The 172,739-nt window shown below is 73.4% G+C and carries 146 protein-coding genes, 4 tRNA genes, 2 pseudogenes and 1 riboswitch (1 of these 153 running past the window's edge); of the genes and pseudogenes, 96 read left to right on the top strand and 56 right to left on the bottom strand.

Features of this window, described 5'->3' with window-relative positions; genetic code table 11:
• Positions 1-136 precede the first annotated feature (136 nt).
• From ABT095_RS03645 to ABT095_RS03635, 3 genes are all read left to right on the top strand, one after another.
• Positions 137-1,417, top strand: a complete 1,281-nt coding sequence (locus ABT095_RS03645; RefSeq protein ID WP_350527596.1) for a YhgE/Pip domain-containing protein — start codon at positions 137-139, stop codon at positions 1,415-1,417.
• Positions 1,414-1,878 carry a P-loop NTPase family protein gene (locus ABT095_RS03640; RefSeq protein ID WP_350527595.1) on the top strand — a complete coding sequence of 155 codons (465 nt, stop codon included), beginning with the start codon at positions 1,414-1,416 and terminating at the stop codon, positions 1,876-1,878. Before ABT095_RS03645 ends, ABT095_RS03640 begins: the two co-directional genes overlap by 4 nt.
• Before the next feature lie 86 nt (positions 1,879-1,964).
• Positions 1,965-3,983 carry a serine/threonine-protein kinase gene (locus ABT095_RS03635; protein WP_350527594.1) on the top strand — a complete coding sequence of 673 codons (2,019 nt, stop codon included), beginning with the start codon at positions 1,965-1,967 and terminating at the stop codon, positions 3,981-3,983.
• Positions 3,984-3,990: 7 nt separating this feature from the next.
• On the opposite strand, the gene ABT095_RS03630 is transcribed toward ABT095_RS03635, so the two are convergent.
• The 3 genes from ABT095_RS03630 to ABT095_RS03620 all read right to left on the bottom strand — a co-directional run bounded on the left by ABT095_RS03630 (position 3,991) and on the right by ABT095_RS03620 (position 6,808).
• Entirely contained in the window at positions 3,991-4,365 is a 375-nt protein-coding gene (locus tag ABT095_RS03630; RefSeq protein WP_350527615.1) for a DUF3052 domain-containing protein, read from the bottom strand.
• A gap of 251 nt (positions 4,366-4,616) precedes the next feature.
• Complete coding sequence (locus ABT095_RS03625) at positions 4,617-5,441, bottom strand: peptidase (RefSeq protein ID WP_350527593.1); 825 nt, start codon at positions 5,439-5,441, stop codon at positions 4,617-4,619.
• Between the two features lie 2 nt (positions 5,442-5,443).
• Positions 5,444-6,808: a VWA domain-containing protein gene (locus ABT095_RS03620; protein ID WP_350527592.1), complete on the bottom strand. Its 1,365-nt coding sequence runs from the start codon at positions 6,806-6,808 to the stop codon at positions 5,444-5,446.
• Positions 6,809-6,923: 115 nt separating this feature from the next.
• On the opposite strand from ABT095_RS03620, the gene ABT095_RS38825 reads away from it, so the two are divergent.
• The 8 genes from ABT095_RS38825 (at position 6,924) to ABT095_RS03580 (ending at position 18,176) form a co-directional block, all read left to right on the top strand.
• Positions 6,924-8,486 carry an ATP-binding cassette domain-containing protein gene (locus ABT095_RS38825; protein ID WP_502884806.1) on the top strand — a complete coding sequence of 521 codons (1,563 nt, stop codon included), beginning with the start codon at positions 6,924-6,926 and terminating at the stop codon, positions 8,484-8,486.
• 66 nt (positions 8,487-8,552) lie between these two features.
• Positions 8,553-9,053, top strand: a complete 501-nt coding sequence (locus tag ABT095_RS03610) for a DUF1269 domain-containing protein (RefSeq protein ID WP_350527591.1) — start codon at positions 8,553-8,555, stop codon at positions 9,051-9,053.
• 73 nt (positions 9,054-9,126) lie between these two features.
• Positions 9,127-10,482: an FtsW/RodA/SpoVE family cell cycle protein gene (locus ABT095_RS03605; RefSeq protein WP_350527590.1), complete on the top strand. Its 1,356-nt coding sequence runs from the start codon at positions 9,127-9,129 to the stop codon at positions 10,480-10,482.
• Positions 10,482-11,999, top strand: coding sequence for a penicillin-binding transpeptidase domain-containing protein (locus ABT095_RS03600; RefSeq protein WP_350527589.1), 1,518 nt, complete (start codon positions 10,482-10,484; stop codon positions 11,997-11,999). Before ABT095_RS03605 ends, ABT095_RS03600 begins: the two co-directional genes overlap by 1 nt.
• A gap of 87 nt (positions 12,000-12,086) precedes the next feature.
• A complete protein-coding gene (locus ABT095_RS03595) occupies positions 12,087-13,496 on the top strand; it encodes a DUF2079 domain-containing protein (protein ID WP_350527588.1) in 1,410 nt (469 codons plus the stop codon).
• Between the two features lie 141 nt (positions 13,497-13,637).
• Positions 13,638-15,245, top strand: a complete 1,608-nt coding sequence (locus ABT095_RS03590; protein ID WP_350527587.1) for a DUF2079 domain-containing protein — start codon at positions 13,638-13,640, stop codon at positions 15,243-15,245.
• Positions 15,246-15,360: 115 nt separating this feature from the next.
• Entirely contained in the window at positions 15,361-16,566 is a 1,206-nt protein-coding gene (locus ABT095_RS03585; protein ID WP_350527586.1) for a glycosyltransferase 87 family protein, read from the top strand.
• The gene (locus ABT095_RS03580; protein WP_350527585.1) at positions 16,563-18,176 is read left to right on the top strand and encodes a N,N-dimethylformamidase beta subunit family domain-containing protein; all 1,614 of its coding nucleotides are present in this window, start codon (positions 16,563-16,565) and stop codon (positions 18,174-18,176) included. The genes ABT095_RS03585 and ABT095_RS03580 overlap by 4 nt, the downstream gene beginning before the upstream one ends.
• Before the next feature lie 45 nt (positions 18,177-18,221).
• Here ABT095_RS03580 and ABT095_RS03575 read toward each other — a convergent pair whose 3' ends face one another.
• Both ABT095_RS03575 and ABT095_RS03570 read right to left on the bottom strand, forming a co-directional pair.
• Positions 18,222-19,904, bottom strand: a complete 1,683-nt coding sequence (locus tag ABT095_RS03575; RefSeq protein ID WP_350527584.1) for a penicillin-binding transpeptidase domain-containing protein — start codon at positions 19,902-19,904, stop codon at positions 18,222-18,224.
• Between the two features lie 65 nt (positions 19,905-19,969).
• Complete coding sequence (locus ABT095_RS03570; protein ID WP_502884805.1) at positions 19,970-21,733, bottom strand: dolichyl-phosphate-mannose--protein mannosyltransferase; 1,764 nt, start codon at positions 21,731-21,733, stop codon at positions 19,970-19,972.
• An 85-nt stretch (positions 21,734-21,818) separates the two neighbouring features.
• On the opposite strand from ABT095_RS03570, the gene rsmI reads away from it, so the two are divergent.
• The 6 genes from rsmI (at position 21,819) to ABT095_RS03540 (ending at position 28,067) form a co-directional block, all read left to right on the top strand.
• On the top strand, positions 21,819-22,661 hold the full coding sequence (gene rsmI / locus ABT095_RS03565) for a 16S rRNA (cytidine(1402)-2'-O)-methyltransferase (protein WP_350527582.1): 843 nt from the start codon (positions 21,819-21,821) through the stop codon (positions 22,659-22,661).
• A 239-nt stretch (positions 22,662-22,900) separates the two neighbouring features.
• The gene (locus ABT095_RS03560) at positions 22,901-23,323 is read left to right on the top strand and encodes a hypothetical protein (protein ID WP_350527581.1); all 423 of its coding nucleotides are present in this window, start codon (positions 22,901-22,903) and stop codon (positions 23,321-23,323) included.
• Positions 23,324-23,363: 40 nt separating this feature from the next.
• A complete protein-coding gene (locus tag ABT095_RS03555) occupies positions 23,364-24,242 on the top strand; it encodes a TatD family hydrolase (protein WP_350527580.1) in 879 nt (292 codons plus the stop codon).
• A gap of 39 nt (positions 24,243-24,281) precedes the next feature.
• Positions 24,282-25,169 (top strand): 16S rRNA (adenine(1518)-N(6)/adenine(1519)-N(6))-dimethyltransferase RsmA, encoded by an 888-nt coding sequence (gene rsmA, locus ABT095_RS03550; protein WP_350527579.1) that lies wholly within the window; start codon positions 24,282-24,284, stop codon positions 25,167-25,169.
• Positions 25,166-26,086, top strand: a complete 921-nt coding sequence (locus ABT095_RS03545; protein WP_350527578.1) for a 4-(cytidine 5'-diphospho)-2-C-methyl-D-erythritol kinase — start codon at positions 25,166-25,168, stop codon at positions 26,084-26,086. The genes rsmA and ABT095_RS03545 overlap by 4 nt, the downstream gene beginning before the upstream one ends.
• A 187-nt stretch (positions 26,087-26,273) precedes the next feature.
• Positions 26,274-28,067 carry an ABC-F family ATP-binding cassette domain-containing protein gene (locus ABT095_RS03540; protein ID WP_350527577.1) on the top strand — a complete coding sequence of 598 codons (1,794 nt, stop codon included), beginning with the start codon at positions 26,274-26,276 and terminating at the stop codon, positions 28,065-28,067.
• A 9-nt stretch (positions 28,068-28,076) separates the two neighbouring features.
• Here the strand turns inward: ABT095_RS03540 and ABT095_RS03535 are convergent, their stop codons facing one another.
• Complete coding sequence (locus tag ABT095_RS03535) at positions 28,077-29,933, bottom strand: FUSC family protein (protein WP_350527576.1); 1,857 nt, start codon at positions 29,931-29,933, stop codon at positions 28,077-28,079.
• A 123-nt stretch (positions 29,934-30,056) separates the two neighbouring features.
• Here ABT095_RS03535 and ABT095_RS03530 point away from each other — a divergent pair, with 123 nt between their 5' ends.
• The 7 genes from ABT095_RS03530 (at position 30,057) to ABT095_RS03500 (ending at position 36,789) form a co-directional block, all read left to right on the top strand.
• Positions 30,057-31,397 carry an MFS transporter gene (locus tag ABT095_RS03530; RefSeq protein WP_350527575.1) on the top strand — a complete coding sequence of 447 codons (1,341 nt, stop codon included), beginning with the start codon at positions 30,057-30,059 and terminating at the stop codon, positions 31,395-31,397.
• Positions 31,398-31,497: 100 nt separating this feature from the next.
• Positions 31,498-31,573: transfer RNA gene (locus ABT095_RS03525), tRNA-Thr, on the top strand.
• 177 nt (positions 31,574-31,750) lie between these two features.
• Complete coding sequence (locus ABT095_RS03520; RefSeq protein ID WP_350527574.1) at positions 31,751-32,419, top strand: response regulator transcription factor; 669 nt, start codon at positions 31,751-31,753, stop codon at positions 32,417-32,419.
• A gap of 128 nt (positions 32,420-32,547) precedes the next feature.
• Positions 32,548-33,684: a galactose-1-phosphate uridylyltransferase gene (galT, locus tag ABT095_RS03515; protein WP_350527573.1), complete on the top strand. Its 1,137-nt coding sequence runs from the start codon at positions 32,548-32,550 to the stop codon at positions 33,682-33,684.
• A complete protein-coding gene (galE, locus tag ABT095_RS03510) occupies positions 33,677-34,651 on the top strand; it encodes a UDP-glucose 4-epimerase GalE (RefSeq protein ID WP_350527572.1) in 975 nt (324 codons plus the stop codon). The genes galT and galE overlap by 8 nt, the downstream gene beginning before the upstream one ends.
• Positions 34,644-35,786, top strand: coding sequence for a galactokinase (gene galK / locus ABT095_RS03505; protein ID WP_350527571.1), 1,143 nt, complete (start codon positions 34,644-34,646; stop codon positions 35,784-35,786). Before galE ends, galK begins: the two co-directional genes overlap by 8 nt.
• 199 nt (positions 35,787-35,985) lie before the next feature.
• Complete coding sequence (locus tag ABT095_RS03500; protein ID WP_350527570.1) at positions 35,986-36,789, top strand: LuxR C-terminal-related transcriptional regulator; 804 nt, start codon at positions 35,986-35,988, stop codon at positions 36,787-36,789.
• A 205-nt stretch (positions 36,790-36,994) separates the two neighbouring features.
• Here ABT095_RS03500 and ABT095_RS03495 read toward each other — a convergent pair whose 3' ends face one another.
• Complete coding sequence (locus ABT095_RS03495) at positions 36,995-37,675, bottom strand: ArsR/SmtB family transcription factor (RefSeq protein ID WP_350527569.1); 681 nt, start codon at positions 37,673-37,675, stop codon at positions 36,995-36,997.
• A gap of 65 nt (positions 37,676-37,740) precedes the next feature.
• Between ABT095_RS03495 and ABT095_RS03490 the strand changes: the two genes are divergently transcribed.
• From ABT095_RS03490 to ABT095_RS03480, 3 genes and pseudogenes are all read left to right on the top strand, one after another.
• Positions 37,741-39,195 (top strand): cytochrome P450 family protein, encoded by a 1,455-nt coding sequence (locus ABT095_RS03490; RefSeq protein ID WP_350527568.1) that lies wholly within the window; start codon positions 37,741-37,743, stop codon positions 39,193-39,195.
• Positions 39,196-39,197: 2 nt separating this feature from the next.
• Positions 39,198-39,989 (top strand): annotated as a pseudogene (locus tag ABT095_RS03485) (isocitrate lyase/PEP mutase family protein); the annotation flags it as partial.
• A 60-nt stretch (positions 39,990-40,049) separates the two neighbouring features.
• A complete protein-coding gene (locus ABT095_RS03480; RefSeq protein ID WP_350527567.1) occupies positions 40,050-40,352 on the top strand; it encodes a putative quinol monooxygenase in 303 nt (100 codons plus the stop codon).
• Positions 40,353-40,355: 3 nt separating this feature from the next.
• Here ABT095_RS03480 and ABT095_RS03475 read toward each other — a convergent pair whose 3' ends face one another.
• Entirely contained in the window at positions 40,356-41,081 is a 726-nt protein-coding gene (locus tag ABT095_RS03475; protein WP_350527566.1) for a dienelactone hydrolase family protein, read from the bottom strand.
• 296 nt (positions 41,082-41,377) lie between these two features.
• Positions 41,378-41,590, bottom strand: coding sequence for a cold-shock protein (locus ABT095_RS03470; RefSeq protein ID WP_350527565.1), 213 nt, complete (start codon positions 41,588-41,590; stop codon positions 41,378-41,380).
• A gap of 163 nt (positions 41,591-41,753) precedes the next feature.
• On the opposite strand from ABT095_RS03470, the gene ABT095_RS03465 reads away from it, so the two are divergent.
• The gene (locus ABT095_RS03465) at positions 41,754-41,987 is read left to right on the top strand and encodes a hypothetical protein (protein WP_350527564.1); all 234 of its coding nucleotides are present in this window, start codon (positions 41,754-41,756) and stop codon (positions 41,985-41,987) included.
• Positions 41,988-42,002: 15 nt separating this feature from the next.
• On the opposite strand, the gene ABT095_RS03460 is transcribed toward ABT095_RS03465, so the two are convergent.
• The 7 genes from ABT095_RS03460 to ABT095_RS03430 all read right to left on the bottom strand — a co-directional run bounded on the left by ABT095_RS03460 (position 42,003) and on the right by ABT095_RS03430 (position 47,176).
• Positions 42,003-42,926, bottom strand: a complete 924-nt coding sequence (locus ABT095_RS03460; protein WP_350527563.1) for a serine hydrolase domain-containing protein — start codon at positions 42,924-42,926, stop codon at positions 42,003-42,005.
• The gene (locus tag ABT095_RS03455) at positions 42,923-43,831 is read right to left on the bottom strand and encodes a DUF6895 family protein (protein ID WP_350527562.1); all 909 of its coding nucleotides are present in this window, start codon (positions 43,829-43,831) and stop codon (positions 42,923-42,925) included. Before ABT095_RS03455 ends, ABT095_RS03460 begins: the two co-directional genes overlap by 4 nt.
• Positions 43,828-44,523, bottom strand: coding sequence for a hypothetical protein (locus ABT095_RS03450; RefSeq protein WP_350527561.1), 696 nt, complete (start codon positions 44,521-44,523; stop codon positions 43,828-43,830). The genes ABT095_RS03455 and ABT095_RS03450 overlap by 4 nt, the downstream gene beginning before the upstream one ends.
• Positions 44,524-44,552: 29 nt before the next feature.
• Entirely contained in the window at positions 44,553-44,765 is a 213-nt protein-coding gene (locus ABT095_RS03445; RefSeq protein WP_350527560.1) for a hypothetical protein, read from the bottom strand.
• A gap of 119 nt (positions 44,766-44,884) precedes the next feature.
• Positions 44,885-45,379: a MarR family winged helix-turn-helix transcriptional regulator gene (locus tag ABT095_RS03440; protein WP_350527559.1), complete on the bottom strand. Its 495-nt coding sequence runs from the start codon at positions 45,377-45,379 to the stop codon at positions 44,885-44,887.
• 82 nt (positions 45,380-45,461) lie between these two features.
• Entirely contained in the window at positions 45,462-46,064 is a 603-nt protein-coding gene (locus ABT095_RS03435) for a TetR family transcriptional regulator (RefSeq protein ID WP_350527614.1), read from the bottom strand.
• Positions 46,065-46,213: 149 nt separating this feature from the next.
• On the bottom strand, positions 46,214-47,176 hold the full coding sequence (locus ABT095_RS03430; RefSeq protein WP_350527558.1) for an acyl-CoA desaturase: 963 nt from the start codon (positions 47,174-47,176) through the stop codon (positions 46,214-46,216).
• 248 nt (positions 47,177-47,424) lie between these two features.
• Between ABT095_RS03430 and ABT095_RS03425 the strand changes: the two genes are divergently transcribed.
• From ABT095_RS03425 to ABT095_RS03390, 8 genes are all read left to right on the top strand, one after another.
• Positions 47,425-47,495 (top strand) — tRNA-Gln (locus ABT095_RS03425).
• 85 nt (positions 47,496-47,580) lie between these two features.
• Positions 47,581-49,029, top strand: a complete 1,449-nt coding sequence (gene glmU / locus ABT095_RS03420) for a bifunctional UDP-N-acetylglucosamine diphosphorylase/glucosamine-1-phosphate N-acetyltransferase GlmU (protein ID WP_350527557.1) — start codon at positions 47,581-47,583, stop codon at positions 49,027-49,029.
• Between the two features lie 201 nt (positions 49,030-49,230).
• Complete coding sequence (locus ABT095_RS03415; protein ID WP_350527556.1) at positions 49,231-50,208, top strand: ribose-phosphate diphosphokinase; 978 nt, start codon at positions 49,231-49,233, stop codon at positions 50,206-50,208.
• Positions 50,209-50,446: 238 nt separating this feature from the next.
• A complete protein-coding gene (locus ABT095_RS03410; protein WP_350527555.1) occupies positions 50,447-51,031 on the top strand; it encodes a 50S ribosomal protein L25/general stress protein Ctc in 585 nt (194 codons plus the stop codon).
• A gap of 103 nt (positions 51,032-51,134) precedes the next feature.
• Entirely contained in the window at positions 51,135-51,710 is a 576-nt protein-coding gene (gene pth, locus ABT095_RS03405; RefSeq protein ID WP_350527554.1) for an aminoacyl-tRNA hydrolase, read from the top strand.
• Between the two features lie 170 nt (positions 51,711-51,880).
• A complete protein-coding gene (locus ABT095_RS03400; protein ID WP_350527553.1) occupies positions 51,881-52,114 on the top strand; it encodes a hypothetical protein in 234 nt (77 codons plus the stop codon).
• Positions 52,115-52,256: 142 nt separating this feature from the next.
• Entirely contained in the window at positions 52,257-52,739 is a 483-nt protein-coding gene (locus tag ABT095_RS03395; RefSeq protein ID WP_350527552.1) for a SigE family RNA polymerase sigma factor, read from the top strand.
• Complete coding sequence (locus tag ABT095_RS03390) at positions 52,729-53,472, top strand: hypothetical protein (protein WP_350527551.1); 744 nt, start codon at positions 52,729-52,731, stop codon at positions 53,470-53,472. Before ABT095_RS03395 ends, ABT095_RS03390 begins: the two co-directional genes overlap by 11 nt.
• 35 nt (positions 53,473-53,507) lie before the next feature.
• Here ABT095_RS03390 and ppc read toward each other — a convergent pair whose 3' ends face one another.
• Positions 53,508-56,243 (bottom strand): phosphoenolpyruvate carboxylase, encoded by a 2,736-nt coding sequence (ppc, locus tag ABT095_RS03385; protein WP_350527613.1) that lies wholly within the window; start codon positions 56,241-56,243, stop codon positions 53,508-53,510.
• Between the two features lie 281 nt (positions 56,244-56,524).
• Between ppc and ABT095_RS03380 the strand changes: the two genes are divergently transcribed.
• Entirely contained in the window at positions 56,525-57,799 is a 1,275-nt protein-coding gene (locus tag ABT095_RS03380) for a sensor histidine kinase (protein ID WP_350527550.1), read from the top strand.
• A gap of 100 nt (positions 57,800-57,899) precedes the next feature.
• Here the strand turns inward: ABT095_RS03380 and ABT095_RS03375 are convergent, their stop codons facing one another.
• Positions 57,900-58,349 (bottom strand): SUKH-3 domain-containing protein, encoded by a 450-nt coding sequence (locus tag ABT095_RS03375; RefSeq protein ID WP_350527549.1) that lies wholly within the window; start codon positions 58,347-58,349, stop codon positions 57,900-57,902.
• 50 nt (positions 58,350-58,399) lie between these two features.
• A complete protein-coding gene (locus ABT095_RS03370) occupies positions 58,400-58,873 on the bottom strand; it encodes a YwqJ-related putative deaminase (RefSeq protein ID WP_350527548.1) in 474 nt (157 codons plus the stop codon).
• Positions 58,874-59,322: 449 nt separating this feature from the next.
• On the opposite strand from ABT095_RS03370, the gene ABT095_RS03365 reads away from it, so the two are divergent.
• The 6 genes from ABT095_RS03365 (at position 59,323) to ABT095_RS03340 (ending at position 67,779) form a co-directional block, all read left to right on the top strand.
• Positions 59,323-60,303 carry an NAD-dependent epimerase/dehydratase family protein gene (locus ABT095_RS03365; protein ID WP_350527547.1) on the top strand — a complete coding sequence of 327 codons (981 nt, stop codon included), beginning with the start codon at positions 59,323-59,325 and terminating at the stop codon, positions 60,301-60,303.
• 31 nt (positions 60,304-60,334) lie between these two features.
• The gene (locus tag ABT095_RS03360) at positions 60,335-61,450 is read left to right on the top strand and encodes a DegT/DnrJ/EryC1/StrS family aminotransferase (protein WP_350527546.1); all 1,116 of its coding nucleotides are present in this window, start codon (positions 60,335-60,337) and stop codon (positions 61,448-61,450) included.
• A gap of 52 nt (positions 61,451-61,502) precedes the next feature.
• Complete coding sequence (locus ABT095_RS03355) at positions 61,503-62,621, top strand: DegT/DnrJ/EryC1/StrS family aminotransferase (RefSeq protein ID WP_350527545.1); 1,119 nt, start codon at positions 61,503-61,505, stop codon at positions 62,619-62,621.
• An 87-nt stretch (positions 62,622-62,708) separates the two neighbouring features.
• Positions 62,709-63,710, top strand: coding sequence for an SMI1/KNR4 family protein (locus tag ABT095_RS03350; protein ID WP_350527544.1), 1,002 nt, complete (start codon positions 62,709-62,711; stop codon positions 63,708-63,710).
• A 34-nt stretch (positions 63,711-63,744) separates the two neighbouring features.
• Positions 63,745-66,399: an SUKH-4 family immunity protein gene (locus ABT095_RS03345; protein WP_350527543.1), complete on the top strand. Its 2,655-nt coding sequence runs from the start codon at positions 63,745-63,747 to the stop codon at positions 66,397-66,399.
• A gap of 240 nt (positions 66,400-66,639) precedes the next feature.
• Positions 66,640-67,779, top strand: a complete 1,140-nt coding sequence (locus ABT095_RS03340) for a coiled-coil domain-containing protein (RefSeq protein WP_350527542.1) — start codon at positions 66,640-66,642, stop codon at positions 67,777-67,779.
• Between the two features lie 213 nt (positions 67,780-67,992).
• Here the strand turns inward: ABT095_RS03340 and ABT095_RS03335 are convergent, their stop codons facing one another.
• Both ABT095_RS03335 and ABT095_RS03330 read right to left on the bottom strand, forming a co-directional pair.
• Complete coding sequence (locus ABT095_RS03335; protein ID WP_350527541.1) at positions 67,993-68,853, bottom strand: hypothetical protein; 861 nt, start codon at positions 68,851-68,853, stop codon at positions 67,993-67,995.
• Positions 68,854-69,622: 769 nt separating this feature from the next.
• Positions 69,623-69,859 (bottom strand): annotated as a pseudogene (locus ABT095_RS03330) (RNA-guided endonuclease TnpB family protein); the annotation flags it as partial.
• Positions 69,860-70,072: 213 nt separating this feature from the next.
• Here ABT095_RS03330 and mfd point away from each other — a divergent pair.
• Positions 70,073-73,687 (top strand): transcription-repair coupling factor, encoded by a 3,615-nt coding sequence (gene mfd / locus ABT095_RS03325; protein ID WP_350527540.1) that lies wholly within the window; start codon positions 70,073-70,075, stop codon positions 73,685-73,687.
• A gap of 76 nt (positions 73,688-73,763) precedes the next feature.
• Here the strand turns inward: mfd and ABT095_RS03320 are convergent, their stop codons facing one another.
• Positions 73,764-74,333, bottom strand: coding sequence for a DUF4352 domain-containing protein (locus tag ABT095_RS03320; protein WP_350527539.1), 570 nt, complete (start codon positions 74,331-74,333; stop codon positions 73,764-73,766).
• A 179-nt stretch (positions 74,334-74,512) separates the two neighbouring features.
• Between ABT095_RS03320 and ABT095_RS03315 the strand changes: the two genes are divergently transcribed.
• Positions 74,513-76,603, top strand: a complete 2,091-nt coding sequence (locus tag ABT095_RS03315) for an N-6 DNA methylase (protein ID WP_350527538.1) — start codon at positions 74,513-74,515, stop codon at positions 76,601-76,603.
• A 168-nt stretch (positions 76,604-76,771) separates the two neighbouring features.
• On the opposite strand, the gene ABT095_RS03310 is transcribed toward ABT095_RS03315, so the two are convergent.
• On the bottom strand, positions 76,772-77,059 hold the full coding sequence (locus ABT095_RS03310) for a hypothetical protein (protein ID WP_350527537.1): 288 nt from the start codon (positions 77,057-77,059) through the stop codon (positions 76,772-76,774).
• A gap of 173 nt (positions 77,060-77,232) precedes the next feature.
• Between ABT095_RS03310 and ABT095_RS03305 the strand changes: the two genes are divergently transcribed.
• From ABT095_RS03305 to ABT095_RS03285, 5 genes are all read left to right on the top strand, one after another.
• Positions 77,233-77,769, top strand: a complete 537-nt coding sequence (locus ABT095_RS03305; RefSeq protein ID WP_350527536.1) for a hypothetical protein — start codon at positions 77,233-77,235, stop codon at positions 77,767-77,769.
• The gene (locus tag ABT095_RS03300) at positions 77,766-79,367 is read left to right on the top strand and encodes a serine/threonine-protein kinase (protein WP_350527535.1); all 1,602 of its coding nucleotides are present in this window, start codon (positions 77,766-77,768) and stop codon (positions 79,365-79,367) included. The genes ABT095_RS03305 and ABT095_RS03300 overlap by 4 nt, the downstream gene beginning before the upstream one ends.
• 46 nt (positions 79,368-79,413) lie before the next feature.
• On the top strand, positions 79,414-81,087 hold the full coding sequence (locus ABT095_RS03295) for a serine/threonine-protein kinase (RefSeq protein WP_350527534.1): 1,674 nt from the start codon (positions 79,414-79,416) through the stop codon (positions 81,085-81,087).
• 150 nt (positions 81,088-81,237) lie between these two features.
• Positions 81,238-81,870 (top strand): SurA N-terminal domain-containing protein, encoded by a 633-nt coding sequence (locus ABT095_RS03290; RefSeq protein ID WP_350527533.1) that lies wholly within the window; start codon positions 81,238-81,240, stop codon positions 81,868-81,870.
• Between the two features lie 30 nt (positions 81,871-81,900).
• The gene (locus tag ABT095_RS03285; protein WP_350527532.1) at positions 81,901-82,911 is read left to right on the top strand and encodes a nucleoside triphosphate pyrophosphohydrolase; all 1,011 of its coding nucleotides are present in this window, start codon (positions 81,901-81,903) and stop codon (positions 82,909-82,911) included.
• Here the strand turns inward: ABT095_RS03285 and ABT095_RS03280 are convergent.
• Both ABT095_RS03280 and ABT095_RS03275 read right to left on the bottom strand, forming a co-directional pair.
• On the bottom strand, positions 82,866-83,297 hold the full coding sequence (locus ABT095_RS03280; protein WP_350527531.1) for an SDR family NAD(P)-dependent oxidoreductase: 432 nt from the start codon (positions 83,295-83,297) through the stop codon (positions 82,866-82,868). The genes ABT095_RS03285 and ABT095_RS03280 overlap by 46 nt on opposite strands.
• A gap of 121 nt (positions 83,298-83,418) precedes the next feature.
• Positions 83,419-84,672, bottom strand: a complete 1,254-nt coding sequence (locus tag ABT095_RS03275; RefSeq protein WP_350527530.1) for a cytochrome P450 family protein — start codon at positions 84,670-84,672, stop codon at positions 83,419-83,421.
• A gap of 246 nt (positions 84,673-84,918) precedes the next feature.
• Here ABT095_RS03275 and ABT095_RS03270 point away from each other — a divergent pair, with 246 nt between their 5' ends.
• Positions 84,919-85,887 (top strand): hypothetical protein, encoded by a 969-nt coding sequence (locus ABT095_RS03270; protein WP_350527529.1) that lies wholly within the window; start codon positions 84,919-84,921, stop codon positions 85,885-85,887.
• 16 nt (positions 85,888-85,903) lie between these two features.
• Here the strand turns inward: ABT095_RS03270 and ABT095_RS03265 are convergent, their stop codons facing one another.
• Positions 85,904-87,337, bottom strand: coding sequence for an NAD(P)/FAD-dependent oxidoreductase (locus ABT095_RS03265; protein WP_350527528.1), 1,434 nt, complete (start codon positions 87,335-87,337; stop codon positions 85,904-85,906).
• Between the two features lie 317 nt (positions 87,338-87,654).
• Positions 87,655-87,836: riboswitch (cyclic di-AMP (ydaO/yuaA leader) on the top strand.
• Position 87,837: 1 nt separating this feature from the next.
• Between ABT095_RS03265 and ABT095_RS03260 the strand changes: the two genes are divergently transcribed.
• From ABT095_RS03260 to ABT095_RS03235, 6 genes are all read left to right on the top strand, one after another.
• A complete protein-coding gene (locus tag ABT095_RS03260) occupies positions 87,838-88,647 on the top strand; it encodes a transglycosylase family protein (RefSeq protein WP_350527527.1) in 810 nt (269 codons plus the stop codon).
• Between the two features lie 155 nt (positions 88,648-88,802).
• Positions 88,803-90,089, top strand: coding sequence for a phosphopyruvate hydratase (gene eno, locus ABT095_RS03255; protein WP_350527526.1), 1,287 nt, complete (start codon positions 88,803-88,805; stop codon positions 90,087-90,089).
• 88 nt (positions 90,090-90,177) lie between these two features.
• Entirely contained in the window at positions 90,178-90,606 is a 429-nt protein-coding gene (locus ABT095_RS03250; RefSeq protein ID WP_350527525.1) for an FtsB family cell division protein, read from the top strand.
• Positions 90,607-90,618: 12 nt separating this feature from the next.
• Positions 90,619-91,260 (top strand): DUF501 domain-containing protein, encoded by a 642-nt coding sequence (locus ABT095_RS03245; protein ID WP_350527524.1) that lies wholly within the window; start codon positions 90,619-90,621, stop codon positions 91,258-91,260.
• On the top strand, positions 91,257-92,204 hold the full coding sequence (locus ABT095_RS03240) for a Ppx/GppA phosphatase family protein (protein ID WP_350527523.1): 948 nt from the start codon (positions 91,257-91,259) through the stop codon (positions 92,202-92,204). Before ABT095_RS03245 ends, ABT095_RS03240 begins: the two co-directional genes overlap by 4 nt.
• Positions 92,205-92,613: 409 nt before the next feature.
• Positions 92,614-93,978, top strand: coding sequence for an NAD(P)/FAD-dependent oxidoreductase (locus ABT095_RS03235; protein ID WP_350527522.1), 1,365 nt, complete (start codon positions 92,614-92,616; stop codon positions 93,976-93,978).
• A gap of 202 nt (positions 93,979-94,180) precedes the next feature.
• Here ABT095_RS03235 and ABT095_RS03230 read toward each other — a convergent pair whose 3' ends face one another.
• Positions 94,181-96,739, bottom strand: a complete 2,559-nt coding sequence (locus ABT095_RS03230) for an ABC transporter permease (RefSeq protein WP_350527521.1) — start codon at positions 96,737-96,739, stop codon at positions 94,181-94,183.
• 53 nt (positions 96,740-96,792) lie between these two features.
• Positions 96,793-97,566, bottom strand: a complete 774-nt coding sequence (locus ABT095_RS03225; protein ID WP_350527520.1) for an ABC transporter ATP-binding protein — start codon at positions 97,564-97,566, stop codon at positions 96,793-96,795.
• Between the two features lie 370 nt (positions 97,567-97,936).
• On the opposite strand from ABT095_RS03225, the gene ABT095_RS03220 reads away from it, so the two are divergent.
• The 3 genes from ABT095_RS03220 to ABT095_RS03210 all read left to right on the top strand — a co-directional run bounded on the left by ABT095_RS03220 (position 97,937) and on the right by ABT095_RS03210 (position 99,427).
• A tRNA-Leu gene (locus ABT095_RS03220) sits at positions 97,937-98,021 on the top strand.
• A 142-nt stretch (positions 98,022-98,163) separates the two neighbouring features.
• A complete protein-coding gene (locus tag ABT095_RS03215) occupies positions 98,164-99,033 on the top strand; it encodes a Bax inhibitor-1/YccA family protein (protein ID WP_350527519.1) in 870 nt (289 codons plus the stop codon).
• Positions 99,034-99,109: 76 nt separating this feature from the next.
• The gene (locus ABT095_RS03210; protein WP_350527518.1) at positions 99,110-99,427 is read left to right on the top strand and encodes a hypothetical protein; all 318 of its coding nucleotides are present in this window, start codon (positions 99,110-99,112) and stop codon (positions 99,425-99,427) included.
• A 121-nt stretch (positions 99,428-99,548) separates the two neighbouring features.
• Here the strand turns inward: ABT095_RS03210 and ABT095_RS03205 are convergent, their stop codons facing one another.
• From ABT095_RS03205 to ABT095_RS03195, 3 genes are all read right to left on the bottom strand, one after another.
• On the bottom strand, positions 99,549-100,484 hold the full coding sequence (locus ABT095_RS03205) for a hypothetical protein (RefSeq protein ID WP_350527517.1): 936 nt from the start codon (positions 100,482-100,484) through the stop codon (positions 99,549-99,551).
• 281 nt (positions 100,485-100,765) lie between these two features.
• The gene (locus ABT095_RS03200) at positions 100,766-101,986 is read right to left on the bottom strand and encodes an acetyl-CoA C-acetyltransferase (RefSeq protein WP_350527516.1); all 1,221 of its coding nucleotides are present in this window, start codon (positions 101,984-101,986) and stop codon (positions 100,766-100,768) included.
• A 126-nt stretch (positions 101,987-102,112) separates the two neighbouring features.
• Positions 102,113-103,159: an SGNH/GDSL hydrolase family protein gene (locus tag ABT095_RS03195; protein WP_350527515.1), complete on the bottom strand. Its 1,047-nt coding sequence runs from the start codon at positions 103,157-103,159 to the stop codon at positions 102,113-102,115.
• A 160-nt stretch (positions 103,160-103,319) separates the two neighbouring features.
• Between ABT095_RS03195 and ABT095_RS03190 the strand changes: the two genes are divergently transcribed.
• The 6 genes from ABT095_RS03190 to ABT095_RS03165 all read left to right on the top strand — a co-directional run bounded on the left by ABT095_RS03190 (position 103,320) and on the right by ABT095_RS03165 (position 111,300).
• Positions 103,320-104,714, top strand: a complete 1,395-nt coding sequence (locus ABT095_RS03190) for a cystathionine beta-synthase (protein WP_350527514.1) — start codon at positions 103,320-103,322, stop codon at positions 104,712-104,714.
• A gap of 430 nt (positions 104,715-105,144) precedes the next feature.
• On the top strand, positions 105,145-105,471 hold the full coding sequence (locus ABT095_RS03185; protein ID WP_350527513.1) for a hypothetical protein: 327 nt from the start codon (positions 105,145-105,147) through the stop codon (positions 105,469-105,471).
• A 207-nt stretch (positions 105,472-105,678) separates the two neighbouring features.
• Entirely contained in the window at positions 105,679-106,914 is a 1,236-nt protein-coding gene (locus ABT095_RS03180) for a L,D-transpeptidase (RefSeq protein WP_350527512.1), read from the top strand.
• Positions 106,915-106,966: 52 nt separating this feature from the next.
• On the top strand, positions 106,967-107,908 hold the full coding sequence (locus tag ABT095_RS03175; protein WP_350527511.1) for a helix-turn-helix domain-containing protein: 942 nt from the start codon (positions 106,967-106,969) through the stop codon (positions 107,906-107,908).
• Between the two features lie 169 nt (positions 107,909-108,077).
• A complete protein-coding gene (locus ABT095_RS03170) occupies positions 108,078-109,373 on the top strand; it encodes a hypothetical protein (protein WP_350527510.1) in 1,296 nt (431 codons plus the stop codon).
• Positions 109,374-109,566: 193 nt separating this feature from the next.
• A complete protein-coding gene (locus tag ABT095_RS03165) occupies positions 109,567-111,300 on the top strand; it encodes a hypothetical protein (RefSeq protein ID WP_350527509.1) in 1,734 nt (577 codons plus the stop codon).
• Between the two features lie 68 nt (positions 111,301-111,368).
• Here ABT095_RS03165 and ABT095_RS03160 read toward each other — a convergent pair whose 3' ends face one another.
• Positions 111,369-113,087 carry a hypothetical protein gene (locus ABT095_RS03160; RefSeq protein WP_350527508.1) on the bottom strand — a complete coding sequence of 573 codons (1,719 nt, stop codon included), beginning with the start codon at positions 113,085-113,087 and terminating at the stop codon, positions 111,369-111,371.
• Positions 113,088-113,274: 187 nt separating this feature from the next.
• Between ABT095_RS03160 and ABT095_RS03155 the strand changes: the two genes are divergently transcribed.
• Positions 113,275-113,460 carry a hypothetical protein gene (locus ABT095_RS03155; RefSeq protein WP_350527507.1) on the top strand — a complete coding sequence of 62 codons (186 nt, stop codon included), beginning with the start codon at positions 113,275-113,277 and terminating at the stop codon, positions 113,458-113,460.
• Between the two features lie 15 nt (positions 113,461-113,475).
• Here the strand turns inward: ABT095_RS03155 and ABT095_RS03150 are convergent, their stop codons facing one another.
• The 3 genes from ABT095_RS03150 to ABT095_RS03140 form a co-directional block, all read right to left on the bottom strand.
• Positions 113,476-113,853, bottom strand: coding sequence for a hypothetical protein (locus tag ABT095_RS03150; protein WP_350527506.1), 378 nt, complete (start codon positions 113,851-113,853; stop codon positions 113,476-113,478).
• Positions 113,854-113,931: 78 nt separating this feature from the next.
• Complete coding sequence (locus ABT095_RS03145) at positions 113,932-115,038, bottom strand: hypothetical protein (RefSeq protein WP_350527505.1); 1,107 nt, start codon at positions 115,036-115,038, stop codon at positions 113,932-113,934.
• A gap of 54 nt (positions 115,039-115,092) precedes the next feature.
• Positions 115,093-116,703, bottom strand: coding sequence for a M48 family metallopeptidase (locus ABT095_RS03140; protein ID WP_350527504.1), 1,611 nt, complete (start codon positions 116,701-116,703; stop codon positions 115,093-115,095).
• Positions 116,704-116,862: 159 nt separating this feature from the next.
• Between ABT095_RS03140 and ABT095_RS03135 the strand changes: the two genes are divergently transcribed.
• From ABT095_RS03135 to ABT095_RS03120, 4 genes are all read left to right on the top strand, one after another.
• Positions 116,863-118,017 carry a cystathionine gamma-synthase gene (locus ABT095_RS03135; RefSeq protein WP_350527503.1) on the top strand — a complete coding sequence of 385 codons (1,155 nt, stop codon included), beginning with the start codon at positions 116,863-116,865 and terminating at the stop codon, positions 118,015-118,017.
• A 95-nt stretch (positions 118,018-118,112) separates the two neighbouring features.
• Entirely contained in the window at positions 118,113-119,324 is a 1,212-nt protein-coding gene (gene ilvA / locus ABT095_RS03130; RefSeq protein ID WP_350527502.1) for a threonine ammonia-lyase, read from the top strand.
• 91 nt (positions 119,325-119,415) lie between these two features.
• Positions 119,416-120,426, top strand: coding sequence for an ATP-binding cassette domain-containing protein (locus ABT095_RS03125; protein WP_350527501.1), 1,011 nt, complete (start codon positions 119,416-119,418; stop codon positions 120,424-120,426).
• The gene (locus tag ABT095_RS03120; protein WP_350527500.1) at positions 120,423-121,289 is read left to right on the top strand and encodes an ABC transporter permease; all 867 of its coding nucleotides are present in this window, start codon (positions 120,423-120,425) and stop codon (positions 121,287-121,289) included. The genes ABT095_RS03125 and ABT095_RS03120 overlap by 4 nt, the downstream gene beginning before the upstream one ends.
• Before the next feature lie 68 nt (positions 121,290-121,357).
• Here ABT095_RS03120 and greA read toward each other — a convergent pair whose 3' ends face one another.
• Together greA and ABT095_RS03110 are read right to left on the bottom strand one after the other, a co-directional pair.
• Positions 121,358-121,855 carry a transcription elongation factor GreA gene (gene greA / locus ABT095_RS03115; protein ID WP_350527499.1) on the bottom strand — a complete coding sequence of 166 codons (498 nt, stop codon included), beginning with the start codon at positions 121,853-121,855 and terminating at the stop codon, positions 121,358-121,360.
• A gap of 196 nt (positions 121,856-122,051) precedes the next feature.
• Positions 122,052-122,474 (bottom strand): DUF4307 domain-containing protein, encoded by a 423-nt coding sequence (locus tag ABT095_RS03110; protein ID WP_350527498.1) that lies wholly within the window; start codon positions 122,472-122,474, stop codon positions 122,052-122,054.
• Between the two features lie 155 nt (positions 122,475-122,629).
• Between ABT095_RS03110 and mca the strand changes: the two genes are divergently transcribed.
• Together mca and ABT095_RS03100 are read left to right on the top strand one after the other, a co-directional pair.
• Positions 122,630-123,511 (top strand): mycothiol conjugate amidase Mca, encoded by an 882-nt coding sequence (gene mca, locus ABT095_RS03105; RefSeq protein WP_350527497.1) that lies wholly within the window; start codon positions 122,630-122,632, stop codon positions 123,509-123,511.
• A 64-nt stretch (positions 123,512-123,575) separates the two neighbouring features.
• A complete protein-coding gene (locus ABT095_RS03100) occupies positions 123,576-123,761 on the top strand; it encodes a hypothetical protein (RefSeq protein WP_350527496.1) in 186 nt (61 codons plus the stop codon).
• Between the two features lie 9 nt (positions 123,762-123,770).
• Here ABT095_RS03100 and ABT095_RS03095 read toward each other — a convergent pair whose 3' ends face one another.
• Positions 123,771-124,877 (bottom strand): LuxR C-terminal-related transcriptional regulator, encoded by a 1,107-nt coding sequence (locus tag ABT095_RS03095; RefSeq protein WP_350527495.1) that lies wholly within the window; start codon positions 124,875-124,877, stop codon positions 123,771-123,773.
• Positions 124,878-125,007: 130 nt separating this feature from the next.
• Here ABT095_RS03095 and ABT095_RS03090 point away from each other — a divergent pair, with 130 nt between their 5' ends.
• The 3 genes from ABT095_RS03090 to ABT095_RS03080 all read left to right on the top strand — a co-directional run bounded on the left by ABT095_RS03090 (position 125,008) and on the right by ABT095_RS03080 (position 129,095).
• The gene (locus ABT095_RS03090; protein ID WP_350527494.1) at positions 125,008-126,591 is read left to right on the top strand and encodes an AfsR/SARP family transcriptional regulator; all 1,584 of its coding nucleotides are present in this window, start codon (positions 125,008-125,010) and stop codon (positions 126,589-126,591) included.
• An 88-nt stretch (positions 126,592-126,679) separates the two neighbouring features.
• Positions 126,680-126,979: a hypothetical protein gene (locus ABT095_RS03085; protein ID WP_350527493.1), complete on the top strand. Its 300-nt coding sequence runs from the start codon at positions 126,680-126,682 to the stop codon at positions 126,977-126,979.
• A 160-nt stretch (positions 126,980-127,139) separates the two neighbouring features.
• Positions 127,140-129,095 carry a vanadium-dependent haloperoxidase gene (locus ABT095_RS03080; RefSeq protein WP_350527492.1) on the top strand — a complete coding sequence of 652 codons (1,956 nt, stop codon included), beginning with the start codon at positions 127,140-127,142 and terminating at the stop codon, positions 129,093-129,095.
• A gap of 31 nt (positions 129,096-129,126) precedes the next feature.
• Here the strand turns inward: ABT095_RS03080 and ABT095_RS03075 are convergent, their stop codons facing one another.
• Positions 129,127-129,612: an Lrp/AsnC family transcriptional regulator gene (locus ABT095_RS03075; RefSeq protein ID WP_350527491.1), complete on the bottom strand. Its 486-nt coding sequence runs from the start codon at positions 129,610-129,612 to the stop codon at positions 129,127-129,129.
• Between the two features lie 111 nt (positions 129,613-129,723).
• Here ABT095_RS03075 and ABT095_RS03070 point away from each other — a divergent pair, with 111 nt between their 5' ends.
• Positions 129,724-131,382 (top strand): PLP-dependent aminotransferase family protein, encoded by a 1,659-nt coding sequence (locus ABT095_RS03070; RefSeq protein ID WP_350527490.1) that lies wholly within the window; start codon positions 129,724-129,726, stop codon positions 131,380-131,382.
• A 299-nt stretch (positions 131,383-131,681) separates the two neighbouring features.
• Here ABT095_RS03070 and ABT095_RS03065 read toward each other — a convergent pair whose 3' ends face one another.
• Entirely contained in the window at positions 131,682-132,725 is a 1,044-nt protein-coding gene (locus ABT095_RS03065) for an FAD-dependent oxidoreductase (protein ID WP_350527489.1), read from the bottom strand.
• Between the two features lie 104 nt (positions 132,726-132,829).
• Here ABT095_RS03065 and ABT095_RS03060 point away from each other — a divergent pair, with 104 nt between their 5' ends.
• Complete coding sequence (locus ABT095_RS03060; RefSeq protein WP_350527488.1) at positions 132,830-133,417, top strand: TetR/AcrR family transcriptional regulator; 588 nt, start codon at positions 132,830-132,832, stop codon at positions 133,415-133,417.
• A 391-nt stretch (positions 133,418-133,808) separates the two neighbouring features.
• Here ABT095_RS03060 and ABT095_RS03055 read toward each other — a convergent pair whose 3' ends face one another.
• Positions 133,809-136,718: an AfsR/SARP family transcriptional regulator gene (locus ABT095_RS03055; RefSeq protein WP_350527487.1), complete on the bottom strand. Its 2,910-nt coding sequence runs from the start codon at positions 136,716-136,718 to the stop codon at positions 133,809-133,811.
• Between the two features lie 157 nt (positions 136,719-136,875).
• On the opposite strand from ABT095_RS03055, the gene ABT095_RS03050 reads away from it, so the two are divergent.
• From ABT095_RS03050 to ABT095_RS03005, 10 genes are all read left to right on the top strand, one after another.
• Positions 136,876-137,532, top strand: a complete 657-nt coding sequence (locus tag ABT095_RS03050) for a helix-turn-helix transcriptional regulator (protein ID WP_350527486.1) — start codon at positions 136,876-136,878, stop codon at positions 137,530-137,532.
• Between the two features lie 192 nt (positions 137,533-137,724).
• Positions 137,725-138,540 carry an HAD family hydrolase gene (locus ABT095_RS03045; protein WP_350527485.1) on the top strand — a complete coding sequence of 272 codons (816 nt, stop codon included), beginning with the start codon at positions 137,725-137,727 and terminating at the stop codon, positions 138,538-138,540.
• A gap of 2 nt (positions 138,541-138,542) precedes the next feature.
• Positions 138,543-139,283 carry an SDR family NAD(P)-dependent oxidoreductase gene (locus tag ABT095_RS03040; RefSeq protein ID WP_350527484.1) on the top strand — a complete coding sequence of 247 codons (741 nt, stop codon included), beginning with the start codon at positions 138,543-138,545 and terminating at the stop codon, positions 139,281-139,283.
• Positions 139,280-140,029 carry a nucleotidyltransferase family protein gene (locus ABT095_RS03035; protein ID WP_350527483.1) on the top strand — a complete coding sequence of 250 codons (750 nt, stop codon included), beginning with the start codon at positions 139,280-139,282 and terminating at the stop codon, positions 140,027-140,029. Before ABT095_RS03040 ends, ABT095_RS03035 begins: the two co-directional genes overlap by 4 nt.
• A gap of 21 nt (positions 140,030-140,050) precedes the next feature.
• Positions 140,051-141,001, top strand: a complete 951-nt coding sequence (locus ABT095_RS03030) for a phytanoyl-CoA dioxygenase family protein (protein ID WP_350527482.1) — start codon at positions 140,051-140,053, stop codon at positions 140,999-141,001.
• A 132-nt stretch (positions 141,002-141,133) separates the two neighbouring features.
• Complete coding sequence (locus tag ABT095_RS03025; protein ID WP_350527481.1) at positions 141,134-142,621, top strand: class I adenylate-forming enzyme family protein; 1,488 nt, start codon at positions 141,134-141,136, stop codon at positions 142,619-142,621.
• The gene (locus ABT095_RS03020; protein WP_350527480.1) at positions 142,618-143,127 is read left to right on the top strand and encodes an acyl carrier protein; all 510 of its coding nucleotides are present in this window, start codon (positions 142,618-142,620) and stop codon (positions 143,125-143,127) included. The genes ABT095_RS03025 and ABT095_RS03020 overlap by 4 nt, the downstream gene beginning before the upstream one ends.
• Positions 143,128-143,386: 259 nt before the next feature.
• A complete protein-coding gene (locus tag ABT095_RS03015) occupies positions 143,387-144,676 on the top strand; it encodes a condensation domain-containing protein (protein WP_350527479.1) in 1,290 nt (429 codons plus the stop codon).
• A gap of 59 nt (positions 144,677-144,735) precedes the next feature.
• The gene (locus ABT095_RS03010; RefSeq protein ID WP_350527478.1) at positions 144,736-147,141 is read left to right on the top strand and encodes a peptidase domain-containing ABC transporter; all 2,406 of its coding nucleotides are present in this window, start codon (positions 144,736-144,738) and stop codon (positions 147,139-147,141) included.
• A 48-nt stretch (positions 147,142-147,189) separates the two neighbouring features.
• Positions 147,190-148,503, top strand: coding sequence for a Rieske 2Fe-2S domain-containing protein (locus ABT095_RS03005; protein ID WP_350527477.1), 1,314 nt, complete (start codon positions 147,190-147,192; stop codon positions 148,501-148,503).
• A gap of 64 nt (positions 148,504-148,567) precedes the next feature.
• Here the strand turns inward: ABT095_RS03005 and ABT095_RS03000 are convergent.
• The 6 genes from ABT095_RS03000 to ABT095_RS02975 form a co-directional block, all read right to left on the bottom strand.
• Positions 148,568-148,641: transfer RNA gene (locus ABT095_RS03000), tRNA-Ile, on the bottom strand.
• Between the two features lie 73 nt (positions 148,642-148,714).
• Positions 148,715-149,281 carry a Uma2 family endonuclease gene (locus ABT095_RS02995; protein ID WP_350527476.1) on the bottom strand — a complete coding sequence of 189 codons (567 nt, stop codon included), beginning with the start codon at positions 149,279-149,281 and terminating at the stop codon, positions 148,715-148,717.
• Positions 149,282-149,387: 106 nt separating this feature from the next.
• On the bottom strand, positions 149,388-149,867 hold the full coding sequence (locus ABT095_RS02990; protein WP_350527475.1) for a RipA family octameric membrane protein: 480 nt from the start codon (positions 149,865-149,867) through the stop codon (positions 149,388-149,390).
• Entirely contained in the window at positions 149,864-150,544 is a 681-nt protein-coding gene (locus tag ABT095_RS02985) for a DUF4328 domain-containing protein (RefSeq protein ID WP_350527474.1), read from the bottom strand. The genes ABT095_RS02990 and ABT095_RS02985 overlap by 4 nt, the downstream gene beginning before the upstream one ends.
• Before the next feature lie 14 nt (positions 150,545-150,558).
• The gene (locus tag ABT095_RS02980; RefSeq protein WP_350527473.1) at positions 150,559-152,094 is read right to left on the bottom strand and encodes a transferase; all 1,536 of its coding nucleotides are present in this window, start codon (positions 152,092-152,094) and stop codon (positions 150,559-150,561) included.
• 158 nt (positions 152,095-152,252) lie between these two features.
• A complete protein-coding gene (locus ABT095_RS02975) occupies positions 152,253-154,568 on the bottom strand; it encodes a helix-turn-helix domain-containing protein (RefSeq protein ID WP_350527472.1) in 2,316 nt (771 codons plus the stop codon).
• Between the two features lie 151 nt (positions 154,569-154,719).
• Between ABT095_RS02975 and ABT095_RS02970 the strand changes: the two genes are divergently transcribed.
• Both ABT095_RS02970 and ABT095_RS02965 read left to right on the top strand, forming a co-directional pair.
• Positions 154,720-156,762, top strand: a complete 2,043-nt coding sequence (locus ABT095_RS02970; protein ID WP_350527471.1) for a thioredoxin domain-containing protein — start codon at positions 154,720-154,722, stop codon at positions 156,760-156,762.
• A gap of 42 nt (positions 156,763-156,804) precedes the next feature.
• Positions 156,805-157,659: a GNAT family N-acetyltransferase gene (locus tag ABT095_RS02965; RefSeq protein WP_350527470.1), complete on the top strand. Its 855-nt coding sequence runs from the start codon at positions 156,805-156,807 to the stop codon at positions 157,657-157,659.
• A gap of 4 nt (positions 157,660-157,663) precedes the next feature.
• Here ABT095_RS02965 and ABT095_RS02960 read toward each other — a convergent pair whose 3' ends face one another.
• Positions 157,664-158,593 (bottom strand): hypothetical protein, encoded by a 930-nt coding sequence (locus ABT095_RS02960; RefSeq protein ID WP_350527469.1) that lies wholly within the window; start codon positions 158,591-158,593, stop codon positions 157,664-157,666.
• Positions 158,594-158,871: 278 nt separating this feature from the next.
• On the opposite strand from ABT095_RS02960, the gene ABT095_RS02955 reads away from it, so the two are divergent.
• The 3 genes from ABT095_RS02955 to ABT095_RS02945 all read left to right on the top strand — a co-directional run bounded on the left by ABT095_RS02955 (position 158,872) and on the right by ABT095_RS02945 (position 160,900).
• Complete coding sequence (locus ABT095_RS02955; RefSeq protein ID WP_350527468.1) at positions 158,872-159,516, top strand: papain-like cysteine protease family protein; 645 nt, start codon at positions 158,872-158,874, stop codon at positions 159,514-159,516.
• A gap of 10 nt (positions 159,517-159,526) precedes the next feature.
• Positions 159,527-160,354: a hypothetical protein gene (locus ABT095_RS02950; protein WP_350527467.1), complete on the top strand. Its 828-nt coding sequence runs from the start codon at positions 159,527-159,529 to the stop codon at positions 160,352-160,354.
• A 273-nt stretch (positions 160,355-160,627) separates the two neighbouring features.
• Complete coding sequence (locus tag ABT095_RS02945; RefSeq protein WP_350527466.1) at positions 160,628-160,900, top strand: hypothetical protein; 273 nt, start codon at positions 160,628-160,630, stop codon at positions 160,898-160,900.
• Positions 160,901-160,916: 16 nt separating this feature from the next.
• Here ABT095_RS02945 and trhA read toward each other — a convergent pair whose 3' ends face one another.
• A complete protein-coding gene (gene trhA / locus ABT095_RS02940; RefSeq protein WP_502884804.1) occupies positions 160,917-161,600 on the bottom strand; it encodes a PAQR family membrane homeostasis protein TrhA in 684 nt (227 codons plus the stop codon).
• A 265-nt stretch (positions 161,601-161,865) separates the two neighbouring features.
• Between trhA and ABT095_RS02935 the strand changes: the two genes are divergently transcribed.
• Entirely contained in the window at positions 161,866-163,692 is a 1,827-nt protein-coding gene (locus tag ABT095_RS02935) for a phosphoenolpyruvate carboxykinase (GTP) (RefSeq protein WP_350527464.1), read from the top strand.
• A gap of 77 nt (positions 163,693-163,769) precedes the next feature.
• Here the strand turns inward: ABT095_RS02935 and ABT095_RS02930 are convergent, their stop codons facing one another.
• Both ABT095_RS02930 and ABT095_RS02925 read right to left on the bottom strand, forming a co-directional pair.
• Positions 163,770-164,987 carry a pyridoxal phosphate-dependent aminotransferase gene (locus tag ABT095_RS02930; protein WP_350527463.1) on the bottom strand — a complete coding sequence of 406 codons (1,218 nt, stop codon included), beginning with the start codon at positions 164,985-164,987 and terminating at the stop codon, positions 163,770-163,772.
• A gap of 147 nt (positions 164,988-165,134) precedes the next feature.
• Positions 165,135-165,737 carry a class I SAM-dependent methyltransferase gene (locus ABT095_RS02925; RefSeq protein ID WP_350527462.1) on the bottom strand — a complete coding sequence of 201 codons (603 nt, stop codon included), beginning with the start codon at positions 165,735-165,737 and terminating at the stop codon, positions 165,135-165,137.
• 23 nt (positions 165,738-165,760) lie between these two features.
• Here ABT095_RS02925 and ABT095_RS02920 point away from each other — a divergent pair, with 23 nt between their 5' ends.
• Positions 165,761-166,447: a prepilin peptidase gene (locus tag ABT095_RS02920; RefSeq protein ID WP_350527461.1), complete on the top strand. Its 687-nt coding sequence runs from the start codon at positions 165,761-165,763 to the stop codon at positions 166,445-166,447.
• On the opposite strand, the gene ABT095_RS02915 is transcribed toward ABT095_RS02920, so the two are convergent.
• The 5 genes from ABT095_RS02915 to ABT095_RS02895 are packed head-to-tail and all read right to left on the bottom strand — an operon-like array spanning position 166,437 to position 171,245.
• Complete coding sequence (locus ABT095_RS02915) at positions 166,437-167,417, bottom strand: sensor domain-containing protein (protein WP_350527460.1); 981 nt, start codon at positions 167,415-167,417, stop codon at positions 166,437-166,439. The genes ABT095_RS02920 and ABT095_RS02915 overlap by 11 nt on opposite strands.
• A gap of 25 nt (positions 167,418-167,442) precedes the next feature.
• On the bottom strand, positions 167,443-167,670 hold the full coding sequence (locus ABT095_RS02910) for a hypothetical protein (RefSeq protein ID WP_350527459.1): 228 nt from the start codon (positions 167,668-167,670) through the stop codon (positions 167,443-167,445).
• Positions 167,671-167,713: 43 nt separating this feature from the next.
• Positions 167,714-169,684 (bottom strand): LppU/SCO3897 family protein, encoded by a 1,971-nt coding sequence (locus ABT095_RS02905; RefSeq protein WP_350527458.1) that lies wholly within the window; start codon positions 169,682-169,684, stop codon positions 167,714-167,716.
• Positions 169,681-170,565 carry a protein phosphatase 2C domain-containing protein gene (locus ABT095_RS02900; RefSeq protein ID WP_350527457.1) on the bottom strand — a complete coding sequence of 295 codons (885 nt, stop codon included), beginning with the start codon at positions 170,563-170,565 and terminating at the stop codon, positions 169,681-169,683. Before ABT095_RS02900 ends, ABT095_RS02905 begins: the two co-directional genes overlap by 4 nt.
• Complete coding sequence (locus ABT095_RS02895) at positions 170,562-171,245, bottom strand: vWA domain-containing protein (RefSeq protein WP_350527456.1); 684 nt, start codon at positions 171,243-171,245, stop codon at positions 170,562-170,564. The genes ABT095_RS02900 and ABT095_RS02895 overlap by 4 nt, the downstream gene beginning before the upstream one ends.
• A 194-nt stretch (positions 171,246-171,439) precedes the next feature.
• On the opposite strand from ABT095_RS02895, the gene ABT095_RS02890 reads away from it, so the two are divergent.
• Positions 171,440-172,739: the 5' portion of a helix-turn-helix domain-containing protein gene (locus tag ABT095_RS02890; protein ID WP_350527455.1), read on the top strand. It continues 1,055 nt past the right edge of the window; the window shows 1,300 of its 2,355 coding nt (coding positions 1-1,300); its start codon is at positions 171,440-171,442; the stop codon falls past the right edge of the window.

The raw sequence follows: 172,739 nt of genomic DNA, 5'->3' as shown, positions 1-172,739 counted from the left end.
CGGGCCGCACCGGTGAGGCCGACTTCGGCCAGCACTTCGTCGACCCGCGCAGAGGGGATCGCGTTGCTGCGGGCCAGCGCCAGCAGGTGGGACCGCGCCCGGGCCGCCGCGCCGGGGCGCACTAGCGTAGGGCGCCATGGCCCCTCCGAATCCGCCCGGGCAGCAGCGGGCCGGCACGCTGCTGCGCCTGCCGAAACTGTGGATCGCGCCGAGCGTGCTCGCCGCGCTGGTCACCCTGGTGCTCTCGCTGCTCTACATGGGCGGCATCATCGACCCGAACGGCAACCTGCACCGGCTCCCGGTCGCCGTGGTCGACGCCGACACCGGCCCGCCGCTGCCCGGCCAGCCGGCCAGCCTGGGCGCCCAGGTGGCCCGCTCGGTCGTCTCGGCCCCGCCCGCCGGGGCGATCGAATGGCACCAGGTCTCCCAGGCCGAGGCCGAGGACCAGCTCGCCTCCGGCAAGGTCTACGGCGCACTGGTCGTCCCGGCCGACTTCACCGCCTCCGTGGTCGCGCTGACCACCGGTCAGGCCGTCAAGCAGCCGGCCATCACCGTGCTGACCAACCCGGGCGTGGGCAGCCTGGGCTCCTCGATGGCGGCCCAGATCAACCAGACCGCGGCCCGCCAGGCCTCACTGGCCATCGGCAAGCAGCTGACCGCCGCTCCGGCGGCCGCCGCGGCCGGGGCCACCGCCCGGCTGCTGCTGGCCGACCCGGTCCAGGTCACCACCCGGGTCGGGCACCCGATCGGGCGGCACAGCGGCCTCGGCCTGAGCGCCTTCTACCTGACCCTGCTGCTGGTGCTCAGCAGCTTCATCACCGGCAACCTGGTGCACAGCGGGGTGGACGGCGCCCTCGGCTACGCGGACAGCGAGATCGGCCCCTGGCACTCGCGGCGGCCCACCGTACCGATCGGCCGGACCCAGACCCTGGTGCTGAAGATGGCCATGACGGCCGGGATCCTGGTGCTCACCACCACCCTGGTGCTGGTCGCGTGCATCACGCTGCTCGGGATTGACGCCTCGCACATCCCGCTGCTCTGGCTCTTCTCGTACTGCGCCTGCCTGGCGGTCGGTCTGGGCGTGCAGGCCATCAACGCCGCGTTCGGCAGCATGGGGCAGCTGGTCTCGATGTTCGTCTTCATCGCGCTCGCCCTGCCCTCCTCGGGCGCGACCGTGCCGCTGCAGGCGGTGCCCTCCTTCTACCGCTTCCTGGGCGCCTTCGAGCCGATGCGCCAGCTCAGCGCCGGGGTACGGGCCATCCTGTACTTCGACGCCCGCGGTGACGCGGGGCTGACCAGGGGCTGGATCATGATCTCGATCGGTTTCGCCGCCGCCCTGGTGTTCGGCTTCCTGATGACCCGTTACTACGACCGCAAGGGGTTCCGGCGCCTCACCCCGCAGCCGCAGTCGGCATGAGACGCGTCGTGGTCCTCGGGCGCGGCGCCGCCGGCAAGTCCACCCTGGCCCGCCGGCTCGGCACGCTCACCGGACTGCCCGTCATAGAACTGGACCAGCACTTCTGGGGCCCCGGCCTCGAGGCGACACCCCCGGAGCAGTGGGCCGTCCGGCAGGGCGAACTGGCCCGGGGCGAGGCCTGGATCATGGACGGCGACCTCGGGCCGTACGATGTGCTCGAAGCCCGGCTCCGCGCGGCGGACACCGTCCTGCTGCTCGACTTCCCGTTCTGGCGCTGCGCCTGGCGGGCGCTGCGGCGCTCGCGGGAGCGCGCCGACTTCTGGTGGTGGGTCTGGTCCTACCGCCGCCGCAGCCGCCCGCAGCTGCTCACGGCGATCACCGCGCACGCGCCCGGGGCCCGGCTGCGGGTGCTGCGGACCCCGCGCGCCGTCCGGCAGTTGTTGGACGAAGTGATCAGCTGACGGGAGGTCGAGACCTGTGCCGCCGCTCTGGCACACTGGGCGGGCGGCGGAGGGTACGCCGCGCATGACAAAACCGGGGGCGGGCCATGTGGGGTCAGGGGACGGAGCTCGGCGGTCGCTACACCTTGGTGGAGCGGCTCGGCGGCGGCGGGATGGGCGACGTCTGGCGCGCCGACGACGGTGTGCTGGAGCGCCCGGTCGCGGTGAAGATCCTGCTGCCCTCGCTGCTGGACGACCCCGAGTTCGCCAAGCGCTTCCGCCAGGAGGCCAAGCTGCTGGCGACGCTGCGCCACCCGGGCATCGTCGCCGTGCACGACTACGGCGAGAGCGAGCTGGGCCCCGGCCTGCGGGTCGCCTACATCGTGATGGAGCTGATCGACGGGCGCCCGCTGGACACGCTGCTCGCCGAGCAGGGCCCGCTGCCCGCCGAGCGGGTGCTCACCATCGCCGCCGAGGCGCTCGACGCCCTGCACGTGGCGCACCGTCAGGACGTGGTGCACCGGGACATCAAGCCCTCCAACCTGATGGTCCGGGAGGACGGCCGGGTCACCGTCACGGACTTCGGCATCGCCAGCGCCACGGCGGGTACGAAGATCACCGCCTCGCACGCCGTCCTGGGCACCGCCCTGTACGTCGCCCCGGAGCAGGCCGAAGGGGCGGCCGTCACCCCGGCCGCCGACCTCTACTCGCTCGGCGTGGTCTGCTACGAACTGCTCACGGGCTCGCTGCCGTTCAACGGCACGAACGTCCTCGAGGTCGTCCTCAAGCACGTCCGGGAGGCGGCGCCGGAGCTGCCGGTGCGCTTCCCCCGGCCGGTCCGTGAGCTGGTCGCCCGCGCGCTGGCGAAGCGCCCGGAGGATCGCCACCCGGATGCGGCGGCGATGGCCGCGGCGGCCCGGGCGGCCCTGACCGGCGAGGAACCGGTCGGCGGTGCCCCGGCCAAGGGCGCGGCGTTCGGCGGCGCGGTGGCCGGTGGCGGCCTGGGCCGGGGGACGGCCTTCGGGGGCGCGGTCTTCGGCGGTCCGGCCGCGGGTGGTCCGGCCGCAGGTGGTCCGGCTGCCGGCGGGGCGGCCGGTGGCGGTGGCGGTGGCGAGGAGCCGACGGTGCCGCTGCGGGAGCCCGTGGTGGCTCCGGTCGCCGAGCCGAAGGCCGAGCCGGTGCCGGTGGCGGTGGCGGCCGAGCCGCGGCGGCGGGCGCCGCGGCTGCTGGTGCCGCTGATCATCCCGTGCGTGATCACCGCCGGGGCCGGGACGGTCTGGATGGTGGACCAGGGCCCGTTCCGCAGCGACGCCGCGAGCGGGGCGCACGCGACGGCCCCGGCTCCCGCGGCCGGGGGCCTCGGCTCGGCGACCGTCTCGCCGGGGTCCGCCACCCCGGGCTCGCCCAGCGGCGCCGCCTCCGGCACGCCGGGCAGCGGTACGCCGGTGCCGAGCTCGGCCCCGCCGGGCGCGGGGGCCGCGGTGGTGCCGGGGCTGACCGGCGGTCAGGTGCCGCCGCCCGGCAGCGGGCAGCAGCCGGGCAGCCCGCAGGGCGGCGGGGCCACCAGCGGGGGCAACAGCAGCACGTCCGGCGGCAACAACGGCGGCAACGGCGGCACCTCCGGCGGAGGCGGCAAGGGCGGTTCGACGGGCACGGCACCGCAGCCGCCGGCCTCCTCGGCCCCGAGCGTGCCAAGACCGCCCGCCCGCCCGGACGGCTGCGGCGGGGCGGGCGACGTGGTGAGCGTCGCCTCGGGCCTCAAGCTCGGCCTGGCCAAGGGCGACCTCAGCGGCGGCGTGGCCCTGGTGACGGGCGGCCACACCGAGTTCGGCTGGGTACGCGGAGCGCCGGGGGTGAACGGCTGGCAGAGCCTCTACGCCTGCAGCACCGGCAACCCGGAGGTGGGCGTCGGCGGGTACGGCCAGGGCGCGGTCGAGCTCGCGGGCGGCTACGGGGACGTCCTCACCTGGCTGTTCTCCAGCGTGAACAACTCGGCGCACACCTTCACCGTCCGGATGTACCCGACCGGGCAGTACTGCCTGACCGCCGGAGCCGGCTCGGGCAGCCCGGTGACCGTCACCATGTGCGATCCGGGCAACCGGGCCCAGCAGTGGACGCTGTCCTGACGGCGGCTCACTCACCCTTCGGCGGCACCAGCCGGGTGCCGGACCAGTTGGCCGCGATGCTGGCCGACTTGGTCGGCGAGAGACCGGCCGTCCGGGCCGCCTCGGAGACGTCGCTCGGCTCGATGTAGCCGTCCCGGCCGGACTTGGGGGTGAGCAGCCAGATGAAGCCGTGGTCGTCGAGCAGGCCGATCGCGTCCACCAGGGCGTCCGTCAGGTCGCCGTCGTCGTCGCGGAACCAGAGCAGGACCACGTCGGCGACGTCGTCGTACTCCTCGTCCACCAAGTCCTGGCCGGTCACCTCCTCGACGGACTCGCGGAGGTCGTAGTCCACGTCGTCGTCGTAGCCGATCTCCTGTACGACCTGCGCGGCCCGGAAGCCCATCCGGGCCGCCTGACTGCTCCGCTCTTCCTGCGATGTCGACACTGCGGCCTCCTGCTCTCTCCTGCTGCTCGGGTGCTACGAGCGTCACCCATCGGCGCCCGGAAGCGTGTTCCGACGCCGCCATGGAACCAGGATTCATCCGCTTGGGGCCGGGAATCGACAAATCGCCCCGGGTGGACGCGGCGGTGTGCTCCGTGCGAAGGGCCGGAGCCCGGCGCGAACGCCGGACCCCGGCCCGTGGGCCGCACCCGTCAGGGCTGCGCGGGGTACTGCGGGGGCCGGCCCGGGCGGCGGTGGCCGCGCGGGTGGCGGGTCAGCGTGTAGCCGCCGATGCCGGCCAGGGCGGCCAGCGCGGCGCCGCCGGCGGTCCAGAACCAGCGGGTGTTCCAGCCGGAGAACAGGTCCGAGTACCAGTGGTGCTCGGTCTGCGCGCCCGCGAGGGCCGGGGCGGCCGGGGCCGCGGAGGCGGTGGGCGGCACCAGCGGTGCCTTCAGCTCGCCGCCCTCGGGCTGGGCGTTGTCGGCGTCGCCCTTGCTGCCTATGTGCAGCTCCACCTGGGCCGCGAGGCCGAAGTCCTGCGCGTTGGCGTCCCCGGTGGTCAGCCGGACGTAGTACGTGCCGGGCAGCGGGTCGCCCGACCAGGGCTCGGCCCAGGAGCGGACCTGGCGCAGCGTGCAGTTCAGGTGCAGCGACGCGGTGGCGGGGTCCGCGGTGGCGTTCTGCGGGCCGGTGGTGCAGGACTGGCGCCGCCGGAGCCCGTCGAAGACCTCGACGGACCAGGTCTGCGGCCCGTGCCGGTCGGTGGCGGGCGGCAGGCTGACGTTGACCTTGACGGTGTCGGTCTGCCCCTCGGTGGCGGTGAACGCCCAGTAGAGGTAGTCGCCGGTGGAGGCCGCGACGGTGGCGTCCTGCCCGGCGGCGAGCTTCGTCGCGGTCAGGAAGGACGTCCCGGCGGTGGTGGCCGGGGCGGAGGCCGCGACCGGGCTGGCCGAGGCGGCCGACGCCGCCGAGGCCGTCAGCGGCACCAGCGCGGTGGCCGCGGCGAGGCCGAGCAGGGTGGAGGTGAGGTGTCGCATGGTCAGTTCTCCCGCCAGACAGCGATCCGCCAGCGCGCCAGCCAGCCGAAGACCAGGCCGGTCAGCAGGCCGGCGCCGGTGAGCACGAGCAGCAGCACCCAGCCGCGCCCGAGCCCGGCCGCCGGGCCGTCGGGGGCGGGCGAGGCGGCGGCCACGTCCACCGTCAGTTCGAGCGGCAGGCCGGGCTCGGCCTGGCTGCCGGCCTGCGGGGCCAGCGAGTTGCTGACGATCAGGCAGACGGTGCTGCCCGCCGCACCGGAGAGCGCCGCGGGGGAGGCGGTCGCCGAGGGGGTGACCGAGGCCGAAGCCGAGGCCGAGGGGGCCTTGCCCGGGGCGGACCAGCGCACGCCGGTGGAGAGCACGTCGGTGCGGCCGCTCGCCGCGTCCGTGCCGCGCACCAGCTCCTGGCCGTCGGCGTCGGTGGCCTGCAGCAGCACGCCGTAGTCCCGGGCCACCGGGCGGTCCAGCGAGACGCTGACGGCGGCCCGCAGCTCCTGGCCGGCCCGCACCGGCACGCGGTACACCCGGTGCTCGGAGAACTTCTCGCGGTCGCTGTAGACCCCGGGGGCCAGCAGCGGCGCGTCGGGGCACCTGTCGGTGCCGGTGGTCTTCACCGGCGTCACCTTGTAGGTGTCCCCGGCCCGGGTGACCAGCTGCTTCACCTTGTCGGTCATCTGCTGCTGGGTGCGCACGTCGGTGTAGGTGCCGCCGGTCGCGTTGGCGATGCACTCCAGCTGCGCGGTGGTCTTGTCGTCGTGCGCCAGGCCGAGGGTGTCCACCACCAGGTGGGTGCCCTGGGCGGCCAGCTCGCGGGCCACCTCGCACGGGTCCGGCGGGCCGCAGTCGTCCTCGCCGTCGGTGACCAGCACGATCCGTCGGGTGGTCTGCCCGCTGCCGAGGTCCTGGGCGGCGCCGCGCAGCGCGAGGCCGATCGGGGTCCAGCCGGTGGGCCGCAGGGTGGCGACGGCCGTCTTGGCCTCCACCTTGTCGGTCTTCCCGATCGGGAAGAGCTGCTGGGTGTCCTGGCAGCCGCGGGCCTTGTCGCTGACCGGGACGGTCGCGCCGAAGGTGCGGATGCCGAACTGGGTCTCGCTCGGCAGCGCGTCGATCACCTCGTCGATCGACTGCTGGGCGACCGAGATCCGGCTCTTGCCCTGGATGTCGGTGGCCCGCATCGAGCCGCTCACGTCCAGCACCAGGTCGACGCGCGGCGCCTCGGAGCTCTGCGGGGCGCCACTCTGCGTCGGCGGGGCGGTCGGTTCGTCGGCATGGGCCGGCAAGCCGCTCAGCGCGGCCCCGGCGGCTATCGCCAGGGCGGCCAGCAGCCTCACCGGCCGGGCCTGCCATCGTCGTTGGATGATCGTCACCGCCGCATCCTAGGGACCGTCAGTTGTCGAAGACCAATGCGGTCCCTCGGCGTTCACGCTGCTCACACACCTTCGTCCGTAGGCTGCGGGCCACGGAGAGGGCGGGGGAGTGCTGATGGAACTGCACGGGGCGGGGAAGCGGTACGGGCGGTGGGTGCTCCAGGGCGTCGACCTGACGGTCGGCCCGGGTGAGCTGGTCCGGATCGGCGGGGCGAACGGGAGCGGGAAGTCCACGCTGCTGAAGCTCGTCGGCGGTCTTGAGCGGCCGAGCGCGGGGCGGGTGGAGGTGCGGGGGCGGCGTGCGTACGTGCCCGAGCGCTTCCCGCCCGCGCTGCCGTTCGACGTGCGCTCCTACCTGCACCACCTCGGGCGGGTGCACGGCCTCTCCACGGCCGAGGCGGCCCGCCGGACCGACCACTGGCTGGAGCGGTTCGGCATCGCGGGCTACGCCGGGACACCACTCAGCCGGCTCTCCAAGGGCACCTGCCAGAAGGTGGCCGTCGTGCAGGCGCTGATCGCCGAGGCGGAGGTCCTGCTCCTGGACGAGGCCTGGACGGGGCTCGACCAGGAGGCCCGGGCGCTGCTCGACCAGGCCGCCGTGGAGCGGGCCGCGCAGGGCGGCCGGGTGCTCTTCGTCGACCACGACCCGACCCGGCTGGCCGGATCGGTCACCGCCGCCTACACCGTCGAGGCGGCCGGCCTGCAGCGGGCGGAGCTTGACGCCCCGTCCGCCGAGATCGTCCTGATCGAGGCCGTCGGGCGGGAGGGCCTCGTCCGGCTGGAGAGCGACACCGAGCACTCGGACGCTCTGCTGAGCCGCCTGCTTGCTGCAGGAGCCCACATACGTTCGGTTGCACAGACCAGGGGCGCGGGGAACTGCGCGAGCTCGGAAGGCACCGGCCTCTCGCCTGCCATCTCGCGCAGTTCCCCGCGCCCCCAGGTAGTGCAACCGACTGAGAGCGCACCGGTGCGGCGAGGTGCCGGGCGGGCCGCGCGGTTCCTCGCCCCCCTGGTGGCGTACCAGTTGGAGCTGCTGTTCCGGTCCCAGCGGTGGTTGCCGCCGTTCCTGGCATACGTGCTGTTGCTGGGGCTCGGCTGGACGGCGGGGGAGTCGCTGCTCACCGCCTACGGGTACACGACCGCCGTGCTGCTGCCGGTGACGGCCTGGTACGTGCGCTGCACGGCGACCGGCGAGGGGCCCGCCGCGCGGGCCTGTCTGGGGGCGGCCGTGGGGCCGGGGCGGCTGCACCTGGCGGCGCTGCTGACGGCCGGTCTGGTCGGTTCGGCGCTGGGGCTGGCCGGGTTCGCGGCGGTGTGGGCGTTCGGCGGCCCCACCAGCGTGCCGAGGCCGGACGTCCCGCCCGCCCCGCTCGGGCCGACGCTGTTCGCGGCCCTGCTGGCCACGGTGGTGAGCGTGCTGCTCGGGGTGGCCCTCGGGGCGCTGACCGTACGGCCGGTGCTGTCGCGTGCGCAGTACGGCATCCCGCTGAGCCTCGGCGGCTCGGTGCTGGCCCTGGCACTGCCCGGCTCGCCGGCGAACGACACCGTGCACGCCCTGATCACCGCCGCGTACACCGGCGAGGTGCACCTTCCGCTGCTCGCCCCGGTCGAGGCCGCGCTGGCCGTCACCGCAGCAGCGGCCTACGCAATCCGGACACACCGGAATCAATGGCAATAAATATGGCTAATCGCGACTAGGGTGCGAGGGAACCGCCAGACCGTACGCGTCGGAAGGATCCACCCGGTGAGCAACCTCTTCGCGATCGCCTACCCCGATCTCGCCACCGCCCAGCAGGTCCGGGCCGAGGCGGTGAGCCTCCAGAAGCAGAAGCTGATCGAGCTGGAGGACGCCGTCGTCGTCGAACGGCGGGAGGACGGCCGGATCAAGCTGCACCAGGCCGTCAGTACCACCGGGGCCGGGGCCGCTTCGGGGGCGCTCTGGGGCGGGGTGATCGGGCTGCTCTTCTTCATGCCCTTCCTGGGTGCGGCCGTCGGCGGGGCGACCGGCGCGGCCATCGGGGCCTCCACCGACATCGGGGTGGACGACAACTTCATGAGGCAGGTCGGCGAGCACCTGCAGCCCGGCTCCGCCGCCGTCTTCCTGCTGGTGCGCAAGGCGACCGCCGACAAGGTCGTGCCCGCCCTGGCCCGCTTCGGCGGCCAGATCATCCAGACCTCGCTCAGCACCGAGGCCGAGGCCGAACTCCGCGCCACCGTCGAGGCAGCCCGGACCGCGGGCGTCTGACCGACCCGCCTGACCGACCCGATCCAGGGGCCGCTCCGCGCAGGGGCGGCCCCGATGCTCCGACAGGAAGGCCGTGGCCTCACCCTCCGCCGCCGCGCGCAGCGCCGCGCCGCCCCGACCGCCCGTCAGGAGCCGCCGCACCACCGAGCTCGTGCTCACCCTCGGCGCGGTGGCGGTCGCCGTCTTCGGGTACGTCGAGGTCGGTGTGAACATCGACGGCCGCGTGCCCTCGGGCGCGGCCGGGTACGGCGCCGCCCTCGGGGTGCTGGCGCTGCTGGCCCACGGGGTGATCCGCTGGAAGGCGAAGTACGCCGACCCGCTGCTGCTGCCGATCGCGGTGCTGCTCAACGGCATCGGCCTGGTGGTCATCTACCGGCTCGACCGGGCCACCCCGAACAGCCAGGCCGCGCCGACCCAGCTGCTCTGGTCCACCCTGGGCGTCGCGCTCTTCCTCGCCGTGGTGGTCCTGCTGCGCGACCACAAGGTGCTCCAGCGCTACGCGTACGTGGGCGCGCTGGCCGCGCTGGTGCTGCTGGTGCTGCCGATCTTCTTCCCGCCGGTCTACGGCTCGCGGATCTGGATCAAGCTCGGCCCGCTCTCCTTCCAGCCCGGCGAGTTCGCCAAGATCCTGCTGGCGGTCTTCTTCGCCGCCTACCTGGCCGTCCACCGCGACGCGCTCGCGCTCACCGGCCGCAAGGTGTGGCGGTTCCAGCTGCCGCGCGGCCGGGTGCTCGGCCCGGTGCTGCTGATCTGGGCGGCCTTCGTCGGCGTGCTGGTGCTCGAGACCGACCTCGGCACCTCGCTGCTGTTCTTCGGGCTCTTCGTGGTGATGCTGTACGTGGCCACCGCCCGCAGCGGCTGGATCGCCATCGGCCTCGTCCTGGCGGCCGCCGGCGCGGTGACGGTCGGCTGGCTCTCCCCGCACGTGCACAGCAGGGTCACCGACTGGCTGGACCCGCTGGGTTCGATCGCGGCCGGCCAGGGCGCCAACCAGATCGCCCAGTCACTGTTCGCCTTCGCCTGGGGCGGGATGCTCGGCGCCGGGCTCGGTCTCGGGCACTCGATCCTGATCGGCTTCGCCGCCAAGTCCGACTTCATCCTGGCCACGATCGGGGAAGAGCTGGGCCTGGTCGGCCTGGTGGCGATCCTGTTGCTCTACGCCCTGCTGGTCTCGCGCGGCTTCCGCACCGGCATCGCCCTGCGTGACCCGTTCGGCCGGCTGCTGGCGATCGGGCTGGCGGCCATCGTCGGCCTGCAGGTGTTCGTGGTCGCGGGCGGGGTGCTCGACCTGATCCCGCTGACCGGTATGACGCTGCCGTTCATCGCCCAGGGCGGCTCCTCGGTGGTGACCAACTGGATCATCGTCGCGCTGCTGGTCCGGATGAGCGACGCCGCCCGCCGCCCGCTCCCGCCGCCCGAAGAGGTGTGATGTTCCGTCGAAGCGGCACTCCGAGGAGTACCAACGGCCCGCTCGGCCTGCCCGGCATCTCCACCACCGGGCGCCGCGCGGGCACCTTCTGCCTGCTGCTGATCCTCGCCCTGGCCGTCCAGGCGACCAGGGTGCAGGTCTTCCAGGCCGATTCGCTCGACCACAACACCGCCAACCAGCGCCTGACCGTCGAGCGGTACAGCCAGCCGCGCGGCAACATCCTGGTCGGCGCCGAGCCGGTCACCGGCTCGGCCGGGACGGGCGGGAGGTACGACTACAAGCGCACCTACACCGACGGCCCGCAGTACGCCGCCGTCACCGGCTACTCCTCGCAGATCTTCGGCAACACCCAGATCGAGGGGGTGGACGACGACCTGCTCTCCGGCACCGACAGCCGGCTGGCGAGCTGGGCGCTCTGGGACGAGATCGCCCGCAAGCAGAACCCCGGCGGGGACGTGTTCACCACCATCGACAAGGCCGCCCAGCAGGCCGCGATGAAGGGCCTCGGCGACCAGAAGGGCGCCGTCGCCGCGATCGAGCCGGCCACCGGCCGGATCCTCGCCCTGGCCAGCACGCCGAGCTACGACCCCGGCTCCTTCGCGGGCTCCGGCAAGGCCGACCAGGACGCCTGGAACAAGCTGCAGGCCGACACCGACCAGCCGATGCTCAACCGGGCGTTGCGCCAGATCTACCCGCCGGGCTCGACCTTCAAGGTGGTCACCGCCGCAGCCGCCCTGGCGAACGGCGTGGTGACCGGCATCGACGCGGGCACCGGCGCGCCCTACCCGTTCGTGATGCCCGGCACCACCACGGCGCTGGTCAACGACACCACTGCCTGCGACGAGCCGAACCAGACCCTGGACCAGGCGATGGTCAACTCCTGCAACAGCGTCATGGGCTACCTCGGGACGCAGGTCGGGCTGCAGAGGATGGTGGCGACGGCGGAGGGCTTCGGCTTCAACGACGCCAAGCTCGACACCCCCGTCCGGGCGGCCCGGAGCAACTTCGACACCAAGATGAACCAGTCCCAGGTCGCACTCTCCTCGATCGGCCAGTTCGACACCGCCGCCACCCCGCTGGTGATGGCGATGGTCGCCGCCGGGGTCGCCAACAACGGCCTGGTGATGCATCCACAGCTTGTGGACAAGCTGACCAGGAGCGACGGCACCACCGTGCAGGTGATGAAGCCCGCCGTCTACCGGCAGGCGATCAGCTCCGGCGTGGCCAGGCAGGTGCAGCAGCTGATGACGGACGTGGTGGAGAACGGCACCGGCCGCAGCGCCCGGATCAGCGGCGCCACCGTCGGCGGCAAGACCGGCACCGCCCAGCACGGTGTGGACAACACCGGCATCCCGTACGCCTGGTTCATCTCCTGGGCCAGGCCGAGCGGCTCCGACCAGGTGCCCCCGGTGGCCGTCGCCGTCGTGATCGCCGACAGCGGCGCCACCGACGTCACCGGCGGCGGGCTGGCCGCCCCGATCGCCAAGTCCGTGATGCAGGCGGTGCTGGACCGCTGACCCCGGTGCAACTCCGGAAGCGATGTACGCGTATGACTGTCTGACAATATTTCAGACAGTGGGCCGTACTTCCGGGGGGAACCAGGCGTGACGACGTTGACCGTGGCCGCATCCGTACGGGTCGAGCCGGAGATACCCACGCGCCCGGCCCGGCGGTGGCCGTACCTGCCGTGGGCCCTGGCGGCGCTCTTCCTCCTCGCCTACACCCTGCTCTCCTTCCGGCGGCACGACCAGGCGCTGACCACCGGGTACGACCTCGGGATCTTCGAGCAGGCCGTCCGGGGCTACGCCGAGGGCCACGCGCCGACCGTGGCGCTCAAGGCGGACGGCTTCAACCAGCTCGGGGACCACTTCTCGCCGGTGCTGGCCCTGCTCGCCCCGCTGTACTGGCTCTGGCCGGGGGCGAAGGCACTGCTGCTCGGGCAGGCCGCCCTGCTCGCCCTGGCCGTGCACCCGCTGACCGGCTACGCCCAGCGGCGGCTCGGCCCGGGCGCGGCCGTGGTGGTCGGCGTCGGGTACGGGGCCTCCTGGGGGATCGCCTCGGCCGTGGGCTTCGACTTCCACGAGATCTGCTTCGCGGTGCCGCTGGTCGCCTACGCGGTGGTCGCGCTGGGGGAGGGGCGGCTCGGGCACGCGGTGGCCTGGGGCGCGCCGCTGGTGCTGGTCAAGGAGGACCTCGGGGTCACCCTCGCCGCCCTCGGCTGCCTGGTCGCCTGGCGCGGCGCCCGGCGGCTCGGCCTGCTGACCGCCGCGTTCGGCCTGGCGGCGACGGCGCTGGAGATGCTCGTCCTGCTGCCCGCGATGAACCCCGGCGGCCGGTTCGCCTACTGGACGGAGATGGACAGCGGCGCCGCCACCCACGGCCACAGCCTCTGGACCCTCCCGCTCGACCTGATCACCCCGGCCGACAAGGCCCGCACCCTGATCCTGCTGCTGGCCGTGACGGCCTTCCTCGCCGTCCGCTCACCGCTGCTGGCGCTGGCGGTCCCCACCGTGGGCTGGCGGCTCGCCTCCGCCAACCCCAACTACTGGACCACCTACTACCACTACAGCGCCGTGCTGATGCCGATCGTGTTCGCGGCCTTCGTGGACGCGCTCGTCCGGCACCCCGGCCTCCGGCGCCGGGCGCTCGCCGTGAGCCTCGCCGTGACGGTCCTCCTGGTGCCCGGCTACCCGCTCGGCCAGCTCGGCACCGGCCTGCTCTGGGCCCACTCCGACCGGGCCGCCGCCGTGCACCGGCTGCTGACCCGGATCCCCGACGGCGCCCGGGTCGCCGCCTCCAACCGGCTGGTGCCCCAGCTCACCGACCGCTGCACGGTGATCCTCTTCGACCGCCCAGAGCGCTGGAACACCGCCGAGTGGCTCGCGGTGGACGAGGGCAGCCCGATGGGCTGGCCGCTCACCCCCGAGCAGGAGCTGCACGAGCTGGCGCTGGCGAAGGACGACGGCTACCGGGTGGTGGTCTCCGACGGCGGGGTCACCCTGCTGCACCGGTGAGCCCGCCGTTCCGCTTCCTGTGACCGCACTGTGACGGCCGGGGTGACGGGCGTCACGGAGGCCCTCCCGGGCCTGGGCTAGCGTGTGTGGCTTGGCCCCGGCCCACCAGGGTGGGGGCGGCTCACCGGGGGGACCAGCGCCATGCCCACGTCCAGCAGAACGACTGCCGAGACGGTGGCGGCCCCTGCCGTCGTGGTGTCACCGCCCGCCGCACCGGCCGGGCGCTCGAGACGCCGGACGCTGATGCTGATGCTGGTCTGCGCCGGGATCACCTTCGCCCTCGGCCTCCAGCAGTGGACGGCCGTGCAGATCGGCGGCTTCGACCTCTCGATATTCGACCAGGGCGTCCGCGGCTACGCGCACTTCGGCCTGCCGGTCTCGGAGGTCAAGAGCTACCACCACGAGTTCCCGCCCGGCTTCTCACTGCTCGGCGACCACTTCTCGCCCGTGCTGGCACTGCTCGCCCCGCTCTACTGGCTCTGGAACGACCCGCGCACCCTGATGCTCGGCCAGGCGCTGCTCTTCGCGGTCGGCGTGCCGCTGGTCCGCCGGATCGCCCACCGCAGCTTCGCCCACGCCGGCCCGCACCGGGCCCGCCGGGCCGCCGACCTGGCCGGCCTGGTCTACGCCCTCGGCTGGCCGCTGCTCACCGCCGCCAAGGGCGGTTTCCACGAAGTCGCCTTCGCCGTGCCGCTCACCCTGCTGATGTTCGAGCGCGGCGCGGCCCGCCGCTACGGCACCATGGCGCTCGCCGCCCTGCTGCTGTGCGGCACCAAGGAGGACCTCGGCCTGCTGGTCGGCGCGTACGGCCTGGTCCTGGTGCTGCGCAGCCGCCGCAGCCACGACGCGCGGGGGCTCGGCTGGGGGCTCGGGCTGCTGGTGGCCGGGCCGGTGGCCGCCGCGGCCGCGATCGTCTGGCTGATACCCGCGATGGGCGGCGTGCCCGGCTACTACTGGAACTACGGCTCGCTCGGCCCGGACGCCGGCTCCGCCCTGCACAACGTGCTCGCCGACCCCTCGCTGCTGCTGCAGGACGTGTTCAGCACCCCGGTCAAGTCGCTGCTGGTGCTCTGGCTGTTCGGCACCCTCCTGCTGCTCCCGCTGCGTTCGGCCACCACCCTGTGCGCCCTGCCGCTGCTGACCGAGCGGGTGCTCTCCGACAACCCCAACCACTGGCCGATCACCCATCACTACGACGCCTTCCTCTGGCCGGTGCTGCTCACCGCTGCCCTGGAGGCGCTCGGCCGCCTGCACGCCCGTAAGCCCCTGACCGCCCGCCGGCTCGGGCTCACCGCGGCCGCGCTCTCGCTGGTGGCGGCGGTGCCGCTGGGCATCGGCGGCCTGCTGCTGCCCACCAGCTGGACGCCCAAGACCAGCGCCGCCGCGATGGTCCGGGCCGCCGCGCTGATCCCGGACGGCGCCTCCGTCGAGGCCGACAACCAGGTGGTGCCCCGGCTCACCGCCCGCACCGACGCCGTCCTGGTGGACGGCACCCCGCGCGGCCGCGCGTACGTGCTGATCCGGCCGAAGGTGCGGACCTTCCCGTTCCAGTCCGCCCAGCAGCAGGCGGACCGGGTGCAGCTGCTGCTCGCCCACGGCTACCGGCAGATCTGGGCCGAGGACGGCGTGGTCCTGCTGCACCGGGAGTCCACCGAGCCGATCCCCGGCGAGCACGTGCCCGGCCCGGGCAGCACCCCGGTGCAGGACATCGTCCCCAAGGACGTGGGCCGCAACCTCTTCCGGGGGTAGCCGGTCGCCGCGATCCGGGATCGCGCCGGCCCTCGCCGCGGTCGTCCGGGTGTTGGTCACCCGGACGCGCGCCCGCCTCCACCGGCCGTCCACCCGGCGCGCCTACCCTTCACCCATGGTGAGCGTCCGGATCCCCGACGTGACCGACCGTGGTGTCCAGGCGCTCGGCTGGGCCGCGGCGGCGGGCTGGGCCGCGGTCTTCCCGCTCGCCGGGGCCGGGCCCAACCAGTCCCTGTGGGGCGCGCTGGCCGCCCCTTCGTACGCGCTGGCCGCCCTGCTGCGCGCCGCGCTGCCCCGGCGCCCGGCCGGGCCGGCCGCGGCGGTGGCCGGGCTGCTCGGGGCGGTGCTCGCGCCGCTGGTGCTGCTCTCGGTGCACGAGCGGCGGCAGTCCGAGGTGATGGTGGTCGAGCGCTCGGCCGACCTGCTGGTGCACACCGGCCTCCCGTACCTGACCGCCCCCGTGCTGCCCAGCGACTACAACCCGTACCTGCCGCTGATGACCCTCTTCGGCCTGCCCCGGGCCTGGCTGGGCAACGTCGGCCCGGCCCGGCTGCTGGCGGGGGACGCCCGGATCTGGTTCGCGCTGGTCTTCCTGCTCGGCCTGCTCGCCTGCGGGCGGCTGCTCGGCCGGCGCCGCACCGGGCTGCCGCTGGCCGCGCTCACCGCCTCGCCGCTGATCGCGCTGCCGCTGGCCGTCGGCGGGGTGGACCTGCCGCTGATCGGGCTCTGCTGCCTGGCCCTGGCGCTGGCCGGCCGGTCGCGGCCGGTGGCGGCCGGGCTGGTGCTCGGTCTGGCCTGCGGCCTCAAGTGGACGGCCTGGCCCGCGCTGCCCGTGCTCGCCCTGCTGCTGCACCACCGCCGGGGGCCGACGGCGGCGGGCCGCTTCGCCCTCGCGGCGCTGCTCACCACGGCCGCCGCCGTGCTCCCGCTCGCCCTCGGCCGCCCGGACGTGCTGCGTGACCAGGTGCTGCGCTTCCCGCTCGGGCTCGGCAGCGTGCCCACCCCGGCCGGGAGCCCGCTGCCCGGCAAGCTGCTCGCCGGCCTCGGCCCGGCCGGCCACGCCCTCTCGCTCACCCTGCTCGCGCTGGCCGCCCTCGGCCTCGCCCGGTACGCCCTCGCCCACCCGCCCGCCACCGCGACCGCCGCCGCCGACCTGCTGGCCGCCGGCTTCACCCTGGCCGTGCTGCTCGCCCCGGCCGCCCGCTTCGGCTACCTCGCCCTGCCCGCCGTGCTGCTCCTGTGGCCCCGTCTGACGGCTGGTCAACCCGGGCCGCCCCCGATAAGGGCCGACCGCCTGGAACGGCATAAAGTGCGGGCATGAGCGAGCAGCGGGGGACCAACCGTCGGCGATTCCTCGGCCTGGCGGTCGGTGCCGCCGCCGGGCTGACTGCCTGTGGCTCCGGCGAAGGCGAAGGCCAGGGCCGGGGCCCCGCCGCGAGCCTCAGCACCAGAGCACCCGGCGGCGGCACCGGCACGCCCGCCGCGAGCCGCTCGGCCGAGGCCGAGAACGGCCGCCCCGGCAACGCCGACTGGCGGATCACCAAGGCCGGCCCCGACCAGGCGATCGAGGGCTTCGCCGACCGGGTCAGCGTGCTGCCGGGGGAGTCCTTCGGCCTGAACGTGTCCACCACCGCCCCCGGCTTCACCGTCTCGGCGTACCGGATGGGCTGGTACGGCGGCGCCCGGGCCCGGCTGGTCTGGAAGTCCGACCGCCTGCCGGGCACCAAGCAGCCCGCCTTCTCCGTCGACCAGAAGACCCGCACCGTCCGGACGAAGTGGTCCAAGAGCACCACGGTCGACACCACCGACTGGCCCGAGGGCTGCTACCTGCTGCGCCTGGACGCGGACGGCGGCGCCGGCCAGCGGTACGTTCCGGTCACCGTGCGCTCGCGCTCCGCCGAGGGCCGCACCGTGGTCGTCAACGCCGTCGCCACCTGGCAGGCCTACAACGAGTGGGGCGGCTACAACCTCTACAACGGCCCGACCGGCGGCCTGCCGACCCGCTCGCTGCAGGTCACCTTCGACCGCCCGTACAAGTACGACGACGGCGCCGGGCTCTTCCTGGTGTACGAGGCCCCGCTGATCGCGCTGGCCGAGCAGCTGGGCATCCCGCTCGCCTACACCACCAACGTGGACGTGGCGGCCGACCAGGCGGCGCTGCAGGGCGCCACGGCGGTGCTCTCGCTCGGGCACGACGAGTACTGGTCGAACGAGCAGCGCCAGCACATCGCCGCCGCCCGGGACGCGGGCAGCAACCTGGCGATCCTGGGGGCGAACTGCTGCTTCCGCCGGGTCCGCTTCGAGCCCACCGAGCTGGGGCCGGACCGGATGGTGGTCTGCTACAAGGGCGCCTGGAAGGACGACCCGGGGTACAAGGCAGGCAAGCCGGCCACCACCGACTTCCGCTCCGCGCCGGGGGCCGATCCGGAGAGCTCGCTGCTCGGCGTGATCTACGACGGTTACCCGGTGGACGCGCCGTACGTGGTGACCAACCCCGGCCACTGGCTCCTCGAGGGCACCGGCGCCAAGCAGGGCGACAGCTTCCCCCACCTGGTCGGGGTCGAGTACGACCGGGTCAACACCGGCTTCCCGACGCCCCGGCCGATCGAGATCCTCGCGCACTCCCCGGTGGTCTGCGACGGCCGCAAGAGCTTCGCCGACACCGCCTTCTACTCCACCCCCGGCGGCGCCGGCGTCTTCGCCAGCGGCACCATGCGCTGGGTCGAGGCCCTGGACGCCGGCACCCCCGAGGGCGGCGGCGACCACGGCATGGACGCCAAGGCCGGCGCCTTCACCCGCAAGGTCACCGAGAACCTGCTCCGCACCTTCGCCGCCGGCCCGGCGGGCGAGGCCCACCCGGCCGCCGACAACGTGGCGGCGGTCTACGGCACCCCGGCCGGACCGCCGCCCAAGGCCAACGCCAAGCGATAGGGCCGGCCCGGTCCAGGGCCTGTCCGGCCCTGGACCGCTCCGGCCTCAGTGCTTGTTGCCGACCTTCAGCACCGACGCGGCCACCGGCCCGGCGGCGTCGGCGCCGTAGCCGCCGGCCTCGACCAGGACGGCGACGGCGAGGTCGCCCGAGTAGGCGGTCAGCCAGCTGTTGGGCTTGGCCTGGTTGCCGACCTCGGCGGTGCCGGTCTTGGCGCCGGAGCCGCTGGGCAGGCCGACCCCGGCGGCGGTGCCGCTGGTCACGACCGAGCGCATCATCTGCCGCAGGGCGTCCAGGGTGTCCGAGGAGAGCTGCTTGGCGGCGGGCTGCTGCTCCATGCCGGGGACGAGCACCGGCTGGTGGAAGGTGCCGTTCTGCACCGTCGCCGCGACCGAGGCCATCGCCAGCGGGCTCATCTGCAGGCTGCCCTGGCCCATCAGCTGGACGGCCCACTGGTTGTCACTGGTGGGCGCGGGCACCTTCGGCGGGGCGATCGGCAGGCCGGTCTTCCAGGTCGTGCCGAGCCCGAACGCGTCCTTGGCGAGGGTCTCCATGTCGCCGCGCTTGAGCTTGCTGGTGCCGGCCTGGAGGAAGGCGGTGTTGCAGGACATCTGGAAGTCCTTGAGGAAGGACGCGCCCGGGTCCTGCTCGTCCTTGTCGTTCTTCACCGTCTGCCCGACCTGGGTGAAGGTCGGCGGGCAGGGCATCGCGTCCCCGGACTTGACCCCGGCCTCGAGCAGCGCGGCGGCCGTGATGATCTTCATCGTCGAGCCCGGCGCCACCGCGCCGAGGAAGGCCCGGTTCATGCCGGTGGCCGGGTTGTTGGCGATGGCCAGCACGTTGCCGGTGCTCGGCTCGATCGCCACCAGGCCGACGTTGTGGCCGGTCTGCGACTTCACCGCCGCCTCGGCCGCCCGCTGCAGGTCCGCGTCCAGGGTCAGCTTGAGCGAGGGCTGCGGCTTGGGGTCGGTGATGGTGAAGAGCTGCTCGGCCTTGCCGGTCGAGTCGTTGGTGATCGCCACGCCCGTCCCGGCGCCCCCGGCGTCGGCCGGCGGCTGGTACTTGAAGCTCGCGAGCAGCGGGGAGAGCGAGTCGAAGGTCTTGATCGGCCGGCCCTTGCGGTCCTGCAGGGTGCCGGGCTGGGCGGCGACCGGCTGCACCGAGATGGACTCACCGGCGTCCAGGTGCGGGTGGATGACGTGCTGGCTCCAGTGCACGGCGGCCGTGTTGTCGCTCATCTTCACCAGCCCCAGCACGCCCTCGTAACTCCAGGCGTTGGCCGTCCCGGCGAATTCGGCCTTGGCCTGGTAGCCGAGCACCACCTGACCGGAGGTGTCCTCCGCCGGGGCGGAGGGGGAGGCCGAGGACGGGGTGGTGGGCGCGGTCGAGCTGGTGGGTACGGCGAAGGCCGGCGCGTGGGCCTCGGCGGTCAGGGTCAGGGCGCTCGGGTTGACCTTGGTCTTGAACGCGGTGAGCGCGGCCAGCGCGGTGTCCGGCTTGTCGGTCAGCTTGGCGGCCGCTTCGAGGTCGCCCTTGGACCAGGCGTCCAGGAAGGCCTTGGCCGTCTTCGCGGCCTGGTCCGCGGCGGGCGGACCGGCCACCACCGTGCGGACCTTCGGCTTGTCGGCGTTGCCGGTCACCGCGCTGACGATGTTGTAAGCCCCGTAGCCGCCGACACCCAGCATTGCGGTGCAGACCGTGGCCAGGCCTATCTTGACGCCCTTGTTCATTGCTCCGTGCTCCCCCTGATCGGTCGTACGCGTCCGGAATGGATCCGTCCGGACACCTTAGGCCGTCAGATCCAGCTGGTGAACCACATGCGGGCCCGCCAGGCATCCATCGGGATGGTCTCCCCTGTGTAGAGGGGGTAGAAGTACAGAAAGTTCCACATGATCACAAGAATGATCAGGCCGGCCCCCACGGCTCCGGCCACCCGCCGCTCCCGCCGCGCCCCGGCGGGGCCGACCATGGCGCCCAGCATCATGGTCACGGCCAGCACCAGGAACGGTACGAAGGCCACCGCGTAGAAGACGAAGATCGTCCGCTGCTGGTACTGGAACCACGGCAGGTACCCGGCGGCCAGCCCGCACAGGACCGCCCCGGCCCGCCAGTCCCGGCGCGCGGCCCAGCGGTAGAGGCAGTAGACCAGCGCGACGATCCCGGTCCACCAGAGCAGCGGGGTGCCGATGGCCAGCACCTCGCGGGCGCACTCGCTCACCTGGCAGCCGCTGGTGCCCTGCTTGGGGGACTCGTAGAAGTACGAGACCGGGCGGGCCTGCACCAGCCAGCTCCACGGGTTGGACTGGTAGGTGTGCGGGCTGGTCAGGTGGGTGTGGAACTCGTACATCGTGGCGTGGTAGTGCCAGAGGCTGCGCAGCGCGTCCGGCACCCAGGTCAGGTCCACCTGCGGCAGCGGGACGCCGAAGAGGTGGTCCGGCGAGAGCCCGGCCCGGTGCAGCGCCCAGTCCCGGCCGTAGCCGCCCTGGCCCGGGGCGGTGCTGGAGAGGAACCAGCCGGTCCAGCTGGCGATGTACACGGCGGCGGCGACCAGCAGCATCAGCGGGCCGGCGAAGACGGCGTCGAAGAGGCCGTACGCCCACCAGCGGCGCGCCCCGGCCATCTTGCGGGCGCCCGCGTCCCAGCAGACGGTCAGCAGGAAGAAGGCCAGCAGGGCGTACATGCCGCTCCACTTGGTGGCGCTCATCAGCCCGAGTGCCACGGCGGCGGCCCACCGGTACGGGCGCCAGCCGAGGAACAGCCACCAGCGGGAGTGCTGCCAGTCGCCGCCCGGCCCGCGCTCCAGCCGCTCGGCGATCAGCCGCCTGGTCCGGTCCCGGTCGAGCAGCAGCAGGCCGAAGGCGGCCAGGAACCAGAACATCACCACCAGGTCGAGCAGGGCGACCCGGCTCATCACGAAGTGCAGCCCGTCCACCGAGAGCAGCAGCCCGGCCACGCAGCCCAGCAGGGTGGAGCGGAACAGCCGCCGCCCGATCCGGGCGATCATCAGGATCGACACCGTGCCGAGCAGGGCCATCACGACCCGCCAGCCGAAGGGGTGCATCCCGAACAGCTGCTCGCCCGCGCCGATCAGCCACTTCCCGACCGGCGGATGGACGATGTACGACGGGTCGGTCTGCAGGGGCACGTGCCCGCCGGACATGATCTTGGTGTTGGCGTCCTCGGCCCAGTTGCTCTCGTAGCCGTTGTGCCAGAGCGCGTACGCGTCCTTGGCGTAGTACGTCTCGTCGAAGATGATCGCGTTCGGCTGCCCGAGGCTGGTGAAGCGCAGCGCCCCGCCGAAGAGCGCCACCGCGATCGGCCCGGCCCAGCCGGACCAGCGGGTCGCCCAGCGCCAGAGCCAGGGCAGCACCAGGCCGGACATCCGCACCCCGAGCGGCACCGGGAGCTCCCGGCCGCGGGGCATCGGGGGCACCAGCCGTTCGGCCACCGTGACGGGCCCGCCCCGCTCCGGCTCGCGCGGTCCGGGCACGGCAACGGCCCCCTCCTGCTCGGAGTGGTCTACGCCAGTGCGCGGGGGGTCAGCCAGGTCGCCGGTCACCGCCACATCGTAGGGGCGCCCCCCGAACGGTCAACAGGGGTGTCCGAACCAAGGCACTCCGTCCGGGGCTGGGAGGATGGACCTCGTGACAGGTGTACTCGTACTCGCAGGGACCCCCATCGGCGACGTCTCCGACGCCCCGCCCCGGCTGCTCACCGAGCTGGCCTCGGCGGATGTGATCGCGGCGGAGGACACGCGGCGGCTGCGCCGCCTCACCCAGGCGCTCGGCGTCACCCCCGGTGGGCGGGTGGTGTCCTACTTCGAGGGCAACGAGGTGGGCCGCACGCCCGAGCTGGTCGAGGCGCTGCTCGGCGGGGCCCGGGTGCTGCTGGTCACCGACGCCGGCATGCCCTCGGTCTCCGACCCCGGCTACCGGCTGGTGGACGCGGCCGTGGCCGCCGGGGTGAAGGTCACCGCGGTGCCCGGCCCCTCGGCCGTGCTCACCGCACTGGCGCTCTCCGGCCTGCCGGTCGACCGCTTCACCTTCGAGGGCTTCCTGCCCCGCAAGACCGGCGACCGTGCCCGCCAGCTGGCCCAGATCGCCGCCGAGCCCCGCACCATGGTCTTCTTCGAGGCCCCGCACCGGATCGCCGAGGCGCTGGCCGCGATGGCCGAGGCCTTCGGCGGCGAGCGCCCGGCCGCCGTCTGCCGCGAGCTCACCAAGACGTACGAGGAGGTCAAGCGCGGCCCGCTGGCCGAGCTGGCCGCCTGGGCCGCCGAGGGTGTCAAGGGCGAGATCACCGTGGTGGTGGCCGGTGCCCCGCCGGCTGCCCCGGCCGAGCTGACCCCCGCCCAGATGGCCGAACGGGTCGCCGCCCGGGAGGAGGCGGGGGAGCGCCGCAAGGAGGCGATCGCCGCCGTCGCCGTCGAGCTGGGCCTGCGCAAGAGCGTGGTGTTCGACGCCGTGGTGGCCGCCAAGCAGCGGTAGGAACGCGCATTCGAAACTGGCGCTGACCTGCGGTGTGCTCGGCGGTCCGGCTGGTCGTACGGTGGGAGGGAGCACCGGGTAAACGCGGGCTGGGAGAAGCTTTGGCCCGGCTTTCGTACAGGCCTATCCAATTCGGCCCCAAGTCTTGGCAAGCCGGGTGGCGGAGTGCCTCACCCGGGCATTCCCTGGATGGGAAAGACCCGAGCCGGACGAACGTCCGGAGGGCGTGGGAGACGGCTATGAGCGAGACCATCGGTAGCCCCCTGACTGCGAGTGCGAACGAGCGTGAGCCCGGTGCCGTCGGGCTCACCACCAGGCCGCCGACCCCGGTCGAGACCGTCCGCGAGGCGTACTCCTTCGCCTGCCTGAGCTGCGGCTACGGCTGGGAGCAGGCGTACGACATCGAGCACCACCGGGCCCGTGACGGGCACGTGCTGATCGAGTACCACGCCAACGGCGTCCGGGTGCCGTCCCCGCTGCTCAAGCCGGCCTGCCCGGGCTGCGGCGGGCACACCGTCCGGATCATGCGGGCGGGCCGGGTGGCCACGGTCGAGAGCACGCTGCACACCGCTCCGGGCTACCCCTCGCACGCCGTGCCGGCCGACCCGCCGGGCCCCCAGCGCGCGCCGCGCCGCCACTGGTGGTCCTTCTTCCGCCGCTGACCTCGGGGCCCGTCCGCCGGTCGGTCTAAGCTTGCGAACCATGGCCAGCAAGGACACCGACCGCACCACGCCGCCGCCGCTGCCCGCGCCCCTCGCGGTGCCGGTCGCGGACTCGCACACCCACCTCGACATGCAGTCCGGCACGCCCGCCGAGGGCCTGGCCAAGGCCGCCTCGGTGGGCGTCACCACGGTGGTCCAGGTCGGCTGCGACGTGCCCGGCTCGCGCTGGGCGGCCGAGCTGGCGGCCGAGTACGAATCGGTGCACGCCGCCGTGGCGCTGCACCCCAACGAGGCGCCGCGGATCTTCCTCGGCGACCCGGACGGCTGGTCCGGGCAGCGCCGGGAGCCGGGCGGGCAGGCCGCGCTGGACGCCGCACTGGCCGAGATCGACGCGCTGGCGGCCCTGCCGCAGGTCCGCGCCGTCGGCGAGACCGGGCTCGACTACTTCCGCACCGGGCCCGAGGGCGTGGAGATCCAGCAGGAGTCCTTCCGCCGCCACATCGAGATCGCCAAGCGGCACGGCAAAGCACTCGTGATCCACGACCGGGACGCCCATGAGGACGTCATCTCCGTCCTGCTCGCCGAGGGTGCCCCCGAGCGCGTGGTCTTCCACTGCTACTCCGGCGACGCCGCCATGGCCCGCACCTGCGCCGAGCACGGCTGGTACCTCTCCTTCGCCGGCCCGGTCACCTTCAAGGCCAACCAGCCCCTGCGCGACGCCCTCCTCGCCACCCCCCTCGACCGCGTCCTGGTCGAGACCGACGCCCCCTTCCTCACCCCCCACCCCTACCGCGGCCGCCCCAACGCCCCCTACCTCATCCCGGTCACCGTCCGCTCGATGGCCGACACCCTCGGCCTCCACGAGGACGACCTGGCCAAGGCCGTCGCCGCCAACACGGCCCGCGCCTTCGACTACTGACCGGGACGACGGGCGGCCCGCCGCCCGTATCCTTGGCGGGTGAGCAGCACCTCTGAGAGCCCCAGCACCTCCGACCACCTCCTCGGCGCCTCGGACATCCGGGAGCTGGCGGCCAAGCTCGGCGTGAAGCCGACCAAGCAGCGTGGGCAGAACTTCGTCATCGACGGCAACACCGTGCGGCGGATCGTCCGGGCGGGCGGGGTGACGGCCGAGGACGCGGTGGTCGAGGTCGGGCCGGGGCTCGGGTCGCTGACGCTGGCGCTGCTGGAGGTCGCCGAGCACGTGACGGCGGTGGAGATCGACCCGCTGCTGGCCGAGCACCTGCCCGCGACGATCGCGGCCCGGATGCCGGAGCAGGCCAAGAACTTCGACCTGGTCTTCAGTGACGCGATGGAGGTCACCGAGCTGCCGGGCCCGGCGCCGACCGCGCTGGTGGCCAACCTGCCGTACAACGTCGCCGTCCCGGTGCTGCTGCACATGCTCGCGACCTTCCCCAGCATCGAGCGCACGCTGGTGATGGTGCAGAGCGAGGTCGCCGACCGGCTCGCCGCCAAGCCGGGCAACAAGGTCTACGGCGTGCCCTCGGTGAAGGCCAACTGGTACGCGGACGTGAAGCGGGCCGGGGCCATCGGCCGCAACGTCTTCTGGCCCGCGCCGAACGTGGACTCCGGCCTGGTCTCGCTGGTGCGCCGCGAGCCGCCGCGGACCACCGCCACCCGTACCGAGGTCTTCGCCGTGGTGGACGCCGCCTTCGCCCAGCGCCGCAAGACGCTGCGCGCCGCCCTCGCGGGCTGGGCCGGCTCCCCGGCCGGGGCCGAGGAGGCGCTGGCCGCCGCCGGGATCGACCACAAGCTGCGCGGCGAGATGCTCACCGTCGAGCAGTTCGCCGCGATCGCCGAGCACAAGCCGAAGAGCCAGGCGCTGTGAGCGTCACCGTGCGGGTGCCCGCCAAGGTCAACGTCCAGCTGGGCGTCGGCGGGCTGCGGGCCGACGGTTTCCACGACCTGACCAACGTCTTCCTCGCCGTCGCGCTGGGCGACCAGGTGACGGCGAGCGCCGGCACCGAGGGCGTGACCCTCAGCTGCGAGGGGCTCGGCGCCGGTCTCGTCCCGCTGGACGGCAGCAACCTCGCCGCCAAGGCCGCCCGGCTGCTGGCCGCCCACCACGGCCTGCCCGAGCCCACCGTGCACCTGCACATCGCCAAGTCGATCCCGGTCGCGGGCGGCATGGCGGGCGGCAGCGCGGACGGCGCGGCGGCGCTGCTCGCCTGCGACGCGCTGTGGGGCCTGGGCACGCCGCGGTCGGTGCTGCTCGAGCTGGCCGCGGAGCTGGGCTCGGACGTGCCGTTCGCGCTGTTCGGCGGGGTCGCGCTCGGCCGCGGCCGCGGCGAGCTGCTCGAGGCGCTGCCGGTGGGCGGTACGTTCCACTGGGTGTTCGCGGTGGCCGACGGCGGGCTCTCCACGCCGGCGGTGTTCCGCGAGTGCGACCGGCTCCGCGAGGCCGCCGGGCTCGGCTCCTCGGACGCGGACGTCCCCACCCCCGCACTCTCCGCCGACCTGGTCGCGGCGCTCGCGGCCGGTGACGCCAAGGCCCTGGCCGCCGCGCTGACCAACGACCTCCAGCCCGCCGCGGTCTCCCTGCGACCGACGCTGGCCGAAACCCTGGACACCGGCCTCGCCGCCGGCGCCCTGGCCGCCCTGGTCTCCGGCTCCGGCCCCACCTGCGCCTTCCTCGCCCCCGACGCGGAAACGGCTGCCGCCTTGGCCGAGGCGCTGCGGGTCTCGGGCACCTGCCGCGACGCCCACGCGACCCACGGCCCGGTGCCGGGAGCAACGGTCATCTAGTTGCACCACCCGGGGCGCGGGGAACGTGCCACGTGCACCCGGCTGCCCGTGGACGGTGGCAGGCCCGGACCTTCCGGACTCGCGCAGTTCCCCGCGCCCCTGGTGGTGCAACTTCCCCGCCCGAGGAGATCTGACCGGCCGACTAGGCTTGGCCTTCTCACCGGTCGATCCCAGGAGCGCAGCAGCAGTGGCCGTCAACCTCGCCACCATCGAGTCCGTCACGAAGGTCTACGGCACTCGTGCCCTGCTGGACGGGGTCAGCCTCGGGGTCAGCGAGGGTGACCGGATCGGGGTGGTGGGGCGCAACGGTGACGGCAAGACCACGCTGATCCGGATGCTCGCCAAGCTCGAGGAGCCGGACACCGGCCGGATCACGCACTCGGGCGGCCTGCGGATGGCCGTCCTCACCCAGCACGACTCGCTGGACCCGAAGGCCACCATCCGCCACGAGGTGATCGCCGACCGCGAGGACCACCAGTGGCTCGGTGACGCCCGGATCCGCGACATCATCCAGGGCCTGTTCGGCGGTCTCGACCTGCCGGGCTTCGCCGACGGCCTGGACACCGTGATCGGCCCGCTCTCCGGTGGCGAGCGCCGCCGGATCGCCCTGGCCAAGCTGCTGCTCGGCGAGCCGGACCTGATCGTGCTCGACGAGCCCACCAACCACCTCGACGTCGAGGGCATCGCCTGGCTGGCCGAGCACCTGCGCAAGCGCCGCTCCGCGCTGGTCTGCGTCACCCACGACCGCTGGTTCCTGGACCAGGTCTGCACCCGGATGTGGGACGTGCAGCGCGGCGAGGTCCGCGAGTACGAGGGCGGCTACTCCGACTACGTCTTCGCCCGCGCCGAGCGCTCCCGGATCGAGGCGACCGAGGAGCAGAAGCGGCAGAACCTGGCCCGCAAGGAGCTGGCCTGGCTGCGCCGCGGCGCCCCGGCCCGTACCTCGAAGCCGCGCTACCGGATCGAGGCCGCCAATGCCCTGATCGCGGACGTGCCGGAGCCGCGCGACAAGAGCGAGCTGATGAAGTTCGCCAACGCCCGCCTGGGCCGCACCGTCTTCGAGCTGGAGAACGTCACCGTCAAGGCCGGCCCCAAGCTGCTGCTCGAGAACCTGACCTGGAACCTCGGCCCGGGCGACCGGATCGGCCTGCTCGGCGTCAACGGCGCGGGCAAGACCTCGCTGCTGCGCGCGATGCAGGCGGCGTACGCGACCGAGGGCGACGTGCAGCCCGCGTCCGGCGTGATCAAGGTCGGCAAGACCGTCCGGCTGGCGTACCTGTCCCAGGAGATCGCCGAGCTGGACCCGGCGACCCGGGTGCTGCAGGCCGTCGAGCAGGTCCGCGGCCGGGTCGACCTCGGCAAGGGCCGGGAGATGAGCGCCGGCCAGCTCTGCGAGCAGTTCGGCTTCGGCAAGGACAAGCAGTGGACGCCGGTCGGCGACCTCTCCGGCGGCGAGCGCCGCCGCCTGCAGCTGCTGCGCCTGCTGATGGACGAGCCGAACGTGCTCTTCCTCGACGAGCCCACCAACGACCTCGACATCGAGACCCTCAACCAGCTGGAGGACCTGCTCGACGGCTGGCCCGGCTCGATGATCGTGATCAGCCACGACCGGTTCTTCATCGAGCGGACCACGGACACCGTGCACGCGCTGCTCGGCGACCAGCGGCTGCGGATGCTGCCGAACGGCGTGGACGAGTACCTGGAGCGGCGGGCCCGGATGGCCGAGGCCGCCGCCCCGGCGGCTCCGGCCGCCGCGGCCAAGCCGGCCGGGGACACCCGGGCGGCGAAGAAGGAGATGCAGAAGCTGGAGCGGCAGATCGCCAAGCTGGACCAGCAGGAGTCCAAGCTGCACACCCAGCTCGCCGAGCACGCCGCCGACTTCTCCAAGATCTCGGAGCTGGACGCCCAGCTCCGCAAGGTCAAGGAGGAGAAGGAGGAGCTGGAGATGGCCTGGCTGGAGCTGGCCGAGCAGGCCGAGTAGCCGCCGGGCTCACCCCAGCAGGACGTCCAGTTCGTATCCCGCCCGGCCGAGCGCGCTCAGGCCCGGGTCGTGCGGGCTTTCCGGGCGGGTCACGAGGCCGGTCGGCGGTCGGTGGGCGCGGGCGGCCGCGGTGAGGCGGTCCAGCGAGTCGAGGACTCGGGCCGCCTCGGCGGGGTCGGGGCGCCGGCCGCCGTACCTGATCTGGGCGGCGTAGGCGGCGACGGCGCCGCTGAGGCGCTCCAGGGCGGCGGTGGCGGGCAGCCACTGCTCGGCCAGGCGGCCGGTGGGCGGGGGTTCGGCGAGGCCCTGGCGGACTTCGTTGCGGGCGTCGGCCAGGGCGCGGTAGGCGGTGCGGCGCAGCCAGACCTCGGCGGGCGGCGCGGGGCTGCTCTCCACCACCGAGGTCAGGTAGGCCCGCAGGGCGGTGGTGGCGGCGACCAGGAGCGGTTCGATCCGGTGCCGGGGCCGCTCCGGCCAGAGCAGGTAGCCGAAGACCAGCACGATCGCGCTGGCCAGCGCGGTGTCGAGCACCCGGGGCCAGAACTCCGCACGGCCAGGCTCACCCCCGAGCTGCACCAGGATCAGCGCCATCGGCGTCATCACGGCGGTGTTGAGCCCGTAGTGGGCGGCCGCCGAGTACGGCAGCAGCGCCACGCAGAGCGAGGCCGCCAGGGCGAGCGCCCAGCGGTCGGTGGTGAGGGCCAGCAGACCCGCCGTCAGGGCGATGCCGATCAGGGTGCCGGCCGAGCGGCTGACGGCCCGGAGGAAGACCGAGCCGAGGTCGGGCTTGAGCACGAAGGCGACCGTCATCGGCACCCAGTAGCTGCGGCTGAGCGGCAGCCCGGCGGTGACGGCCTCGGCCACCGCGATGCACAGCGCCACCCGCAGGCCGTACCTGACCGAGCCCGGGGAGAGCAGGCGCACCCGCAGCCGCCACGGGTCCGGCGGGGGAGCGGGCGCCGTGCCGAGCTGGACCGGGCGGCCGGCCACCGCGTCGGCCGCGGTGCGCAGGGCGGCGTCCAGGGCCTTGAGCGCGGGGGTGCCGGGCTGCCAGGACGGGAGGGCGGGCTGCGGGCCGCCGAGCAGGGCCCGGGCCAGCGCGGCGGGCAGCGCCGCGACCTCGGGCGGCACCGGCCGCCAGGCCCAGAGCAGGCCGCTGGTGGCCTCGGTGGCGGCGAGCAGCGCCTCGTACGGCCGGCGCAGGGCGCCGCTCGGCCGGGCGTCCTGCACGTGGTTGAGCCGGGCGGTGAGCAGCCGGCGGGCGGGGGCGCCCTCGGGCGTGCCGAGGGCGGCCAGCAGGCCGCCGAGCGCCTCGTACGCGGCGGCCAGCGCCCGGCGGTCGGCCGGCGCGGTGCGGGGGTGGTAGGGCAGCCCGAGCAGCAGCACCCAGGCGGCGCCGAGCAGCATCATCGGCCCCGCCGCCCACCAGGGGTGCGGCAGGGCCATGCCGCCGCCCAGGGCCGCGGAGACCAGCAGCAGCATCCCGGCGGCGGAGCCGCGCGGGCCGGTGGCGCTGACGGCACCGGAGAGGAAGGCACCGGCCGTCAGGGCGCAGGCGGTGAGCGGGGTGGGGGCGCCCGCGTGCTGGAGGGCGGTGCCGAGCAGCATGCCGAGGGCCGAGGCGAGCACGGCGGTGACGATCCGTCGGGCCCGCAGCCCGGCGGGCTCGACCCGGTCGTTGAGGGTCGCGTGCATCGCGCCGAGCCCGGCGAACACGCCGAGGCCGAGCCGTCCGGTGAGCAGTCCGAGCAGCAGCGGGGCGGCCATGCCGAGCGCGGCCCGCGCCATCAGCGCCCCCACCAGCTGCGGCCGCTCCGGTCGGGCGGCGTGCGCCCACCAGGCGCGGGGGCGGCCGGAGGCCGGCATGGTCGGGGTGCCTTCCGTCGGGGGAGGCGGCCAGTCTAGCGAGGGGCGGGCGCGGGGTGGTTCGCTCCCGGATCACCCGTGTGGTGGTGTCGGCGAGGCCCCTCGGCGACGCAGGGTGAGTGCATGACTACTGAGAGCCTGGCCCCTGAGGCGCCACCGGTCACCGAGGGGCCCGTGCTGCGCCGGGTGGCCGCGGCGGCCTTCCTCGGCACCGCGATCGAGTACTACGACTTCTTCATCTACGGCACGGCCGCCGCCCTGGTCTTCGGGCGGGTGTTCTTCCCGGGCCTGGGTGCGCCCGGGGCGCTGCTCGCGGCCTTCTCGGTCTACGCGGTGGCCTTCCTGGCCCGCCCGCTCGGGGCGGTGCTGTTCGGTCACTTCGGCGACCGGCTGGGGCGCAAGACCACGCTGGTGTGCTCGCTGCTGCTGATGGGGGTCGCCACGGTGGCGGTCGGGCTGCTGCCCGGGTTCGAGGACTGGGGGTGGTGGGCGCCGCTGGCGCTGGTGCTGCTGCGGGCCTGTCAGGGGGTGGGCCTGGGCGGCGAGTGGGGCGGTGCCGCGCTGCTGCTGGCCGAGCACGCCCCGCCCGGGCGGCGCGGGCGGTACGGTGCGTACCTTCAACTCGGGCCGTGCGTGGGCTTCGTGCTGGCCACCGGGGGCTTCCTGGCGCTCTCCGAGGGGCTGAGCGAGGCGGCCTTCCAGGGCTGGGGCTGGCGGGTGCCGTTCCTGGCCTCCTCGGTGCTGGTGCTGGTCGGCCTGTTCGTCCGGCTGCGGATCGAGGAGAGCCCGCTGTTCGAGGAGCGCTCCGCGCCGAGCCACCCGCCGGTGGTGGCGGTGCTGCGCGGGCACGGCCGGGCGGTGCTGCTCGGCGGCGGCGCGATCATGATCGGGTACGCGCTGTTCTACCTGACCACCACGTACTCGCTGGCCTACGCGACGGCTCAACTCGGGGTGGACCGGGGCCTGGTGCTCGGCCTGCTCCTGGTGGGCGCGGTCGGCAAGGGCCTGGCGGCCTGGTGGGTGGCCGGGCGCAGCGACCACTGGGGGCGGCGGCGCACCCTGCAGTACGCGGGCGCCCTCGCGGTGGCATGGTCGGCGGTCTTCTTCCCGCTGCTCGAGGCCGGCCGCACGGTGCTGGTGGCGGTGGCGCTGTGCGGCGGCATGGTGGTGCTCGGCTGCCTGTTCGGCCCGGTGGCGGCCTTCCTGCCCGAGCTGTTCCCGACCTCGGTGCGCTACACGGGCGCGGCGCTGGCGTACAACCTGGGCGGGGTGGTCGGCGGTGCGACGGCCCCGCTGGTGGCCACCCGCCTCACCGCCGCCTACGGCACGGCCGAGCCGGTCGGCTGGTACCTGGCCGGGGTCGGCCTGGTCTCGCTGCTCTGCCTGTTCGGTCTGCCCGAGATGGCCGGCGGTCTGCTGGGCCCGGCCGCCGGCCGGGAACTGCCCTCCACCTCGGGCGGCTGAGCGCCGGCCGGGGGCGGGCGCCGGATTTCACAACTGGGCCGATGACCATGTAATGTCTTCCTCGTTGAACCGGACCGGTCAGCAGGAAAAAGACCGGCCCGCCCCTATAGCTCAGTCGGTAGAGCGTCTCCATGGTAAGGAGAAGGTCTGCGGTTCGATTCCGCATGGGGGCTCCAGCAGGAGCACGAAGGTCCTCGCCATCGCGGCGGGGGCCTTTCGTCGTTTCCGGGATCATTCGGGCGAAGCTCGCGCACGCTCCCTGGCGCCCGGGGCCGGGATGCGCTGTGATGGTTCGTCAATGGCGGCTCCCGGCGCTGCGCGGGCGAGTGGCCCGGACGGGAGTGGAGGGCGCCTTGGGCGTTCGGCTCGTGGTGGTCGACGACCACCGGTTACTGGCTGAGGCCCTGGCGACGGCCTTGCAGCAGCGCGGCCACCGGGTGGTGGGGACAGGTGCCCCCGCCGGGGCGGTCTGCGAGGTGGTCGCGGGCCGGCGGCCGGAGGTGTGCCTGCTCGGGGTCGACGGGCCGGGGGAGCCGGAGGACTTCGAGCCGGTGCGGCGGCTGCGCCGGGAGCGGCCCGAGGTGGCCGTGGTGGTGCTCGGGCCCTGCGACGAGCCGGGCCGGGTGGCGGCCGCGTTCGCGGCGGGGGCCGCGGGGTACGTCCGCAGCGACGAGCGGATCGAGGTGGTGGAGCGGGCGATCGCCCGTGTCCGGGCCGGGGAGGCGGCCGTCTCGGTCGAGATGCTCCAGCTCGCCTTCGACCGCCTGCTGCGCCCGGTGGCCGAGCGGGACGGCGAGGCGCTGCGCCTGCTGCGGATGCTGACCCAGCGGGAGGTCCAGGTGCTGGTGCGGATCGCCGAGGGGGAGGACACCACGGCGATAGCGGAGGGGATGGGCATCGCGCCCAGCACGGCCCGTACCCATGTGCAGCGGGTCCTGATGAAGCTCGGCGCCCGCACCCGGCTGGAGGCCGCCGCGGTGGCGGCCCGCACCGGCCTGTTGGAGCGTGTGGAGCGCCGGTAGTCCTCGAACCGTCCGCCGGGCGCACGCTTGGGTACGTCCGGAACTCGACCCTGCCCATGACAGAGTGTTGACCTGTGGTGGTTTCTGTTTGATTATGTTCCCGCCGACAGACACGGAAGGCGGAGGGCGTGAAGAAGACCACGACCAAACTCGCGGACGGCCGCGAGTTGATCTACTACGACGCGGACGAGTCGGCGGTCCGCGACGCCGTCGACGCCCGTCCGCTGGAGGCCCCCGGCGCGCTGTCGGAGATCCGCCGCGACGCCGCCACCGGCGACTGGGTGACCATCGCCGCCCACCGCCAGGGCCGGATCTACCACCCCCCGGCCGACGAGTGCCCGCTCTGCCCCTCCCGCGAGGGCCGGCTCAGCGAGATCCCCGGCGCCGACTACGACGTGGTGGTCTTCGAGAACCGCTTCCCCTCGCTCTCCGCCGACACCGCCGCGCACCTCGTCGGCGGGGCCGACCAGGAGCAGAGCCCGGGCAGCGCCGAGGACGAGCCGCTGCACGAGAGCGAGCCGGGCGTCGGCCGCTGCGAGGTGGTCTGCTTCACCGCCGAGCACGCCGTCTCCTTCGCCGACCTGACCGAGGCCAAGGCCGCCCTGGTGCTCGAGGCCTGGACCGACCGCACCGCCTGCCTGGCCGCACTGCCGGGCGTGCAGCAGGTCTTCTGCTTCGAGAACCGCGGCGCCGAGATCGGGGTGACGCTGGCTCACCCGCACGGCCAGATCTACGCGTTCCCGTTCGCCACCCCGCGCACCCTGAAGATGATCGCGGCCGCCGACCTCCACCGCGAGCGCACCGGCCGCAACCTCTTCGAGGACCTGCTCGCCGCCCAGCTGGCCGAGCCCGAGCGGGTCGTCCTGGCGGGCGAGCACTGGACGGCCTTCGTCCCCTTCGCGGCCCGCTGGCCCTACGAGGTGCACCTCTACCCGAACCGCCGGGTGGCGGACCTGACCGAGCTGAGCCCCGCCGAGCGGGCCGAGTTCCCCGGCGTCTACCTGGAGCTGCTGCGCCGCTTCGACCGCCTCTTCGCGGAGCCGGGTCAGCCGGTCGGGCCGACCCCGTACATCGCCGCCTGGCACCAGGCACCGGCTCATCGAGGGGAAGAGCTGGCGCTGCATCTGGAGCTCTTCACCATCCGGCGTACGGTAGGCAAGCTCAAGTTCCTCGCCGGCGTCGAGTCCGGCATGGACGCGTTCGTCAACGATGTGTCGCCCGAGGCGGCGGCACACCGCCTGCGGGAGGTTGCATCACATGGGTAAGTACCTGGTCACCGGTGGCGCCGGCTACGTCGGAAGCGTGGTCGCCGCGCACCTGCTGGAGGCAGGCCACCAGGTCACCGTGCTCGACGACCTCTCCACCGGCTTCCAGCAGGCCGTGCCCGCCGGCGCCGAGTTCGTCCAGGGCCGGATCCAGGACGCCGCCGAGGTGCTCGACGGCTCGTACGAAGGCGTGCTGCACTTCGCCGCCTCCTCGCAGGTCGGCGAGTCCGTCGCCGACCCGGAGAAGTACTGGCGCAACAACGTGGCCGGCTCGCTCGAGCTGGTCTCCGCGATGCGCAAGGCCGGCGTGCGCAAGCTGGTCTTCTCCTCCACCGCCGCCGTCTACGGCGAGCCCGAGCTCTCGCCGATCGCCGAGACCGCCCGCACCGCGCCGACCAACTGCTACGGCGCCACCAAGCTGGCCGTGGACCACCTGATCACCAGCGAGGCGATCGCGCACGGCCTGGCCGCCGTCTCCCTGCGCTACTTCAACGTGGCCGGGGCGTACCGCAGCGCCGCCGGCACCGTCTTCGGCGAGCGCCACGAGCCCGAGTCGCACCTCATCCCGCTGGTCTTCCAGGCCGCCCTGGGCCAGCGCCCCCACATCTCCGTCTACGGCGACGACTACCCGACCCCGGACGGCACCTGCATCCGCGACTACATCCACGTCGCCGACCTCGCCGAGGCGCACCTGCTCGCGCTGGGCGCCGCGAAGGCGGGCGAGCACCTGATCTGCAACCTCGGCAACGGCAGCGGCTTCTCCGTCCGCGAGGTGATCGAGTCCGTCCGGCGCGTCACCGGCCGCGAGTTCGAGGTCGTCACCACCGAGCGCCGCCCCGGCGACCCGGCCACCCTGGTCGCCTCCGCCCAGCGCGCCCACGAGGCGCTGGGCTGGACCCCCAGCCGCCCCGAGCTCGACGACATCGTCGCCGACGCCTGGCAGTTCACCCTGGAGAACCGTGTCTGACCTCTCGGCGGCCTTCGAGGCCACCTACGGCGCCGCCCCGGCAGGGGTCTGGGCGGCGCCCGGCCGCGTCAACCTGATCGGCGAGCACACCGACTACAACGGCGGGTTCGTGCTCCCCATGGCCATCCCGTACGCCGCCCGGGCGGCCGTCCGCCCGCGCACGGACGGTGTGCTGCGGTTCTTCAGCGAGCAGGGCGACGGCGAGGTCACCTCGGTGGCGGTCGACTCGCTCGCGCCCGGCAGCGTCCCCGGCTGGGCGCAGTACCCCGCCGGGGTCGTCTGGGCGCTGCGCGAGGCGGGGCACGACGTGGGCGGCGCCGACGTCTACCTGAGCAGCGACGTGCCCGGCGGGGCCGGGCTCTCCTCCTCGGCGGCCCTGGAGTGCGTGATCGCGATCGCCTACCGCGACCTGCACGGGCTCGGCCTCGACGCCACCGAGCTGGCGCTGCTCGCCCAGCGGGCCGAGAACGCCTTCGTGGGCGTGCCCTGCGGGATGATGGACCAGATGGCCTCCACCTCCTGCGAGGAGGGCGCCGCACTCTTCCTGGACACCCGGGACATGAGCAGCCGTCAGGTCCCGCTGGAACTGGTCGGCCAGGGCCTGCGGCTGCTGGTGATCGACACCCGGGTCAAGCACGACCTCGGCGACGGCGCGTACGCGGAGCTGCGCGCCGGGTGCGAACGGGCCGCCGCGCTGCTCGGCCTCGCGGCCCTGCGCGAGCTGTCCCTGGACGGACTGCCGGGGGCGTTGGACCAGCTGCCCGCCGAGCTGCGGCCGCTGGTGCACCACGTGGTCACCGAGAACCGCCGGGTCGAGCGGGCCGTCGAACACCTGACGGCCGGTGAGCTGGCCGAGCTCGGACCGATCCTGACGGCCGGGCACGCCTCGCTGCGCGACGACTACCGGGTCTCCTGCCCCGAGACCGACCTCGCGGTGTCCGCGGCCGTCGAGGCCGGGGCACTGGGTGCCCGGATGACCGGCGGTGGTTTCGGCGGATCCGTCCTGGCGCTGGTCCGCGCCGAGGCGCTGGAGCAGGTCGCCGCCGCCGTGACCACCGCCTTCACGGCGGCCGGCTACGCCGAGCCGCGCACCTTCGCGGCCACCCCGGCCGCGGGCGCGCACCGGATCTCCTGAGGCCGCCGGTGGCGGATTCCGTCCGGGTGCGGGGAGGTTGAGGGTCCCCCCTGTGCCCGGGCGGCGGCTCGCACGGCCGCCGCTCCGCCACCGGTCGGCCTCAGGTCGACTGTTTCGCCAACTCTCCCTCTGGGCAGTCGCCGAGACCGTACTCTGAGTGCGACATCGGTGACGCCGCTCCTGACCAGGGGGAAGCACTGTGGCCCGGATACGCGTCCTGGTGGTGGACGGCCACCGCATCTTTGCCGAGGCACTCGCCGCGGCGCTCGCCGCCGAGCCCGACGTCGAGGTCGGCGCGGCGGGGTCCGCCGCCGCCGCCGAGCGCGCGCTGGAGCGCGCGCAGGCGGAGAGCCGCCCCTTCCAGGTCGTGCTGGTCGACGCCGACCTCGCCCCGGTCGCCGCGGCCCCGGGCGGCCCCGTACGGCGGCCCTCCACCGTGCCGCCGCAGCGTCGGCCCGACGTGCCCGCCCCTGCCCCCGGTGCCGGTGCCGGTGCCGGTGCCGGTGCCGCCCGCCCGGCCGGGCCGGTGGACGGGATCGCGCTGGTCGCCCGGATCTGCCGTGCCTACCCGGAGCTGCGGGCCGTGGTCCTCGCTGCCGAGGACGACGCCCGCCGGGCCGTCCGGGCCCTGCAGGCCGGCGCCAGCGGCTGGGTCGCCAAGGACAGTTCGCTGAACCAGCTGCTGACCGTCGTCCGGGGCGTCCTCGGCGAGGAGACCCACCTGCCGCCCGCCCTGCTCACCGGCGTCGTCCGCGAACTCACGGCGGCCCGCCGCGACCGCACCGAGAGCGAACGCCTGGTCGAGACACTCACCCCCCGTGAGGAGGAGGTGCTGCGCTGCATGGTCGCCGGCCTCGGCCGCCAGGCCGTCGCCGAGCGCCTCTACCTCTCCCCGCACACCGTCCGGACCCACATGCAGAACGTGCTGGGCAAGCTCGGCGTCCACTCCACCCTCGCCGCCGTCGCGGTGGCCCGCCGGGCGGGGGTCAGCCCGCAGCCCTGAGCCGGCCCCGGGGCAGGCGGTGTGACGCACGCCACGGGAACCCGCCGGGGCGGCGTACCAGTGCTGGACGGCCTGGTGGCCCGGCTCGGACCAGGACAGGGGCGGCGTCATCGACACGGTCACCCTCACCCTGGCCGACGGCACCACCCACACCGTCCCGGGGGCCTCCCTGTACGCCAGGTGAGCCGCCGCGCCCGGACCGGCCCTAGCCGGCCCGGACACCGAGGAGGTCGTGGAACGCCTGCTGTCCGGCCGGAGTCACCCGCAGGGCCCGTCCGGTGCCGATGCGTTCGACCCAGCTGCGGTCGAAGGCCGCGCGGCAGAGGGCGGCGCCGAGGGCTCCACCGAGGTGGTTGCGGCGCTCGGTCCAGTCGAGGCAGTTGCGGACGACCGGGCGGGAGCCGCGGGCGGGGAGGTCGATCCGCTGCTCGGCCAGCCAGCCGCGGCCGCTCTCGGTGACGGTCAGTCCGTCCTCCTCGCTCAGCAGGCCCCGGCACAGCAGGGCCTCGGTGACGGCCACCCCGAGCTGCCCCGCCAGGTGGTCGTAGCAGGTGCGCGCGCGGGCCTCCGCGCCGCGCCTGGTCGCCTCCCGCAGGCCGCCCGGCCGGGCCGGAGCGGTGCCGCCCTCGGCGAAGGAGGCCAGGTCCTCGACCAGGGTGGCCACCGCGGGCCCGGCGATCCGGACGTACCGGTGCCGCCCCTGCCGCTCCTCGGCCAGCAGGCCGCCCTCGATCAGCCTGGTCAGCTGCTCGCTGGCCGTGGACGGCGCCACCCCCACGTACCGGGCCAGCTCCCCGGCCGTCCAGGACCGGCCGTCGATCAGGGCGAGGCAGATGGCGGCCCGGGTGGGCTCGGCGAGCAGACCGGCGAGTTGGGCGAGCGACATGCCTCCATCCTGCCCCCGGCACGTTTCGGGCCGCCCCGAAACATCCCGGGCCCAGCGTGGCGGTCATGAGCAACCCGCAGGTGTTCGACCGCCACGAGGACGTCCTCGCCGCCCTGACCGACCCCGCACTGGTGCCGCCGCCCGCCACCGACGGCCCGGCCGGCAGCGTCCAGTGGCTCCGGGCCCGGGTCTCCCGCTTCGCCACCGGCGAGCCGCACGCCCGCCGCCGCGCCCTGATCGAGGCCGACCTCGCCCGGCTCGACCCCGCCGCCCTCCGCGCGGCCGCCGCCCGCGGCTTCGAACCGGACGCCCGGCTGCGCACGGTCCACGTCCTGGCCGAAGCCCTCGGCCTCCCCGAGCCTTCGGGCATCGCCCACGCCGTCGCCACCGTGGCAGGCGCCTACTTCACCGACACCCCGGCCGACCCGGCGGCGGACGCGGCCGTCGCCTGGCTGCTGCCCCGGACGGCCGCCGGTACGGACGAGGAGCTGGCCGCCAACCGCATCGCCCTCCTCGTCCAGGCCTGCGACGCCACCGCCACCCTGGTCGCCAACGCCCGCGCGGCCGCCGCGGCCCCGGCCCCCGGGCCGGAGCGCCCCGCCGGCGCCCGAGGCCCGGCTGCGCCCGGCGATCCGGACGGTGGCTTCGGCGAGGTCCTGCGGGCCGACCCGCCGGTCCGCCTGATACGGCGGGTGGCGGCGCGGGACACCGTGGTCGGCGGGGTGCGGCTGGCAGCGGGGGCGGAGGTGGTGCTCGACCTGCCAGCGGCGCAGCGGGGCCACGGCGTGGCGGTCGCTTCCGGCGTGGCTGTGCCGGGTGGTCGGGCGGTCGGGCTGGGTGGTGATCTGCGGTCCGATCCGGTGGTGCGGCCCGGCGATGGCGTGGCGGACGCCTTCGGCGATCCGGTGGCCGGGGGCGCCGGCCTTCGGCCTGGCTTGTCGGTGCTGACCTTCGGGGCCGGGCCGCGGGCCTGTCCCGGGCAGGCCCAGGCGCTCGCCATCGCGGCCGGGATTCTGCGCGGGGCCTCCGATCCCGGCGCGGAGGGCGGTCCGGAGACCGACCGGCAGGCGCCTGCCGAGCTGGTGCCGCAGGCCGTCGAGCGGGTGCTCGCCCTCGCCGCGACCTGGACGGCCTGGGACGGGCGTCCGGTCACCACCGACGGCCGGACGTACGCGCCGCACAAGGCCGTCCGCCGCGTCGCGGACCACCTCATCGACCACCTGGCCGAGATCGACGCCCGCCTCGCGGGCGCCCCCACCGAGCCCGACCACTGGCACGCCTCCGCCACCACCACCCCCGCCGACCTGGCCCCCTTCACCCCCGCCGACCTCGACGAGACCCGCAGCCGCCTGACCCGCCTCGCCCGGCTCTGGCAGCACCGCCTCGCCACCCTCCCGCCGGACCTGCTCGACGCCTCCCCGGGCGCGGGCTGGACCTTCCGCCAACTCGCCGCCCACGCCGCCGAATCCGTCTACTACGCCGAGGCCGTCGGCGACCTCTCCCGAACGGAGCAGTCATGAACTTCGCCGCCCTGCACCACCGCCCCGGCGAGCCGCTGCTGCTGCCCAACGCCTGGGACCACGGCTCGGCCGCCGCGCTCGCCGCCGAGGGTTTCACCGCGATCGGCACCACCAGCCTCGGCGTGGCCGCCGCGGCCGGGCTGCCGGACGGCGCCGCCGCCACCCGGGACGAGACACTGCGGCTGGCCCGCCGCCTGGGCGGCGGCCGGTACCTGCTCAGTGTCGACGCGGAGTCGGGCTTCAGCGACGACCCGGCGGAAGTGGCCCAGTTCGCGGCCGATTTGGCGGACGCCGGGGCGGTCGGCATCAACCTGGAGGACGGCCGGGCGGACGGCACGCTCGCCCCGGCCGAGCTCCACGCCGCGAAGGTTGCCGCGGTGAAGGCCGCCGTTCCGGAGTTGTTCGTCAACGCTCGCACCGACACCTACTGGCTCCCGGGCCAGGCCGGCCAAGGGGGCACCTCCCGGCCGGAGGCTGAGGGAGAGACCCGCCGCCGCCTGACGGCCTACCAGCAGGCCGGAGCGGACGGAATGTTCGTTCCGGGTCTGACCGATCCGGCGGCCATTGCCGCCCTCACCGCCGAGTTCGCCACCCCGCTCAACATCCTCTGGACCCCCACCGGCCCGAGCCTGGCCGAACTCGCCGCCCTCGGCGTGGCCCGGGTCAGCCTCGGCTCCCTGCTCTACCGCACGGCCCTGGCCGCCGCCGTCGACACCGCCCGCGCCGTCCGGAGCGGCGGCCAGGTCCGTCCGGTGCCCAGCTACGCCGACGTACAGGCCCTGCAAGGCAATTGAGCGCCCGGAAATGAGACAGGCCGTTCCGCCGCCGGGCCCGGCCGCCGTACCCTCACCCGCATGTCACAGCCAGTGCGACTCCACATCCTGATCACCACCCAGCCCGGCCGGGGCCAGGACCAGATCGACGCGTACGAGCGCCTCGCTCCCCTGGTCCGGGCCGAACAGGGCTGCCTGCAGTACGACTTGCACCGGGTGGCCGGTGACCCGGACCGCTTCGTCCTGGTCGAGCAGTGGACGTCGCAGGAGGCCCTCGCCGCCCACGACGCCACCCCGCACATGCTCGCCGCCGACGCCGCCGGCCCGGCGTTCCGGGCGGGGCCCGCCCAGGTGCTCGAACTGTCCGCCGAGCCGGTGGCCTGAGCCTCAGGCACAGGCCAGGGCGCTGCCGAGGAGGGCCAGCAGGCGGTCCCAGTGGAGCCGCAGCGCGGCGGGGTCGAAGGCGTCGGTGTCGGCCATGGTGAAGCCGTGGACCGTACCGGGGTAGATCTCGGAGCTGTGGTCGACCCCCGCGGCGTCCAGGGCCTGGCTGAGCTCGCCGAGAGCCTCGGGCGTCAGATCGCCCTCGGCATGGCCGAGGTGCACCTTCGCGGTGAGCCCCGTGAACAGCTCGGGCACGGCGGGGCTGTGGAACCCGGCGACGGCGGCCACCAGGCCGGGGTGGGCCGCGGCCGTACGCAGCGCGAGCAGGCCGCCGATGCAGTAGCCGGTCACCGCGACCGGCCCGGCGGCGACCTCCGGCCGGGTGGTGAGGAATTTCAGGTAGGCGTCGGCGTCGCGCAGGACGCGCTCGGTGGTGTGCGCCTCGATCAGGGGCATCACCTGGCCGAACAGGGCGGCGCGGTCCTTCTCCCCGATGTACTCGGGCAGTTCGACCACCGGAGCCGGACCGTGCCGGTAGAACGGGTTGGGGACGAGCACGTAGTACCCGTGCCCGGCCAGTTCGCGGGCCATCTCCCGCAACACCGGCCGGATCCCGAACCCGTCGGGGTACATCAGCACCCCAGGGTGCCTGCCGCCACCCTCGGGGGAGGCGGCGAACGCGTCGGCCTGGCCGTCCGCGGTGGGAATCTGCAGCGTCTCGATGGGCATGAGGTCTCCTGTCGTGGTTGATGAGGCAAGCCTGTGATCAACACGACGAAGGGCGGAGCCCGCGCGGCAGGACCGGGCGGGCCGAACCCGGCCCGTACGGCGCTCAGCGGAGCACCGGGTCACCGATCCGTGTGTGGCGCGAAGCCGTCCCGGTAGTCATGGCGGCAAGGTAACCCACCGCCTCGAGGTGCCGCCAGCCAATTCTGACCTGCCGTCAGGTGCTCTGGCGGACGGGCCGACGCGGTGGCCCGCCCTCCCCGTGCGGGCGGGTCGACCTGCCCAGCTCGGCCCGACCGCTACCCGGCCACCTGGACCCTGTCGGCCTGCATGCCCTTCTGGCCCTGCACGGCCTCGAAGGTGACCTTCTGGCCCTCCATGAGTGACTTGAAGCCGTTGCCCTCGATCGCCCGGAAGTGCACGAAGAGGTCGGGGCCGGACTCCGGTGTGATGAAGCCGTACCCCTTCTCCTCGTTGAACCACTTCACGGTGCCGTTCTGACGCTCGGCCACGGGTGCCTCCTCATTAGCGGTCGGTGTCGGTCTCGACGAGAGCCGAGACGATCATGGCACGCGGAAGCACTGAGTGATGGCGAAACAGCGGAAAGTAGCATCGGTGGCGCCCTGCCGCCTCAGGAGCTGGAGCGGTCGGCCGGGGCGGTGGCATGATGCGCGGATGCTGACCTACGAGTCCGTGCGGGCCGAGCTGTTGGTCTCGCTCGACTTCGCCAACCTCGACATGGACTTCCCGCGCATCGTGCAGTGGCTGGGCCGGCTGCCTGCGGCGGACCGCGACCGTCTGTTGGGTGACCTGGAGACGATCGCCGCGACCGACGCGGTGCGCGGGGACGACGCGACGTACCTGCTGGCGGACCTCGGGCTGCGTCGCGTCCGCTGGGATCGGTCCTAGAAGCTGACGAGCTGGTCAGGCGTTCGGCTCGGTTCGGTAGAGCAGGCCGTAGGCGGTGTCGAGGAAGCGGCGGGCCGGGCCGGTGTTGGTGAGGGCGGCCACGGCACGGCCGGTGCCGGGGTTGAAGGCGACGAGAGCGGTGAAGCCCCGGGTGGCGCCGGAGTGGAACCAGCAGCCGTCGCGCAGGTGCCAGGCCAGGCCGAGGGCGGGACCGGTGCGGCCCCGGCGGAGGCGGGGGAGCTGGACGTCACGCAGGGCGGGGGCCAGCGGCCCGCCGGGCGCGAGGTGGGCGGCGAGGTAGCGCTGCAGGTCCTGGCCGGTGGAGCGGACGGCACCGGCGCCGGGCAGGGCCGGGATCTCCCAGGGGGGAAGCGGTCGCCCCCGGTGGTGGCCGACGGCGGTGCCGGGGGTGCAGGTGGTGCCGGTGAGGCCGAGCGGGGTGCAGATCCGGGTGGCGAGCAGTGCGGGGTAGTCGAGCCCGGCGCGGTCGGCGAGCAGCCGGCCGAGCAGGCCGACGCCGTAGTTGGAGTAGTGCACGCCGGGGTGGCGGCGGACCCGGGTGCGGTCGAGGGCCTGCGTCAGGTCGGCGGCGGAGTACGCGGCGTACGGGTTGGAGCCCCAGCTGGCCAGGCCGGAGCGGAGCAGGCCGGGCGGGAGGCGGGGGAGTCCGGCGGTGTGGGTGGCCAGCCGGAGCGGGGTGACCAGGGCGCCGCCGACCGGTACGGGCTCGTCCAGGGCGATCTCGCCCCGGTGGACGGCTTCCGCGAGCAGCAGGGCGGTGAAGGTCTTGGAGACGGACCCGGTCTCGAAGCCGGTGGCGGGGGTGACGGGCTCCCCGCCCGAGAAGGCCGTCCGGCCGTGGCAGTGCACCTCGCCGTCACACACCAGCACCACGGCTGCCCCGGGCGGCACCGCCCGCACCAGCGCGGCGAGGCTCACCGGAGCGCCTGGGCCAGCGTCAGGGTGCCGGCCAGCACGCCGACCACGGCGGTGTGCTCGTTGTCCTTGAAGGCGGTCTCCGGGTCGACCGGTTCGGCGTCGCGGGGCAGCAGGCCGTCGGGGTGCTGGGCGGCGGCGAGCGCCTGCCAGCCGGAGCGGCCGCAGACGGGGGCGGGCAGGCAGGCGTCGACGGTGAGGAGTTCGCCGAGCAGGTCCCACTGGCCGGTCTCCTGCCAGACGTCGGCCCAGACCGGGAGCCAGGCGGCCAGGTAGTCCCGGAGCGGTGCGGGCAGGCGGTCGGGGAGGGCGCCCCAGTCGGTGAGGTGGAAGACGGCGTGGGTGAGGTCGTAGCCGGTCAGCCAGTCGACGGCCCAGGGCTCGGGGGTGGCGCCGAGCCAGGTGGCGGCGGCCAGGGCGGGCCAGTCGGGGGCGGGCGGCAGGCCGAGCACCGAGCGGGCGTTGGCCACGGCGAGCCGCCGGTTGGGGCGGCATTCGACGGCCCGGGCGGACCGCAGTCCGGCCAGCTCCCGCAGCAGCGCGTCCAGCCGGGAGTGCCGGTACCCGGCGCGGTGGAAGGGGGCGTACGTCTCCGCCGGGTCGGTCAGCAGCAGGTGGCGGAACTGGCGTTCGTAGAGCAGGTCGCCGCCCTGCAGCTGGACCCAGCCGAAGTCGAGCAGTGCCCGGGCCCGCTCCCGGTCGGCGGGCCCGGCGACCGGCTCGCGCAGCACCAGCGAGGCGGCCAGGGCGCACTCGCCGATCGGTTTGTAGGCCTCGTTCGGGTCGGAGAGGTCGGGGCCCGCGTCCCAGCCGATCCCGCCGAGCCCGTCCTGGTGGGCCCGGTGCAGCCAGGCCAGGGCCCGCCCGGCCAGCTGGTGGGCGGTGCCGAGCACGACGGCGTCGGTCATCGAGGGCCGCCCAGGGCGCGGCAGAGGGCGAGGTCGAGGGCACTGCGGGGGGTGCCGTCTCCGGTGAGGGTGAGGTGGGAGAGCAGCGGCGGGAGGTCCAGCGGGCAGTCGGCGGGGCCGAGCCAGGCGAGCCAGCGGGCCAGGCGCAGCGCCGTGCGGTGGTCGCGGCGCAGGGCGGCGCGGGTGGCGCCGCGGGCGAGGTCGAGGGCGCGCTGACGGGCCAGCAGGTGCACCGGGCTGTCGAGGCCGGGCAGGGCGAGTGGGCTGAGCTGGGCCATCGGCTGGGACCAGCGTGCCCAGGCGGGGTCGTCGGGCGGGCCGGAGGGGAGTTCGGCGGGGCCGGCGTGTCCGGCGCGGGCGAGGAGTCCGGCGGTGGTCCAGCCGCGCCAGGCGCGGACCAGCGCGGCGGCGGGCGGGGCGGCGGGGTCGGCGGCGGCGAAGACCTGGTGGGCCTCGGCGGCCAGCTTGGTGGTGGCCGGGTCGGGCGGGCGGCCGGCCAGCAGGGCCGGGGCGAGCAGATCGGGCCCGAGGACGTGCGCGGCGGCGAGCAGGGCCCGGTGGGCGGGCGCGTCGGGGGTGTCGAGCAGGAGGGCCGGGCCTCCGGCGCCGATCAGGGCGTCGAGGGCCCGGCCTGCCAGCCACTCGGTCGCGGCAGCGTACTCCCGCCGGGGCGAGGTCTCGGTGGACGGCATGTCGGTCGGTTCCCGGTGCTGACGGCCGGTCAGCGCCGGGGGTCCTTGGGTCGCTTCGGGGTGCGGGGGGAGAGGAGAGCCAGGAGCAGCAGCTCTCCGGACGCCTCGGGGCAGTACGCCGGGGCGTCGGTCACGGCCGACTCCTCCTCGGCGATCAGCCTGGTGACGGCCCCGAGTTCGGGCGGGGACGCCTGACGGGTGGGCAGGGCCACCTCTCTGGGCAGCAGGGTGTGGGCGGACATCGGATACGCCTCCTAGGGGAAGGACGTCATCGTCGGGTCGACAATGCCCTCTCTCCACGCTAGGAGGCGCGCTCGGACCGTCGCATCTGAGCGGGTGCGCGCGCCGTGGTGCGCCGGGCTCAGCCGGCCTGGTCGAAGGGGGCGACGAGCTGGCGCAGCAGGGTGGCCAGCTCGTTCTGCTGGTCGCCGCTGAGCTCGGCGAGCAGGGCCCGCTCGTGGGTGAGCAGCCCGGCCAGGGCCTGGTCGGCCCGGTCGCGGCCGTCGTCGGTGAGGCGCACGAGCACGCCGCGGCGGTCGTCCGGGTCGGGCAGGCGCTTGACCAGGCCCTTGCCGGTGAGCCGGTCGATCCGGTTGGTCATGGTGCCGGAGGTGACCAGGGTCTGGGTGAGCAGCTGGCCGGGGGAGAGCTGGTACGGGGAGCCGGCCCGCCGCAGGGCGGTCAGCACGTCGAACTCCCAGGGCTCCAGACCGTGCTCGGCGAAGGCGGTGCGGCGGGCCCGGTCGAGGTGGCGGGCGAGCCGGCTGACCCGGCTGAGCACCTCCAGCGGACGCACGTCGAGGTCCGGGCGCTCGCGGCGCCACGCAGCGACCAGCCGGTCGACCTCGTCCTCCATGTGGATCAGTGTATCGGGGGATCTGTCGATATGAAGCCTCTTGACGTCAAGAAAAACTCGACGTGAACGGCCCCGGGCCCGCTCACTGCTGGCGCTCGCCCACCAGCTTGGGGTGGCGCTCCATCCCCTCCAGACCGTGCCAGGCCAGGTTCACCAGGTGCGCGGCGACCTCCGCCTTCTGCGGCTTGCGCACCTCCAGCCACCACTGCCCGGTCAGCGCGACCATGCCGACCAGCATCTGCGAGTACATCGGGGCCAGGCGCGCGTCGAAGCCGCGGGCCTTGAACTCCAGGCCCAGGATGTCCTCGACCTGGGTGGCGATGTCGCTGATCAGCGAGGCGAAGGTGCCGGTGGACTGGGCGACGGGGGAGTCCCGGACCAGGATCTTGAAACCGTCGGTGGAGGTGTCGATGTAGTCCATCAACGCGAAGGCGGCCTGCTCGAGCAGCTCCCGCGAGTGCCCGCCGGTCAGCGCGCCGGTCACCATGTCGAGCAGGAGCTGCATCTCGCGGTCGACCACCACCGCGTACAGGCCCTCCTTGCCCCCGAAGTGCTCGTACACCACCGGCTTGGAGACGCCGGCCCGCTCGGCGATCTCCTCGACCGAGGTGCCGTCGTAGCCGCGTTCGGCGAAGACCGAGCGGCCGATGTCGAGCAGTTGCTCGCGGCGCTGCTTGCCGGTCATCCGGACCCGCCCGCCCTTGGCGGGGCGGGCCGGCGCGGCGGAGCGGGAGCGGGGTGCGGGCGCTTCCGGCGCCCCCGTCCGGGTGGTCCGGTGGCCGTCTGCGCTGTCTCCGTTGCTCCCGTTCACCCCTACATCATGCTGTAGCCGACTCACGTGGCGCGACGGGCGGCGATCCGGGCGGCGTCCGGCCAGCGGGCGTCGCGGGCCCAGCCCGCCTGCTCGAACCAGCGGATCAGCCGGGCGGAGGTGTCGATCTGGCCGCGCAGGACACCGTGCCGGGCCGAGGTCGGGTCGGCGTGGTGCAGGTTGTGCCAGGACTCGCCGCAGGAGAGCACCGCGAGCCACCAGACGTTGCCGGACCTGTCGCGGGACTTGAAGGGGCGCTCGCCCACCGCGTGGCAGATCGAGTTGATCGACCAGGTGACGTGGTGCAGCAGGCCGACCCGTACCAGCGAGCCCCAGAAGAAGGCGGTGAGCGCGCCGTGCCAGCTCATCGAGACCAGGCCGCCGACCAGCGGGGGGATCAGCATCGAGAGCGTGGTCCAGAGCCAGAACAGGCGGGAGATACGCCTTATGGCCGGGTCCTTGACCAGGTCCGGCGCGTACTTGGCCTGGGAGGTCTGCTCCTCGTCGAAGAGCCAGCCCATGTGTGCCCACCACAGGCCCTTGAGCAGGGCGGGCAGGGTCTCGCCGTAGCGCCAGGGGGAGTGCGGGTCGCCGGCCTTGTCGCTGAACTGGTGGTGCTTGCGGTGGTCGGCCACCCAGCGCACCAGCGGGCCCTCGATCGCCAGGCTGCCGGCCACCGCCATGGCGATCACCAGCGGGCGGTTGGCCTTGAACGAGCCGTGGGTGAAGTAGCGGTGGTAGCCGACGGTGATGCCGTGACAGGTCACGAAGTACATCACCACGGCGATCGTCAGGTCCGTCCAGCCGAGCCCCCAGCCCCAGGCCGCCGGGACGGCGGCCAGCAGGGCGAGGAAGGGGACGGCGATGAACAGCCCGAGGGTGACCCGCTCGGCCAGCCCCTGCTTCTCCCCGCCGAGGGTGGCGGAGACCTGGGAGAGCGGGAGTCCGGAAGCCTGGGGCGGCGCTTCGCTTGCCTGGATGGTCATGAGGCGTTCCTCGGTGAGGGCGCGAGGCGGACCTGCGCGGCAGACTTACGAGTCCGTAACTTACGGCATCGTAGGTACTGCCGCCGCGCAAGGGAAGACGGGCGGTGCACGCCGTGTCGTCCGGCGGTGCACGCGGTGTCGCGGCGGGGGCCGTGGAGAGGCCGGGAATGGTGGTGGAGCTGAGGGCCCGCAAGCCGTAGGCTGTGCGGGGATCGTCGGCTGCTCCGAGCGGTCGGCTTGATGCTCGATCCGCCGTGGTGTAATGGCAGCACCGGGCCCTTTGGAGGCCTTTGTCTGGGTTCGAATCCTAGCGGCGGAGCCCTTCTGACCTGTGATGATCGGGTCCACTCCTGCCCCGCGGGTATTGTTCGGGTCCCTTGTCGCCACATCGAGGAGCCTCCCGCGTGAGTGCCAACAACCCCGCTGCCGTGATCGTGCTCGCCGCCGGTGGCGGTACGCGGATGAAGTCCAAGCGTCTGCCGAAGGTCCTGCACGAGGTCTGCGGCCGTTCGCTGGTCGGGCACGCCGTCGCCGCCGCCCAGGAACTGACGCCCCAGCACCTGGTCGTCGTGGTCGGCCACCTGCGCGAGCAGGTCGAGGCCCACCTCGCGGCGCACTGCCCCGGCGTGCGCACCGCCGAGCAGCGCGAGCAGAACGGCACCGGCCACGCCGTGCGCACCGCGCTCGCCCAGCTCGCCGCCGACGGGGTCGAGCTGGACGGCACCGTGGTCATCACCACCGGCGACGCCCCGCTGCTCACCGGCGCCACCCTCGGCGCGCTGACCGCCGCCCACGCCGAGCAGGGCAACGGCGTCACCGTGCTCACCGCCGTCGTCCCCGAGCCCTTCGGCTACGGCCGCATCCTGCGCGACGACCAGGGCGCGGTGGCCGCGATCGTCGAGGAGAAGGACGCCACCGAGGCGCAGCGCGCCGTGGCCGAGATCAACTCCGGCGTGTTCGCCTTCGACGCCAAGCTGCTCGCCGAGGCGCTGAGCCGGATCACCACCGACAACTCGCAGGGCGAGGAGTACCTCACCGACACCCTGGAGATCCTGCGCACCGCCGGTCACCGGGTCGGCGCCGTGGCGGCGGGCGACCACCGCGACATCGCCGGCATCAACGACCGGGTCCAGCTGGCCGAGGCCCGCCGGATGCTGAACACCCGTCTGGTGGAGCGCGCGATGCGCGCGGGCGTGACCGTGGTCGACCCCGCCACCACCTGGCTGGACGTGCAGGTCACCTACGAGCCGGACGCCGTGGTGCACCCCGGCACCCAGCTGCGCGGCACCACCCACCTGGGCGAGGGCTGCGAGGTCGGCCCGTCCAGCACGCTGACCGACACCGTGGTCGGCGCCGACGCCAAGGTGAGCTACACCACGGCCGACTCCGCCGAGATCGGCGAGGCCGCTACCGTCGGCCCGTACGCCTACCTGCGGCCGGGCGCCAAGCTGGCCCGCAAGGCGAAGGTCGGCACCTACGTGGAGATCAAGAACTCCGAGCTCGGCGAGGGCGCCAAGGTGCCGCACCTCTCCTACATCGGGGACGCGACCATCGGTGAGGGCACCAACATCGGTGCGGCGTCCGTCACAGTGAACTACGACGGCCAGCACAAGCACCGCACCACCATCGGGGCGCACTGCCGCACCGGCTCGGACAACATGTTCATCGCCCCGGTCACCGTCGGGGACGGCGCCTACACGGCCGCAGGATCCGTCATCATCAGCGATGTTCCGGCCGGATCACTGGGTGTGGCCCGCGCGCAGCAGCGCAACGTCGCGGGCTGGGTGGCGCGCAAGCGGCCCGGCACGGAGGCCGCCCGGGCGGCCGAGGCGGCGGGCTCCCAGGAGGCCTGAACGGCCTAGTCGGCAGGTCCGGAGGTGTCCCCGGCGGGGACGCTTCCGGGCCGGGCGCGTAACCTGGAGTACAGACGTGCGCCACCGGCCTCTGCCTCGTTGTCCGGGCGTACCTCCCTTCCCCCCGTTGACCACCGGCCCGGCTCTCCCGGGTGCGGCGCGGCGGGTTCATGTGCGTCAGCAATGCGAGGAGACGGTTCTGTGAGCGGGATCACGACGTCGGGTGAGAAGAAGCTCAAGCTCTTCTCCGGCCGTGCCCACCCCGAGCTGGCGAAGGAGGTTGCCGCGGCGCTGGGCACCGAGCTCGTCCCGACCAAGGCCCACGACTTCGCCAACGGCGAGATCTACGTCCGCTTCCTGGACTCCGCGCGTGGCGCGGACTGCTTTGTGATGCAGAGCCACACGGCTCCCATCAACCAGTGGATCATGGAGCAGCTGATCATGATCGATGCTCTGAAGCGGGCCTCCGCCCGGAGCATCACCGCGATCCTGCCCTTCTACGGCTACGCCCGTCAGGACAAGAAGCACCTCGGCCGCGAGCCCATCTCCGCCCGCCTGGTCGCCGACCTGCTGCGCCAGGCCGGCGCCGACCGTCTGATGGCCGTGGACCTGCACACCGCGCAGATCCAGGGCTTCTTCGACGGCCCGGTGGACCACCTCTTCGCGCTCCCGCTGCTGTGCGACTACATCGGCGAGAAGGTCGACCGCACCAAGCTGACCGTGGTCTCCCCGGACGCCGGCCGGGTGAAGGTGGCCGACCAGTGGTGCGACCGTCTCGACGCCCCGCTGGCGATCATCCACAAGCGCCGCGACATGACCCAGGCCAACACCATCCTGTCGGCCGAGGTCGTCGGTGACGTGCGCGGCCGGGTCTGCGTCCTGGTGGACGACATGATCGACACCGCCGGCACCATCTGCGCCGCCGCCGACGCGCTGTTCGAGAACGGCGCCTCGGACGTCATCGTGGCCGCCACCCACGGCGTGCTCTCCGGCCCGGCCGCGGACCGCCTGAAGAACTCCCGGGTCAGCGAGTTCGTCTTCACCAACACGCTGCCGACCCCGGCCTCGCTCCAGCTGGACAAGGTCACCACCCTCTCCATCGCCCCGTCGATCGCCGCCGCGATCCGCGAGGTATTCGAGGAGGGCTCGGTCACCAGCCTGTTCGAGGGCGTGCACTGACCCGTCTGACGTGTCGTGAGACCGGCCCCGTCGCGCTCGCCGCGACGGGGCCGATTTCATGTCGGCAGGTAGGTGCGGTTAGACTCGGGAGACTGCTCGGCGAGGGATGCCTTCTGCCTCCGTGATCGACGCGCTGGACTTCCACGCGCTGTGATCTCCGACCGCCGAGCTGCCCCAGATACTTGAGGGTGTGGGCGGTTCTTCGCTTTCTGCACCCGTTTTCCTCAAGGAGTGCAGCATGTCCGAGATCCGTCTTGCCGCTGAGTCCCGCACCGAGTTCGGCAAGGGTGCCGCCCGTCGCGCCCGCCGCGCCGGCTTCGTCCCCGGTGTCGTCTACGGCCACGGCCACGCCCCGGTCCACCTGAACCTCCCGGGCCACGACCTCATGATGGCTCTCAAGACCCCGAACGCCCTCCTGGTCGTCCCGATCGACGGCAAGGACGAGTACGTCCTGCCGAAGGCCGTCCAGCGCGAGGCCATCAAGCGCAACATCGAGCACGTCGACCTGCTCCTGGTCAAGCGTGGCGAGAAGGTCACCGTCGAGATCCCGGTCCACACCGAGGGCGAGCTGGCCGCCGGTGGCAACCTGCTCGAGCACGTCCTGAACGCGCTCCCGATCGAGGCCGAGGCCACCCACCTCCCCGAGGCCGTCACCGTCTCCGTCGAGGGCCTCGAGGCCGGCGCCTCCATCCTCGCCAAGGACATCGTCCTCCCGGCCGGTGTCGCCCTGGCCGTCGACGCCGACGCCGTCGTCCTGCAGGTCATCGGCGCCCAGGCCGCCGAGGCCCCGGCCGAGGAGGCCGCTGAGGGCGCCGAGGCCTGAGCCTCCCGCACTCCCTGACCGTCTGCCCCGGTGGCTCCTGCGCGGAGCCGCCGGGGCAGTGGTATGTCTGTGAGATCCCGGTCGAGTTTGAGGAGCGCTTGAGATGAGCGACTACACGGGCCCCTGGCTGATCGTCGGCCTCGGCAACCCCGGGGAGAGTTACGCCCGGAACCGGCACAACATCGGCTTCATGGTGGCCGACCTGCTGGCGCAGCGGATCGGCGCCAAGTTCAAGGCGCACAAGAGCCGGGCGCAGGTCGCCGAGGGCCGGCTGGCCGGGCAGCGGGTGGTGCTGGCCAAGCCGATGACCTTCATGAACCTCTCGGGCGGCCCGACCACGGCGCTGCGGGACTTCTACAAGGCCCCGACCGGTTCGATCGTGGCCGTCCACGACGAGCTGGACATCGACTACGCGGCGCTGCGGCTCAAGCTCGGCGGCGGGGACAACGGGCACAACGGGCTCAAGTCCATCACCAAGTCGCTCGGGCCGGACTACTACCGGGTCCGCTGCGGGGTCGGCCGGCCGCCGGGGCGGATGGAGGTGGCGGACTTCGTGCTCAAGGACTTCTCCTCCGCCGAGCGCAAGGAACTGGACTGGTTCGTGGACCGCGCGGCCGACGCGGTCGAGGCCGTGATCTCCGAGGGTCTGGAACGCGCACAGAGCACGTACAACTCCTGAACATCCGTCAGCTGCCAATCCCCTGAACCACAACGGTCGTGCAACGCTTGGGCGCTGACGATCAAAACGTATGGGAACGACCGCCGGGATCGGCTACGGTCTTGCCCGTACGCAGGGTTGAGGGGCACTGGCTGGGGGTAGTAGACGTGGTTCGGTCGGATCGGGGCCGGATGGTGCGGATCGTCGGTGGAGCGGCGGTGGTCACCGCCGTGGCCCTGACCGGGGCCCCCGCGGCGGAGGCGGCCACGCCGACCGCCACACCGGAGCCCGCCGCCGCCCAACTGAAGCCCGCCACCGGCGAGGTCGGCGGCTCCGCCGGCCTCTACGCCGTGGCCGGCGGCCTGGTGGTCGCGGCGGGCGGAGCGGCGACATGGCTGCGCAAGCGGCGCGCCGGTACTCACTAGGGCAACCATCACCGGGGGCGCGGGGAACTGCGCCGCCAACCACGCACGGCCTGCGGCCTCCCGCTGCGCGCAGTTCCCCGTGCCCCTGATTGGTCCCCTTGTCATCCCTTTCGGTGCTGTCGTGCGTCTGAGGGGTATGACGATGGAAGGTGATCCGTTCGACGCGTTCGTCGAAGCGAGATACCAGGCACTCCTGCGGGGGGCGTACCTGATCACCGGGGACCTGCACGATGCCCGGGACCTGCTGCACGACGCCCTCGCGAAGGTGTACGTCCGGCGGCGGTCGATACGTGAGCCGGAGGCGTACGTCCGTACCGCGATGGTGCGGGCGCACGTCTCGCGGTGGCGGCGGGCCCGGCGGGAGGTGCTCACCGACCGGCCGCCCGAGACCGGGGCGCCGGAGGCGGCCGTGGCGGACGAGCAGCTGGCGGCGGCGCTGCGGGAGCTGCCGCCGCGCCAGCGGGCCGCGGTGGTGCTGCGGTACTACGCCGATCTGCCGGTGGCCCAGGTGGCCGCCGGTCTGGGCTGCTCGCACGCGACCGCGAAGACGCACCTGACCCGGGCGATGACGACACTCCGGCGTGGGCTCGCGGCGGAGAAGGAGGCGGTCTCCGATGGCAGCTGACGAGCAGTTCGAGGAGCACCTGGGAGCCCGGCTGGCGGCGCGGGCCGAGGCCGGGGCGGGCCGGGCGGCGCCGCCGCTGGCGGAGCTGCGCCGGGCCGGGCAGCGGCGGTTGCGGGCCCGGCGGGGGTGGCAGCTGGCGGCGGTGGTGGTGCTGGTCGCGGGCGGCGCGGCACTGGGCTCGGGCCTGGGCGGTGGCCGGCCGGCGGTCCCGAGCACCCTGCCGGGGACGCCCTCGCCGACGTACGTGGTGGACCCGTCCTACTGCACCGGGAGCGACCGGGCGCCGGTACTCGCGGGGCCGTCGGGGCTGCCGGGCGACCCCTTGGTGGACGCGGCCGCGAAGGTGGCCGACGAGCTCGGCCGCAGCGCGTACCGGGCCTCGTACACGGGTGTCTGCGCCGAGCACTGGACGCACACCCTCTTCGTGTACCGGGTGCGCGGGTCGGACTTCGACTCCGCGCTGACGGCGCGGGTCACCGAGCCGGGGGTCACCCTGCGGTTCGTGGACGCCAAGTACTCGAAGCAGAAGGAGGACGCGCTCGTCCAGCGCATCGTCCAGGACGGCGCGTACTGGCGGTCGAAGGGCGTGCAGGTCACGGACAGCAGCGCGCGGTACGACGGCACCGGAGTGGTGGTCGGCGTGGTCGGGGCGGACGCGGCCCGGGCCGCCATGCTCGCCCGGTACGGCGGGATGGTCTCGGTGGTCGAGCACGCCCCGGCCGTCGCGTCCTGACGGTGGGGGCGGCCGTCGCCGCCCCCACCTCGGCGTCAGCCGGTGTTGCGCAGGCCGGCCGCGATGCCGTTGACGGTCAGCAGCAGGGCGCGGGCGCGCAGCGGGTCCTCCGGGCGGCCCTGGGCGACCAGCTCGCGCTGGCGGCGCAGCAGGGCGACCTGGAGGTAGGAGATCGGGTCCAGGTAGGCGTCGCGGACCACGAAGGTCTGCTTCAGGACCGGGTTGGACTCCAGCAGCGCGGACTCGCCGGTCAGGCGCAGCACCTCACGGACGGTCAGGTCGTGCTCCGCCGTGATCTGGTCGAAGATGTGGTGCAGTTCGGCCGGGACGAGCTGCTCGACGTAGTGGCGGGCGATCCGCAGGTCCGTCTTGGCCAGCGTCATGGCGACGTTGGACAGGAAGTTCTGGAAGAAGTGCCACTCGCCGTGCATCTCGGCCAGCACGTCGCCCAGGCCCGCCTCGCGGGCGGCGGCCAGGCCCGAGCCGACGCCGTACCAGCCGGGCACGATCTGGCGGGACTGCGTCCAGCCGAAGACCCACGGGATGGCCCGCAGGCCGTCCAGGCCCGCGCCCGAGTCGGGGCGCCGGGACGGGCGGGAGCCCAGGTGCAGGGAGGCCAGCTGGTCGACCGGGGTGGCGGCGAAGAAGTACTTCGGCAGGTCCTCCTGCTCGACCAGCGCACGGTAGGCGGTGTGGGCGGCCTCGGAGACCTGGTCCATCGCCGCGTCCCAGCGGGCCAGCTCCTCGGGGGCCTGGCGCGGGGAGGTGTGCAGGGCGGAGGCGGCGAGCGTCGCGGAGACGGTCAGCTCCAGGTTCTCCCGGGCCAGGGAGGGGATCAGGTACTTGTCGGAGATCACCTCGCCCTGCTCGGTGACCTTGATCTCGCCCTCCAGGGTGCCCCAGGGCTGGGCCAGGATCGCCTCATGCGAGGGGCCGCCGCCGCGGCCGACGGTGCCGCCGCGGCCGTGGAAGAGCCGCAGCCGGATGCCGTACCGGTGGGCGACGTCGCGCAGCCGGCGCTGGGCCCGGTGGATCTCCCACTGGGAGGTGGTGATGCCGCCGAACTTGGAGGAGTCCGAGTACCCGAGCATGACCTCCTGGATGTCGCCGCGCAGCGAGACCAGCAGGCGGTAGGAGGGGTCGGAGAGCATCTCGTCGAGGATCAGGTCGGCCTTCTGGAGCTCCTCGGTGGTCTCCAGGAGCGGCACGATGCCGATCTTGGCGATGCCCCCGTGCAGGTCGATCAGGCCGGCCTCGCGGGCCAGTACGGCGGCGGCGAAGACGTCGTCCGCGCCCTGGCACATCGAGATGATGTAGCTCTCCACGATCTCGTCGCCGAAGCGCTCGAAGCCCTCGCGGATGGTGGTGAAGACGCCGAGCGTCTTGGTGCCGGCCGCGTCCAGCGGGGCCGGGCTCGGGGCCAGCGGGCGGCGCGAGCGCAGCTCCTTGGCGAGCAGGCGCTGGCGGTACTCGCGCGGCATGTCGGCGTAGCGCCAGGCCTCCTCGCCGAGCCGGTCGAAGAGCTGGCCGAGCGCGTGGTGGTGGGCCTCGGCGTGCTCGCGCACGTCCATGGTGGCCAGCTGCAGGCCGAACGCCTCGATGGTGCGGATGGCCCGGGCGAGGCGGCCGTCGGCGATCAGCCCGCCGCGGTGGGCGCGCAGCGAGTCCTGGATCAGCCGCAGGTCGGCGACCAGCTCGCGGGTGCCCAGGTAGTCGCGGCCGGGGATGTGCTGGGTGCCGTTCGCCAGGCGGTCGCGGGTGTTCTCCAGCTTGAGGCGCACGCAGGTGGACTTGAGCCGGTAGGGCTCCTCGGCGTTCATCCGCTTGTAGCGCGGGCTCAGCTCGGGCAGCGCCTTGAGGTCGGCGTCCAGCGACTCCAGCAGCTCGGCCGAGGCGCCGGCCAGGCGGACCGAGGTGGAGAGGGAGGCACGCAGGTCGTCGACGGCGGCCAGGGCGTCCTTGATGCCGTACTCGTGCTGGAGGTTGAGCACGTCCCAGGTGACCTGGGGGGTGACGTTCGGGTTGCCGTCGCGGTCGCCGCCGATCCAGGTGCCGAAGGTCAGCGGGCGCACGCCGTCCGGGAGGGTGAGGCCGACCCGGGCCAGCTCCTCGTGCAGTTCCTCGAGCACCTCGGGGACGGCCTCGCGGTAGAGCTCGTCCAGGTAGTAGACGGCGTTGCGGGCCTCGTCGGTGGGCTCGGGGCGGGCGATGCGCAGCTCGTCGGTCTGCCAGAGCAGGTCGATCACCTCGGCCAGGCGGCGGTCGGCGCTGCGCTTGGCGGAGCTGTGGCGGGCCGGGTCGGCGGTGGAGAGGCCGGAGGCGACGTGGTCGCGGTGGATGCGCTCGAGCAGCTCGCCGATCCGGCGGAGCTTGTTGAGCACGCTGCGGCGGGCGGCCTCGGTCGGGTGCGCGGTGAAGACGGGGCGGACGGCCAGGTTGGCCAGGGTGTCGGCCAGGTGCTTGGGGTCGGCCTCGGCGAGCTGGTCGGCGGTCTGGGCGAGCAGCGAGCCCTCGCGGGCGCGGCGCCCGGTGAACTCCCGGCCGCGGTGCACCTGCTCGGTGACGTTGGCCAGGTGGAAGTAGGTGGAGAAGGCCCGTACCAGCTTGGCGGCGGTCTCCAGGTCGATGTCCGAGAGCAGTTCGGCGGTGGCCTCGCCGTCGGTGCGGCTGAGCATCCGTACCTGCTCCACCAGCCCGAGGAGCTCGGGGCCCTCCTGCCGGACCAGGGTCTCACCGAGCAGATCGCCGAGGCGGCGGATGTCCGCCCGCAGTGCGGCGTTGGCGGCTACGGAGTCCGTAGCGGTGGTGCTGGGGCTGTCCGCCTGAGTGGGGACCTGAGCGGTCACGGCTGGCTCCCTGATGTGGTGGGGTCTGCAACGGCTCTCGTCACCTTGCGTGGTGGTGACGTGTGCGGACCGCGCTGTCCGGACGCCCCCAGCATAGGTGGCACCGGGTGCCGCGAAGGTGACCTGGCCGGATGGCGGACAGGTGCCGCAGGACTTGTCGGTAAGTCGCTGGGAGACCGGAAAGAGTCCCGCCTAGGCTGTGGCCCATGGGGAAGTCGCCGGGGGACGGCCAAGCACTGTGGTGGTGGAGACGGCGCCGCAGCGCGCTGCTGGACGTGGGGCTGGCGGGGCTGGCCGCACTGGAGTGTGCGGTCGGTGCGTACGCGCTGGTGGGGGACAGGCTGCACTGGGGGTTCGGGGCGGCGCTGACCGCCTCGCTGCTCGGCGTGCTCGCCGGGCTGACCCTGGTGGTGCGGCGGCGCTGGCCGCTGGTGCCGGCCGTGGTCGCGCTGGTCTTCGTGCCCGCGCTGTTCGGGGTGGTGCTGCTGGTCGTCTCGCTGTACAGCCTGGCGGCGACCTGGGAGTGGCCCTCGCGGCGCTGGCGGGTGGTCGGGCTCGCGGCGCTGGCCTACGTCGAGTCGGTGGGCATGCTGCTGCTCTCCTTCCTCGGCGTGGACTCGCAGCCCGGCGAGGTGCAGCCGCCGGCCTGGGTGCTGGTGCTGGTCGCGGTGCTGGTCGCGGTGGCGCTCACCGTCCCGCCGGTGGTCACCGGTCTGTACGTGGGCGCGCGGCGGCGGCTGATCGAGTCGCTCAAGGACCGCGCCCACGGTCTGGAGACCGAGCTGGACCTGCTGGCCGAACAGGCCCAGGAGCGGGCCCGCCGGGCCCGGCTGGAGGAGCGCACCCGGATCGCCCGCGAGATGCACGACGTGGTCGCCCACCGGGTCAGCCTGATGGTGGTGCACGCGGGCGCCCTGGAGCGGATCGTCGACCGGGACCCGGAGAAGGCGCGGCAGAGCGCCGCGCTCATGGGGGAGGTCGGGCGGCAGGCGCTCAACGAGCTGCGGGAGATCCTGGGCGTACTGCGGATGTCCGAGGAGACGGTCGAGCGCACGCCCGGGCTGGCGCAGCTGCCGGGGCTGGTGGCGCAGTCGGAGGCGGCGGGCATGCGGGTGTCCCTGGCGGTCAGCGGCGAGACCCGGGCCTTCGTCCCGGAGGCCGAGCAGACCGCCTACCGCGTGGTGCAGGAGGGTCTGACCAACGCCCACAAGCACGCGAGCGGAGCCCGGGTCTCGGTGCTGCTCGCGTACGTGCCGAACGGCGTACGGGTGCAGGTGGCCAACGACTGCCCGGGCCTGGGTGTCAAGGTCGCCCTCCCGAGCGGCGGCAACGGACTGGTCGGCATGCGGGAGCGGGTCCTCGCCCTGGGCGGCAGCTTCTCGGCCGGCCCGGACGGCAAGGGCGGCTTCCTGGTGGAGGCCGTCCTCCCGTCGCGGCTGGCGGTCACCACCAGGGGCGCGGGGAACGGCGCGGCCGAGTAGGCAGCTTGCCGTACGGACGCACTCCGAGTGGGTTGCACTGTCTCGGGACGCCAGGATCCGCTGTGCCGGGCCGGCCGCCCCTGGGCGGTGCAACGCATTCTCAGCTGGAAAGTCTCGGCGGGGTGTGGCCCATGATCAACGTCGTGATGGCCTGGTCCGTGGAGTGGCCGAGGAAGTACTCGCCGGTGTGGTCGAGGCTGTAGACGCGGGCCTCCTCGTCGATGGCGAGCAGGGCCTGGCCGTAGGCCTCCTCGCCGAGGGGGGCCATGCGGGTGCCGAGGGCCCGGCCGAGGTCGGCGAGGGTGCGGGGGGAGTGGAGGCCGCAGAGGGGGTCGAGCAGGAAGGGGGTGCGGGCCATCCGCAGGCCGGCGCCCGCGAGGTCGAAGGCGAGGGCGCCGAACTCCGCCCAGGCCTCGATCGCCGCCGGGAAGACGGCGTGCTGCACTCCCGCGGCGTCCCCGTGGCCGACCAGCTGGTCGGCCCAGGCCTCGGCCTGGCGGATCTCCCAGCGGCCGGGGTGCCAGCCGGCCTGCTTGAGGGCGGCGGCCACGTCGGCGCTGAACCGGGGCTGGGTGCGGGCGGAGGAGAGGGTGGGCGGGTTCAGGACTTGCTCCGGAGGGTGACACTCGTGACGTTCAGGTGGTCGAGCAGCGGCACGCAGGACCGGCACGGCGGCGCGTGCGTACCGTGCGCCGGATCGCCCTCCTCGCGGATCCGGACGGTGGTCAGCCGGGCACCCTTGAGGGCCTTGCGCGCCTCCTGGATGGTCAGCGGCTTGCGCACGGCCCGCTTGGAGCGGCCCTCGTCCACGCCGATGAGGTACTGCGAGAGCAGCACCGCCTCCGGGCAGCGGCCGACGAACCGCTCGCGCTGGTCCAGCGGCAGGGCGGCCAGGAAGTCCCCCACCAGCGGGTGCAGCTGCGGCCGGGCGTCGGCCTTGTCGCCCGCGAGGGTGCGTACGTCCCCGCTGCGCAGCGACAGGGCGGCGGCCACGGCGGGCAACAGACTGTCCCTGCTCTGGCGCGGCACCGGGACGGCCGGGGCGGTGGGGAGCGGTGTCTCCACGGTGACCACTGGCTGCTCCTTCGGTGCGGGACGGGCCGGCGCGGCCGGGCTGACGGACGGTGAGGACGTGACGTAGGGACACGGTAGGGGTCCAGCCTGCCAAATGCCTCCGACATTCGGCGCGCCGGGGTCCGCGGGCGGCCCGGCCGGGAGGGTAACTCTGCTGGCGGGTTTGTGGATTCGGCCCCCGGTCGGCCGGGGCGGACGGTAGCGTTCCAGCAGCGGGCCAGGGGGCTCCGAGCCGCGGGGGAGCGGATTCGGGCCGGGCTCGGCATGCCGTCGGGGGGCAGCGGCTGGGCAAGGGGGGTCTTGCGCGGGCGTACGGGTGGGGGCTTGGCAGCGGTGCGTCCGCTGTCGCGAACATCACTGTGCGCCGCCTGTCCTCTCCGTCACGTCCGCGTCCCTCCCGTCACGGCTGACACCGAACTGATCACCGCTCAGGAGAGGGCCAGCGCCCCATGAACGCAGTCGCCATCGAGGGATCCCGCTGTCTGGTCACCGGCGGGGCGGGGACCATTGGCTCCACCGTCGTGGACCAGCTGATCGAGGCCGGGGCGCGGGAGGTCGTCGTCCTCGACAACTTCGTCCGCGGCCGGATGGAGAACCTGGCCGCCGCCCAGGCCGCCGCCGCCCCCGGACAGCTGCGGGTGGTGGACGGGGACATCCGCGACCGTGCCCTGCTGCGCGAGCTGCTCGGCACCGACACCGACCTGCTCTTCCACCTCGCCGCGATCCGGATCACCCAGTGCGCCACCGAGCCCCGGCTGGCCCTGGAGATCATGGTCGACGGCACCTTCGACGTGGTCGAGGCCGCCGCCGAGTGCGGCGTCCGCAAGGTGGTCGCCTCCTCCACCGCCTCGGTCTACGGGCTGGCCGACACCTTCCCGACCCCCGAGACCCAGCACCCGTACAACAACGACACCCTCTACGGCGCCGCGAAGGTCTTCAACGAGGGCCTGCTGCGCAGCTTCCACGCCATGTACGGCCTGGACTACGTCGCACTGCGGTACTTCAACGTGTACGGCCCCCGGATGGACGTGCACGGCAGGTACACCGAGGTCTTCATCCGCTGGATGGAGCGGATCAACGCCGGGCAGCCGCCGCTGATCTTCGGAGACGGCACCCAGACCATGGACTTCGTCTACACCGAGGACATCGCCCGGGCCAACCTGCTGGCCGCCGCCGCGCCCGTCACCGACCGGGTCTACAACATCGCCAGCTCCACCGAGGTCTCGCTGCGCGGCCTGGCCGACGCCCTGCTGCAGGCGATGGACCGCGACGACCTGGACGTGGAGCACGGCCCGGCCCGGGGCACCGCCGGCGGTGTGGTCCGGCGCCTGGCCGACATATCGGCCGCCCAGCAGGACCTCGGCTGGAAGCCCGAGCTCGGCCTGGACGACGGCCTGCGCAAGCTCGTCGCCTGGTGGCGCGAGCAGTAGTCCTCTCGGCATCGACCTTCGGAGAATTCGCGTGTCCACGATCCCCGTCATGATCCCCTGGCTCGGCGAGGAGGAGGCCCAGGCCGCCGCCGAGGCCGTCCGTTCCGGCTGGGTGGCCCAGGGCCCCCGCGTCGCCGAGTTCGAGCGGGCCTTCGCCGAGCACCTCGGCGCACCGCACGCCGTCGCCGTCTCCTCCTGCACCACGGCCCTGCACCTCGCCCTGATCGGCGCGGGTGTCGGCCCCGGCGACGAGGTCGTGGTGCCCTCGCTCTCCTTCATCGCCACCGCCAATGCCGTCGCCTACCTCGGCGCCACCCCGGTCTTCGCCGACGTCGACCCGGCCAGTGGCAATCTCACCGCGCAGACCGTCCAGCCGCTGCTGACCGCCCGGACGAAGGCCGTACTCGCGGTGGACCAGGGCGGCGTGCCGGTCGACCTGGACGCCCTGCGGGCGCTCGGGGTCCCAGTGGTGGAGGACGCCGCCTGCGCCGCCGGGGCGCTCTACCGGGGGCGCCCGGCCGGCGCCACGGCCGAGCTCGCCGCGTACTCCTTCCACCCCCGCAAGCTGCTCACCACCGGGGAGGGCGGCATGATCACCTGCCAGGACGGCGAACTCGCCGCCCGGCTGCGGCGGTTGCGCGAGCACGGGATGAGCGTCTCGGCCGCCGACCGGCACGCCGCCGGGGGCGGTGCGGCCGTGGTCGAGACCTACGACGAGATCGGCTACAACTACCGGATGACCGACATCCAGGCCGCGATCGGCCTGGTGCAGCTGCGCAAGCTGCCCGAGATGGTCGCCCGTCGCCGCCAACTCGCGGACCGCTACCGCGAGTTGCTGGGCGGGCTGGCCGAGCGGATGGTCACCGACCCGGAGCACGGCCAGGGCAACTACCAGTCCTGCTGGCTGCTGCTGCCCGAGGGCGCCCCGGACCGCACCGACGTACTGGCCCGGCTCGCCGAGGCGGGGGTCTCGGCCCGGCGCGGCATCATGGCCGCCCACCTGGAGGCGCCGTACAAGGGCACGACCCGAGTGCCGCTGCCCGCCACGGAGTTGCTCACCGCCCGGTCGCTCATCCTGCCGCTCTACCACTCGCTCACCGAGCAGCAGCAGGACACCGTGGTGGCCGCGCTGCGCGCCGCGCTCTGACCGTTCCACTTCATAGGAAGCCCCGTCCACTCAAGAGAGGTCAGGCCCCTGTATGGCCGCCGCCGTCCCGCTGGTCGATCTGCAAGCCGCGCACGCCGAGGTCGCGGAGGAGGTGCGGGAGGGCTTCGACCGGGTGCTGAGTTCGGGGGCCTACATCAAGGGGCCGGACGTCGCCGAGTTCGAGGCCGAGTACGCGGCCTTCAGCGGCGTCCGGCACGCCGTCGGCACGGCCAACGGCACCGACGCCCTGGAGCTCGCCCTGCGCGCGCTCGAACTGCCCGAGGGCGCGGGCGTGGTGCTGCCCGCGAACACCTTCGTGGCCACCGCCGAGGCCGTGGTGCGGGCCGGGCTGCGGCCGGTGCTGGTCGATGTCGACCCCGCGTTCCTGCTGACCGACCCGGCCGCGGTGGCCGACCGGCTCGGCGAGGCGGCGGCACTGATGCCCGTCCACCTCAACGGGCAGCTCGCGCCGATGGAGCAGCTGCTTGAGGTCGCCGGGGAGCTGCCGGTGATCGAGGACGGCGCGCAGTCCCAGGGGGCCCTGCGGCACGGCCGGGTCTCCGGCTCCTGGGGCCGGATCTCCGCCACCAGCTTCTATCCGGGCAAGAACCTCGGCGCCTACGGCGACGCCGGTGCCGTCGTCACCGACGACGCGGAGCTGGCCAAGGCCGTGCGGCTGATCGGCGACCACGGCTCGGGCGTGAAGTACGTCCACGAGCGCTTCGGGTTCAACTCGCGGATGGACACCCTGCAGGCGGTGGTGCTGCGGGCCAAACTGCGCCGCCTGCCGGCCTGGAACGAGGCCCGCCGGACCGCCGCCGCCCGCTACGACGAGCTGCTCAGCGGCCTCGACGAGCTCGGCGGCCTCACCACGCCGCTGACCATGCCCGGCAACGAGCACGTCTGGCACCTGTACGCGGTGCGGCTGGAGCGCGGCCGGGACGAGGTGCTGGCGGCCCTGCAGGCCGAGGGCATCGGCGCGGGCGTGCACTACCCCGTGCCGGTCCACCTCCAGCCCGCCTTCGCCCACCTCGGCCACGGCGCGGGCAGCTTCCCCGTCACGGAGAAGGCGGCGGGCGAGATCCTCACCCTGCCGCTCTTCCCGCAGATCACCGAGGACCAGCAGACCCGGGTGGCGGAGGTGCTCGCCAAGGCGCTGGCCCGGATCTGACCGTCCCTTGGGTGGCGGCCTGCGGCCTGGCCGCCACCCAATAGGCTGGTGCGCATCAGACCGGATGCACGCAGCGGGGGCACGCAGATGACGACAGGCCAGCCCGGCGCCCTGGCGCCCAACGGGGCGTACGCGGGCCAGGTGGTGAACTTCCCGGACCCGGTGCGGGCCGCGAAGCACCCCGCCGGGGTCCGGATCGACGAGTACGGTCACCCGGACTTCAGCCCGTACGCCGCCGCCGTCGCCGAGGTGGCCGACCCGCCGCCCGGCCTCGGCGTGGACGAGCTGCGGCTCACCGACTACGTCTCGGCCAACGCCGCCCTCTACACCCAGGGCCACCCGCTCTGGGCCGACCAGGACACCGCCGTGGGCACGCCCGCCGGCTGGACCTGGCACCACGTGGCCGGGCGCGCCGCCCCCGGCTGGCGCCGGATGGAGCTGGTGCCGGTCGAGGTCAAGGCCCTGCTGCGCCACCACGGCGGCCTGGCCCGCTCGCAGGCCGACCACGGCCGCCGCGGCACCAGCCCGCTGCAGCAGCACCGCCCGGCGCACTTCTCCCTCGCCAAGGACGGCGGCGACCCGCTGGCCGTCACCGAGGACCTGGTGCAGAGCGCCGAGCAGCGGCTGGGCCACGAGCTGCCGCCCGCCTACCGCTCCTTCCTGAAGCTGGCCGGCGGCCGAGCCCCGGTCGGGGTCGCGCTGGACACCGGGCTCGGGCTGCTGCTCGACCAGCCGTTCCTGACGCTGAGCGAGGAGTACGGCGTCCAGGACCTGGTGTACGCGAACAAGTGCCTGCGCGACCACCTCACCAAGGACTACCTGGGCATCGCGTACGTCCAGGGCGGGCTGCTCGCGCTCAAGGTCCGGGGCGAGGGCGTCGGGTCGGTGTGGTTCTGCCTCTACGACGACGCGCGGGACGGCGGCGATCCGGCGGAGAGCCCCGAGGCGCGGGTGGAGCGGCTGCTGCTGCCCTGCGGCGCGGACTTCGACGAGTTCCTGCTGCGGCTGGCGGGCAGCCCGCCGGAGCTGGAGACGGTGGCCGCGATGATGGTGGACGGCGGGTTCGCCCGGGCTGTGGCGGCCGGCTGATGTTCGTTCTTCTGAAGGGTGGGGTGGGCCGGTCGTGGTGACGTACGCGCAGGCGAAGGAGCTGGCCGAGGACTGGGTCAACGCCGGGGTGCCGCGGTCCGGTCTGCGGGAGGTGCGGGTCCGGGAGTTCGACCTGGGCTTCGTCTGCTGGGCCGGGGAGCCCGGGGACGGCGGCCCTCGCCTGGTCATCGCGCGGGACGGCGGGGCCAGCACGCTCTGGCCGCCGCTGCCGGTCAACGAGGTCGTCCAGCTCTTCGAGGAGACCTACGGGACTCCCGGTGAGCCGAACCCGGCCGGTGCGGCCAAGCCCGTGACGGGCTCGGTCGAGGCCACCTCCTTCCGGCTCAGCCCCCCGCAGTGGGTCAAGGACGCGGGCGAGGCCGCGATCGCCGCCGAGGCGGCCCGGCTGGGCCCGCCGCCGGGGGCGGAGGAACCCGCCGCGGACGCTGCCGCGGACGCCGTCGAGGAGGAGCCGAAGGTCTTCACGGCACCGCCCGCTTCGGAGCGGCCGGCGGGGTATGCCCCGACGATGCTCGCGGCTCCGCCGGAGGGCGCGCAGTCGCAGGGCGGTACGGCGGGTGGCGGGGTGCCGGGCATGCCGCCGATGGTTGGTGGGCCCGGGGCTGTGCCGCCGGTTCCGGGTGTTCCGGGTGTTCCGGGCCAGCCGGGTGGGCCTGGGGTGGCCGGGGCTCCCGGTGTGCCGCCGGTGCCCGGGATGCCTGGGGCTGCCGGGGGGCCGGGCGGGGTGCCGTTCCCTGGTGCGCCTGGCGTGCCCGCTGGTCCGGGGATGCCGGGAGGCCCCGGCGCTCCGGCGTTCGCCGGGCAGCCGGGTGCAGGTGTTGCGCCGACCGGCCCGGGTGGCGTCGGCGTGCCGCCGGTGCCGGGGGGTGCGGGCGTGCCTGGTGTGCCGCCGGTGCCTGGGTTTGCCGGGCAGCCGGGCGGTGCGGGTGCGACGGTCGGTGCCGGGGCTCCTGATGTTCCGCCGGTTCCCGGGGTGCCGGGTGTGCCGGCGTTCCCTGGGCAGCCGGGTGCAGGGGCTGTGCCGGTCGGGCCGGGTGGCGTCGGCGTGCCGCCGGTTCCCGGGGTGCCCGGTGCGCCGGCGTTCCCTGGGCAGCCTGGGCCGGGTGGTGTGCCGCCGCTCGCCGGGGTGACCGGGCAGCCTGGTGTGCCGCCGGTGCCCGGTGCGTCGTCGCCGTTCCCCGGACAGCCGGGGCAGCCCGGTGTGTCTGCGTCGTCGCCGTTCCCCGGGCAGCCCGGGGCCGGTGGGGTGGCGGGGCCGCATGTGCCGTCGGCGGCCGAGTTGGCTGCTGCGCCGCCGCCTCCGCCGGGGGCGGTGGCGGTGCCGTTGCCGCCGCCGGTCGGCGTTGGAGTGCCGGCCCCGCCGCAGCCGGCGATGGCCGGGAAGGCGGATCCGACCGCGCCGCCGCCACCGCCGCCCGCCGCGCTGCTGACCGGGCCGAACCCGGCCGCCGCCGCGATCGCGCACGAGAGCACCCAGCTCGCCCACGCCGTACCCGAGCCGGCCCGTCCGCTCGGCGCCACGCCGCCGCCGGGGGTGCCGTCGGCTCCGGTGGCGCCTGCGGAGGCGCTCGCCCATGAGCCGACCCAGCTCGCCCACGCCGTACCGGCCCCGGCGGTGGCCGATGCCGCGCCGGGCGCCGGGTACGGGTACCCGAACGTGCCGCAGGCGCCGCAGGCCGCCGTGCCGTCCGGCGTGCCCTCGATCGGGCCGGGCAGTGTGGCGGTGGTCAGCTACCGGGGCCCGGACGGCTCGGAACAGAAGCTGATCCACCGCAGCGAGCCGGGCACGCCGCACCCGGAGTGGAAGGCGATGCAGGACCTGCGCCGGCTGGGCGTGCCGCCGGACCAGGTGCTCGAGCTGCACACCGATCTGGAGTGCTGCGAGCTGCCCGGCGGGTACTGCGGCCGGATGGTGCGGGCCTCCTGGCCGAACGTCCGGATCAGCCACACCGCCCCGTACGGCCGGGACCACCAGGCCCGGCAGGCCGGGATGGTGATGCTGCTCGAGCACCTGGACCAGCTGCACCAGGTGGCCGCCGCCCCGCAGCGGCCGCGCCCGGTGCGGGTGGCTCCGCCGGGGCCGGGGGCGGTGCCCGCGCTGCCGCCGATCCCGCCGCAGCAGCTGGCGGCGGAGCTGACGCAGTGGTTCGGGCCGGGCGTGTTCCGGTTCGAGCAGCGGGCCGTGGCGCGGCAGGGAGTGCCTGAGGCGGTGGCCCAGACGCTGATGTGGGCCGGGCTGCCGCGGGACTTCACGCCGTTCTTCTGGGCCCAGGCCCAGGAGGGGCGCCCGATCCCGACCCTGGCCGAGCTGGCCGCCGAGCGCGGGCTGCCCGCCGGGCCGGACTTCGGTGGCTACCTGGTGCTCGGCAACGACTACGGCCGTCAGCTCTGCGTCCAGTACGGCACGGCCGCCGTGGTCGCCGTCGACCTGACCCCGGGCACGGGCGAGGCGCCGCGCTTCGTCAACACCGGCGTCCCCGAGTTCGTCCGCAGCCTGGCCCTGCTCGGCCGGATGTGGCCGCTGCGCTACGGCCTCACCCCCGAGCAGGCCGCCCGCTGGACCACCGACTTCCAGGCCCAGCTGGCCGCCGTCGACCCGGCGGCGCTGCAGACTCCGGAGACCTGGTGGAGCGTGCTCATCGAGCAGTTCTGGGACGGTGTGATGTAGTCCGCGGCACTCCGCGAAACCCCCTGGGCCCGGCCCGGCGTCGTACGACATGGATCAGCGATGCCGGGCCGGGCCCGAGCTCTGCCCCCGGGGTGGTTCTGACGGGGCGGGCGGTGGTGGCTTGCTTGGGGTTTCGAGTTGATCTGCGCAAAATAGGTCAAGAGGACGGTCTGAAGTAGGCCGTTCCGATCATCATCCGGCGATGGGCTGCGCAGCCCGCGAGCACGAGGGGAAGAGCCCATGAGTGACGTCTCCCAGACCGGCTTCACGGCTGCCCGCAGGGGGTACGCGCCCGAGCAGGTCGACCAAGCGCTGGCGGCGCTGACCGCCGAGCGGGACAACGCCTGGGAGCGCCTCGCCGTGCTCGGCGCCGGCATCCGGGAGATGGAGAAGCGGCTCGCGGACGTGCGGCAGGCCGCCGCCGACGCCCCGGAGCCGGACTACGGCGTGCTGAGCGAGCAGGCCGCCAAGCTGATGGGCATCGCCGAGGCCGAGGCGCTGGCCGTCCGGGAGGCGGCCGAGCGGGCCGCCGAGGACGAGCGGGACGCGACGTACGACGCGGGCCAGCTGCTGGACGCGCAGAGCAAGGAGTACGCCGTCACCACCCGCAGCGAGGCCGACCAGGCCGTGCGGCGGACGGACGAGCGGAGCCGGGCTGAGGCTGAGCGGATCCGGGCGGAGGCGGACGCGGACGCCCGGGCGATCCGGGACGCCGCGACGGCCGACGCGGCCAAGATCCGGGTCGGCGCGGCGGAGGCCGAGGAGCGGGCCGAGGGCAAGCTGGCCGAGCTGCGCCGCCGGGCGGACGAGATGTTCGCGGCGGCCGAGACGCGGGCCGACGCGGAGGACACCAAGATCTCGGCGACGGCCGAGCGGCGGCTCAAGGAGGCCGAGCAGCACCGGGAGACGGTGCTCGGCCAGATCAAGCAGACCGAGGTCGAGGCCCAGGCCAAGGCCGACCAGCTGGTGGACGCGGCCCGGCGCGAGGCGGACAGGATCCGGACGGCGAGCGAGCGGGAGCAGAAGGAGTTCGCGGCACGGCACGAGATCGTGCAGCAGCACCTGGACCACATCAAGGGGACCCTGGCAGCGCTGACGGGTGCGGCGGTCGGTGCCATCGAGCCGGAGGCGGCGGCCGGGCCGCTCGCGCTGGAGGCTGCCGCCGCTCCGGAGATCGCGCCGGTGCCGGAGAAGCCGTGGGAGAAGAAGGCGGAGGCGGACGGGACCATGGTGCTGCCGACCGTGCCGCCGAAGCCCCCGGCGCCGCCCGTGACCGAGCCGGAGCCGGAGACCCGGATCGTCCCGAAGATCGTGATCGTGGACGACGGCTCCTCGGGCTACGACACCCTGCCCAACACGGTGGGCCGCCGCCGGAGCTAGGCCCTCTCTTTCGGATCACGCCGGGCGGGCGCCGCCGATGCACGCACCCCAACGACGCCCGCTGATCCGACGTGATCCGAAAGAGAGGGCCTAGGAGTGCACTGGCGATCTTGAAATCGCGCCCAGCTTGCACCAGATTGCCCCGATCGACATTTACCGGCGAACTCGGGCAAGGCGGGCGGCCGGAGAAAGACCTTCAGCAAACTCCTAGGCCTACGGGTTCAGCAGCTTCGCCAGGCGGGCGTTCTGGTCCTTGAGGGCCTGCTGGTGGTCGGTCAGGGCCGTGGTGTTCTTGGCGATCTGCTGGCGCTGGTAGCCGGCCAGGACGGCGAAGTAGCGGCCGGCCAGGTCGGTGCTGGTGGTGCAGGTGGCGTCGGCGCGGGCGGCGGACTGTTCGGCGGGGGTGACGGCCGGGGCGGTGCGGTAGCGCTGGAGGAGGGCCTCGGGGGTGGTGGCCGGGAAGCCGGCGGTGGTCATGCAGGCGGACCAGGCGCGGGTCGCGTCGACCACCCGGGTGTCCTGTTCGGCGGCCTGGAGGGACTCGGCGAAGAGCCGGTTGACCAGTTCGGTGCCGAGCTGGTCGGTGGGCTTGAAGTCGTCGGCTATCCGGCGGTCGCACTCGACCCGGGCGCTCGCGTACGCCTCGGAGTCGTCGGTGACCTTCGGGGCCGCCTTGACCGCCGCCTTGGGGTGGAAGCCCTGGTCGGCCGGGCCCAGGTAGCCCCAGGCGCCGGCGGGCAGGGCGGTGGTGCCGTCCGGGGTGGCGCCGCTGCGGTAGTTGTCGGCGGTGAAGGAGCCGAAGCCGGCCCGGTGCATGCAGGAGACGGCCAGCGAGGTGCGGATGCCGGCCTGCTCCTCGAGGGTGCGGTCGTCGGGCTGGTAGGCGGCAAGCGGCAGCGCGGCCATCCCGGCCTGGCCGGACTCGGGGGCCTGCGGGGTGCCGGTGACCGGCGGCTCGGTCGGCCGGTCGGCGGGGGCCTTGTGCCGGTCGGCGGCGCAGCCGGTGAGCAGGACGGCGAGCGTGGCGGCGAGCACGGCGGCCGTCAGGCGGCTCCGGCGGGCTGGGTGGTCCACGCTGACGATCCAATCCGCGCGGCGTGGATGGGGGAGTGCGGCCGCGCCCGTTCGGACCCTAGCCCGCTCGTTCCGGGGGCTCCAGCGGTTAACGGCGCCTCGGGGGTGAGCTGCGTCACGCGGCCGTTCCCGCCGCCGAATTGGCATGTACGTGATATATGAGTCCGGGGATCCGGCGAGGCGTCAGAGAAAGCCCGGGTGGCGGCAATTCGGGAAATCCGCGAAAGGGTGCGGGCGAAACAGTTCGGGTGCCCCGGCGGCGGCCGGATTCCGGTGGCCCGGCGCGGCGGCAGAACCGCAGGTCACCAGGTGTCGTGGCGCCCGCCAGGAAAGGGCGCCACGACTCCCGGCGAATGGGCAGGGCGCCCCCACCCAGGGCCGCCCGGCCTCGTGCACTCCCGACCCCCATCGGGGTGCACCCGGCTCCGTCGCAGCCATCCCCCACGGTTGGGTGCGGCGGGCACGAACACCATCCTGCACGGCGACCATGGACAGACAGTGACAGGAATATGTCCATTCCATGTGATGTCAACGTGACCCGGCCCTGAAGGACCGGGCTCGGAGGTGGGGCGCAGCTGGCTGTTGCGTGGCCTCCTCCGTCTGAGCCACCTATGGTGCGGTGGCTGGGACGCGTGACTCACGCCCCGCGGTCCACACCGCAGCGCCCTTGCGGGCGATGTTGTGGGACGCTCCCCCAGCCTTCGGCCGGGAGGTGCCCCCTTCGTCCGCGTGCATGACAGTCCCGCAGGAGCGGCACACGAAGGTCGCTCGCGCCTGGGGAGCAGGCGAGACGGACGTTCCTCAACCGGCCGCTGGTGGCCCAGACGGAGACGGTCTGCCGGTCCAACTGCCAGGACAGGCAGCGGTCGTCATACGGCTGCGCGGCCTCGGGCCGGAAGGTGACCGGCTTGGACTCCGCCTTGATCCGGCGCTTGGAACCGGGCCTGCCGAGGTTCCCGGCCCGGATGTTCGCCGCGAGCGTGGTGCAGGCGTCGCGGACCTTCCGGCCGTGAACGGCCGGGGTTCCTCGCAAGATCACGCTGAAATTTCTTCCTGCCGCTCGCCCCGCCCGACCGTCTCGGCCCCGCTCCCCACCCGGCGTCGGCTCCGCGGCGTAGTCTTGAGAACCCCGGGCGCGCCGCGTGCCGGGCTGTTCGCGTTGCCCGGCCGGTGAAGTCGGCGCCTGGGCACCATCCGAGCCAACGGGACGAATAACTCGATGAGCCTTGCCGGACTGCTCGATGTCGTCGTACGGGATGCCGCCCTCGCCGAGGCGATCGAGGCCGCGGCCACCGGGCGCCGACAGCACCTGGATCTGGTCGGCCCGCCCGCCGCGCGGCCGTTCGCGGTGGCGGCGCTGGCCCGCTCGCTGGCCCGGGAGGCCGGGGAGCGCGGCCGCCCGGTGCTCGCCGTGACCGCCACCGGCCGCGAGGCCGAGGACTTGGCGGCCTCCTTGCGCTCGCTGCTCCCGCCGGACGCGGTGGCCGAGTACCCCGCCTGGGAGACCCTCCCGCACGAGCGGCTCTCCCCCCGCTCCGACACGGTCGGCCGCCGCCTCGCGGTGCTGCGCCGGATCGTGCACCCGCGCGCGGACGATCCGGCCGCCGGGCCCGTGCAGGTGATCGTCGCGCCCGTCCGCTCGGTGCTGCAGCCGCAGGTCAAGGGCCTGGCCGAGCTCGAGCCGGTCGCGCTGCAGCGGGGCGAGCAGCACGACCTGGACGCGGTGGCCCGGCGGCTGGCCGCGGCCGCGTACGCCCGGGTCGAGCTGGTCGAGAAGCGCGGCGAGTTCGCCGTGCGCGGCGGCATCCTGGACGTCTTCCCGCCCACCGAGGAGCACCCGCTCCGGGTGGAGTTCTGGGGTGACGAGGTCGAGGAGATCCGGTACTTCAAGGTGGCCGACCAGCGCTCGCTGGAGATCGCCGAGCACGGCGTCTGGGCGCCCCCGTGCCGGGAGCTGCTGCTCACCGACGAGGTGCGGGAGCGGGCCGCCGCGCTGGCGCAGAGCCACCCGGAGCTGGGCGAGATCCTGGACAAGATCGCCCAGGGCATCGCCGTGGAGGGCATGGAGTCGCTGGCCCCGGTGCTGGTGGACGACATGGAGCTGCTGATGGACGTGCTGCCGTCCGGTTCGGTGGCCGTGGTCTGCGACCCGGAGCGGGTGCGCACCCGGGCGGCCGACCTGGTGGCGACCAGCCAGGAGTTCCTGCACGCCTCCTGGGTGGCCGCGGCCGCCGGCGGCGACCGGCCGATCGACCTGGAGACCATCGACGTCTCCGCCGCGTCGCTCCGCTCGCTGGCCGAGGTGCGCGAGCACGCGGCCGAGATCGACCTGCCCTGGTGGTCGGTCAGCCCGTTCGCGACCAGCGACTCGGCCCTCGACGGCCCGCTGGAGTTCGACGCGTCCACCCTGACCATCGGCATGCACGCCGTCGAGGCCTACCGGGGCGACACCGCGCGGGCCATCGCCGACGCCAAGGAGCGGCTGGCCGCCGACTGGCGGGTCGTCATGGTGACCGAGGGCCACGGCCCGGCCACCCGCCTCGCCGAGCTGCTCGGCAACGAGGGCATCCCGGCCCGCCTGGTGGCCGACCTGACCGAGCCGCCGACCCGGGACGTCGTCCACGTCTCCTGCGGCTCGATCGAGCACGGCTTCGTGGACGAGACGCTCAAGCTCACCGTCGTCACCGAGACCGACCTCTCCGGCCAGAAGTCCTCCACCAAGGACATGCGCCGGATGCCCTCCCGGCGCCGCAACGCGATCGACCCGCTGGCCCTGCAGGCCGGCGACTACGTGGTGCACGAGGCGCACGGTGTCGGCCGGTACGTGGAGATGGTGCAGCGCACCGTGCAGGGCGCGACCCGCGAGTACCTGGTGCTGGAGTATGCCCCCGCGAAGAAGGGGCACCCGGGCGACCGGCTCTTCGTGCCCACCGACCAGCTCGACCAGGTGACCAAGTACGTCGGCGGCGAGGCCCCGACGCTGCACCGGCTCGGCGGGGCGGACTGGGCCAAGACCAAGCAGCGGGCCAAGAAGGCGGTCAAGGAGATCGCCGCCGACCTGATCAAGCTCTACTCGGCCCGGATGGCGGCCCCCGGCCACACCTTCGGCCCGGACACCCCCTGGCAGCGCGAGCTGGAGGACGCCTTCCCGTACGCGGAGACGCCCGACCAGCTGACCACCATCGCCGAGGTCAAGGCGGACATGGAGAAGTCGGTCCCGATGGACCGGCTGATCTGCGGCGACGTCGGCTACGGCAAGACCGAGATCGCGGTGCGGGCCGCCTTCAAGGCCGTGCAGGACGGCAAGCAGGTCGCCGTCCTGGTGCCGACCACGCTGCTTGTGCAGCAGCACTTCTCCACTTTCGCCGAGCGGTACGCCAACTTCCCGGTGATCGTGAAGGCGCTGTCCCGGTTCCAGACCGACGCCGAGGCGAAGGCCGTCCTGGAGGGGCTGTTCGACGGCTCGGTGGACGTCGTGATCGGGACGCACCGGCTGTTCTCCAGCGAGACGCGGTTCAAGGACCTCGGGCTCGTGATCGTGGACGAGGAGCAGCGGTTCGGTGTCGAGCACAAGGAGCAGCTGAAGAAGCTGCGGGCCAACGTGGACGTGCTGACCATGTCGGCCACGCCGATCCCGCGCACCCTGGAGATGGCCGTCACCGGCATCCGGGAGATGTCCACCATCACCACCCCGCCGGAGGAGCGGCACCCGGTGCTGACCTTCGTCGGCCCCTACGACGAGAAGCAGATCTCGGCGGCGATCCGGCGCGAACTGCTGCGCGAGGGCCAGGTCTTCTACATCCACAACCGGGTGGAGTCGATCGACAAGGCGGCGGCGCGGCTGAAGGACCTGGTGCCCGAGGCGCGGATTGCCACCGCGCACGGGCAGATGGGGGAGAGCCAGCTGGAGAAGGTGGTGGTCGACTTCTGGGAGAAGGAGTTCGACGTGCTGGTCTCCACCACGATCGTGGAGTCCGGCATCGACATCTCCAACGCCAACACGCTCATCGTCGAGCGCGGTGACACCTTCGGCCTCTCCCAGCTGCACCAGCTGCGCGGCCGCGTCGGCCGTGGGCGCGAGCGCGGCTACGCGTACATGCTCTACCCGCCGGAGAAGCCGCTGACCGAGACGGCCCACGAGCGCCTGGCCACCATCGCCCAGCACACCGAGATGGGTGCCGGTATGTACGTGGCGATGAAGGACCTGGAGATCCGCGGCGCGGGCAACCTGCTCGGCGGCGAGCAGTCCGGGCACATCGCCGGGGTCGGCTTCGACCTCTACATGCGGATGGTCGGGGAGGCCGTCGCGGAGTTCCGCGACTCGCTGGCGAGCGGCGGAGCGGTGGTGGAGGAGGAGCCGCTGGAGGTGAAGATCGAGCTGCCCGTGGACGCCCACGTGCCGCACGACTACGCCCCCGGCGAGCGGCTGCGCCTGCAGGCGTACCGCTCGATCGCGGCGGTCAACTCGGAGGAGGACATCGCGCAGGTCCGCGAGGAGCTCAAGGACCGGTACGGGAAGCTGCCGGAGCCGGTGGAGAACCTGCTGATGGTGGCCGGGCTGCGGCTGTACGCCCGCCGCTGCGGGATCTCGGACATCACCCTGCAGGGTTCGAACGTCCGGTTCGGGCCGGTGGAGCTGCGGGAGTCGCAGGAGCTGCGGCTGAACCGGCTCTACCCGCGCAGCCAGGTCAAGGCGACAGCCCGTCAGGCGCTGGTGCCGCGGCCGGGCAGCGGGCGGATCGGCAGCAAGCCGCTGGTCGGCCGGGAGCTGCTGCAGTGGTGCACCGAGTTCCTGACCACGATCTTCGACGATCTGGCGGGGACGAAGAAGTAGTAGTCACTGCTTCCTCGGTGAGCGGCGGTCTCAGGGTGTTTCCTGGGGCCGCCGCTGCTGTGTGCGACGGCTCTGTTCACAGCGCCCACTGGCCGGTCTGCTGGGCGAAGCCGCTGTCGAGGGCGAACTGGACCTTGGCGAGCTTGGCGTCGGCGGGCACCTCGAAGGTGACGAAGCCGAGCGCGCTCTCGCCGGAGGCGATGGTGGCGGGCACCTGGAAGGCCGGGCCGGCCTTGGTGTCCTCCACGCCGGCGCCGTAGGCCTGGCCCTGGGCGTCGATCAGCTTGGCGCTGTTCTGCGGGGCGTCGTTGTAGCCCTTGGCGCCGGTGGCCTTGATCCGGAACTGGACGGCGACGAAGCGCTTGCCGTCGGCGGGCTTGGTGAACTCGTCGGCCCCCTCGGCGTTGTCGGCCAGCTTGACCACCGTGACGTCGGCGGTGGTGCCGGCCTCGCTGCCCTTGAGCGCGATGGTGTCGCCAAGCTTGGCGGCCGAGCCCTTGGCGTCGCTCTTGGCGGCGGAGCTCTTCGCGGGGGCGGCGGCGGAGGTCTTGGCGGTGGTGGAGACCGAGGAGTCGGTCGGGCCGCAGGCGGTGGCGCCGAGGGTGACGAGGCCGGCGGTGAGCAGCAGGGCGGCGGTGCGGCGCATGGCGATTGCTCCTTGAGCGAGTCGGGCGGCCGGCGTTTCCGGCGATGGGTAGATCACACCATCAGCTGTGAACGCTGTCAACACTGATTCGCGAAACTGCTCTGTTCACATGTGAACTCGTCGAGGGGTGGCGCTGACTATGCTGTGTGATCACACCCGCTCAGCAGAGGAGGCGCCGGATGCCGGACCGTCCCGAGGTGACCGCCGTCGAGATCGCCCGCCTGGCCGGGGTCGGCCGCGCCGCGGTCAGCAACTGGCGCCGTCGCCACGCCGACTTCCCCCGCCCGGTCGGCGGCACCGACAGCAGCCCGACCTTCCGGCTGGACCAGGTCGAGGGCTGGCTGCGCGCCCAGGGCAAACTCGCCGAGCTCCCGCTGCTCGAGCGCGTCTGGCAGCTCCTGGAGACCGTCCGCGACCCGGCCGGCCACCCGGCCGCCCCGCTGGTCGGCGCGGGCGCCTTCCTGCTGCTGCACCACCGTGAACTCACCAGCTGGGCCGTGCTCGCCGCGGAGGACGACACCCGGGTCGCCACCGCCCTCCCGCGCACCCTGGCCCGCTTCACCACCCGGCTGCTCGGCCCCGAGGCCACCGAGCTGCTCGCCCTCCCCCGGCTGCTCGGCAGCACCGAGACCGAGCTCGCCCGCCGGCTCTCCGAGCTGGCCCTCGCGCACGGCGCCCCCGCCGCGTACGAGCAGCTGCTCACCCGCTACGCCGAGGCCAACACGCGCCAGCTCAGCCCCACCCCGCCCGAGGCCGCCGCCCTGCTGGCGGCGCTCGCCGAGGGCGCCGGGAGCGTGCTCGACCCCGCCTGCGGGCTGGCCGACGTGCTGCTCGCCGTGGCGCCGGCCACCCCCCGGTACGCCCAGGAGCTCGACCCCGTCCTGGCGGCCCTCGCGCTGCTGCGGCTCGCCCTGCACACCCCGCTCGACGCCGCCGAACCGCTCGCCCTCACCGTCCGCCCCGGTGACTCGCTCCGCGCCGACGCCCACCCCGGGCTCACCGCCGGGGCCGTGCTCTGCCAGCCCCCGTACAACGAGCGGGACTGGGGCCACGACGAGCTCCAGTACGACCCGCGCTGGCCCGCCGGGCAGCTGCCGCCGCGCGGCGAGTCCGAGCTCGCCTGGGTGCTGCACTGTCTGGCCCGCACCCGCCCCGGCGGCACCGCCGCCCTGCTGCTGCCGCCGACCGTCGCATCCCGCCGGGCCGGCCGCCGGGTCCGGGCCGAGCTGCTGCGCACCGGCGCGCTGCGAGCGGTGGTCGCCCTGCCTGCCGGGGCCGCGCCGCCGTACGGTGTGCCGCTCCACCTCTGGGTGCTGCGGCGCCCCGAGCCGGGCGACGACTTCCGCCAAGTCCTGCTGCTCGACGCCGGTTCGGGCGCCGAGGGCGGCCGGGAGCGGATCAACTGGCCCGAGCTGCACGAGACCGTCACCGGCGACTGGCGCGCCTTCGACGCCGCCGCCCGCAGCGGCGCGCCGCTGCCCGCCGACCGCCCGGGCCGCTCCCGGGCCGTCCCGGCGATCGACCTGCTGGACGACGAGACCGACCTCTCACCCGCCCGCCACCTCCCCCCGCCCGCCCGCACCGCCGGCCTCGGCCACCTGCGGGCCCGGCTCACCGAGCTCCTCGACGGCCTCGGCGACCCGGCCACCGCGCTGCCCGACCTGCCCGACCTGCCCGAGACCGACCACCCCGAGCCGGTGCCCACCGTCACCGTCGGCGAGCTGATCCGCAGTGGCGCGCTCGAACTCCACTCGGCCGGCGCCGGGGCCCCGACCGGCGGCAGCGGCGGCATCCGGGTCCTGGACGGCCAGGAGCTGGCCGCCGGCACGCACCCCACCGCCTTCCTCGCCCCCGGCGCCGACCGGCCCGCCGTGCTGGCCCGCCCCGGCGACGTCCTGGTGCACGCGCTCGGCGGCGCCACCGCCCGCACCGTCCGGGCCGGCGGCCCCTACGACGGCATCGCCCTCGGCCGCCAGCTCCACCTGCTGCGCCCCGACCCGGAGGCGGTCGACCCCGACTACCTGGCCGGCCAGCTCCGCTCCACCGCCGTCACCCGCCGCGCGGCCAGCCACGCCTCGACCACCACCCGCCTGGACCTGCGCCGGGCCGAGCTCCCCCGCCTCCCGCTCCAGGCCCAGCGGGACCTGGGCGCCGGCTTCGCCCGGATCGCCGCCTTCGACGAGACCCTCCAGCAGGCCGCCGCCCTGGGAGCCCTGCTGGCCCAGGAGCTGACCGACGCGGTCGCCAGGTCCGGTGGTCGCACGGCCTGAGCGCGCGATCCGGTCGGAGCGTGCGGCTCACCCCGGCTCGTCCCACCGCTACTGGCGCTGCTCGAACCAGCGCTCGAGGCCTGCGCGCCAGCGGGCCGCGTTGCTGCCGTCCAGCTGGCCGGCGGTGGTCGCACGGCCTGAGCGCGCGGTCCGGTCGGAGCGTGCGGCTTACCCCGGCTCGTCCCGCCGCTGCTGGCGCTCCTCGAACCAGCGCTCGAGGCCTGCGCGCCAGCGGGCCGCGTTGCTGCCGTCCAGCTGGCCGGCGAAGGCCCGGTAGGCGGCCGGGGCCAGGGCTGCGCGGTCGGCGGGCCCGGCCGAGGCGATCGCCCAGAGCGCCCGCGCGGTGTCGTTGTCCAGCCCGGTGCAGGAGCGCGGTCCGCCGCCGGTGATCACCCGCTCCAGCTCCCGGTGGAAGATCTGGCGCAGTTCCTGGTCGGTCGGCCGACCGTGGCGCATTCCGGCCCCCTTCGATGTCGAACCCGAACTCCCGTCCGCCGGAGGAGACTCGGGCGCCCGGGGGGTCGGTTCCGCCCGCCGTCCGGCCGCCCGCCCGGGCCTGCGCACCTGCTGCCGCGTCCGGCGTGGCTGTACCGTTTCCCCGGGGAATCGAGCCGGTAGGGGAGGCGGCGTTGGCGAGTGGTGCGCGGTTGGGGTGGCCCGGCCGGTTGGTGTGCTGCCTGGTGCCGGTGCTGACGCTCGGGATGGCCGGGGTGGTGCCCTCGGTGGTGCTCGCCGTCCGGCGGCGCCGGCCGGCGGACGTGATCTGGGCGGTGGTGTTCGGGCTGCTCCAGCTGGGGGTGTACGTGGCCCTCGGCCTGGTGCCCACCGAGGACCACGGCAACGCCAGCGTGCTGGCCGGCTTCGCCGTGGTCACGCTCTGGCTGCTGGCCCCGGTGCACTACCTGGTGCTGGACCTGCCCCGCTTCTGGCCGCAGCCCAAGGCCGAGCAGGTGCTCGCCCCCGGCTACGGCTACCCGCCCTACCAGGCTCCCGCCGCCTACGGCCCGCCGCTCGGCTACGGCCCCCAGGCCGCCGCCCAGACCCCCGCCGCCCCGGCCCCCGCCACCCCGGCTGCCGCTGCCCCCGGGCCCGCCCGGGCCGGTGACGACCTGCAGCAGCTCGGCGAGCTGCTGCGCCGTCAGGTCCGGGAGGGCGGGCCGCAGTGAGCCGTCTGATCGGCGGGCGCTACCGCCTCGCGGAGAAGATCGGCCACGGCGGCATGGGCCAGGTCTGGGCCGCCTACGACGAGCGGCTGGACCGCCGGGTGGCGGTCAAGCTGCTGCGGACCGACCGCCTGCTGGCCGCCACGGCCGGCGGGGTGACCGGCAGCCGGGGCGAGGAACTGCGCCGCCGCTTCCTGCGCGAGTGCCGGATCACCGCCGCGCTGGACCACCCGGGCCTGGTCACCGTGCTGGACGCCGGGGAGGACGAGGGCGAGCTGTACCTGGTGATGCAGCGGGTGCCCGGCCTGAGCCTGGCCGACCTGCTGGCGGAGGAGAGCCGCCTCCCGGTGGCCCGGGCCGCCGCGGTGGCCGCGCAGATCTGCGCCGCCCTGGCCGTGGTGCACGCCGTCCCGGTGGTGCACCGGGACTTGAAGCCCAGCAACGTGATGGTCCGCCCGGACGGGCGCGTCGTCGTGCTCGACCTCGGTATCGCCACCGCGCTGGACGCCGACACCACCCGCCTCACCCTGACCGGCGCCCCGGTCGGCAGCCCCGCCTACATGGCCCCCGAGCAGGCGCTCTCCGCGACGGCCGACCCGCGCAGCGACCTCTACGCGCTCGGCTGCATGCTGCACGAACTGCTCACCGGCGAGGCGCCGTTCCGCGCGCCCACCGCGATCGGCCTGCTGCACCGGCACATCGGCGAACCGCCGCCCTCCGTCCGGGAGCTGTGCCCCGAGGTGCCCGAGCCGCTGGAGCGGCTGGTGCTCGACCTGCTCGCCAAGCGGCCGGACGACCGCCCGGCGGACGTCCAGCAGGTGTACGAGCGGCTGCTCCCGCTGCTCCCGCCCTCGGCGGCGGCCCCGCAGCCCCGGTACGGCGCACTGCCGGACCCGACCGCCCCGTACCGGCACCCGCACCAACCCCAGCCCCGCCGGGTGGAGTTCACGCCGCCTGCGGCAGTGCCCGCGCCGCCGCAGGCGCCGGACGTCAACGCCGCCTGCGCCGAGCTGGCCGATCTGGTGGCGGCCCGGCGCAATGCCGAGGTGATCGACCTCGCGGCCCGGCTGCTGCCCCGCGCGGAGGCCGAACTCGGGCCCGCCGCGCCGCCGGTGCGCACCATCCGGACGATCTACGCGCACACCCTGCTGCAGGAGCGGCAGTACCGGGCGGCGCTGCCCGAGTACCGCCGGCTGGCCGCCGCGGCGGAGGCCGAACTCGGCCCGCAGCACCCCGTGGTGCTCGACCACCGGCGCGGCGCCGCGCTCTGCCTGGAGCACCTGGGGCAGGGCGCCGAGGCGCTGGCCGAGTACGGGGTGCTGCTCGGCCACTGGGGCGCCAGGCTGGCGGCCGGTCTCGACACCGACCCCGAACGGGTCTTCGAACTCCGCGAGAAAGTCGGTCTGCTGACCGCCTCCGGCGGCGATCTGGAGGGCGCCTGGCAGAGCCTGGTCCAACTGCTCTTCGACCGCGAACGCCGCCTGGGCCCGCACCACCCGGAGGTCCGCCGCCTGCGCCAGACCCTCGACCAGCTGAACGCCCACCGCACCACCACCGCCCCCGGCCGCCCGATCCCCGGCAACCCCTACGCGACCGGCTGAGTCGCTCAGTACGCTGTCGTTCCCAGGGGAGAGGTGGGGGAGCAGCGTGGCGGAGCAGGGGCGGGCGGGGCGGCTGGTCGGTGGGCGCTACCGGCTGGTGGCCGAGCTCGGGGCCGGGGGGTTCGGGCGGGTCTGGCGGGCGGTGGACGAGATGCTGCGGGTCGAAGTCGCCGTCAAGGAGGTCTGGTTGCCCCCGGCGTCCTCGCCGGAGGACCAGGCGGCCCGGCTGGCCCGGGCCCAGCGTGAGGGCCGCAACGCCGCCGCCCTGCGCGACCACCCCGGGATCGTGGCCGTCCACGACGTGGTGGTGGACGGCGACGCGCCCTGGATCGTGATGCGGCTGGTCGACGGCGCCTCGCTGCAGCGGCAGTTGGACCGGTACGGCCCGATGCCGCCCGAGCGGGCCGCCGAGCTCGCCCGGGTGCTGCTCACCGCGCTCGGCGCCGCGCACGCGGCCGGGATCACCCACCGGGACGTGAAGCCCGCCAACGTGCTGCTGACGGCCGACGGGCGGCCGCTGCTCACGGACTTCGGCATCGCCGTGCAGGCCGCCGACACCCGGCTGACCACCACGGGCAGCCTGATCGGCTCGCTGGAGTACATGGCCCCCGAGCGGTTCGAGGGCGTGGACACCCCGGCCGGTGACTTCTACTCGCTCGGGGTGCTGCTCTACGAGGCGGTCGAGGGGACGTCCCCGTTCCGCCGTGAGACGCCGACCGGCACGCTCGCGGCGGTGATGCTCGGCGAGGCCCCGCCGCCGGTACGGGCCGGCTCGCTTGGGCCGCTGATCACCGCCCTGATGGCCCGCCGCCCCGAACAGCGCCCGAGCGTCGCCACCGCCCTGGCCCTGCTCGGGCCGGCCCCCGCCCCGGCGCCGCCCGAGCACCCGCCGACGGTGCTCGACGTCCCGCAGTTCGAGCCGGCGCCCGCCGCCGGCCCCCGGGCGGGCAAGGTGGCCGGCGGCGTGGCGCTCGCCCTGGCGCTGGCCGCCGTGGCGACAGTGCTGGCCGTCCACTTCGCGGGCAACAAGGACGGCACCGACGGGCAGCGGGCGGCGAGCCCGCCGCCCAGCTCGGCGCCGGCCACCAGCCCGGCCCCGGTGGAGAGTTCGAGCCCCAGTACGCCCGCGGTCCGCCCGAGCGCCTCGGCCTCCTTCGACGCCACGCTGCTGAACGACAGCTCCACCGACCCGGCGCCGTTGAGCACCGCCGCCATGCTGCCGGCGACCTTCACCACCAAGAAGGACGGGAAGTTCCACCGGGTGGCGAGCGGCGTGCAGCCCTGTGCCGCCCCGCGCATGAGCGATGACGTGAAGGGCCTGCTGAGCACCGACGGCTGCACCTCGGCCCTGACGGCCGACTACCTCGGGCCCGGCGCCGACGGCTCGGAGGCGGTCATGGTCTCGGTCCAGATCTTCCCGCTCGACAACGCGACCAAGGCCCAGCGGTTCTACGACGGCATGTGGGCGCCGGGCGAGCCGGACGACAACGGGGAGTTCGGCTTCTGGTGCCCGACCACCGGCACCGGCAAGAACGTCTGCTCCGACGGCGGCTGGGGCCGGCAGGGCTACCACCAGCACCTCGCCGTGCGGAAGCGGTACGTGCTGGAGGCGACGGCGCTGTACTTCGACAACTCCACCAAGCGCGACGACTGGACGCAGGCCGCGGCGACGGCGGCCACCCTGGCCGTGGGGCCGGACTACTACCTCACCACGCGGTAGCGGAGCGCCCGACTCCCGTACAGGAGTTCAGCTTTGAGCCGTTCGGGTCAAGGTCTGGGCAAGGCGGCCACTCGGTCCCTATTGTCTGGTGGGATCAGGAACAACTCTCCTGCCATCGGACACCACCGCCCACACTCCGGGAGGCCCCACGTGATCCGCACCAGCTCCGTCCGCCGCCGTCTCGCCGCCGCAGCCGGGGTGCTGCTGGCCACCGCGGCCCTGTCGGCCTGCGGCACGGGCCCGGCCCACCAGGGGTCGGCGGCCGTGGTCGGCGGTGAGCGGATCAGCATCGCCACCGTCGAGGCCCGGGTGGGCGCGGTGCGCACGGCCGCGGCGGCCCAGCAGGGCGGCGGGGCGGAGCCCGCCGGGCTGAGCCGGCGGATGGTGCACGAGCTGGTGCTGGACAAGGTGGTCGACCGTGCTCTGGCGGACCACCAACTGGAGGTCACCGCCGGGGAGATCGCCCAGGCGCGGGAGGCGGACGGCAAGCTGCTCGGCGGCGAGGACGGCCTGGTGCGCGCGCTGGTGCTCAAGCAGTACGTCCCGGCGGGCGAGATCGACGCCTTCTACCACCAGCAGCTGGGCATCCAGAAGCTGGCCACCGCCGCGGGCAAGGACTCCCGCACGGCCGACGGTGTCGCGGCCATCCGCAGCGCGCTGGCCACCGCGGGCGAGGAGCTGAGCATCCAGGTCAACCCCCGCTACGGCTCGTGGGACTCGAAGCAGATCTCGCTGGTCGACAGCGCCGACGCCTGGCTGCCGCAGCCGGCCGCCTCGGCCTGAGGCCGGAGCGGGATCCGCTAGGTTCGGAGCGTGGAGACTCCGAAGCTGATCCTGCTGACCACCACCCACCGCGTCGCCCCCGGCCTGCTCTCCTGGCCGGCCTGGGAGGCGCTGCGGGGCGCCGCCCGGGTGCTCGCCGCCGATCCGGCGCACCCGCAGCTGGGGCCCGTCCGCCAGGCCGGGGTCGCGGTGGAGCTGGTGGAGCGCGGCAGCGCCCCCGCGCTCGCCCGGCTGCTGACGGAGGGCGGGGCCGAGGCCGGCGGCGGCGTGGTCTGGCTCGGCAGCCCGGACGGCGACCCGGGGCTGACCGACGCGCTGGCCCGGATCGCCGTCGAGCAGGCCGGGCAGGTGCCCGAGATCGAGGTGCTGCCCGGCTCGTACGACCTGCCGGGCGCCCGGCTGCTCGACCTGGTCTCGGTGATGGACCGGCTGCGCTCGCCCGGGGGCTGCCCCTGGGATGCCGAGCAGACCCACGACAGCCTGGTGAAGTACCTGGTCGAAGAGGCCTTCGAGCTGGTCGAGGCGATCGAGGAGGGCGACCGCGAAACGCTCCGCGAGGAGCTCGGCGACGTGCTGCTGCAGGTCTTCTTCCACTCCCGGATCGCCGAGGAGCACCCCGAGGACGCCTTCACCATCGACGACGTCGCGGGCGACATCGTCGAGAAGCTGATGTACCGCCACCCGCACGTCTTCGGGGACGTGGACGCGACGGAGACCGCCCAGGTCGAGGCGAACTGGGAGGAGCTGAAGCAGGCGGAGAAGCAGCGCGAGTCGGTGCTCGACGGGGTGCCCGGCGGGCTGCCCGCGCTGGCGTACGCGGCCAAGCTGGTCTCCCGGGTCCGCCGGGCGGGCTTCACCGGCGTGCCGGACGCGCCGTACGAGCTGCCCGCCGAGCTGACCGCGGATTCGGCGGGCACGCTGCTGCTGGCCGTGGCGCAGCGGGCGTTCGACGAGGGTGTGGACGTGGACGCCGCGCTGCGGGCCGCCGCTCGGGGCTACCGCAGGGCGGTGCGCGCGGCCGAGGGGTTGCCGGAGGACTGACGCTGCGGCGGCACGACCTCGCCGATCGCCTCGCCGACCAGGGCGAGCAGCTCGGCCAGCGGGTCGAGGTGGCGGGGCAGCTCGTCGAGGGAGACGATCCGCTCCCCGCCGGGGCCGGTCACGCAGAACAGGTCGATCGGGCCGAGGTGCTTGGCGGCGGTGGCCACCAGCGCGGCGACGTCGCTGGGCTGGTGGACGTCGCTGCTGACGCCGACCACCGGGCAGCCCGGCCGGTCGAGCTCGGCGGCGAGGTCCTCCGCCACCCCCGGCAGCTGGTCGGCGATGAGCATGCCCTTCGCCCCGGCGGCCGCGAACCGGCGCGCCAGATCGGCCCCGGACCCACCGCGGAGTACCGCGATCACCACCACTGCCCCGGCTACCCGCATGACCTGCTCCTCCTTGAGCAATCCGCCCCTGGTGGCACCGCACCGCCGCCAAGGAACTGTCGGAGGATCGTAGGCACGCGACGACCCCCCGCAACAGGGAATACCCGCCAGGTGACCAGGCTCACGCCTGCCGGGGCGGGATACCTTCCTCCGGCGTGAAGGTGACCGGCAGCTCCCGCAGGCCGCGCATGATCAGCCCGCCGCGCCAGCGCAGCTCCTCCGGGTCCACCGCGAGCTCCACGTCCGGCAGCCGGGTCAGCAGCGTCCGGAAGGCGATGCGCCCCTCCAGGCGGGCCAGCGGTGCGCCGATGCAGTAGTGGATGCCGTGGCCGAAGCCGAGGTGCGGGTTGTCCGCGCGGGCCAGGTCCAGGGTGTTCTCGTCGCTGAAGCGGGCCGGGTCGCGGTCGGCGGCGGCCAGCACGACGAGCACCGGGTCGCCCACCGCGATGCGCTGCCCGCCGATGTCGAGCGGCTCGGTGGCGAACCGCCAGGTCGCCAGCTCCACCGGTCCGTCGTAGCGCAGCATCTCCTCGATCGCGGTGTCCACCAGCTGGCCGTCGCCCTCGGCGAACGCGGACTGGAGCAGCGCCCGCTGGCCGGGGTTGCGGAACAGGGCGAGGGTGCCGTTGCCGATCAGGTTGATGGTGGTCTCGAACCCCGCGAAGAGCAGCACGAAACACATGGCCGCCGCCTCGTTCTCGGTCAGGTGCTCCCCGTGGTCGCTCGCCCGGATGAGCCCCGAGATCAGGTCGTCGCCGAGCTCCGCCCGCTTCCGGTGGATCAGGTCGGCCAGGTAGGCGCGGATCTGCTTGACGGCCCTCGCCACACCGCCGCGCGGGCCGCCGCCGTGCCGGATCATCATGCCCGCCCAGTCGCGGAAGTCGTCCTGGTCCTCGGCCGGCACCCCGAGCAGGTCGCAGATCGCGTAGATCGGCAGCGGGAAGGCGAACTCGTGGATCAGCTCGGCCGAACCACGGGCGGCGAACCCGTCGAGCAGGCGGTCCGCGAGGTCCTGCACCCGGGGCTCGAACTCCGCGACCCGGCGTGGCGTGAACGCCTTCGACACCAGCCGGCGCAGCCGGGTGTGGTCCGGCGGGTCGATGTTGAGCAGGTGGGTCATCAGGTTGGCGCTGCGCTCGCCCGGGATCCCGGTCTTCCCCTTGGCGTGGTCCGGCTCGTCGTGGTGCGCCGGGTTCTTGCTGAGCCGGCTGTCCGCGAGCGCCTGGCGGGCGTCGGCGTAGCGCGTCACGAGCCAGGCCTCGACGCCGCTCGGCAGCTGCGCCTTGTGCACGGGTGCGTGCTCGCGCAGCCACGCGTACGCCGGGTAGGGATTGGCGGCGAATCCCCAGGTGAAGAGCTCAGGCCGATCAGACATACCCCGACGGTATCCCGCCGTGGCGGTCCTGGGCCCGCCAGGCCTCGGGCCCGGTCCGGGAGTCGTCTGACATACCGTCATATCTGTTGTGCCGCAGGCGATTGCGTATGGCAACGAAGTGGTCTTCAATCGGACGGGGAGGGCGAAGGGGGAGGTATGCGCTCAGGGGGCGGGCGGCCGCGCAGGCGGCCGGCTTGGCTGCGCAGGCAGCGGGGGGCCCGGGCGTCCGCCGCGGGGCTCGTTCTCGTGGGCTGCGTCACGCTCGGCCTCACCGCCTACGGCACGGTGGACCAGGGGTTCGGCAACTTCGCGCTCAACATCGGCGTCGAGGGCATGGTCACGCTGACGGCGATCGCCGTCATCGGCCCGCTGGTGCGCAGCAACCAGGAGGGCATCTTCCGCTTCCACCCCAGCCTCAACTACCGCCGGTTCCTGGAGCAGACCGAGCAGGCGCGCCGGCAGGTGCAGATCCTCACGACGTTCACCCCGCTGCTCCAGGAGGGGTACGCCGAGCGCTTCCTGCTGAACGTCCGCAGGCTGCTGCGGTCGCAGGTCCAGGTCGAGGTACTGGTGGCGAACCCGGACTCGCTGACCATGCAGCAGCGGCAGCGGGAGCTGGCGGTGCGGGGCGACGACGTGATGGGCGGCATCCACGAGAACATCCAGACGCTCCACCGGTTCGTCTCCGAGCTGCCCGCCGAGGAGGCCGCCCACCTCTCGGTGCGGATCTACGACGCGAGCGCGTCGGTCATCATGCACCGCTGGGACGACCGCAGCCTGATCTCCTTCCTGCCGACGGACCGCCTGGCGGAGGAGGGCTCGCACCTGGAGATCCCCATGAACTCGCCCATCGGAGCCTTCGTGGAGGCGCGCTACAGCGAGCTGTGGAGCGACGCGGCCACCATCAGCCTGGACGAGTTCATGACCACCAGGCTGACCCTGCTGGGCGACGGCAGGCCGGGCACGCCGCTCGCGGGGCACTACGTGACGGTCGACGGCGCGGTGTTCGTGGCGTCGCCCGGCATCATCGCGGCCCAGGCGCTCCACCGGGAGCGGGCCCTGCAGGTGCACGACGGCTCGGCCGCCTACGACGTGGTGGTGCTGGACCCGGACGACACGGAGAACCACGGGCAGCTGCTGGCCGCCTTCCGGCGCAAGTACGGGAAGATCGACCTGCACACGCTGGTCCGCCTCCATCGGACGGACGAAGGCTGAGCGGGCGCCCGGCGGCTCAGCTCCAGGCGGCGTAGTACCCGGTGAGGGTGGCGCGCAGGCTCTCCGTCAGCTTGGGGACGAACTCCGGGGGCGGCGAGAAGACCGGGTGCAGCGACTCCACGGCCTCGGTGTAGTGGCGGCGCAGCTGCTCCTCGATCCGCACCGGCCACTCCGGCGTCACCCGCCAGCGGGTCTCGTAGCCGGAGGCCATCATCTGGTCGACGCAGCCGTCGACGATCTCGGCCCGGGTGCCGGCGGACAGCGGCGGGCGGACCGGGGTGAACGGTGCGAGTTCCTCGACCAGCGGCCCGCCGCCCTCGACCATGGCGGCCACGTGCTTGGCGAGCAGCGGTGACTGGTGCAGACCGTCCCGGTAGGTGCCGGTCACCAGCCAGAGACCGTCGACCCCGGCCGGGCCGATCAGCGGAAACCCGTCCGCGGGCACCGGCCGGTTGCCGACCTGGATCGCGAGCAGGGAGGCCTCGGGCAGCTTGGAGTAGAGCTGGTCCACGGCGCACTCGAGCAGGAACTGCACGTCCCGCACGGTGCCGTGGCTCCGGGGCTGCTCCACGAGCACATTGGTGGCGCCCACGTAGAGCACGCCGTTGCCGCGCGGCAGGCAGTGGATCCCGCAGGCGAAGGCCCGGTTCGGGCTGCGCAGCACGGAGGAGCTGGTGGTGCCGTCCTTGATGCCGAAGAGGGCGGAGACGCCGTAGCCGCTCACCATGGGCGGGATCCTTCGGCGCACCTCCTCGGCCTCGCCGAGCAGGCTCAGCGACTGCGCCCCGGCGGCGATGACGACCCGGTCGCAGTGCAGCGACCCGCCGTCGGCGAGCCGGACCCCGGTCACCCGGCCGTTCCTGACCTCGGCCCGGACGGCCGCCGCGTCCACCGTGGTGCCGCCGAGCGCGGTGAAGGCGCGGTCCAGTCTGGCCAGCAGGCGGTCGGCGTCGACCCCGTGCTCCCCGGGGACGTACAGGGCACGGAGGGGGCGCGCGAGCTCGTCCGGCGAGAGCCAGTCGAGCTCCTCCGGGTCCACGTGCTCGAACGGCTCGCGGTACTCGCGCAGCGCCGACTCGATGGCGCGGAAGTTCGCGGAGTCGACCTTGGCCGTCCCGATCGAGTTGAGCAGGACCACCGTCCCACGTGCGGTGATCACGCTGTCCTCGGCGCCCGAGGCCGCGCTCAGGTCGGCGTCCCAGCGGCTCCATTCGGACCTGGCGCGGTAGTCGGTGGCGAGTTTGGCCCGGCCGCTCGGCGTGCTGAGCAGGGAGGTGGTGACCTCGCCGAAGCAGCCCAGCATCGCGCCGGCGGCGGCCGAGGCCGCGAAGGGGCGTGAGCGCTCGCCGACCAGGACGACGCGCATCCCGCGCCGCACCAGCTCGAACGCGAGCGAGGTGCCGATGACGCCGTTGCCCACCACGACGATGTCAGGACTGGAACCGTTCACTTGCTCTCCGCGTTGTGAGCCTCCGGCTTGGCCCATCGTAGCCCGCGCCCTGCTGCACCGGTACGGGAGTTGACGATGAGTCAGGAGGTGCGCCCGGGGCTTCGCCGGGCGCGTCGCCGGAGGCGCCGGCCGGAGCTCTGAATACGTATCGAACCGGACATATCCCCACGGTTTGTAGGCAATCCATGACGCCCCGTAATTCCGGTGTGATACAGGCGATATGAGCTTGTGATCTGACGTTCGCTCTGCTTACTCTCCCTGGTGTTCGCAGCTGCGAACCCCGGGGCGCGGGACGCCGAATCCTGCCCGCCGCGCCGCCGGGCACCCGACCTGACCCCGGGCAGGGGCGGAGGACCCAGGTTTGGTGCCGTCCTCCACGGCTTGGGGTGAAGCCGCGTCAGCCGAAACGTTCCGCCATGGAATGCCGAGGCCCAGCGGCCGGGCCACCTCCCGGTCCGAACCCGACAGCTCACTTCGTAGGCGTGCGGAGAGGGAATTTCATGCTGTTCACCGGTTCGGGCCGTCACCGTCGCCGCACCCAGGCCGAGAAGGCCATCGCCGTCGCGGGTGTCGCGGGCGTCGGCCTCGCACTGCCGCTGCTGGCCGCCACCGGCGCCCAGGCCGCCTCCGTCTCGACCTGGGACCGGGTCGCCGACTGCGAGAGCGGCGGTGACTGGAGCATCAACACCGGCAACGGCTTCTACGGCGGCCTGCAGTTCACCTCCAGCACCTGGAAGGCCTACGGCGGCGGCCAGTACGCCGCGCAGGCGAACCAGGCCTCGAAGGGCCAGCAGATCGCCGTCGCCGAGAAGGTGCTCGCCTCCCAGGGCCCCGGCGCCTGGCCGGTCTGCTCGGTCAAGGCCGGGCTGGGCGGGGGTGGTTCGGCCGCCGACGTGGACACCTCCTCGGAAGGCACCTCCACCCGCGCGGCGAAGCCTGCGAAGCCCGCCGAGAGCAAGGCCGCCCCGGGCTTCCCGGGCAAGGCCGGCTACGACGCCGCCACCGGCAAGTACTGGTACCAGAAGGACGGCGGCTGGTACTGGACCAGCCACCAGAGCGTCTACCGGCAGTTCACCGCCCCGGCTCAGCAGCTGAAGGCGCAGCAGGCCGCCAAGGCCCCGGCCCAGGCGCCCGCCAAGCCGGCCTCGCCGAGCCACGGCTACACCGTCCGCAGCGGTGACACCCTGTCGGGCATCGCCCAGGCCCAGCACGTGAACGGCGGCTGGCAGGCGCTGTACGACGCCAACAAGCCGACCGTGGGCGGCAACCCGGACCTCATCATGCCGGGCCAGGTGCTCCGGCTCGGCTGACCCGGCCGGCGCCGTGGCCGCCCGCCCGCCGGTGAACTACCGGTGAGTAGGCGGCCACACGGTGAGACAGGGCCAAGGTCAGCGCGGCTGCGGGGCCGGGTGCGGTTAGGCTCTGGGCGTAAGGACTCCGCCATCGTCCCCATAGGAGATGCCTCGTGCCGTCCATTGATGTCGTCGTAGCCCGCGAGATCCTCGACTCCCGCGGCAACCCCACGGTCGAGGTCGAGGTCGGTCTCGACGACGGCAGCACCGGCCGTGCCGCCGTGCCGTCCGGCGCCTCCACCGGAGCCTTCGAGGCGCTGGAGCTGCGCGACGGTGACAAGAACCGCTACTTCGGCAAGGGCGTCGAGAAGGCCGTCCTGGCCGTCATCGAGCAGATCGGCCCGGAGCTGGTCGGCTACGACGCCACCGAGCAGCGCCTGATCGACCAGGCCATGCTCGACCTGGACGCCACCCCGGACAAGTCCTCGCTCGGTGCCAACGCGATCCTGGGCGTCTCCCTCGCCGTCGCGCACGCCGCCTCCGAGGCCAGCGACCTCCCGCTGTTCCGCTACCTCGGCGGCCCCAACGCCCACGTGCTGCCCGTCCCGATGATGAACATCCTCAACGGTGGTTCGCACGCGGACTCCAACGTGGACATCCAGGAGTTCATGATCGCGCCGATCGGTGCGGAGTCCTTCTCCGAGGCCGTCCGCTGGGGCGTCGAGGTCTACCACACCCTCAAGGGCGTGCTGAAGGACCGCGGCCTCTCCACCGGCCTGGGCGACGAGGGCGGCTTCGCGCCGAACCTCGACTCCAACCGCGAGGCCCTCGACCTCATCACCGAGGCCATCAAGAAGGCCGGCTACACCCCGGGCAAGGACGTCGCGCTCGCCCTGGACGTCGCCGCCTCCGAGTTCTACAAGGACGGCGCGTACCAGTTCGAGGGCAAGGCGCTGTCGGCCTCCGAGCTGATCGACTACTACGCCGACCTGGTCGCCAACTACCCGCTGGTCTCCATCGAGGACCCGCTGAACGAGGAGGACTGGGACGGCTGGAAGGCCATGACCGACCGCCTCGGCGACAAGGTCCAGCTGGTCGGCGACGACCTGTTCGTCACCAACCCGGCCCGCCTGGCCCGCGGCATCGAGACCGGCACCGCCAACTCGATGCTGGTCAAGGTCAACCAGATCGGTTCGCTGACCGAGACCCTGGACGCCGTCGAGCTGGCCCAGCGCAACGGCTACCGCTGCATGATGTCGCACCGCTCCGGCGAGACCGAGGACGTCACCATCGCCGACCTCGCCGTCGCCACCAACTGCGGCCAGATCAAGACCGGCGCCCCGGCCCGCTCCGAGCGCGTCGCCAAGTACAACCAGCTGCTGCGCATCGAGGAGATCCTCGACGACGCCGCCGAGTACGCGGGCCGCGGCGCGTTCCCGCGCTACAAGTACGAGGGCTGATCACCCGAGCACGCCTGACCGGTGCCCCGGCGCTCACCCCGTAGGGTGGGTGCCGGGGCACCGGTGCGACTGGAGGAGGGGCGACGAGATGGCCAAGTGGAAGATCCCGGGCCGCTTGGCGCGCCCGCGCTTCACCAGCCGGGCGACCGTCCTCGTCCTGGTGCTCTGCTCGCTCGTCGCGATCCTCGCCTACCCGACCCGGCAGTTCATCGCCCAGCGGTCCGAGATCGCGGCCCAGCGGGCCAAGGCGGAGCACGCGAAGCAGCAGGTCGAGCAGCTGAGCCGGGAGCGCGCCCGCTGGCAGGACCCGGCGTTCGTCCGCACCCAGGCCCGCGAGCGGCTGCACTACGCGATGCCGGGCGACAGCTCCTTCGTCTCCGTCGACCCCCACCCCGCCGCCGCCGGCCAGCCCTCGGCGGGCAAGCCCCAGGCGGCCGCCCAGCCTTGGTACACCAGCGTGTGGGAGTCGGTCGACGAGGCCGACTCCGCCGCAACCCTTGCCCCTGCCCCCCGCTAGAGACAGCACCCAATGACTTCTGAGAACACCACCCCTGACGTCGCCGACTCCGACGTGGCCGCCATCGCCGCCCAGCTGGGCCGTGTGCCCCGCGGCCTGCGCGGCGTCGCGCACCGCTGCCCCTGCGGCAACCCGGACGTGGTGGAGACCGCGCCCCGGCTGCCCGACGGCACGCCCTTCCCGACGCTGTACTACCTGACCTGCCCCAAGGCCGCCTCGCTGATCGGCACCCTGGAGGCCGACGGCGTGATGAAGGAGCAGACCGCCCGGCTGGCCGAGGACCAGGAGCTGGCGGCCGCGTACCAGAAGGCGCACGAGGACTACATCGCCCGCCGCGACGCCATCGAGGTCCTGGAGGGCTTCCCGAGCGCGGGCGGCATGCCGGACCGGGTGAAGTGCCTGCACGTGCTGGTCGGCCACTCGCTGGCCGCCGGGCCCGGCGTCAACCCGCTCGGTGACGAGGCGATCGGGATGCTGGAGGACTGGTGGGCCAAGGGCCCCTGCGTCAGCCCCGAGGCCGTGGCCGAGCACCTGGCCAAGGTCGAGGCCGAGCGGGCCGAGAGCCCCGACCACGCGGCGGTGATCGCCGCGAAGGAGCAGCTGACGGCCGAGCGCGCGGAGAAGAAGCGCCTGGCCGAGGAGGAGGGGCAGTGAGCACCACCAGGGTCGCCGCCATCGACTGCGGCACCAACTCGATCCGCCTGCTGGTCGCCGACCTCGATCTCGAGGCCGGCACCGTGACCGACCTGGACCGGCGGATGGTCATCAACCGCCTGGGCCAGGGGGTCGACAGCACCGGCCGGCTGCACCCCGACGCACTGGAGCGCACCTTCGCGGCCTGCCGCACCTACGCCGAGGTGATCTCCTCCTACGGTGTCAGCTCGGACCGCGTCCGGCTGGTGGCGACCTCCGCCTCGCGGGACGCCGAGAACGCCTCGGAGTTCACCAAGGGCGTCAAGGAGATCCTCGGGGTCGAGCCCGAGGTGGTCAGCGGCGAGGAGGAGGCCCACCTCTCCTTCGTCGGTGCCACCAGGGAGCTCTCCGGCGAGGCCGTCCGGCCGCCGTACCTGGTCTTCGACCTCGGTGGCGGCTCCACCGAGTTCGTCCGGGGTACCACCGACGTCGAGGCCGCCCGCTCGGTGGACATCGGCTGCGTGCGGCTGACGGAGCGCCACTTCGCGGGCACCGAACTGCCGGCGCCGGCCCAGGTGGAGGCCGCCAAGGCCGACGTGCGGGCCGCGCTGGACCAGGCCGCCGAGGTGGTCGACCTGACCGGCCCGGCCACCCTGGTGGGCCTGGCCGGCACCGTCACCACGGTGGCGGGCATCGTGCTCGACCTGCCCGCGTACGAGTCGGCGGCGATCCACCACGCCCGCATCACGCGGGAGGCCGTGCGGGCCGTCACCGAGCGCCTGCTGGCCTCGACCCACGAGGAGCGCGCCGCGATCCCGGTGATGCACCCGGGCCGGGTGGACGTGATCGCGGCGGGCGCCACGGTGCTGCTCGAGATCATGGACCGCACCGGCGCCGAGGAGCTCGTGGTGAGCGAGCACGACATCCTCGACGGCATCGCCTGGAGCCTGGTCGAGGGCCGCTAGGCCGGGCGGTTTCGCCCGGTTTGGGGTGCCTGCGACACGCGGGGGCCGGATCGCCCGAAGAAACTTCGTGAATTTCTTCACATGGCGATCCAGCCTTTCGTCGCACTCTCGTACCCGCTCCGTCCGATATGCGGCACCGAAGGTGACTTTCCGCCCTGGCCCCTTGGATCGCAGGCGTGGGCCCGTGATGGGCGATGGAATCGAAATGGTGGCTGGGAACCCGGCCAGCAGAAGGATCGTTGCTGCTCAAGCGGGCCGCTCCTGCCGGAGTACTCACGGCGGGCGGCCGGGGCGGGTGAGGTGACCGTCCCGGGCCGGTTGTGTGGCCGCGCAGTGTAGCAGAGGGTGTCCAGAGTCCTGTGACGGGCCTCACGAAAGCGCCGCCGGACGGTACTGGATACTTTCCGATATGAGCACCACGGAGCGTCCTCGCATCCTCATTGTCGGCGGTGGTTACGTCGGCCTGTATGCCGCGATGCGCATCCTCAAGAAGATGCGCTACGGGGAGGCGACCGTCACGGTCGTCGACCCGCGGTCGTACATGACGTACCTGCCCTTCCTTCCCGAGGCGGCCGGCGGCAACGTCGCCCCTCGCAACCTCGTCGCGCCGCTGCGCAGCGCCCTCAAGAAGGCGGAGGTGCTCACCGGTTCTGTGACCGGTGTGGACCACGCCCGCAAGGTCGCCACCATCGCGCCGTCGGCCGGTGACCCGTACGAGCTGCCCTTCGACTACCTGGTCGTCGCCACCGGCTCGGTCTCCCGCACCTTCCCGATCCCCGGCCTGGCCGAGCACGGCATCGGCATGAAGTCGGTCGAGGAGGCCATCAGCCTCCGCAACCACGTCATGGCGCAGCTGGACAAGGCCGAGTCGACCGCCGACCCGGAGGTGCGCCGCAAGGCCCTCACCTTCGTCGTCGTCGGTGGCGGCTTCGCCGGCATCGAGACGGTCGCCGAGATCGAGGACATGGCGCGCGACGCCGCCAAGATCTACAAGACCGTCAGCCGTGACGACATGCGCTTCATCGTGGTGGAGGCGGCCAACCGCATCCTCCCCGAGATGGGCCCGGACCTCGGTCTGTGGACCAAGGAGAAGCTCGAAGAGCGCAACATCGAGATCTACATCGAGACCTCGATGGACTCCTGCGTCGACCAGCACGTGGTGCTGAAGAACGGCGTCGAGGTGGACGCCTCCACCATCGTGTGGACGGCGGGCGTCAAGCCGAACCCGGTGCTGGCCAACTTCGGCCTCCCGCTGGGCCCGCGCGGCCACGTGGACACCGCCCCGACCCTGCAGGTCAAGGGCTTCGACTACGTCTGGTCGGCCGGCGACAACGCCCAGGTGCCGGACCTCGCCGCCGGCGAGGGCGCCTGGTGCCCGCCGAACGCCCAGCACGCCTGCCGCCAGGCGGTCGTCCTCGGTGACAACGTCATCTCCGGCATGCGGGGCTTCCCGCAGAAGGAGTACAAGCACAAGAACCTCGGTGCGGTCGCCGGTCTCGGCCTGCACAAGGGTGTGGCGATCCTCTTCGGCAAGTACAAGCTGAAGGGCCGTCCGGCCTGGTGGTTCCACCGCCTGTACCACGGCGCCATGGTCCCGACCATGAACCGCAAGGTCCGGGTCTTCACCGACTGGACGCTCGCGATGTTCCTCAAGCGCGAGGCCGTCGGCCTGGTGCAGATGGAGAACCCGTACAAGGAGTTCCAGGACGCCGCCGGCCCGGCTCCCAAGCCGGTCGAGGCCGCCGCCCCTGCCAAGGAGCTCGCCAGCAAGTAGGAACGACGACCTGGGCCTTGGTGTGGGAACACCGGGGCATATGAGTCGGAGGCTCTCCGCCCGGCAGCGTTGCCGGACCACGACCTCCGTGGTGCTCAGCCGGCCTGTGCGACCGGGCGGAGTACAGCAAGAAGTTCCCAAGCAGAAGCCCCGGCCCTCCCCCTGACGAAGGGGGAGGGCCGGGGCTCTGTCGTGCCGGGGGTCAGTCGGTCTTGATGCTGGAGAGGATGTCCAGCTTGGCGGCCCGGCGGGCGGGCCACAGGGCGGCCACCAGGCCGACCAGGCCGGCCATGGCCAGGAAGGCCAGCAGCTTGCCGTAGGGCAGCACGGTGGTGAGGCCGGTCAGGCTGTCCTTGAGGGTGCCGTTGACCGCCCAGGCCAGGAAGCAGCCCAGGGCCACGCCGATCGCCGCGCCGAAGAGCGAGATCACCACCGACTCCAGCCGGACCATCCGCTTGACGCCCCGTCGGTCCAGACCGATCGCGCGCAGCATGCCGATCTCGCGCTTGCGCTCGAAGACGGACATCGCCAGCGTGTTGATCACGCCGAGGACGGCGACCAGGACGGACATCGCCAGCAGGCCGTACATCATGTTCAGCGCGAAGGTGATGATCTTGCTGAACTGGTCCCGGATGTCCTGCTTGGTCTTCACCTCGACCACCGGGTTGTTGCCGGTGGCGTCCATGATCGACTGCCGCAGGGCCTCGGAGGTGCCGTCGGTGCCCTTGACCAGCACCTCGCGGACGTCCGCCGTCGGGTCCAGCTTGGCCAGCTGGGCGTTGGAGACCAGCACCGGCTTCAGCATCGCGTTGCCGCGGTAGGTGCCGCCGACGGTCAGCTCCGCCTTGCTGCCGCTGTAGGGGTCGACGGCGAGCTTGGTGCCGACGGCCAGGCCGTGCTTCTTGGCGAAGTCCTCGTCGACCAGGGCCTGGCCCTGGCCGAGGGCGGCCAGCGAACCGGTGGTCACCTCGGGCTTGAGCAGCACACCCGCGGCGGCCGCGTCGATGCCGTTGACGCCGGTGCCGGTGCCGTTGACGTCCCAGTACATGTCCTGGAAGGGGCTGGCGGCGGCCACGCCGGGCGCCTTGGAGATCTTGGCGGCCATCTCCGGCGTCATCGTCATGCCGTTGGCCATCTGGACGTCGTAGTCCGCCGCCATGGCGCTGGTGACGGCCTTGTCCACGGCACCGGTGACCGAGGCGCCCAGCACGGTGAGCGCGCTGACCAGGGTCAGGCCGATGGTGAGGGCCGCGGCGGTGGCGGCGGTACGGCGCGGGTTGCGCACCGCGTTCTGCCGGGCGAGCTTGCCCGGAGTGCCGGCCAGCTTGGCCAGCAGCGGGCCGACCAGCGCGATCACCGGACGGGACAGCAGCGGCAGCAGGACGAAGATGCCGATCAGGGCGAGCCCGGCGCCGAGGCCGACCGGCATCCGGCCGTCATTGCCCATCGTCGAGCCCATCGCGATCAGCGCGCCGCCGCCGCCGGCGATCAGGAAGCCGATGATGTTGCGGACCAGCAGGCCCTTCTGACTGGTGGGCTGGTCACCGCTGCTCATCGCGGCCACCGGGGCGATCCGGGAGGCGCGCACCGCCGGGAGGACGGCCGAGAGCACCGTCACCACGATGCCGACCACGGGGGCGACGATCAGGGCGGTCGGCGAGAGCACCAGCGGGCCGGTGGGCATGCCGGAGCTGAGCGAGTGGACCAGCGACTGCATGCCGGCGCCGATGCCGATGCCCGCGAGCAGACCGGCCACCGAGGCGAGCAGGCCGATCAGCAGAGCCTCCACCAGCACCGACTTGGTGACCTGGGCCCGGCCGGCGCCGACCGCGCGCAGCAGGGCCAGCTCCTTGGTGCGCTGGGCGATCAGCATGGTGAAGGTGTTGGCGATGATGAAGATGCCGACGAAGAGCGAGATGGCGGCGAAGACCAGCAGCATCGTCTTCATGTTCGCGGTGCCCTGGGCGATCATCCGGGACTGGTCGGCGGTCAGCTGCTCGCCGGTCTGCACGGTGAACTGGTACCCGGCGCTGGGCAGCTTCGGCAGGACCTGGTCCTGCAGGGCCTGCTCGGAGAAGCCGGGCTTGGCCTTGACGATGATGCTGCTGAACTGGCCGGGCGTCAGCAGCCGCTGCTGGGCGGTGGCGGTGTCGAGCAGGGTGAGCGTGGCACCGGAGGAGACCTGCGGGTCGTCCGTGGTGAAGATGCCGGTCAGCACCGAGTCGGTGGCCGGCCCGGTGTCGGCGGTGCGGACCTTGTCGCCGACCTTGTAACCCCCGGTGGCGGCGGTCTCCTTGTCCAGCGCGATCTCGCCGGCCTTGGCCGGGCCGCGGCCCTCGACCATCGGGTAGCGGGGGTCCTTGCCGGAGGCGTCGGGCGCGTAGTTGCCGCCCTGGGCCGACCAGGACTCGCCGATCAGCTTGCCCTTGCGGTCGGCCACACCGGTGAAGCCGGAGACCACACCGGTGGCGTGCTCGGCCCCGGGCAGGGCGGCGATCGCCTTGACGGTCGCCTCGGTCAGCTTGGCGGTGTTGCGCTCGCCCTTCTTCGGGTCGGACTTGCCCCCGACGGCGTTGTGGTCGGTGACCTGGACGGAGACGTCGGTGTAGCTCTTGGCATAGCTGTTCTTCATGGCCTGGCCGAGCGTGTCGGAGAAGACCATGGTGCCCGCCACGAAGGCGGTGCCCAGCATGATGGCGAGCGCCGTCATGAGGAGTCGGCCCTTGTGGGCCAGCACGTTGCGCAGTGCGGTGCGATACATGGGGTGCGTCCTGGAAGGTCGGATCGGGCGGCGGGCGGCGGGAGAGCGGCCCGTCAGCTGGTCCGGCCCTTGGCGTCGAAGCGGCGCATCCGGTCCAGCACGCTGTCGGCGGTGGGGCTGATCAGCTCGTCCACGATCCGGCCGTCCGCGAGGAAGACCACGCGGTCCGCGTAGGAGGCGGCGACCGGGTCGTGGGTGACCATCACGACGGTCTGGCCCAGTTCGCGGACGGAGTTGCGCAGGAAAGCGAGGATCTCCGCTCCGGAACGCGAGTCGAGATTCCCGGTGGGCTCGTCCGCGAAGATGATGTCGGGCTTGCCGGCCAACGCCCGGGCGCAGGCCACGCGCTGCTGCTGGCCGCCGGAGAGCTGGCTGGGGCGGTGCGAGAGCCGGCCGGAGAGGCCGACCGTGTCGACCACCCGGTCGAGCCAGGCGCGGTCGACCTTGCGGCCCGCGATGTCCATCGGGAGGGTGATGTTCTCCAGCGCCGTCAGGGTCGGCAGCAGGTTGAACGCCTGGAAGATGAAGCCGATGTGATCCCGGCGCAGCTTGGTGAGCTGCTTGTCCTTCAGGCCGACCAGCTCGGTGTCGCCGATGGTCGAGGAGCCGGAGGACACCGTGTCCAGCCCGGCCATGCAGTGCATCAGCGTCGACTTGCCGGAGCCCGAGGGGCCCATGATCGCGGTGAACTGCCCCTGCGGGAACGCCACGGAGACGTCGTCGAGCGCGACCACCCGCGTCTCCCCCTCGCCGTAGACCTTGTTCAGGCCGGTGGCGCGGGCAGCCGCCTGGCCGGTGTGGACGGCGTACGCGGTCGTCGTGGTCACGGAACTCTCCTGTGGGTCGGTCGACGGTTCAGGCTTCCATCCTCTTCCGCACACCTGGCCGAACTCGTCGCTCCGGCGAACGGTTGGCCCCACCGCCCCTGGGTGTATCCGGGCCGCGTTCTCTCCTCCTTCGGTATGACACCGACCCTGAGGGCCGCCGTGATCGAAAGAAAATACCGGCCGCCAGGATTGTGATGTCTCGTTCCGGGGCCTTCGATGGCCGAATCACCGACTGTCCGTCAGATGGTTTGAAAACATGACAACTTCCCTGGCTGGGAACATGCGAAAGGGGGAGCCGGGCGACTACTCTCTGGGGTGTCCCTCCCGGCCCGAGCACCACTGCGGCCCGGTCCGGGGCATGTCGCAGCACGCCCGGGTGGTGGAACGCAGACACGGGCAGCTTAAAACTGCTTGGCCGCGAGGCCGTGCCGGTTCGAGTCCGGCTCCGGGCACCAACTCCGTCGCACCACCTTGCTCCGCCGCACCACCGTGCTCGGCCCCGCCGACGACTCATCCTTGCGGTGGAGGCCCGTTCCTTTGCCAAGGCATTACCCTGGGAAAAGTGGGCGGTGCCGTGCTGCCCCGGAGGGAATGAGCATGAGGAGCAGCAACCCGGTCTTCTCGCGGGAGGGGTCCTTCACCCGCGACACCGGATACGCGGGATTCGACACCACCCAGCGGCCGTCCGCCGGGAGCCCGTACGCCCAGAACCCCTACGCGCAGAACCCGTACGGCACCGGGCCGGGCGGTCTGACGGACCAGCAGCTGGCGGAGATGTACCAGGCCCCCTCGGCGGGCCCGCTGCAGACCGGCCGGATGACCATGGACGACGTGGTCGCCCGGACGGCGCTCACCCTGCTGACGCTGGTCGCCGCCGGCGCGGTCGCCTGGTTCGCGCTGCCGATCGCCACCTACGGCATCGTCATGGCGGCGGCGTTCGCCGCGTTCGTGGTCGGCATGGTGATCAGCTTCAAGCGGAGCGTCAGCGCGCCGCTGATCCTCGCCTATGCCGCGCTGGAGGGCTTCTTCCTCGGTGCGCTCACCAGGGTCTTCAACACCGCCCTGCCCGGTATCGCGATCCAGGCGGTCCTCGGCACCGCCCTGGTCTTCGCGGCCATGCTCTTCGCCTACCGCAGCGGCCGGATCCGGGTCACCCCGAGGTACACCCGGATCGGGCTCAGCATCGCGATGGGCTTCGTGCTGCTGCTCCTGGTCAACCTGGTGGCCTCGCTGTTCGGCGCCGACCTGGGGATGAACGCCGGTCCGCTCGGCATCCTGGTCGGCCTGGTCGGGATCGGGCTCGGCGCCTTCTTCCTCTCGCTGGACTTCGCCGAGATCGAGGCGGCGATCCGGGGCGGTGCTCCGCAGCAGGAGTCCTGGCGCGCGGCGTTCGGCCTGACGCTCTCGCTGGTGTGGATCTACCTGGAGATGCTGCGGCTGATCGCGATCCTGCGGGGCGACGACTGATCCTGCCCCGACTCCGCCGAGGCCCCTGCCGTGCTGGTGGGGGCCTCGGCGCGTTCAGGCCGTAGGCTCTCGGCCCATGGTCGACGAACAGATGCTGGTGGTGGCGGTAGAGGCGTTGGCGGACCGGTTCCGGTCGATGCCGCAGAGCCGGCTGACCGGAGCAGTACCGGGATACGCGTCCCGGGCCGCCGCGGCCCACTGGCTGGCCGCCTGGCTCGCCACCCGGGCCCTCACCCTGGCCGGCCAGGCCCCGCGCCCCTTCCCGGCCGTCGGCGACTTCACCGTCGGCGACCAACTCGCCGTCGCCGGCCACGAACTGGCCGCCGTCACGGACGCGGCCACCCTCGCCGAAGCCCTGGCCGAGACGGCCCGGATCTCCGACCTGACGGCTTGATCCTTCTCGCTGACAGTCAGTTGCACGACCAAGGGGCGCGAGGAACCGCGCGAGTGCGGAAGGCTCCGACCCGGACTCTTCCGACTTCGCGCAGTTCCTCGCGCCCCTGAGGGGGTGGCCCTCAGATGCTGGCCACCACGCGGTCCGCGAGGACGTACACCGCTTCGTCGTCCGTGGAGAAGGTCAGCGAGTACGAGCCCGAGAAGCGGGAGCCGCCCAGGAGGCGGACGTCCTCGCCGGCGCGGACGGCGTCGATGAGGCGGTAGGCGGCCTCCCGGTCGCCCGGGGCCACGCAGAGGGTGGTGCCGTCGGCGAAGGCGTAGACGTCCAGGGTGCCCAGCGGGCCGGGGCGGACGTCGGTAAGCGCGATCTTCTCCTCGGCCAGGGTGGCCAGGCGGGTGTCGGTCCACTCGCGCGACGGCGTCTGGCTCGGCACGAAGTCCGGGTGCGACGGGTGGCGCCGCGGGTCGGGGGCGGCCACCGGCTCGGCGTCCAGGAGCCCGGCCTCCAGGCCGGTGGCGAGCAGGTCGGCCTCACGCCGCGCCTTGGCCTCACCGGCCGCCTCCGCGGCGGGGTGCCCCGCCGGGTGCCCGCCCGCGGGGTGCCCGCCGGCCGGGAGACCGCCGCCGGGCTGCTCCTCGTTGATCAGGTCCTCCAGGGCCGACCGCAGCGCCTCGCCGAAGGCCGGGTCCATGGTGCCGGAGTTGTCGACGGCCTCCTGCGGCCCGGTCGGGCGCGGGAAGAAGAGCGGCCACTCCTCGGCGGCCGTCAGGCCGGTGCTGGTGAAGGGGGAGTCGAAGAGCGGAGCGTCCTCCACCGCCCGCGCCTCCTGCTCGGCCCAGAACGCCCGTGCCTCGGCGATCTCCCGCTCGCGGTCGGCGGCCAGTGCCTCGATCACCGCCCGCCGTATGACGGCCTCGTCAACGACGGCCGGGGCGGCGGTACTTGCGGCGCGCTGCTGCTCCTCGAGCCGACGGGAGAGTCCGCGGACGTGGAGCAGGACGGCGGCACACACGGCGATCAGGATCAGCAGCAGGGTGGTGTAGACGACGCTCACGGAACGTACTCCTAGCGAGGAGTGGAACGGGGTTACGTCTCCACACTGCCGCATGGATGCCAGTTACTGCAGTGGCAGATGTCCGTTTTGTCCGTGACTTACGTCCTTGTCCCCGAATTGTTAAGTAGTGCCGTTCTACGCAGCGGAGTTGACCGACTTCGCACCGTCGACAAAACACCCCTTCCGGGGCGGGAAGAGGGGCGGATCGCACCCGGAGGTGTGATCCGCCCCTCAATTACGCAATGTCACCCCGAACGGGTGGTGAAGCGCCGGTACTTAACTCAGGAGAGCCGCTCGATCACCATCGCCATACCCTGGCCGCCACCCACGCACATGGTCTCGAGGCCGAACTGCTTGTCGTGCCACTGCAGCGAGTTGATCAGCGTGGTGGTGATCCGGGCGCCGGTCATGCCGAAGGGGTGGCCGATGGCGATGGCGCCGCCGTTGACGTTCAGGCGGTCCAGGTCGATGCCCAGGGCCTGGTAGGAGGGGATGACCTGGGCCGCGAAGGCCTCGTTGATCTCGACCAGGTCGATGTCGGAGACCGACAGGCCGGCCCGCTTGAGGGCCTGCTTGGAGGCCTCGACCGGGCCGTAGCCCATGATCTCGGGGGAGAGGGCCGAGACGCCGGTGGAGACCACCCGGGCGAGCGGGGTGAGGCCGAGCTGGCGGGCCTTGGTGTCGGACATGATCACCAGGGCGGCCGCGCCGTCGTTGAGCGGGCAGCAGTTGCCGGCGGTCACGGTGCCGTCCGGGCGGAAGACCGGCTTGAGGCCCTGGACGGCCTCCAGCGTGACGCCCGCGCGCGGGCCGTCGTCGGCCGAGACGACGGTGCCGTCCGGGGTGGTGACCGGGGTGATCTCGCGCTGCCAGAAGCCGGCCTTGATGGCCGCCTCGGCGAGGTTCTGCGAGCGCACGCCGAAGGCGTCCTGCTCGGCGCGGGAGACGCCCTTGAGCGCCGCCAGGTTCTCGGCGGTCTGGCCCATCGCGATGTACGCGTCCGGGACGAGCCCGTCCTCGCGCGGGTCGTGCCACTCGCCGCCGCCGTTCGCGGCGCGCTCGGCGGTGCGGGCGACGGCGTCGGCGAAGAGCGGGTTCTGGGTGTTCGGCATGCCGTCGGAGGTGCCGTTGACCGAGCGGGAGACGGTCTCGACACCGGCCGAGATGAAGACGTCGCCCTCGCCCGCCTTGATCGCGTGCAGCGCCATCCGGGTGGTCTGCAGCGAGGAGGAGCAGTACCGGGTGATGGTGGCACCCGGGAGGTAGTCCATGCCCATCTGGACGGCGATGATGCGGGCCAGGTTGTGGCCCTGCTCGCCTCCGGGCAGGCCGCAGCCGAGCATCAGGTCGTCGATCTCGCGCGGGTCCAGCTCGGGCACCTTGGCCAGGGCGGCGGCGATGATCTGGGCGGTCAGGTCGTCCGGGCGGACGTCCTTCAGCGAGCCCTTGAAGGCCCGGCCGATCGGCGAACGGGCGGCGCTGACGATGACGGCTTCGGGCATGGCTGGCTCCTGGTTGAGGTGACCGGGCGGGACTGGGCGGCTGCCGGGTGGCTGCTCGAATCAGTACCGCACTCAAGCCTTGCACCCCGGCAGGACGCTCGGGAGGAAAGTTACCGCCTGGTAGCCTCAGGCGTCACCAGGCCCCGGGTGTGAGTTCGCCGACGCCGCCTCAGGTGTGCCGACCGCCCCCGGCAGGCCGACCCGCAGCCGGTGCCGCAGCTGGGCCCAGCGCCAGGCGCCGGTGCCCTGCTCGAGGGCCGCGACCTCGGTGCCGGACTGCCCGGCGGCCGCCGCGGCCGCGACCGCCACCGGCAGCACCGCCTCGGCGGGCGCCTGGGGCTCGGTGTCGGCGGGCCAGAGGTCCAGCGCGGCGCAGAGCGAGGGGAGCATGGCCATCGCCGCCGTGGCGTAGCCCTGGGCGGACGGGTGGTAGCGGTCGGCCGCGAACATCTCCGGGCGGGCCGCGAACTCCGGGCCGAGCAGCGAGCCGAGCGAGACAGTCCGCCCGCCGTTCTCCACCACCGCGATGGTCTGCGCGGCGGCCAGCTGCCGGCTGAGCCGCCGGGCCACCCAGCGCAGCGGCGGCCGGACGGGCTTGATGGTGCCCAGGTCCGGGCAGGTGCCGACCACCACCTCGCAGCCCGTCGCCCGCAGCGCCCGGACGGCCTCGCCGAGCAGCCGCACCGACTGGGCGGCGGGCGCGTGCCTGGTCACGTCGTTCGCACCGATCATGATCACGGCCAGGGCCGGCCGGTGGGGGAGTGCCAGCTCGACCTGCCGCGCGAGGTCGCAGGAGCGCGCCCCCGACTTCGCCACGTTGGCCAGCCGCACCCGCCGCTCGGCCACCGCGGCCAGCCCGGCCGCGAGCAGCGCCCCCGGCGTCTCCTGCCCCCGGGTGACGCCCAGCCCGGCCGCCGTGGAGTCACCCAGGAAGGCGAGTACCAACGGCGGCTGCGCCCCTGCCAGCGGGTCGGTGAACCCCTCCCCGTACACCCCGTCGGCCTTCGGCGGGTCCCCCTCCAGCAGCCCCACGGCCCGCACCGCCAACTTGGTCTCGGTGAGCAGCAGCCCCGCCAGCCCCACCCCCAACAACCCCAGGCCACCCCCGCCGTACGCGGCCGCCGTAGCGATCCGCCGGGCCACCCGGGCCCGCGACTCCTGCGCTCCTGTCACCTTGGACCCCCTTCGCGGCCGCCCCTCAGCAGGGCCTTTCCCCCTACGTACCCGTCGGAGCGGCTCGCTATCGGTGATCGTCGGCCATCCGTGGAGAGCGGCACTAGGCTTTGAATCACCCTTAAAAGCACGTGCAACGCCACAGACCGGGAGGACCCCCGTGCGGTACAGCAATTCGATCATCGAGTTGGTCGGCAACACGCCTTTGGTGAAGCTCAACAAGGTCACCGAGGGCATCAGCGCTACCGTGCTGGCGAAGGTCGAGTACTTCAACCCCGGTGGCTCGGTGAAGGACCGGATCGCGATGCGCATGATCGAGGCCGCCGAGGCCTCGGGTGCGCTCAAGCCCGGTGGCACCATCGTCGAGCCGACCTCCGGCAACACCGGTGTCGGTCTGGCGATCGTGGCCCAGCAGAAGGGCTACAAGTGCATCTTCGTCTGTCCTGACAAGGTCTCGACCGACAAGATCAACACCCTGCGCGCGTACGGCGCCGAGGTCGTGGTCTGCCCGACCGCCGTCGCCCCGGAGCACCCGGACTCCTACTACAACGTCTCCGACCGCCTGGTCCGCGAGACCCCGAACGCCTGGAAGCCGGACCAGTACTCCAACCCGGACAACCCGGCCTCGCACTACTACTCCACCGGCCCGGAGCTGTGGGAGCAGACGGACGGGAAGATCACCCACTTCGTGGCGGGCGTGGGCACCGGCGGCACCATCTCCGGCACCGGCGGCTACCTGAAGGAGGTCTCCGGCGGCAAGGTGCAGGTCGTCGGCGCCGACCCGGAGGGCTCGGTCTACTCCGGCGGCACCGGCCGGCCGTACCTGGTCGAGGGTGTCGGTGAGGACTTCTGGCCGACCGCCTACGACCGCAACGTGGCGGACCGGATCGTCGCGGTCTCCGACAAGGACTCGTTCCAGATGACCCGCCGCCTGGCCAAGGAGGAGGGCCTGCTGGTCGGCGGCTCCTGCGGTATGGCCGTGGTGGCCGCGCTGGAGGTCGCCAAGGAGCTCGGCCCGGACGACGTCGTCGTGGTGCTGCTGCCGGACGGCGGCCGCGGCTACCTCTCCAAGATCTTCAACGACGACTGGATGGCCGACTACGGCTTCCTGCCCAACGCCACCGACGAGGCGCACATCGGCGAGGTGCTGGCCCGCAAGGACGCGCTGGAGCACGAGGGCATCCCGCAGTTCGTCCACATGCACCCGACCGAGACGGTCGCCGAGGCCGTCCGCGTGCTGAGCGACTTCGGCGTCTCGCAGATGCCGGTCGTCTCGGCGGGCGCCGCCCACCCGGACGTCATGGCGGGCGAGGTGATCGGCTCGGTGGTCGAGCGCGAGCTGCTGGAGGGCCTGTTCGCCAAGCGGATCGCGCTGACGGACAAGCTGGAGGACGTCATGTCCAAGCCGCTGCCGGTGGTCGGCTCCGGTGAGACGGTGACCAGCCTGATGACCGTGCTGGAGAAGGCCGACGCGGCCGTCGTGCTGGTCGAGGGCAAGCCGCAGGGCATCGTGACCCGGCAGGACCTGCTCGCCTTCCTGGCCGTCCGCCACTGACGCCTGCTCAACTGTGTTACCGGGAGCCGCTCCTCCCGGCACGAAGTGGTACACCGGCGTCATGTCCACGCAGCATCGGGTTAACAACCGTGCGGCAATGTAGTGGGCACGGCGAGACGCCGAGCATGGTGACGGTGCGGGAGGGAGCGGCTCCCCGCCCGTGCGGTCACCTCGGGCACCGGCCGGCCCTGACCGGCCGGGTGCCCGCCCGCGAGGGGGCTGCCGTCGTCCCGCCCCTGGTCCGGCTCCGGCCGGTGCCAGGGTGTGGCGGCCCCTGCGGCACCCATGCGCCGCAAGGCGCGGCTCCGCGGCTCCCGGGTGGGGGAGCGGGCGGGGCCGACCGGGCCGGGCCCTCCGTTCGCGGGGGCCCGGCCCGGTCGCATGACCACGGGTTTCGCCTGCCCGGCCGCGAGCGCCTACCCTCGCACACATGACCAGCACTGACCTGCCCGAGCAGGACGTTCCCCGCTACGTACGCCTCACCATCGAGCTCATCGCCGAGATCACCGACGAGGACGCTCTCAAGGCCGCCGCCCTGACCCAGGTCAAGGAGGACGACTACCTGGACGACGAGGAGCGCGTCCAGTCCATCGAGGCCATCGAGCTGGACCCGTCCGGCTCGCTCGCCCACTTCATCGACCCGGTCGCGATGCTCGCCGACGTCCCCGGCGTCGAGCTGGCCTCGGCCACCTGGGAGTCCGCCCCGACCGAGTTCGAGGCCAGCGAAGAGGGCTGGGACGAGTACACCGTCGAGTAGAGCCCGGCGCACAGCCGTACAGACCGCCCGTCCCGGATCGACCGGGGCGGGCGGTCTGTCCTTTTTGCTGCTTATGGTACGAGTGCCTCTTATGGCATGAGTAGAAGTACTCTCGTACGATCTCAACCGGTTGATGATGGAACCGTTTCCTCCTGAACTGCGTTGTTTGTCCGTAGTAGCGCAGCTGTAGAGCAGGGAGAACACCAAGTGACGGCATCCGAGAAGCAGCACCGCCGGGCCCAGGGCCAGTGGAGCCGTCGTGGCGTGCTCACCGGCCTGCTCGGCGCTCCCGTCCTCCTGGTGGCGGCCTGCAGCGGCTCCAGCGGGGGTGCCTCGGGCGGCGGTGGCGGCGGGGACACCCCGAAGACCTCGGCGGCGAAGATCGCCGTCGCCCCGGCCGACGGTGTCACCGACGCGCCCTTCGTCGAGCCGGTCAAGGTCACCGTCGCCGACGGCAGGCTCAGCTCGGTCAAGGTCACCGATTCGGCGGGCAAGGAGATAGCCGGCCGGCTGGCGCCCGACGGCACCAGCTGGACCTCCACCGACCCGCTCGCCAGCGGCACCAAGTACACCGTGGCGGCCACGGCCGCCGACGCGAAGAAGCTGGAGGCGGACGCCAACACGTCCTTCGCCACCGCGAGCCCCGCCAACACCTTCGTCGGTTACTTCACCCCGGAGAACGGCTCCACCGTCGGGGTCGGCATGCCGGTGTCGATCAACTTCAACAAGCCGGTCACCGACAAGAAGGCCGTGCAGCAGGCGATCACCGTGACCGCCGAGCCGGGCGTCGAGATCGTCGGGCACTGGCTCTCCAGCACCCGGCTCGACTTCCGCCCGGAGCGGTACTGGGCCAAGGGCACCAAGGTCACCCTCAAGCTCCGGCTGAAGGACGTCGAGGGGGCGAAGGGCGTCTACGGCACCCAGTCCAAGGACGTGACCTTCACCGTCGGCCGCAGCCAGGTCAGCGTCGCCGACCTCTCCGCCGACACCCTCACCGTCACCACCGACGGCCAGGTCACCGCGACCTACCCCGTGATCGGCGGCGCCCCCGAGCACAAGACCTGGGCCGGCAAGCTGGTGATCGCCGAGCAGTACCTGCAGACCAAGATGGACTCGCAGACCGTCGGCCTGGGCGACGAGTACAACATCCCGGACGTGCCGCACGCCCAGCGCCTGACCAGCTCCGGCACCTTCATCCACGGCAACTACTGGTCGCCCGCCTCCGCCTTCGGCAGTGCCAACACCAGCCACGGCTGCATCGCGCTGCGCGACGTCAAGGGCGCGGGCGACCCGGGCACCAACGCCGCGAAGTTCTACGCCTCCTCGATCACCGGCGACGTGGTCGAGGTGGTCAACTCCGGTGACAAGACGGTCGATCCGGCCAACGGCCTGAACGGCTGGAACATGAGCTGGGCCGCCTGGAAGGCCGGCAGCGCGATCTGATCCCGGCTCTACGCTTGAGTCTCCAGCGACGGGAGACCACAGGGTGGAGGCCATGGACGACGCACCGCTTCGCACCATCGGCGAACTGGCCCGGCTGACCGGTCTGACGGTCAAGACGATCCGGTTCTGGTCCGACTGCGGGGTGCTGCCGCCCACCGACCGCACGCCCGCCGGCTACCGCCGCTACGGCCCTGAAGCACTCGCCCGTCTCGACCTGGTGCGCACCCTGCGCGACCTCGGCGTCGACCTCGCCACCGTCCAGCGCGTGCTGGCGCGCGAGGTCACCGTCGCCGAGGTGGCCGCGGTGCACGCCGAGGCCCTGGACGTGCAGATCCGCACCCTCCGGCTGCGCCGGGCGGTGCTCAGGGCGGTGGCCCGCCGCGGGTCGACACCCGAGGAGCTGGAACTCATGCACAAGCTGGCCAAGCTGACCGACCAGGAACGCCGCCGCCTGATCACCGACTTCATCGACGAGGCCTTCGACGGGCTGGACGTCGGCCCGGAGTTCATCAGCAAGATGCGCCAGGCGATGCCCGCGCTGCCGGACGACCCGACCCCCGAACAGGCCGACGCCTGGGTCGAGTTGGCCGAGCTGGTGCAGGACGAGGACTTCCGGGCCGGCGTCCGCCGGGCCGCCGCCTACCAGGCCGACGAACGTGCATCGGGCGCGCGGACCGGTACGGCCGCCGACGCGGAGCTGGTCGAGCTGGTCCGCGAGCGGGGCGAGCTGGCGCTGGCCGCCGGGGTGCGGCCCGGCAGCGCGGCCGCCCGCCCGGTGGTGGACGAACTCGTCGGGGCCTTCGCCGAGCTGTTCGAGCGCACCGACGGCCGCGAGTTCCGGGCCTGGCTGCTCGAGCGGATGGTGTTGGGCAACGACCCCCGCTACGAGCGGTACTGGCAGCTGATCGCCACCGTCAACGGCTGGCCGGTGGCGCCGACCCTGGCCCCCGCCTTCGACTGGCTGGTGGCCGCGCTCCGGGCCGAGCTCGGGTAGCTCCCGGGGCGGGCGCTGTCGGCTCCGGGTGGTTGGGTACGGTCATCCGATAAAACGCTTTGCGTCCTTATGGGGTATCTGTGCTTGCCTTGGGTGCCTCGCCGTGGTGGCGGGGCACCCGGGGCGGCCACGTCCGGGGCGCAGTTCACAGGAGACAGAGCCAGACATCATGACGATACGTCGTACGACTCGCACCGCCCTTGCCGCCGCCGTCTGCACCGGGCTGGTCGCCCTGGGCGCCTCCGCGTGCGGCACGGTCAAGGAGCTCACCGCCGCACAGAAGGTCTCCGGGGCCTTCGGCAAGCTCGGTGAGGGCAAGTCGGTCAAGGCCGTGCTCTCGCTGAACGCCACCGCCGACCAGCTGGTCGCCTTCGACAAGGCCAGCAGCTCCGAGGACAAGATCGACGCCAAGACGGCGGCCGCCATCGCGGGCACCACGCTGTCGGTGGCGGTCACCTCCGACAAGCCGCTCAAGGAGGCCGAGTCGGCCGCCAAGGCGCAGGGTCAGAGCGGCGACGCCACCTTCGGCGCCAAGGGCATGAGCCTCGAGTACCTGCTGGCCTCCAAGGACGGCAAGGCCTACCTCGACGTCCGCTCGATCGACGGCAAGCCCTACCTGAAGCTGGACGCCGAGGGCCTGCTCGCCCTGACCGGGCAGGACTCGGCCGAGCTCAAGTCCTTCCTGGACGAGGTGCCGGCCGAGCTGAAGATCGTCAAGGACGCGCTGGGCGACAAGTGGGTCAGCCTCGACCCCAAGCTGCTGACCGAGCTCAGCAAGGGCATGCCGGGTGCGGCGGGCAAGCCCTCCGCCGCCCCCTCGATGGACCCGAAGGCGGCCGAGTCGCTGGTCCAGTCGCTCAAGGACACCTTCACCCGCAGCGTCAGCTTCGAGGACCGCGGCACCAAGGACGGCGTCGACCACATCGTGGCGATCGCCGACGCCAAGGCGCTGGCCGACGGCTTCGCCAACGCGGCCAAGCCGCTGGCCGGCAAGCTCCCCGGCTTCAAGGACCTGCCGACCGGTGCGCCGAGCGACCTCACGAACAACAAGGTCGACATCGACCTGTTCCTCAAGGACGGCACGCTCACCTCGCTCTCCTTCGACCTCGCCCAGCTGGACGACAAGGCCGGCAAGGACGTCCACGTCCCGGTGAAGCTGGCCCTGAGCCAGGACGCCGGCCAGATCCAGGCCCCCGCCGGTGCCACCGAGTTCGGCATGTCCGACCTCACCAACCTGATGGGCATGTTCACCAAGGGCATGGCCGACGGCCTCGGCGCCAAGCCCGGTGCGCTCCCCGGCTCGGGTGCCGGCGCCGGTGCGGGTAAGGCCGCGCCGCTGACGGCCGACCAGCTCAAGGAGCTGGAGAAGCTCGGCGTCTCCGAGGACCAGCTCAAGCTGCTGAACGCGAGCGGCATGTCCTACGAGGACATCAAGGCGCTGGCGGACATGAAGGGTCAGAGCTGACGGTAGGAGTCGAGGGGGTGTGACCGCAGCTGCGGTCACACCCCTTTTTGCATGCGCCGCCCGCCGCTGACGATGTGTCATCTTTCTGTCAGATAAGGACAATCAGCAGCTGGCGGCCCCGGCGGTCGGACGTCCGCTCGGTACGATCTTGCCGATCGGCGGGCGAGGGCCTGTCGGGGCGAGGGGGATGGCGATGCGTGTCAACCGTCGGGTGGGGCTGGTGGCGGCCGGGGTCGTGCTCGCGGGCGGGCTGCTGCCCGTCCCGGCCGCGAGTGCGGCGGGCTTCCCGGGGACGCTGGACCTGCAGTGCTTCGGAGACCGTGACCCGAACGTCGGCCTGCCGTGGACGGCGGACCGCCCGTTCCAGCTCCAGGGCGGGGTGGACTACAACCCGATCTGCGCGGCCTTCATCTACGTCCTGCAGCCCGGGGGCCTGACCGGCCTCAAGGCGAGCTACACGATCCCCGCCGACTCCGTCGCCGCCAGCGGCTACCCGGCTCAGCGGCTCGCCCGGATGATCGTCGCCTCGGTGGCCATCACCGACGGGCGCGGCCTGCAGAACTCCGCGCCCTGGTCCTTCGCGGTGAACGGCGACGGCTCGCTGACGATGGAGTCCCCGCGGTTCGATGTGCTGCCGGACGGCCCCAAGGGTGCCGCCGTGGGTGCGATCACCCTCCAGTTCTCCGCCGGCTCCGGCCTGCGGTCGGCCCAGTTGCACGGTCAGTTCAAGGTCACCGGAGCCCAGGGTGCGGTGCAGGCCGATGCTGGGCTGCACTACGTCGCCGACGGCAAGAGCATTCCCACCGGTACCGCCGGGACGTATCGGTCGGTCACGCCGGTGCGGGCGCTGGACACCCGGCACGCGATCGGCGCCCCGAAGGCCCCGGTCGGTCCGGGCGGTGAGGTCACCCTCCAGGTCGCGGGCGCCAACGGCATCCCCGCCACCGGCGTGACCGCCGTCGTCCTGAACGTCACCGCGACCAACGCCACCGCGGGCGGCTACGTCACCGTCTACCCGCACGGGCAGCCGCGCCCGACCGCCTCCAACCTCAACTTCACGGCCGGCCAGACCGTCCCCAACCTGGTCACCGTCCCCGTCGTGGACGGCAAGATCAACCTCTACAACTTCGCCGGCACCACCGACCTCATCGGCGACATCAGCGGCTACTACACCTCCGACGGCACCGGCTCCCGCTACACCACCAGCGGTCCCACCCGCATCATGGACACCCGGTCCGCCGTCGGCGCCCCGAAGGCTCCGGTCGGCCCCGGTGGCGAGGTCACCCTCCAGGTGGCCGGGGTGGGCGGCGTGCCCGCCACCGGCGTCACCTCCGTCGTCCTGAACGTGACCGCGACCAGGGCCACCACCGGCGGATACGTGACGGTCTACCCGCACGGCCGGCAGCGCCCGACCGCCTCGAACCTCAACTTCACGGCGGGGCAGACCGTCCCGAACCTGGTCTCGGTGCCGGTGGTGGACGGCAAGGTGACCTTCTACAACTTCGCCGGCTCCGTCGACCTGATCGCCGACCTGGCCGGGTACTACTCCGGCACCGGCTCGGTCTTCGTACCCACCGGCCCGACCCGCGTGCTGGACAGCCGGAACGGCACCGGCGGCGTGCACGCCCCGATCGCGGGCGGCCACAAGGCCTACGTCCAGGTCGGCAGCTGGAAGAACGGCATCCCGCCGTTCGGCACCACGGCGGTCGTGCTCAACGTCACCGCGACCAGGGCGACCACGGGCGGCTACGTCAGCGTCTTCAGCGGCAGCCAGGCCAAGCCCACCGCCTCGAACCTCAACTTCACGGCGGGCCAGACCGTCCCGAACGCCGTGATCACGCCGCTCGACCCCAGCGTGAACTTCTTCAACTTCGCGGGCGACGTCGACCTGATCGCCGACGCCGCGGGCTACTTCACCGCGAACTGAACCGTCGACAGCAGAAGGCCCGCTCCCGGCATTCGCCGTGGAGCGGGCCTTCTCCGTCGTCAGGCCGGTCAGTTGGCGGTGAAGTACCCGGCCAGGTCGGCGATCAGATCGGTGTCGCCGAAGGCGTTGAAGAAGTTCACGCCCTGGCGGGACTGGGTGATGACCGCGTTCGGGACGGTCTGCTTCGCCAGGAAGTTCAGGTTCGAGGCGAGCGGCTTGGCCTGCTCGCCGCCGAACACCGTCACGTAGCCGCCGGTGGTGGCCCTGGTGGCGGTGACGTTGAGCGCGACGGCCGTGACGCCGACCGGCGGGATGCCGTTCGCCCAGCTGTCGGCCGTCACGTTGAGGGTCCGGCCGCCGCCGACGGCGCCGATGGTGCTGGTGCCGTGGCCCAGGCCGGAGCGGGTGTCCAGGATGCGGGTCGGGCCCGAGGGCACGAAGACCGAGCCGGTGCCGGAGTAGTACCCGGCCAGGTCTGCGACCAGGCCGGTCTTCCCGGCGAAGTTGTAGAGGCTGACCTTGCCGTCGGCGCCGACCGGGACGCTGACCAGGTTGGCCACGGTCTGGCCGGGGCCGAAGTTGAGGTTGGACGCGGTCGGGCGCTCCTGCCCGTGCGGGTAGACCGTCACGTACCCGCCGGTGGTGGGGCCGACGGTGGTCACGTTCAGGACGACGGAGGTGACGCCGGTGGCGGGCACGCCGTTCTTGCCGGTGATCTGGAGGTCCACCTGGCCGCCCTGGCCGACCGGAGTGGTGCGGTTGTCCATGATGCGGGTGGGGCCGGCGGGGGTGTAGCGGGAGCCGGTGCCGTCGGAGGTGTAGTAGCCGCTGATGTCGCCGATGAGGTCGGTGGTGCCGGCGAAGTTGTAGAGGTTGATCTTGCCGTCCACGACGGGGACGGTGACCAGGTTGGGGACGGTCTGGCCGGCCGTGAAGTTGAGGTTGGAGGCGGTGGGGCGCGGGCGGCCGTGGGGGTAGACGGTGACGTAGCCGCCCGTGGTGGGGTTGGTCGCGGTGACGTTGAGGACGACGGCGGTCACGCCGGTGGCGGGGATGCCGTTGGCGCCCGCGACCTGGAGGGTGACCTCACCGCCCGGGCCGACCGGGGCCTTCGGGGCGCCGATCGCGTGCCGGGTGTCCAGGGCGCGGACGGGGGTGACGGGCTTGAACGTGCCCGCGGTGCCCACGGTGGTGGTCTTGCCGTCGGGGATGTAGTTCAGGTCGGCGGGGGCCATGTTGCTGAGGCCCTTGTCGCTGGTGATGGTGAACTCGCCGTGCAGCAGGGCGGCGATCTTGGTGGAGGCGGCCGTGAACTCGAAGTCCACCTGGCCGAGGGCCGGCACGGAGCCGTGCGGCAGCAGGTCGAAGCTGGGCGACTGCAGGGTCAGCGAGCCGTCCGGGTCGACCCCGAAGCCCCAGACCCCGGAGACGAGCGGCATGGCCGCGTCGTCGACCCAGCCGCGGACCGAGATCAGCCGGGCGAGCTCCTCCGGGGTGTGGCCGGTGGACTTCACCGACTCGGCGGAGATCATGTAACTGGCCTTGAGCCCCTTCACGCCCTCGGCCGGCAGCCCCGAGATCATCACCCGGCAGAGCGAGGCGGCGTCCTCGCCGGCCTTCAGGTCGAACGGCTGAGCCGACGACCACGCCCGGTAGGCCGCCCCCGAGTCACAGGTCAGCCCCAGCTGCCCCAACTGGCTCTCCGCACTGGCAGCCTGCACCGGCAGCAGCCCACCCGCGAGTACCGCTCCGGCGGCGAGCACGCCGATTCTGCGGTTGATGCGCATGACGAATTCCCCCTTGGCCGCGTCCGGCGCGGCATTCGATGTCTGTTCGGACCCTACCCGTCCGCACCGACCTCCCGACCGCCGCCCCCGGACTTCAAATCCCGCTCAAGTCCGCTGCGGCGCCCGTTGGTTCGCCCTACTCTCCGGGTGCAGCTCTTCTGGGCACGGTCGTCACACGGGGGTACGGATGAAGCGCGCGATCAAGGCATTCCTGGCCAGGTTCCGGACCGCCAACGGCCTCGACCGCGACCCGGACCGTTTCGCCCACCCGGACGCCCACCGCCGCACGCCGCCACCGGACCAGAACCTCGGCCTGCACTACCGCCCCACCGGCGGTGGCGGCCAGCTCGGCGGCAACGGCGGCGGCCACTGACCTGCTCCTACCGGATCAGCCGACAACTCGCCGGATCTGGTCGACGGGCGGCAGGGAGCTCGGCATCTCGTCGGTGACCCAGGCGTACTCCAGCGCCGACAGCACCGTGCCGCCCTCGGCCCAGACCAGCAGCTCCCCGATGTACTCGCCGGAGCCGTCGTACACGAGAGCGCCGACCGGCAGCAGGGTGGACCGCGGCGCAGGGTCCTGCTCCAGCCCGCGCACCCGAAGATCCACACTCACCGACCCGACCCCCCAGGCGGCCACCACCTCGGCCCGGTCCACCTGCCCGCGCAGCGCCGGGGCACCGTCGAAATCGGCTGCCAGAAGATGCTCCAGCACGGCCCGCTCGGAGCCGTTCAGCGGGCGGGGTTCGATGGGCACGACAGGCATGCCCCCCATTCTCCCCGGTCCCGGTGCCGCCGGGTGCCGTGCGTCATGTGTCGCGTGGTCCGGCACCGCCCTGTCAGGTCACTGCGCGGCGATGCGCAGCTTGAGCACGGCCAGCGTCCGGTACCGGTCGAACGCGACGACCGGGTCGTGGAAGTTGCTGAACGGGAGCGGGACGACGCCGCCAAGGGCCTGGAACTGCTCCAGTGCCTCGGCCGGCCGCCCGGCCTTGCCGAGCATGTAGGCGAGCCAGCCACGGGCGTGGTCGAGCTTCGGGTGGGCGGGGTCGGCGGCGGCCAGGTCGGCCAGCGCGGCGTCCAGCGCGGCCTGGACCTTGGGCGCGGCCCAGGCCTCGTCCAGCGCCTTCTGCCGGACGAGCTGCTCGTACCAGGCCTCCAGCTTGAGCACGGTGAGCAGGCTGCCCGCCGGGGCGGCGGCGGTCGCGGTGTCGGCGAAGCGGTGCATCAGCTCGTGGCTGCCGTGCCACTTCTCGCACCAGTACTGCAGCGCGCGGAAGTGTGCCGCCCAGTGCAGCGGGACGCGCTTGGTGATCTCCGCGAAGTTCTCCTCGAAGGTCTCGTTCGACCAGTTGAGGCCCATGCCGATGGGCAGCCGGGAGAGCCAGGGAGTCGGGTCGGCGGGGTCGGCGAGCCGGACGGCCTCCTCGGAGACGGCTTCGGCCTCCTGGAGCACCCGGTGGAAGTTCCTGAACTGCTCGCGCGTCACCTGGGCGGCCGCCTTGGAGCTGCGCAGCTCCCAGGCGAGGACGACCAGGGAATCGGCGTGCAGCGCCGCGGCGTCCGCGTTCGCGGGCTCCGCCTCGCGCCAGGCCCGCAGCCAGCCGTCCTCCTCGCCCGCCAGTTCGCGGTACGGGCCGCTGAGCAGGTACCGCAGCTCCCAGTCGGTGCCGGCGGAGGCGATCAGCGCGGCGGCGGGGCGCCAGTCGCCCGCGCGGGCGGCGGCGAGGGCCTCGGTGTGCTCGGGGCCGGCCAACGGCTTGACGGCCAGCTCGGCGGTGGGAGCCAGGCCGTGCTCGGCCGGGTCGAATTCGGCGCGGCGGTCGGCGACGGCCTGGTCGAAGGCGGCCTTGCGCGCCTCGAGGGCGGCGGTGCGGCGCTTGAACCACCAGGTGACGAGCTTGGCGAGGGCCAGCAGGAGCAGCGGGACGATGACGATCAGACGGGCCATGGGGTGCGGTGGTCCTCGATGGTGGCGGGAAGAGCAGGCGGGTGGCGCGAGGGCTCAGTGCGCGTCGGCCGGGGCGAGCAGGGCGCGCAGCGGCGCGGTGTCCGGGGTGTCGGTGGTGGCCGCGGAGACCGCCTCTGACAGGCCCTCGGGCAAGTGGGCCACCGCCGCCGTGGACCAGGAGAACTCCCAGCGGGCCCGGCCGGCTTCGGCCAGGGCGAGCACGGCGAGGTCGGCCAGTGCCCCGCCCAGCCGGGGCCGGGCGAACTCGCGGGCGGCGCGGCCGGTCGCGGCGGCGGCCTCGGCGCTGCGCGGCAGCCGGTCGGCCACCTCCCACTGACGGCCGGAGTCCACCGCGTCGAGCAGGCCGTCGACCGTGGCGGGCAGCCCGAGGGCGGTGAGCGCGGCGAACACCGGCGCGGCGTCCTCGCGGTAGCGGGCGAGCTGGGCCTCCTGGACGAGCTCGACCCAGTCGGTGCGGCGCTTGGCGGCGGCCTCGGCCACCAGCGTGAGGTCCTCGAGCCGGGCCAGCGTCAGCTCGGGCTCGTGCAGCAGCGCGCTCGCCGGGCCGCTGGTGTCCGGGCCGCGGCCGTCGTCCGGCAGGGCCAGCACGGCGGCGATCCGCTGGTTGACCGGCGGGTGGGAGTCGTACGGGTCGGGCTCGGGCTCGGGCAGTTCCAGGCCCAGCTCGGCGAGCTCGGCCCGGCGCTTCGGGTCGGCCAGCAGGTCGGCGAAGCCGCCGTACACCTGGCCGGGCATCGGGAGCAGGCCGGCCTCCCAGCCGAGCGTGACGTACCGGCGCTGGTAGAAGTCGTACGCCTGGTCGAGCACCGGCAGGCGGCGCAGCGCGGCGGCGGTGGCGTCGCGGCCGGCCACCTGGACGGCGGCCTGGTCGGCCGCGTACTCCTGGCGGCGGCTGACGGCCTCGGAGCGGCGGAAGTACAGCTTGGCGTAGGCGGTGAAGACCTGGGCGAGGGCACGGTCGACGGTGCCGTCGTGGACGGCCCGGGTGTCGACCGGCTTGGCCTTGCGGCCCTTGGCGGCGCGCTGGGCGGCCTTCTGCTCGGCGCGGGCCCGCTCGGCGGCGTTCGCGTCCCCGGCGCGGCTGTGCAGGCCGGTGATGGTGTGCCGGAGGGCCTCGCGCCCGGCCACCGTGACGCCGGCCAGCCGGACGTCCCGGTTGCTGTAGTGGCCGAACTCGTGGGCCAGCACGGCGTCCAGCTCGGCCTCGGTGAGGCCGAGCAGCAGCGGGACGCCGAGCTCCAGGTGGCGCTTGCCGGGGAGCAGGCCGAGCAGCCGGGTGTCCTCGCGGACCCCGGCGTTGACCACCGGCACCAGCCGGATCTCGGCCGGGCCGCGGACCCCGGTCTGCTCGGCGATCCGGTCGACCCGGGCCCACAGCTCGGGCTGCTGCTCGCGGGTGACGGGCAGTCCGGCGTCGCCGCCCCCGTCCGCCGGGCGACGGGTCAGGAAGACCAGCCGCACCACGGGGTAGGCCACGGCGATGGTCAGCACCACGATCTTGGCCACCAGGGGCCCGCCGCGACCCCAGCTGGCGAGGGCGACGTCGATGCCGATCATGCCGGCCACGATGGCGAGCGCGAGCAGGTAGAAGCCGGCCAGCAGTGCGACGGCCTGGGCGGCCCGTCCGGCCGTACTGGTCCCCACGGGTGTCCTCCGGAGGTCTGATGCGTAGGTGCGAGGTCGTTACCGCACACGTGTACGGAGTGTGCGGATCATAGCGGGGGGTCGGCAGGGACCTGACGGACGGTCGGCGGGGTGGGCAGCCCGCCTGCCGCGGGCGGGCGGGCGCACTAGGCTCGGACCATGACCGAGCACCCTCTTCCCCAGGGCTTCGAGACCCTCGCCATCCACGCGGGCCAGGAAGCAGACCCCCAGACCGGGGCCGTCGTCACGCCGATCTACCAGGTGTCCACCTACAAGCAGGACGGGGTGGGCGGCCTCCGGAACGGCTACGAGTACAGCCGCTCCGCCAACCCGACCCGCACCGCGCTCGAGGAGTGCCTGGCGGCGCTGGAGGGCGGCGCCCGCGGCCTCGCCTTCGCCTCCGGCCTGGCGGCCGAGGACACCCTGCTGCGCACGATCCTCAAGCCGGGCGACCACATCGTCATCCCGAACGACGCCTACGGCGGCACCTTCCGCCTGTTCGCCAAGGTGCTGACCCGCTGGGGCATCAGCTTCGACGTGGCGAACATGCAGGACCTGTCGACCGTCCGGGCCGCGCTCAAGCCCGAGACCCGGGCCGTCTGGGTGGAGACCCCCTCCAACCCGCTGCTCGGCATCGCCGACATCGCCGGCCTGGCCGAGATCGCGCACGGCGCGAACGCCCTGCTGGTGGTCGACAACACCTTCGCCAGCCCGTACCTGCAGCAGCCGATCTCGCTCGGCGCGGACGCGGTGGTGCACTCGACCACCAAGTACATGGGCGGCCACTCGGACGTGGTCGGCGGCGCGCTGGTGCTGGCCGAGGCCGGTCTGGGCGAGGAGGTCGCGTACCACCAGAACGCGATGGGCGCCGTCTCCGGCCCGTTCGACGCCTGGCTGGTCATGCGCGGCATCAAGACGCTGGGCGTCCGGATGGACCGGCACAGCTCCAACGCCGAGAAGGTCGTCGAGCTGCTGACCCGGCACCCGAAGGTGAGCCAGGTGCTCTACCCGGGCCTGGCCGAGCACCCCGGCCACGACATCGCGGCCAAGCAGATGAAGGCCTTCGGCGGCATGGTCTCGTTCCGCGTCAACGGCGGCGAGGAGGCGGCGGTCGAGGTCTGCAACCGCGCCCAGCTCTTCACCCTCGGCGAGTCGCTCGGCGGTGTCGAGTCGCTGATCGAGCACCCGGGCCGGATGACCCACGCCTCGGTGGTCGGCTCGGCCCTCGAGGTGCCGGCCGACCTGGTCCGCGTCTCCGTCGGCATCGAGTCGATCGACGACCTGCTGGGCGACCTCCAGCGCGCCCTGGGCTAGTCGCGGGCCAGTCGGGACGGAGAGGGCGCGCGGCCGTCGGTCGCGCGCCCTCGGCGTGTCCGGAGTGGCGCAGCTCACGCCCCTAGAGTGGGGGCATGCAGAGCTGGCCGATCACGACGGACGACGTCCGCGGAGCCCACAAGATGCTCGCCGGGGTCGCCCGGGTCACCCCCATGGAGGGGAGCCGGTACCTCTCCGGGCTGGTCGGCTCCCCGGTGCACCTGAAGTGCGAGAACCTCCAGCGGACGGGCTCCTTCAAGCTGCGCGGCGCGTACGTGCGGATCGCCGGGCTCTCCCCCGTGCAGCGGGCCGGCGGGGTGGTGGCGGCGAGCGCGGGCAACCACGCGCAGGGCGTGGCGCTGGCCGCCTCGCTGCTCGGGGTGCACTCGACCGTCTTCATGCCGGTGGCGGCGCCGCTGCCCAAGGTGGCCGCCACCCGGGAGTACGGCGCCGAGGTGCGGCTGCACGGCGCCACGGTGGACGAGGCGCTGCAGGCCGCGCAGCGATACGCCGAGACGGCCGGCTCGACCTTCATCCACCCCTTCGACCACTGGGACATCCTCACCGGCCAGGCCACCGTGGGGCTGGAGATCCTGGAGCAGTGCCCGGAGGTGCGGACCATCCTGGTCGGTGTCGGGGGTGGCGGCCTGCTGGCCGGGATCGCGGCCGCGGTCAAGCCGCTGCGGCCGGACGTACGGGTGGTCGGGGTGCAGGCGGCGGGCGCCGCGGCCTACCCGCCCTCGCTGGCGGCCGGGCGGCCGGTCACCCTGGAGCGCTTCTCGACCATGGCGGACGGCATCATGGTCGGCCGCCCCGGCGACATCCCGTTCGAGGTGGTCAACACCCTCGCGGACGGCGTGCGGACGGTCTCCGAGGAGGCGATCTCCCGGGCCCTGCTGGTGAGCCTGGAGCGGCTCAAGCTGGTGGCCGAACCGGCCGGTGTGAGCCCGGTCGCGGCGCTGCTCGAGGAGCCGCAGAGCTTCGAGGGCCCGGTGGTCGCGGTGCTCTCCGGCGGCAACATCGACCCGCAGCTGATGCAGCGGGTGCTCCGGCACGGCCTGGTGGCGGCCGGCCGCTACCTCTCGCTGCGGGTGCGGCTGGCCGACCGCCCGGGGGCGCTGGCCGACCTGCTCGCGGTGCTGACCAGGGTGGACGCCAACGTCCTGGACATCGCCCACGTGCGGATCGACCCCCGGCTCGGGCTGACGGAGGTCGAGGTCGACCTGCACCTGGAGACGAAGGGGCCGGAGCACTGCGCGGCCGTGCGGGGCGAACTGCGGGAGGCGGGGTACGTCGTGTCGCAGTGACCGGATCCTGCCGTTCTGGTGGCCGGGATACCCCGCTCGGGTGAGAGTGGACCTTGTCAGTCCCGACCACCAGAGGAGATGAGGCAGGCCCATGGCGCCAGCCATCCAAGCCGAGAACCTGGTCAAGACCTTCGGCGACGTACGTGCCCTCGACGGTGTCAGCCTCGACGTCCCCGAGGGCACGGTGCTCGGACTGCTCGGCCCCAACGGCGCCGGCAAGACCACCACCGTCCGGGTGCTCACCACCCTGCTCCGCCCCGACTCGGGCCATGCCGTGGTCGCCGGGGTCGACGTGCTCAAGCACCCGAACAAGGTGCGCAGCCTGATCGGCCTGTCCGGCCAGTACGCCGCCGTGGACGAGTACCTGACGGGCCGTGAGAACCTGCAGATGGTCGGCGAGCTCTACCAGATGTCCAGCCGGGACGCGAAGGCCCGCGCGCTGGAGCTGCTGGACTGGTTCAACCTCACCGAGGCGATGGACCGCACCGCCAAGACCTACTCCGGCGGTATGCGCCGCCGGCTCGACCTGGCGGCCGCCCTGGTGGTCCGGCCGCCGGTGATGTTCCTGGACGAGCCGACCACCGGCCTCGACCCGCGCAACCGGCTCGCGCTGTGGGAGGTCATCGAGACGCTGGTCGACCAGGGCACCACGCTGCTGCTCACCACCCAGTACCTGGAGGAGGCCGACCGCCTCGCCCACGACATCGCGGTGGTCGACCACGGCAAGGTGATCGCCCGCGGCACGGCCGACGAGCTCAAGGCGCAGATCGGCGGCGAGCGGGTCGAGGTCGTGGTGCACCGGCCCGAGGAGGTGACCGAGGCGCTGGCCGCGCTCGCCCCGTACGCCAAGGGCGACCCGGCGGTGGAGAAGAACACCCGCCGGATCACCGTCCCGGTCAGCGGCGGCGCCAAGGTGCTCGCCGACGTGATCCGGGAGCTGGACGCCCGCTCGATCGAGCTGGACGACATCGGCCTGCGCCGCCCGACGCTGGACGACGTCTTCCTCTCGCTGACCGGCCACCACACCGCCTCCGAGGAGGCCGAGGAGAGCGAGCAGGCCGACCGCAAGGGCCGTCGCGGCCAGGGGAAGGACGCCCGATGACCAGCACGACGCACAACCCCCAGCAGGCGATCGGCCGGGCCGTCGTGGCGCACCGCGGCGGGGTGGGCGCCACCCTGCACGACTCCTGGGTGGTGGCAAAGCGCAATTTGCGCAGGATGACCAGGATTCCTGAGATTGTCGTCTTCGGCCTGATGCAGCCGGTGATGTTCGTGCTGCTCTTCAGTTACGTGATGGGCGGCGCGATCGCCATCCCCGGCACCACGCCCAGCCACGACGTGTACGTGCAGTACCTGATGGCGGGCATCTTCGCGCAGACCGTCACCTTCGCGGTGGCGGGCGCCTCGGCCGGCATCGCGGAGGACATGACCAAGGGCCTGGTGGACCGCTTCCGGTCCCTCCCGATGGCCCGCGCCGCGGTGCTCACCGGCCGGACGTTCGCCGACCTGGTGCAGACCGGGTTCACCGTGATCGTGCTGGCGCTGGTCGCCCTGCTGGTCGGCTGGCGGATCCACGACGGCTTCCTCAAGGCGCTCGGCGCCTTCGGCCTGCTGCTCCTGCTCGGCTACGCCTTCTCCTGGATCGGTGCGCTGATCGGGCTCTCGGTGCGCAGCCCCGAGGCGGCCACCTCGGCCGGGCTGATCTGGCTCTTCCCGCTGACCTTCGTCTCCAACGCCTTCGTGCCGGTCAGCTCGATGCCGGGCTGGCTGCAGCAGGTCGCCTACTGGAACCCGTTCAGCGCCACCGTGCAGGCCTGCCGTCAGCTGTTCGGCAACCAGGTCGGCCCGGTGGACACCTCCTGGCCGATGCAGCACGCCGTGCTGGTCTCGGTGCTGTGGTCGCTGATCATCACGGCGGTCTTCTCCTGGCTGTCGGTGCGCAAGTACCGCTCGGCCGTGGGCTGAGCCCCCGCGCGGCAGCACGAAGGCGGCCCCGGCGCGATGCCGGGGCCGCCTTCGACGCGTGGGGGTGATCAGCCGGCGTGCGGCTTGACCTCCATGATCCTGACGACGGCCGACTTGCCGTTCGGCAGCTCGTAGGTGGCGTCCTCGCCGATCTTCTTGCCGTCGATGGCGCGGCCGAGCGGGGACTGCGGCGAGTAGACGTCCATGCCGTCGCCGGCCTCCTCGCGGGAGCCGAGCAGGAAGGCCATGGTGTCGTCCGGATCGCCGTCGAAGGCCACGGTCACGACCATGCCAGGGGCGACCACGCCGGAGTCGGTGGGGGCCTCGCCGACCTTGGCGCGCTCCAGGAGCTGGGTCAGCTGGCGCACGCGCAGCTCGCCCTTGCCCTGCTCCTCGCGGGCCGCGTGGTAGCCGGCGTTCTCCTTGAGGTCGCCCTCCTCGCGCGCAGCCTCGATCTTCGCCGCGATGGCGGTCCGCCAGGGGCCGGTCAGCTCCTCCAGCTCAGCCTTGAGCTTGTCGTATCCGGCCTGAGTGAGCCAGGTCACGTTCTCGCTGGTCTGGGTCACGGGTGCTCCTCGTCGGTACTGGCAGTGCTGAGGGTGGAAAGGGTCGTACTACAAAGCAACGCCCGCTCCCGGGCCACTTGGCGCGGAAGGGGCGAAACCACGAGCCTAACAACTTCCGGCTCCGAGTGGGAGGGGCATGGCCCGGCGCCGGTCTCCCGTACCGATGCCCGGTGTCCCCGTCGAGTATGCCGCGACGTCACTTCGCCGGGGTGCAGCCGAGCAGCTCGGCCGTGGTGCCGCGCGCGGTGGTCCGCAGCGTCACGGTCCGGGTGAAGTCGCCGCCGGCCTTCGGGACGGGCACGTCGGTGAGGCCGACCACCGAGCCGTCGGCGGCCTTGGAGCGGATGGTGCAGACCCCGCCGGCGCCGTCCTGCTTGCCGACCGACAGCTGGACCTCGACCGCGCTGTCGGAGACCACCTCGAAGCCGGTCACCGAGGCGTTGAGCTTGGCCTCGCGCAGCAGGTAGGAGCCGCCGAGCCAGGCGATCAGGCCCAGGAAGAGCACGGAGCAGACCACGGCGGCCGCCTTGAGCCTGCGGTCGGCGGCGGCGTCGCTGCGCCGGCCGTAGCGATCGGCCGCGGGGAGCGGGGTGGTGGAGGTCCTAGTGCCGGAGTCCATGAGTAGGCTCAGTCCTTTCGCCGAGGGGCTGTCGGCCGCCTGGGGGAATGGACGGGCCCTTCATTCAGTCACTATAGGAGGGGCTGATCCGCGCCGTCGGCGGCGGGGGAGTCGTCCCCTCCAGCCTCGGAAGTTGTCTTGGAAGGAACCAGGCGTTGACTGAGCAGCTCAGACTGATGGCGGTGCACGCTCACCCGGACGACGAGTCCAGCAAGGGCGCCGCCACGATGGCCATGTACGTCTCGCAGGGGGTCGACGTCCTGGTCGCCACCTGTACCGGCGGTGAGCGTGGCTCGATCCTCAACCCCAAGCTGCAGGGGCAGCCGGAGATCGAGGAGAACATCCTCGAGGTGCGCCGCAAGGAGATGGACGCGGCCCGGGAGATCCTCGGCGTCAAGCAGGCCTGGCTCGGCTTCGTGGACTCCGGCCTCCCCGAGGGAGACCCGCTGCCCCCGCTGCCGGAGGGCTGCTTCGCCCTGCAGGAGGTGGCCGCGGCCGCCGAGCCGCTGGTGCGGCTGATCCGCGAGTTCCGCCCGCACGTCATCACGACGTACGACGAGAACGGCGGCTACCCGCACCCGGACCACATCATGACCCACAAGATCAGCATGGCCGCCTTCGAGGCCGCCGGTGACCCGGACGCCTACCCCGGCACCGGCGAGCCCTGGCAGCCGTCCAAGCTGTACTACAACCACGGCTTCCCGATGAGCCGGATCCGGGCCATGCACGCCTACCTCACCGAGCGCGGCATCGAGTCCCCGTACGGCGAGTGGATCGAGGGCTGGGACCGCAGCGGCCGCAAGGAGCGCGAGATCACCACCCAGGTCGCCTGCTCCGACTGGTTCGAGACGAGGGACCGCGCGCTGATCGCGCACGCCACCCAGATCGACCCGGACGGGCCGTGGTTCCGGGTGCCGCTGGAGGTGCAGCGCTCGGTCTGGCCGACCGAGGACTACGAGCTGGCCCGCTCGCTGGTCGACACCGACCTGCCCGAGACCGACCTGTTCGCGGGCATCCGGGTCACCGCCACCGCCTGAGCCTCCACCCTCTTTGCCCCACCCCGGTGACCCCGGCCCCGTAAGGCCGGGTCACCATGGAGAGATGAGCACCCCCGTGAGCATTGCCGGCCTCGCCGCCGAACTCGACCCCAACAAGGTGACCCCCGGACTGCTGGGGTTCCTGGTGTTCGCCGCCCTGGGTGTCGCCACCTGGTTCCTGGTGAAGTCCATGAACAAGCAGTTCAAGCGGGTCGACTTCGTCGAGGAGCCCGAGCAGCCGAAGCAGTAGCCGGGGCGGTCAGCCCAGCCAGCCGCGCCCGGCGGCCAGTGCGCCCGCCTGGAAGCGGCTGCGGGCGCCGAGGCGGTCGGTCAGATCGGCGCTGAGACGGCGGACGGTGCGGTCGGAGACTCCGAGCCGCCGGGCCGCCGTCTCGTCGGTGTGCCCGTCCGCGAGCAGACGCAGCAGGGCCCGCTCCTGCCCGGTCAGGCCGCGTTCGTCCCGGGCCCGGGCGCCGGCGGGCGCGGTGGCCGTGGCCCAGACCTGCTCGAACAGCGCGCACAGCGGGGCCACCGCGCCGCGCCCGGACAGCACCGTGGCACCCCCGGTGCGGGGCAGCTCCGGATCCGGGGGCACCACCGCCGTCTCGCGGTCCACCACGACCATCCGCAGCGGCAGGGTCGGGGCGGTGCGCAGCCGGGCGCCGTGCTCGGTCAGCCACCGGCCGTGCGCGGCGGCGCCCGGCTCGCTCAGCACCGACTCCAGGACGACGGTGCGCAGCGCCACCCCGCGGGCCAGCAGGGCGTGCTCCAGCGGCCGGCTGCTCGCGTGGACGGCGGTCGGCGAGCCGGCCGTGACGAAGGACAGCACCTCGGTGCGGGCCCGGCCGGTCAGCTGCTCCACCCGCTCGCGCACCGCGTCGGAGCCGGTCAGCTCCACCACTCCGGTCGCACCGGCCCCGGCGGGCGGTGTGTCCGCCAGGGCCTGCTCCGCGACCACCACGGCGAGCGCCGCCCGGCCCTGCTCCAGCCGGTGCCGGCGGCTCAGCAACTCCGCCTGCTGCTGCGCCAGCAGGGCCTCCAGGCCGACCTCGGGGGTGACCGGCCGCAGGGTCAGCGGGTCCTCCCAGGAGGGGCGCAGCAGGGCCAGCCGGGCCAGCGCGTCGAAGGCCGTCCGGACCGCCGCCGGGCCCAGCCCCAGGTGCGCCGCCAACTCGTCGGCCCCCGCGTCCGGGTGGCGCAGCATGGCCAGGTACACCGCCTCGGCCGTGCCGTCCACCCCGAAGGGGCTCAGCACCCGGGCCTCGGCCGGTGGCTGCGCGAGGTGCTCATGGGTCTCCAAGTGCTCGAGACGTTCGGGGTGCTGGAGGTGCTCTGGATGTGTGAGGTGCCCGTCTTGCCCGGTCATGACCGATCTCCCCCGTCCGCCGTGCGGTCTCCTTGATCGTTCGACCTCCGAGCGTGCCCCGGCTCTCCTACACTCCGCTTTCACGACGCTTACCGCCGGTGCCGGGAGCGTGAAGCGATGGGGGTCGGCAGTGGAGTTCCGCCTGCTCGGGCAGTTCGAGATGCTGGACGAGGACGGGGCGCCGCGCGCGATCCCGGAGGGGCGGCTGCGGACCCTCCTGGCGGCCCTGCTGCTGAACGCGGGCAGTGTCGTCCCGGCCGACACCCTGGCCACGCTGGTCTGGGGCGAGGCGCTGCCCCGGGAGCCCCGGCCGGCCCTGCAGGTGATGGTCACCCGGCTGCGGCGCCACCTCGGGCCGGCGGGCGCGGCCCGGCTGACCACCGCCAGGCCCGGCTACCGGTTCACCGTCCACCCCGGCGAGCTGGACCTGCACCGCTTCGAGGAGCTGCACCGGGCGGGCCTGGCCGCCCACGCGGCGGGGGACTGGGCGGGGGCGGCCGAGCAGCTCGGGCGGGCGCTGGACTGCTGGCGGGGCGCGGCGCTGTGCGACATACCGGGGGAGACCCTGGCGGCCGAGGCGGCCGTGCCACTGGCGGAGCGGCGGCGGTACGCGCTGCGGACCAAGCTGGCGGCCGAGCTGGAGCTGGGGCGGCACGCCGAGCTGGTGAGCGAGCTGACCCTGCTGGTGGCCGGCGACCCCATGGACGAGGAGCTGCGGGCCCAGCTGGTGCTCGCCCTGCACCGCAGCGGGCGGCGGGCGGACGCGCTGGCCTGCTACCAGGCGGCCCGGCGGGAGTTGGTGGCGCAGCTGGGGATCGAACCGGGCGCCGCACTGCAGGAGTTGCACCGGGCGGTGCTGGCCGACGCGCCGGAGCTGGCCTGGCGGGGTGCGGCGGCCGTCCCCGCCGAAGTGCCCGCCGGGGCCCCGGCGCCCGCCGCTGCGGCACCGGCCGCCCCCGTACCGGCCGTGCCGCCGCCCCCGGAGCGGCCCCGGCGGCCGTGGTGGGCGGCACCGGCGGTGGCGCTGGCCGTGCCGCTGCTGGCCTGGCTGCCCGCCGCCGACAGCGGCCCGGTGGCCGACCCGCCGGCGCCGTACGTGCGGCGGACGGCGAGCGACCAGGCGGACCGGATCACCACCGAGCTGGACCTGCCGGTGGCCCGCCCGGTGGCCGCGGGGGACACCGAGATCGTCTCGCTGCTGCTCGTCTCGACCTCGGCGGCGCCGGTCCAGGTCACCGACACGGCGGGGGACGAGTACCTGCCCGTCGGCGACGTCCTCGACCAGTACGGCCACCGGACCATGCTCTTCACCGCGACCGCGGCCCGGGGGCTGTCCGCCGGGGACCGGATCAGCGCCCACTACCCGCACGCCAGCAAGTTCCGGATCGCCGCCGACGAGTTCCAGGGCCCGATCGCCGTCCTCGCCGGGCAGAGTAGCGCCGCCAGCACCCGCGACCGGACCCCCAGCTCCTTCAGCACCGCCGGCCACCCGCTCGGCTGCGCGGCCGGCGACCTGCTGCTGGCCGCCGTCGGCACCAACTCCGGCAAGCCGCCCGTCCTCGCCCGGGGCGAGGGCTGGTACACCCTCCCGGTGGTCCGGATCTCCTCCTACCGCCTCACCACGGCCTTCCGGGTGGTGCGGAACGCCGGGCCGTGCGCCGCCGCCGGGGCGACCGACTCCCAGTGGGAGGCGGTGGCCGTCCGGATGCGGTGACCGGCCGCCAGGTCCGGTTGTGGCCAGGCAGGTTCCGGCCACCGTGGGGCGCTGGCGGGTCGGCGCCGGGGGTTGCGACGGTGCCGGGATGTATCTCGTCAGTGTGCGACTCCTGGGCAGCCGGGCCGCGGTGGCGGCCGAGGCCACGGCCCTGGTGGCGGCGGTGTGGCGCGAGGCCGGCGAGGACGAGCTGGTCAGCCATGTGTACGCGCAGCCCGGCGGGCTCGGTCTGGAGCTGGTGGTCTTCCTGCGGGCCCCGACGATCGAGGCCGCCGAGAACACCACGGCGGCGCTGGTGCGGCGCGGCCTGGCGGCCGAAGGGCTGCCGTTCGGCATCGTCCACTGCGCCGTGGACCTGCTGCTGCCGGATTTCGGCGGCCTGCTGTGAGGGCCGGCCGGGGTTTGTCCGCTACCGGTCAGGCCCGATCCGGACACGATCCACCCCTTCACCTCAAGGCCCCGCCCCCGGGAGAGTTGCCGACGCGAGCCGGGCGGCCCAGGCGCCTGGCGTCCGGCCGCCCCACCTCTCTCCCCGGAAGGGAACAGGCATGCGCAGATCCGTCGCGACCGTGGTCGTGGCCGCCCTGACCGCCTCCGGCGTGCTGGCCGTCACCCCGGCCCAGGCCGCCACCGCCACGAGCGGCACCGGAAACCACGTGCTCGACTGGAACGCCGACCTGCTGAAGGCGTTCAAGGCCGTCGGAGGATCGCCCGGCCCGCTGACCAGGGCGGCCGCGATGATGTACACCGCCATGTGGGACGCCGAGAACTCGGTGACGGGCGGCGCGAGCCCGGTGTACGACTACTACCTCGGGCGGCAGGCCGCGCCGGCCGGCGCCTCCGCCGAGGCGGCGATGGACCAGGCCGCGCACGACGCCCTGCTCAACGCCTTCCCCGCCCAGCAGCCCGCCATCGACGCCGAGTTGAACGCCGAGCTGGCCACCCTGCCCGGCGGGGCGAACGACCCGGCCGTGGTCGGCGGCAGGCAGGTGGGTGCGGCCGCGGCCAAGGCGGTGACCGACAGGCGCGCCGGTGACTGGCAGAAGGTGGCCGCCACCTACACCCCGAGCTTCGTCGACGGCTCGTACCGGCTCACGCCGGGGTACGACCCGACGGCCACGGCGGCGGACCCGGGCTGGGGCAAGCTCCCGCCGTTCGCGATGACCTCGGGCGACCAGTTCCGCCCCGGGCTGCCGGGCGGGTTCTCCGACTACGGCTCGATGCTGGCCAGTCAGGCCTACGCCGACCAGGTCAACGACGTGGAGCGCAGCGGTGGGGTCAACGCCCTGCCCTCGAATCGCAGCGACGACCAGAAGCAGCTCGCGCTGTTCTGGGCCAACGACGCCGACGGCACCTACAAGCCGCCGGGCCAGCTCTTCGAGATCACCGGCCAGGTGGCCGGCGCGAAGCAGCTGAACGAGGCCGACACCGCCCGGCTGTTCGCGCTGACCTCCATCTCGATGGCCGATGCGGCGATCACCGCCTGGGACAGCAAGTACGACACCCCGATACAGCTCTGGCGCCCCGTCAGCGCGATCAACCTGGCGTCGGCCACGGCCAGCCCCGGCGTCCAGCAGGACCCGGCCTGGACGCCGCTGGCCGGGAAGACCCCGAACTTCCCCTCGTACGTCTCCGGGCACTCCACCTTCGCCGGGGCCTGGGGATCGGTGATGCGGGACTGGTTCGGTGACAACGTGCCCTTCGCCGCCCGTACCGACGACCCCCGGGTGGCCGCCGGCACGACCAGGTCCTTCACCAGCTTCACCGCCGCCGCGGAGGAGGACGGCATCAGCCGGTTCTACCTCGGCGTGCACTACCGCTGGGACACCGAGGCCGGGCTCGGCGCCGGCTACTCGGTCGGCGACTACGTCTTCCACAGTCAGCTGCAGGCCCGGCCCGCCTACCTGGCCCGGGTGGCCTCCGACGCCGCCGCGGTCTCCGGGGCCTCGCTGACCCTGCCGGTCGGCCGTGCGGTGGGCGCCGGGGACAGCCTGCTGGTCTCGGCGATGCTCACCAACACCCACTCGGGCGCGGTGGCGGCCACCGACAGCCAGGGCAACGCCTACACGGTGGTGAAGGACACCCCGGACGGCTCGAGCGACCGCACCCTGGTGCTCGCCTCGGTCGGCGTCCGGCCGCTGAGCAGCACCGACACCATCACGCTGACCTACCCGACCACCGGCGAACACCACGTGGCCGTGGACGAGTTCACCAAGGTCACGGCGGTGGACAAGGTCGCCACCGCGACCGGTGCGGCCGGAACGCCGTTCAACTCCGGTGCCACCGGCACGACTTCGGCCGCCAAGGAGCTGGTCTTCGGGGTCGCCGGAGTCCAGGGCGGCAAGACCGTCACCTGGGACGCCGGGTTCAGCCCGCTGCCCACCCTCACGGTGGTGGAGGACCAACTGGCCACCGCCTACCGCTCGGTGTCGACGGTCGGCAGCTACGCGGCCTCCGGCACCGCGACCCACCAGTGGACGGCCACGGCGGTCACCCTGCGGTGATCCTGCGGTGATCCGCCGCCGGCGGCACCTGTCAGGGGGTCAGGTGCCGCCGGCCCGGGATCTGTTCGAAGATCAGGTTGGTGCGGGTCTGGGCCACCGCCGGGTGGGTGGTCAGGTGGTCCACCACGAAGTCGCGCAGCGACTCCGGGTGGGCCAGGGCGACGTGCAGCAGGTAGTCGTCCGAGCCGGCCATGTGGAAGACCTCCACCACGCCCGGCAGGTCCGGGGCGGCGGCCCGGAAGCTCTCGTTCTGCTCGCGGGTGTGGGCGCGGAGCCGGACGGAGATCATCGCCTGCAGCGGCAGCCCGATCGCGGCGGGGGAGATCTCGGCCCGGAAGGCCCGGATCACCCCGCGCTCACGCAGCGACCGCACCCGGGCCAGGCAGGTGGACGGGGCGATGCCCACCGCCTGGGCCAGCGCGTTGTTCGGCGTACGGGCGTTGTCCGCGAGAACCCGCAGGATCGCCCGGTCGGTTTCGTCCAGGGCCGGCAGCGGCCCCCGGGGATTGTTCGGCACGCTGCCCAGCTTCGCCCCTGTGGTCGATGATCTGCAAGAAAGCCTGGCCAAGATCCGAATTATCTTCGGTTCCGTTCCGCATCGGGTGCTCGATGTTCCATCCTTGCGGCCATGAGCCCGTCCGAGATTCTGGCCCGCCCCGCCGACCGTGAACTGCCCCCGCTGGCCCTGGCCGCCGACCGCCTGCCGCAGGCCCCGGCCCAGGAGCCCGAGCCGCACGAGTTCACCATCCCGGCAGCCGGCCTCGACCAGGAGCAGCGCCTGCGCGCCCTGGACCGGATGGACACCTACCTCGCCCACAAGCGCCAGCACCTGCTCGGCTACCAGGCCAACCAGGAGCTCGACGGCTGCGCCCTGGACCTCGGGCGCTTCCTGCAACACAACATCAACAACCTCGGCGACCCGTTCCGCAGCGGCGGCTACAAGCCGAACACCAAGGCCGTCGAGCAGGCCGTGCTCGACTACTACGCCGATCTCTGGCGGGCGAAGGCGCCGCACTCGCCCGAGGACCCGGAGTCGTACTGGGGCTACGCCCTCTCGATGGGCTCCACCGAGGGCAACATGTACGCCCTGTGGAACGCCCGCGACTACCTCGGCGGCAAGCCGCTGATCCGGCCGCAGGCCTGCGCCCCGGCGGCCGAGGAGGGCACCAACTCCCGCCGCCCGGTGGCCTTCTACTCCGAGGACACGCACTACTCCTTCGCCAAGGCCGTCCGGGTGCTCGGCGTCGAGACCTTCCACGAGGTCGGCTCCGCCGACTACCCCGGCCAGTGCCCGCTGCCCGGCTCGGGCGGTGTCTGGCCGCTGGAGGTGCCCTCCAGCGCAGGCCCGTCCGGCCTGGCCTGGGACGGGGACGGCGACATATCGGTGGACGCGCTGGAGCTGCTGGTCGAGTTCTTCGCCGCCAAGGGCCACCCGGTCTTCATCAGCCTCAACCTCGGCTCCACCTTCAAGGGCGCCCACGACGACGTCCGGGCGGTCTGCGAGCGGCTGCTGCCGGTCTTCGAGCGGTACGACATGATCGACGCCCCGGTCACCGCCGGGCGCGACCCGCGCTCGGGCGCGCCGCTGGCCGACCGGCGGCGGCGGTTCTGGATCCACGTGGACGGCGCGCTCGGGGCCGGCTACCTGCCGTTCCTGCGGCTGGCCGGGGAGGACCCGCAGGCGTACGGCTGGACCCCGGCCACGCCCGCGCCGGAGTTCGACTTCGGCCTGCGGCTGCCCACCGCCGCGCACGGCGAACTGGACATGGTCTCCTCGATCGCGATGAGCGGGCACAAGTGGCCGGGCGTCCCGTGGCCCTGCGGCATCTACATGACCAAGGTCAAGTACCAGGTCGACCCGCCCTCCCAGCCCGACTACACCGGCGCCCCCGACACCACCTTCGCCGGCTCCCGCAACGGCTTCTCCCCGCTCGTCCTCTGGGACCACCTGGCCCGGCACTCCCACCGCACCCAGGTCGACCGCATCCGCCGGGCGCAGGAGCTGGCCGCCTACCTCGAGCAGCAGCTGCGCTCGCTGGAGCAGGAGACCGGCGTCGACCTCTGGCCCGCCCGCACCCCCGGTGCCATCACGGTCCGCTTCCGAAAGCCCAGCCCCGAGCTGGTCACCAAGTGGTCGCTCTCGGCGCAGGACGTCCTCATGACCCCGGGCGACGAATCCACCCGCCGCTCCTACGTCCACGTCTTCCTGATGGCCTCGGTGACCCAGGAGAAGCTCGACGCCCTGCTGGCCGACCTCGCCGCCGATCCGGTGATCAGCGCCGGTTGACCGCCCGCCGCCCGGGGAAGTGATCCCCGGGCCTCGCCGGCGACCGGCCGCGAGCCCTCGCCGCGGCCTGCCACCACCGGATCGCCACCGCCTGCCGGCAGTTGCCCGCGGGCTTCGTCCTCCCGCCCGACCTCGCCCCGCTCGCGTACGAGCCCGGGCCCGAGCTCGCCGAGCTGCTCACCGCCTACCTGCAGCGGCTCGGGTCTGTCTGACAACTCCCGCCGGGCGTCCGCCGCCGGGGCACGCACCTCGACGGGAATTGTCAGACAGACCCAAGGGCCGGGCGTGAAGCGGGCGGTTCAGCCGGGGAGGAGGCGGGCCACCGTGTCGCGGAGCCGGGGGTGCCCGGTGGAGACGAAGCGGTGCAGGGCGCGGGAGGCGAAGGCGGTGCGCTGGGCGCTGCGGCGGCGCTCGCGGTCGTAGGCGCGCAGGGCGGCCGGGAGGCCGGCGGGGCCGTGGCGGCCGACGGCCCGGGTGAGGGCCTCGGCGTCGAGGAGGGCGGTGCAGGCGCCCTGGCCGAGGTTGGGGGTCATGGCGTGCGCGGCGTCGCCGACCAGGGCGACCCGGCCGTCGTGGACGAAGCCCGGCAGGGCAGGGTGGAGGTGCCGCATCTCGTAGCGGAGCCAGGAGGCGGGGTCGCTCTCGGCGAGGATCCGCGGGATCGGGTCGTGCCAGCCGGCGAAGAGCCCGGGCAGGTCGTCGGCGGTGGTGCCTTCGGGGACGGCGGCGTACCAGTTGGTGCGGCCCGGCTCGACCGGGGTCAGGCCGAAGAAGCGGCCCCGGCCCCACGTCTCGCCGTGGCGGTCGCTCTCGAAGTCCGCGATGCCGATCCAGGCCACCGAGCCGACCTTGCGCGGGCCGCTGCGGGTGCCGAAGCACTTGCTCCGTACGGCACTTCGCAGGCCGTCGGCGCCGACCAGCAGGTCGTGGCCGGCGGCGAGTGCGGCCGGATCGGCGGCGTTCGCCCCGAGCCTGACGGTGACCTCGCCCAGGGCGTCCAGTCCGGCCACCAGCGTGTCGATCAAGTAGGGCCGCGAGATGAGGAGTTCGGGGCGGCCCGCCTTGCGTTCGAGCCGCTCCAGCGGGAGCTGTGCGAGCACCCGGCCGTCCGGGGTGCGGACCTGTGCGGAGCGGTACGGCACCGCGCGGCGGCGTACCGCCTCGCCGACGCCGAGCCGGTCGAGGGCGTCCTGTGCGGTGGGGTGCAGGGCGAACGCCGTGCCGTACCGCTCGAGTTCGGCGCGGCGCTCCAGGACCGTCACCTGCCAGCCCGCCCGGCGCAGCCCGATGGCCGTCGCCAGCCCGCCGACTCCTGCCCCCACCACCACGGCTGTACCCGTCATTGCGCCCCCCTGGCGTCGTACCTGCCGAGAACCGGACCACCACATCTGTGGTACCACGGCTGGGGTACGGTGGGCAACAGACCGAGGTGGGAGGGGTGTTGGCGGTGAGCGTGAGCCGTCGGGAGCTGTTGGGCGATGCCGCGATCGAGGTGCTGGCCGGTGCGGGCGGTCGGGGCCTGACGCACCGGGCCGTCGACGCGGCGGCCGGGGTGCCGCTCGGGACGGCGAAGAACTACTTCCCGACCAGGGACGCCCTGCTCGAGGCCGCCGCCGAGCGGTGCGCGGCGCAGTACCGGCAGGTGGCCGCGGAGCTGGCGGCCCGGGGGCCCGAGCCGGTGGACCGGGCCGGCCTGGCGGCCCTGCTCGGCGGGCTGCTGCGGAACGTGGCCGGCCCCGGCCGGGCCCGGATGCTCGCCTACCTGGAGCTGCAGGCCGAGTCCGCCCGCCGCGACCGGCTCACCGCCGTCCTGGACCCGATCGCGGCCGCCGACTTCGCCGGCTTCGAGCAGGCCCAGCGCGCGGCCGGACTCCCCGTCACCCCGCAGCGGGCCGCCGCCGTCACCCTCGCACTGCACGCCGCCATCCCCCAGCTGCTCACCGGCGGCCCCCGGGCCCGTGCCGCGGCCGGGCTCGACGACCCCGACCGCTTCGTCCACGACCTGCTCGACGCGGTGTACCCGCCGGGCGGCTGAGCCGTTCGGCCTCAGGGCCTGTCCGGCCGGACAGGCCCTGGCGCCCGATGGCGCCGAAGCGCCGCAGAGGCCCCGGCGCCCGCCGCTGCGGCACCGGGCAGGAGGGGCCCTTCGCGGGCTTCTCGTCGGTCGGCGATGCCCCGCATGGACTCTCCCCCCAGTCTTCGGCCGGGACGTGCCCCTTTCTAGGCGCCGCCCGCGCGTCACCCGACGACGCCCGCCCCGCGGCGCCGGCCGCCGACGCCACAGCCGACCTGACCTGGCCGGACCGGCCCTAGGAGTTTGCTGAAGATCTTTCTCCGGCCGCCCGCCTTGCCCGAGTTCGCCGGTAAATGTCGATCGGGGCAATCTGGTGCAAGCTGGGCGCGATTTCAAGATCTTCAGCAAACTCCTAGGCGGAGCGGGCGGCCAGCCGCTCGAACTCGGTGCGGGCCTCGGCCAGGCAGGCCTGGCCGCGGTCGTGCTGGCCGAGGTCGCAGAGTGCGTGGCCGAGGGCGGCCAGGGCGTTGGCCACCCGGTGCTCGAGACCGGCCTGCCGGGCGATCGCCAGGGCCTCCTCGGCCGCCGCCAGGGCCGCCGCCGGGCGCCCGGCGGCGCGGCAGGACTCGGCCAGGCCGACCAGCACGCCCGGAATCCGGTCCCAGGACCCGAGCGCGCGCAGGGCGGCGACGCACTCCCGGTAGTCCTCGCAGGCCGACTCGAACCGGCCGAGCCCGTGCAGCGCGGTGGCCCGGGCGTAGCGCATGTGGACCTGGCCGACGAAGTCCCCGAGGTCCTTGAAGGCCGCCAGACTGCGCTCGGCCCGGAGCCGGGCCGACTCCGGGCGGCCCACCGCGACGTCGGCGAAGGCCGCCATGCCCTCGACGAAGGCCTGCGAGGAGCGGTTGCCGAGCTCGGCGGTCCGCGCCACCGCCTCGTCGCACCAGGCCGCCACGTCCTCGTCCGCGCAGTGACCGATGCTGGTCAGCGCGAGGGCGACGAGCGCGGGCGGCAGCAGGGCCGGCTGCCCTGTCCGCCGCCCGAGCGCGATCACCTTCACCGCCTCGGCGCGGGCCTGCCGGGGGCGCTGCAGCTCCCGCTGGGCCCACAGCAGCGTGTAGCGGGCCCGCGCCTCGCTCTGCGGCAGCCCGGCCGCCCGGGCGGCCTCGGCGATCCGCTCGGCCAGGCCGCACAGCTCCGGCACGGCCATGCCCAGGTCGACCAGCTGGATCAGCAGCAGCGTCAGGTCCGCGACCACCGGCAGCGGCCCGTCGGGGTCGCGGGTGACCTGCTCGGCGACGGCCAGGACGGCGGCGATCTCCTGCCGGGCCCAGGCCACCCCCTCGGCCGGCCCGGCGAAAGGCGCCCCGGCCGCCTCCGGGGCCACCAGGTCGGCGAAGGGGTAGCCGGGCCGGACCACCCGGTACAGCCCGGCCACGGTCTCCAGGTAGTGCCGCAGCAGCCGCTCGACGGCGGCCCGCTCGGCCGCGGCGCCGTCCTCCTCCCGGACCAGCTCACGGGCGAACAGCCGCAGCAGGTCGTGGTACCGGTAGCGGCCGGGGTACGGGCAGGAGAGCAGCCCCAGGTCGGTCAGCGACTCGGCCAGCCGCTCCGCCTCCCGCTCCGGCAGCGCCAGCAGCACCGCGGCGGCCGCCGAGGAGACGCCGGGGCCGTCCGGCAGCGAGAGCAGCCGGAACGCGCGGGCCGCGTCCCGGTCGAGCTGGTCGTAGCTGAGCCGGAAGGAGGCCGCGACGGCCAGCTCGCCGGTCTCCAGCTCGGCCAGGCGCCGGCGTTCGGAGGCCAGCCGGTCCACCATGTGGGAGAGCTGCCAGCCCGGGCGGGCGGCCAGCCGGGAGGCCACCGTCCGCACCGCCAGCGGCAGGTACCCGCAGGCCTGGGCGAGCCGCTGCGCCGCCGCCGGCTCGGCGGCCACCCGGGCCGGCCCGGCGATCGCGGCGAGCAGCCGCACCGACTCCGCCGCGTCCAGCGGCTCCAGGCCCACCTGACGCGCCATCGGCAGGCCCGCCAGCCAGGCCCGGCTGGTCACCAGCACCGCGCAGGAGCGGCTGCCGGGCAGCAGCGGTCCGATCTGGACGGTGTCGCGGGCGTCGTCCAGCAGGATCAGCACCCGCCGGCCCGCCAGCCGGGACCGGAACAGCGCGGCCCGCGCCGGGAGTTCCTGGGGCAGCGCCGCGTCGGCCACGCCCAGCGCGCCGAGGAAGGCCGCCAGCACCTCGCCCGGATCGGCGGGAAAGGCGCCGGCCCCCCGCAGGTTGACGTACAGCTGGCCGTCCGGGAACCGGTCGCAGACGGCGTGGGCGACATGCACGGCGAGGGTCGACTTGCCCACCCCGCCCATGCCCGACACGCCGACCAGCGGCATCGCCGGGCCGTCGGCGGAGGTCAGCTCGGCGCACAGCGCCCGGACCAGCTCCTCCCGGCCGGTGTGGTCGGCGATGTCGGCCGGCAGCTGCGCGGGTGGGATCGGAGCGGTGCCCGCCGGTGCGTCCTCGGCCGTGGCGGGGGGCGCGGCCAGCTGCGGATCGCCCAGCAGGATGCCCTGGTGGAGCTCGCGCAGCCGCGGCCCCGGGTCGATGCCCAGCTGTTCCATGAGCGCGCGGCGGGCGTCGGCGAACACGCCCAGGGCCTCGGCCTGCCGCCCGCTGCGGTACAGCGCCAGCATCAGCAGCTCCCGCATCGGCTCGAGCAGCGGATGCTGGTTGACCCACAGGGTCAGCTCGCCGATGACGGCGGCGTGCCGCCCGCAGGCCAGCTCCGTCTCCAGCCAGGCCTGCACGGCGGTCAGCCGCCGCTCGCCGAGCCGGGCCCGGTGCACCTGGGCGAACGGCCCCGGCAGCCCGGCCAGCGGCTCGCCGCGCCACAGCTCGCAGGCCTCCCGCAGCAGCCCGGCCGCGGCGGCCGGGTCTCCCGCGGCGCGGGCCCGGCCGGCCGCCGTGACCCGCTCCTCGAACACCTCGGCGTCCAGGGCCTCGGCCGGCAGCCGCAGCACGTACCCGCTGCCGGAGGAGACCAGGACGGCCGGGTGCGCCCGGTCCGGCTCCAGCACCCGCCGCAGGCGCGAGACGTAGGTGCGCACCACCGTGGCGGCGCGGGCCGGCGGGTCCTCCCAGAGGGCGTCGAGCAGCTCGTCGACGGAGACGATCCGGCGCGCCCGCAGTGCCAACGCGGTGAGCAGCGCCCGCTGCTGGGGCGGGCCGAGGGCGAGTTCGCCCTCCCCGCGCCAGGCCTGCACCGGGCCGAGCAGGCCCAGGCGCAGGCCGCCTCCGCCTGTCGCTCCGGGCCCGCTGACGTCGGTCACCATCGCCTGCTGTCGGTCCTCCCCGGCGACTGCGAATCCGTCAATCTTTTGTTGATCAGCAGCGGCTAGTTTGTGTCCGGTGGGCACCGGTGCCACGGCTGGGCACCGGCCACGACGGAACTTGGTACGCCAAGGAGCGTAGCGAAAGGAATCCCACGCCGTGCTGCAGTACGCCGACGAGATCCGCACCACCCGCCCGATCCCGGTGACCGTCCACGCGCTGGACCCGCTCTCCCGGGCCGGGGTGGTGAGTTACCTGAGGCAGTGTCCGGAGATCTCGCTGGTGGAGGACGGTCAGCAGGCCCGGGCCGGCGTCGCCCTCCTGATCGCCGACACCTTCGACGCGACGGTCCTGACGAGCCTGTCCCGACTGGTGCGGACGGAGCGGACGCGCGTCGTGCTGGTCCTCGACCGGATCCAGGAGTCCGAGCTGCTCAACGTCGTCTCGCGGGGTGTGACCACGATCCTGTGGCGCCGCGAGGTGACCAAGGACCGGCTGCGCCACGCCGTCCTGACCGCCGAGCGGGGCCACGGCGAGCTTCCCCCGGATCTGCTGGGCAAGTTGATCGGCTGCATGGGCCGCCGCCAGGGCGGTGAGGGCCCGCAGGAGAGCGCGCCCGTCGCGTACGGCATGGTGCCGCGCGAGGTCGAGGTGCTGCGGCTGGTGGCCGAGGGCCTGGACACCGGGGAGATCGCGGTCAAGCTGCTGTACTCGGAGCGGACCATCAAGAACATCCTGCACACCGTCACGAGCCGCTTCCAGCTGCGCAACCGCGCCCACGCGGTGGCCTACGCGCTGCGTGAGGGCTACCTCTAGACGGCTGCCCGCCCGGGCAGGACTTCCCACCGGAAGGGCACCGCCCCGAGAAATGGGCGGCGAAAATTCGATCATTCCCTACTGGGTCGCACACTGCCCTTAAGTGCAGTGCTCTGCCCGGCCGGACGCTTGACCGCTCTCGAAAGCCCGTGAGAGGGTCGAAAAATCGAAGGGAAATCGGAAAGAGGCGAGATGCCCAAGCTACTGAAGGGCCGCAAGCTCGTTGTCCTCGATTTCGGCGGTGTACTCCGGGATTCGTCGGCCGGGCTGCACGAGGGTTATCGGGCGGGATTCGCGAAGATCGGGCTGCCGTTCGACTTCCGGACGGTGGACACCTGGCACCTGCGGGGAATCGGCAAGTACGACATCGGCCTCGAATGCCTCAAGGTGCTGCTCGCCCTCCAGTTGGCGGGCGAGCACGACCGCCTCCCGGAAATCCTGGCGGCGCCGGACGCGGAGGCCGTCCTGGACGGCATCACGGCCGCCCTGGGCGAGCGGGAGGCCGAGCTGGCCGAGCGGGCCAGGCTGGGCTACAAGGAGTTCTTCAACTCCGCCGGGGCCGGCCTGCTGGTGAGCATCTACCCGGGTGCCGAGGCCGCCGTCCGGGAGCTCGGGGAAAAGGGCTACCTGGTGGCGCTGCTCACCAATGGGAACCGGGTCACCGTCGACCGTGACCTGCCTTTCGCCGACCTGTTCGACCACGTCGCCTCGGAGGACGACGTCGCGGCGAAAAAGCCGTCCGGAAAGGGGCTTCTCCATATCATGGAGCGGCTTTCCGTCACGGCCGACGAAACCGTTTTCGTCTGCGACGCCCCCAATGACGTCCAGGCCGCGCAGGACGCCGGTGTCGCCTGTGTGGCGGTGCTGAGCGGAATGGGGCTGCGCCCGCACCTGGAGACCGCGCGGCCCGACCACATCGCCGCCGGCCTGGCGGAGTTCGTCTCCGGGCTGCCTGCGCACACCACGCTCGAGAACACGCGGCGCACGGTCGCCGCCGGGGGGTCCTAGCCATGGCATTCCACGGAGAAGTCGCCGTCGTCACCGGATCCTCCCGGGGGATCGGCCGGGCCGTGGCCGAGCTGTTCGCCGCCGAGGGCGCCCGGGTCGTGGTGAACTACCGCTGCGACCAGGACGGCGCCGAGCAGGTGGTGCGCGGCATCGTCGCGAGCGGCGGCGAGGCGATCGCGGTGCGGGCCGACGTCGCGGAGCCCGAGGACGTGGAGCGCCTGTTCAAGGAGGCCCTGGCGGCGTACGGCACCGTGGACGTGCTGGTGAACAACGCCGGGATCCTGGAGCCCAAGCCGTTCCTGGAGCTCACCAAGCAGGACATCCTCACCACCTTCGAGACCAACTTCGTGGGCGTGGCCCTGTGCGCCCAGCAGGCCGCCAGGATCATGCTGGAGCGCGGCCGCGGCCGGATCGTCAACATCGCCTCGGTCAGCGGGCTCGACAACTTCGGCACGGCCGGCAACATGCCGTACGCGGCCTCCAAGGCGGCCGTCCTCAACTTCACCGGGGTGCTGGCCAAGGCCCTCGCCCCGCACGTCCTGGTCAACGCCGTGGCGCCCGGCTTCGTGGAGACCGGTATGGGCCACTCCCCGGAGTACGAGGCCGTGGTGACGGCCGTGCCCCTGGGGCGGCTGGTGCAGCCGCGGGAGGTGGCCGAGGCCTGCCTCTTCCTCGCCTCCGCCAAGGCCGGTGCCACCACCGGGGAGACCATCGTCATGGACGCCGGATTCCGGCTTCGATGAGGGCCGGCGGCGCCACCTACGACTGCGTCATCATGTGCGGCGGGCTGGGCACCAGACTGCGGCCGCTCACCCACGACGTGGTGCCCAAACCCCTGGTGCGGGTCGGCGGCCGGGAGCTCATCAGCTACGCCTTCGACCTGCTCTCGCCCGGTTTCGTCCGCCAGGTGATCCTCGCGGTCGACCACCACGCCGACCAGTTCCGGGCCTGGCGGGAGAGCGCGGCCCTGCCGTACGAGACCAGGCTCTCGTACCAGGACCGGCCCGGGTACCTCAACGCGGTCGAGTGCGCGATGCGCGCGTCCGGCTCGGAGACGGTGCTCTTCTGCCACGCGGACGAGATCAAGCCCGGGCTCAGGCTCGACCGCGCCCTGGCGCACCACGCCGCCTCGGGCCTGCCGGCCACCGTGGTCACCACCTACGCGGACCGGCTGTACCGGCACTGGGCGGTCTCCGTGGACGAGACCTCCCGGCGGGTGACGGACATCGCCGTCTGCCCGGACGCCTACCGCCGCACCCCCGAGGAGCGGGGGCTGGTGCTCGCGGGCGCGCTGATCCTGGACCGGGCGGCGCTCCCGCGCTTCGACCCGGAGCTGAGCATCGACTACCTGGGCATCGTCCGACCGCTGATCGACGCGGGGGAGCTGGGCCTCTTCGTGAGCCCGACGGACGCGCTGTTCAACATCAGCACGCAGGAAGAGTACGAGGACGCGGTCGCCTACCTCTCCGGCGAACCGGCCGTCAGCTGAACGCGACCGATGGAGGTCCGCATGCAGGATTTTGAGGATTCGTCACCGATCGCCTCCGACCGTGCGGCGCTGCGCGGCAGGCTCCGCGAGGACGGCTACCTGTTCTTCCGCGGCCTGCTGGACCGCGAGGTCGTCGGGGCACTCGCCGGCCAGGCGCTCGCCGTGCTCACCGAGCACGGCTGGTTCGAGCCCGGCACCCGGCAGCTCGCCCTGCCGCCCCGCAAGGGCGAGGAGGGCAGGTCGCCGCACGGCGACCCGGGGTACGAGGGGACGGTGGCCCTCGACGCCTTCCAGGGGCTGAGCTACGACGCGGGGCTGCGGCGGCTCATGAGGACGCTCATCGGTGATGACGCGTTCCCGCTGCCCTCCTGGGCACAGCGCACCGCCGAGAACCCGTACCCGGCCCGCGCCAGCGTGCTGCGCACCGTGTACCCGCAGTCGCTGGTGCCCGTGCACAACGGCATGTACGAGCACCAGGACTACCGGGTGTTCGGCGTGGTGGACATGTTCACCGCCTGGGTACCGCTGATCCCGATCGACCGCAGCATGGGCGGGCTGGCCGTACGGGCCGGCGGGCACGCCAACGGGCTGCTGACCGACCGCCGCCTGGTCGACTCCGGCAGCGGCTGGCGCACCACGGACTACGAGGTCGGCGACGTGCTGGTGTTCCACGCGCTGACCCCGCACGCGGCACTGCCCAACAACAGCGACCGCCTGCGGCTCTCGGCCGACACCCGGTTCCAGTCGACGAAGGCACCGCTGGTCAGCGCCTTCGCCTACGGCATGCGGGGCAGCGCGGACTTCTTCGAGACCCCCTTCATGAGCCAGGAGTGGTGGGAGCCCGTGCCCGACACGGTGCGGGTGGTCGAGCGCGAGCTCTTCGAGGCCGAACCGCCGCTGACCGCCTCCGACTTCGTACCCGTCCCGGGATTTCCGGATCCCGCACTGCTGGACGCGGCGCCCGCGCACTGATTGCCGGGCTTTCGCGGATTGCCGCCGCTGCCCGAAAGAGGTCGAATTCTCTGCCCTTTCGGACGTTGAATGCCGGTGGAAATCCGTGGGAATATCTTGATGGAGAGTTCGAATGGCTGGGGCGGGGGTGCCATGCTTCGCAGGGAGAACGTAAAGCCGATATCGGCCAGGCTGGCCGAGCTGGCGGCCGGAACACCGGACCGGCCCGCCGTGGTCGAGCTGACCGCAGGCGGTGAATTCCGGGAGATCTCGTACCGGGATCTCGTCCGCGCGGTGTCGGAACTCGCGGAGGTCTTCCGGGCCTGGGCGGGCGACGGAGCCGGTGTGATCTGCCTTCCGGCGACCGTCTCCGCCGCCTCGGCGAAGATCATCCTCGCCGCCCTGTGCGCGGGGGTGACGATCTTCCCGCACACGCCGGGGCTCGAGGGCGAGACCTTGGCCGAGGCGCTCGGCCGGGCGGGGATCGACCCCCGCTCCCGCCCGGCATCGGTGCCCGGGGTGCGGGAGCCCGGCTCGGACACCGAGGTGGCCGTCCGGCTGGCCCGCTGGTCGGCGCGGAGCGACGGCTCCCGGCCGCGCTACCTGCTGGCCACCAGCGGATCGACCGGGGTGCCCAAGCTCGTGCCGTTCCACAACCTCGGCGAGTACGACGCGAGGACGGTGCCCGACCTGGTCTTCCGCGCCTGCGGCTGGCGCGCCGGGCAGCGCCAGCTGCTCACCCTGCCGGTCCACCACATCGGCACCGTGGCGGCCCTGGTGCAGGGCGTGCTCGACCGGAACCAGCTGTATCTGGCCCACCGGTTGGACTCCCAGGAGCTGCTCGGCGCGATCGAGGAGCACCGCATCGAGTGGCTCATGCTGACCCCGAACTACCTCCGGAGCCTGCTGCCGCTCGCCGAGCGCAGCCCCGGCAGCCTCAGCAGCCTGCGAGGCCTGCTGCACACCGCCCTCCCGTGCCCCGCACCGCTGAAGCACGCCTGGGTGGCCCTGCTCGGCGGCGACCGGCTCTTCGAGATGTACGGGGGCACCGAGGGCGTCGGGGTCACCGTGATCAGCGGCACCGAGTGGCTCGCCCGGCCCGGATCGGTCGGCCGCGGTCTCCTGACGGAGATCCGGATCGACGACGGGCCGGAGCAGGGGGAGGGCGGCGTCGGCCGGATCTACCTGCGCCGGCTGGGCGGCGCCGCACGGGCCCGCCAGGTGGCCCACTGGCTGCCGAGCACGCCCGACGGCTTCGTCAGCCTGGGGGACTTGGGGTGGCTCGACGAGGACGGGTACCTCTACGTCTTCGACCGCGCGGCCAACCGGGCCGTCACCGCCACCGGGGTCGCCTGGCTGGGGCGCCTGTCCCTGGTCCTGCGGGCCCACCCGGGCATCCAGGACGCCGAGTGCATCCTGCTCGGCGACGCGGAAGGCGAGGCGGGCGTCCTGCTCGTGCCGCGCGACGCCACGGCCGGCCTCGACCTTGCCGAAGTCCGGAGCTTCTGCGCCGCGCAGCTGGGCTCGCGGGAGTTCCCCCAGGTCTGCCTCCAGGTCGGCGAGATCCCCCGCTCGGAGATCGGCAAGCCCGACGCCGTGGCCATCAAGGCGGTTTTCGACTCAGCCAGGGAAGCCTCATGAACCGACAGCTCGACGTCTCGCACTTCCGCGAGCTCTGCCCCGACGTCCTGGGTGCCGCGTGGCGGGCGGAGCCGGAGCTCACCGTCGGCCTGACCACGGGCGGCGGGCCTTCCGGCGCCTCCGGGGTGGCGGTCCGGGCGGCGTTCCGCCGCTGCTACGGCCTGGACGTGCGGCGGGTGCGGTTCGTCCCGGGGCTCTCCTGGCCGGCCGAGGGCTGGTGCGAGGAGCTGCCCGAGGCGGACGGCAGGACGGCGGAGTACGTCCACGTCCCGCCCGCCGGGCAGCTGGAGCGGGAGCTCGTGGAGTTCTGGGAGGAGCTCCTCGACATGCGCGGCCTGGGTGTCACCGACAGTTTCTGGGAGTGCGGCGGAGACTCGCTCGCAATCGTCGAACTGATCGCATTCCTGGACCGTGCGTACGGCGCCCGGCTCGGCTATTTCGATATCGGCGACGATTTCACCGTCGCCCGGCTGGCGACGCTCCTGCGCGAGCGGTCGCCCCGATAAAGGCTCATCCCCGCCCGGCAATTCCCCTGGAACCGGTGAGCCCGGGCGTGGATGGAAATGTAGGCACCAGCACTCGCCGAGGAGGTGAACCATGGAGTACTTCAACACCGAGTCGGTGGACATCGAGTTCCTGTCCGACGACGCGCTCGACGACATCGTCGGCGGCAGCGGCCACTGCGTGTCCTAAGTGAGAACCGGTTCTCGGCCGGCGGCCCGCTCCGGACGCCGGCCGAGAGCCGCAGTGATGTGGAGAACGACAGTGAATCACCAGGGCCACCGGACAGCGCCGCTCACCCTCGCGCAGCTCGCGATGTTCCAGGCCCTGCGTGATGACCTGAGCGCCCCCTCGACCATCGAGGTCTCCTACCGGATCGAGGGCCCCCTCGACGTGGCGGCGTTCGTGGCGAGCGTCGGCGAGGTGGTCCAAGGGCACGACGCCCTGCGCCTGGCGGTGTGCTGGTGCGGCGACGACGGCCCGCACCAGTGGGTGCGCGACACCCCGCCGCTCGCCGGGCTGGTCGGCTGCCGGCGGGTCAAGGCCGGCACCGAGGAGCGTTTCACCCGCTACGCCGTCGGCCTGGCGGGCAAGGACGCGTCAGCGCCCTGGGATCCGCGGACGGAGTACCCGTTCCGGCTCCGGCTGCTGCAGTACTCCCCGCAGGTGCACGCCTTCGTCGCGACCTTCTCGCAGCTCGCGGTGGACGGCAGCGTGCGCGCCGTCTTCGACCGTGAGCTGTGGCAGGCCTACCGGCGGCGCCTCGGTGACGGCGGCCCCGCCGCCGAACCCGGCCCGCAGTTCCTGGCCACGGCCGAGGCGCCGGACCACGGGCCCGCCGACGACCTCGCCACGGCCGAGTTCTGGCGGCACCGGTTCGCCCACCTGCCCGGCGGGCAGGGGCTGTTCGGCGACACCCCCGCAGGGGCGGCCGAGGCCGGTACCGTCGAGCTGGACTTCGCCCTCGACGGGGAGCGGCTGCGCTCGATGCGGTCCGCGGCAGGCTCGCACCGCGCCACCGAGCTGGTCTGGATCCAGCACGCCCTGGTGCGCGCCGTGTTCGACCGTACCGAGGCCGACTCCCTGGCCCTCTGGCAGCCGGTGGACACCCGCGGGCTGCGGGAACTACGCGTCCTCGGCATGTTCACCGTGAGCCTGCCGCTGGTCGTCCGCCGCGCCGGCTCGGCCCCCGAGCTGGTCCGGGCGCTCACCGAGGAGTGGTTCGCCGTGCTGGAGCACCGCCGGGTGACCCGCGCGAGTGCCGAGGCGAGCGGGGCCGCCGACCTCGGCCGGCTGGTGGGCGGGCCGGAGCGCCTGGTGCGGCTCGCCTACGTGGGCCACCCGCGGCAGACCGTGCGGACGGCGGTGGGTGATCTGGCGCTGCGCTACGGCACCTACGCCCCGCCGCGCGAGCGGGCCGTCGACGGCGTCCACCTCAAGGCCGGCAGCTGGGGCGACCGCATCGAGTTCCACCTCACCTGCAACCGGGCGTGGTTCACCGAGGACGACGCCCGGCAGCTGCGGGCCGGCCTCGAGCGGCTCCTGGTGGGCTGAGCCCTGCCGACCGCCGCCGCCCCCGACGAATCCGCTACCGCCGAAGAGAGCCGCCGCCCATGAGTGAGCCCGTTGACGTGACCGGACCGGAGCGGTCCGGACCCTCGGCCCCGCCGGAGCGGTCCGAACCCTCGGCCCCGGCCCCCCTCGGCCGGGCCAGGTTCAGCCGCCAGGCCGCCGAGAAGCGCGCCAACGTCCGGCGCTGGGGAGACACCCTCACCCTGCCCGGACTGCGGGAGCAGCGGCGCGGCACCGGCCTGCGCGGGCTCGTCCCGGCGGCCGCCGGCCTGGTGCCGTCCCGGCGCGGCGAGAAGGTGCCGGTCCTCTACCAGACCGAGCGGGCCGACTGCGGCCCCACCTGCCTGGCCATGGTGCTGGCCTTCCTCGGGGTCGAGGCTGATGTCGCGGCCGTCCGGCGGCGGCTGGTCGGCGGCCAAGGGGGCGTCTCGGCCCGGGCGTTGCTCCAGACGGCCAGGCACTTCGGGGCGCTCGGGCGCGGGGTGCGGGTCGGGGTCGGCGGGCTCGGCCGGCTGCGCCCCGGCAGCATCCTGTTCTGGAACTTCAACCACTTCGTGGTGCTGGAACGGGTGACCGCCACCCACGTCCATCTGGTCGACCCCGCCGTGGGGCGGCGCCGGCTCACGCTGGAGGAAGTCGCGGACGCCTTCACCGGGGTGGCGCTCGAGTTCGAGGCGCCGCTCCTGGACGGCGAACCGGTGCGGCGCCGCGGCACCGGTGGCCGCAACCCCGGTGTCGCGCAGAGCTCCTGGCGCTACCTCAAGCTGTTCGTCGCCAGGGACAGGCGCTGGGCCACCCTGGTGCTCGCCTCCTTCCTGCTGATCGTCTTCAACTTCGCCACCCCCTTCGCCTCCTCGTACGTGGTCGCCCATGTGGGCGGCGGCGGACCGGGCCAGGCGCTGGTCATCCTGTGCAGCGCGATCGTGGGGTGCGCGACCTTCGCGCTGCTCCAGATCCTGCGCGGCCTGGCGCTGGTCGCCCTCCAGGCGCTGGCGGACCGCCGGGTCACGCTCGGCGTGTTCGGCCATCTGCTCTCGCTGCCCTACGACTACTTCACCAGGCGCAACCCCGGGGATCTGGGGATGCGGGTCCGCACCAGCACCTCCGTCCGGCAGGTGCTGACGAACGCGGCGCTGTCCGGCATCTTCGACGGCGCCCTGGTGCTGTTCTACCTGGTCCTGCTCCTGGTGGTGGACCTGCCGTTCGCCCTGCTGAGCATCGCTCTGGCCGCCGTGACGGTGGCCGTCCTGGTGGTCTTCTGGAAGCGGCAGCGGTACCTGTCGGCCGAGGAGCTGGAGCACCAGTCGATCGCGGAGGGCGCCCTGCTGGAGCTGCTGGACGGGCTGCAGACCATCAAGGCGTGCGGCCTGGAGGACACCGCGCACGACCGGTGGAGCCACGCGGTGGTGGACGAGATCAACTACCAGGGGCGGAGCCGGCGGAACCAGGTCATCGGCTCGGCGATGAGCGCGACGGTCCAGTTCTTCGCCCCGCTCGCGGTGCTCGCCCTGGGGTGCTACCGGATCTCGACCGGTTCGGACTCGCTGAGCTCGGTGGTCGGCTTCACCTCGCTGGCCGTCGGCATGTTCGTGCCGCTGGCCAGCCTGGTGCAGAGCGCGCTGCAGGTCGCCGGCCTCGGTGCGGCCCTCTCCCGGCTGACCGACATCCTGGGCACCGAGCCGGAGGAACGCCCGGCGGACGCCAGGCCGTTGGAGGACGTCAGCGGGCCCGTCGAGGTACGTGACGTCTCCTTCAGCTACCCCGGCGCCAACGCCCCGGTCCTCAGCGAGGTCGACGTCCGCTTCGAGGGCGGTACGTTCACGGCCGTGCTCGGCCGGTCCGGGTCCGGCAAGTCGACGCTGGCCTCGGTCATCGCGGGGCTCCAGGACCCGGCCACCGGATCCGTCCTGCTGAGCGGCGTGCCGCTGGCCGAGATCGACCGGGTGTCACTGCGGCGCTCGATCTCCTACATCTCCCAGGACGCCCGGCTCTTCGCCGGCACCATCCGGGAGAACATCACCTTCGCGCTGCCCGGAGCACCGCTGGACGACGTGATCGAGGCCGCGAAACTGGCCCGCATCCACGACGACATCATGGCGCTCCCGGCTCGGTACAACACCCAGCTCGGCCCGGGCGGGCTCGGCCTGTCGGGCGGCCAGCGCCAGCGCATCGCGCTCGCCCGCGGGCTGGTCCGCAAGCCGCAGCTGCTGGTGCTGGACGAGGCGACGAGCGCGCTGGACAGCGCCACCGAGAAGGCGATCTTCGACGGCCTCGCCGCCTTCGACCGGACGCTCATCGTCATCGCGCACCGCCTCTCGGTGCTCGAATCCGCCGACCAGGTGGTCGTCGTGGAGGCCGGCCGGGTGGTCGCGAAGGGGGCGTACCAGGACCTGGTCGCCGGATCCCCGCTCATGCGCACGCTCGTGGCGGCCCACGGGGAGCGGTAGGCCGCTGCCGGCCGCCGCCCATGCCTCAGGACTGAAGGGAAGTCGCAGTTGCTCTCCGAAGCGAAGAACCAGATGTTGACCCGGGTCGGCCCCGGGACTCCCATGGGCGAGCTCCTGCGGCGGTACTGGCATCCGGTCGCCGCCGTCTCGGAGCTCGCGCACAAGCGGGTGAAGCCGCTCCGGCTGCTGGGGGAGGACTTGGTCCTCTACCGGACCGAGGACGACGGCTACGGCCTGGTCCGGCGCCGCTGCCCCCACCGTGGCGCGGACCTGGGCCAGGGCTGGGTGGAGGGCGCGAGCCTGCGCTGCTCGTACCACGGCTGGCTGTTCGACCAGGCCGGGGCCTGCGTCGAGCAGCCCTACGAGGACCTGGCCGGCGCGGCCTCGCCCTTCCGCGACAAGGTCAAGGTCGACGCCTACCAGGCGGTCGGATTCGCCGGCCTGGTCTGGGCCTACCTCGGGCCGGCCCCGGCACCGCTGATCCCGATGTTCGAGCCGTTCACCTGGAACCGCGGGTTCGTCCAGATCATCCTGGCGGAGCTGCCCTGCAACTGGCTGCAGTGCCACGAGAACGCCGTGGACCCGGTGCACTTCGAATGGCGCCACACCAACTACGTCGCCCGCGAGGCCAATCCGGACGACCCGGAGCGCGGGCCGCGGCACAGCGGCATCGAGTTCCGGGAGTTCGAGTTCGGGATCGCCGTGGCGCGGCAGGCCGAGATGGCCAGGATCCCGTCCGCCCCGGTCGCGCCGACCAGCCGGCTGGAGGAGAGCGGGGTCGCCTGCCTGTGGCCCAACGCCCTCTACGTCGGCAGCAGCATCGAATGGCGCGTCCCGGTCGACGACACCCACACCCTCAACCTGGTCTGGCACTACTCGGCGATACCGACGGACATGCCCGAGACCGGGCAGAGCGAGATCCCCTACTGGTACGGCCCGGTCTTCGACGCCGACGGCGAAGTCCTGACCAGCCACATCCAGAACCAGGACTTCGCGGCCTGGCTCGGCCAGGGCGAGATCGCCGACCGCACCGCCGAGCACCTGGGCCGCAGCGACGAAGGGATCATCCTGCTGCGCAAGCGGCTCTTCACCGACATGGAGCGGGTCGCCCGCGGCGAGGACCCCCAGGGCATCGTCCGCGACCCCGAGGCCAACCGGTGCATCGGCCTCCCGCTGGACGTCCACCAGGTCTACAACAGCGAAGGCTCCGACCGCGCCTTCTTCGAAGAACGCCTCAGGCGCGTCTTCAACTGGCGCCTCAGCGACGACCCCTCCTACATCCCCCAGGCCGGCCAGCCCGAAGCCGTCCGCCGCGCCTTCGAAAAGGCCATGGGCCTCCCCGAGAACTTCCCGACCGACTGACCCCCGGCTCCGCCGCCCCAACGCCGAAGGGCCCACTCGGTCGAGTGGACCCTTCGGCGTGCGGTGGGGCTAACAGGACTTGAACCTGTGGCCTCTTCCTTATCAGGGAAGCGCTCTAACCGTCTGAGCTATAGCCCCGCGCTGCGATGTGGACACTAGCGAACGGACCACTGATCCCCCAAATCGCCCCCGACGGCCGCGGCGGGACGAGTCAGATCGTGCTGAGGTCGATCTCGACGGAGAACGGGGCGCTCGTCCTGATCGTGCCTGTGAACACGTCCGCGTTGCGGTAGGTGCGGCTCGCGGGGTCGAGGACGTAGGTGTGGACGAGGGGAATGCCGTTGGCGGCCTGTTCGATCCGCCAGTAGAAGGCGATCCCGGCCTGGGCGTACTGATCGACCTTCACGATGCGGTCGGTGGTCTCCGAGCCCGGTGACACGACCTCGACGACCAGGAGGACGTGCTCCGGGCGGGTGGGAGTGATGTCGATGGTCTCGGCCCGGTAGACCACCACGTCGGGCCGCCGGTTGGTGAGTGGTACGTCCTGCAACCGGACATCGAAGTCCGTGTCGGCGTTCCAGTCCGGGCCGGCGGCCGTGTCCAGGGCGTTGGCCAGGATCCGGGCCAGGCGGTTGTGCCGCTTGGAGGCACTCGGGCTCACAACGACCATCCCGTCCACGATCTCGATACCCGCGCACTGCTCCTCGGACCAGGAGTCGTACTCGCCAGCGGTGATCTGGTGGTGCATCCACTCGGGAGCGACCATCTCGGCGGTCATCGGCGTACCTCCTCGGGGGCTCGACGGGCTCTGTGCTGCTGGGCCCAGCGTACTGTTCTGCGGCTCCGGGCCGCCGCTCTGCGCGTCGCACAGGCCGGCCAGCAGGTCACCCGAGCAGGGCGCCGACGAGGACGGCCAGGTGGACCGCGGCGAACACCAGGGGCACGGTGCGCTCGGACAGTCCGAGCTCTGCGTAGCGCCGGTGCCGCAGCTGGGCCGGGTCCGGTTTCAGAGCGGTCCATTCCTCGGTGAAGATCCCGACCGGAAGGTTCTTCTCCAGGTCGGTGATGACCTTGAACTTGGCGGTGTTGAGGTCGCGGTAGCTGCGCAGCTGCAGCCACCAGGCGCCGGACAGGGCCAGGCCGGCGGCGGCCACGGCGGCCGCTGCCCACCAGGGGGAGTCCTTCAGCTCGGGGAGGCCGAAGCTGAGGACGGTGACCAGTGCCGTCTGCACCGACAGGAAGAAGGCGTTGGCCGTCCCCCGGCGGGCCGAGACGCGGTCGGCCATCTCCACGGCGAGCGTGTACAGCTCGAGGTCCTGCGGCCGGCCCGGCTCGCGGTCGGGGCGGCCGCCTGTCGTCGTCACTCGGCCGCCGGCGGCGTCGCGGTCTGCCAGCGGGTGACCCGGGCGATGATGACGATGATCAGGAGGCCGGCGATCACTTCGAGGACTGCGCTCACGGTCGACAGGTCGGCGGTGGTGCGAAGCGTCGGCTCGGTGGGCTTGCTTTCGTACAACCGGACGAGAGCCGGGCTGAGCGCGGTGTCGGCGGTGAAGAGCACCCACCAGGTGGTGACCAGGCCGCGTGGGGTGTTCCGCCGGGGAGCGCTGGCCCGCCAGATGTCCGACACCACCCGGTACGGGATCCACAGGTTGGCCACCGGGGTCATCCAGCCGTAGACCACCATGCCCCGCTTGTGGCGGTGGCTGCCGGGACCACCCGACGATTCGGAATTGATCCGTGCCCGCCACAGCCAGACCAGGAACACCACGGTGGCCGCCAGGTACGCCACGAGCGCCGGTAGCGCCACGGCTCTGGAGAAGGAGTCGGCCGCGTCCAGGTCCCCGTCGGTCGCCGCACCGGCCAGGTAGTCGTGCACGGCGAAGTAGGTGCGCCAGTCGGACACCGCGTCCAGCACGGCACCCACCGTTGTCAGGAGGATCAGCGTCTTGGCGGCGGTGGCCGCGCCGGTCACGCGCCGGTACTGCGGTGGGCCCGCCGGGCTGGCGCCCACTCGGGTTTCCTGCTGTTGGTCGTTCATGGTTCCCCCTTGATTCATAGGACGATTCGGAGACCGAGCAGCTGCAGGGTCCGGACTCCCAGCCACAGCAGCAGGAGCAGGACCGTGACCAGCCGGACGCCGTCCCCCATGGCTTTCTGCTGGGCTGCGCCGGCCCGCACGGCCAGCCAGCGTCTGCGGATCCCCACGGATCTCAGTGCGCGCTGCAGGGTCACGGCGATGTGCGCAGTGGACGAGGAACGGTCCAGCGCCCCAGCGCGAAGGCTGAGGACGGCCCAGGCGCGGACGAGCCAGGACTTGCCGTCGGGGCTCTGCCCGACGGGGTGGACGCGGGGTGTCCGGTCGGGGTCGAAGGTGATGACCGCGGAGATCCACGCATCACCGTCTCCCGCCTCGACGGGGCGGACCAGCGGCAGCTGATGCTCCGCCATCTGCTCATCGAGGCCCGGCAGTCCGCCGGGCACCAGCACCACCAGCTTCTGCGTGGGGTGGCCGGCGCGGGCCTGGCCGTACTCCCACCACAGCCCCTCGCCCAGGCCCAGGCGCAGCACGATCAGTTGGGACAGCTCCATCAGGTCGAGCACCGGCTGCTGCCAGCCGTCCCGCGGTTCACGCGGCAGGTAGAACCGCGCCGCCCCCAGCTGCGGCAGGGGCAGCGGCTCACCGTCCCGCACCGGTGGGCTCACGGCGATCACCGGGCCGACAGCCCGCAGTGCCGCGACGAGCTGTTCCTCCCGGGAGTGGATGTGGAGGTCCGCCGCGTCCTCGACCTGGGCCGCGGCCTGGTCGTCGTCGAAACTGCGCAGGAACAGGACCGGCCGTCGGCCGTCGGCCAGCAGCTCCTGTGCCGCACCACGCGCCGCGCGCGGGCGCGTGGCGCGCAGGACCACGACTGCGGCCCCGATCGCCAGCAGACCGCCGACCAGCGACCCCACCAGAGCCTCCGGTGGCATTCGGTCGCCCCGGCGCTGCGCCGCGCTCGCGGCGAAGCATCCGGCGGTGAACAGCATGCATCCGGCGCCGTCGGCCGTCAGGAACAGCGGCCGCCACCACCACGGCCGCCGGTCCGGGACGAACCGGCTGACCAGCGCGGCGACATCCGCCGCTGCCGAGCGGCGACGGCGCCGCAGCCACAGGGCCGGCCCGAGCAGCACCACGGCGGGCACGGCCGCGTACAGCGCGGTCGCGCTCGACGAGCCGAGCCGCTGGTCGAGCCTGGCCCGGTCCCGTGCGATCTGCCCGCTCAGCCCGGCGACCTGCCGGCGGGCCGACGCGGTACGGCCCTGCTCGGCCTCAGCGGCGGCGGCGGAGACCATGGATCTGCTGCCCGACGGGGCATGGCCCGCGAACCAGGCGTTGCCCTCGGCGATCCCGGTGCGCGCGGACGTCTGTCCGTCGGCATGGCGGTCGAGAGCAGCTGTGAACGCATCAGCCCGCGAGCCGGCGCCGTGGAAGCGGAGGGCGGCCCGCAGGTCCGTGCCCGCGGTGACCGTCAGTTGCGCCGCGACGTAGACCGCGATGACCGCGAGCACGGTGATCAGCCGGGCGAACGCCCGTAAGCGCGAGGACATCTGCTCCACCTGTGTGAGTGACGGCACTGGCCGGTGGGCAGGCTCAGGAGACGGCGCCTGCCGGGCAACCCGAGTGTGGGGTTCGGGGCAGGCCGATGCCCAGGTGGGGGTTGCGGCCATCTGTGGCCGCCACCCCCACCTGGGCATTCGAGCAGCGGTCAGGCCCCCGGAGCGGTGCGGTCGGTGGCGGGCTGCCCGGCGAACCGGTCCGCGAGGTGGTGCTGCAACCACAGGTGCCGGAACTGGTACACCGCGCCGGACCGGCGCAGCACACCGCGGTGGTAGGCGTCGTCCAGGAACGCGGCGGTGTCCCAGGGCAGTCGGCCGGTCAGCGGCAGCAGGAGGCGCGTGAGCAGCACCCACTGGCCCCAGGCGGTGAAGGCGAGGGCGTAGGAGACGGCACCACCGAGGCCGCCGACCGCCCCGATGAACAGGCCGTCCCACAGCCCCCAGCTCAGCGGTCCGAGCCAGCCGTTCAGCAGCAGGACGACCAGGCGCCCGCCGAAAGCGATCGCCAGGGTGAACACCGGCACCAGCACGAGCACCTGCCGGCACACCGTCGCGCGGTTCGCGGTCAGCAGGCTCATCGGGGTGGCCACGGACGTGACGTCCACCGGGACTTCCAGCGCGGCCATCAGTGCCAGGGCCAGACCGGCGGCCAGCCCGAAGATCAGTCCGAACACCAGCGTGTTGACCAGGGTGGCCGCCAGCACGGCGGCGATGCTGTGCGGCGGCCCGTACCGGAGCAGGCTTTCGACGGTGAGGACGCAGGAGTAGCCGAGGCCCTGGACGGAACCGCCGATCAGCCCGTGCCCGAAGCGGCGGGCCACCGCGCGGGCAGGGCGGTGGACGCCGGCGCCACGAGCCCCGGGCAGTCCCCACCGGAGCTGCATCCGGCTCGGCTCGAAGACCGCCGTTCTCCGGTAGGCGGCCGTCACCGCGTAGAGGGAGCCGAAGGCCAGGCCGGCGACCGGCCCCAGGAGCGCCCCCATCAGGAGGATCTGGCCGAGACCGACGCCCGCGATCAGCGGGCTGAGCAGCCATTGGGCCACCGAGACGCACACCGTGGTGGCCAGAACGACGGCGAGCAGCCGGCTGGGGTAGCGCAGCGACGCGCCCAACCGCCACCAGGCCAGGTCCTGCTGGTCGGCCAGGTGATGGGCGAGGTGTCCGAGCCAGTGCCGGGCCCGCGCGGCCTCCCAGGTCCGCCGCCCGGGCTGCGGCGGGCGAGGCCGGTAGACGGCCGGCAGGAAGCCCGCGAGCAGGTGCTCCTCGAGGGAGCGCACCGTCGCGAACCGTTCGGCATCCAGCAACTCGGCCGGGTCCTGGCCGGGGTCGTCGCTGTACATGGTGCGCGCCAGGCCGACCATCAGCGGGGTGGTCAGCACCTCGGCCAGGTTCGCGTGCTCGGCGATCCGACCGGGGCTCAGCGCGTCGAGCACGGGCGCCCACCTCGGGCCCACCTGGCTTCCTGCGGTTCGGACGGTGCGGGGCAGGTACGCGGCCAGGTCCGGCACCGTCAGGTCGGCGAGCTCGATTCCCGCCGCCAGCACGAGCGGTGAGCACGCAGCCTGCACCGCCGCCTCGAACTCCTCGCACCGACTGGTCAGCACCAGCGGCGTCGAGGTCTCGTTCAGCTGCTCCAACGCCCGGTGCCGTAGGCCTTCGGCGATCTCGTCGAACCCGTCGAGCACCGGAAGGACCAGGTCGGCGTCGACCAGCGCCGCGGCCAGCGTCGCCCCGCCGACCGTCCGGCGGCCCAGGTACGGGTGGTCGCGGAGCAGCCGCCGCACCAGCCAGTCGCGCAGCGTGGCGGCCGTCGGGTCCCAGGACCCGATGCTGAAGACGACCGGCACCCGTCCGGGGACGGGCGCGGCCTTGAGGTGCTCACGGGCGAACCTGATGGCGAGGACCGACTTCCCGGCGCCGGCCCGGCCGAGTACCAGCAATCGTCCCGACGGGATCCGCCCGTAGACCTCGGCCACCTCCGACAGCTTCCCGCTCAGCTCCACTGCCTGCGGCTGGGCGCCGGGAGCCAGCTGCTGGACGTTCTCCGGACGGTCCGTCAGGCCGGCGGGTGCGGTCCGCCAGCGGACCGGCAGCGGGCAGGGGTCGTGAAGCCGTCCCAGCTCCTCCGTGCTCCGCCAGCGCTGCGCGATCTCCCGGGCCAGCTCCTCGGCAGCCTCCCTGAGCGGCTCGGGAACGGGGGACGGGCCGGGTCCGGCAGCCGACGGCTCGGCCGCTGCCTGGTCCGAACCGTCGAGGGCGACGTACAGCGCTCGGCGTTGCTCCGGCATGAGCTCGTCGGCCAGCAGCTTCACCGTTGTCCGCTGGGGGTTGAGCAGCTCGCCGTTCTCCAACCGCCGGATGGTGCGTATCCCGATCGTGGAGCGCCTGGCCAGCTCCGCCTGAGTGAGCCCTGCCCGGACGCGGAACTCGCGCAACAGGGTGCCGAACTGATCGGGCACCGGCATGCCTCCCCTCCTGTCATGACCCCCACGACAGCCGCCCGCGAGCCTACCGTGACGCCCGATGGCAGGGAGCGGTCCGGCATCCGCCGCTACGGGAGACGGTCCCGCTGTGCCGCAGGCAGCTTTCCTGGCCTCCGTACGCGAGGATGGCCGCATGCCGAACCGTCTCGCGGACGCGACCTCCCCCTACCTGCAGCAGCATGCCGACAACCCCGTGGACTGGTGGGAGTGGTCGCCCGAGGCGTTCGCGGAGGCGGCGCGGCGCGGGGTGCCGGTGCTGCTGAGTGTCGGGTATGCCGCCTGTCACTGGTGTCATGTGATGGCGCACGAGAGCTTCGAGGACGCGGACGTCGCCGGGTACCTGAACGAGCGGTTCGTCGCGGTGAAGGTGGACCGCGAGGAGCGGCCGGACGTGGACGCGGTGTACATGGAGGCGGTGCAGGCGGCCACCGGGCAGGGTGGGTGGCCGATGACGGTGTTCCTGACGCCGGAGAAGGAGCCGTTCTACTTCGGGACGTACTTCCCGCCCGAGCCGCGGCACGGGATGGCGAGCTTCGGGCAGGTGCTCGCGGGGGTGGACAAGGCCTGGCGGGAGCGGCGGGACGAGGTGACCGAGGTCGCCGGGCGGCTGCGGGCGGAGCTGGCGGAGCGGGCGGCGGTGTACGGGGCGGGGAGCTACCACGCGCCGGGGGAGGCGGATCTGCGGCAGGCCCTCACCGGGCTGTCGCGCAGCTTCGACCAGGAGCGGGGCGGGTTCGGCGGGGCGCCGAAGTTCCCGCCGTCCATGGTGCTGGAGTTCCTCCTGCGCCACCACGCCCGGACGGGCGAGGGCACGGCGCTGGAGATGGCCCGGCGCACCTGTGAGGCGATGGCCAGGGGCGGGCTGTACGACCAGCTCGGCGGCGGGTTCGCACGGTACTCGGTGGACGCCGGCTGGGTCGTGCCGCACTTCGAGAAGATGCTGTACGACAATGCCCTGCTGCTGCGGGTGTACCTGCACCTGTGGCGGGCCACCGGCGACGAGCCGGCCAAGCGCACCGCCAACGAGACCGCCGACTTCCTGCTGCGCGAACTCCGCACCGAGGAGGGCGGGTTCGCCTCCGCCCTGGACGCCGACAGCCTCGACCAGGCGACCGGCAGGAGCGCCGAGGGCGCGTACTACGCGTGGACGCCCGAGCAGCTGCGCGAGGTGCTCGGCGAGGCCGACGCGGCCCGCGCCACCGGCTGGTTCGAAGTCACCGGCACCTTCGAGCACGGCAGTTCGGTGCTGCAGCGGCTCACGGAGCCGGAGGACGCGGAGGCGTACGAGCGGATCCGGGGAGCGCTCCGGGCCGCCCGGGCGAAGCGCCCGGCGCCCGCGCGGGACGACAAGGTGGTGGCCGCCTGGAACGGGCTGGCGATCGCCGCGCTTGCCGAGGCCGGGGCGCTGTTCGAGCGGCCGGAGCTGGTGCAGGCGGCGGTGGAGGCCGCCGACCTGCTGCTCTCGGTGCACCTGACCGAGGACGGCCGGCTGCTGCGCACCTCGCGGGACGGCAAGGCCGGCGCCAACGCGGGTGTCCTGGAGGACTACGCCGACACCGCCGAGGGCTTCCTCGCGCTGTACGCCGTCACCGGTGACGCCGAGTGGCTCGGTCTGGCCGGCGGGCTGCTGGACACCGTGCTGCTGCGGTTCACCGACCCGGATTCCGGCGCGCTGTACGACACGGCCGACGACGCCGAGCAGCTGCTCCGCCGCCCGCAGGACCCGACCGACAACGCCACCCCCTCCGGCTGGACGGCCGCCGCCAACGCGCTGCTCACGTACGCCGCGTACACCGGCTCCGCGCTGCACCGCACCGCCGCCGAGAAGGCGCTGGGCATCGTCGGTGCGCTGGCGGCGCAGGCGCCGCGGTTCATCGGCTGGGGGCTGGCCGCCGCCGAGGCGCTGCTGGACGGCCCCCGCGAGGTCGCCGTGGTCGGCCCGGCAGGGGCGGCGGACACCGCCGAGCTGCACCGGATCGCGCTGCTCGGCACCGCGCCGGGCGCGGTGGTCGCGGTGGGCGAGCCGGGCGCCGAGGACGTGCCGCTGCTGGCCGACCGGCCGCTGCAGGGCGGGCGGGCGGCGGCGTACGTCTGCCGGCACTTCACCTGCGATGCGCCGACCACCGACGCTTCGGTGCTGGCCCGGAAGCTGGGGGCGCTCGACTGGCAGGGGTAATTCGCGTGCACAGCAGCTCGCCCGCTGGCCAGGATGTGCGGCATGACGTGGAAACTCTCCTCCTCGCCCGACGAGTTCGAGGCCGAGGCCGGCGCCTTCCTGCGGGCGTACCCGGCCGAGAACACCGTGCTGCTCACGCTCACCCACAACCTGCGGCGGGAGGGGGCGAACGTCTACGGTGACGCGCCCGCCCGGTTCGGGTGGTGGCGGCGCAAGCCCGGGGCGCCGGTCGCCGGTGCGTTCGTGCAGACGCCGCCGTTCCCCGTCCGGCTCGGGACGATGGCGCCCGAGAACGCGGCCGCCCTGGCCCGTCGGCTGCACGCCGAGGGGGTGGAGCTGCCCGGGGTCGGCGGCGGCGCGTCCCAGGCTCGGGCCTTCGCGCAGGCCTGGACGGAGGCGAGCGGCGGCACCGCCACCGTGCGGGCGGAGGAACGGCTCTACGCCCTGGGGGCGTTGACACCGCCGGAGCGGCCGCCGGCCGGTCGGGCGCGGGTGGCCGGGGCGGCCGACCGGGAGCTGCTGGTCGAGTGGTTCGGCGCGTTCACCGAGGAGATCCCGGTGAGTGCCCCGGCGGACCACGGCCCCCGGGTGGACCGGGGCCTGGCCCACGGCGGGCTGCTGATCTGGGAGGACGGCGGCGAGCCGGTCTCCTTCGCGGGCTTCAGCCCGGTGCTCGGCGGCATGTCCCGGGTCGCGCCGGTGTACACGCCGAAGCAGCTGCGCGGGCGGGGTTACGCGAGCGCGGTGACGGCGGCGGCGACCGAGGCCGCGCAGCGGGCCGGGGCCGAACAGGTGCTGCTCTACACCGACTTGGCGAATCCGACCAGCAACTCGATCTACCAGAAGATCGGCTACCGCCCGGTGGAGGACAGTCTGGTGTACGAGTTCGGCGGCTAGCAGGTCACTCCCAGTCCCATCGCACGCCGATCAGGCAGGGGCTCAGGGCGCTGGCGACCAGGTGGACGCAGTGGTGGCCGTCCAGGGTCAACTCCTCTGTCTCGTACGGGGGGTGGCCGGGGGATCGGGTGGCGAAGCGGTGGCAGCGGACGGGCAGGGCGTCCGGGTGGAAGGTCACCTGGAGGACGTACTGCCCGGCTCCGGAGTTGAAGCCGCGGACGTACTCGGTGCTCGGCAGGGGTGCCGGGGCGTCGTCGAAGCCGTAGCCGAGCAGGTGGGTCTCGCCGGTGCGCAGGCGGCGGTCGAGCAGCAGCTCGGCGATCAGCAGGTTGGCCGCCGGGTCGCGGCGGACCCGGCCGGGGCGGCAGTTCTCCTCGGCGCGGACCCGGACCAGGCCGATGTCGCAGCCGGGATCGCCCTGGTAGAGGGCGAGGTAGCGGTCGGTGCCGTCCCGGTGGGCGCGCAGGGCGTGCTGGGAGTCGCGGCGCAGCAGCTGGCGGTCGGCGCCGACCCGGATCCGCTCGATGTGGGTGATGGTGTGCAGGCCGGTGTCGCGGGGGCCGGCGAGGTCGGCGAGCAGGCCGTCGACGGCGGTGGCCGGGGCGATCAGGTCCCGGTAGGGGCGGACGGCGGGGGAGCCCGCCTCGACGGCCGGCTGCCGGGGGCCGAGCAGTCTGGTCAGGGAGTGCTCGGGCAGCTCGAGCAGCTCCTCCAGCACCCGTACCGCGCGCAGGGACTCGGGCCGCTCGGGGCGCCGCCGCCCCTGCTGCCAGTAGCTGAGGCTGGTCACCCCGACGTGCACCCCGCGCTGGGCCAGGCGCTGCTGCACCCGCTGCAGGGCGAGGCCCCGGGCGGCGATGGCCGTCCGAAGGGCGAGATGGAACGGGCCGGTGCGCAGGGCGGCCGCCAGCTCGGGCAGGTCGGCGGGTGGCAAGGCGCGCCCCCTTCCCCCGGTTGTCGGTGCGTCAGCCGTTTGACCGTGAATATTCACACAGGAAAAGTGGATTGTCACCGGGGCCGGAGGTAAAGCGCCTGCGGACGGCCCGTTGACAGCAAGGGCGTTCACACCTCGGGGGCGCCGTTCACACCCGGCCGCGGGGCCGGTACGAGATCCGTTGACCGCGTCCGGCCATGGGTCGATGCTCTGTCGCAACGCGTCCGGACGCGCGCCCCCACACCCCCTCTCCTGCGGATTCGCAAGGAGGAGCAGTCATGTCCAAGTACCGGACACCCGTGCGCAGAGCCGTCGCGGCTCTCGCGCTCGGCGTCCTCGCCCCCGCCCTCGCCGTGGTCACCACCACGCCCGCCCAGGCGCAGACCTCAGCCCCCACGCTGAGCGTCGGCACCCAGCAGCCGCGCACCGCGACCGCCTCGTACACCTGGCGCAAGCTCAACCTCACCATGCAGCAGCAGGTGAACTCCAACTGGTGCTGGGCGGCGAGCGGCAACACCATCGCCACCTACTACGGCTACAACTACAGCCAGAACCAGTTCTGCAACGCCGCCTTCGGGCGCTCGACCAACTCGACCTGCCCCAACAGCCAGGCCGCGCTGGACGACGTGCAGAACGCGCTCAGCTGGATCGGCATCAACCCGGGCAGCTACGTGAACGGGTACCTGCGGTACAGCACGGTGCAGAGCGAGATCGACGCCAACCGGCCGGTCGAGACGCGGATCCAGTGGAGCTCCGGCGGCGGGCACATGGAGGTGATCTACGGCTACGACGTCAGCAACAACTGGGTGTACTGGGGCGACCCGTGGCCCTCGGACAACCGCTACAACTGGGCGGACTACTGGTACTACGTCAGCAACAACTCGTTCTCCTGGACCCACTCCCTCTACCGGATCGGCGCGTGAGGAGACGACCATGACCGACATCCGTAACCTCGCCCGCCGCGCCGCCACCGCCACCGTGCTCGCCGCCGGGCTCGCGCTGGCCGCCGCACCGCTCGCCCAGGCCGAGTCCGCGATCGCGGCCGGCCCCACCACCGCCGACCTCGCGGCGGCGCACGCCGCCGCCGGAGCCCCGGCCACTCTGGACCGGCTGGGCCACTTCTTCGCCCGCAAGGGCGTGCCGCCCACCCAGCCGCTGGCGGTCAGCCCGGCAGCCGAGGCGCTCGCGGCGAGCCAGGCCGCTCCGCGCCTGACCGGCGCGACCGTGCCGGTCTACACGCTGGACGCCGCCTTCGTGTCGGGGCAGCCGGGGGCCGCGGTGGCCCGGGCCGACTTCACCGCCACCGAGGCCGTCGCGGCCGACGGTCAGCAGGCCTCGGTCTGGACCGTTCAGGACGGCACCGGCTGGCGCGTGGTGAACATCGCCTCCGGCGCCGACGAGACCGACTACGCCGCCAAGGCCGCGAAGGGCGGTGGCGGCACCGCCTTCCGGGAGCCGCAGCTGAACGCCTGGTACGTGCTGCGCGGCGGCCGGGTGCTCCCGCTGGACGAGGAGGCCCGCCGCTCGGTGGGCGCGGGCGGCGTCCCGCTGGCCGCGTACCAGAAGCTGGTGCACCAGCGGTACGGCGACAAGCTGCCGGGCTCCGCGTACGACAAGGCGGGCAAGGGCGGTGGCTTCGAGCTCGACTCCGCCGAGGCGTCCGGGGGCACCAGCCGGCTGCCGCTGCTGACCGGTGCGGCGGCCCTCGGCGTCACCGCGCTGGCCGGGGCCGGCCTGCTGGCCCGGCGCCGCGCGAAGTAGGAGCGACCGCGGACCAGGGCGTCGTACGGCCCGCGCACACTCGACAGAGTGTCCGCGGATCGTGCGGCGCCCTCCGTCGTCGGCGCGACCACCGGCCCGGCCGGATCCGGCGCCGGGCAAGGGCGGTTGGCGTACGACCCGGCAGGCTGCCCAGAGTTGCCGGAGCGTTGATCCGACGTTCGCTTACCGCAATGGCCCGCCGTGCCACGCTCGGTGCGATGATTGTCGGCACTCGGCACTCGGCACTCGGCGCACGGCCGGGAGGGGGTAGCGATGGCGGGGAAGGCGGCGCACGACGCCCAGTTCTGGGCATCCGTGGCTGGATTGACGGCCGCGCTCGCGGTGGTCGCGGCGTACCTGGCCGGTGGGCCGCGGCTGGTGTGGGCGGTGGCCGCGGTGGAGGTGGTGCTGGTGATGGCGCACGTCGCCCACCGCTTCCGGGGCCGCGCCCAGCTCGGCGCGGTGCCGCACACCCGGGAGGCGGCGCACTGCGAGCGCTGCCTGCGGACCAAGGAGCGGCTGGACGGCGGCCCGGCCGCGCACTGAGCCGGCTCGGGCGGCCTCAGCCGTTGTAGGCCACCAGCGAGACGCCGACGTACTGGCAGATGAACGCGCCGAGGGTGAAGGCGTGGAACACCTCGTGGAAGCCGAACCAGCGCGGTGAGGGGTTGGGCCGCTTCAGGCCGTAGACCACGCCCCCCGCGCTGTAGAGCAGACCGCCCACGATCATCAGGGTGAGCACGGCGGCGCCGCCGGTGCGCAGGAAGTCGGGCAGGAAGAAGACGGCCGCCCAGCCGAGCGCCAGGTAGCACGGGGTGTAGAGCCAGCGCGGCGCGCCGACCCAGAAGACCCGGAAGGCGATCCCGGCCAGCGCGCCGCCCCAGACCAGCCAGAGCAGGACGTTCTGGCTGCTGCCCTTGAGCAGCAGGATGGTGAACGGCGTGTACGAGCCCGCGATGATCAGGAAGATGTTCGCGTGGTCGAGCCGGCGGAGTATCGCGTCGCCGCGCGGGCCCCAGTTGAAGCGGTGGTAGACCGCGCTGACCCCGAACAGCAGCCAGGCCGACACCGAGTAGATCGCACAGGCGATCCGGGCCGGGGTCGAGTCGGCCAGGCAGATCAGCACGATCCCCGCCGCCACCGACGCCGGGAACATCCCCGCGTGCAGCCACCCCCGCCACTTCGGCTTGGGGGCCACCACCGTCTCATCCGAAGCCAGGCTCACGTCCGCAGTCATGGGCCACATGCTACCTACGGCACCGTAGGTTACCGCAAAGTAGGAAGTGGGGCTCATCACTTTTGGACGTTCTGGAGTGTTCGGGAGGCGCGTTCGAGGGTCTCGGCTCGGACTCCGGAGCCTGGTTACTCGCGAGTAATGCGACAGAAAGGCGTAAAATCTCCGCCAAAGTCGCCAAGGCGCCGTGTTCCGGGGTACTCCCCGGAGCTACGCTGCAATGACCCTCAACCCCCGCGACGCCTTCTCTTCACCGAGATGGCGTGAAGGAGCGATCGTGTCGTTCGAGATCTCTGCTCTCAGCGAGTCCGCGCCCACCCGTCACAAGCGACTGCTGGCCTGGGTGAGCGAGATCGCGGAGCTGACCCAGCCGGACCGCGTCGAGTGGTGCGACGGCTCGGAGGAGGAGTACCACCGCCTCGCCGAGCTGCTGGTCGCCCAGGGCACCTTCAAGAAGCTCGACGAGCAGAAGCGGCCCAACTCCTACTACGCCGCCTCGGACCCGACGGACGTCGCCCGGGTCGAGGACCGCACCTACATCTGCTCCGAGCTGGAGAAGGACGCCGGCCCGACCAACAACTGGAAGGCCCCCGCCGAGATGCGGGAGGTCTTCGCGGGCGAGAGCGGCCTGTTCAAGGGCGCCATGAAGGGCCGCACGATGTACGTCGTGCCGTTCTCGATGGGCCCGGTCGGCTCCCCGCTGGCCGCGTACGGCGTCGAGATCACCGACTCCGCCTACGTCGCCGTCTCGATGCGCGTCATGACCCGGATGGGCCAGGCCGTGATCGACCAGCTCGGCGAGGACGGCGAGTTCGTCAAGGCCGTGCACACCGTGGGTGCCCCGCTGGCCGAGGGCGAGGCGGACGTCGCCTGGCCGTGCAACTCCACCAAGTACATCTCGCACTTCCCCGAGACCCGCGAGATCTGGTCCTTCGGCTCCGGCTACGGCGGCAACGCCCTGCTCGGCAAGAAGTGCTACGCGCTGCGCATCGCCTCCACCATGGCCCGCGACGAGGGCTGGCTGGCCGAGCACATGCTCGTCCTCAAGCTCACCCCGCCGTCCGGCGAGGTCAAGTACGTCACCGCCGCCTTCCCGTCCGCCTGCGGCAAGACCAACCTGGCCATGCTCCAGCCCACCATCCCGGGCTGGAAGGTCGAGACGATCGGCGACGACATCGCCTGGATGCGCTTCGGCGCCGACGGCCGCCTCTACGCGATCAACCCCGAGGCCGGTTTCTTCGGTGTCGCCCCCGGCACCGGCGCGGACACCAACGCCAACGCGATCGCCACCCTGCACAGCAACACCGTCTTCACCAACGTCGCGCTGACCGACGACGGTGACGTCTGGTGGGAGGGCCTCACCGAGAACCCGCCGGCCCACCTGACCGACTGGCGCGGCAACGACTGGACGCCGGAGAGCGAGACGCCGGCCGCCCACCCGAACGCCCGCTTCGCCGTCCCGGCCTCGCAGTGCCCGACCATCGCCCCCGAGTGGGAGGACCCGGCGGGTGTGCCGATCTCGGCCATCCTGTTCGGCGGCCGCCGCGCCACCGCCGTCCCGCTGGTGACCGAGTCCTTCGACTGGCAGCACGGCGTCTTCCTGGGCTCGAACATCGCCTCGGAGAAGACCGCCGCCGCCGAGGGCACCGTCGGCGAGCTGCGCCGCGACCCGTTCGCGATGCTGCCCTTCTGCGGCTACAACATGGGTGACTACTTCGGCCACTGGCTGAAGCTCGGCGCCCAGGCCGACGCCGAGAAGCTGCCGAAGATCTACTACGTCAACTGGTTCCGCAAGAACGCCGGCGGCAAGTTCGTCTGGCCGGGCTACGGCGAGAACAGCCGCGTGCTCAAGTGGATCGTCGACCGCCTCGAGGGCACCGCCGAGGGCGTCGAGACCCCGATCGGCGTGCTGCCCCAGCAGTCCGAGCTGGACCTGGACGGCCTCGACCTCGCGCAGGAGGACCTCGACCTGCTGCTCACCGTGGACGCCGACATCTGGCGCCAGGAGGCCGCGCTCGTCCCGGCCCACCTGGAGCTGTTCGGCGAGCACACCCCCACCGAGCTGTGGGACGAGTACCGCGCCCTGGTGAAGCGCCTGGGCTAGGCGCTGCCTGCAGAAACGTTTGAGGGGCGCACCGGCCGAGCCGGTGCGCCCCTCGGTGCATGCTCAGTGCGCCGGCGTCACGGCTGGGTGTAGCCGCAGAGGAAGTCGCCGATCCGGGTCACGGCGTCCTCGATGTCCTCCGGCCGGGGCAGCGTGACCAGACGGAAGTGGTCCGGCTCGGGCCAGTTGAAGCCGGTGCCCTGGACGATCAGGATCCGCTGCGCGCGCAGCAGGTCGAGCACCATCTGGGCGTCGTCCTTGATCTTGTACACCTGCGGGTCCAGCCTCGGGAACGCGTACAGCGCGCCCTTGGGCTTGACGCAGCTGACCCCGGGGATGTCGTTCAGCAGCTTGTACGCCATGTCCCGGGACTCGAGCAGCCGGCCGCCGGGCAGGATCAGGTCGTTGATCGACTGGCGGCCGCCGAGCGCCGCCGCCACCGCGTGCTGGGCCGGCATGTTGGCGCACAGGCGCATGCTGGCCAGCACGGTCAGGCCCTCGATGTAGCAGCGGGCCCGGTGCCGGTCCCCGGAGAGCACCATCCAGCCGGAGCGGAAGCCCGCGACCCGGTAGGACTTGGACATCCCGTTGAAGGTCACGCAGAACAGGTCCGGCGCGAGGGTGGCCAGCGGGATGTGCTCGGCGTCGTCGTAGAGGATCTTGTCGTAGATCTCGTCCGCGTAGAGCACCAGCTCGTGGCGGCGGGCGATCTCGACGATGCCCTCCAGGATCTCGCGCGGGTAGACCGCCCCGGTCGGGTTGTTCGGGTTGATCACCACGATCGCCTTGGTGCGGTCGGTGACCTTGGCCTCGATGTCGGCGAGGTCCGGGTACCACTCGGCCTGCTCGTCGCAGCGGTAGTGCACGGCGTTGCCACCGGAGAGCGTGACCGAGGCCGTCCACAGCGGGTAGTCCGGAGCGGGGACGAGCACCTCGTCACCGTCCTCGAGCAGCGCCGTCATCGCGAGCTGGATCAGCTCCGAGACACCGTTGCCGAGGAAGACGTCCTCGACGGTGAGGCCGTGCAGCCCCCGGTCCTCGTACTGCATCACGATGGCCCGGCGGGCCGAGAGCAGCCCCTTGGAGTCCCCGTACCCGTGCGCGCCGGAGAGGTTGCGCAGGATGTCCTGGAGGATCTCCGGGGGCGCCTCGAAGCCGAAGGCGGCGGGGTTGCCGGTGTTCAGCTTGAGGATGCGGTGCCCCTGGTCCTCCAGGCGCATCGCCTCGTCGAGCACCGGACCGCGGATGTCGTAACAGACATTGGCGAGCTTGCTGGACTGAATTACCGGCTGCATGCCAGCACGATACGGCCGCGCCGGGCCGATGGCCGCATGCTCTTGCACACATTCGGAAGTCGCGCGTCCGTACCCCATTCGGTGCTTCGGACAGGCGCCGCGGCGTACGCTCGGCCCTGGCACGGGGAGGGGACGGGGATGGTCGGTTCAGCGCTGCAGGGCCAGGTGGCTCCAGTGCACGCCCGGGCGGTCGTGCGGGTCGGGGCGTTCGCCGTGGTGGATCAGGCGCAGACCGTGCCGCCCGGCGAGCGCGGCCGTCTCGGCGGCCGACACGTCGAACATCCGGCGGCCGGGCGGCACGGGGCCGTGCCGCAGGGTGAGCAGCACCCGGCCCTCCGGAGCCAGGAGCTCGGCCAGGCTCGCCATCGACTCCGCGCGCTCCCCGGCGTCCAGGTGCATCCAGACCGCCGTCAGCAGCACCAGGTCGAAACGCCGCCCGGCCCCCCGCAGCTCCGCCAGCTCCGGCAGGGCGTCGGCCACCCACTCGACCGGCTGGTCCGCGTGGATCTCCCGCCCGAGGGCGAGCAGTTCGGGGGTGGGCTCGGCCGCGACCACGCGGTGCCCGCGCCGGGCCAGTTCGGCGGCGTCCCGGCCGCTGCCGGCACCGATGTCGAGCACCCGGGCGGGTGCGGCGGGCAGCAGGCCCAGCATCTCCCGGTGGACCTCGGCGAAGGTGACGCTCTCGTACTGCTCGACGAGCGCAGCGGCGCTCTCGCCGTAACCGGAGGTGCTGATCAGGGAGTTGGCCACCCCGACACCGTAGCCGGTGCGCGATGACGGCCGCGCTGGTGGGGCTGGTGCTCGGGATCATGCTGCGCGGCCCGGTCTTCCGGCTGGCCGTGCCCGCGGGGGAGCCGGTGCGGACCAGGTGCTGCGAACCGGGCTTCGCCCGGTGGCGGTGGTTGGCGCTGCCGTACCGGTGCCGCGGGTGCCGGGCGTGGCTCGGGCCGGTGCCGCTGGTGCCGGAGCTGCTCACCGCGGCCGTGCTCGGCGCGCTGGCCGCCCGGCTCTCGGGGTGGGAACTCCTGGCCGCCGCCGCACTGTTCACCCTCTGCGTGGCACTCACCCTGGTGGACCTCGCCGTGCACCGGCTGCCCGACCTGCTCACCCTGCCCGCCTACGGACTCACCCTCACCCTGCTCGCCGCCGACGGCGACTGGCCGAGCTGGCGGCGCGCCCTGCTCGGCGGCCTCGCCCTGGCCGGCTGCTACCTGCTCCTGCACCTCCTCGCCCCCAGCGGCCTCGGCTTCGGCGACGTCAAGCTCGCCCTGCCCCTCGGCACCGCCCTGGCCTGGTACGGCTGGCCCACCCTCCTCCAGGGCACCACCTTCACCGTCCTCCTCGCCGGCCTCTACTGCCTGGCCCTCCTCCTCCTGGGCCGCGCCACCCGCACCACCTCCTTCGCCCTCGGCCCCTTCCTGGCGGCCGGCGCACTGCTCGCACTGCTGCTCAGCCGTTGAGCCCCGTGGTCAGGCGGTCGAGGAGGGCGGTGGCGGCGGCCGGTTCGGCGGTGGGGCCGCAGAGGGTGACGAGGAGGAGGGCGGGGCCGGTGCGGCGGGCTTGGTGGTGGCAGGGGAGGCGGGGGTCCTCGGGGGATTCGCTGGGCCAGGTGAGGAGGCCGGGGGCGAGGGTCCGGGCGGGCGGGGCGGCCAGGCAGGTGCGGACGGTGTCGGTGAGGTGCTGCAGGACGGCCTCGGCGGCGGGGGCGTCCGGGTAGACGGCGACGGACTGGTCCACCGTCAGGGCCTGCGGGCTGCGGTACTCGCTGCTGCGGAAGACCGTCCAGCCGTCGGGGAAGAGGGTCTGGGTGGCCGGCTGCCGGACGAGGTCACAGGGGTCCGAGCCGGTGGCCGGCAGGGGGACGGCCGAGACGAAGCCCAGGGTGAGCGTGCGGTCGAGCAGGTGGCGCAGCTCGGTCAGGCCGAGGAGGGCGGGCGCCGCCTGGTCCGGGGACGGGCTCGAGGGCGGCGGCGTGGTGGGAGCGGGCGGCGGAGCGGCCACCGGGGTGACCGCCGGGGTGACCGGCGGGCCGGCCGCCGGGGCGGCGCCGCTCGGGTAGAGGTACCAGGCCAGGCCGGCCAGCAAGGCGCAGGCCAGCACACCGACCACGGGGAGCGGCCGGCGCCGCCGGGGCCCGAGCTGCGGCGGGTTCCACCGCGGCGGCTGCGGTGGCGGCGCGAGCGGCGCGGGCGCCTGCGCCCAGGCGGGCGGCCGTGCCGGAGCGGCACCGGGCGGGGGCACCGCCGGCCGGGCCCCAGCGGCGGGCGAGGCGGTGGCGGGCGAGGCGGTGGTAGGCGAGGCGGTGGCAGGCCGGATCCCCGGTGCGGGCCGGGTGGCCGGGAGCGGGGCGGGCTCACCCAGTGGCGGGGCCACGGCGCGCGGGGTCCCGCGCCAGAGGGGCAGCGGTGGTGGTGCGGACGGGTGGTTCACGGTCGGCCTCCTCGGCGGCGGTCGGTCAGTGGCGGCAGGCGGCGGCGAGCGCCAGCAGCAGGACGAGCGCGGCCAGGAGCGGGAGGCAGCAGCGGCTGCCGCCGGGTCTGAGACGGTTCACCTCGACCTGGCCGCCCGGCACGAGGCCCGGATGCTGCTTGCGGTAGTGCTCGATCTGCTGCTGCTCGCCCTGGGCCGCGGTGCCCCAACCGGTCTTGAACCCGCACTCTCCGCACCAGTAGCGATAGGCCATGGCTGCTCTTCTCCCTGTTCTCCTGGCATCTGTTCTCCGGGCGCTACCGCCAGCGCCAGCACACGGTGTAGGCGAAGGACGGGTACTCGACGGACCGCCACCACATCGCGCCGTCCTGGCCGCAGAAGCCCGGGTCGTCGTACGTGCCCGTGCGCCCGGTCACGTAGACGTTGGAGTTGGCGCAGCTGCCGACGTTGGTGAAGGTCGAACCGGACTTCGACAGGCACTCGTTGACGGTCGCGTAGCCCAGGTCGTCCGGGTAGTTCATGGAGAGGCAGAGCAGCACGCCGAGGTCGGAGTCGGCGGAGACCGGCATCTTGCGCCAGAAGTTGTAGTTCGGCCAGTCCTTGCACTGGGCTTCGTCGGTGTTGCCGCGGTACCTGGCCAGCACCTTGAAGTTGCCGGTCTGGCAGGCCTGTTTGCCCCACGGGTGGTCACCGGACTCGCCGAACACGCAGTCGTTCTGCCGGGCGTGGTACGCCGTGCCGCCGGAGCTCTGGTAGCTGAGGCACAGGACGCGCTGGGCCAGGCTGGAGGACACGCTCTCGTCGTTGTCCGTCACGCCGTCGCAGCTCTTGAGGTCCGTGGTGGCGGAGTTGATCCGCAGCACCTTGAACGTGCCCGGGCCGCAGGAGGCGACGGCCAGCTTGGGCGTCGTGCTGGTGCCCGAGTCGGTGAAGCAGTCACCGACCGAGGCGTCGGCGTAGAGGTTGGACGAGGGCGAGGGCACCGGAAGTGGCGGCGGGGCGCTGTACGGCGGTGCGGAGTACGCCGGCGCGCTGTACGTCGAAGTGCTGTGCGTCGGCGGGGTGTACGGCGCGCTGCTGTACGGCGGCGCGCTGTACGTCCAGACGGAGGGGCTCGAGGCCGGGGTGGCGTTGTCGCCGCCGCCGTTCTGGTTGTGCGCGACCACCAGGATCAGGGCGACCAGGGCGGCGATCCCGGCCAGCACCTTCCCGACGGCATTGCGCGGCGGCTCGGGCGCCGGGTCGGCGGGGGTGCTGACCGGAGTGCCGGCGGACGTTGCGCCCCCCGAAGTCCCGGTGATCCGCACGGCGTTGACGGGAGCCTTGGCGGCCGTCCCGGCAGCGGCCGTCCCGGCGTCGACCGTCACCGCCGAGGCCGTGGCCGCCACCGCGGCGGCCGCCGCCTCGAGGAGCTCGGCCCAGACCGCCGCACCCGGCCGGCGCGCCGGATCGGAGTGCAGGGAGGCCCGGGCCAGGTCGCCCAGGGCGGGGCTGACCCGGGTCAGGGCGGCCGGGTCGGTCGAGGTCTGGTGCCGGGCGAAGAGCCGGACGGCCAGCAGCCCGAGCTTGTGGACGTCACCGGCCGGGGTGGCCCGCTCCTCGCCGGGGGGCAGCTGCCAGTCCGGGGTCTCGACCTGCGGCAGCAGGGTGGTGCCGCGCAGCCGTACCCCGTCGCAGTCGATCAGGAAGCACTCGGGCTCGGGCGCGAGCGAGAACAGCAGGTTCTTCGGCGAGACGTCGCCGACGGCCACGCCCAGCCGGTGCAGCTGCTCGAGGGTGTGGGCGAGGTCGGCGAGCAGGAGCAGCCGGTCCCGGTCGCTGACGGTGAGTCCGATCCCCTGCACGTACGAGTCGTCGTTGAGCAGGTACTCCACGGTGGCCAGCCGCTCCGGGCCGGTCGGGGCGCCGGTGAGCGCCCGCAGGGTGAAGCGGAAGCGGTCGGGGGCGGCGCGCATCAGGAAGCCGCAGGCCTGCCCCTCGCGCTGCACCACGGCCAGCGGCCAGGCGGTCTTCTCGCACAGCCACCGGGTCTTGGCGCTGCCGAGCCCGTCGAGCAGGGCGACGGCGGTGGTGAGCGCGCCGGCGTTGAGCTGGGGCAGGGTGAGCTCGTCGTACTCCTTGTAGACCACCTCCCAACCGCCGTCCGGCGCACTCCGGTTGATCCGCTTGTTGCGGACCAGGTGCACGGTGCCCTGGCCGCCGCGGCCGAGCTGCCCGCCCAGGGAGAGCGAGGCGCGGTCGACGGGGGCGAGGTGGAGGTGGCTCACCGCGGTCCTGCTTCCGGCCAGACCGCCAGCAGGGTGCGGTCGTCGTCGAAGGTCTCCCGGGAGAAGTCGAGCAGGTGCCCGAAGCCGAGCGGGGGCGGCGGGGTGGCCAGCGCCCGGGTGAAGTGGGCGCCGACCTGGCCGTCCCCGTCCCCGAGCGGGTCGCCGAAGCCGTCGGTGCCCACCAGCAGCAGGTCGGGTGCGGCCAGTTGGGCGGTCAGCTGCTCCAGCTGGTCCGGCACCCGCGGCAGTGGCGAGACGGTCTGGCTGACCACCACGGCCTCCGGGGCGTTCTTGGCCGTGAACAGCGGCAGGTAGCCGCCCTCGGCGCGGTCGAGCAGCCAGGCACCGGAGTCGCCGACCCGGCAGAGCTCGACCCGGGCCCCCTCCGGGCCGGGGCGGACGGCCCCGGCCACCAGTGTGGTCGCGTACAGCCCGGCCACCTCGGCCGGGGCGGGGTCGGCGCTCTGCAGCCGCCAGCGGGCCAACTCGCGCAGCCGCTCGGCGGCATGGGTGACCACCGAGGCGAGGTCCAGCGGGCCGGGCCCGGCCTCGAGCAGGTGGAGCAGCCGCTCCACGGCGGCCCGGCAGGCCTCGGTGGCGCCGTACTCGGCCTCGGCGGCGCTGGAGACGCCGTCGGCGACGGCGAACACCACGCTGCCGGTGCCCGGGTGGGCGGTGGCCCGGGCCGCGTCCTGGCGCGGGCGGCCGTAGTAACGGTGGCCCGAACCCCGGACGGAGGCCAGCCGCAGGGCGAACCGGTCGGTGGACCAGCCGTCGCAGGCGGTGTCCGGGTGGTCGAAGGCGTACGGGCCCGGCGGGCGGGGTTCGAAGACCGGCTCGGGGGTGCCCACCGCGATCCGGCCCCAGGGCGGGACGGTCACAGCACGACCTCGTCGATCGCCAGGGTGAAGTGCTCCGGCCGCTGGACCACCAGGGTCGGCTCGCCGGAGCCGAGCGCCTGGCTGGAGGCGACCAGGCTCGCGGTGAGCGCGTGGAAGAACTCCGAGATGGCCTGGCCCAGATCGGCCCCCGCCTTGGCGACGAAGGCGAACTCGGGGCGGGTGGCGACCTCGACCATGGTCCGGGCCTCGGCGTCGCCGATGCCGCAGGCGACGATGTTCGGGGCGGCCGGGGAGCGGTACTTGTCGGTCAGCTCGGCGTGCGGGGCGCGCCAGGCGTCGCCGTCGGTCGGCTGGCCGTCGCTCAGGAAGAACACCACCGGCCGGTGCACCCGGTACCCCTCGCTGCGCAGCCATCGGATGTCGGCCGGGATGCGGTGCAGCAGGTCGTCGAAGGCCGAGCGGTACCTGGTCAGGCCGCGGATCTGCAGTCTGGGCACGGTGGTCTCGGTCCGCATGTCCGCCACCGCGAGCCGCACCTGGACGTCGTCGGAGAAGCCGAGCACCGCCAGCCGCAGCTTGGCCGCGAGCATCGGCGAGGCCCGCAGCCCCTCGCAGAGCGAAGTCACCCCCTCGTCCAGCTCCCGCTGGTACGGCCCCATCGAGGCCGACTCGTCGGCCACCACGTACGCGGGCAGCAGTACGCCCCTCGTCTCCGCCATCCCGACCGGCCTCCTCGCCACCTCCGCCCGCCGGGCGGGCGAACACCTGGGTGGCGGCCGCTACGGGGACGGCCGCCGGCTCCGATGCTGCTGTCCGCCCGGCTGAACGGCCAGGACACGGCACCGGCCAGATATGACCGGTTGTCATCAAGTAGGCTCACGGGCGACTTTGCGGGCCACTCTGTGGGGGTTTGGTGGCGGAGAAGCTGAGCGAGGCGCTGGCCGCGTTGCGTGAAGGGGCGGGGCTGACGCAGGAGCAGTTGGAGGCGCGGTCGGGGGTGGCGGTACGGACCATCCGGCGGCTGGAGACCGGACGGTCCACCAACTGCCGGACGGACACGCTGCGGCGGCTCGCCAAGGGACTGGACGCCGGCCCCGAGGGGTTCCGGCGGCTGACGGCCGCCCTCGACGGGTCCGAGCCCGAGGCCGGCGAGGTGGCGGGGGTGCCCGAGCCCCGGGTGCCGGAGCAGCGCCGGCCGCCCGGCTGGGCGCTGGCCCGGCAGCCGCTGGCCGAGGCCGCCGGGGAGCTGGCGGCGGAGGTGCTGCGGCGGCTGCGCCAGGAGGAGGGGCAGCGCCGGGTGCACGACCCGTACGCCCTGCCGGTGCGGTGGCTCCCGGCTGCCGTGGAGCTGACGGACCGGCTGGAGAACGTCAGCCGGCTGGCGCCGGGGGAGAGTGCGGCCCTGGAGCTGGACCTGGACGGAGATCTGCGCAGCGTCGCCGCGATCTACCGGCGGATCGCCTCCGGGCGGCTGGTGGTGCTCGGCCGGGGCGGCTCGGGCAAGTCGATCCTGGCGATCCGCTTCGTGCTGGACCTGCTGGAGGGCGGCGACGGCCCCGAGCGGGTGCCGGTGGTCTTCAGCCTGGGCTCCTGGGACCCGACGGCGGTCGGCCTGCTCGACTGGCTGGTCGAGGTGCTGCTGCGCGACCACCCGAACCTGGCCCGGCGGCTGCCGGGCGGGCGGACCCTGGCGGCCGAGCTGGTCCGCTCCGACCTGGTGCTGCCGGTGCTCGACGGCTTCGACGAACTCGCCGAGGGCCTGCGGCCGGAGGCGCTGCGGGCGCTCAACACCACCACCCTGCCGCTGGTGGTGACCAGCCGCCGGGCCGAGTACGCCGAGGCCGTCGAGGCGGCCAGGGCGCCGCTGGTCTGGGCGGCCGGCATCGAGCTGGCCGACCTGACCCTGGCGGACCTCGACGGCTACCTGCCCCGCACCGTCCGGCCGGTCAGCCGTCCGCCGGTGTGGGACGGGGTGCTGGCCGAGCTGCACACCGGGAGCGAGGCGGGCGGGCAGCTGGCCAGCGCGCTGAGCACCCCGCTCTTCGTCGGCCTGGCCAGGACGATGTACAGCGAGGACCCGGAGCGCGATCCGGGCGAACTGCTGGACACCGAGCGCTTCCCCGACGCGCACGCGATCGAGGAGCACCTGCTGGCCGGCTTCGTACCGACCGTCTACAAGGCCCGGCCGCCGGACCGCGAGAGCGGCCCGCAGC

This window comes from Kitasatospora sp. NPDC002227 (assembly GCF_040296285.1).
Taxonomy (GTDB): Bacteria; Actinomycetota; Actinomycetes; order Streptomycetales; family Streptomycetaceae; genus Kitasatospora.
The sequence above is the reverse complement of the archived record's forward strand: the minus strand, read 5'-3'. Positions and strand labels throughout refer to the sequence as shown.

Bases quoted from the DNA above. Each gene is read 5' to 3' on its own strand.
- ABT095_RS03170 (WP_350527510.1), top strand. From the start codon at position 108,078: ATGACGATACGTCGTACGACTCGCACCGCCCTTGCCGCCGCCGTCTGC.
- ABT095_RS03600 (WP_350527589.1), top strand. From the start codon at position 10,482: ATGTTCCGTCGAAGCGGCACTCCGAGGAGTACCAACGGCCCGCTCGGC.
- ABT095_RS03040 (WP_350527484.1), top strand. From the start codon at position 138,543: ATGGCATTCCACGGAGAAGTCGCCGTCGTCACCGGATCCTCCCGGGGG.
- ABT095_RS03120 (WP_350527500.1), top strand. From the start codon at position 120,423: ATGACCAGCACGACGCACAACCCCCAGCAGGCGATCGGCCGGGCCGTC.
- ABT095_RS03625 (WP_350527593.1), bottom strand. From the start codon at position 5,441: ATGCGACACCTCACCTCCACCCTGCTCGGCCTCGCCGCGGCCACCGCG.
- ABT095_RS02995 (WP_350527476.1), bottom strand. From the start codon at position 149,281: ATGACCGCCGAGATGGTCGCTCCCGAGTGGATGCACCACCAGATCACC.
- ABT095_RS02985 (WP_350527474.1), bottom strand. From the start codon at position 150,544: ATGAACGACCAACAGCAGGAAACCCGAGTGGGCGCCAGCCCGGCGGGC.
- ABT095_RS03125 (WP_350527501.1), top strand. From the start codon at position 119,416: ATGGCGCCAGCCATCCAAGCCGAGAACCTGGTCAAGACCTTCGGCGAC.
- ABT095_RS02965 (WP_350527470.1), top strand. From the start codon at position 156,805: ATGACGTGGAAACTCTCCTCCTCGCCCGACGAGTTCGAGGCCGAGGCC.
- ABT095_RS03030 (WP_350527482.1), top strand. From the start codon at position 140,051: ATGCAGGATTTTGAGGATTCGTCACCGATCGCCTCCGACCGTGCGGCG.
- ABT095_RS03280 (WP_350527531.1), bottom strand. From the start codon at position 83,297: ATGCGGGTAGCCGGGGCAGTGGTGGTGATCGCGGTACTCCGCGGTGGG.
- ABT095_RS02980 (WP_350527473.1), bottom strand. From the start codon at position 152,094: ATGTCCTCGCGCTTACGGGCGTTCGCCCGGCTGATCACCGTGCTCGCG.
- ABT095_RS03215 (WP_350527519.1), top strand. From the start codon at position 98,164: ATGAGGAGCAGCAACCCGGTCTTCTCGCGGGAGGGGTCCTTCACCCGC.
- ABT095_RS03085 (WP_350527493.1), top strand. From the start codon at position 126,680: ATGTATCTCGTCAGTGTGCGACTCCTGGGCAGCCGGGCCGCGGTGGCG.
- ABT095_RS03455 (WP_350527562.1), bottom strand. From the start codon at position 43,831: ATGACCGACGCCGTCGTGCTCGGCACCGCCCACCAGCTGGCCGGGCGG.
- mfd (WP_350527540.1), top strand. From the start codon at position 70,073: ATGAGCCTTGCCGGACTGCTCGATGTCGTCGTACGGGATGCCGCCCTC.
- ABT095_RS03640 (WP_350527595.1), top strand. From the start codon at position 1,414: ATGAGACGCGTCGTGGTCCTCGGGCGCGGCGCCGCCGGCAAGTCCACC.
- ABT095_RS03135 (WP_350527503.1), top strand. From the start codon at position 116,863: ATGACCGAGCACCCTCTTCCCCAGGGCTTCGAGACCCTCGCCATCCAC.
- ABT095_RS03580 (WP_350527585.1), top strand. From the start codon at position 16,563: ATGAGCGAGCAGCGGGGGACCAACCGTCGGCGATTCCTCGGCCTGGCG.
- ABT095_RS03070 (WP_350527490.1), top strand. From the start codon at position 129,724: ATGAGCCCGTCCGAGATTCTGGCCCGCCCCGCCGACCGTGAACTGCCC.
- ABT095_RS03440 (WP_350527559.1), bottom strand. From the start codon at position 45,379: ATGGAGGACGAGGTCGACCGGCTGGTCGCTGCGTGGCGCCGCGAGCGC.
- ilvA (WP_350527502.1), top strand. From the start codon at position 118,113: ATGCAGAGCTGGCCGATCACGACGGACGACGTCCGCGGAGCCCACAAG.
- ABT095_RS03430 (WP_350527558.1), bottom strand. From the start codon at position 47,176: ATGACCATCCAGGCAAGCGAAGCGCCGCCCCAGGCTTCCGGACTCCCG.
- ABT095_RS38825 (WP_502884806.1), top strand. From the start codon at position 6,924: ATGGAACTGCACGGGGCGGGGAAGCGGTACGGGCGGTGGGTGCTCCAG.
- ABT095_RS03630 (WP_350527615.1), bottom strand. From the start codon at position 4,365: ATGGGCTTCCGGGCCGCGCAGGTCGTACAGGAGATCGGCTACGACGAC.
- ABT095_RS03010 (WP_350527478.1), top strand. From the start codon at position 144,736: ATGAGTGAGCCCGTTGACGTGACCGGACCGGAGCGGTCCGGACCCTCG.
- ABT095_RS03445 (WP_350527560.1), bottom strand. From the start codon at position 44,765: ATGTCCGCCCACACCCTGCTGCCCAGAGAGGTGGCCCTGCCCACCCGT.
- ABT095_RS03230 (WP_350527521.1), bottom strand. From the start codon at position 96,739: ATGTATCGCACCGCACTGCGCAACGTGCTGGCCCACAAGGGCCGACTC.
- ABT095_RS03235 (WP_350527522.1), top strand. From the start codon at position 92,614: ATGAGCACCACGGAGCGTCCTCGCATCCTCATTGTCGGCGGTGGTTAC.
- trhA (WP_502884804.1), bottom strand. From the start codon at position 161,600: ATGTGGCCCATGACTGCGGACGTGAGCCTGGCTTCGGATGAGACGGTG.
- ABT095_RS03035 (WP_350527483.1), top strand. From the start codon at position 139,280: ATGAGGGCCGGCGGCGCCACCTACGACTGCGTCATCATGTGCGGCGGG.
- ABT095_RS03155 (WP_350527507.1), top strand. From the start codon at position 113,275: ATGAAGCGCGCGATCAAGGCATTCCTGGCCAGGTTCCGGACCGCCAAC.
- ABT095_RS03480 (WP_350527567.1), top strand. From the start codon at position 40,050: ATGTCACAGCCAGTGCGACTCCACATCCTGATCACCACCCAGCCCGGC.
- ABT095_RS03310 (WP_350527537.1), bottom strand. From the start codon at position 77,059: ATGCGCCACGGTCGGCCGACCGACCAGGAACTGCGCCAGATCTTCCAC.
- ABT095_RS02910 (WP_350527459.1), bottom strand. From the start codon at position 167,670: ATGGCCTATCGCTACTGGTGCGGAGAGTGCGGGTTCAAGACCGGTTGG.
- ABT095_RS03380 (WP_350527550.1), top strand. From the start codon at position 56,525: ATGGGGAAGTCGCCGGGGGACGGCCAAGCACTGTGGTGGTGGAGACGG.
- ABT095_RS03560 (WP_350527581.1), top strand. From the start codon at position 22,901: ATGAGCGAGACCATCGGTAGCCCCCTGACTGCGAGTGCGAACGAGCGT.
- ABT095_RS02975 (WP_350527472.1), bottom strand. From the start codon at position 154,568: ATGCCGGTGCCCGATCAGTTCGGCACCCTGTTGCGCGAGTTCCGCGTC.
- ABT095_RS03535 (WP_350527576.1), bottom strand. From the start codon at position 29,933: ATGCCGGCCTCCGGCCGCCCCCGCGCCTGGTGGGCGCACGCCGCCCGA.
- ABT095_RS03355 (WP_350527545.1), top strand. From the start codon at position 61,503: ATGGCCGCCGCCGTCCCGCTGGTCGATCTGCAAGCCGCGCACGCCGAG.
- ABT095_RS03320 (WP_350527539.1), bottom strand. From the start codon at position 74,333: ATGCGCCGCACCGCCGCCCTGCTGCTCACCGCCGGCCTCGTCACCCTC.
- ABT095_RS03095 (WP_350527495.1), bottom strand. From the start codon at position 124,877: ATGACCGGGCAAGACGGGCACCTCACACATCCAGAGCACCTCCAGCAC.
- ABT095_RS03585 (WP_350527586.1), top strand. From the start codon at position 15,361: ATGGTGAGCGTCCGGATCCCCGACGTGACCGACCGTGGTGTCCAGGCG.
- ABT095_RS03340 (WP_350527542.1), top strand. From the start codon at position 66,640: ATGAGTGACGTCTCCCAGACCGGCTTCACGGCTGCCCGCAGGGGGTAC.
- ABT095_RS03555 (WP_350527580.1), top strand. From the start codon at position 23,364: ATGGCCAGCAAGGACACCGACCGCACCACGCCGCCGCCGCTGCCCGCG.
- ABT095_RS03495 (WP_350527569.1), bottom strand. From the start codon at position 37,675: ATGTCGCTCGCCCAACTCGCCGGTCTGCTCGCCGAGCCCACCCGGGCC.
- ABT095_RS02930 (WP_350527463.1), bottom strand. From the start codon at position 164,987: ATGCAGCCGGTAATTCAGTCCAGCAAGCTCGCCAATGTCTGTTACGAC.
- ABT095_RS03110 (WP_350527498.1), bottom strand. From the start codon at position 122,474: ATGGACTCCGGCACTAGGACCTCCACCACCCCGCTCCCCGCGGCCGAT.
- ABT095_RS03365 (WP_350527547.1), top strand. From the start codon at position 59,323: ATGAACGCAGTCGCCATCGAGGGATCCCGCTGTCTGGTCACCGGCGGG.
- ABT095_RS03185 (WP_350527513.1), top strand. From the start codon at position 105,145: ATGACCAGCACTGACCTGCCCGAGCAGGACGTTCCCCGCTACGTACGC.
- ABT095_RS03175 (WP_350527511.1), top strand. From the start codon at position 106,967: ATGGACGACGCACCGCTTCGCACCATCGGCGAACTGGCCCGGCTGACC.
- ABT095_RS02950 (WP_350527467.1), top strand. From the start codon at position 159,527: ATGACCGACATCCGTAACCTCGCCCGCCGCGCCGCCACCGCCACCGTG.
- ABT095_RS03245 (WP_350527524.1), top strand. From the start codon at position 90,619: ATGACTTCTGAGAACACCACCCCTGACGTCGCCGACTCCGACGTGGCC.
- ABT095_RS03465 (WP_350527564.1), top strand. From the start codon at position 41,754: ATGCTGACCTACGAGTCCGTGCGGGCCGAGCTGTTGGTCTCGCTCGAC.
- ABT095_RS03635 (WP_350527594.1), top strand. From the start codon at position 1,965: ATGTGGGGTCAGGGGACGGAGCTCGGCGGTCGCTACACCTTGGTGGAG.
- ABT095_RS03200 (WP_350527516.1), bottom strand. From the start codon at position 101,986: ATGCCCGAAGCCGTCATCGTCAGCGCCGCCCGTTCGCCGATCGGCCGG.
- ABT095_RS03045 (WP_350527485.1), top strand. From the start codon at position 137,725: ATGCCCAAGCTACTGAAGGGCCGCAAGCTCGTTGTCCTCGATTTCGGC.
- ABT095_RS03100 (WP_350527496.1), top strand. From the start codon at position 123,576: ATGAGCACCCCCGTGAGCATTGCCGGCCTCGCCGCCGAACTCGACCCC.
- ABT095_RS03530 (WP_350527575.1), top strand. From the start codon at position 30,057: ATGACTACTGAGAGCCTGGCCCCTGAGGCGCCACCGGTCACCGAGGGG.
- galE (WP_350527572.1), top strand. From the start codon at position 33,677: ATGGGTAAGTACCTGGTCACCGGTGGCGCCGGCTACGTCGGAAGCGTG.
- ABT095_RS02945 (WP_350527466.1), top strand. From the start codon at position 160,628: ATGGCGGGGAAGGCGGCGCACGACGCCCAGTTCTGGGCATCCGTGGCT.
- ABT095_RS03450 (WP_350527561.1), bottom strand. From the start codon at position 44,523: ATGCCGTCCACCGAGACCTCGCCCCGGCGGGAGTACGCTGCCGCGACC.
- ABT095_RS02920 (WP_350527461.1), top strand. From the start codon at position 165,761: ATGACGGCCGCGCTGGTGGGGCTGGTGCTCGGGATCATGCTGCGCGGC.
- ABT095_RS03575 (WP_350527584.1), bottom strand. From the start codon at position 19,904: ATGAACAAGGGCGTCAAGATAGGCCTGGCCACGGTCTGCACCGCAATG.
- ABT095_RS03055 (WP_350527487.1), bottom strand. From the start codon at position 136,718: ATGGTGACCGACGTCAGCGGGCCCGGAGCGACAGGCGGAGGCGGCCTG.
- ABT095_RS03275 (WP_350527530.1), bottom strand. From the start codon at position 84,672: ATGTCTGATCGGCCTGAGCTCTTCACCTGGGGATTCGCCGCCAATCCC.
- ABT095_RS03435 (WP_350527614.1), bottom strand. From the start codon at position 46,064: ATGACCGGCAAGCAGCGCCGCGAGCAACTGCTCGACATCGGCCGCTCG.
- ABT095_RS02895 (WP_350527456.1), bottom strand. From the start codon at position 171,245: ATGGCGGAGACGAGGGGCGTACTGCTGCCCGCGTACGTGGTGGCCGAC.
- ABT095_RS03390 (WP_350527551.1), top strand. From the start codon at position 52,729: ATGGCAGCTGACGAGCAGTTCGAGGAGCACCTGGGAGCCCGGCTGGCG.
- ABT095_RS03160 (WP_350527508.1), bottom strand. From the start codon at position 113,087: ATGCGCATCAACCGCAGAATCGGCGTGCTCGCCGCCGGAGCGGTACTC.
- ABT095_RS03145 (WP_350527505.1), bottom strand. From the start codon at position 115,038: ATGGCCCGTCTGATCGTCATCGTCCCGCTGCTCCTGCTGGCCCTCGCC.
- ABT095_RS03260 (WP_350527527.1), top strand. From the start codon at position 87,838: ATGCTGTTCACCGGTTCGGGCCGTCACCGTCGCCGCACCCAGGCCGAG.
- ABT095_RS03080 (WP_350527492.1), top strand. From the start codon at position 127,140: ATGCGCAGATCCGTCGCGACCGTGGTCGTGGCCGCCCTGACCGCCTCC.
- ABT095_RS03645 (WP_350527596.1), top strand. From the start codon at position 137: ATGGCCCCTCCGAATCCGCCCGGGCAGCAGCGGGCCGGCACGCTGCTG.
- ABT095_RS03350 (WP_350527544.1), top strand. From the start codon at position 62,709: ATGACGACAGGCCAGCCCGGCGCCCTGGCGCCCAACGGGGCGTACGCG.
- ABT095_RS03025 (WP_350527481.1), top strand. From the start codon at position 141,134: ATGCTTCGCAGGGAGAACGTAAAGCCGATATCGGCCAGGCTGGCCGAG.
- ABT095_RS03315 (WP_350527538.1), top strand. From the start codon at position 74,513: ATGCCGGACCGTCCCGAGGTGACCGCCGTCGAGATCGCCCGCCTGGCC.
- ABT095_RS03250 (WP_350527525.1), top strand. From the start codon at position 90,178: ATGGCCAAGTGGAAGATCCCGGGCCGCTTGGCGCGCCCGCGCTTCACC.
- ABT095_RS03410 (WP_350527555.1), top strand. From the start codon at position 50,447: ATGTCCGAGATCCGTCTTGCCGCTGAGTCCCGCACCGAGTTCGGCAAG.
- ABT095_RS03165 (WP_350527509.1), top strand. From the start codon at position 109,567: ATGCGTGTCAACCGTCGGGTGGGGCTGGTGGCGGCCGGGGTCGTGCTC.
- ABT095_RS03150 (WP_350527506.1), bottom strand. From the start codon at position 113,853: ATGCCTGTCGTGCCCATCGAACCCCGCCCGCTGAACGGCTCCGAGCGG.
- ABT095_RS03210 (WP_350527518.1), top strand. From the start codon at position 99,110: ATGGTCGACGAACAGATGCTGGTGGTGGCGGTAGAGGCGTTGGCGGAC.
- ABT095_RS03020 (WP_350527480.1), top strand. From the start codon at position 142,618: ATGAACCGACAGCTCGACGTCTCGCACTTCCGCGAGCTCTGCCCCGAC.
- ABT095_RS02955 (WP_350527468.1), top strand. From the start codon at position 158,872: ATGTCCAAGTACCGGACACCCGTGCGCAGAGCCGTCGCGGCTCTCGCG.
- ABT095_RS02970 (WP_350527471.1), top strand. From the start codon at position 154,720: ATGCCGAACCGTCTCGCGGACGCGACCTCCCCCTACCTGCAGCAGCAT.
- pth (WP_350527554.1), top strand. From the start codon at position 51,135: ATGAGCGACTACACGGGCCCCTGGCTGATCGTCGGCCTCGGCAACCCC.
- ABT095_RS03475 (WP_350527566.1), bottom strand. From the start codon at position 41,081: ATGCCCATCGAGACGCTGCAGATTCCCACCGCGGACGGCCAGGCCGAC.
- ABT095_RS03400 (WP_350527553.1), top strand. From the start codon at position 51,881: ATGGTGCGGATCGTCGGTGGAGCGGCGGTGGTCACCGCCGTGGCCCTG.
- ABT095_RS03395 (WP_350527552.1), top strand. From the start codon at position 52,257: ATGGAAGGTGATCCGTTCGACGCGTTCGTCGAAGCGAGATACCAGGCA.
- ABT095_RS03590 (WP_350527587.1), top strand. From the start codon at position 13,638: ATGCCCACGTCCAGCAGAACGACTGCCGAGACGGTGGCGGCCCCTGCC.
- ABT095_RS03065 (WP_350527489.1), bottom strand. From the start codon at position 132,725: ATGACGGGTACAGCCGTGGTGGTGGGGGCAGGAGTCGGCGGGCTGGCG.
- ABT095_RS03490 (WP_350527568.1), top strand. From the start codon at position 37,741: ATGAGCAACCCGCAGGTGTTCGACCGCCACGAGGACGTCCTCGCCGCC.